The sequence below is a fragment of the Anaerotignum neopropionicum genome (assembly GCF_001571775.1).
GTDB classification, from domain to species: domain Bacteria; phylum Bacillota; class Clostridia; order Lachnospirales; family Anaerotignaceae; genus Chakrabartyella; species Chakrabartyella neopropionicum.
Window position 1 is genome coordinate 1 of sequence record NZ_LRVM01000002.1, and the last position, 230686, is coordinate 230686.

The window sequence follows — 230686 nt, forward strand, 5'->3', positions numbered from 1 at the left end:
CTTCGGAAGTAAGGTCCCTTGAAGATAACGAGGTAGATAGGTTGGAGGTGTAAGCATGGTAACATGTTCAGCTGACCAATACTAATAGACCGAGGGCTTGACCAATAAATCGATTGATGATATAATAGCGAGGTAGTTTTTTTCCTAACGGAAAAGACCGCTAAATTTTCTTCGCATCAACAACCTCTTTACACCTTCGGTGTCTGGTTGGTAGTTGATAAACGCTTAGGAAAACGCTAATTCTTGTATTCAGTTTTGAAGGTGTAGAGATACATCTGATAAGGCAAAGGGAAAAGCGAAAGCTTGCCCGAAGCTTTTAATATTTCTGGTGACGATGCGCTTAGGGGACACACCCGTTCCCATTCCGAACACGTCGGTTAAGACCTAAGCGGTCGATGATACTTGGTGGGTAGCTGCCTGGGAAAGTAGATGGTTGCCAGAATTCAATTTTTTTGCTTTCGGGGTGTAGCGTAGCTTGGCTAGCGCGCCTGATTTGGGATCAGGAGGTCGCAGGTTCAAATCCTGTCACCCCGAGCCTTGTATCAGTGGAATTTTAGTTCCTTATGGTGGGTATGGCGCAGGTGGTTAGCGCGCCAGATTGTGGCTCTGGAGGCCGTGGGTTCGAGTCCCACTATCCACCCTTTATTTACGGGTCACTAGCTCAGTTGGTAGAGCACTGGACTTTTAATCCAGGTGTCTCGGGTTCGAGCCCCGAGTGACTCATGCTTTTGCAGTCGTGGCGGAATTGGCATACGCGCTAGACTAAGGATCTAGTCCGGGTTTCTGGGTAGGGGTTCAAGTCCCCTCGACTGCATATTTTTTGCGCGAATGGCTCAGTGGTAGAGCATCGCCTTGCCAAGGCGAGGGTCGCGAGTTCGAATCTCGTTTCGCGCTTTTTAGCTTTTGCATTATCGTATAGTGGGCTATCGCCAAGCGGTAAGGCACAGGACTTTGACTCCTGCATTCGCTGGTTCGAATCCAGCTAGCCCAGGTTTCAAGTTAAGCTAGATTTATTAGTTTAATGGGGTATCGCCAAGTGGTAAGGCACCGGATTCTGATTCCGTCATTCGCAGGTTCGAATCCTGCTACCCTAGTTTAAAAGTCTGTATGTATACAGGCTTTTTTATTTTGTTCAAATAGAGATGAAAGCCTTTTTTGTTAATGGATTATTTAAGTCAAGTAGACCATTTCGTGTAGAAATATATGAATCACTTTTTCAGCCAAAACATTTACGGGTTTGGAATTTATAAGAAAAAGGTTGAGATACAGTTTTTTTAGCTTGTAAAAGGTAAGATTTGTTTTCTACGGATAAAACTTTTGTACGCTGCCATATGTACTGATGCCAGTGGGACTTCAAAGAGTTGCAGTTTTTTTGCCATTAACCCAAGGAATAAAATTACTAAAAGCAGCCTCAATAGGTCTTTCGGCCGACAGCAATTATGTTCCTGTAATTGTAATGGTTGTAATAGCATGCGGGTGTGTTATGTTTTACATTCATTTTTTTAAATGCGAGTAAGCAATACTCATTTTTGCCACATTTTTTCGAAGCCTTCTAAAAGCGACAATGCCTTTGGAAGGCTATTTTATTGTAAGCATATTAAAGAAAATTAATTGTAAAAATTGTATTTCTTAACCCTAGACTCTAATTAAACAAGCAAAAAGTTGCTGTCACATATTTTTAATTTAAAATACAAGTAAAAGTGTTCAAAAACTACACATAAGTTTTATTCTTTTGTTACAAAAAACAGATTAATAAAAAATAGCATAATGACGAAAGTATAAAATACTAAAAAATAACATTGACATAAGCTTTTATTAGTGATAATTTTAAGTCAAGCAATAATTGAATTCAAAATATAATATATCTGTGTTCAAAAAATAATGTTGAATATGCAAAACATAAGGTGGAATTGGAGGTTATGCAATGGACTTTGGAGGCAAAAATATTATTGTAACTGGTGGTGCAAGTGGGATTGGGAAAGCAATTACTGAGGGTGTTGTTGAAGGAAACGGTCATGCAATTATTGTTGATATAAACATGGAAATGGCAGAGGGGATTCGCGAAAGACTAGGTGAAAAAAATGTTTCCTGTTACAAGGTAAATTTAGCAGATCAACAGGAAACGCGAAAGGTATTTACTCAAATTCTCGCTGATTTTGGTCACATACATGGCTTGGCAAATAATGCTGGAATTGTCAGTACAGTGCCCTTTGAGGAAGTAACACAGGCGGAGTGGGACAAGGTGGTTGCAGTTAATCTCACAAGTGTATACGCGACAATTAGCGTTTTATTCCCTTCGATGAAGGCAAACGGATACGGAAGAATCGTGAATGTTGCATCCGTGGCTGCGAAAAGAGGCGGCGGATTATTAGGAACAAGTGCGTATGCGGCATCGAAGGCTGGGGTTATTGGACTAACAAAGGCCATTGCTAGAGAGGGGGCGTTATTTGGGGTTGCTTGTAACGGTGTATGTCCAAGCTATACGATTACACCTATGACGTCTATTCTCAGTGAGGAAAAAAAGGAACTTGTCTTAAATGCGATTCCCATGCACCGCGGGGCTAATCCCGAAGAAATTGCCAATGTAATTTTGTTTTACTTGTCTGATCTTTCTAGCTTTGTAACAGGTGAAATCAGTGATGTGGACGGTGGGGTAACGATGGATGGCTGAGATTCAGCTTATCATAGTATTTAAATTTAAGGAGGAGAGTACATGAAAAAACGTTTATTTGCAAGTTTATTGGCAACAGCAGTAGCTGCATCCTGCTTGACAGGCTGTGGTGGCGGAGGGGCTCAGAGTGATGGTGGAAAGGATGTCAAAGCAGGCGGTGACGGTGAAACAACGTACACTTGGAAAATGGCATTAAACTCTACCGGAGGTGACAACGCGTATGATACAGCCGAAGTCTTTGCTAATAAGATGAAAGAGCTGACAGACGGCAGAGTAAATATTGAACTGTACGGCGGAGCAAGCCTGGGCACCACCTCTGAAGTATTAGAAGGCATGAGCTATGGTGTAGCGGATGTTCTGTGTGAATCCGTTGGAACGCTGGCTACGTTTTCCAATTTAGCAAATATTGATGCGATGCCGTATATGTATAACGGATATGATCATTTCATGGATGTTTGGAGCAGCGATTTCGGGCAGGAAATGAAAAGAACAATAGGTGATGCGGCAGGATTTAGGCTATTTGGCGGTACATATAGGGGTCCAAGAATTGTAACTTCAACAAAGGAAATGTCAAAAATTGAGGATTTCAAAGGGTTTAAGCTAAGAGCACCTAACCTTGAAGTTTACTTAAAAACATGGCAATGGTTAAAGGCTACACCTACGCCGTTGGCAATGGGAGAAACATACACGGCATTGCAGCAGGGAACGGTTGAAGGACAAGAAAATCCCATGGTCGATTCTATGAACTATGCAGTACAGGAAGTGTGTAAGTATTGGATTAAAACGAACCATGTATATAGTTGCAATGTAATCATTATGGACAAGACATATTTCGATAGTCTTCCTGAGGATATACAAGCAGCAGTTGAGGAAGCATCAAATTATGCAAGCAAAGAAATCAGTGAACAACAATTAGAGGCAAGCCAAGCGGCTGAGGCGAAATTAAAAGAAATTGGTTGTACAGTCATTGAAGTGGATACAAAAGCGTTTGCGGCATATTTTGATGGGTTTGCAGATGAGAACTTCCCCTACTTGGAGGACTGGGCAAACAAAATTAAAGCTATGGACGATGGGGAATAAGTTCTGCAAAAGAAAAATGAGGTGATTTGATTGATAAAGGCTTACTCGAAGTTTCTGGATAAGCTGGAAACGGTTGAAAAGATTTTTTTAGGAATTACCGTTGCAATTATGGTAACTGTTATGATTTACCAAGTTATCTTACGATATTGCTTTGCCTCGGCAAACTCCTGGAGCGAGGAATTGGCCAGATATATATTTATCTATGATGTTATGATTGCAGCAGCCATTGCGACAAGAAAAAACGCGCATCTACAAGTGGATTTTTTAATCAATTTATTTAAACCAAAGGTAAAGTGCCTGTTTACCATTGGTGCCACCATTGCTGGGATTGTGTTTTTGGGGTTTTTATTTAAATATTCTTTAACATTATGTCAAACTGCGGCAAGCAATATTTCTGCTGGTTTAAAAATTTCCATGTCTGTTTTCTATGCGTGTATGCCTATTGGTGTAGTGCTTATGATTTTGACTTCCATAGAGGTTGTACTTAAAAATATAGCACAAATTCAAGCGTTAAATAAAGAGGAGGTGAGCGGCAAATGAATGCTGGGTTAATTGTTATTCTTGCATTGCTTGGGTTGTCCTTTTTAGGAATCCCTATCTATTTGGCATTAGGCATTGGCACGCTTGTCGCCTTAAACGTAGCAGATATGCCGCTGATAGTATTGCCACAAAAACTATTTGCAGGCATGAACTCCAGCTCTTTATTGGCAATTCCATTTTTTATGCTGGCGGGCAATATTATGTCACGCAGTATTACAGGAAGGCTGATTGATGTTTCAAATGCATTTATTGGATGGATTAAAGGCTCTTTGGCTGTTGTTACCGTATTAGCCTCTGCTTTGTTTGGTGCAATTTCCGGTTCGGGTGTTGCAACTGCATCGGCCGTTGGCGGAACTACCATACCTGCCATGAAAGAAGAAGGATATCCTTCCCATTTTGCAGCTGCAATTTCAGGAATTGCATCCATTTTGGGTCCCATTATTCCTCCCTCCATTACATTGATCGTATATGCAAGCATTACGGATCTTTCCGTTTCTAAGCTTTTTTTGGGATCTGTACTTCCCGGGGTTCTCATGTCAGGTGGTTTAATCATTTATGCTTTATTCTATGGTAAAAAAAATGACTTGCCTGCCCATCCGAAAAAAACGCCCAAAGAAATTGCACTGACATTTAAAGATGGTATTTGGGCATTATTAATGCCTGTAATTATCCTTGGTGGTATTTTTGGCGGCATCTTTACACCTACGGAATCAGCCGCGGTTGCAGTTGCGTATGCTTTGGCAATCAGTCTTTTTGTATATAAGGATATGAAGTTTAAAGATATATACACTGTATTTGTTGAGGGTTCAATCAGTACAGCAACAATTTTGATGTTGGTTGGTCTTTCTAAGGCTTCAAGCTATGTAGTAACAACCTCCGGGCTGCCCCAGCAGGTATTGGAGGGTTTTAGCTCCCTAACTTCAAGCAAAATTGTTATATTATTGCTATTAAACCTGCTATTCTTTGCAATTGGCATGCTGATGGAGGCAAATGCGGCAATCATTATGATGACACCAATTTTGCTGCCCTTACTTTCAGCATTTGGGATTGATTTGCTGCAGTTTGGTATTATCATGAGTTGTAACCTTTGTATTGGTTTGGTTACGCCACCCGTTGGTATTTGTCTGCTGATGACAAACCAAATAGCAAAAGCAAGCTTTGTTCAAACATTGAAGTCATTGCTGCCAATGCTTGCAATTTCAATTTTAGTACTTTTGCTGGTAACATTTTTACCCCCCATTACTCTTTGGCTGCCAAGCTTACTAAAATAAATAGATAATCTCATTTTTCAAAATAGATTTACCCTTCCCAAAATCCCTCTTCTTTCATATAAGAAGAGGGATTTTAATTTAAGGCCGTAGTGGAAGATTAATAAAAATTTCTTTGAAAACAACGAAAAAAGTGATATAATATATGCGACTATGCAATCGTAAGAGAAATCCTCGATTTTCTAGGATTAAGATAGGAGGCTGGTTAATATGGCAGCGAAATTAGAAAATGAATATGGTGTAATTAGCATTGAGCGCGAGGTGATTGCAAGAATTGCGGGATATGCTGCAATTGAATGCTATGGCATTGTTGGCATGGCAGCGAAGAATATGAAAGACGGCTTGGTGCAGCTTTTGAAATTGGAGAGCTTAACAAAAGGGATAAAAATGCAGATCAATCAAAATAAAGCAAGTTTGGATTTGCATATTATTGTAGAATACGGCACTAATATTTCTGCGATTGCAGACAATATCATCAGCACGGTAAAATATTCCGTAGAGGAATATGCGGGGCTTGAGGTAGAAGATGTAAAAGTCTTTGTTGACGGTGTCAGAGTCGACAATTGAGTATGAGGAGGAACTATCGGTGAGTATTTTGAAGTTGAATGGACTGCATCTAAGCAGATTAATTATAGCCGGAGCCAATGAATTAACTGCGAATAAGCAGTTGGTTGATGCGATGAACGTATTCCCTGTGCCCGACGGAGATACAGGTACAAATATGTCGCTTACGGTTTTAGCCGCGGCAAGAGAGTCTGAAAAAAGCAGTTCATTAAGAGTGGATGAAGTGTCAAAATTAGCCGCTGGAGGCGCATTAAGAGGCGCCAGAGGTAACTCCGGGGTAATTACATCTCAGCTTTTCCGTGGATTTTCTAAAGGCTTGGAAGGGCTTGAAGAAGCGACCGTAACGGATTTGGCTTTGGCATTGGAAGGAGGCGTCCAAACCGCATATAAAGCGGTAATGAAGCCTAAGGAAGGAACTATTTTGACCGTTGCAAGAGCTTGTGCCGACGCAGCTGCAAGATTATCACTGGAAACAGATGATATTGAGGTTTTTCTCAAAGGAATTATTGAATATGGTCATGAAGTGTTGGCAAAAACCCCGGATATGCTTCCTGTTTTAAAGCAGGCAGGTGTGGTTGATGCCGGTGGACGTGGCTTTCTTTATGTTTTGGAGGGTGCTTATAATCATTTAAATTACGAAGGACCCATTTCAGTTGTGCAGCAAACAAAGTCAGAAACGGTAAATTACGCTGTATTGGCATCGGTTGAAAACGTGGACATTACCTTTGGTTATTGTACCGAATTTTTTATTAATGTTCATGAAGCGGATGATGCAACGGTTCAGATACTAAAGTCTTATTTGGGAACCATTGGTGATTCTATTGTTTGTGTGAATGACGAGGAAGTCATTAAAATTCATGTGCATACAGACCATCCCGGACTGGCACTGGAAAAGGCACTATCAATTGGCAGCCTAAGTGGCTTGAAGATTGAAAATATGCGGGAACAGCATACAAATTATATTGATTTTACTGCAAAAGCAGCTTTAGTGGATCAAGCAGATATGAAAATGCAGGTGCAGGAGAAAAAAGCGGAGCTTCCGCCAAAGCCCATTGGCTTTGTATCTATTTCTGCAGGCAAAGGCCTTTGTGATATTTTTAAAAACCTGGGTGTAGATGTTATCATTGAGGGTGGACAGACAATGAATCCCAGCACGGAAGACATTTTAAATGCTATTGGCCAAATTAATGCAGAGAATATCATTATTTTGCCAAACAACAAAAATATTATTTTGGCGGCGGAGCAGGCAGTTGCGCTTTGTGAGAATAAAAAGCTTTTTGTGGTTCCTACAAGATCAATACCTCAGGGAATCAGCGCTATGTTTTGTAACGCGGAAGGCCTTGGGGCTGAAGAAATGACAGAAGCTATGAAGGACGCAATTCAGGCTGTTTCAACAGTTTCCGTTACTTATGCAGTAAGAGATACTTGTTTTGGAGATAAAGAAATTTTCGAAGGCGATATTTTGGGGATGTTGAACGATGAAATTTCTGTTGTTGCCAAAGATGTTGCAACAGGAACAAAGGAAGTATTGAAGCAAACCATTACGGACGATAATGAAATGGTTAGTATTTACTATGGAACTGATGTAGATGAGAAGTCTGCAAATGAAATTGCAGATTTTATCAAAGAAAATTATCCCGATTGTGAAGTTGAGATTCAAAAGGGTGATCAGCCGTTATATTTCTATATTATATCCGTTGAATAAAATGAAAAATGACCGCAGAGCTTGAAATTATGGGTTTTTGCGGTCTTATTTTTTGTTCAGCGTACTAAAGCTGAAAATACTTAGTTCTGTTGTGTTTTTACAAAGTATTTAGCTCAAGCAGGGCTATTTTTCACCCAAATGCAGTTGTAAGGGACAGCAGTGGCAGGGCTGTCCCTAAAAAACGAAGCGATTGGTTATAAAATTTTTACATATGCAATTACCCTACAACTGATACAAATATGAAGTTTAAAATAGGTTTAATCTTCAAACGTGATGGAATAATAAAGAATGGTTTGTTTCAAGCCACAAGGACCTACGCATCCCAGAAATACGGTATCTTCTTCCTGGAAGCAAACTCCCAAAAGAAATCCAAGCAAATTGACTAAGAACAGGAAAAAGTCTAATTGGTATTCAAATTCATTGGTAGTGCAATAAGTGAAAACCTTAGCCTGCCAAATTTTGCAAGGTCCCTGGGTGAAATCCCAATTTAAATTGAAATTTTGGCTTATATATATCAGTTTTTCCTCAACGGTTTTTCCGTCTAAGGTTCGTAATACATCTTCTTTTCTTAACATCTCATGACCCCCTTTTTTATTTGTTATCTACCACATAATATTCCGAAGGATATATTTTGATATTGAAATGAGAGGAACTTGCACAATTATTTTAGTTAGACCAAGGAAAATTAGTTTTATAGGAAGTTGACAAGGACGTTAAAAAGAAAATATCCTGGACAGCTTATGTTGGGGCGGACGGAGTGGAACAAAAATGGACATAATTTATTGAAAAGTTTTATCAATAGCAGGTTTTGCGTGGGGGATATAGAAAAAACTTTTCATCCCCGAGGAAAAACATTATAATATTAAGATACATATTAACGATGCAATTGGGAATTGATTTTTGGGGGTGGTTATATGGAGTGGAAGGATGCTGTTTCTCAGCTGAAAGGTGTGGGAGAGCAACGGGAAAAAAAACTAAATTGTCTTGGAATTTACACCATAGAAGATCTTTTAACCCATTATCCCAGAGATTATAAAGACCGCACCAGATTGGCAAAGATATTAGAATTAGAGGTAAACACGGAAAGCACCTTTATTGCTTGTTGCAAGGGGAGCGGAGAAGTGCTAAAGCATGGAAGGTTTACGCTTACTAGGCTTAGAGTGGCTGATGAAACCGGGGAAATCGGTTTGTTATGGTACAATCAGCCTTATATGAAAAATATTTTAAAACCAGGGGAGTGGTATCTTTTTACAGGAAAGCTGCAAAACAAATATGGGCGGAAAGAATTTTCTGTAACCGAATGGGAGGGAATTGGTGATCATTTTGCAGGGGGACGCATTATTCCTGTGTACCCAAGTGTTGAGGGAATTTCTCAAAAAATGCTCCGAGGCCTTATGGCGGCGGCTTTGGCTGAGATAAGAGGTGGGTTGGCAGAGGATATTCCATTATGGATACGGAAGGAATATCAATTAGCAGAACGAAATTTTTCCATAGAAGAAATACATTTTCCAAAGACGGAGCAAAGCTTTTTTGACGCAAGGCGAAGATTGGTCTTTGAAGAATTTTTTGTGTTGCAAGGCGCATTATTTTCGTTAAAAGCCCATTTGGAAGAAGGCAATCGGGGGTTTGTAATGAAAAAGAAAAAGGTAATAGAGGACTTTCAAAATTATTTGTCTTTTCAGCTTACCAATGGACAAAAAAAAGTATTGAAGGAAATAGAAAAGGACCTGTCAACGGGCAAACAAATGAACCGATTGATACAGGGAGATGTGGGAAGCGGTAAAACGGCGGTTGCCATGGCGGTGTCCTATTGGGTAATACAAAACGGATATCAAGCTGTTTTGATGGCACCAACGGAGGTGCTGGCGCAGCAGCATTATCTTTCTTTTTCGGCTATTTTTGAGAACCTTGGAATTACAACCGTGCTTTTAACGGGAGGGCAGACTGCAAAGGAAAAGCGGGCGGCCTTACAAAAAGTTGCTTCGGGTGAGGGGCATATGATTATTGGCACCCATGCGGTGATTCAAAATGGTGTGGAATATCGTAAGCTGGGCATTGCCATTACTGATGAGCAGCATAGATTTGGCGTTCGCCAAAGGGGTGCATTAAATCAAAAAGGGGAGAACCCCCATGTTTTGGTTATGACGGCTACCCCAATTCCTCGAACGCTGGCATTGATTTTATATGGAGATTTGGATATTTCTATCATTGATGAATTGCCACCTGGCAGGCAGAAAATAGATACTATGGCAGTTACAACCAACTACCATGAAAGAATTTATCGTTTTATAGAAAAGGAAGTTGCAGAGGGCAGGCAGGCTTATGTGATTTGTCCTATGATTGAGGAAAATGAGAAGCTTGAGGTGCAATCCGTACTCAACTATTCGGAGGAATTGCAGCAGAAATTAAATGGTTGCAAGGTTGCGTGTGTTCATGGGAAAATGAAGCCCAAGGAAAAACAGGAAATTATGAATTGCTTTGTAAAAGGAGAAATTCATGTTCTTGTATCTACAACGGTAATTGAGGTGGGCATTAATGTGCCCAACGCCGTGATTATGCTGATTGAGAATGCCGAGCGCTTTGGTTTGGCACAGCTCCATCAGCTAAGGGGGCGTGTGGGGCGAGGCAGCGATAAGTCCTATTGTATCTTAGTTAGTGATGCAAAGACGAAAATTGCCAAACAACGGCTCAAGTCCTTGACAGACTCCGAGGATGGCTTTGTTATTTCTGAAATGGATTTAAAGCTGCGGGGGCCGGGGGAGTTTTTCGGAATTAGGCAGCACGGTTTGCCGGAATTAAAAATTGCAAATATTTATGAGGATATGCCTATTTTAATGGAAGCACAAAATGCGGCGAAAAAACTAATGGCTATAGATCCATTTTTAAGCTTAGATGCTCACGAAGGGATCAGAAAAAGGTTTACCAGGTTTTTGGACGGCAAGCAGTTGGAGATATAAATTAATCTTTATAAAATGGATCCTTATATTTAGAACAAGGTGTTTGCAGACAGTAGCGGTGCATTCCCAATGGGATTATGTTATACCCATGTTTGTTCTCCTTTACTGCTTGCGTGAGTCACAAAGGGGAATTTGGGAGGGAAATGTAGGAGGAACAGAGTTGTTTTATCTGCTGCTTATAGATATACAAAAAAAGTAACGGTTTTTTTTATTTTAGTTATTAAATTAGAAAGAACAGGGACACATTAGCGTAGGTGCGTGTTCAAAATTGCGTTAGGACAAGCTTTACAGCAAAAAGAACAAAGACTATGGCGAAGCATTTTTGAAGCATTTCCATATGCTTTGGCGAGGAGATGATGAATTTCTTTGCTGTCCCTGCCAGTATGCCATAACCAATAAAAATAATCAACGTAAGAAGCATAAAGGCCACCCCCAAAAGGAAACTTTGAAAAGCAAAGTTGTCTTTATTTCCCCTTATATATTGGGGCAAAAAAGAAAAAAAGAACAGCGTCAGCTTGGGATTGAGCAGATTTATAAGTATTCCCCGTTGAAGGATGGTCAAGGGGGCAGTATCTTTTTTTGCTGGCTGAAATTCCAAATTTTCTTTGGAAAACATTATTTTGCATCCCAGATAGAGCAAATATAAAGCGCCGGTGAGCTTTATTATGGTAAAAACTTTAGGGTTCATTTGCAAGAGTAAGGTGGACAAGGCAATGCTGGTACACAGATGGGGCAATATGCCCAAGGTGCAGCTAAATGCTGCAAGGACACTAGCTTTTTTGCCATTAAGGATTCCAACGGAAATGGTATATATAACGCCGGTGCCTGGCAGCAGAATAATGATTAGGGAAGTAATAAAAAAAGTATAGGTGGTCAACAATTATCCCTTCTTTCTAGGGATGCTGTATCAAGAATTTTTAGCTCTGACAACGAGGAAGTGGGAGCAAACACGCGCACATAGCTTAGGAGTGTTTTGAGGCCATCCTCCACATATTTTTCCCCAAGGCCAGGAACACCGTCAATCAGAAAAAGGACATCCGTTGTGTTTTCTGTGATACGCGTATTTTCGTCCTGTCCATAAATAATGCTCAAAATGAAGCTCTCATTATCTTTAAGGCAAATGTCATTTGGCTTTAACACAACACTACGGTTGCCCGAGCCCATATAGGTTTCGCCGCCTTGAGATTTTTGTATTGTCAATGGCAGGCGGCACTTTTTTAAATCATGGCCTGCAATCAGTAAGGCGGTTTTTAATTCTGTGAGAAACAATGCCTGTATCAAGGGCGTTGTTTCTGGAAAAGCTTTTCCGTTTAGTATGGACTCCAATTGGGGGAGAACATGATATGTTTTTTTGAACTTTTTATAGTAGCGGATATAAGGTTTTATCACTTCGTTCGTTTGGGAAAAAGTTTTTCGTTCATAGTTTAAGTGTGTTTTGTTGATGTCGTCCAATTCCTGCAAAACTAGGGTTTTAAACGCTTGTTTTCCCTCTTTGGTTACGGCAATATCCTTTAAAATAAGGACACCGAATACTGTGCGTTGGGAATCATTCATATTGGGATGTAGTTTTATCATGGCAACCTCCTGATTTTGGTTTTTTTCTGTGATATAATTTACCATAAATAAACGGTTCTTTTAAGCTCCGCTTTTATGATTTCTATATAGAACCGCTTTAGAGGAGGATTGGCATATGATTCATATAAATATTGATAGAAAGACAAGCTGCTCTCTTTCAAGGCAGATTTATGATGCATTAAAAGAAGCGATTCTTTTTGGAACAATACAGCCGGGAGAAAAGCTGCCGTCTACAAGAGAGCTTGCAAAATATTTAAATGTAGCAAGAAACGTTGTGATTGAATGCTATGAGCAGCTGGCGGCAGAGGGGTATGTCTATTCCAAAAACGGCGCGGGAACTTATGCTTGTGATGGAGTGAGGTTTCATCCCTTGGAAAAGGACACCGCAGCAAAGGGGGGAAGCAATGAAAAGTATTCTCCCCAATATGAGGTTTCCTTTCGCACGGGTATTCCGGATTTGGCTGAAATTCCTATCAAAAGGTGGGCGCAAATATATCAAAGGATTGCCCTTGATATCAAGCCTTCCCAGCTGGATTATCAGGATCCTTTCGGTGATTACCGATTGAGAACGCAGCTTTCTTTATACTTAAATCGGGCAAGGGGTGCCCAAACAGCTCCGAAAAATATTTTGATAACCAATGGAGCGGCGCAATCCTTTCATTTGCTCTGTGGGCTTATTGCTCAAAATGAGTATGCTTTGGTTGAAAATCCATTAAGCTTCGGTATTTTGCATACCCTTTGTGCCAACAGTGTAAACATGGAGCCAATTTATATGGATGAACAGGGGATGGTGACGGCAGCGTTGCCTGATAAGCCACCCAAGCTGATTTTTACAACGCCGAGTCATCAATTTCCAACGGGCGTTATTCTTCCTGCCGGGCGTCGAATTGAAATGATAAAATATGCCCGGCGGCAGAACGCTTACATTGTTGAGGATGATTATGACAGTGAGTTTCGATTTGACGGCAGCCCCATACAGTCAATGCAGTTTCTTGATCCACAACGGGTCATCTATGTGGGGACTTTTTCAAAAACCTTGATGCCGGCGCTGCGGCTTGGATATATGGTTGTGCCGGACGAACTTTGTGAAAAAATGCGTGAGGCAAAGTATGTGGCGGATTTACATTCCCCTATTTTGGAACAGCTTGTCCTTGGGGATTTTCTTGAAAGGGGTTTATTTGAGAGGCATATTAGAAAAATGAGAAAGCTCTATCTGAAAAAGAGGAATGCATTGGTGGGTAGTCTGAGACAGTCCTTTGGGGAGAGGGTGAAAATTTCCGGTGCGGAAGCGGGGCTGCATTTTATTGCAGCCTTTGAGGGGGTGCACTTTCACGAAGGCTTAATGAAAAAAATTGAGGAAAATGGCGTTCAAATTTCTGCTGTCAGCCAGCATTGCTTATCCGAAAAAACAAAATCGCAGTATGATCAAGGGCTTATTTTTGGTTACGGCAACACGACAATGGAGGATATTGACAGGGGTGTAAAAATTCTATCTAGGGTAATAAAAGGAGAACGATAGCAGTGGTATCCTGTTTTTGCATAGAAAAAATTGTACTTGGGCTATTATTTGAAAACACACTGTGCTGTGAAACTTTTTTCTGAAAAAGAAAAAGCCCCATTGCGGTGGGCTTAATTTTCCTAGCAATTTGGGCTTTTGTCTATCAGGTCTAAAGGGATTATTTCAATAACGCAATGACTTCAACTTCACATAAAACATTTTTGGGAAGTGTTTTTACGGCTACGCAAGAGCGAGCAGGTTTATTTGTAAAATACTTGCCATAAATTTCGTTGAAAGCACCAAAATCGCCCATATCAGCCAAGAAGCAGGTTGTTTTAATAGTATCGGCAAAGGTTAAGCCGTTGGCTTCCAAAACTGCGCTAATATTTTTCATAACCTGTTCTGCCTGGCCTTCGATGGTGGTTGCTACGACATCGCCAACAGCAGGATCAATGGCAATCTGGCCGCTTGTGAAAAGGAAGCCGTTTGCAGACACTGCCTGAGAGTAAGGGCCGATTGCTGCGGGTGCTTTCTCTGTGCTTGTAACTTTAATCATAATGAATACCTCCAAATGTTTGTTTTTTATGGCTGTGTGACGGTAAACTTCCCCTTTGGGGGAACAGTCACCAGCAGGATACTTAAAGCTCCAAAAAAATTTTTATGAATCACGTTACATTTTTTTGATAATTATATTTTAGCCCAAAGACATTTTTTCGTCAATGTGTTTTTCTCACATACATGCAGTTTGTTTAGTATGAATAAATTGTTCATCTTTTTGTTTCTTTTTTTCCTGATTTCGGGTAAAATAAAAACAGTATGTATTTTTATGGAACAGAAGAATCTACAATGGATAGAAAGGAATTTAATGTAATGAGTATTTTGGAAGAAATCCAAAGAAGACGGATTTTCGGTATTATTTCCCATCCGGATGCCGGTAAAACAACTTTAACAGAAAAGCTTCTGCTTCATGGGGGCGCAATTCGCGAAGCGGGGACTGTAAAGGCAAGAAGAAATGCAAAGTTTGCAAAAAGTGACTGGATGGAGATTGAAAAACAGCGTGGTATTTCTGTTACATCCTCCGTAATGCAGTTTGAATACAATGGGAAGGTTGTTTCCATCATGGATACACCCGGACATAACGATTTTGGTGAGGATACTTACCGTATTTTAACCTCTGTGGATAGTGCGGTTATGGTAATTGATGCGGCAAAGGGTGTGGAAGCCCAGACGGTTAAGTTATTCAAGGTTTGCAGTATGCGACAGATTCCCATTTTTACGTTTATTAACAAGCTGGATCGTCAGTCAAAGGACCCTTTGGAATGTATGGCTGACTTGGAGGATGCTTTGGGACTGCCATCCACGGCGGTTACTTGGCCAATTGGAAATGGACTTACCTTTGAGGGTATTTATGATAGACTGGAAAACAAGGTTTTTTTGTACCGCCAAAAGAACGGTATCATTGAGCTTGGGCCAAAGGGCGTTTTTGGCGATGCGCTGGAGGGCGTGATTTCTCAAGCAAATTTGGATATTTTGCGGGAGGAAATGGAGCTTTTAGACGGTGCAGGCAACAGCTTTGATTTGAAGGCCATCAAAGAAGGAAAGCTATCTCCTGTATTTTTCGGCTCAGCTTTGGCGGATTTTGGTGTTACTGCGTTTTTACAGCATTTCCTGGAATGGGCGCCGGGGCCGGGGACAAGAAAAACTACAACTGGAGAGGTTCTGCCCACAGATGAGTTTTTCAGCGGTTTTATTTTCAAAATTCAAGCGAATATGAATCCTGCCCATAGAGATCGATTGGCATTTTTGCGCATCTGCTCGGGTACCTTTACGAGAGGAATGACGGTAACCTTATCCAGAACGGGAAAGCAAATGAAGCTTAGCCAGTCGACACAGCTGATGGCAAACGAAAGGGAAACATTGGAAACTGCCGTTGTGGGGGATATTATCGGTATCTATGACAGTGGAAATTATCAGATTGGCGATACTTTGACAGACAGAAAGGAAAAACTGTTTTTTGAGCCGTTGCCAACCTTCCCACCGGAATTGTTTATGCGTGTGCATCCTATAAATTCTTTAAAGGCAAAGCAGTTTCAAAAGGGTGTGCAGCAGCTGGCCCAGGAGGGCGCTATTCAAGTTTATCATAACGAGTTTAATGACGTTATTTTAGGTGCGGTAGGACAACTGCAGTTTGAAGTTTTTGAATATCGATTAAATAATGAGTATAACTCTGAGGTGCGCATGGAAGCCCTGGATTACGGCGTTGCAAGATGGGTAAATCCTGTTTCGGTGGAAGATGTGAGGGATCATTTGGTGGCAAGAAGCACATTGGTTTTTGACCGCTTTGAACGGCCCATTCTGCTTTTTGCAAATCAATATACGTTGAATAATTTTATGCAGAAAAATCCAGATATAGAGCTTTGGGAGGCACTTAATCTGGATGACAGTGAATATCAAGAAGGATAAATTTAAAGGGCAAATTTCTTTATGAAATCTGCCCTTTTGTTTTTCAAAAATATATACTTAAAAAACAAAAAAGATACGCAAATTTGGAACAAAATGGGGAAAGCTTCGTCTAAAAAATTTACGGCGTATGCCTTTTTAGACCAAAATTTTGGATACTTCATTAGGAAAAGGAAGGGTAATTATAAATTACTTTTGCTTCTTTATGGGATCTATATTATGATATTGGTATTGGAAAGAAGAAACGGAGGTGATCAAAAGTGGCGGGAGAAGTTTCTGCAGAACAAGGAAGCAATCATTTGATTTCACAGGCAAAGCAGGGCGATTTGGCGGCATTTGAAGCGTTGATTTTACAGCATGAAAAAATTGTTTATAATGTTGCCCTTAGAATGATGAATCATACTGAGGATGCCAAGGATATTTCCCAGGAGGTATTTTTGAAAGCATATCGCAATATCGCCAATTTTGACGAACGCTCAGCCTTTTCTACATGGATCTATCGGATTACGGTAAATACTTGTATCGATGAGATGAGAAAGCGCAAAGGGAAGCAAACCCTATTTTTGGATAATGAATTTGAGGATGAAGAGGGAACTTGGAAACAGGAGGTTGCTGATAGTGGCGAGACGCCGGAAGAAAGCTTAATGCGAAAAGAGGAAAAAAATGAAATATTGCTGGCGTTGAAAACAATTTCTGAGGATTATAAAACTGTTTTTATCCTAAGAGATATCCGCGGGCTTTCTTATGATGAAATTGCTGAAATTACAGGGCTTGCCCTAGGTACGGTGAAATCTAGAATTTCACGGGCCAGAAATCATTTGAAAAAAGAAATCTTTAGAATTTGGGAACGAAACGGCGTGGAACCTCGTCATAATGCCAGAAAGGAGGGTGAATTCCATGAGCTGTGAGAAATGCAGAGAATTTTTGTGGGAATATTTGACGCATGGATTGACAAAGGAAAATGCGGATACTGTCGCAAAACATTTGGAACAATGCATGGACTGTCAAAAAGAAGCCATACAATTGCAAAAAATCATAGATTCCTTGAAAAGCCTTCCTGAGGAGGAATTGCCGGAAGGATACCATGAGGAATTGATGGGGAAATTGGCACAGGAACAGAAGGGAATTTCTTTGATTGTTCCCAAAAAGCCTAGACATAGATGGAAGCAATTCAGCTTGATTGCGGCGGCAATCGTACTTGTTGCTGCAATTGGAGGTGGGCAGGACATATTAAGCTTGCGGGGAAATCGGAACCAAGTGACGAAGGATTTTGCCAACCAAGAGAAAGATGAGACAGCTAATGATATTATGATGAAGTTTTCAGCTGTGCCTGAAGAAAGTGGAACAGGCATGACGGATCAAGCCATGTTTCAGATGAAAAGTTTGCCCACTGAGGACGGAGAGATTGGGCAGGTGGCGGAGCAAAATAGTATTGCCCAGGAAACAGGAAGCAATGGGGAGCAAAATGCAAAGCAGAAAGATATACAAATTGTGCAGGAGGCTTTACCCAAAGAGGCAAGCCAAAATGAAGAATCACAAATACTTATGGGCAACAGCGATGAAGAATCGGTGTCTCAAGTATCCGATGCCCAAACAAGGGGCATGATGCTTTTACAAGCTGACAAAGGAGAAGAAGCGTATGAACGGCAGCAAGTAATACTAACGGTTGAGCGTGAGGATGGTGTGGCGGATAAAATTAGTGATTTGGCAAATTCTTTTGGAGGGTTTGAGGTGGAGCGAACATTGGACAAGAGCATAGTCGTTTCTATACCTTCCAATCATGGAGAGGATTTCAAGAATGGGTTAAAGGCTATGGGAGAAATGCGATATTTGGAAGAAATTTCTGGGGGAATGGATGATGTTCAATTTGAAGTAACATTAGAAACAAAATAGATTAAAACGCTTTTTTTCTATGATATTAGAGAGGAAGCGTTTTTTATTTTAAGAAAAATTGAACAAGGAAGGTAATCAATAGGATGGGGAAATGGAAAAATATATATCAATCTGCATAAAGGTTTCCCTTAAAATGATTTTTATTCAGCAGAGATGATAAACTTCATCATGCTACTTGACTAAAGTGGTAAACTGATATAAGATTAAAGTAAATTGATGTACGGAGGTGCGATATGACATTGCCGAAAATGCTTTTGAAAAAAGAAGAAGAAGTGATTTTTCGTTTGCGTGCTTTATTTGAGCAGTTTGGTTATAAAAAATTTAAAATGAGTAAGTTTGAGGAATATGATTTTTATGCGGAAAACCGAAGTTTTCTTAGCAGTGAAAATATATTGACCTTTAGCGGCTTGGATGGTAAGCTTTTGGCGCTAAAGCCTGATGTAACCCTTTCCATTGTAAAAAACACAAAGGGCAATTACGAAAATCCTGAACGGGTTTATTATAATGAGAATGTTTACCGTGTCAGAAAAGGAGCGGGGGAATTTAAAGAAATCATGCAGGTTGGGCTAGAGTATATTGGTGAGGTCGACCGCTATGCTACCCTAGAGGTCATTCGCTTGGCTCAAAAAAGCTTGGAAATTGTCAGCGATGATTATATTATGGATATTTCCCATATGGGCTTTGTTATGGGGTTGATTGAGGAATTGGGCTTAAGCAATAGTCAAAATGAGGCATTGCTCAAGGGAATCAGCGAGAAAAATACCCATAGCATTCAGACCCTTTGCAAGCAGTATGATGTAAAAAAGGAAATGATAGGGGCATTGGTTTCCATGGCTTCCCTTTATGGTTCCATGGAAGAAAGCCTGCAAAAAGCAAAGCTTCTTTGCCTAAATGAAAAAATGGAACAGGCGTTGGAGGAATTGGAGGTCGTTTTTTCCGTCCTTAAGGCAAATGGCGGCAGTGAAAAATTAAAGTTGGACTTTTCCGTCGTAAACGGCATGGATTATTATACGGGGATTATTTTTCAGGGCTTTATCAATGGTGTGCCTAGCAGTATTCTTTCCGGTGGTAGATATGATAACTTGGTTCGTAAATTGGGGAAAAACAGCGATGCCATTGGCTTCGCCGTTTATCTGGATTTATTGGAACGATATGAGAGTCAGCAAAAAGAATATGACACGGATATATTGCTGTTATATGAAGAAAATACGGATACTGCCGCATTGCTTAAGGCCGTTGAAATGCTGACAGACAACGGGCAAAGCGTGATGGTGCAAAGGCAGAACAACCAAACGGTAAAATATAGACAGCTTTGGAGCATGAAGGAGAGGGGGCTTGAAATCATTGCGGAAAATGATTAATATTGCCTTGCCAAAGGGCAGACTTGGCGAAAAGGCTTATGGTGTATTTGAGGAAATTGGCTATGGCTGCCCCTCCATTCGGGAAACAAATCGCAAGCTGATTTTTGAAAACGAGGAAAACGGCGTTCGTTATTTTTGGGTAAAGCCCTCGGATGTGGCGGTTTATGTGGAACGGGGCGTTGCTGATGTTGGGGTTGTGGGGAAGGATATTTTGCTTGAGCAGGCTTCCGATGTTTATGAATTATTAGACCTTGGCATGGGAAAATGCCGCATGGCGGTGGCAGGGAAAAAGGGTGGCAGGATAGATACAGACTGTACCCTTCGGGTAGCTACAAAATTCCCCAATATTGCAAGGGAATATTATAGAAAGCAGAGCTTGGAAATTGAAATTATTGAGCTTCACGGTTCTATTGAAATCGCCCCCATTTTAGGAATGTCCGACGTAATTGTGGATATTGTGGAAACGGGAACCACGCTTTTGGAAAATGATTTGGAGCCATGGGAGGATATTGTTTCAATCAGTGCAAGGCTCATTGCAAATAAAGCCAGCTACAAGTTTTTAAATGCACCCATTCGCCAAATGTGCGAAAAGATGAATGAGGTTATTACAAAGAAATCCTGAGGTGATACCATGATAAAACAGTATACTTATAATGAAATTCATATAGATGATATTTTTTCTCGCATGGAAGAAAAGAATGAAATAGCTGATGTAGTGGCAGAAATCATAGCAACAGTTCGGAAAAAAGGGGATAAGGCTTTACGAGAGTATAGTCTGCGTTTTGATGGGGCGGACTTAGAGAAAATGGAAGTCAGTGCAGAGGAAATACAAGAGGCATATGAAGCTGTAGCTAAGGAATTTATTTTCATATTGGAAGAAGCGGCAGAGCATATTCGAGGGTATCACGAAAAGCAAAAGCGTACGGATTTGATGTATATGCCGAGGGATGGCGTTATTTTGGGACAAAAAATTACGCCTCTTGACAAAGTTGGGTTATACGTTCCCGGAGGAACTGCAAACTATCCTTCAACGGTTTTGATGAACGGTATTCCCGCAAAAATTGCAGGGGTAAAAGAGGTTTTTATGGTCACGCCTGCCAAGGGCGGCAAAATCAACCCTGAAGTTTTGGCGGCGGCGAAAATTGCGGGAGTTGACCGTATTTTTAAAATCGGCGGCGCACAGGCGATTGCCGCTTTGGCATACGGAACGGAAACAATACCAAGGGTGGATAAAATTGTAGGACCTGGGAATGCCTTTGTTGCTGAAGCGAAAAAACAGGTTTTCGGAAAGGTTTCCATTGATATGATTGCAGGGCCCAGCGAAATTTTGGTAATTGCCGATGGGCAATCGGATGCGGCGGTTGTGGCGGCGGATTTGCTTTCCCAGGCGGAGCATGATACCATGGCAAGTGCTGTTTTGGTTACAGACAGCAAGGCCTTGGCGGAAGCTGTTTCAGCTTGCTTGGAGGAGCAAATTCCGCTTTTGCCAAGAAAAGAAATTGCTAGAAAATCCATTGATATCAACGGGAAAATTATTTTGGCGGAAAGCATCCAAGAAGCAATTGAGATTGCAAATCAAATTGCTCCAGAGCATTTGGAATTGTGTGTGGATCATCCCTTTGAATATTTAGGGGATATTCGCCATGCAGGCTCTATCTTTTTAGGGCGATATGCCCCCGAAGCCTTGGGCGATTATTTTTCGGGTACAAATCATACCCTGCCTACGGGGGGAAGCGCAAGATTTGCAAGCCCTTTATCGGTGGATGATTTTATTAAGAAATCGTCCTTTACCCATTACACAAAGGATGCATTGGCAAAAGAAGCAGACAAAATCAATGCATTTGCCCAACGGGAAGGCTTGGCTGCCCACGGGAAATCTGCTATGATACGTTTTGAAAGGGAGGCGAAGAAATGAGTCGTTTTTTAAGTCCTAGATTTGCCGGATTAGAGGCATATACCCCAGGGGAACAGCCTAGAGATCAACAATATATTAAGTTAAACACCAATGAATCTCCTTATCCACCCTCGCCCGAGGTTTTGGCGCGGTTAAATGCCGATGAAGTGAAGCGGCTGAATTTATATCCAGACCCCGAGGGGAAAATTTTAAAGGAAAAGCTTGCTAAGTTATATGGGGTGGAAAAAGAAAATATTTTTCTCTCTAATGGCTCCGACGACATTTTAAATTTTGCTTTTATGGCTTTTTGTGACGAGGAAAGAGGGGCTGCTTTTCCCGAAATCAGCTATGGGTTTTATCCTGTTTATGCGGATTTATATCATGTGCCCCATGTGAAGCTTCCCCTTAAGGAGGATTTTTCCATAGATTATAAGGATTATTGTGATATTAATAAAATGGTTGTCGTTGCCAATCCAAACGCACCTACGGGTATGGAAATCGGTTTGTTTGAAATTGAAGAAATTTTGAAAGCTAACCCCAATCATGTGGTTTTGATTGACGAGGCATATGTAGATTTTGGCGGAACCTCTGCCGTTGGGCTTGTGGGGAAATATCCCAATTTGTTGGTTTCCATGACTTATTCAAAATCCCGTTCCATGGCAGGGGCAAGACTTGGCTTTGCCATTGCATCCAAGGAAATCATTGAGGATTTGGAAAAAATCAAGTTTTCCACAAATCCTTATAATATTAACCGCTTAACCTTGGCGGCAGGGGAAGCGGCGGTAGATAGCGATGCTTACTATAAAGAAAATGCAAAAAAAATTATGGCGACCCGTGAAACAACGGTTAAAGATTTAAAGGCTTTGGGATTTACGGTTTTAGACTCAAAGGCAAATTTTATTTTCGCAAAACCCCCAAAGATTTCGGGGGCTGACTTTTATGCACAGCTAAAGAAAAAAGGTGTTTTGGTACGTCATTTCGAAAAAGAGAAAATTCGGGACTTTGTGAGAATTACCATTGGAACAGACGAGCAGATGGAAGTGTTTTTGCAGAAAACCCAAGAGGTTTTAGCCGATAGATAGGAGAATTGCCATGGGAAACAGCGAAATTACAAGAAAAACAGGGGAGACGAAAATTCAACTTTCCCTTTCTTTATACGGTACAGGCGAAAGTCAAATTTCCACAGGCTGTGGATTTTTGGATCATATGCTGACGCTCTTTGCAAAACATGGACGTTTTGATTTAACGGTGGAGTGCAAGGGAGATACCTATGTGGATGACCATCATTCTGTGGAGGATATTGGAATTTGCTTAGGAATGGCCTTTGCTGAGGCACTGGGAAACGGCGCAGGAATCACAAGATACGGGCATATTATTTTGCCCATGGATGAGGCTTTGATTTTGGCGGCGGTGGATATTTCCGGTCGTGGACATTTGGAATATGGATTGGAAATTCCCACGGAGAAGGTGGGTACCTTTGATACGGAGCTAGTGGAAGAGTTTTTGATTGCCTTTACCAGAAAAAGCAATATGACTTTGCATATACAGCAGATGGCGGGTAAGAATTCCCACCATATTATAGAAGGTGCATTTAAGGCCATTGCCCGTTGCTTAAATATGGCGGTAATGATACAGGAAGCTTATCGGGATGAAATTCCTTCAACGAAAGGGGTGCTGTAAATGATAGCCATCGTGGATTACGGCGTGGGGAATTTGTTTTCCCTGAAAAGCTCTTTGCGTGTAATTGGGGCGGAGGTTCAGGTGACAGGGGATGCAGAAGTCATCCGAAACAGTGAAAAAATCATACTTCCCGGTGTTGGTGCCTTTGAAGATGCAATTAAAAAGCTGCGTGAAACAGGTCTGGACAAGGTGATTTTGGAAGAAGTTGCAAAAGGGAAGCCTTTGCTTGGCATTTGTTTAGGAATGCAAATGCTGTTTGAAAAAAGCTACGAATATGGTGAGCACCAAGGTCTAGGGCTGATTTCAGGCAGTGTGAAGCCCATTGCGCCTGTGATTACAGAGGGCTTAAAGGTTCCTCATATTGGTTGGAATGCATTGCTTTTTCCAAAGGATAAGAGTGGATTGTATCGATATATAAACGAAGGAGAATGTGTTTATTTTGTGCATTCTTTTGCGGCTATGGATTGCGATTCGGCGGTAACGGCAACGGCGGAGTATGGGGCTATGCTTACGGCGTCCGTAGAAAAAAAGAACGTTTACGGAACCCAATTTCACCCCGAAAAAAGCGGTGAAGTAGGGCTTAAAATATTAAAGGCATTCTGTGAATTATAAAGTGTTAAGACCTTGGGCGTTGCCCAAACCTACCCGTTTTTTGGAAAAAGCGGGGCAAAAACTTTTATAGAAAACCGTGCGGGCACGGTTTTAAGTAGGGGTCAAGGGAGGAAATCCCTTGTGGGGAATTGGGGCAAAGCCCCAAGGTCTTAGGTTTTAACGAATAGAAAGTGAGGGATTTATGAAGCTTTTTCCTGCGATTGATATTATTGAAGGCTGTGCCGTAAGGCTTGTAAAGGGCGATTATGCACAAAAAACAGTTTATAGTACCCAGCCTGTAGCTGTGGCAAAAGAATTTGCTGCGGCAGGTGCAACTTATTTGCATTTAGTGGATTTGGAGGGTGCAAAGGACGGCAGCACCCCGAATCTGGAGGTCATTCGAGAAATTGTGAAAGAAAGCGGCCTGTTGGTAGAGGTAGGCGGTGGAATTCGCTCTGAGGAAACCATCCAAAAATACTTAGAGGCAGGCGTTTTTCGTGTGATTTTAGGTACGGCGGCGGTGCAAAACCTGGAATTTTTAAAGGAAATGGTGAGAAAATACGGCGAAAAAATTGCTGTTGGCGTGGATATTAAGGATGGAAAGGTTGCCATTAATGGCTGGACTGAGGTTTCTCAGGAAAGCTGTTATGATTTTTGCGAAAAGCTTGAAAAAATCGGTGTAAAAACCGTTATCTGTACTGATATTTCAAAGGACGGCTTGCTTGCCGGTACAAATATGGCGTTGTATCAAGAAATGTCTGAAAAATTTAGCGTGGATATTGTGGCATCGGGGGGCGTAACCACCTTGGAGGATGTTGACCAATTACAAAAAATGGGTCTTTACGGTGCGATTTTAGGGAAAGCTCTTTATACAGGAAATATTGACTTAAAACAAGCCGTTGACTTAACAAAGGGGGAAGGCTTATGATTACAAAAAGAATTATCCCCTGCTTGGATGTGCGGGACGGACGGGTGGTAAAGGGCGTTAATTTCGAAGGGCTTTCTGACGTTTCCTCACCTGTTGCCTTGGGGAAATTTTATAGTGATAACGGTGCAGATGAGCTGGTTTTTTACGACATTACCGCTTCTGTTGAGGGACGTGGGTTGTTTACAGATATTTTGCGTGAGGTTGCCTCTCAGATTTTTATTCCCCTAACCGTTGGCGGTGGCATCAATGCCCTTGAGGATTTTGATCGTGTTTTAAAGTGCGGCGCGGATAAGGTTAGTGTAAATTCCGGTGCAATCAAAAATCCAAGCCTTGTTTTGGAGGCCGCCAAAAAATACGGCGATCAATGCGTGGTTCTTTCCGTTGATATGAAGCGGGTGGACGGGAAATTTATGGTTTTCGCCAAGGGCGGCAGAGAAAATACAGGGATGGAAGCGTTAAGTTGGATTAAGCGCTGTGAAAAAATGGGCGCTGGGGAGATTGTGGTAAACAGCATTGATACCGATGGAGTAAAGAAGGGCTTTGATCTGGAAATGCTTGAAGCGGTTTGTGATATTACTTCTGTACCCGTCATTGCGTCCGGTGGAGCCGGCTGTATGCAGGATTTTGTGGACTTGTTTCAGGCTTTGCCCAAGGTTGATGCAGGCTTGGCCGCATCTATTTTCCATTTCGGTGAGGTGGCTATTCCCGATTTGAAAAAGACTTTGGCGGAAAACAATATTATTGCTAGAAGATAAAGGAGAATACCATGTTGAATATAGCGGAATTAAAATTTGACGAAAAAGGGCTGATTCCTGCGGTAGTAGTCGATGCAAGAACCAAAAAGGTATTGACCTTGGCTTATATGAATCGGGAAAGCTTGCAAATCAGCCTAGAGGAAGGCAGAACCTGCTTTTGGTCCAGATCCAGACAGGAGCTGTGGCGTAAAGGTGAAACCTCCGGCAATGTACAACGGATTGTGTCCATTACCGCTGATTGCGATATGGACGCACTGACTGTTGAGGTTGATAAAAATGGACCTGCCTGCCATTTGGGTGAGGATTCCTGCTTTCATAACCCTGTATTTCTCAAAGACGGGTATCAAAATTTTACCATGGATAGCCTAATGGAACTGATTGAGGGCAGAAAGGCAGAGAAAAAAGAGGGATCTTATACAACCTACTTATTTGAAAAGGGCGTTGATAAGATTCTAAAAAAAATCGGGGAAGAGGCAACTGAGGTTATCATTGCCGCAAAGGATGAGGATAAACAGGAAACGATCTATGAAATTGCCGATTTGGCATATCATGTTATGGTGCTTATGGTTGAAGCGGGCATTTCCTTGGAGGATGTTCGTGGTGAGTTGGCTTCCCGCCATGTCATAGACCATAAAGTGAAGCAGGAGAAGATGACAAAATGATTCCAAAAATGAATTTTCATACCCATACTACTTTTTGCGATGGAAAAAATACAGCGGAGGAAATGGTTATAGCAGCCATTGAGAAGGGGTTTACTGTTTTAGGCTTTAGCGGACACAGCTATACGTATTTTGACGAGAGCTATTGCATGAGCAAAGAGAATGTTAGGGCATATCAAAAGGAAATCCAGAGGCTAAAGGAAGCTTATGCCGACAAGATTGTCCTTTATTGCGGCGTGGAGCAGGATTTTTATTCTGAAGAATCTGTGTCCGATTTTGCTTATGCCATCGGCTCTGTTCATTATATCAAAAGGGATGGGCAGTTTTTACCTGTGGATGAAGGGACGGACATTATGGAAAGGGATATTCGGGAGTTATTTGGTGGTGACCCCTATGCCTATGCAAAGGTCTATTTTGAAACTGTGGGCGAAGTTTTGAAAAAAACAGGGGCGGATATTATTGGGCATCTTGATTTGCTGTCGAAGTTCAATGAGAAGCAAACTTTTTTCAACACAAAGGATAAGCGGTATCGTGAATATGGAATTGGTGCCATTGAGGCTCTAATACCATATGATAAGCCCTTTGAAATCAATATGGGGGCCATTTATCGTGGACTGCGCGGGGAGGCATATCCATCTGTTGATTTTCTAGGGGAAATTAAGAAGCGGGGAGGGAATATTCTTTTTTCCAGCGATAGCCATGATTGCAATTCATTAGGGTATCACTTTGAAGAAATGGCAAAGGTGGCAATGGAAATTGGGTTTCTTTCCGTATTGATTTGGACGCCAGAAGGCTTTGAAGAAGTTGGCTTAAGGTAGCCATATTACTTAATATGATAATCGAATAATGCGAATAAGGTTTTAACCATCTAGGGTTCTGTTTTTCCATAGGTGGTTTTTTTCATGGGCTCCCGCAATGAATTATTTTTGAGATTTGGAAAAAGCGAAGGGGAGTTTTAAGGTAGCCATGGTACGAAAGGCGGGGATTTACAAAAGGTTTCAAAAAAACCTGGGATAAGGTGAAATAGCGGTAATGATATAGCTAAAAAAATTTGGCTTTTGAAAAAGTTTAGACAAAAGGGACGTAGGAATGTGATAAATTAATATTGTGAAAAAAACAAGATTACAAAAGGATGGCCCATTATCATGCATAGTCTGCACAGTTTTTGGAAAACTATTTTTGAGGTGATAAAAATGGCAAAAGCAGGCATGAGACGTCCAAGTCCGGAAGAACCCCATGGGACAGAAAGCAACCACAAAACAAAATTCCCCAAAAATGATGCGCCCCCTGTTCCGGAAATTCAAGGGAAAGCAAAGCATGGGCATGAGAAGGCGGGGAGAATTAATTAGGATATGAAAGCCGGAATTTTTTTGCAAAGGCTTTTTGATGACAAAACCTAAGAATGAGGTGATTTCATGGACAAAACACGAAAAAGACAGCAGGACCAAATAAGTAAAAATAAATTTAACAACGAATCCAAATCTCTAAAGGTGCAAAATCAAAATGGTACCCATAATTCGGTGAAAGAGGGTTTGGGGCCGAACACAAAAAGATAAAGCAGAAAAGACATCCAAAAAAGAGGGTGTCTTTTTTTTGTGTACAAAGTGGTTTTTCCATTAAGGGGTAAAATAGGGATAAAAAAATTGGGGGGGGAAGGAGGGGGCCTTTCATGCCGAAAAACAGCAAAAAGAGCGTGCCCCATTATGAAAACAAGGAGGAGGTGGAGACGTTAGCGGATAAATATTTTGAAAAATGCAAGGGAGAAGCCTTACGGGATGACTATGACAACGTGGTTTATCAAAAAAATGGGGAGCCGACAATGGTTGGGGCAAGGCCACCAACGGTGTCCGGTCTTGCTTTTGCGCTGCGCTTTCAATCCAGACAGGACTTCTTGAACTACACGGGAAAATTTGCGGAAACCGTTGCAAGGGCAAGGCTGAAGCTTGAGAGTTATGCGGAGGAACGTCTTTATGATAAAGATGGGTTGCAGGGGGCGAAATTTACGTTGACCAATAATTTTCAAGGGTGGGCAGAAAAAACAAGGGAGGATTTTGATACACAAATTTATGAAAAGTTAGACGGTATTTTGGAGGGGATAAACAATGCAGCTAAGCAGTAAGCAAAAGGAATATTGGAATCATGCCAACTGCCGCTGGAACATCAAATCGGGGGCAACACGTTCGGGGAAAACATATTTGGATTATTACATCATTCCCAGAAGGATTCGGGCGGTGCGGGGGAAAGAAGGGCTTGTAGTGATTCTGGGCAACACAAAGGGGACGCTGCAAAGAAATATCATTGAGCCGTTGCAGAAGATATTTACCCCGGCACTGGTTTCGGATATTCGATCGGATAATACAGCAATGCTGTTTGGAGAAAAGTGTTACTGTTTGGGGGCAGACCGGGAAAATCAAGTGGATCGTATTCGTGGGGCAAGTATTAAATATTGTTATGGGGACGAGGTGGTGACATGGCACGAGGGAGTTTTCCACATGCTGAAAAGTAGATTGGACAAGCCTTACAGCTGTTTTGACGGAACTTGCAATCCGGAAAGTCCTAATCACTGGTTTTATAAATTTTTGCAAAGCGATGCAGATATTTATTTGCAAAATTACATTTTAGATGACAATCCATTTTTGAGCAGAGAGTTTGTGGAAAATTTAAAAAAAGAGTATCGTGGTACGGTTTTGTATGACCGATACATATTAGGAAAATGGGCATTGGCGGAGGGCTTGATTTACAAGGAATTTGCGGATAATCCCAAAAAATTTATGATTGCAAAGGAGGATTTGCCCAAGCAGTTTGACTATATTGGCATTGGGCATGACTTTGGGGGCAACAAATCCAACCATGCCTTTGTTGCTACGGGGATTTCCTTTGACAATCATGTGTACAAGCTGCGGGCGAGGAGCATACAGGCAACGGGCATGAGCTTTCATGCTTTGGAGAAGGAGTTAATTGATTTTGTGGAGGGAATTATTGGGGATTACGGCTATCCCAGCGGTGTTTACTGCGATAGCGCAGAGCAAACCATGATTAACAGTTACCGCCAGCATACAACATACCCCATTTACAATAGTATTAAGCGACCGATTAATGATAGGATTCGCTGTACACTATTGCTTATGGGTGGGGAGAGATACCATATTGTTGAGGGAGAGTGTGATGATCTTGTGAGGGGGCTTACTACGGCAGTTTGGGACAGTCAGGTTTTGGAGGACAAGAGGCTGGACAACGGCAGCAGCGACATAGATATTTTGGATGCGGATGAATACAGTTTTGAATACTACATATACAGATTGGTGGGGAATTATGATGCTTAAAGCAGTTTGGAATTACATTTTACAGATTTTTGGCATTACGAAAACAAATACAACAGGGGAACAGCTGACGGAAAACATGGGTTTTACCCAGAAATATGAGGCAGTGGAGGAAATGAATTTTACTGCTATTTTTGCCAACAGGCTTGCTACCCTTGCCATGAGCGAAAGCACGGCAGATGTGGTTGGAAATAATGGCAGAGTGGCTTTGTTAGACCAATGCTTAGGGGAGGTTTGGGGATGGATGAAGCGGGTTGTTTCACGTATGCTGGGTACTGGTGGGTGCATCATTGTGCCTTATGTCAGGCTTGGGGGGATTCAATTCGATGTTTTATCTCAGGAGAGAATTGTAATCCATGAAAAGCAAGGAAACCGCATTACCAGAGCAACGGTTTTAGCAGACAGCGTGAAGCAAAAGGAAAAGCAATATTTCAGATGGGTGGACTATCGGGTGGCTGAGGGGAATCTTTATATTACAAACAAGGTTACCGACCAGTGGGGGAATAATGCTTTCTTGGAGCAATGGGCGGAAATTGAGGATATCGCCATTTCTGGCGTGGATCGTGTATTAGTTGCCTTTTTTCAATCGCCTGTGGATAGCAGGCGGTTTAGCGACGAATATGGTGTCCCCATTACTTATGGGTGTGATGGTTTAATTAGAGAGATTTTTGAGTGTTTTGAGCAAATTCGGGACGAGTATAAGCTTAAAGAGGTAAAAATTTTTGCCGACGAGCGTATGTTTCAAAAAGATGCCAAAACGGGGAAATATCGAATGCCAAGCAAGGTATTTTTTGCCGCTCATGGCAAGGAAAGCGGCGATATGATTGAAGTGTTTAGCCCGGAAATTCGCCACAGCAGTTATTATGAACGGCTGCAATACTTATTTGGGCTTTTGGAAAAAAGTATAGGCACAAGCAAGGGGGTTTTAACGGCACCGGAAACGCGAGGTGCCACAGCTACGGAGATTAAAGCGGGGCTTTATGATACTTATTCTATGATTGGGGACATCCGTAATGCCATTGAAAAAGGGGTACGGGATTACATTTATGCGTGTAATGTTTTAGCCAATTGTTATGAGTTGGCACCTATGGGGGAATACGGTGTTCGCTTTGACTGGTCCTATGAGATGATAGAAAGCAGCAGTGAAACATGGGGGCAGTTGAAGGATGCCTTGGACTTAGGGGTAAAAAGCAAGGTGGAGTTAAGGCAATGGCTGAATCCAAACGAAACAACGGATGAAGCACAAAAGGTTTTAGATAAGCTAGCAGAAATGCAAGACCTCGGGAAAGGGAAAGGCCTTGGGGATGTGCAAGACCTTGAGGAAGTGCCCCAAACCCTATGAACTTTTGAAAAGGTTCAAACAAAACTTTAGCAAGGCTTCACTTAGAATAATTATCAATTCTATTGAAAACCAAAGGTTTTCAATAGAACGTAGACAAACCTTGGGCGTTGCCCTCTCACTGCCCAAGATAGGGCAGTCGGCAAAGCCGACTTTTGCTTGGCAAAAGTGATGACCAAACCCACTTGCTTTTTGAAAAAAGCAAGACCAAAAACTTTTACACAACCCGCATTTTATGCGGGTTTAGATGGGTCTAGGGACGACGCCCCTTGCAGAGGTTTGGGGATAGAGTCCCCAAGGTCTTGACCTAGGTCTTGCCATTGCCCTTTTCTTGTCTTTGGGCAATAGACGTTAAACAGGCCTTTTTTTGTACCCTTTCCCAGGGATAAAAGGGGTGGCTCAATATCGGGACTGGCCGAATAAAAAGGATAGAGCCTGAATGATTACATATTATTGTAGAAGCGAAAGGAGCACATAATCATGGAATGGTTGAAGGAAATTTTGAATGGATTGGAAAATGCACAGGAATTGGAGAAAAAAATTACCGAGGGTATCGGGAAAAATTTCGTTGCAAGAGCTGATTTTAACGCAATAAACAGTGCCAAAAAAGGATTGGAGGCACAGCTTTTGCAGCTTCAGGAGGACTCTAAACAGGAGGACAGCTTTAAGCAAAGACTGGAGGAATTGGAACGAAAAACTGCCGCTGAAAAAGAAGAAGTTCTTCGCAAGGAAAAGGAAGCCGCGCAAGAGGTTTATTTGAAAAAACGCTTTGATGAGGCTGTTGGTGAAAACAAATGGCGGGATGAGCTGACGGAAAAGTCTGTTTTTGCTGAGTTTCATGCCGCTGTTGCTATGGACGTAAACAAAGGTAAGGAGGATATGGAAATCTTGGCCGAATTGACCAAGGATAAAAACTACTTTTTAAACCCCAATAGACCTATTGAAATGGCAGGTATGGGTCGTGTTAGTCTGACCAAGGTGGAAGAAAACAAAATGAGAGCATTGATGGGATTAACTTTGAAGGATTGAGAGGAGAGAGAAAATATGGGAATTACATTGGCAAAAAACTACACAAACTTGATTGACGAGGTATATAAAAGCGCTTCGGTAACAGCAGACTTAACCAGTGACAGTAATATGATGAAGGCAGGGGGTAACGGTAACGAAATTTTATACCCCCAAATTAGCGTTTCCGGCTTAGGTAACTATGACAGAAACAGCGGCTATACCAACGGTTCTGTTGATGTGGTATGGAAGACAGCTGCATTTAACTATGATAGAGGTACAAAGCTTTCTATTGATACTATGGACGATGCAGAAACCTTCCAGGTAGCTTTCCATATGGCGGGTGCAACCTTGCAGAGGGAAAAGGTCGCACCCGAGGCGGATGCCTTTACCTTTGCAACCTTAGCAGGAACAGAGGGGATTTCTACGGCAACTGCAGCAACCTACGCATCAGCAGAGGTGTTTTTGGAGGCCTTGATGGCGGCAAAAAGCAAGATGGATGAGGACGAAGTGCCTGAGGAGGGCAGAATTTTGTATGCCACCCATGCCCTTTTCAACAGCGTAATGGCATTGGACACTACAAAATCCAAAGAGGTGTTAACCAGCTTTGAAGTCATTCGCAAAGTGCCTCAGAGCCGCTTCTACACAGCCATTGACCTTTTGGACGGCAAAACTGCAGGTGAGGAGCTGGGGCATTACAAAAAGGCAATGGACGGTAAGGACATCAATTTTATGATTGTACATAAGGGTGCGGTGATTAAGTTTGACAAGCACGTTGTAGGCGATGTTATCGATCCTGCGGGGAACCCTGATGCGGATAGCTACATTGTGAAATACCGCAAATATGGCATTGTTGATGTTTACAAAAATAAGGTGGCAGGAATTTACTTGTCCCATAAGGCATAAGGAGGCTTTTAATTATGGCAAAAACAGTAGGTTTGGGTACAAAGCCGGAAAAATTAAATCCGAGTTTTTTGGAAGAAGACAGTAAGAGTTTGCAGACTGAAATGGACAAGCTTCGCAAGGAAAAAAAGAAGGTGCTTGAGGAAAACAAGTCTTTGAGAAATGAAATAGCTTTGTTGAAAAAAGGGGTTGCAGAGAAAAAGCAAGAGGTAGCGGAACAGTCAGAAGATAAGGCGTAAGAAAGGGGGAAACGGCAATGGCTTATGCAACCTATGATTTTTATCAGGAAAGCTTTGGGGGAAATGCCATCTCTCAAGCTGATTTTGACCGCTTTGCAAAACGAGCGTCGGAATATCTTGATTTGGTTACCCATGGGAGGGCGGCTTTCTATTGGGATGATGAGGATTTAGTGAAAAAAGCTTGCTGTGCAGTGGCGGAAGCAATCAAAATCAACGAGGAGGGGGGCGGCGTTGTGGCAGAAAGCGTTGGGAAAATAACCAGAAATTATGCCGCCGGAATTACCAATACGCCCAATGAAGAGGAGCGCCTTTCCATTGCCGTTTGCCGTTATTTATTGCCAACAGGGCTTTTGTATTTGGGGGTGTAGGGCTTGAATTCAAAGGAAGTTTGTACGGTATTCAATAGAATTTACGACCCGATTTTTCGCAAATATATTTTACAACCAACAGTAATCACAGGGGTTTTTTGGCAAGCAGAATTGGGGGCAAGGCTTACGAAAGAGGAGATTTATGAGGCAAATGAGGTGCATATCTTCATACCGTCTTTGGCGGAAGCTACTCGGATTTTTGGTACCAATGAAGAATTTCAGGAAAACCCAACGAAGTATTTTGCGTTGCGCCCTGAGGATAAAATTATGCGGGGAATTTCTTCCGGAAGAAGTCTTACCATTGTATCGGTCAGTACCTTTGACTATGGCAGTAAGGACTTACAGCATTGGGAGGTGGTGGCAAAGTGAGTTTTTCCGTGGATTTGGGCAGTCTGGATGCATTGAAAAAACGCCAAGGCTTAGGCGTGAATGGTAGAATACAGCAATATATTGACCAAGAAGTACTTCGTCGGATGGCGCCTTTTACACCCTTTGATACAGGGGCGTTGCAAAACAATGTGTACGTGAAAAACGGAGAGGTGGTGTATACTGTGGCTTATGCAAGATATTTATACTACGGGAAGGTCATGGTTAGCCCAAGTACTGGCTCTACATGGGCAAAGAGCGGCGAGAAAAAAATGCGAACGCAGAGGTCGTTGCAATTTAAAGGAGCGCCTATGCGAGGGGCATATTGGTTTTTGCGCATGAAGTCCCAATATAGCCAGGAAATTTTAAAGGGGGCAGGGAAGCTAATTGGAAAATAAAAGTATAACACAGGCCATTCGAGAATTTTTTTGTACTTGCCCATTGCTAAAGGATGGGGCCATTCATGTGGACTATCTTGGAATTTGCCCTACAGAATACAGTATTGACGGTATGCCTGCCAAAAAAGAAATAAAGTCTTACATTGACGGGAGTGCTCTTTGTCAGTTTGTATTTACCTTTGGAAGTGTAGAGAGATATGGTTCTGATGTGGATACAAACGTGGAAAATAGCGGATTTTATGAAAATTTTGTGAAATGGTTGAAGGAAAAAAGCCAAAAAAAAGAGCTCCCGTTTTTGGGGATTGGCCGTGAGGCGTTGCGTATAGAGGCGGAGAGCGAAGGCTATGTAATTGACGCAAGAGAAAATACGGCAAGGTATCAGATACAATGCCGATTCATTTATTTTGAGAAAGGGGTAGAAAAAATATCATGAGTGATACAGTAATGAGACATCAAATTGCAGATTATTTAAATACAAGTAGTACCGAAACACCAAGTTTTGCGTTGATGGGTGTGGGGTTTAACACCTTAGACGAAAATCCCAATGCCCAGACGGATGGGAAAACCTATATTCATCAAAAGGCGCAGTCAAGCCAGATTAAAAACTATCAGACACAGTTTCCCTTTGATACGGATTTGATTGCATCGGAGGAAGCGGTTATGGCGCTCTATAGCATCGGGCGAAATCAAAGAACAGGGGCTGATGCTGAGCTGGAATATGTTCGTGTGGAGCTGTTTCAGCCTCATGTGACCTTAGAAAATACCTTTAGCGCAAGAAAATTTAAGGTTGCTGTTGCCGTGACGGGCATTACCGGCGCAGGCGGCGAAGCGGTGAAGGTAACAGGCACCCTCCACGGGGTGGGCGATCCTGTTTATGGTACTTTTAACACAACAACGAAAATTTTTACCGAAACGGCATAATTTTTCAGGGCAAAGGGGGATTGTTATGAGCAGCTTTCTAAGAAGAGAAACCAAACGCGAGGTTCATATTTTGGGGCAAGGATATACAGTGGATTTTGGCAGAGATGCTATTGCTCTTATTTTTAAAAAGGTTCAAGGCGAGTTTGAACAAATTGAGAATAAGGACAGAGGCGATTTAGGGCAGGCGGAATGCTTCCATGAAATGCAAAACGAGGAAAAAACAGTGCTGAAAAGGGCAATCGGAGAGATTCTGGATTGCTCTGAAGGAGTTCATAATATTTTTCAAGGAGAGGATACCATTGTACTGCACAGGGATATTTATACTTATTTGGTGGAGGAATATATTGATGTTATGAGAAAAAAATCCCCCTATGACGTGGAAAGGATTGAAGGTCTATGAACCTCTTGATTGATGCACTGCCCCAAAAGCTGTGGATTGACGAGAAGGAATATCCCATTCGATGGGATTTTCGGGTTGGGATATTGTATGAATTATTAATGCTAGATGAGGATGTGGAAGGGGCTGAGAAGCCCCTTCTTGCATTACGCTTATTCTATCCCGTTATTCCAGAAAATTGGAAAATGGCTTTGGAGGGCATTCAATGGTTTTACCGCTTAGGGGAAGAGGAAAAGAATTTCAAAAAAAATGGAACCCATAAAAAACAGGAGAGGATTTATTCCTTTGAGCAGGATGCTGCCTATATTTACAGTGCTTTTTTGGAGCAATACAGCATGGATTTAACCCAAGAAAAGCAGCTTCACTGGTGGAAATTTCGGGCATTATTTCAAGGATTGGGAAAGGATACTGCATTTTGCAAAATTATGGGTTATCGTTCCATGGAGATTTCTGAGAGCATAGGAAAGGAGCAAAGGGAGTTTTATCGCAGGATGAAAGCGTTATATCGTCTTCCTTCTTCCAAGGGTGAGGAAGAAAAGCTTGCGGCTATTGAAAATGCTCTTTTGTTGGGGGGAGATTTAACGGGGGTATTGTAATTCATATGGAAAGAGGTGAGAAAAATGGCATACAATTACGACGGATATTTGACATTTGGAACAAAAGTAGATGAAACGGGGTTTGAAAAGGGTGTTGTTGATTTAAAAAACTTAGCAAACCTTAGTGCAAAGGCGGTATCGTCCTCCTTCCTTAGTTCGGCAAGCACCCTTTCTTTGTTTGCGGCCTCGGTTAGCAATGGTCTGGAAAAGATTACAGAGCAGGCTTTGCAGCTTGGGGATCTAGCCCAAAACGGTGTGATTCAAAGGGCTTTTGTGATAGAAGAATCCATGAGCAGTCTGGAAAAAACAGTGGCCTCTATTTCTGAGGCATCTCTTCTAAAGGCAAAGATGGGGGCTACTTCCTATAAAGAATTGGGAAGTCTTTACTTAAAGTTCATGAAGGAGGGCATGGCGGAAGCGGCTTCTGGGGCTATTTCAAGCATGGGTTGGCAGGTTGATGCTAACGTGAATGCCTTTGCTGAGGCAAATAAAAAAGCAGCCCCGGCATATAGGAAGGCTGCCAAGGAATTAATGGCGGTTTATAAGGACGCAATCAATAACGGCACAAATGAGGCTTATAAGCTGGTGTCAACAAAAATTGAGAGCATTACCGAGGTGGCGCAGAAGCAATACGATGCTATTATTAAGGAAAGGCAGCGCATGGAAGAAAAGCTTTCAGGCTATGGAAAGTTGTTTTCCTTTGACGCAGATGGTGAGGTACAGCTTGAAAAAATCGACCGCCAAATTGAAGGGTTGGAGAAATATGCCCAAATACTAGATAAGCTTCGGGAAAAAGGAATTTCCCCGGGTTTATTTAATGAAGTTTTGGGGATGGGCGTTGAGGATGGAATGGCTTTCGGGGAGGAACTGCTTTCCAAAAGCGATAAGTTTTTTGAAGAGTATTCAAAGGCATGGGATGAAAAGCAGGATTTGGTAAAGGAAATTGCGGCTAAGTTTTACGAGAAGGAACTGGAGGCCTTGGAAGAGGACTTTACTTCTGAAATGGAAAAAGCTTTGAGCGATATTCCTGCTCTTTGTCAAGGTGTTGGTGTGGATGCCATGGAAGGCGTTGTCAACGGCATGGAAAGTAGGCGAAGTGAGGCCGTTTCAACTGCAAGAAGTATTGCAGATGCCATTATTGCTGAACTAAAGCGTGCTACAGAAACGGCAAGTCCTTCCAAAAGAGCGGCACGGGAGGTAGGCGCACCCATCACCCAAGGTGTGGTAAAGGGGATGAAGGATGCCTATGATCCATCTGAAATGCAAAGATATACAGATTGTATGATGGAGGACATTGGGCAGGCGCAAAATAGAGCTGCACAAAGTGTTTTGCAGAAAAATACCTCGAATATCTGGAGTAGTTCCACCATCAATGGCGGCGACTTTATCTTGAAAATTGAAAAAATAGTAAATGACGGCAGAGGCTCTGTTTCAAGCCTATTGCAAGAGGCCGAATTCTACCGCAAACAAAAAGTATCAGCGACAGGGGGGGCGTAATTATGGAGCCTTTTTTTATTTTTAAAGGTAAAAACAGCAAAGACTATGGAATATTGATTTCCGCTATGCCCGACATTGTGAAGCCCCAACGCAGAGAACAGGAGGTCACTATCCCCGGCAGAAACGGTGTATTGACCATAGATGAAAATACATACGAACCGTATACGCTTTCAATTGAATGCGGCAAGAGGGGGGCGGCAAGGCTTTCAGAGTTAGCGGTGTGGTTGGACGGCAGTGGGGATTTGATAGTATCAACGGAACCGGATAAATTATACAAGGCAAGAATCAGCAATGCAATCGCCATTTCTGATGTGATTTATTTGTACAATTCGTTTCTTGTACAATTCAAGGTATTTCCGTTCAAATATTCTGTGAACGCCGTCATTTCCCATGCTGATGACGTGATATTGACAGCCCCGACCACAATCAACAACAAAGGCACCGTCTACTCCCAACCAACCATAACCGTTTATGGCACAGGCAACATTACATTGACCATAAACGGTACCGGGTACGGTCTGACGGGGGTTGACGGCTACATTACCATCGATAGTGAAATGATGGAAGTCTACAAGGGGACTGCAAACGCAAATAATAAATATTCTGCTATGGATTTTCCGAGGTTTGAGGTCGGACAGAACACAATTAGTTGGACAGGGAACGTGACAAAGGTGGAAATAATCCCAAAATGGAGGTGGTTATAACATGGCACAAGTTTTTAACAAGCTGTATGTTGATGTGCGAACAGAAACAAATGACATTATTACAGCGGTACAAAATGATAGCAACAGCCGTTTTTTAGATGTGTTTTTATTGGACAACGGATTACCCATTGACCTAACGGGGCATGATGTGAGGATTTACGGCGCAAAACACGACGGAACGGAAATATACAACGATGGCACAATTACCGAAGCCGCAAACGGTCGGTGTCAGTTTGAATTGACGGATCAAGCCTTGGCAGTTGCAAACGATTTGACGGTGCAAATTGTAATTTATCATGATAACGTACAGATTTTACAGTCTTTGCCGTTTAAAATTCACGTTGTAAAAAGCCTTATTTCTTCTAGTGCAATCGAAAGCAGTAATGAATACGGTGCATTGGTTGTGCTATACCAGAACCTTTACGAAGCCTATGATTTAATGACAGATATGGTACAAAATATGGGTAAAAAAGGCACGATTGCAACCGAGCGCAACGTTGATACCTTTTGGAAGATGCTAGAATATATGGCTAAATATTTGGATACCGATTTGACCACACTGCTCAACACTGTTTTGTCCGAAGCAAGCGTGCAAGGGGTTATTGACCGCTTAGGCGAAACTACCGATACAGGTGGCACGACAACAGCAGGGACGGTAATGGGGAAACTGAATGGCTTGCTTAGTGTCAAAAAGTACAAAGTTTATAAAAAATTAATAGCAACTATTCCTCCTGGTACCACTCCAAAAATCATTTTATCTGTATCTGGTGCAGGGGAATTTTATGGATTGCAAGGCACGCTTACAGATGTAACAGTTATCGCTGACGGAGTTGAATATTCAAGCTTGTCTGGAGGTTCGAACTATATTTATAAGCCGTCTGTAGCATCGAGCGTGGATGGGCTATTCTACGCGTCTCCCAGCAGTTCCCAAATGCCAAGTTATTCGACTGGAGTTATGCCGTTTAAGGATTCTTTTGTTGTTGTGGTAAGCGGAACTGCAGGCGCAAATGTGGGTATAGCATATGCCCTGTACGAATAGAGGAGGGGGAGTTATGTATTATAAAAAACAAGGAAATGAGCCGCCTGTAATTAAAAGTGGGTGTGCATACACGGAAAGTTATTATTTTGATGGCTATTTGTTTTTGAAATATTCCATCGGTAATACTCCGTCAGAGGAATTGGCAGAAATTACACAGGAGGAATTTGAAGCGAATAAGCCTGTTATTCCAGAACCAGAACCGCAGCCAACGGAGCAAGATATTCTGCAAGCCGAATTGTTATTGAACCAAATGTCGATTCTGGATAATCAAGGGGCGCAAGATGCGGTTATGGCTAAAATTTTACTAGGACAATTGGAGGTGTAAATATGTATGCGATTGTAAAACGGTATTACGATATGGGACTGTATTCTGCTAGTGATGTAGCAAAATTTGTCAAGGCTAGAAGATTAGTAGCCGAAGAATACAAGCTAATTACAGGGTTGGAATACGAGGTGATTTGATGATTACCATACACGAAAAAAATAGCACATCATTTAATAATTTAGGCTTGGGAGCATTACTTCCGAGCCTTTGTAGTGTCACAGAGGAATTAAACGGCATTTATGAGTTGGAAATGGAACACCCTTATGACGAATGGGGGAAGTGGGAGAAGCTTGAAAAGGAGCGGATTATTTATGCATCCACGCCGAGGGGGAAACAGCCGTTTCGGATTTATCATGTTAGGCCTGACATGGACGGAATAACGGTAAACGCTCGTCATATCTTTTATGATTTGCTGGATAACCTTTGCTTGTCCGTCAATGTAACAGGTACGCCCCAAGCCATTTTAAACGCTATTCAAGCGGCTTTTGTATTCACCCAATCATTTACACTATCCACAACAATGAGCGGCACAGGAACGGTCGTAACAAGCAAAGAAAATCCTATTTCTATCCTATTAAATGGTGACGATGATGCAAGCAGTTTTGTCAAGACATTTGGCGGCGAAATCCTACGGGATGGCTTTACCGTAACCATGAAAACCTCCATCGGGCAGGATCGGGGCGTTGCCATTCGATACGGCAAAAACCTTGTGGGTTTGGAAGTCAGCGAAGATATTTCAGACGTCGCCACAAGAATATACGCCTATGGAAAAAATGGCGTGGCAATGTCGGGGTTGTATCGGGATAGCCCATATATCGGCAATTACCAGTATCCCAAGATTTATGTTTTTGAGGACAGCAGTTTGACTGCAGCTCAACTTCCTGCGGCTGTACAGGAACTATTTGACGGTGGATGTGACTTGCCAAAAGTAAATATCAAAGCTGATTTTCAGATGCTTTCTAAAACGGAGGAATACAAAGAATATGCTGTTTTGGAAGAGGTGTGGCTGGGGGACGTGGTGACGGTTTCCAATGTAAAAATAGGATTCCACAAGAAAGCCAAGGTTATCTCATATGAATGGGATTGCTTACTTGAGCGGTACAACAGCGTGGAATTGGGCGATTTTGTACCCGATTTGACATCATCCATTACCAGCGGAGAAAAAAGCCTTGCGACGGCTACAAGTGCGAGTACCGAGGTAAAACAGGTGTTCAATATAATCAACGGAAAGGCCACAATCAACACCGACGGTCTTTATATCTGCGTGGATGGTACTTCCACAGCAAATGCAACGAAGGTATTTCATTTTGGAAGTAACGGATTAAGGTATAGCAGCACCGGGGTAAACGGTACCTATACAAGCATAATTGATGCAAATGGAAATTTGGCGACGTAAGGGGGTGAGGGCAATGAATCAGGATGAAATTTCGGAGAAATTGGTGGAGGTAGATGCACGAAGCAAGAGTAACAAGCATAGACTGGACAAGGTGGAGGAACGTCAGGACAACCTTGAACAGCTTGCAAATGCTTTTTCTGTGATGCAAAAAGAACAAGAGTATATCAAGGAGGATGTAGGCGAGATCAAAGCGGACGTAAAAATACTTGCACAAAAGCCTGCTAAGCGGTGGGAAAGCATGGTGGAGCGGGGAATTACTGTTGTTGTGGGGGCAGTGGTTGGGTATTTGCTTAGCGGGGGGCGGTTGTTATAAGAAGAATGAGAAAAACATTCTCCAAAAAAGCAGTAAAGTGGATATTTATCACTGCTTTGGTTGATTTGCAGCTTTCTTACCTTCTTGCGTTTTTGGGACGGGAGCAGATAGCCGAAACACTGTCTATTACCGTTGTCACTGAGATTATTACGGTAATGCTAGGATATTTTATGAAGTCGTTTAAAGAAACGAGGGAGGAAGAAAGAGTTCGCTTAATTGAAGAAAAACGGGAAAGGGAAGAAAAGGAGACATTTGTTGAGGATATGAGAAAGGGGAATAACAATGATGTGGCTGATTGAAAATTGGTTTATCTTGGTGGTAGGTATTGCGGCTATAGTGATAGGAGTTTCCGTTGCATATGATTTTTCCAAGCTGCCAACACAAAAACAGGTTGAAATGATTAAGGAATGGCTGTTGTATGCCTGTATCCAAGCGGAAAAGGAGCTAGGGAGCGGCACGGGGCAATTAAAATTAAGGTATGTATGGGATTTATTTATTGCGAGATTCCCGTATTTCACCAAGGCTGTATCTTTTGAATTGTTTTCGGGATGGGTGGATGCTGCATTGATTGAAATGAGGATGTTATTGACACAGAACAAAGCAATTCAAGAGGTCGTAAAGGGGGAAGCAGTATGACGGGACAGGAATTAGTGGATTTTGCTCGTTCTAAGTTGGGAACACCTTATGTTTATGGCATGAAAGGGGCAATCATGACCCAGGCGAACTTTAACTATCTACAGAGATTGTACGGAAAAAAGCTTGTTTGGGATAGTGATGAAAAAAAGGTTGGTAGCGTTTGTGTGGATTGTTCGGGATTGATTTCATGGGCAACGGGAAAAATATTTAGTTCTTCTCAGTTATTTGAGTATGCAATTCACAAAGAGCCTATTAATACCATAAAAAATGCCCCCGTTGGTGCTTTGGTTTGGATGCGAGGGCATGTAGGCATTTTTGCAGGTATGAAAGAAAATGTTCCTTACTATATTGGGGCAGATGGTTCGGCTTACGGTGTACGAGAGGTACCCTTAAGCAAAAACAATTTTACCCATTGGCTTTTGATGGATTATATTTTGTACAAGATGGAGGATGATGAAATGGTTGAAAAGGGGAAAATTATAATAGATGGAAAAGAATTTCAGGCTGATATGATTCGCAAGGATGGTGTGACATATATCAAGACAAGGGATATTGCTGAGTTGCTGGGGTTAAAGGTTGGCAATAAAGGGAGCGTTCCCACTTTGGATAAAAAATAACAAAGCCGCAAAAGGGAAAAGCCTGTGGGGAAACCCGAGTTCGTTTAGCTAAAATCGGGTTTTTCTGCGTCATTGAAGAATGCCCAAAGGTATGGTAATTAACGTTTTTTGCAGTGAATTTTATGGCTTAATACAAAGAAGTCCGCACTTGGCGGACTTCTTTGACCGGCAGAACGCTAAGAGGGAAGGCTGCGTTCAAAGAGTGATTAGATATATATCTTGTGTTTTCAAGATAAAAGCTTAGATTTTTCTGTCCTCTTTCATTTTCGTGTATAAAATTTCTGATACAGGAATGCCTTTCCATCTACCATAAATATAATGCTTTTTGATAGAAAAGTAGAAAATAATTCCCAATACAGTCCAAACACCTAGAATAATGAAAGAAGGTATGGACAAGAAACCGGGCATACCAGGGATGAAAGTAATAATCAAGAAGATTGATGCAACTGCAATACCTAAGATGCTAATCCACATTTGTCCTTTATCGCCATCTCTTTTTGCAATCTTTGCTGCAGATGCACAGGTATATGTAAAGCCCATGGCTGCGCCAACGCAAGTCATGTCAACAATCCATGCTAATACTTGACGACCAAACCAAGGTGCAATCAAGGCCAAAAGCATCATAAAAAGAATACTGTTTTTTGGTGTGCCTTGTGGAGTCAAATGTGCAAATTTTTTAGGTAATGCATCAGCGTAAGACATGGAGTACAGCAGACGGCTGGATGCAATATAGAAACCGTTCATACCAGAAATGACTGCACAAAGCATTGCAATACCGATAAAGAAAACACCGATATAACCGATTGCTTTTAAAACCATTTCGCCAGTTGCCCAGTCAGGGTTTGCAGCCAACATAGGCGCCCAAGGATTTACAACTGATGTAATAAATACAACGGCTGAGTAAATAATGCCGCCAACCAAAATTGCACCAACCATTAAGCCCAATGCTGCCTTATGGGAAAAGCTATATTCTTCGGCAGCCTGAGGAATACAGTCAAAGCCTACGAAACAATAAGGAGCAAAGGCCAGCACTGCCAGAATGGAGGAAAATTTTGGCTGCCCTTCCAAGAAGAAAGGCTTTAAGTTGTTAAAATCAGGTTTTGTCAATAATACACCGACCAAAGCAAACAGTACCGCAGCAAACAATGAAATTGCTACTAAAGTCTGGAACCAACCAGCACTCTTGACACCCCGCATATTTACAATACCTAAACCAATAATAAATGCATAAGCCAATGCGATTTCTCCAAGATATACATCCCAACCTGCAATGGTATATAAATAACCAACCTGCAAAGGGGACCCTGGCAGAATATAACGTGAAATCATAGCCAATGCGGTAGAGTTCAAAGGAATCAGCGACCAATATGCCAAAACAATGAACCATCCGCAGATGAAAGCGTGTTTTTTTCCAAAAGCAGCGTCGGCGTAAACAAATTCTCCGCCGGAAAGAGGAAATTTTCGAATCATGTAACCATAGCTGAAACAAATAATACACATAATAATTGCGCCAAGCATTAATCCTAAAATAGAACCAAGCGGTCCTGCTTTTGGCAAGAAGGATGTTCCCGGCATAACGAAGCAGCCCCATCCTATAATTGCGCCTAAAGCCAATGACCAAATATCAATTTTGCGTAAGTCCTTTTTAAAAGCGCCTTCTTGTTGCTGTTTATTTCCAGACATAAGCATAACCTCCTTTGATGTTATCCTTTCAAACCTTTCATAAAAACAGTTTAAAAATTGCCATTACAAATAATTGCTTAGGGTGACATGTGATAAGTACTATGTGATTTTGCCACAACAATGACCTGCCAGATCCTCAGGATTTTTGTTTAACGAAGCCAAAGGAATTCAGCTTGGTGTCAAAAAAGCCAATGCAGGCCTGGTTTTATAGAATTTCACAATAATGTATCCGCGGATATACAATTATTTTTCAAAACGACAAAATAATGAATAAAAAAATAATTCAAATCTCATCTTTTTTAGTGATATACTATAAGTCAATTTAAATATAGTGCATCTATCTAAGGTATAGTCAACAATTATTTTTTTCAATATTTTTTTGTTTTATGTTGTAGAAGGAAAAAAGTATCCATTTAGAGGATTGTTTTAAAATCTTCAAATAATAATTTAGTTGCACTAAATTTCATTTAGCATTTGAAAAAAAATTGTCGGAATTAAACAGAGAAAAATGTGAATAACATTTTTTTCGGTTTTTTTTCTAAAAACAAGCTTTTTAAATTGGTAAAAAAAAATCTCCCATAAGTTTAATACTAACTATTAAAATTTATTGAATTACTTGTAAAATTATAGGGGTGCTTCACAAAATTCATTTCAAAGGGGAAATGAAACAAGTTTTTTTAGGCTTGAAAAGAGCAGAAGAGAATGTTTTCCAAATGTAATTTTAGACTTAAGATTTGTCTAGGAAACCATTTTAAAAATGCTGCGAAAGAAGTAAGCTGTAAATAAATTGTAAATGTCCAATTTTATAAAGAGGGGCGCTGGAATTTTTGCTGGCTTTGTAAAAGTTATGGTTCACTTGTCTGTAAAAAAACTTATTTAAATTAGCCTTGATCTAATTGGCTTGCTTATATGTATGGATTTTGTATAATAAAAAAGGCCAGAGAGAGAAGCCCTCTGGTCTTTTTTAGCACCCAAAATGTAAATTAGAATATGGGTATAATAATTTTTGTAATGTGATTTTCTTCGTTATTAATATCTACCGGAGAAATAATGTATTCTTCCGAAATTGGGCCAACTGTCTTATAACCTTGCTGATTCAGCCATTTTATTGCTTTGATATGGGTTTGTATAATTTCGTCATTACGCCCGATGTGCAGGGCAGTTACGGCCTTAAAGCCGCCAAACTGCTTAAACTCCGGCAAATCCTCTCGGGTTTCATCAATTGGAATACAAATTTCCAAATCACAATCTGTTTTGAAAAATTGCTCCAAAGGGTTGTTGTGGTAAGTTAAAATAACGGAGCCAACCATACGCAAATTATGCTGCGATACCATTTCAAATAATTCAAACCACCGATCCACTGAAACGTCACTATTTTTGTAATTCTTTTTAACGCGTCTTGTAAACAATACGTTGCGCGCGGGAATTTCCTCGACGCGAATCCCCTCTGTTGACCAGTTGGATTGCCCTGTTTCAAGAATATTATATCCCTTTTCCAGTCGGTCAAGCAAAAGCTGCCCCTCCGCATACTGGTTGTTCAGAGATTCTATAATACTGCTGATTTCAAGCAATCTTTCTTTGATACAGGATCCCATAGCCGTTGCGTTTTTCTGACAAACGATTTGTTTGATATCCTTCAGGGGGATACCTAAATGCCGTAGCTTGCGGATAATGAATAAGGTTAAAATCTGATCCTGAGCATAGTATCGATAATTGCTGTCGGATTTTCGATACTCCGGCACCAAAAGGCCAATCTTGTCATAGTAGCGTAGCGTTTTAATGGGAACATTACAGAGAATAGAGACTTTTCCGATCGAATAATAGTTGTTTCCATCGGACATAAAATCGCCCCTCCTTGCATTTTCGCTATGAAATATACTGTCTTGTTCCTCAGTATACCACAACGGCAAAAATGGCTCAACAGAAAACGATGGTTCATCACGCTGTTTTTTTGAGGCATTAAATAACATTATTCTCTTCTAGTGCCTTAATCTCTTCTGCGGAAAGACCTAAAACTTCGGAGTAGACCGCAACATTATCTTCACCGAGGATAGGGGCGCCTTTCTGTGCTTTGTCTTCTTCACCATGAATTTTAATGGGAGAACCGGGGATACGAATGGTTGTATTCATTCCTGGCTGATAAACATCCCAAAGCATATTTCTTTCCTTCGTTAAGGCATGCTCTGCAATTTCTGGAATTGTATAAATTGGGCCAAAAGGAATAGATAAGCTGCTAATGATTTCTTCCAATTCGTCAACTGTCTTTGTTTGTGTCCATTCTTCAATAATAGGCTTTAAATCCTTCAAATAATTTTCGCAGCGATCCAAATTTGTTTTAAAACGTGGGTCGTCGATCAAATCTTCTTTACTCATTGCTTTACATAAGCCTGCAAACATTCTGTCTGTGCCGCAACCCATAACGAAATCTGCATCTTTTGCATGGAAAGAATCGAAAGGTGCAATGCTGGGGTCTTGGTTACCTGCACGATGGGGGTGCTTTCCAGCAATGGTATATTCCACTACAAAATTCTCCATTGTAGAGAATAGGGTATCTACCATTGCCACATCAATACGACGGCCAACGCCGGTTTTTTCTCTTTCATACAGCGCCATCAAAACGCCCATGCACAAATAAGCTCCAGTATAGCTGTCACCTACGGAGGGGCCGATTTTGCAAGGGGGGCCATCAGCAAAGCCTGTTACACTCATCATTCCGCTCATAGCCTGGGCAACAATGTCATAGCAGGGGCGGGAAGCCAAATCGCCTGTAAGGCCAAACCCGCTAATGGAACCATAGATAATGCGAGGATTAATTTCCTTTAATGCCTCATAGGAAAACCCTAATTTTTCGAGAACGCCAACCTTATAGTTTTCACAAACCACATCAGCGGTTTTCACCAGTTCTGTAAAGATTTTCTTTCCCTCTTCAGAGGCGAGATTTAATGTAATTCCTTTTTTATTGCGGTTAATATAGGCATAGTAGCCACTAAAATCGTTTTCCATAGGGCCCCAGCTTCTTGTTTGATCGCCGGCGCCAGGGCGTTCAATTTTAATTACCTCTGCGCCATGATCAGCAAGATTCATCGTGCAAAAAGGGCCACTGTAAGCCTGTGTTAAATCAAGCACACGAATACCTTCCAACGGTCTATCCATGGTTATTCATCCTCTCTGTTTACATAATGAGCAAATTAACGATAAAAATTGTGAATTTTGGTGAAAAAGAAAGAGCGGATTGATATCCGCTCCTTCGAAAATGTCACCAAAAACTTACTGAGGGTGCTTTGCATCCTTGAAGGAAGATTCCTGAGGACCTCTTTGATCTTTTTTCGCAATGAAAAGGCTGCCTGTTGCAGTGCCGCACAATACAGGAGGCTCGCAAGCTGTTGCACGTGTATCCTGAGGATTTGTGATATCAACCATCTGAGCAACTTTCCATGCTTCAAATTTACATGCATAGGACTGGTTACCAACTTTTTCAATCCAGCCGTGGTATTCCATGAAGTCACCAACGTAAACAGGAGCTGTGAATTCGATGTCCTTGTAGCCCAAGAACAAGCTGATGTCACCATCAACATAAACCATTAATTCTGTACCAACGTCGCCCCACTGATTAACGATTCTAGCGCCGTTTACCAAATTGCCAGTATAGTGACCGTCTTTTGCGCTCATCATTAAATGATGTACAACCTTTTTACCTACCATTGAGAATTCCTCCTTTAAATTTATGTATGTTGTTTGTTTGATTTGTTAAGTGCTTTCCTTAACTCTGATTTTAGTCTATCTGGTACAGTGAATGGAAAGTCAACAGTTTCTTTAAATTTTTTTTGGAGAATTAAAAAGCAAATACCCTAAAGTGTACACTAAGGGGACAGTTTTTTAAAAATATGACAACCCTTTATAAATCCTGTTTTTTAGGGGCTTAAGCCAACGCTAAAATGAAGAAAAGACTTTTTTTGATTGTATAGATAAAAATTAGGTGGAGAGTTTTTTTCGAAATATAAAAGAAAATTAGTTTATGAAAAAACATTTTGAAATCGAAAAGCGCTCTAAATCCTGCTTCCAAATTTATTTTAGAAAAACTTTTTGAAATCTACAAAAACTTCTAATATATAAGCTGACCCCAAAATTGTTTTTTATACATATTTTTTAGATGATCTCAAAAAATTAAAAAGCGCTGTTTTTCAAGAAGTGCTAATTCAGCCATGTTTGCCCCAATGGACTTCATACATATATAAATGGGAATGAACGAAGTCCTAAAGGAGGCCTATGGAGAAAAATCAGTTTTTATCCGGTTTTGCTGATGAAACAAGGGGGTAGAGGCTTTTTATACAATAAGCCCCAGGCAAAACGAACACTGCTTATAAAACGGCAGAGATCAGCAGAAATCTGCCGTTTCAAAATTAAAAAGAAGTTATTGGTTATCATTGCTTAGCCGCAAGGGCTTCAGCAGGAATTTCAAAATCTTCTACATTATCAAATTCATTGCAGCGAACGGAAATATTTGCAGACTGCACGGAAATCTTCATATCTTCATCAAATTGATCGGCACCGATTAATGCAATGGTTTTGTCCATTACCACTTGAATGAGCTTTTTAATATCCGTTTCATATTGGTACACCAAGCCGTCCTCGCCAATCCACAAGGTAAGAGGCAACCCGTCAATTTCACTATACATTTCCTTTAACTGTGCTTCGGAGATTCCTACGCTTTGGGCTGAGGATAGTAACCCGGATTCCTCAATAATTTGTTCCATAGTTTCGCCTTTTAAAATACCCTTCACTCGAACCGTTGAAACGTCTCCAATTTTTTCTGTTCCCTTGCTTACAGGACTGTCGATTGCCGAAAGGTAGCCGGAAATATTATCATAGATTTGAAATTGACCAAGGCTGCTATCTTCTGCGGTTGTTTGAACCCAGCCGGTGCCTGCGTTTGAAAATACGTTAATCTCATTTTTGTTTTTTTGCACATACATTTCCATAATGGTTTTTTGGTCAGTATCCTTTTCCATGTAAGACGATACGTCCAGTTTCATTTTTAAAGGCTCCACAAAAGCGGCAATATCGGCTGATGTGACGGTGGAAATTTCCTCACTGCCCATGGTCATCTTTACGTTCATGGTCATTGTTGCCTGAAGGCTTGTTATTTCTGTCATTTTTTGCTGCGCTTTTTCCAGTAATGCGGCGGTGTCGCTATCCTTGTTGCTGCACCCGGCAAAAGCCATGACTGCGATCATAGCCATGCAAAAATATCGAAGTTTTTGTTTCATTGAGTAATCCTCCAATCAGATTTTTTGTTCCTTAAAATTATTGTTTCCATTTTTATAAAAATATTATTTTTCTTTTTGCTGCTTTTGACCACCTGTACAATAGGGCAGTAAAAGACATTCGGCGCATTTTGGCCGTCTTGCGATACAAATTTTTCTGCCGTGGGCGATTAGCTGGGTATTAATTGCAATCCAATTTTCCTTTGGGATGATTTTCATTAAATCAAATTCGATTTTAACCGGGTCTTGGTTTTTCGTCAATCCCAATAAATTTGAAAGGCGTTTTACATGGGTATCCACTACAATGCTTGGAATGCCGTACCAGTTGCCCCGCACAACGTTTGCGGTTTTGCGCCCAACCCCGGCCAAGGACGTCAATGCTTCCAGGTCTGAAGGCACCTGACCGTTGTATTCGGCCAATAGCTTTTGACAGCAGGCAATGATATTTTTTGCTTTGTTATGATAGAAACCGGTAGAGTGGATATCGTTTTCCAACTCCTTCAAATTGGCTTCTGCAAAGTCCTTCACCGATTTATATTTTTGAAATAAGTCCATTGTAACGATATTTACCCTCTCGTCGGTACACTGTGCCGATAAAATGGTGGCAACGAGTAACTGCCATGGATTTTCATGATCCAGATAGCATTTTGTTGGGCCATATTGTTCTTGCAATAAGAAAAGAATCTGTTTAACCTTCTCTTCCTTTGTCATTTTTCCACACACCTTCCCGAAAGGAGCATATTTCCCGAAAATACGGAAGATTTCCCAAGAAATATTTCCCTTTTTCATTTTTTCTGTAAAACAAGGGAATTTGCCGCTGTTTTTTCGTCTGCTGCGTCTTGTTTTTCCGTGATTTTATTACTATAACATAGAATAAGGATGATTAAAATATAAAAATCATTCATGGGTTTTAAGATATATAATTCAAAACAGGTACGGGCGCACTGCTTTTTCAATCATTTTCCATAAGGGCCATTTTTTTGAAAAATTACTATTATTTATTCTTAATAGACATAGGAACAAATTCTTACAATTTACGTCATATTACAAAAAAGCGCATAAATTCAATGTTTTTGCCAGTGTTTAGACAACAGTGCAGCCAGTCGTTTTCTTGCATCCCCAAAAAAAGTGTAGTATAATTAAGCATAATAGACTAGCTATGCTTTTAAAGGAGATCAATATGGAAGATACCGTTATTGTGGTAATGCTGAAAGATAGAGAAACGGGTTTTTTGGAAAAAGAGCTGGGGAGCTATTCCTTTTCAGAGGATGTGGGAATGGTTTATAATATATATGCGGTGGAGTCGGAGGAAGGCAAAAAAGTGGTTTTGCGTTTGTCCTGTGATAAGGAAATTGAAGATTGGGAATATGATGCGATTTTCGATTATTACGATATGGAGCCTTTGGCTGCACAGGTGGAAAGTGTAGAGGAGGAAGAAGGGCACTATAATCCAGTATGGGTGATTCAGTTTACTTTTTCTGATACACATGAAGAAATGGAGAAAAAAATTTCCCATATTGTAAATACGCATAAAAAAGAACTGCTTTCGGTTTACGATGCTATAGCGGACAAAAAGGATGATTATATTGAAGAATAAAAAGTGGAGATATGCCTATGTTCTGATAGGTATTTTGCTTTTCTTGTGTGCAGCATGTGCATGGGGGAAAGCAGGGGTGGAGAATCCCTTGCCGCCAGTGAGTCAAAATGATCAACAAGATGATGACCCTCCCGCAGAGATACCATCTTCCAATGAGGATCCTGAAAATAATAACAAAGGCGATCAAGAAGACCCTATTTCGGATGAGACTGTACCTGTAATAAATAAAATTGAGCCTGAAAAAACACAAACCGTGGATACAAAGCCTTTTTGGCAGAGCGAAGCGGCAAGAATAACGAATAATTTGATATCCATTGCTGCTGCTGCCCAGAAGGATTATAAAGAAAACGGCGCAAAAAGAGGCTGGATGAGCAAAGACGGCTTGCTTTATAACTATTATGAGGGAAAGTACATAACTACAGATACCTTAGTGGCGGATGGGTACTTGGAAAAGGGTCTGAATCCGTCGGACTATAAAATATTGCTCCTTAACGGAAGCGATTTGGAGGAGATGGATGGAGCCACGGTTCCTGCAGCAAGTGCGGATTTTGGCGTGTTTGCCGCGATAAAACAGTCAAATAAGTATTTGATTGCATCGACTAGCGGAAAAATCGGAACGATCAGTGAAGAAAGCTTCAACAGTTTATTGGCGAAGAATAATCAAAATAACGGAAAAATTGTAAGACTATCCTCCGCATCGGTGGAGTATGAACGAATACTGAATTATATTAGCCTTTTTGAAGGGCGTTTTGATGAGTATTATGTGAGAGAAATCCGTATGGATAATAAGCATGCCGTTGTTGTTTTCTCAAACAAAGCAAATACTGCAAATATCAAGGAATATATTTTAGAAAATGAGAATAATTTCTGGGAAGTTGTTTATCCCAATGCACAGATGGAATATTATCCCATCACTACAATTAACCGCTATATTCCTACTTTAAACGTGGAATTATTGCCCACCTATACCCTAGCGTCATGGCGGGGCGGTATTTACCGTGAGCAAGGCGGGGTTGAGGCTGCACTTTTTAGTGCGAAGGCAATTTCAAGCTCTAGTGAAATTGCATATCAATGCGCAACAGCTGCTTGCGCGTATGCGGTTTTAACCAATGGAAGCCGTTATGCCTGTTATAGTGAGGGTGGCATTTGGAAGGCAAAATTTGTTGCTTCTGATTATGAAGCACGGAAATTCCTTAAGGAAAAAACGGGAATAGATTATGGTTTCCTGATTTTAGATGATTAAAATTAAAAAGGTGTGTTTGACAAATGGAAAAAGTCTATTGGGATTGCCCAGACTTTTCTCTGTCCCAAACTTTAGAATGTGGACAATGCTTTCGCTATCAAAAAGAAGACAATGATTGCTATACTGTCATCTCCGGCCAAAGGGTGGTTACCCTTGGCCAAGCGGGGGGCAGTATCGTTTTTTATGGTGGGGAGGATATCTCGTTTTGGAAAGGATACTTTGATGGAGAGAGAAACTATGGGGAAATTAAACAGCAATTAAGCCGAAACGACCCCGTTATGTCGGAGGCCATTTCTTTTGCACCGGGTATCCGCATTTTAAAGCAAGAATTTTTTGAGATGCTAATGTCCTTTATACTATCCCAGAATAACCATATTCCAAGAATACGAGGGCTGATACAAAGGCTTTGTGGGGAATACGGAACATGTATAGGCCCGGGGCAATACAGCTTTCCAACACCTGAACAGCTATCGGGGGTTTCGGAGGAGGAATATCGCCGCCTTGGCTGTGGGTTTCGTGCCAGATATTTGACAGATGCTGTGGGGAAAGTGCTGGCTGGGGGCTTTTGCCCAGGGGAACTGGATCAATTATCAACGGCTGAGCTTCGCCAACGACTAATGTCAATTTGTGGCGTTGGACAAAAGGTGGCGGATTGTATTTTGCTGTTTTCTTTTGGTAGATATGAGGTTTTCCCTATGGATGTTTGGATTAATCGTGTTTACAGCCATGCATATTGCAGTGGAAAAAAGCTTTCTTTGTTGGAGCTGCAAAAATCGGCGGCAGAGAATTTTGGTGAGAACGCAGGGTTTGCGCAGCAATATTTATTTCATTACGGAAGAAATATGAAAATTGGGAAGGGGTAAGAAGGAATGGTTAAAACCAACGTGATGCGGCTATTGGAAACGGCAGGGATTTCTTACCGAATATCCCAGTATGAATATGACGAAAATAATCTTTCCGGAATGGATGCGGCGGAAAAAATAGGAATCCCACCGGAGCAGGTTTTTAAAACCCTTGTAACCAGGGGGGATAAAGCTGGAGTTTTGGTATTTTGCATTCCCGTTAATACGGAGCTGGATTTGAAGAAAGCAGCGACGGTATCGGGCAACAAAAAGCTGGAAATGACTCATGTAAAGGAGCTTTTAGCGTTAACGGGGTACATTAGAGGGGGCTGCTCCCCTATTGGTATGAAAAAGAAATACCCCACCATTATCGATGAAACGGCCATTTTGTTTGATGAAATTGCCGTCAGTGCGGGTATTAGAGGAGAGCAGGTAATTCTTTCCCCCTATGCTTTGATTGCATATACAGAGGCAACTGAGGCAGACCTAACAAAGGAACTCAGCTAAGAACTTCATAATAAGAGATGAAATTTGCTTCACAAATCATATTTTTTATGGAAGGGAAACAAAACTTATGAAAAAGATGATATTAGGAATGGGATTATTTGTATGCGGCTTTTTGGGCGTGATTGCTTTATTGACAGCAACAGTACTCTGCCCTATTATCCCCTGGAGCTACAATAATATAGAAGGTTGGCTCGGGGTTATTTTAGGGATGCAACTTCAGCTGCCTTTGATTGTTTTTTTTGCCACTGGGGTAATGGGTCTGGTTATTTGTGTAAAGGAAGCCTATCAAACAAAATAAGAAATATAAAAACAGGGCATCATCGTTTGCAAGGGATGATGCCCTGTTTCTTATAAGTCGTTTTATTGGCCTGCGTGCAATAATGAAATTTAATTGAACTGAATTTCCAATGCATCGGTGGTTGGGGTTTCAATACCGTTTCTGACTGCGGAAACCTTAATATAAACAGCCCGATTGTTGATCGTACTAATCCCAAAACATTGTGGAAAGCCCCAATACCACGTATCGCCGCCCAGTGCTTTGTTTTGCAGCTTGGCAAAGGTTCCGCCTTTTGTGTAGGAAATATAAACATAAAAATAATCAGCATCATACACTGGCGCCCAGGTTACATAGGCAGAGTTGTTTTCCAGCCGGTAGTCCAAATTTTGGGGTGCACTTGGCGTGTAGGAATAAGACTTCATTTGCCGAATGGGAATCGAAAGATTCTTCGGCACCTTCATAATTTCACTAACGGGGATGGCAAAGGATTCCTCATCGCTATAAGATGAGGTCATACCAATCAGCTTGCCACTGCTGTTAAACAATGCGCCGCCACTGCTGCCGTGGTCAATAAAGGCGCTGGCGGAAATGATATCTTGATTAAAGTCGTTTATAAATCCTTGGGATACAGTGTTACGATTGCCTTTAGGCGCACCAACTGTGGTTACGGCGTCCCCCTTTACAATAGAGGCTGCCACGGTTGCCGGAATTAAGTTTTCTTTATCAATTTGTAGCAGGGCAATATCTCTTTGGGCATCTAAGCCCACAACGGTAGCGTTTCCTTGGTATATGGAATTATCAGCAAACACCATTTGCACTAAGGATGCACCTTCGATTACATGAAAATTCGTTGCAATCAAGCCGTCAGAGGAAAGGATAATGCCACTTCCTTGCATTTTATTTGTCTGCAAATAAACTACGGAATCGGTTAAATCCCCTTGGGATATTTGGCGGGTGGTGATAATCACTGTGTAGGTTTCCCCATTCCATTCAACCGTTGCACCACTGTACTCCGCCACAAAACGAAGGGGAACCATGGTTGTATTGTCTGATAGGGTAGCTGCCGCATCTAAAGTCACAGACTCTTGATTTACAAGGGCAATAGGGTTATTAATGGTGAGAAACAGCTGTGTGTCATCTTTGGTTGCCTCAACGGTGCGGCTATCCTGATGCCACACAACGGTATAGTTCAATGCTTCCATAATACTGCGCATGGGAACCAAAACCCGGTCATTTTCAATGAGGGCGGGTGCTGAAAGGGGCAGGGGGTATCCGTTCAGGGTTACTGAAATATTTTTCGCCGTAGCAGGCATAATTGCAGAAAAACAAAGTATCAAAAAGAGGATAAAGCCTCTCGAAATTTTTCTCATTCTTTCACATCCTTTTCCGGTAGAGTATAGCACAATTTTTATAAAATGGCTACAAAAAAAATCTATTATTCTGTGGACAAAATTGGAAACACTAGGAAAATCAGCATACATTTGCATACCCATAGAATGGTTGATAAGTTTACTTTGGGAGAAAAGTGGAATGAATGCTTCTCCTCCCGCCTTGAGGTGTATTGGCATAGGCGTGGAAAGACAGTGCGAATGCCGATACTGGCAATATTTTGGATAATTACCTTTTTGGTATAATCTGTGCTTTGGTATTTTTTGACAAATACCATAAAAAAATGAAAAAAATCAACAGCTTGCTTTTGGCATTTTGGGGAAAATACCTTGGACGGCATCCTTTTTAATATATCATTTTAACAGAAGGATTGAGATTGCATTTTCCTTGCATTTGTAGTATTCTTTGGAATAAGGAGGAAGGTTTTTATGTTTGAACGTATATATAAGGATACATTTTGCACAGTATATCCGATTTTAGAGGAAGCCTTTCCAGTGGAAGAATTGCGAGAAGAACAACGGCAAAAAGCCCTTTTGGATCAGCCGAGGTACCGTTTATATGGGATGAAGGAAGATAACGGGATACTCCAAGGGGTAATTGCACTATGGGATTTTGACGACTTTTTATATTTTGAGCATTTTGCCATACAGCCATCTTTTAGAAACGAGGGGTTTGGTGGAAAAAAGCTTGCTGAAGTGATTGCCTGGGCAAAGAAGCCAATTGTTTTGGAAGTGGAAGTGCCAAAAGATGATTTTACATTAAGGCGTGTTGGTTTTTATGAAAGGCATGGTTTTTATTTCAATGAGTATCCTTATTTGCAGCCACCCATGAGAGCGGGGCAGGGGATGCTGCCTTTGCGGCTCATGACAATGCCTGAAAAAATATCCGAGGACGAATATAAAAGGTACAAAAGCTTAATTTACAAGGATGTTTACAATTATGAGGAGGCATAAGATGGAATACTGTTTTGGGGTGGATATTGGCGGTACCACAGTGAAAATGGGACTGTTTTCCGGAGAGGGCGAGCTTTTGGAAAAATGGGAGATTCCAACCAAAAAAGGAACGGATTCTAAGCCGTTACTGAAGGCTGTTGGGGAAGAAATGGAAAAATGCCTAAGCCGAAAAGGCATTAAAAAAGAAGAAATTGCCGGGGTTGGCATGGCGGCGCCGGGGCCGGTAAACGAGGAAGGCTTATTGCGAGGTGCGGTAAACATTGGATGGGGTGATGTGTTTCTTGGAAGAGAAGCGGAAAAAATCATGGAGATTTTCCCTGTATTTATTGGAAATGACGCAAGTTTTGCCGCATTGGGAGAGTTTACCTTTGGCGCAGGCAAGGACGTAAGCAGTCTTATTATGATTACCTTGGGAACAGGCGTTGGCGGCGGTGTTGTTTTAAATGGCCAAGTTCTTATGGGAAAGACGGGAACCGCCGGAGAAATTGGACATACAACCATTAATCCCTTTGAAACGCTCACTTGCAATTGTGGGAAAAAAGGTTGTCTGGAGCAATATGCTTCTGCTACGGGCATGGTTCGAATGGCGGAAAAGTTTTTGCAGGAGTCGAATAAACCCTCCCCCCTTCGTCAATTGGATAAAATTACGGCGAAAGATCTTTGGGAGCAGGCGAAAAAAGGCGACGAGCTGGCGCTGGATATAACAAAATATGTATCCCATCTTTTAGGTATGGCGATTGCTAATGCATGCTATATTGTTGATCCTGAAATGGTTGTTATTGGCGGGGGGGTATCCCAAGCGGGACAATTTCTTTTGAAGATGATTCAAGAGGCCTATGCCCAGCATGTTTTCCCCCATTGCAGAGATAAAAAATTTGCCTTGGCCAAGCTTCATAATGATGCGGGCATTTATGGAGCAGCAGCGATGGTGTTTGAGAAAAAATAAATTGGTTAATCATTACAAAAAAAAATTAAAATCCATATTAAATCTAAGGGAAAGTTGTGAAAACCAACCAATTGTGTTTTTTTACAGAAAAGAATGAAAATTTAAGAGGATTTTTTAAAATTTTGGAGAATACTAATTACAAACAGATAGAAAACTATTTGTTTGAAAAATTATATAACATAAATCCAGAGGTATTTCACCAGTATAAAGGGGGAGATTGCAATGGTACAGATTCTTGCAGGCGAAAAAGGTGTAGGTAAAACAAAACGACTGATCGCTATGGCGAACGAGGCAAGCAAGGAAGCAAAAGGCTGTGTTGTATTTATTGATGATGACAATAGTCGCATGTATGATCTTCATTATAGTGTGCGGTTCGTGGATACTCCAAAATTTATTATGGAAAGTCCTCAGGTTTTTAAAGGTTTCGTATGTGGCATACTCTCTCAGAATAACGATATTGAAAAGGTTTACATTGATGGATTAAATTATATTATGGAAAAAATTAATAATAGTGAATTTACTGAGTTTATTTGTCAGTTGAACGATATTTCAAAGGAAACGGAAACAGACTTTACAATGATTATTAGCCGCAAGCAAGAAGAACTTCCTAGTGAGATTCATCCTTATATCATATCGTAAAATAAAATAGGAAAACAAACCGGTCAGCGATTCCCAAAAGGGATCGGCTGGCCGTTTTTTATCTAATTTTTTCGAAAAGAGTATTATGTTGTTTGACAAATTTTATAATTAGATAAAAAACATAAAATCATTGATTTTAAAGGGTTTTATAGTAAAGTTTGTAATGATAATTAAAATTTTTGAAAAGTAAAATTCCATAAAAAAGTATCAACAAAGAGTACTAAAAATATAAAAATAATTAATTTTTGTATAATTTAAAAAACATGGTGTGTTTAGTCTTTACGAATAACCTTTTTTCATGCTAAAATACGGTGAACAGATAGTATTTTGTATTCAATTAATTGTATTTTCGTATTTTTATTGTGCAATTTGCCAAAGGAATAGAGATGATAAATAGGAAAGGTGAGAGAAATATGAATAAGTTTCGGGAAATGTATCTTGCAAAAAGAATGACACCTGCAGAAGTTGCGTTGTTTGTAAAATCCGGTGACGTTTGTGCCAGCCCTACTGGTTTGGAAATGCCTACCGCAATTTGCGAGGCAATTGGGCAAAGGGCAAGAAATGGAGAATTAACAGGCGTGGTTCATCATCAGACCTTATGTGTAGAAAATGCTCCGTTTTTGCATTATGAAGAGCTGAAGGGGAAATATGACTATGTTTCCTGGTTTACGGGCGCTGTAGGCAGAAAGGGTATTCAAGAAGGGCATTATACATATGTCCCCAATAATTATAGCACAATTCCCAGCTACTGGAGAGATGTGAAGCCAAAGCTGGATGTTTTTTATGCAGAGGTTTCTCCCATGGATGATCATGGATTTTTTAGCTGTGCCATGGCGGGGGCAGAGGTTGTTGCTATGCGTGAGAAAGCGAAGGTCATCCTTTTGGATGTAAATGATAAAATGCCCCGTGTTTTGGGAAATAATCAGATTCATATTTCTCAGGTTACAGCCCTTTGTGAATCCTCAAGACCACTTTCCATTTTGCCCAATGCACCGTTGACGGATATTGATAAAAAAATTGGACAGATGATTGCGGACGAAGTAGTCAATGGTGCCACCTTGCAACTGGGGATTGGTGGCATCCCCAATGCCGTTGGTGTTCTTTTGAAGGATAAAAAGGATTTGGGTATTCATACGGAAATGTTTACAGACAGCATGGTGGATCTGATTGAATGCGGTGCTGTTACAAATATGAAAAAGCCGATTAATGTAGGAAAAACCGTTGCAACCTTGGCGTGGGGTACCCAAAAGATGTACGATTTTATGAACGACAACCCTGCTTTTGAAATGCATCCGGTGGACTATACAAATAACCCCTATATTATTGGACAGCATGACAATTTTGTTTCCGTAAATGCTTGCATTGAAATTGACCTTTTCGGCCAAGTTTGCTCCGAAAGCATTGGCACAAAGCACTTTAGCGGTTCCGGCGGACAGGTGGATTATGTTCGTGGTGCAAACTTGTCCAAGGGCGGCAAAGGCTTTATTGCAATGACCTCTACAACAAAGGGTGGAACGATTTCTAAAATTAAACCGACTTTGACACCCGGTTCCATCGTTACAACTACAAAAAATGAAGTAGACTTTTTGGTAACGGAAAATAATATTGTACGCTTAAAGGGTCAAACAGCAAGCGATAGAGCAAAAATGATTATTTCTCTTGCTGATCCTCAGTTCCAAGAAGAATTAAAGTTTGAGGCGAAAAAAATGAACCTGATTATCTAATGGAACTTTTTTTTCATTCGTTAGAAAACGTACTTGTCCAAGAGGTATAAAAACATTTTATAGCTTTTACATTTGCATAGGGGCTAGTGTGTTTTTAATTCTAGATTGGAGCCTAGGAAAATTTTTAAAGAACGATGAAAGCCGGCAAAACCTTATTTGCAAAGGATTTATAAAAAAAGTCTTTTATCTGAAAAGAAAGCAGGTTTATTTGACCAGCAAATATTTCGGATTGAGGGCTTTTTTTGAGAAAATGATTTTTGACAAAGATACAAAGATATGTTATTTTTGATAAAATAATGTTTGGGGAGTGGAATCGGTGAGAGCCAGTTGGGACGAGTACTTTATGCAAATTGCAGAAATTGTGAAAACAAGATCCACCTGCCTGCGAAGACAGGTGGGAGCGGTGATTGTTAAGGACAACCGCATAATAACCACAGGATATAACGGAGCCCCCTCGGGGCTAAAGCATTGTACGGAGTTGGGGGGATGCGAAAGAGAGCGCCTGGGTGTCCCTTCGGGGCAACGTCACGAGTTGTGTCGGGCGTTGCATGCGGAACAAAATGCCATTATTCAGGCGGCAAAGCTGGGGATTTCAACAGATGGCGGGACGATTTATATTACCCTTCAGCCATGTGTCATTTGTTCCAAAATGCTGATTAATGCGGGGATTAAGCGTATTGTTCATAAAGGAGAATATCCCGATGAGCTTTCTCAAAAAATATTGGCGGAGGCTGAAATTGAAATTACCGTTATGCCTGATTAAAAAGCCCCATTTTTTTTGCCACAAAAAATAATTTTTAGCGTATAGAGCACCATATCTACATAAGTTTTGCAAAGGTGCTGGAGTAAAAAACACTTTGCTTATTTGGCTAATTTGGATCTATTTAGAAAGAAGTTATAAAGCAAACTGTATTGAATAGTTTACATAATAGAAGCGTTGGTTTCCATATTTTTAAAGAAACCAACGCTTGTTTATTTTACCTGATAGTATGTACGGCTAACCATAAGAATAGCTTCAAAGGGCAAAAGCCTTTTATTGTGTTTCCTTCCAAAAGAAGGAGTGATTATTTATACTGCGCATGACTGCCAGAATTCCATCCAGATGGTCAAATTCATGTTGCAATAATTCGGATAAGTCGCCTTCAAGCTCCATTTTGCAGCTGCATTGTTCCATATCTGTATAGCGGATGATACAGCGCTTATAACGTATTACCTTCACCAATAGATTTGGGAAGGACATACAGTCGTCCAAAACCTCCATTTGTTCCTCATCGGGAAATTCCAAATGGGGATTGATAAATACCACAGGTTGGTCAATATACATATACAAAATACGTTTTTGTACCCCGATTTGCGGCGCTGCAATGGCACGGCCGGCGCCGTATTTTTTGCGAAATGCCATAAGCGTATCGTGCAAATCCTCAATGATTTTTGGCAGTCCCGAATAATCATCTTCCCCTACGGCAGAGGAAACCTGATATAAGGCAGGGTTGCCCAAAAGTAATATTTTTTGCTCCATTTGAATCTCTCCTTTCCTTTTCTTGAGTATATACCTTTTTTTCCAAAGGAACAATGGCGAACGTAGTTTCTTTTTTTCCATGGTTTGGGTTGCTCTTTGGAGGTTTGTCCAGTATAATAAAACAATAGAGCATGAGAGGAGCGGGGATATGATCTCGTATATCAAGGGTACCTTGGCACATCGGGGGGAAAGCTATATTATACTGGAAACAGGGGGGATTGGATATCAGATTTTTGTTTCCACTGGGATGCTTTCCAGAATGCCCGAATTGGGGAAAGAAACAAAGGTTTTCACCTATATGAGCGTAAAAGAGGATGGAATCTCCCTCTTTGGTTTTTCTTCAAAAGAGGAACAGGAAATGTTTTTAAAGCTTTTAACCGTTGGCGGCGTGGGTCCAAAGGGTGCCTTGGGCTTTTTATCCCAATTAACACCCCAGGAAATTATTATGGCCATTTTATGCGGTGATGTAAAAACCCTTTCCAAAGCCCCAGGGGTTGGAACAAAAACCGCCCAGAGGGTCATACTGGAATTAAAGGATAAGTGCAGCACAGAGGATGCAGTTACAATTTCTGCCCAGCTTGATGATGAAGTTGGGGTAGTAGGCGGTGCCAAATTTGAGGCGATTGATGCGATGACGGCCTTGGGCTACAGCCGCAGCGAGGCAGCGAAGGTGGTTGGGCAGGTTGCAGCCGAAGGAATGACCACGGAAGAAATTTTGAAAGCAGCATTGAAAAAAATGATTACATTTTAGTATAGAAGCGGGTGTTACCATTGGAAAATCGGCGGATTTTAACAGCGGCATTTGGCGAGGAGGACAAGGACTTTGAACCGAAGCTCAGACCACAGCAGCTGGATAGCTATATTGGACAAGAAGGTGTTAAGGAGAATTTAAAGGTGTTCATTCAGGCGGCAAAGCAAAGAGGGGAATCCTTGGATCATGTGCTGCTCTATGGCCCTCCCGGCTTGGGGAAGACAACCTTATCCAACATTATTGCCAATGAAATGGGGGTTCATATTAAAACCACATCGGGCCCTGCCATTGAGCGGGCAGGAGATATGGCGGCGGTTTTGAACAGTCTCAGTGAGGGGGATATTCTTTTTATTGACGAAATTCACCGTCTAAACCGTATGATAGAGGAAATATTGTATCCAGCGATGGAGGATTTTGTGATTGACATTATGATTGGCAAAGGCCCAGGGGCAAGATCTGTGCGGTTGGATTTGCCAAAGTTTACGTTGATTGGGGCAACAACCAGAATTGGACTGCTTACAGCACCCCTACGGGATAGATTTGGCGTTGTGCAGAGATTAGAGCCCTACGACATTCAAAATTTAAAGACCATTATTTGCCGTTCCGCAGAGGTTTTGCAAATTGAGATTGACGGGACAGGCGCAGAAGAAATTGCTCGGCGGGCTAGGGGAACACCGCGTATTGCAAATCGTCTTTTAAAAAGAGTGCGGGATTTTGCGCAGGTGCGTTATAATGGTGAAATTACCGGTGAGGTGGCACGTTTTGCCCTAGATTTATTGGAAGTGGATCGCATGGGGCTGGATTTTATCGACCGCAAAATGCTCATGACCATGATAGATAAATTTGAGGGAAAGCCCGTTGGACTGGATACCCTTGCTGCATCCATCGGGGAGGAATCGGAAACTATAGAGGATGTTTATGAGCCGTATTTATTGCAGCTTGGCTATATTCAGCGCACCCCAAGAGGTAGAATTGTGACGAGGGCGGGCTATGCCCATTTTGGAAGGGAACCGAAAGAGGCTTAAGAATAAAAACAGGGAAAGAAAAGTAAAATAAGAAGGTAATAAAAAAGTAATATGAAAGGCTCAGGCTGAAAACAAAGTCAAAAGCTTGAGGGCTTGTCCTCAAATACCTATAAGGGTTTGGTCATCACTTTTGCTTCGCAAAAGCCAGCTTCGCTGTCTGCCCTATCTTGGCAGTGAGTGTCATCACTTTTGCTTCGCAAAAGCCAGCTTCGCTGTCTGCCCTATCTTGGCAGTGAGTGTCATCACTTTTGCTTCGCAAAAGCCAGCTTCGCTGTCTGCCCTATCTTGGCAGTGACAATGAAACGTTCAAAGTTTGTCTAAGTTCTAAGCGCTTATGGTATGAAAATTTAATTATACACAAAATCCAAGGAGAAGGTTATGAAATTAAGCATTGAAGAATTAATGGAAAATGTGAAGGACGAATTGCTTTGTTATGAGGATATGGAGCAAGCTAGCCGCCGCTGGGAAAAGGAATTTCTGGATTGGGTGGAAAAAAACAAAGGGAAACATAAGGATATTGCCCTTGAACAAAATGGAATTTTCTTTAAAATAAAGGATGAAGAGGAAGTTTTTGAAATTGCCAACGCATATATTGATGCCTTAGATGAGGGAAACGTAAAGCAGTATTGGGAAAAGTTTTAAACCGGTGCAAGGAGTTTGTGGCTTCTCTGCCTTTGTAAGAATGTAGCACATGGGTAGCCGTTGGATGAATATTCAAGGATCGTCCTTTGTGGATTTCTAAAAGCTTCTTTTCGTTAGGCGTTTGACAACCACCACCAGAATTCAATGAAGAAAAACGCCCTTCAAACTGTTTAGATTGAAGGGTATTTTTGTAGCACAAAGAATATGAGAGGGTTACTCTTAGTTTTTGCAGAGCCATAACTTACTACAAAATTTTGTTTTATGCCTTGTATTGTTGGTAATGTTCAGCTATGACAAGGATTGCTGCCTAAATATCAAGTTCTATTGCAAGATACAAACGTAAAAGTATAATGCAAAAATAAAGCGTGAAATACCATGTAATTTAAAATATTTAGAGAAAATCAGCTAATTGCTTTTAAGGGGATTTGGAGAAAATTACACAGGTGTATATTTGAAAAACAGTGTAAAAAAAGGGAGTTATTGTTATATTGAAACCTATAAATGCAATTTTGCGCCAAGCTCTTTAAGGTAAGCCGTTACTGGATGTATTCAGTAATAGAAATAAGCAAGCAGAAAAATATAAAAATTGGATTGACAATTTATGAAGGTACCTTTATAATTAATTTAAGAAGGTACCTTTGCAATTAGAAGCGGAAAGCGAAGGTCTCCAAATAAAAATAGTATAGGTATTTTTTAAAAAATTGTGTTGGTTGTTATTATCACGTTTCGGTGGGGTTGCAAGTATGTTTTAAGGGACCGTGAATTTTCTATGGGAAAAATTTGGGGAAATAGCGGGAGAAGCTGGGAAAACCCTTGCTGCTTCAATCTTGGTTATAAGTAATTATCGTCAAAAGGGAAAGAATTAACGTTTGGAGGGAATGGATTGGACACCTATATTTTTTACGGAATCGCAATGGTATTTTTGACGATTTCTTTTAGAAAGGACAAAGGGAAAACCAGGATAGCTTTGAAAAAGGCATGGAAATCCTTTGAAAACCTTTTGCCGCAGCTTTTTTCTGTCCTGCTGATTGTGGGGCTTATGCTTTCTGTGATGAATGCGGATGTCATTTCAAAGATTATTGGTGGGGATTCGGGCTTGGTGGGCGTTGCTATTGCGGCGGTTGTTGGGGCGATTACATTGATTCCACCCTATGTTGCCTTTCCAACGGCGGCAATGCTGCTCCAAAATGGAGCGGGCTATATGCAAATTGGGACATTTGTTTCTGCTTTAATGATGGTGGGTATTGCAACAATGCCCGTTGAAATAAAATATTTTGGAAAGAAAATGACGATTTTAAGAAATGTGTGTGCTTTTATTTTTTCGTTTTTCGTTGGATTTATAATTAAACTGGTGGTGGGATAATGTTGAACTTATTAAAAAAATTTGCAAAAAGGTATCGCTTATTTTTGATAACTGCTGTTGTGGTTGGGTTTGTGAGTCTGATTAACGTGGAGGTTGGCAAACAGACATTAAATATTTCTGTGTTTCAGCTGAAGCAGATGCTGCTAATCGTACCGCCGATTTTTGTTCTGCTGGGACTTTTGGATGTATGGATTCCAAGGGAAACCATGGTGAAATATATGGGCGAGGGCTCCGGCTTGAAAGGGATTTTGTTGTCCTTTATCATTGCGGCAGCGGCGGCAGGGCCGCTGTACGGAGCATTTCCGGTGGCGGCAGTTTTTATGAAAAAGGGTATAAAGTTTACTAATTTGCTCATTTTTATTGGAACTTGGTCTACCATGAAAATACCTACGCTGCTTTTTGAAGCATCTTCGCTTGGAGTGAAATTTACATTGACAAGGTTTATTTTGAATATTCCTGGAATTATTCTGATCGCCTTTGCGTTGGCGAAGCTGATTCCCAAAAACGAAGTTGAGGAAATTTACCAAAATGCAGAAAAACTGGAGTTGTAATAGTCCTTATTTGAAAAATGAGGGTGTTTTATAGAAATCCACCAAAGGAGATAATACGAAAAATTATGGAGCTTTTTAAAAAATTTACAAAATATTACAAACCCTATCGTTTTTTGTTCTATATGGATTTGTTTTGTGCGTTGTTGGTCTCGCTGATTGATCTTTCCTTTCCGTTGATCCTTAATATTCTTAACAGAGGAGTTTTTCTGGGAGAGACAGAAAATATTATAAAAACCATTGGTTACGTAGGTATTGCGTTGCTTGCAATGTATGTAGTCCGTTATTTTGCCCAGTATTTTATCACTTCATGGGGGCATATTATGGGTGCTAGAATGGAGAGTGATATGCGTCGGGATCTCTTTTCACATTTGCAAAAATTGAGTTTTTCTTACTACGATAAAAATAATACGGGCGATATGATGTCCCGCATCGTATCTGATCTCTTTGATATTTCTGAGCTTGCCCACCATGGGCCGGAAAACATATTTATGTCAGTGCTGAAGCTCTCGGGGGCATTTATCATTTTATTGTTGTTAAATTTTAAGCTGACGTTGATTTTGATTGGGGTTACATTGGGAATGATTCTTTTTTCCTTTTATCGAAATAAAAAAATGCGGACAATTTTTATGGACAATCGCCTAAAGATTTCCAGTGTCAATTCTCGCGTGCAGGACAGTCTTGCAGGGGTTCGTGTGGTAAAGTCTTTTGTCAATGAAGAATATGAAAACGAGAGGTTTGAGGAAAGTAATCGTAGATTTTTGGACTCCAAGAACAAAAGCTATCGGGCTATGGGCGGTTATATGGCGGGGAATTCCTTTTTTCAAGGTCTTTTCTATACGATAATCATCACCGTGGGTGGAATTTTAATTGCAAAAGGTGAGCTTGTTGCTACCGATCTTGCCCTTTATGTTTTATATGTAAATATTTATATGAACCCCATCGAGCTGTTGCTTAATTTTACCGAGCAGTTTCAAAAGGGCTATGCTGGTTTCCGACGGTTCACGGAGGTTTTGGATACAGAGCCGGAAATTGTCGATGCTTTGGATGCGACGGATTTGGAGCAGGTGAATGGTGAAATCGAATATAGGGATGTTTCATTTAGTTATGAGGATTCTGTTAAGGTTTTGGATCATATAAGTGTGAAAATCAAGGCCGGGGAAACCATGGCACTGGTTGGCCCCTCCGGTGGGGGTAAAACCACTTTTTGCTCCTTGCTGCCGCGGTTCTATGAGGTGACCGGTGGAAGCATCTTAATTGACGGCAGGGATATCCGTTCTTTGACCTTAAATTCCTTGCGCTCCGCCATTGGCATTGTGCAGCAGGATGTGTACATATTTTCTGGCAGCATTAAGGATAATATTTCCTATGGCAGGCTAGACGCTACCGACGAGGAAATCAAGGAGGCGGCGAGAAACGCCAATATCCACGAATTTATCCTGTCCCTGCCCGAGGGATACGATACCTATGTGGGCGAGCGGGGAACCCGTCTTTCGGGAGGGCAGAAGCAGAGAATTGCCATTGCCCGCGTATTTTTGAAAAATCCGAAAATATTAATTCTCGACGAGGCCACCTCTGCCCTTGACAATGAGAGCGAGAAGTATATTCAGGAATCCCTGGAACGGCTTTCCCAAAACAGAACGACAATCGTCATTGCCCATAGACTTAGTACCATTCGTAACGCAGATGAAATCTTGGTTTTGACGGACGAGGGCGTTGCGGAACGGGGGAAGCATGCGGATCTGCTTCAAATAGACGGCATTTACGCCCGATATTATAACATGCAGTTTGAAGGGATTGAGGGTAATATTAACGCGGAACATAATGAATGGCACTAAATGAGGAAAAAGACTGATAAAGGCGGCGTAAAATCGCACTTATCAGTCTTTTTTTGGAGATGATTAAATTTTTGAGATAAACTTGTTTGTCAAAAGATTTTTCGTCGCACTACCCTCAAATGTTTTGGGATACCTTTGATTAAATATTTTTTGTTTCTTTTACTCCTCAATCATCCCCCAAAAATCCTTTTTCCCTATTTTCTTCAAATTCCGCCATTTTGGTTCGTCTGCATAGTCGTAGCGGCAAATTCCTTTGAACCGACAATAGGAGCAGGGGGTTTGGTCGCCTTTGCGATAAGGAGATGGAGTGATAATGCCCTTTTGTATGGAATTTCCCAGTTCCGCCGCCTGCTTGACAACAAAGGAAAGCAGTTTTTCATATTGCGTTTCATCTGCAAGGTAGGCGGAGGAGGAGGGATCTCCTTTTTTTGTATACCCAATGGGAACAATGGCAGAGCTTTTTCCCTTTACATCCTCAATAAAAATGCGGTCGAGGCCTTGAATGACTGCGTCATTTTCTAAAATTAAACCGGACATTTGCATTTTTTCATACAATGCCTCCTCAATTTCCTCTGCACTCATTTCTTGACTGAGAGAAATATTTGGATCCATAATTCTAAAGTAGAAAACGCCTCCCGGCTTCAAAGGGGTAGTTGTTTTTTCGTAATGCTTTAAATAGGCATCCAAATAAACCAGCAGCTGCAGCTGAAGACCGTAATAAATATCTTGAAAGCTAAAGGCTTTAGAGCCGGATTTGTAGTCAATAATTTTTGCATATCGGTTTCCGTGGGCATCCAATAAATCCACACGGTCAATTTTCCCCGAAAGAACCAGCTGGTTGCCCTCCGCCAGTTGAATGATGATGGGGGGGAGCGCTTCGTGATTACCAAAGCCGATTTCATAGCCCGCGGGAACAAAATCTCCACTTTTTAAATGGCGTACCAGTGTCCAAGCGGCACGTGCAGAAATACGTTTTAAACGACGGATGAGATACTGATTTGCCGCAGTATCCATTAAAATTTGATCGCCCAATTTGGGTGCGGCAAGGTCAACAGCTTCAAAAATAAGTTCCTCTGTTTTTTCCTGGGATAAGGTATCCCACGCAAGGTTTTCTGTTTTGATTTTATTGGAAAATAGCTCTAAAACCTCATGGAACAGGGACCCCAAATCCGGTGTATGCAGCTGATAAAGCTTGCGCTCTGTTGCCTTAAGTCCGTATTCGGCGAAATAGGAGAAGGGGCAGGCGGCAAAGCGTTCCAAGCGAGATACACTGGAGAAAATCTTTTCGCTATAAAGCATTTTAAGGGTTTTTGGGGATAGCTTTTCTTGTTTTTTTGTGGTTACAAAGCCTTTGCGGAGCAAGGCAAGCCGTTTTTCCCATTGAGGTTCTGTGGCAAAAAAGCTATAAATATCCTGCCAAAGAGGCTCCATAGGTAATTCTTTTTTATGCTCCCGCATTTTTTCGCCCAATAGTTGAAAGGCGGAATGGGGAACCATTTCCTCCAACCGAAAACCGGAATAAGGTTGAACCTTTAATTCGCCATCCATGCGGCAAAGGCGGTCTAGGATGGAAGATGGAAAGAGTGCCTTTCCTTCCGTTTCGCCGTTTGCATAGGTTAAAAACAAGCCTTTGGAAGGTCGGGTAAGCCCACGATAAATGAGAAATTGCTCCTCAAAGGCTTTTTGTTTGCCGCCGCTGGCCAATTCCATGCCTGTTTCTGCCAAAAGCTGTCGCTCAGCTTCGGTAAAAATACCTTGGGGCTGAGTGGGAGAGGGAAGAATCCCTTCGTTTACCCCAAGGACAAAAAGAAATTTGATTTCCGCCAGACGGGAGCGTTCAATATCTCCCACCACAAGGCAATCGGTGGTAGGGGGGATGACACCCATCGTACATTTTTGAAGGCCGGCAGATAGTATTTTTGCAGCATCGGCCATAGTCATAGGCTCATCGCCTAAAATTTCCGTTGCCTTCTCCAAAACCTGCATCAAAAGCTGCCAGATTTGCCGATGTTCCTCTGCCTTTGCGGGACTGCCGTATTTTGTGGCTTCCTCCGTCCACATTGCAAGGGTTTCGGCAACACCAAGGGATTCCAAATGCTGTATGAGCATAGAAATAAACTCTTTAAGAGGATGCTGTGCGTTCTTTTTTCTTTCCAGGAAGGGCAAAAAAGGCTCCATAAACCGTTGCCGTAAACAGTTCATTTCCCGTATAGCTTCTTCCCCCTCTTTTTTTCGCCCATACTCCCACGCTTCCTTTTGCCACTTGTAACCTTTGATTCCGTAAGCAAGCACATAGTTTTCCAAAGCATCAAGCTCCTCGTAGGAAAATGGGGTAAGACCGGATTTCAAATAGGAGAATACATTTTCATACCGAAAGTCGTAAACCAAGCAATCCATAAGGGCCGTTACCATTGTAATGAGGGGATGGGAAGAGATTTCTCTGCGGCTGTCAATGAAGCAGGGGATATTGTATTCTCGTAAAATGCCCCGCAGGCTTTTTTCATAAACCTCCATTGCATTGGTCACGATGGCAATTTCCTTATAACGCACGCCTTTTTCCCGCACAAGACTGGTTATTTTTCCTGCGGCAAACATAATTTCCTCTTGTTTGGTGGGGCAGGATATGATTTGTACACCCTGTGTTAAGCTGCATTTTTTATAGTATCCTTGAAAGTAATATTTTTCTAAGGACTTTAAAGCCTCATTTTGTGCCCTGTGATTTTCCGAAAGAAAAACTGGGGGTTCCACGGAGATCCCGCTTTCTTCCGCAAGATGCACTAACTTATTTTTTGCGGTGTAGGGCGCATAAAAGGGCGCGGATGAAAGTAGAAACGGCGCTGTAAAACTTTTTTCATCCATAGGCAGGGTAACGGTAACCCTTGTGGAAAGCTTGAGCAAATTTTCAATGACGGAAAATTCCTGAGGCGTAAAACCATAAAAGCCGTCAAGCCAAATTTCTGTGTCTTGAAAGAGCTTCGATGTGGAAAGCTGTGCCGCCAAAAGGGCAAGGGTTTCGTCGGCGGAAATGTAGTCCTTTTTTGTAAAGCTGATATAAGCTTCATATATTTTTGCCAGATCGGTAAGCTTTTGCGTAACACCCTTGGTCAGTGTCTGCGCTTGTGCTTTTTCTATAAGCTGGCTGGGCGCTATGTAATACTGAAAAAATTCGGAAATGGTCAGGCTAAGCTGATCCACAAAGCCGCTTTTGTTCATTACGTTGCGGAAAAAGGTGAGATTTTCTTTTTCATCCAGCAGAACCTTCTGCAATGCCATGGATTTTCCAACGTCCCCTAAGGGTACCTTTTGCCCAATTCCGTTTTTTGAAAAAATTCCATGGGCAAGGCGGCCAAAGCTAAGCACTTCTGCCAAGAGAATGGCATTTTGCGGGCTATGGGTAATCAAGTCACGCTCTGCTTGGGAGGTAAATTGCTCAGGCACGATAAAGATTTGACGTCCCGTGCCAGTGCTTTGTTTTTTTATAATTTCATCCATACAAAGATGGGTTTTTCCTGTACCGGCAGTTCCAATGATAAAGCGCAATGCCATTTTATTACCCTCCTTTTTCTTTCCATGATACCTAAGAGTAAGCTTTTTTTCAAGGCAAACTTGTACGCGGGAATAAAGGCGAAATGACAAACATATGGTAAAGATAAGAAATGTTTTCTTAGGAGGGAGCAAGGTGAGCGGCACAAGGTTTGTGGTGGTAAAGTTAAAGGAGCTCATCAAGACGGTTGTATTTGCTGTGCTGGGCGTCGTTATTCTGGTTGGGCTGATTTGGTTTTTCTTAAGCTTGGGGGATAATGATTCAGGTACATATCGGGATGGTGTATACCATACGCAGGTTGCCTTAGGCGACGAAAACGCCGTGGTTTCCGTTACCGTTAAGAAGGGGAAAATTGAGGATGTTGCTCTTACTGAGGTGGATGAAAGTACAATGGTTTTTTATCCTCTCTTACAAACGGCAGCGGAGGAGGTATGCAAGGAGGTAGTGAAAACTCAATCCTTGACGATTCAGGTTTCTGAGGAAAATGCATATTCTGCCCAGGCAATCTTGGAGGCTGTTGCCCAAGGCTTAAAAGCTGCAGCGAAGTAAATGATTTGTGTTCAAAGAAAAAGGCAGGGATTACCCTGCCTTTTTTGTGCGTTAAGGTTGAATATCTTCACAATCCATTACGGGGATGCCTGCATCCTTCAGTGTTTTTGCAAAAAGCCCTTCCCCTTGCATCAAAGCACCTTGAAATGTTCCGTTGTATATTTGATTTACACCGCAGCTTGGGCTTCTGGATTGCAAAATTGCCAAGTCTATCTTTTGTGCGTAAACTTGTTCCATAGCAAGAGCCACGCCCTTTTGAAATTCGGCAGTGACGTTTTTGCCGCTTTTTGTTGTGAAAACCCCGTCAATCAGCTCTACGCATTCCCTTGGACAGCCTAAGCCACTAAGCATTTCCGGACAGCTGCTGATGACGATATGTCCTTGAATATAGTCAACAACAGCTTGATTAAAATTGTTTCCGCCGTTATATTTGCAATTTTCTCCTAAAAGACAGGCACTGACTAAGATATTCATAATAACCCCCAATTTTTAATTTTTTTTCTGTTTCATATTTTACCAGAGAAAAAAAGAGATGTTAATATGAAAATGAAAGTTTTTGCAAATAGCATTACAATATATTAGAGCAACAGAAACCATGTAAACAGATGGACATGCAAAGCATCCGCTAGAAATTGAGCTGTGGTAGGAAGTAACAATAAGGCCAACTCTACGGAGCGTTTATTTAAAAAACGATAGCTATGCGCTACAATTATTTCGTGGAGGGAAGATTATGCAAAACGATAAAGTGGGCAGTATCATCCGTAAAGCACGATTGGCACATAATATGACGCAAAAACAACTTGCTGATAAAATGGATATTAGCGATAAAGCCATCTCAAAATGGGAGTGTGGGGCTGGCAAGCCGGATATATGTTTAATTTTAGAACTATCAAACGTTTTGGGCATTGATGTTCGAGAGTTATTAAAGGTATATGAAAAATCTTGAGTAACGCAACAAATGATATAACAACACCTATAGTTTTAGCAAGTCAAAATTGTATTATTTTAGATGGATGGTGAAAAATATATGGATAAGCTTTCAAAAAAAGCATTGAAGGAGCAATATAAAAACAGAACACTTATCGGAGGAGTATGCTGCATTAAATGTCATGGCAGTAGTGATCTTTGGATTCGTGCAGCATCAGATATGCAAGGTTTGAAGAATCGCTTTCAATTTGCCGTATCAATTGATTTTTGCCCGGAACCATGCATGAGTGAAGCATGGAAACAGTTTGGGGCAGCTGCTTTTTCCTTTGAAGTACTAGAGGAAATAAAAAAGAAGGAAACGCAAACAGAGCGGGAATTTTCCGATGATGTAAATACCTTGTTGGAAATATGGACAGAAAAGTTAAAAAGTGAATAGAGAAGAGAAAAAGGCTTTTACACAAAAAATTGAAGTAAGCAAATTTCATGATGATTTCCGGAAAATTACCCGGTTATTTCAAAAGAAAAGCGTGAGAGTTCCAACGCTCAACGATTTAGCGGAAAAATTGAAGCAAATTACAATTAACCTGCTACAATAAAGTTGTAACACCTCGGTATAGTTTGATATAATAAAACGAATACAGGGAGATGTGCTAATGTCAAGTAATCATTATGAGACTAAGCGCAAAGAAAAAGCACTCCGCCTCAATCTGGAAGAGGGTTGGACGAAGAAAAGCCTTGCCCAAGAATATTACCTAGGAAAAGGTACCATTAACTGTTGGTTAAACAGCGCCGGTAAGGATGTCAGCCGAATCCCAAAATTTAAGAAGAAAACCATTTCTAAGAAGAAATCATATGCCCTCGAAAAGAACTTGCGTAGGCACAACATATAGGCATTACGCAGCACTGCATAAGCAAATTTTATACTGTAGTATTACAATTTTAAAAGAGTGCAAATTTGAGTGGCACCAACCAAGATTAGCAGATGAAGATAGAAACCTAGGTTTTTTGCTGTTAAAGGAATCGCAAAGGTTTTTAGAGAATACATGGAAAACAAGCGGATTTCCGACAAAGGCTTTTTTGGTTACTAATGCATAGTTAAACAGAATTTTGGTGTTTTATGGCATGGGGTTATAAACTCTATGTCTTTTTATTTTGAATATATAGTTACTTTCTTTCAAATAATAGCATGGTGTTAATAAAATTAAACTTTATTATAAAAAACCAACATTAAAAATTATGAAAGGAAGGTGATGCCAAATGCATAAATTAAGTAAGGCCAATCGATTAATCCATGAAAAATCTCCCTACCTTCTACAGCATGCTCATAATCCGGTAGAGTGGTTTCCTTGGGGTGAAGAAGCTTTTGAAAAGGCAAAAGTAGAGAATAAACCGATTTTTTTGAGTATTGGATACAGTACTTGCCACTGGTGTCATGTTATGGCACACGAGAGCTTTGAGGATGAAAAAGTTGCGGAACTTCTCAATCAAAATTACATTTCCATAAAGGTGGATAAAGAGGAGCGCCCGGATATTGACAGCATATATATGTCGGTTTGCCAGGCGTTTACGGGAAACGGGGGATGGCCTACCAGTATTTTTATGACATGGGAGCAAAAGCCTTTTTTTGCCGGCACCTATTTTCCCAAGGAAAACGGCTATGGCATCATTGGTTTTAAAAAACTGCTGTCTACAATTCACGAAAAATGGGAAACAGATCGGGAAGAATTGGTGCAATCGGCAGAGAAGATTGTGGAAACCTTCGGAAAAGAAAACGTAACCAAGGACAAAGCCGAGGACACTTTGATTGATTCTGCTTTGGAACAGTATCGACAAAGCTACGATGAAGAATATGGAGGCTTTGGCATTGCACCCAAATTTCCCGCACCCCATAATCTACTATTTTTGTTGCAGCAATATGAAAAAAGAGGCGATAAAAATTCCTTGAGCATGGTGGAAAATACACTTTTGCAGCTATACAAAGGGGGGATATTTGATCATATAGGATATGGATTTAGTCGATATTCCACAGATCGCCGCTTTCTGGTTCCCCATTTCGAAAAAATGCTTTATGATAATGCACTGCTGATACTTGCGTATTGCAAAACCTATTGGCTTACACAAAATTCATTCTATCTTCTGGTGGCAGAAAAAACAGCAAAGTATATTCTTCGTGAGATGACATCGGAAGATGGAGGCTTTTACAGTGCCCAGGATGCGGACAGCGATGGCGAGGAGGGAAAGTATTATGTGCTTGAGCCCGCAGAATTGATTGGAATTTTGGGAGAAGAAGTTGGGGAAGCATTTAATAGATATTATGATATTACGCCTAAGGGGAATTTTATGGGTAAAAATATCCCCAATCTTTTGGAAAATCCCCATATTTCAGATGGATTTTTGCAGGAACTGCCGAAGGTTTACGAGTACCGCAAGCAAAGAACGAAGCTTCATTTGGATGATAAAATACTGACTTCGTGGAATTCCCTGATGATTGCTGCTTTGTGCTGGCTATATCGTGTCAGCAAAAACAATGTATACCTAAATGCAGCAAAAAAAGCACAGCAGTTTATTGAGGAACGATTGTACCAAAATGGAACGCTGTTTGTAAGTTTTCGTGATGGGAAAAGCAAACAAAAGGGATTCTTGGACGATTACGCAAACAACATCTTTGGGTTGCTTGCGCTTTACGATGCAACCCTTGAAAATAGTTATGTGGACAAGGCAAAACAATTGTTAAGTAAGGCAACCACTGATTTTTTTGATGAAAAAAATGGGGGCTTTTATCTTTATGGCAAGAATGACGAAAAGCTTATTATGCGTCCAAAGGAAAGCTATGACGGCGCCATTCCAAGTGGTAACTCCGTAATGGCATACAATCTTGTAAGGCTTGCTCAGCTTTTTCCAGAGGAAGGATTTGATATAAACCTCAAACGCCAGTTGGATTTTTTGTACGGAGAGGCAAAGCAGTATCCTTCCGGATTTGCAATGTATTTGATTGCGCTATCCAACTATTTTGAGCCTTCGCAAATGATTACAGTTGTGCCTGAAAATAAGGAAGATGCGCAGAACCTTCCTTTTATAACTTCAACGGGCAGCGTGGTTAAAGTATTAGATGGGCCTACCGAAGCGTATCCCTTGGTGAATAATAAAACAACCTATTATATTTGCCAAAAATACAGTTGCTTGCCGCCTGTAAATGAATTGAGTACTTCTATGAAATAACAAAAGCTACAAAAAGCTTTTATGAAACCTTAATTATATATTACGTTTTAACCCCATATTCATGGGGTTTGTAATGGGTCAAGGGTGAAACCCTTGTGGGTGTTTGAGGGCAAAGCCCTCAAGGTTTTGACTGCAAAGCCCTCAAGGTTTTGACTGCAAAGCCCTCAAGGTTCTGACTGCAAAGCCCTCAAGGTTTTGACTTTATTGACACGCTGAGTCCAAGGGATAATCCTTGTGGGCTTGAAGGAAAAATATTGCAAAGATTAGAGGTGCCATTTTTTGACACCTCTACATGATTTCATAAAGACGAAGGAATTTGAATTTCGCCCTTTAAATATAAGACCGCACTTCCTTCAATGCTCACTGTATTTTCATCTACCTCACAAAGCAGCTGTGCTGTTCTTTGTGAAAGCTGCAGGGCGGATAACTTGGTTTTTTTCAACCGAGAAGCCCAAAAAGAGGCGAGGATACAGTTGGAAGAACCTGTTGCCATATCTTCGTTAACGCCTAGCTTTGGGAAGAAACAGCGAGAAACGAAGTCGGTATCAGTTCCTTTTGCAGTAACAATTACGCCAAGCCCTTGAGAAAGCTGTTCCATTTTGGGAAAATTGGGCTGAATGCTTTGTACTTCTTTTGGCGAATCCAATAGGAAAAATAAATCACGGGAAACATAGCTTTCCTTTGGATGGACACCTAAAATATCCTCAATTTCTTCTGTTCCATGCCAAGGGGCATAAGAAAAGGCAGGAGTAAAAATTTTGTATTTATTTCCATTACATAAAACCCTTAGGTCGCCACCTTTTGTTTCAAAATGGATGGAGTGTGCAGCCTGTTGCAAAAAATGATGGATGACGAAGGAGGCTGCCAAAGTGGCATGAATACAATAAGGAACCTCTTTTGTTGGCGTAAAAAAACGAAGAGAATAAGCGGCATTTATTTTTTGGACAAAGGCTGTTTCAGAATATCTATTTTCCTTGGCGATTTTTTGCATAACTGCATCTGTCAAATTATTTTTTGCAATACAGACACCTGTTGGATTTCCCGCAAAGAGAGTATCTGTGAAAGTATCGACGATGTAGTAGTCCATTATGAAAACTCCTTTTAGATTTTTGTACCAAGGGAATTCTGAATTTTTTGGAGCATACCATTTTTCTTTAATGTTATTAAAAATAAGTATGCCACACTGCCGCCCATTAAGGTTGCGGTTAAAAACATGGGTGTGTAAAAAAATAATGTTAAGGAACCCTTTCCTACTAAAAATTTCATAATTGGATAGGAAACAATGGAGCCGATGATACCCGTACCAATGACTTCCCCAATTACGGCAAGCAAAAGGCTTCCTTTGGAAGCGCGGTACAAAAGACCGGATAGGGTGGCACCGAACACGGCTCCTGTCAAAGCCAGGGGAGGAATGCCCAAAAAGAGCATACGAATGATGCCGATGAGTGTGGCGTTTAAAAGGGCGTACCAAGGACCCATAAAGACTGCACAAACGATATTAATCAAGTGTGCTGTTGGACACATCCCCTCGATGCGCAAAAGGGGTGAAATGACAACGCCGATTGCTACCATCATGGAAAGCAAAACGAGTTTTAATGTGCTGCTGCTTGTTTTCATTTTATTGACTCCTTTCAAAATGCAAATAAAAAACCCATGAGAAACTCAGGTTATCTCATGGGTGCAGAAAATTCGTATGAAAAATAGCGCTCCCATGGGAAAACCTTAAATTTAAAGGCGGTCGAAACTCAAAAGTTCCCTCTCAACCGGAAACACCGGCTCCCTCGCTATTTGATTGTTTTGTAAAAGGTCTAGGACGCTCCTCCTCTACCTTTGGGAATAAAGAACATAAAAAGACAAAACCAAAAGCTGCCGCTGAAGAGCCCGTGAAATTATCTGCAGTGGCATACCAAATTAGGCTTTGGGGATAAAACTATCGTTTCCCCCTGTTCACATGTTCCTCATATGTACTTTATTCATAAAAATGGCTTGCGTTTTGATAGCAATCCATCCGTTCAAATATAGCATTTTGGGAAAAAGTTGTCAATAATTAAATATAAAGCAATTGCAAAGGAAAAGCATATTGAAAATTGCACTTACCAATAGAATATTAAAATAAATTACACCACTTTTTGCTTTTTAAAAGCAGTGTGATTTTAGATTAAAAGGAAAAAGATATAAAATATTTTGATGGCTAAGGCTTTCACAATACCGTCATTCTTTAAAAACATTGAGAACGTACCTGTTGAAAAGTTTGGAACTTATTAAAATAAATGGTTGCAATAGGATAAAAGGATGGATTATTTTTCATTTGAATTTAAAAAAATTATAATTTAATAAATATTTAAAATTGTGCAATTGATGTACGGTGTATACAAAATAATTACATTTTTTGATAAATTGAAATATAAAAGTCCTTGAAGGAAAATAATTATTCAAAAAAATACTTAAAAAACAAAAAAAACGAATAAGAATTGTCTAATTCCTATAAAGCAAAAAAAATAAAAATGTTTTATTGTCGATAAAAATCAGTTCATCATGCACAAAAATATATGTTGATTTTTATAGAATTCAAACAAAAATATTTAAAATCGCTATTGACAATATTTTTTTTTGATGTTAAACTGCCTTAAGTAAAGCAAAGGGGCTGAGGGATAATCTTTCAGCGCCTTTTTTAATGAAAACATTTAAGGAGGTTGTGTGTATGAATGCTTTAGAATTGTTTGAGCAAGCGTCGTCTGATTTATTTGGCATTTGGTTTCTGATGGGCGCAGTATTGGTATTTTTTATGCAAGCTGGGTTTGCGATGGTAGAAACGGGGTTTACCAGAGCAAAAAATGCCGGAAACATTATTATGAAAAATCTCATGGATTTTTGCATTGGTACTGTGGTGTTTTTGATACTTGGATTTAATCTCATGATGGCCGAGGATACATTATTTGGATTTATTGGTATTCCTAATCTCAATCTTTTTAATGATTTTGCAAATTTTCCTTGGTCCTCCTTTATTTTCAACTTGGTTTTCTGTGCTACTGCAGCCACAATTGTTTCTGGAGCAATGGCAGAAAGAACAAAGTTCAATGCATACTTAATTTACAGTGCGGTTATAAGCTGTCTGATCTATCCGATTGAAGCAGGTTGGGTATGGAACGGCAGCGGCTGGTTATTCCAGATGGGCTTTGTTGATTTTGCAGGTTCTGCTGCCATTCATATGGTGGGCGGTGTTTCAGCACTTATTGGTGCAAAATTGTTAGGACCCCGTATTGGAAAGTATGTTAAGGATAAAGATGGGAAAACTGTTGTACGGGCAATTCCCGGACATTCTTTAACATTAGGGGCATTAGGTGTATTTATTTTATGGTTTGGTTGGTACGGCTTTAACGGTGCTGCCGCTACAGAAGTTGGGCAGCTGGCTCAGATTTTTAGCACTACAACAATTGCAGCAGGCTTTGCTACTGTGACTACCATGATTTTTACTTGGCTTAAAAACGGAAAGCCGGATGTTTCTATGACATTAAATGGCTCCCTGGCAGGTTTGGTAGCAATTACAGCGCCTTGTGCAAACGTTGATGCTTTAGGCGCAATCATAATTGGTATTGTTGCTGGATTTTTAGTTGTTTTGGCTGTTGAATTTTTAGATATGAAATTACATATTGACGATCCTGTTGGTGCCGTTGCAGTACATGGAGTAAATGGTATTTGGGGCACTTTAGCCGTTGGGTTGTTTAATATTTATGAGGGCGATGGCATTACGAAAGGCTTGTTCTATGGCGGCGGTGCCCATCAGCTTATTACGCAGCTTATTGGCGTTGTATCCATTGCGGCATGGACTGCTGTAACTATGTATATTGTGTTTTCGTTAATTAAGAAAACAAATGGACTTAGAGTATCTCCTGCTGAAGAAATTGAGGGCCTTGATGTAAGTGAGCATGGTCTTGCAAGTAGCTACGCAGATTTTATGCCTGTTACAAATTCCTATGGTGGATTGGTTGGCAGTGCAGCTACGAATGAGTTGGTAGAAGAAAAGCTTTCTGTACCTGTGGATGCAGCGGTTCCTGTTCAGTATAATTATACCGAAAGCGAAAATCCCGGCGCAAAAATTACAAAGGTTACAATTATTACACGCCAGAGCAAGTTTGAGGATCTTAAGAGAGCAATGAATGAAATTGAAGTAACGGGTATGACAGTAATTCACGTTGTTGGCTGCGGCTTACAAAAAGGCAGCAACCAGTTCTATCGTGGTGTTCCTGTTGAAATTAACCTCTTGCCTAAGATTCAGGTTGAAATTGTTGTAACAAAGGTTCCTGTTGAAAAGGTTGTTGAAGCAGCGAAGAAAGCCCTTTATACAGGTAATATCGGCGATGGTAAGATTTTTATCTACAATGTTGAGGATGTTATCAAAATCAGAACTGGTGAAACCGGCTATGATGCAATGCAAGGTGAAGAATAAGCATTCAACGGCTGAGAGGCCTTTGAAGATATAATTCCCAAATGAATAATTTAACAAGAGAAATACCATCAGCGCTAGCTGATGGTATTTCTCTTGTATTTGCAAAAAAATGCTGGCAATGCCTTCCCCTCTATGCATCCGAGAGAGAAAGAGATTTTTTTGATCCCACTGATGACCTAAACCCCTTTGCTTTTTGAAAAAAAGCAAGACCAAAAACTTTTATATAAACCTCATATTCATGGGGTTTATGATGGGTCAAGGGTGAAACCCTTGTGGGTGCTTGAGGGCAAAGCCCTCAAGGTCTTGACAGTTGACAAACCTTGGGCTTTGCCCGAAGCCCTCAAGGTCTTGACTTTGTATCGAATTAGTTTTTGTTTATAACTTCTTCGCTGATTTTTACCATATCCGCCTTTGTAAGATTATCATCATAGCAAAATACAGAATAGCGAATATTATTTTCTTCCCATTCAACTACTTGACAATGCTGGATGAAGTCTAAGTCTTCGCCAAAGGCAAATTCATAAGTGCCGTTTGCTTGGTCAATTTTATCTTGTTCTGTCATAACATAATCTGCTGGTTTAAATTTGTGCATCCAATCATGATAGTAAACATTTTGACCGTTTGTCAGAGTTACTAATTCGCCTTCCATATCGGGGATAGATGCATTCTTTGGCTTTTGCATCGCTTCAATATAAAATTCGGCACCATCTTTTTCGTAGGTAAAATCGGCGGTTTTTATTTCTGACACCTTGTTTTCATCCGCATCGTTTGCGTCTAGTGTGCCTGCGAATACTACCTCAAATTTGTATCCGTTTGAAAATTCTTCTACATACTTTGGCGTAAATCCTGCGGTTGTTTCCATTTGCTTTGTAGTGGGGAACGTATCTAATTTTTTGTCAATACTTCCGGAAATGGAAGCGATTTTTGAAGCTGCAAAACATGTAGCAGTTGTTAATACTAAAATTGCGCAAGCAACCATAATTCCTTTGGAATGTTTCACTGATTTAATTTTCATGTTATTATCCTCTTTTCTATCTGTGATTTGTTTTTGAATGTTACTAAGCATATGATCAGAAGGGGAAATGTCATCCACCTCCTGCGTTAAGGCTTTTTTTATTTTCTCATCAAAATTTGTAAATGACCGCATTGTTTAAACCCTCCTTTAGATATGCTTCCTTTTGGTCCAATTCTTTTTTTAGGTTCTTTCTTGCCGTATGCAATCTTGATTTCACAGTGCCTTCAAAGCAACCCATTACTGCTGCAATTTCTGAAATGGAAAATTCGTTGTAGTAATACAATAGGATTGTGGTTTTTTGTTTTTCGTCTAAGGTGTTAATAATTTTCATAATATCTGCTGAAAATTCTTTTTTTAGAAAATCCTTTTCTATTTCTCCACATTCGTTTGTATCTGCCATTTCAAAGATATTTTCAACAGGAGTAGCTGCTTTTTCTTTATTTGCCATCTTCCACGCAATCCTTGTCAAACACTTAAAAAACCAGGTTTTAAATTGGCATGGATCTTTTAGCGTATGAATTTTAAGAAAACATTGAACAAAAGCTTCTTGTGCAATATCATCTGCCAAAATTCTGCTGCCTGTCAGCAGATATGCTGTTCTCACTGCCTTTACTTTATAAAGCTCAAAAAGGGCTTCAAAAGCTTTTTCGTTTCCGTTTTGCAGTTCTTGTACTAGGGTTGCACTATTTTCCAAGATGATGATCTCCTTTCTGTGTACACATATATAAGAGACTTTATCTGTCATTTTGGTTCATTTTCATTGTTGAAAATACTCAAATTGTTTTTTCGTTGGAGAAAGAGCGGAATCTCTTCGTTATATATTTTTTTAAATTTAAAGAGAGAAAAACCCTCTTTATGGTACGTATTATACCACAAAGAAGGTTTTAGATAGAGGATAAACTACCGCAAATTCCTAAGCCATATTTGCTTATTTTCTTGCTTTGTTTGTGAAATTGCAGGAAATAGATTCGACAAATTCCTCTACGGTAGGGATGTCCCCATGATATGTAATGCACTCCTGTGCATTTTTTTCTGTTTCTGATTTCTCGACATTTTTATAAGCGCTATCAATGGCGGCTTGCATTTCTCTTTTTACCTCCGCAACGGAAATTCCATTTTCTTTTGCTATTTTTTGATATATTTTTCTCATATACATATTATTTTCACCTCGGATTCTGAATATAATTTAATTATAGATTACTGTAATTATATATAATCAAATTCCTTGTGTCAATAAAAATGGGGAATACAATTCTGCGTATTGCGGATTCTATGGAGTACAATTACATCATAGGTGGTGATAATTATGTATGAAGAGTATTTTAGTAAACGGGTTTCTCAGTTACGAACCGCAAAAGGAATTTCTGCAAGGGATATGAGTTTGTCCTTAGGACAAAGTGAAAGCTATATAAATAAGATTGAAAATGGGAAAGCATTTCCCTCAATGCAAGTGTTTTTCTATATCTGTGAGTATTTTGGCATTACCCCAAAGGACTTTTTTGACGAGGGGACAAGCAATCCAGCATTAATGAACGATCTTGTGAAAGACTTGAATACGCTCGATGAAAAACAAATCCTAAATATTCATGAAGTTATAAAAGGCTTAAAAAAATGAAGCAGGTGGCTTGATAGCACCTGCTTCATTTATATATATTTCCTTGGGAAATATAAAATTTAATTCTTCAAGAGTACACTTTTTGTTTCTGCATCCCATGAAACCTGATCATCTGAAATGTCCATAATTTTCATCCAATCCCGCAAGGAAACGAATAACCGTCCGTCTTTAATTTCTGCTGCTGTGGCCAAGGAAACTGCTTCGGTTTCTTTTGTCATTGTTTTTTGATTTGCAACTAACGTAAAGGTTTTTCCATTGTAGGAAATGGTTGCGGTTTTTAAAGGGGAATCCCATTTGATTTCTACGTTTGGATCAGAAAGAACCAGCAAAGCCCGCAATGGTAACATGGTATAGCTATTGCTCAAATAGGGTGCCGCATCAGAGGTATAGGCAACCTCACCGTTTTTCTGAATTTCTTTGCTGCCAATAGAAATAATATAAGTGTTTTCTGCAGCTTCATCCTCTGGCTTTTCTGCAGGCTGTTCGTCAGGCTTTTCTGCGGGGGTTTCCTCGGTTTTTTCCGGAGTGGTTTTTGATTTAAGCTTTGTTAAGGTGATGATTTCTTCTGCTTTATCATGAGTTTCTTCATAATCAAAAGTAATGCTGTTAGGATCAACACCTTTTTTTGTGACAACATAAATTGCATCCGCACCTAAATCATCAGGGAAGGTGAGTTTAGCCTCATCTTTCACAGAAATGGCAGTGCTATTGGATTTTAAATTATAGATGTAAATGGCATGTTTGGGAGAGTCCGTATTGATTTCCACTTCATCCTCAATGGATAAAACGCCGCTGTTGACGTAGATTGGGCTGGCGCTCATACTATCGATATTTATTTCCAATTTTCCGTCGCCTGCGATAATCAAATCGCCATCGCTATAAATGCCGTTACAGTGATATGAATTTGTTGTGATTGCGTTGTTCTTTCCCTTTAAGCAAAGCATACTGTCATCAGGAAGGAGAATCGCGGCACTGTTTTCACGAACACCTACATTTACTACACCTTGAAAATTGTTTAGGGTAAGGGTTTTCGCCTTTGCATCCCAAACCCAGTTGGTGCCTTCTTGATCCGTTTTAACCTCTCTAAAATCCATGGCTGTTGAATGAATCTCTGTTGGGGAATCATCTGCGAAAGCCATAACAGGAAGCAGCCCAACGACTACAGAACATGTTAAAAGAATAGAAATTATTTTTTTCATCATTTTAAATCCTCCTTTGTTATATTCTAACATTCTATATGGGGAAAAGTGAAGCCCCAAAAGCAATTTTTTGTTTTGACGTAGCGTATTTGGGAAAGTTCCCCTCTAAAGTTAAAATTTGAGTGCGTTTCTTGTGGCGTGTAATTTTCATATGGTGTATAATATAGATCAATTGGAATTTGCAGTTGGAATAGAAAAGTGGAGGATATGCATGAAATATATCAATGAGTTAAGAGAAGGCGAAAGCGTGGTTGAGCACTACTTGTGTAAAAGTAGACAAAGCTTGAAATCAAGGAATGGAAAAACCTATTTGTCCCTGAAATTACAGGATAAAACAGGCATTGTTGATGCAAAGGTATGGGATATGAATAAGGATATTCAAAGCTTTGCGGAAAACGATTTTATAAAAATTGACGGTTCTGTAACTGTTTTCAATAATGATTTACAGGTTAATGTTAAGCGTATTCGCCGTAGTATGGAGGGGGAATATGACCCTAAGGAGTATGTTCCCACTACGGATAAAAATATGGATCAAATGTTTCAGCAACTGCTGGACTATATTAACACAATTGAAAGCCCTTATATTAAGACTTTGCTGGAGGAAATTTTTTTGCGCCATCCATTAATCAGTAAGGAATTTAAGTATCATTCCGCAGCAAAAAGTATGCATCATAGCTTTCTTGGCGGTTTGGTTGAGCATACTTTGTCTGTCACTCAAATTTGTGAGTTTATGTCGGGACGATATCAGTTTGTAGATCGGGATATTTTGATTGCTTCTGCCATGCTGCATGATGCTGGTAAAATTATGGAGTTGTCGGATTTTCCGGAAAATGATTATACAGACGATGGTCAGCTTTTGGGGCATATTTTCTTGGGTGCTGAGTTAATTAAAGATACGGCGGCAAAGATTAACGGGTTTCCTAAGCAGCTGGAGTCCTTATTAAAGCATTGTATTCTTTCACACCATGGGGAATTGGAATATGGCTCTCCAAAGGTTCCTGAAACAATAGAGGCCTTTATTTTGCATTGTGCCGATAATATGGATGCAAAAACAAAGATGATCGAAGAGATGCTGGCAGCGGATAATACCCAGGGAAATTGGGCAGGCTTCAGCCGAATGCTTCAGAGAAATATTCGTCGCTCGGATTATAAATAAGAGGGGAAAGTTATGGAGAGAAAAACAATTTCTGCCCACGAAATTAATAAATATTCATATTGCCCATACCAGTGGTATTATGAAAAGCTCTATGGAAGGAAGGAATTGCGTCGGTTGTATCAAGAAAGAAATGAGGCGCTTTCTTTACAGGATGGCATGACTGCAAATTTTACAAAAGGCTTAGAATATCATAGTCGCAATTACAGGCTTCTTCGTTTGCGGAGCTTAGTATGGAAAATAGGGATTCTGCTGTTAATTTTCGCAATTGTGGCTGGATATTTCCTGTTTAGAAGTGGTGCCAGTGTTTAGTTATTTTCAGAATTTTTCTTGGGCGGATTTATTTTTTTTGATATTATTAATGGTTTTAATATTGCTGTTTATTTTTCGTCGGCAAAACTGGTCTATGAAAAAGATACCTTCATCGAATGGAATGGGTGGGTATTCTTTAATTTATGCCGATCAAAAGCAAAACGGTAAAAAGGATGAAGGTTTTGGCAAGCTGTTATATTCTGCCGAATATGAACTGCAAGGCAAGCCGGATTATATTTATAAAAAACGTTTTGGGAAGGGTATTGTTCCTGTGGAGCTAAAAAGCGGCAGCATTGGTGAGAGTTCACTGCCCCATAGAGGGGATTTGCTGCAGTTGGGGGCATACTTTTTAATTCTTGAGGATGTTTATAAAGTGCGGCCAAAGTTTGGAAGATTGGCATATCAGGATTATATATTTGTGGTGAAGAATACAAGAAGCTTGCGAAAGGAAGTTATGAAAACGACGAAAGAGATGCGAGAAATGCTGCTTTACGGCGTTGGAAAGGCGAATCCAAGCTTTGCAACTTGTAGATATTGCATATGCAATGGTACAGTTTGTAAGTATTCAGAAACGGAAATAATTGGAGGAAAAGCAAATGGAGCTTCCGGTGGAGAAGAATGAAATTTATGAAATGACGATTGATGCGTTAGGTAGTAATGGGGAAGGAATCGGAAGAATTGATGGATTTGCGGTTTTTGTAGAAGGAGCCTTGCCGGGAGAGGTCATAAGGGCTTTAATTGTCAATGTAAAAAAGAGCTATGGTTATGGGAAATTGGTAGAAATTGTATCGAAATCGCCATATCGTGTGGAACCGTGCTGTCCAGTGGCAAAAACTTGTGGCGGTTGTCAGCTGCAGCATTTTTCCTATGAGGGACAGCTTGCGTATAAGGCTAAAAAGGTGAAGGATGATCTTGAACGCATAGGTGGCTTGAAAAATATTGAGGATTTGCCCATTTTTGGTATGGAAAATCCATGGAGGTATCGGAATAAAGCCCAGTTTCCCGTTGGGAGTGGGCGAGAAGGTTCGACGGAAATTGGCTTTTATGCAAAGCGTAGCCATAGGATTGTAGATACACAGGTGTGTTTTTTGCAGAATCCTGTGAATGACGAAATTATTGCTATTGTGAGAGAATTTATGGAGGAGTATAAAATTTCTTCCTATGATGAGGGAAAGCATAAGGGATTGGTACGCCATATTTTGACTAGAGTGGGGCGAAATAGCGGCCAAATCATGGTTTGTGTTGTAATAAATGGGAAGAAGCTTCCGTATGGTGAAGTACTGGTTGAACGATTAAGAAAAATAAATGGTGTAGTATCTGTTGTGTTAAATATCAATAAGGATCAAACGAATGTAATTTTAGGGAAGAAAGTAATAACGCTTTGGGGCAAGAGCACAATCGAGGATGCTTTAGGAGGGATTATTTTTGAAATTTCTCCTCTATCCTTTTATCAAGTGAATCCTGTTCAAACAGAGGTTTTATACAATAAGGCCGTAGAAATGGCGGGCTTGAAGGGTGATGAAACGGTTTTAGATTTATATTGTGGGATAGGTACAATTTCTTTATTTTTTGCAAAAAAGGTGAAGAAGGTTTTTGGTGTGGAGATTGTGCCGGAGGCCATAATTGATGCGCGGAAAAACGCGGAACGGAACGGAATAGAGAATGCATCTTTTGAGGTTGGTGCCGCAGAGGAAGTGATTCCACGAGTATTTGACGAACAAGGGATTACAGCGAATGTTATTGTTGTAGATCCCCCAAGAAAGGGATGCGAACAGGTGCTTTTGGATACGATTGCTACCATCGCACCGGAAAAATTGGTGTATGTTTCGTGCAATTCTGCCACGCTTGCTAGGGATGTGGCAATATTAATAGAAAGAGGGTTTCAAGTGAAGGATGTGCAGGTGGTGGATCAGTTTCCTATGACGGGGCACGTTGAGAGTATAATTCTGATGACGTATTGTGGTTCAGATGGCAAAGAGTAGAGATTGACCACAATATATAGTGGTTCAAGGACGATTTTGGAGCGAAAAAAGAGTAAAAAACACCGTTTTTTGACCCCTGTTTTTGGGGTGATTTATAGATGACATAGGGTAAATTGAGTGAAGACATCATAAAGGTGGAGAAATTGATGGCTCAGAAAGAGGGAGAAATAATCCTCTGGGATGATAAGAATTTTATATAATCTAAAGTAGTGGTAGTTGTTTTGAAACAGCTACCACTATAGTTTTTTATTAGATTGAAATTTTATTTCAAACTATTTTAGAACCTACAATAATATTTTTTAAAAAAATGTTTGTATTAAAACCACCCTTTTATGGTACTAATGTCGTAGTAGATAGTTTTGAGATATTTCAAATAATATTTGAAAAACACTTGAATAAATGCTCATATAACTATTGACATATGAGAAAAACAATAATATAATAAATACACAACATATGAATAACTGCTCAAGTATTCAGATGAAATGATTTAAAAAGAGGTGATAATATGACTGAGAAATTTAATTCAATTGAAAGATGTGACTGCAATGTAATTCATGAGGATATTGTAAATCAAGTTAGAGATAAAATGCCTCAAGAAGAAAGCCTTTACGATTTAGCAGAATTATTTAAAGTATTTGGAGATTCAACGCGAATCAGGATACTATGGGCTTTACATGAATCTGAAATGTGTGTTTGTGATATCGCTGTATTACTTAACATGACACAATCAGCAATTTCCCATCAGCTGAGAGTCTTAAAACAAGCTAATTTAGTAAAAAACAGAAAAGAAGGCAAAGTAGTATATTATTCATTAGTTGACGATCATGTAAGAGAAATATTTGACCAAGGTCTAATTCATATCAATGAGAAGTAGTAATGCGGTAGAATAGAATATTTTTTGAAGATATTTGAGCAGATATTTAAGTCTTCATTTCAAATGAGCAATGCTTCAAGAAAATTTGAAAAAGACTTGTAGTATTCAAAATAAAATTACAAATAATATTTAGGAGGATTTAATAATGAAAAAGAAATTTATACTTGAAGGTTTAGATTGTGCAAATTGCGCGGCAAAAATGGAAAAGGCTATTAATGAGCTTGATGGAGTGAAAGAAGCTACTGTTAACTTTATGACCACAAAACTCGTTATTGATGGTGAGGATGAAAAAATGCCAACAATAATAGAAGAGGCCGAAAAAATAATTAAAAAAATTGAACCCGATACAACTATGAAAAAGGCTTAAAGGAGGCTATTTAGTATGACAAAACGACTATGGCGAATAATTATTGGTGCAGCCTTGTTAGCTACAGCAGTATTGCTTAATTTAAATAACGAATGGTTACAGATTGCTCTCTTTATAATAAGTTACATTATTGTAGGTGGAGATGTTGTAAAAAGAGCTGTAAAAAATATTTTTAAAGGTCAAGTTTTCGATGAAAACTTTTTAATGAGTATTGCAACAATTGGTGCATTTTTTATTGGTGAGTATCCTGAAGGTGTTGCAGTTATGCTGTTTTATCAAGTTGGAGAACTGTTTCAAAGCTATGCAGTTGGCAAGTCGAGAAAGTCAATTGCAAGCCTTATGGATATTCGACCAGATTATGCAAATGTTAAAAAAGGCGATGAACTTGTCAAAGTTGACCCAGATGAAGTACAAATTGGAGATATTATTGTAATTAAAGCAGGAGAAAAAATTCCTCTTGATGGCAAGGTAATAGAGGGAAGTTCAATGATTGACACATCAGCACTTACTGGTGAATCTGTTCCTCGTGAAGTAGAAGTAGGAAGTGATATCCTGAGTGGTTGCATCAATATTAATGGAGTTATTACAGCAGAGGTTACCAAGGAATTTGGAGAATCTACTGTAAGCAAAATTCTTGATTTAGTTGAAAATGCAAGTAGTAAAAAATCCAATTCAGAACAATTTATTACTAAGTTTGCGAGATATTATACACCAGTTGTGGTTATAATTGCAGTTTTTCTAGCTATTATACCGCCTCTTGTTATAGACGGGGCGACTTTTAGTGATTGGATATATAGAGCACTAGCATTCCTTGTGGTATCCTGTCCGTGTGCTTTAGTTATTTCAATTCCTTTGAGTTTCTTCGGTGGAATAGGTGGAGCTTCAAAAAAAGGTATTTTAGTTAAAGGTAGTAACTACCTTGAAGCATTGGCTCAAACAGAGATTGTTGTTTTTGATAAAACAGGTACACTAACGAAAGGTGTATTTAATGTACAGGAAATTCATCCAGAAGGGGTTTCCAAAGAAGAGCTACTTGAATTAACTGCATATGTGGAGAGCTATTCCAATCATCCAATTTCACTTTCACTGAAACGTGCATATGGCAAAGAAATAGACAATGGACGTATTTCAGATGTAGAAGAGATATCAGGTCATGGTGTTATTGCAACAGTAGATGGCAAAAAGGTTATGGCAGGAAATATCAAACTTATGAAAATGATGGATATCCCTTATTTCAAGGGAGAGCTGATTGGTACTGCTGTACATGTTGCTGTTAATAATAAATATATAGGTTACATTGTAATTGCCGATGAGGTAAAGGAAGATTCAGCACAAGCAATCAAGGAACTTAAGGCAGCTAATATTAAGCAAACAGTTATGTTGACAGGTGATAATAAAAGTGTTGGTTCAAAAGTTGCTAAAGAGCTTGGTCTTGATAAGGTTTATGCAGAACTATTGCCAGCAGACAAAGTTGAAAAACTAGAAGAATTATTTTCACAAAAATCCACAAAAGGTAAACTCGCCTTTGTCGGTGACGGAATCAATGATGCACCTGTATTAGCTCGTGCAGATATTGGAATAGCAATGGGTGGTTTAGGTTCTGATGCAGCCATTGAAGCTGCTGATATTGTAATTATGACTGATGAGCCATCGAAAATTGCTACTGCAATGAAGATTTCTAAAAAGACATTAAAAATTGCAAATCAAAACATAGTATTTGCAATTGGAATAAAGATAATTGTTCTTATTTTGAGTGCTTTTGGAATAGCTACTATGTGGGCAGCTATATTTGCAGATGTAGGTGTAACTATCATTGCAGTATTAAATGCTTTTAGAGCTTTGAATGTAAAGAAGCTATAACAGTACAAAAAATGTTTTTTAATCGCTGATTAAGAGTGTAACATTTCATTAGCATAAAATGAGCATATCTTTTATACTAACAATAACATGTAAAAACTTCAACAGCACTGAGATAAAATTCTTGGTGCTTTTGTTTTATATAAAATCCAAAACTAAATATAGCAATTCTAAGAGGCGAAGTCTTCGGTCAACTTATGATCGATAGTCTTCGCCTCTTTCTTATTTCAAAAACTATGAAGGGATTGAGAACAATGTCAAGATATTTTATGTATGGTACATCATTGGGAGGGATAGAACAGCTGATGATGCTGGCACCTAATTTTCCTAAAAGAAGAAGTGGAATAGTCATTAATAATCATTTTAATTGTGAAGGAGGTATTAAGATTTGTAATGGATGTATAGCAAAGGTTAAAAGCAGAGGTAACACCAATGATTGTTTTTGTTTTAAAGAAAAACTAGAGGCAGATAAAATTGTATATGCAGATCTGACAAAAGATTGCTTTGGAGGAATAAAAAACTATGCTCTAAAAGAAAGATTGAAATTACTTAGTAATAGATTTACTGGTCAACTATTTTTAAATCATAACCACAAGGAAAGATTTTATCATTTAATTCAGAAACAAGATATTGATATAGAGGATGGAGCGCCAAGCTACCTTGCAGTAATATTTCTTCTTACTGCTGATGAAGTATTATGGAACATCTCGGAGGATGCAGTCTTCTTAAATGGCTTTGATTTTTCAAGTATACATCTTAGACAAATCAGTACGGAAGAATATGCTCTATACCAAACAGCAAAAACTATATGGTCAGGAAAAGAATATATAAGAATCAGCGAGATAGCAGATAGAGAACTCATTGATGATACTACATTTAGGATAATAATTAACGCATCATTAATTGCAAAGTATGGTGCAAATGTATTTTCAATTAAAAAATAGGATGGAGGAGAACTATGCTAATTAGATTAAAAAGTATCGACAGAAAAGAAGAATCAATTATGTTTAATTTCCCTTATGATGAAAGTGAAATATCCAATGTATATAATCAACTAGATATTGAAATTTCAGCTGCTCACAACTGCTATATTGAAGAAGTAGTCTATGATTCAGATATGAATGAAGTTTTAAAAGGTAAAGAGTGCAATATCGATGAATTAAATTTCTTATTTAAGAGGATGGATAGTTTCGATATCAAGGAAAGAAAAGTGTTTTTTGCTTCTGCCTTTGCAGAAAATCCTAAAACAATAGCAGAGTTAATCAATATAAGTTTTAATACTCATTGCTATAGCCTTGTAAGTGACTTTAATAATCTAGAAACTGTAGGAAAAGATTTATACCTATCAGAGAAGCAAGCAGTAGCAGTAAAAGAATTAGATGAACTTGATGGTGAATCTTTTGCTATGGGAGTGATAAAAAACAATCCTAATTCTAGAATTACTCCTTATGGAGTCCTATATAAAAATATCAATGAACCAGAGCAAATATATAATGGCAAGCAGTTTCCACAATAGCATTGGAAAGAAACTGTGGCAACAATACAGTTAACTTCCAAAGATGCGAATGAATTTATCTATCTTCCTTGTTCTGATGTTGAAATTGAAAAGGCACTGATGAGATTGGAAACACCTTACTTACATGATTGTGAAATTACAATTGATAGCCATAACTTCTCTGAAAAAATATTAGAAATTGTTTCTGATGATAAAACACCATTAGTTAAGATAGACAATTTAAATAATTTAGCAAAGTACTATAAGGAAATAGGCAACCATAATATAGAATATTTTGAAAAACTTATGGACTATGTTAAACCCCGAACTGTTGAAGAAATCTTTACACTAGCAGATGCTATGTATGAATTTGAACTATTTGATGGTATCCATAGTGTAGAAAGCTATGGAAGATATATGATTTGTGACTCAGGTCATTTTGAATATGATTCAAATCTTGAAGAATACATTGACTTTAAAAGATATGGACAGGAGAAAATGGCACATGAATTTGGAGCGTTTTCAGAGAAGGGATATATCACTTACCATGGATATAATCAAAAACTTGAAAGTTTATTATTTGAAAATCTTGGAATGGTATTTCCTGAACAAGAAGAACTAAAAACCTTAAAACTGTATATGCCTCTTAGAATAACTACCTATGATATAGAAAACGAATATGGTTATAAAGAATATGCAAATGAACCACAGGAAATTTCAAATGCTGAAGTAGCCCAGTATCTAGATGTAATCCTGATGGCAATAGAAGAAAATAATCTTCCAGAAGAAGAACAAAGAGGTCTGATGAGATATTATGATGACCATGACAGTGTGAATGCAAAAGTATCAAAGTATGTGTTCTCCGTTGAACTTGTAGAAGGAGAACTAATGGGGGTAGCTGTTCTTATTTTAAATAATGAACTGACTCCAAAGGAGCTTGAAAAGATTAAAGAAAATGTAACTGGACAGGCTTCAGATGGCTGGGCAGAGTGTTTTGAACAGAGAGAAATTAATACTGAAATAGGAGATATTTATATTAGCTTTTGGAACAGCGATAACTGGTTTATTAAGACAGCTGAGGAAATGGGTATAGAAGAAAATCAAAAAATGGGAGGTATGAAATTTGAATAATAATAGGAATCAAGTAGAAAGAATTAAGAACGGCTATCCTGTAGGTACACGAATTGAATTAATTCAGGCAATGGATGATGTGCAAGGCGTTGAAAAAGGTACAAAGGGAACAGTGATAGGCGTAGATGACATTGGAACCATACACATGAAATGGGATAATGGCAGAGGTCTTGGTCTTATTCCTGGAGAAGATAATTTTAAAGTGTTATCTCGTCCGCAGGAAGAAGAGATTAAAGAGTCAGATGAGCCGTCAAAAGAGCAATCACAGGGTATGGGAGGAATGAGTTTATGAAAAACTTAGAATATCTATGGAAAGATATTGAAGTAACAGAGAAAGAAAATGAATATCTAGAAAAGAGATTTGCTGAAATGTCAGTCAAAGAAAAATATATTCTAGAGGGTGCTGTTCAGATTGTGGAGGTCAATAATGCATCAGATTTGATAAATCTAACAGAGCAACTAAGTAATTTTGATTTTTATTATAAAGCTACCGATAATAAGACCCTTGGAGAATACGTAGCAAGACACAAGGAATGTGCATCTAATGAGATCCTTCCTTTTATTAAAATAGATCATCTTGGTAACGAATATCATGAAGATTTTAATGGAGTTTTTACGGACAATGGATATGTATATCAGAGAAATACTCTCAAACAAATCTATGATGGCTCAAACTTAGATAAGATGACAGGGGATGATTGGACCGTTAAAATTAAGGTAGGTAATAAAGATTATCCTGAAGGTGTATGGATAATCTTGCCTGACTATGAATTTTCTAGTTTAGAACCTGATGAAATGGCAATAGCTTTAGATGCACTTGGTACAAATAAGTGGAGTAGATGTGCCTTATTAGATGCAAAGTGTGTAGTCCCTAATATTAAAGAGCTGGCAGAACAATATGACTCCATAGAAGAATTAATATCTGATGGTAATAACTTTGGATATGTCTGTGACGAGCAAGGACAAGGGAGAGCTTTCTTTACAGAGCATTTAGAGTCAGCAATGGAGCTTGAAGGTTGTACTAGACTTGACTTTGCTCTTGATATTTCACAGAATCTAAACTGTTATGATTTTGCGCCAAAGGAAGATAAACTTGAAAGATACGGCAGACTACTTGCAAGTAAGAATGGCATTGTAGAACCTGATACCATACTTGGAGACAATTTTGATTATACTCTATATGCAAAAGCAGATATTGATAATAGAGGGTTAGTGCCTTGCAAAAATGGTTTTATAAAATCAAACGGGGAACAGTTTCACTATGAATTCAGTAAAAAACTAGATAGTATGGGAATATCAATGGAGTAGTAAATTTTCTTATTGATATATCACATAACTTAATATTCTAAGGTAGCACGGAAAATGTCCGTGTTTTTTTAATACCAAAAAATAAAAAGGCCGATTGTTTGCTGTAAATTACAGCATAGCAGTCGGCCTTTTTTGTTGCCCAAAAACAATCATATCCACAGTGTTATGAAACATGGCATGAGAAAGGAGGCGAGGAGGTGGAACATGATTTTTTAATTTATATGAAAGTGTATCATACAGGAATCTCTAAGGCAGTCCCCAGTGCATATCTACAAAGTAGATTCTGTATCAGTTCAAGAACTGTCAGGAAATTAGTCAATCAATTAAGAAATAATGGCAATCCCATATGCAGTGGTGACAACGGATATTATTATGCTGGTGATAGAAAGGAGCTGCTTGCTAGTATAGGGCAGATGACAAGTCGAATTAGAGAAATTGCGAAAGCAAAGAGAGGACTAGCCAAAGCTTTGGAGCAATTTCCAGATACAAACGGACAATTGAGATTAGACCTTGATAAAGAGGTAAGAGAGAGGTGATGAAGTATTAATAGTTTTATGAGCTGGATAGGTGGCAAGAAATCTTTAAGAGAATTAATTGTATCTCTCTTTCCCTTATATTATGAACGATATATAGAAGTGTTTGGAGGCGGAGGCTGGGTACTATTTCATAAGCCACCGGGCAATGATTTTGAAGTATATAACGATTTTAATGGTCTTCTAACGAACCTCTATCGATGTGTAAGGGAAAAACCAAATGAATTAATAGATGCACTATATTTTGTGTTAAACTCCCGTGAGGATTTTGACATAGTGAAGAAGTCACTTGCAAGAGACAGCCCTACAAGTGATGTAATAAGAGCCTCATATTTTTATCAATTGATTCGCTATAGTTATGCATCAGGCCTTACTAGCTATGGGAGTCAACCCCATGATATGTGGAGTAACTTTCCTTTAATTGAACAGGCACATAGAAGACTTAGTAAGGTAGTGGTTGAAAATAAAGATTTTGAAAAGCTGATAAGGCAATATGACCGCCCTGTCAGCTTTTTCTATGCAGATCCACCGTATTTTGAAACAGAAAAGTATTATAAAAATGTTGGTGAAGATGGATTTAAGAAAGAAGATCATATAAGACTCCGAGATACCTTGATGGGCATTGAGGGAAAGTTCTTACTTTCCTATAATGACTGTTCTTTTATTAGAGAGCTATACGATGCTCCAAACATTCAGATAGAAAGCTACACCCGTATCAATAATATTAAACAGCGCTATGATAATGGTGCTCAGTTTCCTGAAATACTGGTGGCAAATTATGATATGCACGAAAGGGAGATAAATTCTCCATCACAAATTAATTTATTTGAAATGAAAAATGGAATAGGAAAACAGGAGGGAATTTATAATGAAAATGATTAAAGAATGCTTTGACAACAACATTAGTTTGCCAAATGAAATACTTAATGCAGCAGACCTTACAGGGTGTGAAGAAATCGAATTTAATACCTTAGAGAATGCTGTTGTAGCTATGAAAACAACGATGAATGCAATGGAGCTTATAAAGGTAGCAGAAGGACTTAAAAATCTCTCAGAAGAGTTAATTGTTCATCTAGCAGGGATTTGTGGGAGATGTCATGATTGCTCCTACTGCGATAGATTTGAAGAGTATGATGAGATTATCGTTCCTGATTATCTCCTTGAAGAAGCTGGTATTCCAAAGGATGCAAAACTTTGTGCTTGTACAGAAGAAGACAGCGGGGAAATCATAGTGATGCAGGCAGATTATGACTATGATATAGCCGATGTACCAAAGTTTGTTATCGATATCTTTGAGATGTCAGGTATCTGCATCAGAGAATTAGAAGAAAGGATTATGATGGAGGATATTGTCTATGGAGATTAAATGATGGGAGGTACTTTATGAGAGGCATTGAACTAAAAAATGGCTGTATATTTTATTATGGAAATCCTTCAGGATATGTGGAAGACGGTACTGCAATAGTAGATTCTATGTTTCAAAATGAAGAATTCAGTCAGTGGCTTGGTAACCGTAAGCTTACAGCAAAATGGACAGAGGGTGTATTTGAAAGGCTTTCAAAAGAAGGTGTACTCCTTATTAATAATGAAATACCAGTGCCACTTAAAGACTGTCGTATCTGGCAGTTAAGAGCTGATATAAGTCCTGAATGTAAGTTTATTGGATATGAGGAACTTAAAGAAAACTTTGGAGAGCCAGATAAAAATAACTATGAGCTTGTATATGAAGGAGAAATAGAAACAAATGATTTAGAATCCATCTATACAAAGTTTAATCTAAATCATCCCAATGGGTTTGCTGGTCACTCACTGTCAATGTCTGATGTAGTTGAGCTATATGATGACAATGGCAGTGAATTTTATTATGTAGACCGTTTTGGATTTAAAGAAGTTAATTTTGAGCAACAGAATCAAATACAAGATATGGATATGAGTATTTAAAAATTAAAATCCTAGAAAATTAAAAAATAATGGAGGAAAACAGGATGAAAAATATGTTAAGAAAAGCAAATGAATTTATAACAAGAAAGGCTGTCGCAGTAAAGGTAGCAGTTAGTAATACCCGTGGAGAAGGATATATTGATACAGCTGTAAAAATCCTTATTGCTGTTGTGTTAGGAGCATTGCTCCTTGCAGGCCTGTATGCATTATTTGGTGAAGTAGTAATGCCAACATTAGAAGAGCGAATCAATGAAATGTTTAACTATGCAGGCTAAAAGGGGGAAAGTTTAAAATGAATCATAAATCAAAGAGAATAATAAATATTCTTTTGGTAGTTTGTATTTTAATTACCAGTTTTGTAGGCTCTGCCTATGCAACAAGGTTTGTATTTTCTGATAGTGTAGGTCATTGGGCTGAAGATGCAATTAATAATCTTGCAAGAAAAGGTGTAATTCATGGATATCCGGATGGACTTTCTCATCCAGATGAAATAATTACAAGAGGAGAATTTTCTGCCCTTTTAGCAAGAATTATGGAACTTGAGCCAAAGGAAACAAATACGGTCAATATAGTATTTGAGGACATTGCAGGACATTTTGCTCAAAAAGAAATTGAGGCACTTATTGATGAAGGTATTATCATCAAAGAAGAATATGATGCTAAATATTTTCCTGATGAGCCTATCACTCGATTGGAAATGATTAAAATGTTAGTTAGAGCTATAGGCAAGGAAGAGCATAATATGGATTGTGCTTGTAATACAGGGTTTACTGATGAAGATGATTTGACGGAAGAAGAACGTGAGTATATCTGTGCTGGCAAACATTATAATATAATCTCTGGTTATCCAGATGGAACAATACGTCCTGACGGAGAGGCAACACGAGGTGAAGCCTTTGAAATCCTTGATAGGCATGATGAAATTAAAGAGATAATTGAGCAAGAAGATATTGTAAATGAGAGTCCAGTAGATTCTCCTGATGTGGAGCAAGAAGATAAGCCTTCAGATAATGGTTCATCCTCAAATGGAGGTTCATCTTATGTTCCTGCACCGAAATATGATTATACACTTCCAAACACTGCTTATGTTGGAGAAGAAATAAAAATTATTCCAACTAGCAGAAATGTAAAATCCGTAGCATGGACAGTTACTAAAAATGGTATTCCTACTGAGATTTCCTCTGTGTTAGATGGAGAATTGAAAGCAGAAGGTGGAGTAATTAAAATTAAGTCTACAGGTAGTTATACATTTTCTGCTACGGCATTAAACAGTAGGGGCAGAACAGTTGTCTGTGAACAGACTGTCAGCATCTATCCAGTTATATCAGCACAATTTAGCTTGCCTGAAACAGCACATACTGATACAACAGTAGCTGTGGATCTTGTCACTGAGAATCTAGGAGATAATTCCTTGATATGGACGATTAAAAAAGATGGCAAAGAAGTAGACCTTGAAACTGTAATTACAGGAGAACTTACAGGTAGTGGTGGTTTAATATTATTTAAAACTAATGGAGTATATGAACTAAGTGCCACAATTACTGATGAGTTAGGTAAAGAAGTTACAGTATCAGATATTATTACTGTATATCCATTAGCAGAAATAAAAATGGAGCTTGCAAATATTACTCATACGGATAAGACCATAACATTAAATACAGAAACAAAGAATGCAGAAGAGATGGAGATTGAATGGTCACTTACTCAAAATGGCAAAGTAGTTATTATTGAAGATTTCATTGAGGGCAACATTCAAATAGGAGAAAGTGATATACGTTTTAAAGAAAAAGGTGTATATAATCTAACTGCATCATTGACTGATAAGACCGGACGAGTATTCAAGGAAACTGTAGCTATTACAGTATATCCTGTAGGCTCAGCCGGTTTTTATCTTCCCGAAATATTTCATACAGACGATACCATAAAGGTTGAAGCTACATTTGGAGAAATCGGATATCATATTGCTGATTGGTCCCTTGTAAAAGATGGTAAGGAGGTTGAGCTTCCTGACTTTATCACTGGCAATCTTTCCAATGATGGTGGAATGATCCAATTTAATCAGAAGGGAGAATACACTCTAAAGGCATCGTTCACTGATGATGGAGGAAGAACTTATAATTATAAGCAAGCACTCAAAGTCTATCCTGTGCCATCCGTGAGCTATACACTCCCTAAATATGTTCATACTGATAGTGATATTAGTGTAGATGTAGATAGTACAGAACTTGATGGACTAAAGATTGAATGGCTAGTTGATAATACCTTTGGTTTTCAGGACTGGTCAACCTATGTAGATGGCAATTTAGACAACTACGGTGGAAATATTCAATTTAAAAGGGCTGGCATATATGAATTGGTAGCTAGAATTACTGATGATACTGGCAGAGTATTTCTTTTTGAAGTGGGTGGTAAAACAGAAGTACTTCCTGTGTTAAGCATAGGATTCGAACTGCCTGTCCTTGCATACACCGACAGCATAATTGATATTAGAACTCATGGCAGCAATAACGTACTGCCAGTGGAATGGGGTATTACAAAAGACGATAAACCTATTTCTGAAATTAAAGCATTTGATGGCAGCTTAAATGCACATGGTGGAAAAATCACTTTTCTTGAAGAAGGGGAATATGTTCTAACAGCAACAATGACAGACTTTCTAAAAAGGAGTTTCTTATATTCCCAAAACATAACCATAAAGCCTGTTATAAAATATAATTTTACAATGCCTGAATCAATTCATTATGGCAAAGAGTTTGAAGTAGAAACCACTTCTGAAAACCTTGGAAATAATGAGGTTCAGTGGAAATTAGAAAAGATAAGTGAACCAGCCTCTTTTAGTGGAGAACTTTCAAATGACGGAGGTAAGATTTCAATATCAGATGTAGGGGTATTTACTTTTATGGCTACAATTACAGATAGTGAAGGTAGAATATTCACCTACAATGACACTATTACAATTACTAATACTGCACCAACAGTGACGATAACAGCTACACCAACACGAACTGTTAAAAATGGTAAATTCTTTGTTGATATCAAGGTAGTTGCTAATGATGCAGATGGGGATGCAGCAACCTTGGAATATGAAGGAACAACAGTTGATAACTACTATTCAGTAGGTACACACACCATTAAAGTGCGAGCAAAGGATATAGCTGGTGCTTATTCACCATGGTTAGAAAAGAGTTTTACAGTTATAAATTCAGCACCAACAGTAACACTAACAGCTACACCAACTCGAACCGTTAAAAACGGTAAATTTTTCGTTGATATTAAGGCAACAGCTAATGACGCAGATGGAGATGCAACAACTTTGGAATATGATGGAACAACAGCTGATAACTATTATTCAGTAGGTACACACACAATTCGTGTCCGAGCAAAAGATATTGCAGATGCATATTCACCATGGATGGAAAAGAGTTTTGCAATTATAAATTCAGCACCAACAGTAACACTCACGGCTACACCAACCCGAACCGTTAAAAACGGTAAATTCTTCGTTGATATTAAGGCGACTGCCAATGATGCAGATGGAGATGCAACAACCTTGGAATATGAAGGTAAAACTGCTGATAACTACTATTCAGTAGGCAAACATACCATCCGAGTACGTGCAAAAGATATTGCAGGAGTTTATTCACCTTGGGTAGAAAAGAGTTTTACAATTGTAAACTCAGCACCACCGGCTCCTGTAATTAGTAGAACTCCAAATGGAAATAGTGTTGCCCCTGGAACAAAGGTGACTATTACAGCTAGTAGTACTGATGCAGATAACGATCCAATCACTTATATTTGGGAAGGACGTAATGCAGAACAACAGGTATATCCGTTAGGGAAAAATGTAGTTCGTGTTAAGGCAGTAGATTCCACAGGTGCAGAATCTCCTTGGGCAGCAATTGTGTTCTTTGTTGCTGATTCCAATGGTGGTGGAGGAATGACTTTGACAGGTCCAGATTCTGTTATTTTAGAAAATGGATTAGAAGGAGCAACTATAACAGAATATACTTTTACTGTTCCACCTGTATCAGGACATAGCGGAAGTGACCATGGCCGAGTTCGAGGATACAATGTATTGACAAAGCAGTGGGATCAGCTTGATTATGGAACTACAAGCAATGGTATTACATTTAGTAGGACTCTTGGTGCTGGTGTTTATTCTAAACTAGAATTTTATTACTATACCAACCATAACTGTATGTATAACAAATCAAATATCACTTATTCCGTTAATTATCACTTTGAATAAATGGAGGAATCGCTATGAATAAGATAATGATAAAAACAAAAAACTTTTCAGTAAGACAAGCTGTGGCTGTAAAGATTGCAATTAACAATAACCGTGGAGAAGGGTATATTGATACTGCAGTAAAAATCCTTATTGCCGTAGTTTTAGGAGCATTGCTCCTTGCAGGACTGTATGCATTATTCGGTGAAGTGGTTATGCCGACATTAGAAGAACGGATCAAAGAAATGTTTAACTATGCAGGCTAATAGCATCCTACAAGGGGTGCTGTTTTCTTCTCTGCTTTTGGTAGCATCTTATACGGATATTAAAAGAAGAGAAATTCCAGACACGGTCTGCGTACTCCTTGTATTAACAGGATTTCTGAAATTTAGTTTTCAAAATCTATTAGGAATATTTGTTGCCTTGCCATTTCTTATAGCAGCAATGTTTAAAGAAAAGAGTATTGGAGGCGGAGATATTAAGCTAACTGCCACAGTTGGGTTTGTTCTTGGATTTTGGAAAGGAATCTATGGATTAATAATAGGACTTACCTTATTGATATTGTTTTATATCATGTTAAGAATTTTATTAATCATCAGAAAAAAGCAGGTGGCAAAGAATTTATCTATGCCACTTGCTCCCTTTTTAGGGATAGGTTTTTTAATCATGTATTTTTAAATATCAGAAGTAATTGCGTAGCGATTACTTCACACCATTGCAACGAGGTGTGGATATCTTCGCCTCGTTATAAATTAGGAGGAATATACTATGAGATTTTTTAAGAATAGGACAGTAGTTGGAGTGATTTGTATCGTATTGTCGCTCCTTATATGTTTTGGTATTACACCATTATTTAATAAAGGGATCAGTCAAAAGACAGAAATTGTGCGTGTGACAAAGGAGATAAAATCAGGTGATGAAATCACAAAGGATATGGTTCAAGTAGTAGAAGTAGGTGGATTTAATCTACCTGAAAATGTAATTCGTACCAAAGAAACAGTGATTGGTAAATATGCAACTTCAGATTTGGGAATTGGAGATTATATTTTAAGTACAAAATTATCAGAAATACCAGCAGCTGAAAATGCCTATTTATATAATCTAGATGGAAGTAAACAGGCAATGTCCATAACTATTAAGACCTTTGCAAATGGTCTTTCAGGAAAGCTACAAAGTGGAGATATTGTATCTGTTATTGCTCCCGATTATAAAAAGCAAGGTGCGACAGTTATCCCAGCAGAACTTAAATATGTAGAAGTAATTTCTGTAACAGCCTCATCAGGATATGATGCCAATACAAATGAACAAGGAACAGAAGATGAAAGAGAACTTCCATCAACGGTAACACTTCTAGTAACTCCTGAGCAAGGTAATATTCTGGCAGAACTAGAGGCAGATTCCAAATCCCACTTATCACTTGTATATCGTGGAAGTCCAAAGAATACAAAGAAGTTTATTGATATGCAAGAGGAAATTATAGAAGCTCTCTATTATCCAGGACCAGAAGAACAGACGGAAGAGGTATCTGAAGAAGACATAGTAGAAGAGGCGATAGATAACTCAAACACATCCTCTGAAGGAGTAGAAGAAACAGGAAGTGAGGTAGAGTAAAGATGTTAAACTTTAAGAAAAACAGTATTTTTACTCGCAATTTAAAGGAAGAAAGTGTTCAGGAAGAAATCTTACATGGTGGTGTTTTAGCTGTTTGGGGGAGTCCCGGGAGTGGAAAAACAACAGTAGCTACAAAGATTGCAAAATATCTTGCGGATAAGAAAAAGAATGTAGTACTGGTATTATGCGATATGACAGCTCCAATGTTACCTTGTATCTGTCCTTCACAAGAACTTGAATGCGAAAAATCATTAGGAAGTATCCTTGCTGCAACCCATGTCACAGAGCCACTCGTAAAACACAATATGATTACTCATAAAAAGCTGTCATATCTTACAATCCTTGGAATGTTAAAGGGAGAAAACGAATATACCTATCCGCCCTATTCAGAAGTACAGGCAAGAGAGCTAATTGATAGCCTTCGTGAAATCGCGCCATTTATTATTATAGATTGTGGCAGTTATATCGCAAATGATATTTTATCTGCTATTGCTCTAATGGAGTCTGATTCTGTATTAAGACTTGCCAATTGTGATTTGAAAAGTATCAGTTATCTATCAAGTCAATTACCTCTTCTTCGTGATGGGAAATGGGATGCAGATAAGCAATATAAAATAGCTTCTAACATTAAACCACAGCAAGGGGTAGACCATATGAGTCAAGCACTTGGAAGTGTAGCCTTTAAGCTTCCACATTCACAGGAACTTGAGGAACAATACCTAGCTGGAAATCTATTCGAAGAATTATCCATGAAGGACAGCAAGGCATTTCGCAAAGAAGTTGAGAAGATAGCAAGGGAGGTGTTTGGGTGTTAGGAAAGAAAAGAAATAGTTCTGTGTTTCTAAAGACAAAAGGGAAACAAAACGTGTCATCTACAAATGAAAAGGCAATATCAAAGACCTTCAAAAGGGCAATTGAAATGCTGGAAACTCAAGGAGTAGAGGGAAAAATAGAAGAGATACAAGAATCACAAGAAGTTCAAGAAACACAATGGGAGTTAGGTTCTGAAAATAGAACTCACTCCCTATTTTTCACCCCTGAAACAGAGGGTAAGGACTTTTCTACTGTTCTAAAGGACGTTCAAGAATATATTTCAAGCAATTATTCTGTTCTTATTACCGATGGAACATTGAAGGATTCTAAAGAGCAGATGAAACGATATATCTCTAAATATGTTCAGGACAGCAGAATCTCAGTAAAAGGTATGAGTGGCAATGAGTTAATTGATGCACTTTATACAGAGATGGCTGAGTATGGTTTTTTAACAAAATATATTTATGGAGAAGGTATTGAAGAAATAGACATTAACTCATGGAAAGATATCGAAGTGCAGTATTCTGATGGAAGAAATGAAAAGCTTAATGAACATTTTGATTCTCCTGAACATGCAATTAATGTAATAAGGAGAATGCTCCATGTTTCTGGTATGGTACTTGATAATTCCAGTCCAGCTGTTCTTGGGCATTTAACAAAAAATATTCGTATTGCTGTTCTTAAAACTCCCTTAGTGGATGAAGATGTTGGGATTTCAGCCTCTATTCGTATTGTTAATCCTCAAAGTATGAAAAAACAGGATTTTGTGGATGGTGGTACAGCAACAAATCCTATGCTTGATTTTTTATCAGAGTGTATTCGCTATGGTATTTCTGTCTGTGTGGCAGGAGCAACCAGCTCTGGTAAAACAACAATTGCTGGATGGTTGCTTACTACCATTCCTGATAATAAGCGAATATTTACCATTGAAAATGGATCACGTGAGCTTGCCTTAGTTCGTGAAAAAGAAGGAAGAGTAACTAATTCTGTTATTCATACCATAACACGTGACAGTGAGAATGAAAGGCAAAGAGTAGATCAGATTACTCTACTTGATATGTCTTTGCGTTTTAATCCAGATATTATTGTAGTAGGGGAAATGCGTGGAGCAGAGGCTAATGCAGCACAGGAGGCAGCAAGAACAGGGGTAGCTGTTCTTACTACCATCCATTCAAACTCCTGTGAGGCAACCTATCGTAGGATGGTATCCCTTTGTAAACGAGCAGTAGATATGTCAGATGAAACATTGATGGGATATGTAACAGAGGCCTATCCTATTGTCGTGTTTTGTAAGCAGCTTGAAAATAAGGAAAGAAAGATGATGGAGATAATGGAATGCGAGATCCTTCCAGATGGCACAAGGAATTACCGTCCATTATATCAATATGTGATTACTGAAAATCGTATGGAAGATGGGAAATTTATAATTAATGGTTACCATGAGCAGATCAATAGCATTTCAGGTAGTCTTAGTAAAAGATTCTTAGAAAATGGCATGCCAATTGACATTATAGAAAAACTGAAAACAAAGGAGGTGGAAACTATATGAGTACCATCTTGTTGATTGCCTGTATCGGAATGATTGCAGGTTTTTTTATTTTATTTGGAATCTCACCAATGGAGTTTACGGAAAACATATTTAAAAAGCTGATAAGTAAACCAAAGAGTATTAAGGATGAGATAAATGAGACTACAAAACGAAAGAAAGTATCTTTTTTAAGACGAGAAATCATGGAAGTACAAGAGGTTTTAAAAGTTACAGGGAGAGAGAAGAGGTTTCCTTTGCTTTGTGCCTTATCCTTATTGTTCTTTACTATGGGAGGATCTATTGCTATCATGCTGGGTAACTTTTTCTTAGTACCAGTGATGGCAATAGGCTTTATGTTTCTGCCATTTTGGTATATAAGGCTTACTCAAAGTTATTTTAAAAGGGATATTGCTGCAGAGTTAGAAACAGCACTAAGTATCATAACAACTGCTTATTTAAGAAATGAGGATATCCTTACAGCCGTTGAGGAAAATATGAACTACCTAAACCCACCAGTTCTGTCTGTATTTAAGGGTTTCGTTTCGAGGATAAAACTGATAAACCCAGATATTATAGGGGCTTTGCAAGCTATGAAAGAACAGATTGATAATGCTGTGTTTCGTGAATGGTGTGATGCTTTAATCGCTTGTCAGCTTGATAGAAGCTTAAAGACAACCTTAACACCCATTGTAAGTAAGCTATCGGATATGCGTGTAGTAAATGGAGAACTTGAAAACATGGTCTTTGAACCAAGAAAAGAATTTATTACTATGGTAATATTGGTCATTGGAAATATACCTCTTTTGTATTTTCTAAACAAAGACTGGTACCACACACTCATGCACTCAGCTTTGGGACAGATTATTCTTTCTATTTGTGCTATGGCTATTTTTATATCTACAGCTTTCGTAATTAAATTAACTCAACCAATTGAGTATAGGAGGTAGCCGAATATGACAATTTTAATCTTTACATTTGGCATACTGCTTGCCATTGGTTTGTTTCTAATTTCAGCTGATTTGCTGAAATTGCCAAGCATTGCAACACAAAAGGCTATGTTATCTGCTGGTAAACAAGGGAAAGAAAAAGCCAAAACTGTAGATGTATTTCTTATGGGATGGGCAGTAAATCTTGCTAAATATATTCCTATGGATGAGTATAAAAAAAGCAGAATGAAAAATACACTAAATGCTGCTGGAATGAATCTGACTCCAGAAGAGTTCATTGCATCAGCGATATTAAAGTCGGGAATAATTGCACTACTAATTATTCCTTGTCTCATGATACTTCCACTCATTGCACCAATACTTATGTTTTTAAGTATTATCATATATTTTAAGGAAATTCGTAAAGCAGATGAGATATTAAAGATAAAGAAAGAAAAGATTGAAGTAGAACTGCCAAGATTTGTAGCAACCATTACTCAGGAGTTAAAGGCAAGTAGGGATGTATTGTCTATTATAGAGAACTATAAGAAGAATGCAGGAGAGGAATTTGCTGATGAGCTGGATATCTTAACAGCAGATATGCGCTCCTCTTCCTATGAGGCGGCACTTACAAGATTTGAGGCAAGGATTAATTCACCGATGCTATCGGATATAACGAGAGGGTTAATTGGTGTTCTTCGTGGAGATGATGGATCCATGTATTTTCAAATGCTATCCCATGATATGAAACAGCTTGAACTTCAAAGGTTAAAGGCACAGGCAATGAAAATACCACCTAAGATTAGAGTGTTTTCCTTTGTAATGCTTATGTGTTTCTTAATGACCTATATGGCCATCATTGTATATGAAATTATACGTTCCCTTAGTGGAATGTTCTAGGAGGTGTCTATGTGTTAAAAATTTTAAAATCCAAACAAGGAGAAGGATATATAGATGTGGCAATTCTTGTGCTTTGCGCCATGCTTGTTATTGCCCTTGCAGTGAGAGTATTTCCAGCTTATATCATAAAACAACAGGTAGATACCTTTGCTACAGAGCTTGTAAGGGAAGCAGAAATTGCAGGAAGGGTAGGATCAGAAACTTCAAACAGGGAACTTTTACTTCGAGAAAAGACAGGTATTACACCAACGGTTAAATGGTCAAAGTCAGGAAGAATTCAGTTAAATGAAGAGATAACTGTAACCGTCACTTTTGGAACGAATATCGGTCTGTTTGGAGGATTTGGTTCTTTTCCTGTTACCTTAAGAGCTGACGCCGCTGGGAAATCAGAAGTATATTGGAAGTAGGTGAAATCTTGCATAAAATAAAAAGAATATTAACCGATAAAAAAGGCAGTTCTTTTCCGTTGATTGTTGCAGTGACTTTGTGTCTTGTAATGATTTTTACAGGAGTATCAGAATATTTTAGGTTGATGATCATAGCACAAGGTGTGCGTGATGCTGTTCAAGATGCAGTAATTTCTACTGTTAATGACAATTATGATGATGTATATCATGGAGTTCGCGAAGGGTATTCAGGAGGATATCAGCCTATGGCAGATGACTTTGAAGAATCTCTTGATTATGGAGCAATTTATGATAGACTAGATACAATTCTTGGATTAAGTAGGAAAAGTGGATATCATGTTAATACTACATCAGAAGGAAAAGTAGAGTTTAAAATATGGAATTTAGAAGTAGATATAAGAAATGCTCCTTTAGCTTTAGGGGACAGGTCAGATTCAAGATTTGAGGCAGATAGCAGCATAGTGCTTGAAGTCCCAGTATCCTTTGGAGGCAGACTTCTTCCAAGTATGAAGATGAAAATAAAGACAAGTGCAGGCTATACACCTAAGTTTTAAAAGATTCAAAGAATTTAATAGACTTTCAGGAAATCTTGTGGTAGTTTGTAGCTTGAAAGAAACAGATAATTAAGATTAATAAGGAGGCAGAAACCTATGAATAATATAAATGATAAGACCAAAAGAAGATTAATTGTAGCAAGTGGATTAATAGTCAGTGTAATACTTATAACTTTAATAACAAATCAGTTAAAAAAAGAACCCATAGAGGATGCAGTACTGCCAAATCAAAGTGTAGAAACGAATGATATCATAGTAGAAGAACCTGTAATTGCAGAAAAAGAAGATGAAATCATAGTTTCAGAAATAAAGATTCCAGATATGGAGACGATAGATAATGGTGCAATAGATACAGGCACTGAGCAAACCATTCAAGGAGATGTAGAAAAACCAAAAGAGCCTACAAAGGAACAACTTACAGATCCAACACAGAATCCAAATGGTGAAAAAGTGGAAACACCACCTGAACCTGTAGCTCATGACAAGGTGGAGAAACCTACAGAAACACCGAAAAATAATGATGTACCACAAGGTGGAGATACCAATATTCAAGGGAAAACTTACTTGCCTGGTTTTGGATGGATAGAGAATAGTGGAGAAAATCAAGGGACTGTAGCTGAAGATATGTATGAGAATGGAAATAAGATAGGAAATATGGATTAAATATAAATAGTAATGAAGAACACTGCAGAGATGCAGTGTTTTTTGTTGTAGAAAGGAGAGCAGATGAAAAAAATATTAAAGATTTTGATAGTATTTATAATGCTATTTAGCTTAATGATGCCGATTGTGGTATTTGCAGTTGGAGATGGAAATATTGACTCGGGTGGTGGAGGTATGGGAGATGGAACGAGTACTGATAAGTGGTCTCCTGGTTACGATGGTGTGCGTATAACTGTAGTTCGAGCAAGTGACCATGCCACAGTAACTACCCCTATTGATTTAGCAAATAAACAACCTCCATCTACTATGTTTCACTTTGGTAAGGTATCTAAAATTCAATATAATGGTGGAAGAAAATTATCTCCTATTCAAGGTGCATATTCTTACATTAATCCATCTCAAACAATGCCAAGAATAGTGAGTACGAATGGTAGTAGCAATATAGCAGCTATAAAGAGCTATTTTACAGATGAGCAAGTTATCCGCTCAATTGCATCAATAACAGGAATGGATTTCGATATTCTAATTGGTGGGGATTACAAATTACTTTTAGAACCAATGGCATATTACACATTTCAAGGAGTTATGATTGCTACAACTGCAACGGAAGCTGCCATATATGATGAACAGTTAAGTGGATTGCTTAGAAATAAGATGGTATCTTTATCCCATAAAAACTTGCCCCTTGCAATGTTTCTAGAGATAGGAGATTTGGGATATCCAGCATGGGGTGGAAGCACTACAAAACCAGCATCCAATGCAGATATAAAATCCTCTCTTGGACTTGGTATTGTGCGATTTGCAGAACAGCCAGAGCCACCAACTGTTAGCACATATGATTATGAGTATAGAGTAAATACTGAGGTAATCACTGCCGTTATGGTTAGTGGAGGACAATCTGATCCTGATAATCCGACTCGTGTGAGCTTTATTATTGATGGTAGAACCTATAATGTTGGGAATGTATATTACCCAAGTGGCGACTCTCAGCTTGCATGGGTGAAATGGACAACTCCTGATACGGAACAAGATATGGTAATAGATGTAATAGTGAATGGACCGGGTAGTACTACTAAATCAATTATTAATGTTAAGATTATTGATTTAGATAAAAATCCACCACCAAATCCTGTAGCAGATGATAGAAATGACTCTTTTTCTCATTCCTCTGTTCCAAACAGAGAAGAAAAAACAAATGCTTATTGGAGTATATGGAGTCCTTGGTGGCGGGCATATTGGGTGTGGCATAGTACAGGAGAGGACTCAGGATATTGGTGTGACCATGGTTGGTGGGAGTTTGACCTTGACCAATATACAGCGAGACTTTCAAGTGATATGAAGATTACAAATGATAGTAAAAACCCTACTGCAAGTGGAAGTGCTTTTAAAAGTGGATATGGAATCAATCAAACAGCGACTGCAAATGTGAGTAGTAATCAAAGTTCAGCTATTACTTATGCTCAAAATGCTGTTTCCTATTTTCCGGAATTTCGCTATGAAACCTACTGGAGATTATTAGAACGTGTTTCAAGTGGTTCGAATGCTAGGTTTGAGTTCAGTAAAAACAATTATTCTACTTATAAGAATCGTACACATTTTACTCCAATATGGATGCCAGACGGTGAATATAAAGTAAATACATGGCTTATAGATGCATGGACGCCTGATGGAATGCTCTCAATGAATCTTACAGACACATTAACAATAAAGGGGAACTTGTGGCAAGACTGGCATATAGCACCCTTAAATCCTTAAACACTACAGAAAAAGAAAGGTGGATTTTATGAAGATAAACAAGAAAATAGCACTAACAATGTGCATGGTGCTGATTGGCATATTGATGTTTAGCACTACTGCATTAGCTTCAGGTACAGGAGATGTTGCAGGGGCAATTGAAGATACTTGGAGTGATGCATCAGAACAGATAAAAACGGTTGTAAATAAGGTTGTGTTCCCTGCAATTGACCTTGTGTTAGCAGTATTCTTCTTTGCAAAACTTGGTACTGCTTATTTTGATTATAGGAAACATGGACAATTTGAATGGGCGGCACCCGCAATCTTGTTTGCCTGCTTGGTGTTTACTTTAACAGCACCAGCATATATTTGGAAGATACTTGGAATGTAGAAAACTTAGCGTTAATCTGGCACATCACATAAAGAAGAAGTGTTTTTTTGTTGCGAAAAGAGGTGAAGTGAAATGTTTATCTGGGATTTTCTCTTAGGGGATGTGATGGATCAAATCATTGATTGGTTCTACGGTCAGCTTATAGGTTTTCTTGCTGATTTCTTTGCCCAAATGGGAAATATGGGAGTAGAACTTTTCGAGATGAGCTGGGTACAGTCAATTGTTCTGTTCTTCTCTTACCTTGCTTGGTCACTTTATGGAATAGGACTTGTAGTGTCCTGCTTTGAAACAGGGATTGAGTACCAATATGGTAGGGGCAACGTGAAAGATGCAGCCTTAAATGCAATTAAAGGATTTATGGCAGTCAGCCTTTTTACTACAGTGCCTATAGAACTATTTAAGCTCTCGGTCAATTTACAAGCAAGTTTAACTGCTGGTATCACAGGATACGGAAGTGGAATTGGTGGACTTGCAACATCTATTATTGGAGAATTAAATAATGTAGGCGATATTACAAGTGTTGGTAGTTCGGGAATATTCGGTGGAATCACTATGATAACAAGTCCATTTATGGCTCTGTTTATTATTATCCTTATGGGATACGCAGTAATTAAAGTATTTTTTGCAAACCTAAAAAGAGGTGGAATTCTACTTATTCAGATAGCAGTGGGAAGTCTATATATGTTTTCTGTTCCTCGTGGTTACATTGATGGCTTTATTCAGTGGTGCAAGCAGATAATCGGTTTGTGCCTTACCACATTTCTTCAGGCAACCATACTAACTGCAGGACTTATGGTGGTTAAAGATCATGCACTGCTTGGATTAGGTTTAATGTTATCAGCAGGAGAAGTACCAAGGATTGCTGGAGCATTTGGACTGGATACATCAACTCGTGCCAATGTAATGAGTGCAGTTTATACTGCACAGGCAGCTGTAAATACAACTAAAACTATAGTACAAGCAGTACCAAAATAAAAATAGAAAGAGAGGATTTAATGAAACTAATATATGTTGCATCTCCCTATGCAGGAGATATTAAAAAGAATATAGAATATGCGAAACAGGCTTGCCGATATGTATTAAACGAAGGTAATGCCTTTTTTTGTCCCCATCTTCTCTACCCCCAGATTTTAGATGATGATAATCCAGAAGAAAGAAGATTGGGAATCAGCATAGGAAAAGAGTTTTTATCAAAATGCAATGAACTATGGGTATTTGGTGAACATATTTCTCAAGGAATGTTTGAGGAAATTGAATTTGCTAAAGGGATAGGCATTCCTATAAAAAGAATTATGAAACTAGATATTGAAATAAAAGAAGAGGCTCTATTTTGTATGAGGATAGATAAATGATCACCTTGGGGAGTCTTTTCGATGGGATTGGGGGATTTCCCCTTGCAGCTATTCATAATGGAATTACTCCTATATGGGCAAGTGAAATTGAATCCTTTCCTATTGAGGTGACTAAAATACGATTCCCTGATATGCTCCATGTTGGCGACATTACAAAATTAAAAGGGGAAGAATTACCTCCTGTTGATATCATTACAGGTGGTTCACCATGCCAAGATTTATCTGTTGCAGGTGCAAGGGCAGGGTTTGCTGGTGAGCGCTCAGGATTATTTATGGAGCAGATAAGAATAACAAAGGAAATGAGGTGGGCAGATGCAAGAAGAGGAAAGGCAAATCACCTTATCAGACCTCGATACTTCGTTTGGGAAAATGTCCCTGGAGCATTTTCAAGTACAAACGGAGAAGACTTCCATGCGGTCCTTGAAGAAACCACAAGAATTGCAGACAGCAACGTATCTATACCTAGACCTCCGGGAGGGATATGGAAATCTGTTGGGTGCATATTGGGATATGAATTCACCATTGCTTGGAGAGTTCTCGATGCTCAATACTGGGGTGTCCCCCAAAGACGTAAAAGAATCTTTCTTGTCGCAGATTTTGGAGGACACACCGCTCCCAAAATATTATTTGAGCAAGACAGCTTGTTTGGGAATACTCAGAAGAGCTAGAGTAAGAGGAAAGGAACTTCCTAAACAATTAAAAATAGCTTTAGAAATTCAAGGAGAAGATGAAAGGGCAGAGGAAGATTCTAATGACAATATGATTACCGAATATAAAGCATATCATATCAATCAACGAAATGAGGGTATTGACTTAAATGGAATTTCAGGAGCCTTGATGGCAACTCAAAATATGCAGATGCAGACATTTGTCACAGAACCTATGCTATGTCTAAATGATCAGGGTGGTGATCGAATGGATATAACAGAAAATATTACTTCAACATTACGAGCTAGCATGGGAGGAAATCAACCTATAGTCATGGCAACACAGCAAGGTGGTGCAGAAATATGCTTTGACCTTTGTCCTACTATTACATCAGCAGCAGGAACAAGTGGCAATAATCAACCAGTTCTATTTGATAATCATGCAAAAGACTGCAGATATAATGGTCCACTTAATGTAGCACCAACAATATCAGCAACATATGGAACAGGCGGAAATAATGTACCATTAGTATCAAAACCAATTGATTCAGACAGTTATTGTATTGCAGGAAATACCATTGATAGACAAGATCATAATGGTGGAAATGGATGCGGATTTCAAGAGAATATTAGTTATACTCTTACTACCAGCGATATTCATGCTGTTTGCTATCCGCCTAAAACTTATCAAGATATAGTAGGAGCATTATGTGTAGGAGATGAAAAAGGCAATGGAAATCAATATGTAAGCCAAGATAAATGCATTGTAGACTGTGAAAAAATGATGTTTGGACAATCGGAATTTGCTAATTATAAGGAAGGATGTGCAACACTTAGAGCAGAGGGTGGAGATAATGGAGGCGGAAGTGAAAATCTTGTAACTACTAAGAATCTTGTACGCAGACTAACACCAATGGAATGCGAAAGACTTCAAGGATTTCCCGATGGGTGGACTAAAATAGAAAAATCATCCGATAGTGCAAGATATAAGGCATTAGGTAATAGTGTAGCAATCCCATGTGTAGATTTTATAATGCAAGGGATTGCTTATTTTTTAAGAAAATTTAAACATGAAGTGGAGGAATAAACGGTGTATATGTATCCCGACAATTTAAAGGCCAAAGCAACATTATGGCTATGGGAATTAAAAGATATAGGAATTATTGGAGTTGAACTTCTTATTTCTGTATTTGCCTTAGCACAACTTGGATTTATGCCACCTATTGTAATAACAGCAGTATATAGCTTTTTAACTATACAATTTGAAGACACAAGCATATTGAATTTCATTCGTTATGCATGTGGCTTTTTTCTTTTAAAGCAACAGAAGTTTGAATGGAGGTTATAAGAGTGGGCAGAAAACAGAAACAAAAGGAAAGGCAAAAGCAGTCTACAAAAGAGCTGATGGGTATTGATGAAATAACAGATTACAGTCTTAAGACCCCATATGGGGAGCTAGTGTATTTTATTATCCGTCCAACCAATATATCAGTATTATCTGAATCAAGTGTAAGTGCAAGGATCTATGCACATATGACGGTACTAAAGGGGATTGCAGAGATTGAAATGTTATGTCTTAATTCAAAAGAAAACTTTGATGATAATAAGCAGTATTTAAAAAGAAGAATGGATACAGAGCAAAATCCTGTTATTCGTAAGCTACTACAGCAAGACAGTACAAATCTTGATAGGATGCAAGTTCAGATGGCTACAGCTCGTGAGTTTCTAATTATTATTAGGCTTAAAAATGAAAAAGAATCTGATGTATTTCCTTATCTTTCAAGGATTGAAAAGAGCTTAAAAGACCAAGGATTTACTACTAGAAGGGCTGATAATTTGGATATTAAAAGACTACTTGGTGTTTATTATGAGCAGAATGTAACAACGGAAAGGTATGAAGATTATGATGGGGAGAGGTGGGTGGTACTTGGAGATGTGTAAAAATTAATAAAGTGTAAGTTTATTTGATAGAGTGTACGTGATATAATAGGTATAATTAAAAATTAGTTAAGCAATTTTAAAAGGGTAGTTGTACTAAGCGAGGTGTTAGGTATGCAAAATGAAATAATATGTTATTGCTCCAATGTTAGTAAGGAAAAAATACTAGAAGCCATAGCAAATGGGGCAAAATCTCTACAAGATATTAGAAATATGACAGGTGCTTGCACTCTGGGTAAATGTAAAGAATTAAGTCCAACAAAGAAATGCTGTTCTGCCAATATTATTAAGATTCTTAATGAGAATACAATAGCATGAGCATAAAAGAAAGTGAAAGATTCCAAAAAACAGAACTGATATTTAAACATAAAAATAGGAATTTGTAATAAGGAGATGTATAGTATGAAAAAGATGATTTTAGGAGCATCTATGCTTTTAAGTGGTATGATTGGATTTGTGGGATTGATTATTGCTTGCGTAAACAAAGTTCAGGCCGGTGCAATAAGTACGGTTATTGGTTGTCTGCGTGGATCGGATTATATTTTTGCCGCAATATTCATGATTTTAGCTATAGTTGGTTTGTTTATTGAGATTATTGAAGCAAAAAGAGAAGGGTGACAAATTCGAATTTAATGGATGTATATGCGTGAGAAAATGTTTAAGATGTGAAACCGAAATGATTGAAAATTGTTCAATAAAATTGAAGGTGCTGGCTATGGAATATTAATGGCAACAGACGATAAGCGTTTATTCGCCAATAGAATAGGAAAACCAAAAGTAGCCATCTGCCCAAGCTGTGATGAAGTATCTATCTACATTGAAAATACAGATAATTTAGGTTAACAAATTTTAGTTTGATATTTTACTTGAATGAAAGTAATAAGGAATTCTGTAAAGAGGTTATGGGCTTAAGCACCGCAACGTGATGCTTAGGCCTATTTATTTCTAGCGATGTTAATACTTATCTGCAAATGGATCATAATCATCGTGAACGAAATCTCCAGTTTGAAGTTCCATATCTAGAGCCTGAATTTCTGACAAGGACATTTTCTCTATATCTTTAGAGGTCCACCATCTTGGAGGATGGGAGATAAATTCTTCCTTTCGTTGCTGGAGCCAGATATTCATATAATGTTCTTCTTCATACTGATCAATATGAATACTATTGAGTTGCAAGTTGGGTAGACCAGCATTTCCGTAGGCATCCTGTATAAAGAAATGATCTATTACAGGCACAATTGCAGTATCTAGAGTACGTAGAAATTCAATCTTTCGTTCAAATGGAAAATGTTCATATTGCGCTAATGAAATATCATAGAGCATTAGTACGTTTTTAAGAAAATAATTAATCTGATATTCATCATTTTCTTTCATAAAATAAGGGTAATTATTTATTTTTAGTGAAGATAATGCAGCATGTCTTAGCAAATCATCTTTTTTTGAACATATGGAAAGATATATTTCACCAGAAAGAAATGCTGGATATACATCAAGCTCTTTTGCAATGCTGTTTAGCAGATCTCTACTCATTTCCCCAGCATTTAAAGATCTACGGATGGTTCTTTCAGAGTTTATGATTTTTTCATTTCTTCCAAGTTTTCGTATACTACTCTTTTTTTCCTTTAAAGTTTGCATAAAGAAATCTTTTTCAATGGTTACATAATTTGGATCCATTGGATTCACCTCTTTCTAAAGTGCGGTCAAATTAGTAAATTTGACAACTTTTCGCGGTCGTCATATCTGAGTATAATGATATTAGAAAGTTAAAGTAATTACAAGAAAAAAAAGAAAAGGAGACAAGATATGAAGAAAACAATACTAAAAACAGATGAAGAAAAAGGGTTGCTTGCAAAATTGGCAAGTGGCATATTAGACGGTATGGTGGGTAATGAAAAAACCTACAGTGGATATAAAGATGTATACTGTGGTAAGTATATAAAAGACGGAGAGCCAATCTCTTATCGTGAGGGAGAATCAAGTCGTTTCTTTAACGGTAAAGAAAACGAAAGGGTACCGGGTAAAAGAACAGAAGAACACTATGATACAGAAGAACGTAAGTTAGAATTTCTACAAAGATATGGATGGCTGACAGATGACGAAGATGCTAAGGCTTATAGTGCAAAATTTAAACCTAAAAAATAATAAGGTGAATTGATTGTGATATATTCTAATTCGACAGAGAAGAGTTTCTATCAACAGTTAACAATTATGTTATGACAAGACTGTTTTACTAAAAATTCAAATATGTCAAGTTGGTTGAGTGGAATAAAAGCATGGTTGAATCAAATTGAAAATCCAAATTATCTATAAGATTATGGAACAACTTAATAATAAATCTATTTATATCTATAGCCTTGCATTAATGTGTAGGGCTTTTTTTAATGCAGAAAAAGAAAGCGAGGTAAGAAGATACTATGGTAAAAAAGAAAATACCAATCATAGAAGATGAAAAGATCAAAAGCTTTGTAGATATGATTGCTCCATCCATCATCAAATTCAACACAGATCATTTTATCTGTGGAAATACCTATAGATGTGTATGGGCACTCCGTGAATATCCTACAAGTACCAGTGAACAAGCAATCCTACGTCATTTAGGAGAAAAGGATGGAGTAACCCTTAGAATCTATACCAGACAGGTAACTCCCAATGAAGAAAAGAAAATCATTCATAATGCAGCCAATAAAAACAGGATGAATACTGCAAATACAAATGATTTACAGCAGACAGTAACAGCAGAAAGTAACTTGCAAGATGTTGTTACCCTTGTATCAGCAATGCATAGAAATAGAGAACCACTCCTTCACTGTGCAGTATATATTGAGATTACTGCAAGTGATTATGACAGCTTGAAACTGCTACAGACAGATGTATTAACAGAACTTGTGAGATCCAAATTAAATGTAGATAGGCTTATGCTACGACAACAGCAAGGCTTTTTATGTGTTGGTCCAACAGGCAGAAATGTATTTGGTAGTCAATATGAAAGAGTACTTCCAGCATCCTCAGTTGCAAATTTATATCCCTTTAACTATTCAGGCAAAACGGACAGCAATGGATTTTATTTAGGTAGAGATAAATTTGGTTCTAATATTCTCGTTGATTTTGATAAAAGAGATGATGATAAAACAAATCCTTGTATCCTTATTCTTGGTAATTCAGGACAAGGAAAAAGCTATTTATTAAAACTGATATTATGCAATATCTTAGAGTCAGGAAAGAATGTTATATGCCTTGATCCAGAGAATGAGTATGTGGAGCTTGCAGAAAATATAGGTGGATGCTTTGTAGATTTAATGAGTGGAGAGTATATGATAAATCCACTAGAACCAAAGACTTGGGATGAGGGAGGAAGTCCGCAGAACAAAGATGCTCCTCTTGCATTTAGACAAGCAACAAAGCTAAGTCAGCACATTAGTTTTTTAAAAGATTTCTTCCGATGTTATAAGGATTTTGATGATAGGCATATTGATGTTATAGAAATTATGCTAGGAAAACTCTACACTAAATGGAGAATCAGTGATAGTACAAATTTCAGCCGATTAGAATCTGTTGAGTATCCTATCCTTTCAGACCTATATACATTAATAGAGGAAGAATATAAAGGTTATGAAAAAGGAAAATATCAGCTTTACACAGCAGAACTATTACAAGAAATTTTGCTTGGACTTCATTCTATGTGCCAAGGGGCAGAAAGTAAATTTTTCAACGGACATACCAATATAACTTCTAATAGATTTATTGTATTTGGTGTAAAAGGGTTGTTACAGGCTAGTAAAAATGTAAAGAATGCATTGCTATTTAATGTATTATCTTTTATGTCAGATAAACTGTTAACAGAGGGAAATACTGCAGCTGGAATTGATGAACTGTATTTATTCCTTACTAATCTTATTGCAATAGAATATATTCGTAATTTTATGAAGCGAGTGCGAAAGAAAGAATCAGCAGTAATACTTAGCAGTCAAAACCTTGAGGACTTCAATATTGAAGGCATTAAGGAGCTGACAAAACCGCTGTTTTCTATCCCAGCACACGCTTTTTTATTTAATGCAGGAAATATTGATAAACAGTTTTATATGGATACCTTACAGCTTGAAGAATCAGAATATAATCTAATTAAATTTCCACAGAGAGGGGTGTGCTTATATAAGTGTGGCAATGAAAGATATAACCTTGCTGTCCATGCTCCAGCATATAAAGAAAAATTATTTGGAAAGGCAGGTGGAAGGTAGTGACTATTGAAAGTGCTGAATGGGTAAAGAAACAAGAAAAAATCGAATCCTACCGGGAACAAAAGCAAGGCATTATAGATGATTTGAGGGTGTGCATCAGATATACTCCAAACAGGGATAATGACTTGCTTTGTTTTATGGAACAGTATTTAAAAGCAGAAACAAAGAATAGGCCAAGATTATTGGAGCAAATAAAGTATTGCATTAATGGTGAAAAATATGAAAATCCTTTCCTAGCATATAACCATTATGATGAGGGGCATATTGAAGAATTTGACCATATTCTCAATGAATATATTAATAAGCTAAAGCTATCTGGTGGAGAATCCACGCAAGCATCTAGAATTATTGAAAGCACTATACTAAAGATAAATGAACTCCATGATATATGCCGTGGACAGCTGATAGACTCTTGGAGAAATGAAAGACTTACAGAATATATTGTCACTGCTTCTAGGTATGCAGGATTTAAAAAAGCTCAGGACATCATCGAAGCAAAAAAGCAATGGTAAGGTGGTGAGGCTGTGGATTTAAGAAATCAGAACTTTGGAATTGAAATTGAGATGACAGGCATAACAAGAAGAAGAGCTGCTGAAGTAGTTGCCGAATATCTCAATGAGATAGCTGAACATGAAGGTGGTGGTTATGACACTTATAGTGTAAGGGATAATGAAAACCGAAAGTGGAAGTTTGTAAGTGATGGTAGCATAAGCTGTCAGAAAAAAGTGGGAAATAGAAAGCAAATAGCTGACAGAGAATACAGTGTAGAGCTTGTTAGTCCCATTTGTAAGTATGAAGATATCGAAAAGATACAGGAGATGGAGCGTAAGCTCAGAGAGGCAGGAGCATTTAGTAATAAGTCCTGTGGAATCCATATTCACATTAATGCGGCACCTTTTGAGGCGTACCAATTAAGAAATCTTGTTAATATTGTAGCTGCAAAAGAGAATATGATATACAAGGCATTACAGGTGGATTCAGATAGGGAAAGACGGTATTGCAAAAAGATAGATACGGATTTTTTGGAGAAGTTAAATAAGCAGAAACCAAAAACAAAGAGTGGAATCCAAAAGTTATGGTACAAAGGTAGTGATGGCAGTCATCAGCATTATCATGATAGTAGATACCATTGCTTGAATCTTCATTCTGTCTTTCAAAAGGGAACGATTGAGTTTCGAGCCTTTAATGGTTCCCTACATGCTGGGAAGATGAAAGCATATCTGCAATTTTGTATGGCTATTACAGCTCAAGCCTACAACCAAAGGTCAGCAAGTCCAATAAAAACTGTATCAGAAAATGAAAAATATACATTCAGAGTATGGCTATTAAGACTTGGTTTAATAGGAGATGAATTTAAAACAGCAAGGAAACATCTCCTTGACCATTTAGAAGGAAATATTGCATGGAAGTCACCTGAACAGGCAGAAGCACAGAAAGAAAGGTTAAGGAAAAAGAGAGAAGTTGAGCTTTCGAATCCACAAGAAGAAACAATAGAAACACAAAATAATGATATGGAAATAGATGAGCAGGAGGAAGAATCTCCTGCTTTTACTATGTCTATGAATCAGTAGGAGGTCAGGATGAAAAATAAAAAATCAAACGAGTCAGTACCAGAAATATTATATATCGCATATGGAAGTAATTTAAATCTATCACAAATGAAACAACGATGCCCTACTGCAAGAGTCATTGGAGCATCAGAAATAAAGGATTATGAGCTTGTATTTCGTGGTTCAAGATATAGTGCAGTGGCAACTATTGAACCATGTAAAGGAAGTAGCGTTCCCGTTTTGCTATGGGGAATCCAAACAGAAGATGAGAAATCACTAGATAGGTATGAAGGTTATCCTAATTTTTATGGAAAGGAAAATATGGAGATTGTGTTAAATGGTAGGAATGTTTCAGCAATGGTTTATGTGATGACACCTGGTCATGAATTTGGAATACCATCAGAACGTTACAAAATATCCATTAAAGATGGCTATATGGATGCAGGTTTTGATACAGATATTTTACAAAATGCAGTAGATAAAACTGTAGGTAAAATGGAGGATGAGATGAAAGATATGGGCGAACAGGGAAATTTATTCGGGATGAAATGGTGGTGATAATAAAATGTCAGACCCTACAACCATAGGACTTATTGCAAAGGCAGCTATATCAGCATTATCAGATGAAAGGCTGAGAAAAGGTATTGGGTGGACTATTTCTGCAATCATGTCTCCATTTATTCTGATTATTGTTATTATCTGTGGTCTGCTTTCAGGAACAGCAAATCATAACAATACTGCTATTCAATTATCCTTTCATGGAGGTGCTATATCAGAAAATATTCCTGAAGAATATCGAGGTCAGATAGAAGATATGCGTAATAGCTTTACAATGCTAGAAGAAAGAATAGAGGAAGTAAATGGTCAAATGGAAGATGGAGATAGTCTGGACTCCATAATGGTTAAGGCTATTTTTTATTCTCTGTATTTCGCCTCTGACCAGCCATCTGGTGTAGATCAAGGTAAATATATTGACTGCTTTGTCACTTATGAGGAACGAACAAGAACCATAATTGATGCAGACGGAAATGAAGTGGAAGAAACATATCTTGTGGCAGTACCAATTGATACTCTACCAGAAGTCTATACAAATATTGAAACGATTATGGGAAAGGCAACTACTTATGAGGATATGGCAAATGCCAATGAAATCTATTACCGAATTAAGTATGGAGTTCCAGCACCAAGTGAAGGAGATGGTTTTGAGGAATGGGGCGATTGGACACATAGCATTACTCCAGAAGAATTAGAGCAATTGTATCATGATTTGCCAGAAGGAGAGAATGGATCAGAGATAGTAAAGCTTGCTATGACAAGGCTTGGAGATCCGTATTCACAAGAAAGAAGAGGACAAGGAAATTATACGGATTGCAGTTATTTGACCATGTGGAGCTACAGACAGATTGGAATAATTATACCTGGAACTGCTGCGGAGCAAGGAAGATTTTGTGTTAATAATAATCTTACTGTTTCAAAAGAAGATCTAGTTCCTGGAGATTTGGTATTTTGGAGTCACAAGCCAAACGGAAGATTTATGAACATTACACATGTAGGAGTCTATGCTGGAAATGGAAAAGTAATAGATGCCGCATACTCGAAAGGACAGGTGGTATACAGAGATTTATTTGATTCAAACAAACAGGTTCTATATGGCAGGCCGCATATTTTAAAATAAGAGGAGGAGCTTATGCTAACTACAAAAGCAATATTTGAACGAAAGATTTCAGCATTTGATGCACAAGTATGTGTGATTAATGGAATTGAAGTAATGGATGAAAATGAATTTGAAGAATTTAGCAACAATCTATTAGATGACAGAACCTTTATTGCAGATAGAAAAGAAGAAATGTATATAGATTCAACAAGACAAATCCATGGACTGCTTGCACTAAATATAGATAGTGGAGATGGGATTTTAATTGATAGTCAAGGATATGATTATCCAAGATATGTTGCATTTATGCCAAACATTAAGCCATATATAGATAAGCAAATTTCTATTGTTGCAGAGCAAATAATTAAGGAATCTGCTGAAAATACTTCAAATGGTAGTTGGGCTATTTATTTTGATGAGATAGAAGAATCCCATGGGCTAGTTGTAAAAGAAAACAATGGTATTGGAACTTTACTCTTAGATGAACTAACAAGCAGAGATGAAATCGCAGAAATTGAAGTACTCGATGACTGCTTTGATATGACAATATATCTTGACTATTGTAGTAATTTAGACGAAGAAATAAAGCCAAGTCAAAACATGAATATGTAGGAGGATGATTTAATGGATAATATAGAAAAGACAATTCGTATCTTAAAGATTGAGCCACAAAACTTACCTTATGAAAAAGAAATAGCGAATGACTTGGAGGGTATTCAAGGAGAGGTTGAGGGATTATTTGAATGTATTTATTTAGATGATAATTGTATTTTGGTATGTAATGAAGAAGGAAAATTAAATGGAATGGAACTAAATCGAAGGGTTGGTAATGACATCATTGCTGGTCCTTTTTTTATTGTAGGTGATAGCCAAGATGGAGAATTTGTATCCCTAAGTGATGAACAAATAGAAAGATACACACAAGAATTTGGTAAAATTCAAGAATTCACAGGAGAAGAACCAGATGCACAACCAAGGATGGAGTTTATAGGATTTGACTTTTAAGGAGGGGAAAAAGATGAGTGTGTCAACAGAAAAAGCAACTTTACAGGTAACTTTTTCAAAAGAAAAGTTAGAAGCATTACGGTTTTATATGAACGAAAAGGATCTGACTGTAGAGGGAGAATTGCAAAAACATATTAGTAGTATCTACGAGAAATATGTTCCGTCAGCTACTAGAAGATATCTAGAGAGAAATGATAATGAACAGGAAAGTCAGAGGGAAATAACTGCACCTATTAGTGAAAGTTCATCAGATGCTACTCCAAGAGCCACCTCTAATCGTGGCAGAAGAAGGACTGAAAGGGTGCAAAGTGAACAGGCTGAAGTTCCTACAGAAACTATAAATGCAGAAGAAATTGAAGAGTCTCAAGAGCAGACAGAGGATGAAAATCAGGGAATGGTCATGAGTATGTAGTGACTATTCCTTTTCATTTTTTTCAATGGAAACCATAAAAAAGTTAATAAAATGAAGGAGGCATGTTCGAATGAAAAAAGATACTATTAGCGTAAGTCTTGAGGCTGAAAAGCTAAGAGCAATCAAGAAATATATGGAGAAGAAAGAGATCAATGTACAAGATGAACTAGCAGAACAGCTACAAAAGCTTTATGAGAAATATGTGCCAGTCAATGTCAGAGAATATATTGATGAAAAGAATGAGGAAGAAAGTAGAGCTAAAAAGCCAAGAAAACCAGCTAAAAATACTGGTGCAGCTACTTCTACATCTACACAACAGGAATAAAACCATTTTGGGGGCGATATTTGCCCCTGTGTGCGATTGTATTGACGAGAGTGGCACAAGTTATCCTTAAGGAAAGATAAAACGATTTGTGGGCGAATTTGAAGAGATTTGTGAATAGAGCAGATTAAGCCTTAAGATATTTGGATTTTAGGAGAAATATAAGCCTAAAATGTAAGTGAACCCCCCTATTGATTTTGGTGCAGGATAAAGATAGGTGGTCGCAAGCGACCTCCTATCGCTCACATCGCCCGGCAGTGCCGTGCGCTTGAAAGAATTAAGGAAGGTGGTCAAGAAATAGGGTTTGTGTCTATCAAGGTGGTCAGCATTTAGAATAAAACCCATAAAATAAGCACTTGTCAGTGTCATATAGAGGTGGTCAAGTTAAAAGAAGAGAAATTTGAGGTGAAGTTAAAGTGGCAGAAATAAAGAGTACATCAAAGAAACGGACAGCAGTATGGCTATATCCTGAAACAATAGAAAAGATGGACAGTTTATTGGAAATGGATAATTGTAAAAGTCGAAGTGAATTTATAGATAAAGCCTTAAGTTTTTATATGGGATACCTTGTAAGTGAAGATACCACAGGATATCTGTCTAAGTTACTTATCTCAGCTATACAAGGGATATTAAAAGAAACAGAAAACAGAAATTCCAATAATTTATTTCGTCTATCAGTTGAGATGAATATGATGATGCATATACTTGCAGCTGGTTTAGAAATTAGTGATGAAGAACTTCGTAGTCTTCGAGGAAGGTGTGTTCAGCAGGTGAAAAAAACAAGAGGTAAAGTATCCATGGAGGAGGCGATAAAGTTCCAACAAGGAATTGGAGAGTGATAATTTATGCCAAGGCTTATTTTAAAGTGCCCATATCTAAAAGGTGGAAGTAAAAGAGCATCAGCTCATATTACAAACTTAGTAAATTATATCGCTAATCGTGATGGAGTAGAAAAGATAAGAGTAGAAAACAAAGATATCTCTCCAACATTAAAACAAGAGGAATTAGTTTCTCAAATAATTAAGGAGTTCCCAAATACTAAAAATCTATTTGAGTATGAAGATTATATAGAGAATCCTACAATAGAAAATGCTTCTGAATTTATTGGGATAGCAATAGAACAAAATGTTGATAAGATTGGTAAACGGAAGAATTATGTGGATTATATTGCAAATAGACCAAGGGTAGAGAAAATGGGCAAGCATGGTTTATTTACAGGAGGAAATGATAGTCTTGTACTTAATAGAACTGCTAATGAAGTTGCAAATCATAAAGGCAACATATGGACACCAATTATTTCTCTAAGACGAGAGGATGCTACTAGGCTAGGATATGATAATGCTGAAAGATGGCACAATATGCTTTCTTACTACGCTATAGATATAGCTGAATTTTTAAAGATAAAGCTTGAAAACTTTCAGTGGTATGCAGCATTTCATAATGAGGGGCATCATCCTCATGTTCATATGATTTGTTACTCTACAGATCCTAAAGAGGGATACCTTACTAAAAAAGGTATCGAGAAAATGAAATCAGGATTTGTAAAAAATATCTTTGGTCAGGAACTAGAGGGAATTTATATAGAGCAAAGTAAAAGACGAGATGAGTTGAAACAAGAATCAAGGAAAGTATTAATCAAACTAATTACTGAGATGAAAAATGGCACAATGCAGAATAGCAATATTGAAGAAAAGTTAATAAATCTTTCCGATCGTCTGAAATTTACTAATGGAAAAAAACAATATGGTTATTTACAGCCAAAGCTTAAAGCAATGGTAGATGAGATTGTAGATGAGCTTGCAAAGGATGAAAAGATTAGTAAGGCATATGCTCTTTGGTATGAAATGCGTAATGAAGTGCTTTATAATTACATGGGTAATTTGCCTGTACCTCTTCCTTTATCACAGCAAAAAGAATTCAAGTCAATTAAAAATATGATTATTAAAGAGGCGGATAATTTCAATAAAGGAACTATTACGTTTGAAGAAGTAACTGATGATAATATTGATATTACTGATGAAAGAATAGATAAAGCAATAGATGATGTATTTATAAATGATACTGGATTTATTGAAATAGAAGGTTATACTCTAGATTTAGTTAGTGAAATAGAAGTTAATGATGATACCACTGAAGATGTTTACTTAAAATGGAGTGATGAATATAAAGAGGCTCGTGAATTTTTATTTGGCACAGATGATATAGTACAAGATTTAGAAAGAGCTTTTGAGATGTTTGTATTAGAAGCAAAAAATGGGAATGCTCTTGCCATGTTTGATATTGGAAGAATGTTTGCAGACGGACTTGGTCGAGAGATTGATGTATCAAAAGCTTATGAGTGGTATCAAAAGGCTCTTGCAGCTTTTTATAAGGTTGAAGATAAAAAGCCATGGAAATATACAGAATATCGTATAGGTAAAATGCAGTTACAAGGTCTTGGTACAGAAGAAAGCTATGAAGAGGCTTTCTATTGGTTCACTTTATCAGCAGAACAAAAATATAAATTTGCCGAGTATTCCTTAGGTGGACTTTATTATAGGGGTCAAGGCGTAGAACAAAGCTATATAAAAGCTTTTAATTTGTATTTAAGATCTGCAAAACAGGGTTTCCCATATGCTGATTTTGAAGTTGCAAAAATGTATAATGATGGAGTTGGAACCTATAAGAATGAAAAAGAATCAAATAAATATTTTCATTCTGCATTCATCGGTTTTGAAAAGTTAGAAAAGCAAAGCAATGATGATAAAATACAATATAGACTTGGCTGGATGCTTCAAAATGGGATTGGTACTGAAAAGGATATAGAGAGAGCAAAAAAGTACTATGAAAAGTCTGCAAAGCTAGGAAATTTCTTTGCTTGTTACTCACTTGCAAAATTAATCCTTGCAAAAGAAAATCCAACTATAACAGAAATAAAGAAAGCAGTTGAATATTTAGAACAGGCATCGACAAGTGGTAATCAATTTGCACAGTATTCTCTTGGCAAGCTTTATCTTAACGGAAAATATGTGGAGAAGGATATTTATAAAGTTGTAGGACTGTTTGAACTATCATCAGAGCAGGGGAATGAGTATGCAGCATATCAGCTTGGCAACTTATACCTTAAGGGGGAGGATATACATAAAGACATTCCGACAGCAATAAAATGGTTACTTATATCTGCAGAAAAAGGAAATCAATATGCACAGTATTTATTGGGGAAATTATATTTGATGGGTGAAGGTGTGCCAAAGGATAAAGATGCAGCAATAAAATGGTTTACTCTATCCGCAGAGCAAGGAAATGAATATGCTAAGTTTTTTCTTGAAAATATGGATAAGTTTAAAGAAGTGTCTGTATGTCTTACGGTAACAAGAATGTTTCATCATATGAGTAAAACATTTGAAGATAGTATTCCGCTTAAATCATCAGGGGTAGGACTAAAGATAGATAGTAAGCTTATGAGGAAACTAAGAGAAAAGAAAGCAGCACAAGGGCATAAGAGAGATGAGCATGAGCAGGACATGAAACTGTAAATATAATAATTGTAATAATTCAGATAATTATATTTGATAAAAAGAATAAATGGTGTAAAATAAGTATACTTGTAATTATAATATTTGATTAAATTAAAATGGTTTTTACATATTTGAATGAATATTTAAATAGACTTAGGAAGGAATGTATAACTCATGAATAATTTAGAATCAATATCACAAATATTTCAAAATAAAATATTCCGTATTCCAGATTATCAGCGAGGTTATGCATGGCGGAAAGAACAATTAATTGATTTTTGGGATGACATTATGAACCTTCAAATGGATAGATACCATTATACGGGGCTTTTATCTCTTAAAGAACTCAATCGAAAATCAACTGAAAGATGGAATAATGATTTATGGCTTTTGGATAGTGGATATAAAGCTTGTCATGTTGTAGATGGTCAACAAAGACTTACAACGATTTCAATCCTATTAAATGAGATAATAAATTTTATTAAAGCTATTGATGAAAACAAAGACAAAAATGATGAGGAGATAGTTCTAGCTTATGAAACTATTAAGGACATCAGAACAAAGTATATTTCACGAAAACAGCCGCCTCATAATATTATAACCACATATTTATTTGGTTACGAAGAAGATAACCCAAGCTTTGAATATTTGCAATATAAAGTCTTTGGTCAACAATTTTCAAAATCAATACAAGAAACATATTATACTAAAAACTTAAAATATGCTAAAGAGTTTTTTTGGAATTGCCTTTCACAGTTATATGAGGATGAAGGATTAGAGGGTATTGAAAAGATTTATAAAAAGCTTACACAAAAATTGATGTTTAATATTCATGAAATTGAAGATGACTATGATGTTTTTGTAGCTTTTGAAACGATGAATAATCGTGGAAAAAAACTTACCAACCTTGAACTTTTGAAAAATCGATTAATTTATTTAACTACTCTGTTTGATCACAACAAACTTGATGAATACAATAAAAATGCTCTTAGAAAGAAAATTAATGATGCATGGAAAGAGGTTTATTATCAGCTTGGTAGGAATAAAAAGGTATCGCTTTCTGATGATGAGTTTTTGAGAGCACACTGGATTATGTTTTTTCAATATTCTCGTCAAAAAGGTAATGATTATATTAAATTTTTATTAAATAGATTTTCAGCAAAAAATGTTTTTGAAAAACAAATCATACCTATTGTAGAAGAGACTAGTGAAGAAATAATGGATTTAGATTCTGATGAAGATATTATAACTGACGAAGAAGTTGTAGCAATTGCAAAGCTTGAGCCTAGTGATATCGATACTTATGTACTAAGTCTAAATGAAACAGCTAAATATTGGTACTATACATTTTTCCCTAATGAGAGTAATTTAACAGATGATGAAAAAATATGGCTTGATAAATTAAATCGAGTAGGTATTGGATACTTTAGACCTCTTGTTACATCTGCAATAACACCATCTTCAAAGTCAACAAGCATTGAAAGGGTAGAACTGTTTAAGCAAATAGAACGGTTTATATTTGTTTGCTTTAGAATGGGTACATTTCAATCTAGTTATAAAAGTAGTGATTATTATAGAAAAGCAAAAGATGTTTATGCTGGGGTTATTTCTATAAATGAAGTTGCCAATGATCTTAAAACTACAACAGATAATGATATAAAAGCTGCAATTAATAATTTTATGACTAGAATAGATAAAAGGTTTGATAACGGTGATGGGTTTTATGGATGGAAAGATTTAAAATACTTGCTTTATGAATATGAATATAGCTTAGCAGTTAAAGGCAATATTGAAAAACTTGACTGGAACTTATTCACTAAAACTGAGAAGGATAAATTAACTATAGAGCATATTCTTCCACAAACACCTTCTAAGTGGTATTGGAAGAATCAATTTAGAAAATACACTGATGCAGAAATAAAAATTCTTTCTTCATCTATTGGGAATCTTCTTCCTCTTGCGCAGAGTATAAATTCGAGCCTACAAAATGATAGCTTTGATGATAAAAAAACAAGTAACTCCGCTGGAAGGCGAGGTTATGAAAATGGTTCTCACAGTGAGATAGAGGTGTCAAAGGAAGATGATTGGAGCGACATGCATATTTATAATCGTGGCTTAAAGTTACTTTCATTTATGGAAGGGCGTTGGATGTTTAAGTTTGCAGGAAATGAGCAAAAATCAGAACTTCTACACATTAACTTTATTTTCGATGAAAGAGAGGAAGTTCCAGAAGTACCTGAATTTACAGAGATAAAAGTAACACCGGCATTTAACAAAGATATAAATGTTAGCAATACACAGCAATTAAGACTAGCTTTTTGGACAGGCTTTGTTGATTATTGCAAGTCAGTCGGTAGAGATACTGATATTGGTAGGCGTAAACCTTCAACAGATAATTGGTATGATGTTGCAATTGGAGGTAATGGATATCATATATTTCTAAATATAATTGGAAAGAAGATTTTAAAAATTGGTTTATATGTCTATGATAAAGAGACCTTTGAACGTCTTGAATTAAAAAAACAAGAAATTGAAGCAATGTGTGGATTTGCACTTGATTGGTATTCTAGCCGAGAGTCTAGTACTCAAAAAAGGATATTATATTCCATAAATACTGATATTTATAATGAAGAAAATCAAAAATATTGCTATGACTGGTTAATTAAACATTCTGATAAATTAAAATTAGCACTTCACACTTACGATCCAAGTGATATAAGAGCTGTTGAACCAAAAGTGAATATCGGTAATACGTTAACAAAGGATATGGCTGAAGTTGCATATAGGATTGCAAAGAAAGTATATCTAGGAGACTTAGGTAGAACTGAAGGAAGAAATGAAATAGTTAAGTTAACTGGAATGAATGAAGGATCTGCTGGAGACTATGTAACTGATTTTCTTGGTATGATGAACGGAGAGCAATATGCAAGAACACTAAATGAATATTCAACTCGCTATTTTTTGGATAATATTTTAAAGGATTTTGGAATTGAATATTTAAAGAGTGCTCTTTTAGCTTGTAAAAAACATGCTAAATACTATGCCTCTCTTGGTAGAGGAAGATTAGCATATGTAGAACGATTAGTTGAGGAATTTGAGAAATTCATTAAATGATGTTTTAAATTACAAAAATCTTATGTCCTTGCAATGTAACTATAAATAAAAATGAAATTACAGCCTTTTAAGCTAGAGGCTGTTTTTCTATGCCTAAAATTAAAGAGAGAGATAGGTCGTTCTGAATAAATATAAAATTAATTAGGAGGAAATCTATGAGTACTTATATTCATTTTACAGAAGAACAAAAACTAAGAGCTAATGAAGTTGATCTTGTAGAATTTTTGCAAAGGCAAGGTGAGAAACTATTGCCATCAGGTAGAGAAAAAAGAATTGCAAGTGACCATAGTATTACAGTTAGAGGTAACGAATGGTACGATCATGCATTAGAGCAGGGAGGTCTTGCAATTGATTTTGTACAAAACTTTTATGGCTTATCTTTTCCAGAGGCAGTAACAAAGCTCCTTAGTGGTGAACAAGGTGAGTTATATAGTAAGGCAAAAAAAAGAAAGCAAATAAAACGAAAACCCTTTGTACTCCCTCCGAAGAATTCAGATATGCGAAGGGTTTTTGCGTATCTCATTAAAAATCGTCATATTGATCGTGATGTGGTTAGTTTCTTCGCTAAACAAAAATTACTCTATGAAAGTTGTGAACAATCTGCAAACAAGACGAAAGAATATCATAACGCAGTATTTGTAGGCTATGATGAAAATGGAGTTTCTTGTCATGCACACAAACGTGGAATTTATTCTCATGGTAATGGATTTAAAGGTAATATTGAAAGCGGTAATCCAGGTTATAGTTTTCATTACACAGGAATAAGTAACAGACTCTATGTTTTTGAGGCTCCCATTGATATGCTGTCTTTTATTACAATATATAAAAACATCCATTGGCAGGAACACAGCTATGTCGCATTGTGTGGAGTATCGGAACAAGCAATGCTTAAAATACTCGAAATTAATTCTAATTTAAATCATGTTCTATTATGTTTAGACCATGACGCAGCGGGTATTGAAGCAAGTGAAAAATTTCAGGATTTACTTTCTAAGAAAGGAATTAAATGTAGCAGATTGCTTTCTAAATGCAAGGACTGGAATGAAGATATTAAAGAAAGCTTCAACCTCTCAGCAATTCCATCCGAGGAACACCCACAATATATTATTCGTGATGAGGTTTGCTCTGAAATTCAAAAATATATTATTGAAATCGATAAGAATGACATTTCACCTTCAAAACTAAATACCTTATTTAAAAAATGTAATACTGATGATACAGAGCAGATGGTTGAAAATTTAAAACAACTGTCTGCTCTTTCTTTATGCCTTGCATCCAATGAATACAGACAGATGGGTTATCCTTCAGAAACGGACAAATTGCTTACAGGATTACATGACGGATTCAAGGCATATGAAAATCGTAGCAAACTTAATAATCGTTTATTAGATATTCAAAAAGAACTTGAGCAAGTTGGAAAACAGCAGGATGTTATTTGCGAAAATGATAAGAAAGATATTGCCAGAAGATATGAAACTATTGCTGGACATTGCTTAAAAACAATTATTACTATTGTAATGCAGCAACAAAAGCAAGAGCAAAAACAGTTAATGATGATGTCATAAAATCTATTGGACAGTTTTAATTTACTTAAGACATTTTAGAAATGGAGGTTAATTTAATGCAATCACAGGTACTTTTATTGATAGGAGTTGGTACCATAATGTTTTTAGTTATTGGTGGGTTGTCTTTACTTGCTCATTATTATACCTTAAATGGAATCAAATCTAAAACAGTAGGAGATGGGCAACATGGAGTTGCTCGTTTCGCAACGCAAAAGGAAATTATTAAAACATATGAGCATATTCCTTTTAAAGTATCACAATGGAGAAAGGGTAAGAATCTTCCACGTGATGAGAGTGGTAATTTGATACAGGGGTTAGTGGTTGGATGTAAAGGAAATAAAGGAGATATTGTAGGTCTTGTAGATATAGGAGATGTTCACTGTCTTATGATAGGAGCAGCAGGGGTTGGTAAAACAGCTTTTTTTCTATATCCAAATTTAGAATATGCATGTGCGAGTGGGATGAGTTTTATAACCACTGATACAAAGGGAGATTTAGCTAGAAACTATGGAACGATAGCAAAAGAGAATTATGGATATAAAGTTGCAGTTATTGATTTAAGAAATCCCACACGCAGTGATGGAAATAATCTTCTGCATTTAGTAAATAAATATATGGATGCATATCGAGAGAATAGCAATAATCTATCTGCAAGAGCCAAGGCAGAAAAATATGCAAAGATAATTTCAAAGACAATCATAAATTCAGGTGGTGACAGTTCAGCTTATGGACAAAATGCATTCTTCTATGATGCTGCAGAAGGACTTTTGACAGCAGTTATTTTGCTTATAGCAGAATATCTCCCACCTACTGAGGAAGATGGACATGTAATAGATACAAGACATATAATAAGTGTGTTCAAATTGGTTCAGGATTTAATGGCTCCAAGCAAGGTAAAAGGGAAAAGCCAGTTTCAGTTATTGATGGATAAACTTCCACCAGATCATAAAGCTAGATGGTTTGCTGGCGCAGCTCTTAATTCAGCAGAACAGGCAATGGCATCTGTTCTTTCTACAGTACTATCGAGACTCAATGCATTTCTTGATTCTGAAATGGAACAGATATTGTGCTTTGATACAACAATTGATGCAGAAACCTTCTGCTACGAAAAATCTGCAATTTTTCTTATACTCCCGGAAGAAGACAATACAAAGTATTTCATGGTCAGTTTATTTTTGCAACAGTTCTACCGTGAAATGTTAACAGTAGCAGATGAAAATGGTGGTAAGCTTCCTAATCGTGTAATGATTTATGCAGATGAAATAGGTACAATCCCAAAGATAGAATCCTTCGAAATGATGCTTAGTGCAGGGAGATCAAGAAGAATTTCTATTGTACCAATCATTCAATCCTTTGCACAGCTTGATAAAAACTATGGAAAAGAAGGTAGTGAGATTATAACTGATAACTGTCAGCTCACTATATTTGGAGGGTTTGCACCAAATTCAGAAACAGCACAAGTGTTATCCAAAGCACTTGGTAGCAGAACTGTTATGAGTGGAAGTATCAGCAGAGGTAAAAACGATCCTTCTCAAAGCTTACAGATGATAGAGCGGCCATTACTGACGGCAGATGAGCTCAAGTCATTACCAAAAGGAAATTTTGTAATTATGAAAACAGGAGTACATCCCATGCAGACGAAACTTCGATTATTTTTAGATTGGGGCATCACTTTCGAAAAGCCATATGAGATGGAAGAAAAATCTAATCGTAAGGTACGTTATGCCGACAAACATACTTTAGAAGAAAATGTTATTAGTCAGTATATGTCTGATGTAATAGTTGAAGAAGGAACTACCGAATCTACAGTAAAGAGACAAGGAGGCATACTTCATACTCCTGTACATGAACAAACTGACGAAAGTAAAGGAGATTCAAAACGTAAATCAATACTCAGGACATAGGGGGTGTTTCATTGAGCTTTTTTGGGAGGATTTATAAAGAGGAACTTCCATCTCGTGCTAAGTGTGTATATATGTATTTGAAAGATAGATGTGATGCAAAGGGTGAATGCTGGCCAGCAATTAATACTATTGCAAAAGACACATCGATGTCAAGGAGTACAGTAAAGAGAGCCATAGCTGATTTAATTCGTTGTGGCTTTCTCAGAAAAGAGTCACGTTATAGGGAGAATGGAAGTAATTCCTCTAATAGATATTTTTTAATTATAGGGTAATTTTTAATAATATATAGATTAAGGAGCATGAAAAAACACGTATTTCCCACCAAGGGAAAATTACGTGTTTTTTGTGGACTGAGGTGAGGTTCATAGTGAACCAACTAGAAGGACTCACTTTAAGAATATATTTAACTTCAGAAAAAGAACAATATATTTTGGAAGATGCAATAGACATTAAGTAATGTCAAAGTATTTGAAATGGCCAGATGCCATATTTATTATGAATAGCAAAAGCATCAATTGACTAACCTAAGTATTTTTGATACAATAATATTGGATTATTATGCTCTTGCTAAATATTGCTTATGTTTAGTTTGTCGATGAAAGGAGATAACAATAATGGAATTAATTAAATACTCCATAAAAAGTAAGGAATATGAAAAATCTCTTGATTCGGGTTACAAAAAGGAAAATGGTATTTTTTATACGGATATTGAATTAGCACAGAAAATAATTCAATTTCTTAATATCCCCAAAGATGCTACTATTATGGATCCATGTTGTGGAACGGGTAGCTTTTTAATATCAGCTAAACACTTAGGTCACACTTCAATATATGGTGCTGATATTGATAAAAAAGCGGTTAATGTAGCGAAAAAAGAATATGGCATTAATAATGCTAAAATTATAGATACTCTTGCAAATAACGGGCAAGAAGTTTTAAAGAAGTTTAAAATGAAAACACCTGCTGATTTTGTAGTAGGTAATCCACCTTATGCGCCTATAGCTAAGGACATTGTCATTGACACTTCGGATTATTTGTTCTTAAGAAATGTTAAAGATTCAGGAAGTAATTTATTTATTGCTGCTTTATATAGAGCTTTTGAATTAGCTAAACCTACAGGAACAATATCCTATATTATACCTAAAAACTTTCTTCATGTAGCTTCTTATTCTATGTTAAGAAAGATGATATTAAATGAAAAAAAAATAGCTTCAATTATCGATATTGGCACTTACTTTAAAAATGTAAGAGGGGAACAAATTGTCCTTACACTTGAAAATAGCTTTGTAAAAGATAATAACATTACTATTTACAAATACGAAAATAAAGAATTTATAAAAAAAGCTGAAGTTCCTCAAAATTTTTATAGAGATGAAGTTCTTTTGTTTGATAGCAAGGAAGATTTTACAATATATAGAACTTTAGAATCTACATATAAAAAGTTTAGTGATATTTGTACAGGATATGTTGGTAGAGGTAAATCAAAATCAGATACAGCAATAAAAGGAAAAGATATACGTAAGTTTTCTTTTAAAAATATACCTGTCCCCCAAAAGGGTAATAAAGTATTTATACAAAACATTTACAGTGCAGAATCTGGAATAATAGCAAGTTTTGCAGGTGATTTAGAAGCTACTGAAACGGTAACTGTGTTTACTGATGGTGATGAAAAAATGTGTCGATATATTTTAGGCTTTTTACATTCTAGACTTTGTAATTATTATTTATTGAAGTTTTGCTATAATAATTCAAGGCTTACTATGCATACAGATGCAAGATACTTGAAAAAACTACCTTTGATTATTAATGATACAACTTTTCGACAAGTAATTAGTATTGTTAAATCTTTGGAAAATATTGAATATATGAATGATACATGGTTTGAAATGGTTGAGTCTTTAAATAATTTAATTTATCAAACCTATAACATTGGCGAAGAAGAACGTTATCACATTGACAATCAAATGAAAAACATACAATCACAGAGGTGGAATAATGATAAACGAGGATAAAAGGTGCAACAATTTAACGGGAAAAGAATGGCTTCAAAATTCTTTCAGTATATGGAGAGATTTAATTAAAACTAAGGAAGAAAAAGACTTGAAACATCCTGCATCATACCCTGTTTCTTTATGTGAAAAGTTAATTAGAACTTTTTCAAAAGATGGAAATTCTATTTTAGACCCATTTAATGGTGTGGGTTCAAGTCTTGTAGCAGCTCACAATCTCAACAGACCTGCTACAGGCATTGATTTGTCGGAAGAGTTTTGTGAGATTGCAAAAAATAGAGTGGGTAATGATGATAAAATAAATGTAATCAATGGAGATAGTTTTATTGAATTAGAAAAACTCGAAGAAAATTCTTTCGATTTATGTGTTACTTCACCACCATATTGGGATATTTTGAATATGAAACGCAGTGCTGACGGTAAAGAAGCGGTTAATTATTCAGAGAAAGCCAATGATATGGGTAACATACCTAACTATAGTGAATTTATAAGTAGATTAGGTGAACTATTTGCAAAAGTTAATAGAGTTATAAAACCAGGTGCTTATTGTTTGGTTAATGTTATGGATATCAGAAAAAAGAGTGAGTTTTATCCATTACATAGTGATTTAGCAACTGAATTACAAAAACATGGTTTTATCTTTGATGATATAATTATATGGGACAGGCAACAAGATTACAACAATATGCGTCCTCTTGGATATCCATACAAATATCGTATTAATAAAGTGCATGAATACATTCTTATTTTTATAAAAAAATAGAGGAGCGGAATAGTAATGAAGGCTATTACTTTGCAAAAATCATTATTTAATAGAGGATATTGTTATATTTCAAACTTCAAGGGAAGAGCTGAAGATATTTACTTCGATTCGACCGATGATTTATGTTTTGCATTAGGTTATATATTAAAAAATGTACGCAGAGTTGATGCTGAAATACCAGATGATAGAGATGATGTATTGGCAGAGATAATTCCCAATTATCCAATTACCTCTGGTATTACATCTGGTGGTAATGATATGAAATGGGCACCACAATATAGAATTTACTTTAGTTCTATTTACAATATGCCTTCAGCATTGAAGTATAGACTACAAGATGATAATCAAATGAGAATTACTGGTAGTTTATTTGTTGAAGCTTGTATGTATGTTGGTTTTAATCCAGGGAATATGCAGGATAAGGAAATGATTAAAGAGGCTATATTGGAAGTTTTTTGCGATGAAAATGAGCAAAGTGCGTTTTGGGATGGATATATAGGATAGGATGGTGATATTATTATGAATATAGAAATGGCTTACCTCTTGGGTATGATTTGTGGTAACGGAGAAATTCAAAGAACTGTTACGACTACAATCGTGTCAATAGATATACCCCATAAAAAGTTACAGACAGAAGAAATACACGATGTTAAGCTATATGTAAAAGCTAGTATCGCTGACATAAGAAGCATTATAGAGCCTTTAGTAGGTGCAGGGCTCGATTTCATCCAAAATAAGTCATCTACTGTGCTATCATTTACAAAACCTAACACAGATTATTTAATACGAGAGATAAATAGATTCATAGGTAATGCGGTATCCCATAATGATATAAACATACACTCAGATATATTTAAGTGTACGCTTGATGAACGTAGACAGTTTATAAAAGGCTTTGCAGATGTTACAGGATATATTCGACGCAGTAATTATTATGTCGGTGCAAAATATCAGCATAGAGTTTATCTTGAAATACCGCATAATTGGCAGATGGTAATAGATATTTGTAACTTATTAAAATCAACAGATATTCCTGTACAAAATATAGATTGGGCACATCCTAATATACGAGACGGTAAGCTAACTAAATACAATGAAGGTAAGCCTAACTTTTGGAAAAAGGAACATCAGGTTAAGATATGGGCAAATGAATTTATACCTGTAGGATTTGGGATTATTCATAAGCAACAAGCTTTAGAAATGTATTCAGACGAACTATTGGCGGGCTATCGACAAAATAATAAAGACCCTGAAAAATATACACATAGGTATTATTGGGAAACACGTAAAATTCAAAATAAAGAAAAGCCAATACACCCTAGTGAGGATGATGAGTTTATTCCACTTGTTATAAGAGGAAAGCACTTTAACTCATGGTCTGAAATAGCAAAGGAATTAGGCTATGCCGAATAGTAAAAATGTAAAGAGTGAGTTTGAACTTTATGAACCTATGCGTAATTGGTTACATAAATACTTGGAAGATAAATATAGAGGTTTTGAAATAGTAACACTGGATGCTCATGCAGAAAGATTAGATAGAGTTTTAGTTAAATTAGGTATTGTAAATGAACTTGCCACTGGTGTGGACATTCAAATAGATATTTTGGGTATTGCTCGTAAAAAAAATATAGTAAAATTATTTTTTATTGAAGCAAAAAAGACGAATCTAACTTTGAGAGATTTAGGGCAGTTGTGGTCATATTGCAAGTTGATTGATCCTGAAGAAGCCTTTTTAATGACCTCAGCAGAATTAGGTAGCCTAAATAAGCTATTACATATTTTCAAACGAGAGGATTTACTTGATTTTGGTGAGGGTAAACATATTAAGAAAATGAAAGTTGCTGTATGGAATTTATCTTCAAACTCTCCTGATTTAGCTAGCATGTTACCTAAAATATGAGAGGACAATATCACAAAGCCATTTTTCTTGAAGAAGGAAAGTATCGATTTTTATGTACAATTATAAAAGAAGAACTCAGAGAAGAGTGTTATGTGTCTTCTTCTTCAAAATTATCAAAATACCTATCTTTGGAAAATTGTAAAGTTTTAGTTTCAGAGAATAAAGGAAATAAACTTCGTACACGCTATACATTAGAAGCTGTAGAATGTGAGGGAATACTCTACTATGTAAATTTTAATAGAGTTAATCAACTTTATGAAAAATACCTATTAACTAATAAAATAGCAAAAGAAAGTATTTATAGAGAATACACTGTTGATAATATGGTTAAAACAGACTTTTTTATGGAGAGTTATGGTTGTATTGAGGTAAAGTCATTGCTTAGCAGTACAAGTAAAATTATATATCCAGACAATGCTTCCAGTAGACTTGAAAGACAATTAATAAAATATATTGAATTATTGAAAAGAGGAACAAATGTAACTTTTGCTTTTGTTTCAATGTCACCTTCTATTTTAGATTTTGAATGGCAGAATGTAAAAGAAGTAGTGAAATTACACTTTTGCAAAGCAGTTTTGTTAGGGCTGAAAATCAAAGCATTTTCTGTTGTTTATGAAGATAACGAATTTAGAATAACTGAGAATATGGTATTAGAACAAAATATAATAAAAACTATGTTATTTTAGTAATTACAAATGTGTTAAGACAATAGCTATGTTATATAGAAAATTGAGGTAAAAATGAAAATTGAAAACTTATTAGAAAACATAGGACTTGATTTTAAGATTGTAGATGAAACAAAAAAACTGAAGATTATAAAAATACCTTCCAAGCTTCATATTTGTTTTATGATTCAAAAAGGAAATCAGTTCCTTATTGATAGAGAAACCTTTGAGTATTTAGATGCAAATTCATTACCGTATTGCTTGTTACTGCAAGATATAACAAAAAATAAATATTACTATATTTCGTTAGAAAAGGAAAACAACTGGATAAAATCTTGTTTTGCAGGATGTGACAAAGAAGAAATATATCTGGGGAAGCAGGTTTTAAATGCCCAAATACAGCTTGAAGAATTGGGAAAAAAGCTAAGTAAATACAAGTAATATTATAATATTTTTATAAATAAAACTTATCAAAATGCTAATTATATTGTAAGTACCTTTGCTTTATGAATAAGGAAAATATGAGTTGAAATGGTTTTAGATTAACTTGGATATTTAGAAAATTATTTGAATTCTTGAATGAAAACCTAAATTCTTGCGTATATGTGTAATTAGACTGTATTTTTATAGCAATAATAAAAAGTTCCCGCTGTCTCAAAATAAACAGCAGGAGCTTTTATACTTTTATCTTCTTCAAAAAATCACCTTCAGGACGATAAGGTACATTAAAATCATACCCCATTTTATTCATTTCCTGCATTTTTATCAGCAGCAGATTAATATGTGAATTTAGCATGCTTGAAATCTGCACTATATCATAACCATCACGTGCTAGAGCTAATACCTCATCATTGTCAATTAACAAATGAGAACCAAAGATATTGGCTTCGTATTCGGTAGTGTTTTTCATATCAAAAAGCTCAAATTCCTTAAGACCATGACTAGCTAAATTTCTATGAAAAATGTCATGACCGATTTCATGAGCTAATACCATCTGTCTCATATGGTCATCTAAATTATTATTAATAAAGATCACACGTTGCTTCCAACGATAGGTATACATGCCCAATAGGTCATTGTAACTCTCATAATAAATCTTAATACCAAGTTCATTGGCAATCTGTCTGGTATCCCTTGTCCCTATACGTTTGACAAGAGCATTTGCTTTCTTATATATTTTGAAAGAGTCAATCAAAGCAGCACCCCCCTATAAACAATCTACTATTCCCCTGTGATTATAGTAAAAAAGTTGTACATTTAGTTGGACTTAATTATTATTATTATCGTCATCTGTTCTATATTTTTTAGGAGTATACTTCTTGTTTTCCTCTTTGGCATCCCAATAAGCTTGTTGTAAGGAGCGCATAACAGCATCCTTATCTGTTTCTGATAATTCACCACCTGCAAATAACCCACCAATTTCAGCAACTAAGTCTTCAGCTTGTCTTGCACCACGATTACCATATTTAGCTTTGGCCTTTGTGATAAATTCCTCGTCTTCTGTTAAAAGATAATTAATATCTACATTAAAAAATGCAGCTAATTTGGAATAAACTTCTCGTTTCTTTGGATAGCTGTTACTATTTTCATAGCTAATAATTGTGCGTAGCGAAACACCGATTTCTTTTGCCAATTCAGTCTGGGTCATATCTTTCCCTTTCCGTAAGTCTCTAAGTTTTTCTCCAAATCTCATAATATCCTCCTTGAATATGAAATTATATTTCATAAAATGTATTTTACTATTGACATATGATGGTTATCTTCATATAATATAAATGTGAAGAATAACTACACATACTATAGTACATAAATCTTCACATTTTGTCAATAGTCAATAAAAATATGGGGTGGGGAATATAACATGTAAATTAAGTACCCCTAAAACAACGGAGGTATGGGATGAGACTTACAAGAAACATGAAGAATATTTCAAAGATGTATGAGGGTATGAACCTTGATGAGGAACAGGTTTTTCATAAATCAAAACTTGTTCTTGCTATATACAGGGATGTAGTATGGAGAACCATTCAAGAAGCTAATTATGTAAGGGAAGCATGTGAGTCATATTATAGCAATGAGCTTGCTACAGCTTTAACATATTTAAATGATTTTGCACCTACTGAAAAGAAGGACAAGTTTAGTGATAAAGTTTCCTGTATTTTTGAGACTAAATGGATGATAGATCTTGTAGATACAGCAATGATTAAAATTTATAATTATCATACAAATGGAAAGCTGTATCATGAAATATTGTCAAAATGCTATATTACAGCATATCCAATGACAGAAACAGAAATACTGGAATATCTTTCTATAGAGCGGACAAGTTTCTATACAAAAAAGAAAGAGGCAATAAAACTATTTGGAATTGCACTTTGGGGATATTCCCTTCCCAAATATCAAGCTATTTTTAATGGGACAAGTACTATAGAGGAAAAAGACTTACTATATTTCTTTGAAGAAATACAAAATGCGTACTAAGTGTGAACTAAAGTTGAACTAGATACGAACCATATACGTACTGACTTTGAATTGTAGGTAGCCTATACTCTGTATTATGGGGAGTTAATGGTCTAAAATAAAATAACAATCAAGAGCCTCGGCATTTCATTTATGTCGGGGTTATTTTTATGCCCATTTCTCCAAATATGGTGATGAAGAAGCCTGGAATAACAAATTAATGTTGTTCTGGGCTTTTTCTTTACCCAAAAACAGGGGGAAAGATGGAGAAGACAAAGTCTAGCTTACATACTAAATGCCGTTCTCCTCCTTTTTCTGATGATTACATTCATTTTTAAAAATCAGAAAACGGAGGAATTCAAATGGGTTTTAATTATAGTAGAGAAAAGTTGATATTTGATAGAGAATGGGAAAAGTTATGTGGACAATACAAAAAAGCAGGAATGAGTGAGAAGGCAATACAGGAGCTATATGAATTTGATTGGAGCTGGTTTCGTATGAGAAGAAACTACGAAAATCGTGTACAAGCTATACCAGAAGAAAATATAGATGAGCAAAATGCAGAAACACGCTCCAATTTATTTCAGAGGTTTGCATCTTTATCTACAAGTTTTGATGAAATGGAGTTTTCAGGACGTTATGCTTGGATAGATACTATTTCTGATGATGCACTTTCTAGAAAACTAAGAGATTTAAGTGATGATGAATTAGAACTTTTAACCTTATTGGCTATAGAAGGATATACGCAGCGTGAAATTGCAAGGAAAATGCACTGTTCACAAAATGCCATCTCTAAAAGATTAATCAAAATAAAAAGAATTTTAAAAGAAAAATAAAATATTTTCAAAAATGGTTGTCAAAAAGGTCTTCTCGTTGCCTACACATTGAGGGGATCTTTTTTATTCCCTGTCTTGTACTTTGAAAACTAAATATCCGATTACATAAATACGTTAGCTGATGAGCCAGAAATGGAAAAGCGACAATGGAGGATGCGCCAAGACCACCTGTAAGAGCAGAAATTTTAATCTCTGTTTTTATTAAAGTCGGCAAAGTAAGGTGCAAAGCGATACCCATCCGTCCCAAGAAACAATCTATGGTAGATTGTTCGCAATAACCTCATCAGCCTATAATGATACTTCTGCCCAGCCACAGACATCGCAATGGGGGCAGCCAGCGGAGATCCCGGTGGAGGTGAGAGTCCTATGATGCAATAACTGCTAAAGCAGTTATAACCAATTGCAGTTTATGTAATCGCCCTATAAGTCTTGCTTGCAAGGCTTTGTGTGTTGGGGAAGGTAGTGTCTAAGTACAACACAAATTCTTAATATTAGAAGCAATGGGGATCGCTTGAAATAGACAAGAGTCTATTTATAAGTTTTTTATTTAAAATGGCGGTCCCTATTTTTGTGATATTAAAAAGATGAAAAATACTTACATAAACAATAATAAAATTTACATGAATGGAGGAATGGTGATGACAAAAGAGCAAACAGCGAAAGAAGTAGAATATAAAATGGCTTTAAAACTGCTAAAGATCTTACTTTGTAGAGGAATTATAACGGATGTAGAATATGCAAAAATTGATGAATTAAATCGTCAGACCTTTTCTCCACAACTTGCAAAAGTATATGTGTAATAACACTAGCTATATTTGAATTCTTGTGATAATGTGTGTTGCTAACAGGAACTAAAGTTCTAAAGGAAAGGAGGAAAAACCATGGCAAAGAAAGTAAGAAAAATAGAACCTGTAAAGCAAAAGGTAATCTTAGAATTACAACCTAAAAAACGAGTTTGTGCCTACTGCAGAGTAAGTACTGATTCAAGAGAACAACAGAATTCCTTTTCTGCACAAGTAGAATATTACAAGACTTTTATCGGAAAAAGAGATGACTGGGAATACACAGGAATCTACGCTGATGAAGCCAAAAGTGGTACACAAGTAAAAAAACGTGATGAATTTCTACGGATGATAAAAGACTGTGAAGACGGCAAAATTGATATGATCATTACAAAATCCGTCACAAGGTTTGCTAGAAATACAGTAGACAGTATTGAGGCTATCAGAAAGCTAAAAGCACTTGGTATCGGGGTATATTTTGAAAAAGAACATATTAATACCCTATCAGAAAAAAGTGAGCAGATGATCACCATACTAAGCTCTCTTGCACAAGGAGAGGCAGAAAGCATCTCCACTAATAACAAGTGGGCAGTTAAAAAGAGATTTCAAGATGGAACATTTAAACTTAGCGATCCTGCTTATGGATATACCAAGGATGAAGATGGAAATCTAATAATAAAAGAAGATGAAGCAAAGATTGTCCGTAGAATTTTTCATGAATATCTAAATGGCAAAGGCTCATATGTAATAGCAAGGTATTTAAATGACGATAATGTCCCAACGATACGTTCAGCAGAAGAATGGCAAGACAGTGTAGTAAAAGAAATCTTACAAAATCCCATCTACGAGGGAGACTTATTATTACAAAAGACATATACAACTGAGGTACTTCCCTTTGAAAGAAAAACAAATAAAGGGGAACTGCCTCAGTATTTTATTGAAAACAATCACGAACCCATTATTACAAGAAAAGAAGGGCGGATGGTCCGAGATATTTATGAATATCGAAGAAATCAAATGGGAGTAGATGATAGTGGAAAATACCAAAACAGATATGAATTTAGCAGCAAAATCATCTGCAAGGAATGTGGTAACATTTTTAGGAGACAAAAGATTTATATCGGTAAACCGTATGAAAAAATTCAGTGGTGCTGTGTCCAGCATATAAGGGATATAAGTAAATGCAGTATGAAAGCTGTAAGGGAGGATATTATAAAAGAAACCTTCCTAACCATGTGGAATAAACTTCTAAGCAATCATACAGATATTTTATATCCACTACTTGAATCCTTGAAGAATTTAAGAACTGATCATGAGCAGGAAGAAGAAATTAAAAAACTAAATAATAGAATTATGGAATTAACAGAGCAGAGTCATATCCTTAGTAGAGTTGTATCTAAAGGATATATTGACTCTGCTATTTTTATAGAAAGACAAAATGCTCTGACTGTAGAACTTGAAGCCATTAAGAAAATGAGGAATCAATGTCTTGATGATAACGGTTATGAAAAAGAAATCGTAGGAACAGTAAGGCTGCTAGAAATAATAAGGTATAATCCAGAGATTATAGAAAAGTATGACGAAAACCTATTTATCCATACAGTGGAAAATATCATTATCGGAGAAAATAGTGAGATTACCTTCAAGCTAATAAACAACCTAGAACTGACAGAGTATTATGGAAAGTGAGGTGAGGTAGATGTTGCAAAGACATATGCCACATGGCTATAAGATAGAAGATGGAAAAGTAATATTTGATGATGAAAGGGCAGCAGTAATAAAAAAGATATTTGAGGAGTACCATAAAGGATCATCTTTACATGCCATAGCAAAAGAGCTTACAAATGCCGGATTTTTAAATGCTAATAACAAATCTAATTGGAATCATGGCTCCGTAGGAAAGATACTTCAAAATATTAAGTACTTAGGAGATGACTTCTATCCTCGGATGATAGACAAGGAAATCTTTGAATCTGTGCAGAAAAGAAGAAAGAAAAAAGAGCAAGAACTAGGAAGAACCCTACAACCAAATAGTATGAAAAATCAAAGCATTTTTAGTAGCAAATTAAAATGTGGTGAGTGTGGTGATATCTACCGTAAATACATTGAACATGCTGGCAGACCATCCGAGAAGAGCAATTGGAAATGTAAAAGATACATCTACCAAAATAGAGTACACTGCAGAAACTTATTTTTAACTGAAAAAGATATAGAAACTATCTTTATATCAGCAACTAATAAAATCATATCAAGAATGTGGATGCTAGATAAAGAGAAGAAAAAAGAGCCTCCAAGGATGACTTTGGAAATTAGAAAGCTGGAAGAACGAATTAAAGAGTTAGAGGAAGAAGAACATTTCTCATCAAAGGAATTATCAGAGCTAATCTTTAAAAGGGCAAAGGCTTATTATAGCATCACTAAAATAGATGATTATGATTATAACACTGAAAAAATAAAACAATCTCTGGCTGAGAAAGAACAGCTAACAGAGTTTGATGAAGATATATTTATAGCCATAATAAAGCAGATAGTTATTTATAAAGATGGAAGAATCCTAGTAGAATTTATCAATGGCATAACTATGGAGGAATATCATGAGAAAATAAGAGAGGATGAATGAAATGGCAGTAGCAGTAGCAAAAAAGAATGTAGCATTTATACCAGCACAAACCATATATGACAGGAATGTAAGGGTGGAGCTAAAAACCCTAAGAGTAGCAGCTTACTGTAGAGTTAGTACCACCTTAGAACAACAGGAGGGCAGTTATGAGGCTCAAATATCCTACTACACAGAGAAAATTAAAAGCAACCCAAATTGGAAGAGTGCAGGGATTTATGCAGATGATGGAAAGTCAGCCACGAATACAAAAAAGAGAGATGATTTTAATGCTATGATTGATGACTGTATGGCTGGAAAAATAGACATGGTCATAACAAAATCAGTCAGTAGATTTGCAAGAAATACAGTAGACTCCCTTCAGACCATAAGAAAACTTAAAGAAAAGAATATCGCCATATTTTTTGAAAAAGAGGGTGTTAATACCTTAGAAAGTACAGGAGAATTACTGATTACTATCTTAAGCAGTCAAGCACAGGAAGAAAGCAGAAACCTAAGTGAAAATACAAAATGGGGCTTAACAAGAAGATATGAAAATGGAATTGTCACCATCAATCACAAGAAGTTTATGGGATATACCAAAGATGAAAAAGGTGAACTTATCATAGTACCTGAACAAGCAGAGATAGTGAAACGAATTTTTAGAATGTATTTAGAAGGAAGTAGTATTGGGGAGATTACGAAAGCTCTGGAGGCAGATAAAATCAAAACAGTCACAGGAAAGGAAACATGGCATCCTGGTGTAATTGAAAAAATGTTAGTCAACGCTTGTGTTATTATAAGCATAACCCAATAAACCCAGTAAAAATGCGGTTTTCAAAGGTTATGCTTATTTTATTTCCCCAAATTAAAATAACACAAAGGAGATTACATATTATGAAAATCATAGCTATAGTAAATCAAAAAGGCGGTGTAGGTAAAACTGTTACAGCAGTAAATCTAGCCGTTGGACTTGCCCGTGAGGGTAAAAAAGTAATTGCCATAGACTTTGATGCGCAAGGTAGTTTAACGGTTAGTTTAGGTTATAGTGAACAGGATAAAATGGATACCACTGTTTCTACCGTCCTTGAGAAAATTATCGAGGACAAGCCAATCGCACCTGATGAGGGTATTTTACACCATGAGGAAGGTATCGATTTGCTACCAGCTAACATAGAATTATCTGGACTTGAGGTTACTTTAGTTAATACAATGAGCCGCGAATGTGTATTGCGTGAATACCTCAAGACAATCAGCAATTCCTATGATATAGCAGTCATTGACTGTTCTCCCTCGCTAGGTATGCTTACAATCAATGCACTTACCGCAGCAGATGAAGTAATTATTCCAGTACAAGCACAGTATTTATCAATTAAAGGTATGGAACAGCTTTTCAGAACGATTGGTAGAGTAAGAAAACAGCTGAATCCGAATCTACAAATTGGTGGTGTTCTAATCACGATGGCGGATTTACGAACCAATTATACCAAGGACATCATTAGCCTTTTACATAATAGCTACGGCAGGAAAATTAAGATATTTGATAGTGTTATCCCACTATCGGTAAGAGCTGCTGAAATGAGTGCTGAGGGCAAAAGCATCTATCTCCACGACCCTAACGGAAAGGTTTCTATTGCATATAAAGGGTTCATCAAGGAGGTTGGATAAATGAAAAGTAGTGCAAGCAAAATAAAAATGACTTCCTATGATGACCTATTTGGCAGAAATGAGGGAGCCATATGTAGCCTGAATAGCGAAAATGCAATACAGGATATAGAATTATCCAAGCTGTTTCCATTTTCACAGCACCCGTTCAAGGTGCTAGATGATGACAAAATGGAAGAAACCAAAGAAAGTATTTCAAAGTACGGTGTACTGATTCCTATTATTGCAAGAGGTAAAACAGATGGGAATTATGAAATCATTGCAGGACATCGAAGAAAGCGAGCGTGTGACCTTCTAGGATTGGATACTATTCCTACTATTGTTCGAGATTTGGACGATGAAGAAAGCACCATTGTAATGGTGGATAGCAATATTCAGCGGGAAAATTTGCTGTTTTCTGAAAAGGCTTTTGCTTACAAAATGAAGTTGGATGCGATAAAACGTAAAGCTGGCAGACCGAAAAATAATGGTGACCAAGTTGGGTACAATTTAGAAGGTAAAAAATCTATTGAAGTAGTGGCGGAACAATCAGGAGAAAGTAGAAATCAAGTACAAAGATATATCCGCTTAACAGAGCTTATAGCCGATCTAATAGAATTAACAGACGAACGCAAAATAGCCTTTAATACAGCGGTAGAGCTGTCCTATTTACCCCAAGGTGAACAGGAAATGTTGCTATCCAAAATAGAAGAATTAGCGGTTGTCCCCTCTATGGCGCAAGCTATAAAGTTAAAGAAATACAGCACAGAGGGCAGTTTGAATGAAGCTGTTATTGATGCTATTTTATTGGAAAGCAGTGATAAACCCGTTTCTGTCACACTTAAAAGCGAAAAGCTAACCAAGTATTTCCCCCAAAGCTACTCTAAAGAGCAGATAGAAGATGTTATTACTACCTTGCTTGAAAAGTGGCACAGTGAACACAAATAAATGAATATGAATTTGTAATGTCCCCTTGACTGATTTAATTCGGCCAGGGGATTTTTCGTTTATAGATAAAATCTAGGAGGATTTTAAAATGACTGATTTAAAACTTAATTATCATTACGGAAATGAAGCTGAACAATATTCTTTTTATCGAATACCTAAGATACTATTTACCGATGAACGTTTTAAAAGCCTATCCATTGATGCAAAAATGCTTTATGGACTTATGCTTGACAGAATGGCGTTATCCGTTAAAAACAACTGGTTTGATGGTGAAAATCGAGTATACATTTACTTTACACTTGAAGATGCCTGTGCTTTTATGGGGCAGAGTCAATCTAAAATGGTGCGTATTATGGCAGAGCTCGACGATAAAAAAGGCATTGGACTGATTGAACGCAAAAAGCAAGGGCAAGGTAAACCTACCATTATCTATGTCAAAAATTTTGGCTCTTTAGAAATGAAAAAAGACCGCAGTCCTAAGAAAGTATTGAAAAAATACAGTAAACCTAATCTTATAGCAGAAAATAGGACTTCCGATAATGACAAGTCTGAACAGAGGAACATCGACGAAACATGCATAATACAGCCGTTACCTGTGGGTATTTCTATGGATAACTGTAGTGCTACAGGTGATTTTTCTCATTTTTCTTATGAATCAAAGGTGCAGACTTCTGAATATGAAAGTTCTTTACTTAGCAAAAAAGGAAGTCAAGACTTTTCAAAATGGAACACTAATAATACTAAGATTAATAATACTGATTTGAGTGATACTGAGTCTATCGATCTATCAAAAGAGAGGCAGACACAAAAGGAAGTCTTGACAAGCTCGGCATTCTTGATGGATAGGATGGATGAAAGAAAATTGTACAGTGAAATTATCAAAGAAAATATTGGGTACAATCATTTTGTAGAAAAAAGGCCATATGATACAGATGAAATTGATGGAATTGTGGAATTGATGCTTGAAATTGTGTGTAGCCATGCTCAGACTACCCGCATAGCTGGACAGGATATTCCAACGACAGTTGTAAAAAGTAGATTTTTGAAATTGGATAGTAGCCACATTGCGTATGTGTTTGACAGTCTTTCCCAAAATACTACAAAGATAAATAACATTAAGGCATACTTGTTGACAAGCTTATATAATGCACCTGTTACCATGAGTAGCTACTACTCGGCCCTTGTCAATCACGATTTATACGGAAAATAAAATATAATCAGCTGAGAGTAAAGCTATCTTGATCGATTTTGGTTAGGATGGCTTTTTTATATATAACAATCTCAAGAGGGGAGGTTCTTTATGCAGAAATATCGTTTATACAGATTGGTGATACCGCCTTAATTATCAAGTATGGAAAAAGTTAAAATAAATATGAAAAGGAGTTTTTTGATGAAACTAAAGTTGAATAAATCAACCCAAGTCATTTTGATTGTATGCTTGGTGCTAATGAGCTTAACCGGTTCAGCTTTTGCAATGCAAAAGCTGTTCTCGGACAGTGATGGGCATTGGGCAGAAAACATTATCAATACACTTGCGGCAGAAGGGGTTGTAAGTGGCTATCCCGATGGACTGGTTTACCCCGATGCTACGATTACAAGAGCAGAGTTTTCGGCATTGGTGGCACGAAACACAAACAACACTACCACAAATGGCAATATCCTTGATGTCGAGTTTACAGACATCAAAGGCCATTGGGCAGAAAAAGAAATAAATCATCTTATTCTTACTGACATAATCGAGCCAAACGATTACGGCAGTAAATTTTCCCCTGATGAACCTATTACACGCTATGAAATGCTCCGTATGCTTGTAAGAACATTAGGTAGTGACTTGCATGAAGAAAATTGCAAATGTGAAACAGCCTTTACAGACCTTGAATCACTATCGAAAACACAGCTTGAATATATCTGTATTGCAAAGAAGTACAGCATTGTAGACGGTTTTCCTGATGGAACACTGAAACCTTTTTGTAATGCAACCAGAGCAGAAGCCTTTGCTATGCTGTTAAACCAAAACAAAGCCGATAAAATAATAAAAGAGGAATCAGCAGACAAAGAGTTAGTAAATAAGGAACAGAAACAGCAGGAGGATGAAAAAAATAAGCCTATAAAACCTTCAACGCCTTCAAGCGGTTCTTCCTCCAGTGGTGGTAGCAGTGGTAGTGGGACTGATAACCCTACCCCTGTTTTTAGCTTTGATTTGCAACAAGCAAGCTATGTTGGAGATGCTATAAGTGTTACTACTGATAGTAAATATGTAAGTTCTGTTACTTGGTCTTTGGAAAAAGACAGTGTTACCGTTGCCTTTGACAAATTCTTTGACGGCGAACTTGGCGATAACGGTGGCAGTATCAAAGCAAAAGAAAGTGGCAACTACACATTAATTGCCACTGCCAAAAACAGTCAAGGGAAAAACACAATCGCCAGGAATAGTTTTACAGCATATGCAGTAGCTACAGTACAACTTGATGCACCAAAGAGTAGCTATACCGATAGGGAGGTTGATATAGATTTTGTCTCTGAAAGTCTTGGTAGCAGTGCAGTAAATTGGACCATTTCCAAAGATGGGACAGTCGTAAATATTGATGATGTAGTAGACGGAATACTTGGTGATAAAGGTGGTTCTGTCTTTTTTAACGAAAAGGGCTTATATACCGTAACAGCTTCGGTGGTAGATGGTATGGGCAACCCTAGTTCAGCTTCAGCAGAAATTACGATTTTTTCTAAAGTTTTACTTAGTATGGATTTGCCAAACAATACCTATACAGATAAGCCTGTTTGCATTGATATAAATTCCCAGAATGCAGATATGCTGAAAATCAACTGGGAGTTATCCCGTAATGGTACAGTTGTCATAATTGACGAATACATTGAGGGCATTTTAGAAGACGGTGAAAATATCCGTTTTAAAGAAAAAGGTGTCTATAAGCTGACAGCTTCCATTACTGACGATAACGGTCGGAACTATTCGTGCAGTATAGATATTACCGTATACCCTGTTGGCTTTGCCGGATTTTATTTACCGGAGATATTCCACACCGACAACTTGGTTATGGTAGATACCAATTTTGCTGAGATTGGTAACAGTACAGCAAACTGGGTACTTAAAAAAGACGGTAAAGTAGTTTCTATGGCTGAATTTATGGAGGGTACACTTGATAATGACGGTGGCTCTATAAAATTCATAAAAGCTGGTAAGTACACACTTTCCGTATCCTTTAGAGATGAGGGTGAAAGAGCATACAGTTATGAGCAAAATTTTCAAGTGTTTGCAATTCCTGTTGTAACCTACAATTTACCTGAATTTGCTCATACGGATAAAGAAATTGAGATTACAACAACACTTGTAAATGTAGGCGATTTGGAAATTGAGTGGCTTATCGATAATACCTACGGGTATCAAGATTGGAATACCTATGTTGATGGGAACTTGGATAACAATGGAGGTAAGATTTATTTCAAACGAGCCGGTGTTTATGAGTTGGTGGCAAGAATTACTGACCAAACTGGACGAGTATTCCTATTTGAGTCCAAAGATAAAATTGAGATTTTCCCTGTTTTAGACTTTGGATTTACACTTCCAAATCTTGCCTATACCGATACCGTGCTTGATTTCAGAACCCACGGAAACAATCAAGTATTGCCTGTGGACTGGACAATTACTAAGGACAGAATTGCAATAGTGTTTGACAGTGCGGTTGATGGCACACTGAATGCTAATGGCGGTAAATTCCGTTTCAAGGAATATGGCACTTATGTTTTAACAGGCACCATGACAGATTACCTTGGTCGTGAGTTTTCTCACAGCGAAGAAATAACTGTTATGCCATTTGTTGAATTTAGCTTTTCGGTACCGAACAGTATCCACTATGGAGCAGATTTTGAGGTTACCATAGATAATATCCTTCACGCTGATATGTATGATGTGAACTGGGTACTGAACGATAAAAACGGTGTAGTAACCTTTGATGGTTCTCTTGGCAATAGTGGTGGTACGATGGCTATTGGCCAGTTGGGAACATTCACATTAACAGCAACCATTACCGATAAAGAAGGAAGATTGTTTGATCACAGCGAAAATATTGAGGTGCTAAACACCGCACCCAGTAAGCCAGTTGTTTCAGCCGAATCAACTAGAACTACGAAAGATAACAACTTTTTAGTAAAAATCAGTGCCATTGCCACGGACCCGGATAATGATGAAATTACGTTTGAATGGGACGGAAGAACGGCAGATGATTATTATCCTGTTGGGATACATGAAATTCGAGCAAGAGCAAAGGATATTGCAGGAACATACTCTGAATGGGAAAGTATTACCTTTGAGGTTACCAATCATGCACCTACAGTTACGGTGACGGCAGTCCCTACAAGAACCACCAAGAATGGTAATTTCTTAGTAAATATCTCAGCTATTGCAAATGACGAAGATAATGACAAAACCACGCTTGAATGGGACGGACGTATGGCAGATGATTACTATTCTGTTGGTAGCCACATTATTAAGGTAAGAGCGAAGGATATTGCAAATACCTATTCCGAATGGGAAAGCATAACTTTTGATATTATGAATCATGCACCTACGGTTACAGTAACAGCGGTTCCCACAAGAACTACGAAGAACAGTAATTTCTTAGTAAATATCTCAGCCACAGCAAATGATACTGACGGTGATACAACGACCCTTGAATGGGATGGACGTACAGCAGATGATTACTATTCTGTTGGTAGTTACACTGTTAGAGTAAGAGCAAAAGACATTGCTGATACCTATTCTGCGTGGCAGGCTGTTACTTTTGAGGTTGTCAATCATACACCTATGGTTTCAATGACAGCAGTGCCTACAAGAACTGCAAAAAACGGAAATTTCTTTGTAAAAACTTCTGTTGCTGCTACGGATGCAGATGGGGATAAAACAACACTTGAGTGGAGTGGTAAAGCAAGTGACGATTATTATGCAATTGGCACTCATACTATCAAGGTTAGAGCAAAAGATGAGGCCGGGGTTTATTCGGAATGGGTAAGCCAAACATTTACGATTAACAATTCAGCACCAACTACACCGGTGATTACAAGAACCCCAAATGGTAATTGTGTAGCCCCCGGAAGCACTGTTACAATCTCAGCAAGCAGTACCGACCCCGATGGAGATACCGTCACATATATTTGGGAAGGACGAGATAGTGAAAGACAGTCTTATCCTCTCGGTAAAAATGTGGTGCGTGTAAAATCTGTTGATGCTACAGGTGCAGAATCACCTTGGGCTGCTATTGTATTCTTTGTAGCAGATGCAACCAATGGTGGCGGTATGACTTTAACAGGACCTGAATCCACTATTAATGAAAACGGTCTTGACGGCGCAACCATCACAAAATATACCTTTACTGTACCACCTGTTAGTGGACATAGTGGTCAAGACTATGGTCGCGTGCGTGGCTATAACATTAAGACCAACCAATGGGATCAGTTAAGTTATGGCACAACAACCAACGGTATCACCTTTGACAATACCATTGAAGCGGGAATTTACTCAAAATTGGAGTTTTATTACTATACAAATCATAATTGTAGTGCGACACGTTCCTAACTGAAAAGGTTAGGCGTCGATTGAAAGGAGGACAGATAATCGATAGAACTAATGCTCTGAGAAGTGGAATGACGGAGTAACGTCCCGAAACGCTTCCCTTAATACTCCGACTGGCAATTTGAAATGTAATGAGAGAATTGTCAGACGCTCGGTGAAGTCGAGAGAGAGTTGCCCAAACAGGACAAATATGTTGCTGTGGAAAGCTATTCAGCGATGAATGGTGCAACCTATATTGCGGAGGTCTATAAAATACCTACGGTGAGAATGGGCAGTTGCCCTGACGAACTTGCGAATGTACGGGTCTAAAGTGGTGTATACAGAAATGTATATGTGCCTTCGGGCAAGTGCGTGAGGTAGAGTAAGAATTGCACTTATGAAATACCTTATACTGTTACAGGCAGTATCCAGCGTACAGGCTTAAAGCAAGCACCTAAGGGTATCATGAACAGATAGGAGCATTGGAACGTGGTAAGCCGTAAAACGTGGAGATGATTACACATCTGTGATGCGGTGGTGTCGAAGAACAATAAGCGCCTTTAATTACGGTGAAAGCGATGGCATGACCTTAAAAGACAGAACCAATTTGTTAGAGGAATAGCCATTAGTCGTTAGTGATTTTAATTTGAAGTGATGTGAATTAAAAAATATCTTTTCTAAGAAATATGCAAATACACAAAGCATAATCAAAATCAAAATCTTCTAACGATGGAACGCCGTGTGAAATGAAAGTTTCATGCACGGTGTGGGACGGGGGAAAATCCAGAGATGATTTCAAAGGATTACCTATCGTCATTGTACAACAAATCCAACATTACTTATTCTGTTGAATATTACTTTGAGTAAGTATTTTCCGATGGAAGGAGTGGTTTTTTGCAAGAAGATATAAACCATAGAAGCATAACCTTTGCTGTAAACAGCTCTAAGATGACAGGGAAGTTGTTGCTAAAGCTAATCAAGCTATATCTTGCACACCAAAAGGAACTGCCCCACGGTAAACAGACGGTCAAACAGCTCGCAAAGCACGGTCAAGGGATGACAAACATTGAGGTTACGAATAAAAATATCAAGTGTTTTGAAAAGTATGCGAAAAAATACGGCGTGGATTTTGCTCTCAAAAAAGACATTACCGAAACACCACCTAAGTATCTTGTTTTTTTTAAGGCAAAAGATAATGATGCTATTCTCTCTGCTTTTAAGGAATTTACAGCAGACAGAATGCGAAAGGCTGAAAAACCGTCCGTATTGCAAGAACTACGGGAACAAAAAGAAAAAATCAAAAATGCCGTGGTGGAAAAGGTCAAGAAAAAGGAGCAGGTGCGATGACAGATAAATGGAAAAAACTAATAATTCTGCAAATTCCGTATCTGTTCATCGGCTTGTTTATGACTAAGGTGGTGCAGGGCTTCCGCCTTGCGAATGGTGTAGATTTATCAGAAAAGCTACTTCATATTGATGATGGATTTGCCCTTGCTTTTAAAAGCTATTTTCCAAGTTTTCACCCTGCAGATTTACTTTTCGGACTGCTTATTGCAGTTGTTATAAGGCTTGTGGTGTACATACGAGGGAAAAGTGCAAAAAAGTATAGGCACGGTAGAGAGTACGGCTCTGCTCGTTTTGGTACTCCAAAGGATATTGAGCCGTTTGTCGACCCTGTATTTGAAAACAATATTATTCTCACCAAAACTGAAAGCCTAACAATGAGCAGTAGGACCAAGAACCCAAAGGATGCGAGAAACAAAAATGTTCTGATTATAGGGGGTTCGGGTAGTGGTAAAACAAGATTTTGGTTGAAACCCAACCTTATGCAGTGCCATTCTTCATACGTTGTCACTGATCCCAAGGGTAGTATTGTAATCGAGTGTGGGAATTTGCTATTGAAAGAGGGTTATAAAATCAAAATTCTCAACACCATTAACTTCAAAAAGTCGATGAAATACAATCCTTTTTCATATATCCGATCAGAAAAAGATATTTTGAAGCTGGTTACAACTCTAATTACCAATACCAAGGGCGACGGCAAAAGTGGCGATGATTTTTGGCAAAAAGCTGAAACTTTGCTCTATACAGCATTGATTGGATACATCTATTATGAAGCACCAGAGGAAGAAAAGAATTTTAACACCCTTATTGAAATGATTAACGCAAGTGAGGTGAGAGAAGATGATGAGAACTTTAAAAATTCCGTGGATAGAGTGTTTGAACTCTTGGAGAAGAAGTCCCCAGACCACTTTGCAGTAAGGCAGTATGCAAAATATAAGCTAGCTGCCGGTGATATATGCTCTAAGTGACTTCTTAATCATGATTTTGTCATGGTTAGTGAAGCAATCACTTAGAGCATTTTTGTTTCAGGAGGTACAGCCATGAGAAATGAAAAAATTACCCCACTGTACGAGCGCCTGAGCCGGGACGATGAGTTACAGGGCGAGAGCAACTCCATATCCAACCAAAAACAGATGTTAGAGGATTTTGCCCGCCGGAACGGGCTGCCCAACCCTACGCACTTTACCGATGATGGTATCTCAGGCACCCGTTTTGACCGCCCCGGATTTTTGGCGATGATGGAGGAAGTGGAGGCAGGGCGTGTAGAGGCAATCGTCATCAAGGACATGAGCCGGTTAGGACGCGACTATCTGAAGGTCGGTCAAGTTATGGAGGTTTTGCGGCAGCGAGGCGTTCGTCTGATTGCCATCAACGACGGTGTGGACAGTCTGAAAGGCGATGACGATTTTACCCCGTTCCGCAACATTATGAATGAATTTTACGCCCGTGATACCAGCCGGAAAATCCGCTCTGTGTTTAAGTCAAAAGGCATGAGTGGCAAGCACCTGACCGGCACTGTGATTTACGGCTACTTATGGGACGAAAAACGGGAGCATTGGCTGGTAGATGAGGAAGCCGCCGAAGTGGTACGCCGTATCTTTTCCCTCACGCTGGAGGGATATGGGCCTTATCAGATCGCCTGCAAATTATCCACAGACCGGATTGAAATTCCTGTCGTACACCTTGCCCGCTTCAACGAGGGTGTGAACCGTTCAAAGCCGGTCAAAGCCCCCTATGGATGGGGATCATCTACCATCGTGAACATTTTGAAAAAACGAGAGTATTTAGGGCATACCATCAATTTCAAGACCCGCAAGCACTTTAAGGACAAGAAAAGCCACTATGTTTCTGAGGACGAATGGACGATCTTTGAGAATACCCATGAAGCCATTATCGACCAGCAGACCTTTGATTTGGCGCAGAAAATCCGCAGCAATGTACGGCGTTATCCAAACGGCTGGGGCGAAGCGGCTCCCCTCACAGGCTTGCTCTATTGTGCCGATTGCGGCGGCAAGATGTATGTCCACCGCACCAACAATGGCAAGCGGGTTTCTCAATATACCTGTTCCAATTATACCAAAGTTCCGTGTGGGACACTATGCCCTACACAACACCGTATCAATGAGAGTGCTGTCCTGACATTGGTTTCCGACACGCTTAGGGCTATCGCTGAATATTCCAAAAATGACCGGACGGAATTTATTCACACTGTTCAGGAGACGCAGGTTGCTCAACAGAGTGCCGATATATCGAAAAAGCGCAGGCGTATGGCTGCTGCCCAAAAGAGAGCCGGAGAACTGGAAAAACTGATTTGCAAAATCTATGAGGACAACGCCCTCGGCAAGCTGCCGGATGCACGATATAGGGCACTTGATGCACAGTATACCAAAGAGCAGGACGCACTTGAGATTGAAATTGCAGAGCTAGAAAAGGCTGTTACCGGCTATGAGCAGAGCCAGAAATCCGCAGAGAAATTTATAGCCCTAATTGATAAGTATGAGAATTTTGACACTCTGACAAACACCATGCTCAACGAGTTTGTAGAGAAAATCCTTGTCCACGAACGCGCCCGAAAAGGCAGCCAGGACACCACGCAGGAAATTGAAATCTACTTCAATTTTTTAGGGCGCTATATCCCACCATCCTTACAGCCGGTTCCTTTAACCCCGGAGGAACAGGAAGAACTGCAGAAAAAAGAAGAACGCAAGGACAGGCTTCATCAGAATTATTTGAAGCGGAAAGCCAGCGGCGCACAGAAACAGTATGAGGACAAAATCAAGGCGAAGAAAAAAGCGGAAATGGACGCTAAGAAAGCCCTGATCCGGGCTGAGGATATGAATAAAGGTGTTTTTTCTACTATCGGTCAGCTACCAAAAGAAGAACCGCGCAAAGGCAGCATAGCAGCCAGCGCAGCAGTCTAATCATCACGAAGCAAAGGAGAATGAATATGAGTAAGTTGACGTACATTCGTTGTGGAGATTATGATATACCCAACCTAAAACTTTCTGAACCGCCGGAAACTTCTATCGGCAAGTACGGCAGAATGCGAAAATCCTACCTAAAGGAACATCGCCCCATTCTCTATAACCATCTGCTGATGAGCGAGAAGCTGTATCCACACCTGTTAGAGATTGAGCGGACAGCACAGGGGCGTGTGGAAACCATGTTGCCCCGCATGATGGAGGCGGCGGACGTCATTGAGGAACTGAAAGCCCGTGACCCCATGCGCTGGGTGGGCCTGATGAACACGCTGAAAGCTCAGGCGGAGGAAATTGTGCTGACAGAGCTGATTTATCAATAATTTTGCAAGCGGAGGCTGCTACTCTTGCGGCCTCTGTTTGTTTTGCAATTCCGCCACATCTTTTCCTTGAACTTTTATCCTAAATGAAATATAAAGAATATGTCGTCAGAGGTTGACGAGAGCAAAAAAACAATTTAACATATAATTAGTTACCGCTAACCAAAAAGGAGGAAGATATGAGTGAAAGAGTTACATGGAACAGAATGGTACGGTGAATATGCTACGCTAACTGATGAACATAATGATTATGTTCAAATCGAATATAAATGTAATGGAACAGGTCGTCTCTATGACTACACTCTTTTCCCTGGTATTGACTTAATTTTTATGGATTTTAACTGCTCAGATACATTCCATGAGCCTATTCCTAATAAGAATATCATCGAAATCCGTCATTACCAAAAAGGACGCGTTGAGTTTGAGCTAAGAAATAATAAAGTTTTCCACATGAAAGAGGGAGAATTTTGCATCAATGCCCTTGCTAATATTCCTGCGGCCTATTCCTTTCCCTTTGGATATAGTGTAGGACTAAGCTGTGTGATTGATAAGGATTCTGTCGATGTGGAAACACAACAGATTTTTTCGTACTACAACATTGATGTTCTAAATCTCGGACGAGAATTGGAATTAGAAAAAAAGTGGTTTTTATGTCGGACACCACAGCGATTATTACATATCTTCGATGAACTGTACGCTGCAAAAGGTGTTGAAGGGCGAGATTATTTCCGTATCAAATTATTGGAACTCTTTTATCATATCAAACAGCTGCGGATTGAAGATCAGTATGAGGCAACATATTATGCCAAAGAACAAATTGAAATCATCAAACGCATCCGCCAACAGCTCATAGAAAACCTCGACAAAAAAATATCCATAGAAGAACTTTTGCGAAAGGAGCCAATGAGCAAGGTCACATTTCAAGCTATTTTCAAACAGATTTATGGCGATACGCCCTATGCACATATCAAAAAGTATAAAATGAATCTTGCGGCTGTTTATTTGCAGGAAACAGATCAATCAATCACGCAAATAGCCGGTGAACTTGGATATTCAAATATTAGTAAGTTTGCGAGGGCTTTTCAAGAAGTGTTTGGAATGCTTCCAAAGGATTACCGTAAAGCAAAAAAGTGATTTAACTTTTGAGCTGTTTTCTTGATTTACATTTCCCTTTGGAGTAGTTAGAGACTGCAAACCGGTGTAAAATGACAGTGTAGTTAGTTATTGCTAACTACACTGTCATTTTATTTTAAGGAGGTTTCAAAGATGGAACAAATGGTAAAGAAAAAAATTGGCGTTCGAGATATTATGACGATTGCCGCAATGATGGTCATCAATTTTGCAATTGCAATGGTGATTGGTATGGTTACATTGCCTTTCCCAGCAGTATATTTATACGGCTCTGCTGGTATTGATGCCTTTATTGGAGCAACATTTTATTTGGTTGCGGCAAATCGCATCAACAAACATGGATTGTTGTTTGCTTGGGCTGCTGTTTATGGACTAATCCAAGGTGTTATGGGTTATATGTTCTTGGTTCCCTATTTCTTGATTGTAGCCCTCATTGCTGAGTTATGCATGGTTGGCAAGAATACATACCGAAGTGCAGTTCGTAACCGAATTGGTTGGATGGTCAACTCAATCGGAAATTTTGTAGGCTGTGCCGTACCGCTGTGGTGGTCTTGGGACAGCTATCAGGAAATGGCAGCAAGCAGCGGTTTTGATGCAAATACCTTGAATATGCAGCTCTCTATGGTGACTTCTCCGGCGCTCATGCTTTTAGGTATTGTCATTACTGCGGTTCTCGCAATTCTTGGTACGTTGTTCGGCCAGCGCCTGCTCAGAAAGCATTTCCAAAAAGCTGGCATTGTAGGATGATGGCCGGAGAAAAAAAGCAAAGGCGGATTGACCGGATTGACGGGCGCACAGTTCTTTTCCTGACGCTGTGCGCCTGCCTTGTGACTTTCCTTACCACGAGTTTTTGGGGACATGGGATTTTTACCTTTTGGATTTTTCTGATCCTGTGCTGGTTCGGCTTGTATAAGCAGGCTATTGGATGCTTTGCGGTCTATTTGGTAGCGATTGTATGGCTGATGATCGAGACAAAGTATCCGATCAGTATCCCATCACCGCTGTTACTCAGCATGATTTACAAGCTGCTACTACCCGCTATGCCAGCCTATCTTCTGGCGAAAATTCCGTCCGGGAAACTGACGGCCAGCTTGAGGAAAATGCCGATCCCCACCCGTATCATGCTTGTTTTGATCGTCATGCTCCGCTTTGCTCCGACTGTGCTGCATGAATTTGGAGAAGTCAGGGAAGCCATGAAAATCCGTGGCTTCTTAAAATCGGTTGGCAATGTTTTGAGGCATCCAATGGACACGTTGGAATACGCCATTGTTCCGATGGTGTTCCGCTCCTTAAAGATCGCGGACGAGTTAGCCGCTTCTGCCATTGTCAGGGGAATTGAAAGCCCCTACAAGAAAGAAAGCTACTATGTCAGCCGGATCGCTGCGCTGGATTACTTTTTGATTGTTGTCAGCGTGGGAGCTGCCGTGTGCTGCTGTCTTTTATAGGAGGAATGGAATGGGAAAAGAAATTATGATCCGTGACCTGACCTTTTCCTATGGTGGGAACGGAAATCAACTGGAACACATATCGTTAGACATTGCCGCTGGGGAGGTCATTGTTATGACCGGCCCATCAGGGAGCGGGAAAAGCTCTTTGACGAGAGTGATTAACGGCCTGATCCCCTACTTCTACGAGGGGGATTTAAGCGGTGAGGTTTTTGTGGACGGAAAACCGCTGAAAGAGATTCCGTCTTGGGAGCGCGGCAAAATCGCAGGGAATGTATTTCAAGACCCCAGGAGCCAGTTTTTTGCCAATGAGGTAGCTGGTGAGATTGCTTTCGGCTGTGAGAACTACGGGTATTCCCATGAGGACATTCAGAGCCATGTTCACCGGGCGGCGGCGGACATCAAAATTCAGGACATTCTGGATCACAGTCTGCACAGCCTGTCTTATGGGATGCGCCAGAAAGTTGCGATTGCGTCTGCGGAGGCGATTGACCCGGAAATCTATGTCATGGATGAACCGTCTGCCAATCTGGATATTGCATCCACCTACCGCTTTGCAGACATTATCCGCGATTTGAAACAGCAGGGAAAAACCATCATCATAGCGGAACACCGACTTTACTATCTGATGGATCTGGCAGACCGTTTCCTGTGTGTGCAGAAAGGGAAAATTGTGCGGGAATTTACCGCACAGCAGATGAAAGTCCTGTCCAATCAGGAAATCCGGGCGCTGGGGCTTCGCACTCCTGACCTGCACCAGATCGAGCAGGCGGAAATCCCATCTGCGGCAACCAGTGAGGTTGTTCTGGAAGTGAAAAAGCTGAACCACTCTTTTGGTGAGACGATTGTGGCAAAGGATATTGACTTTCAATGCCGCAAGGGAGAAGTGGTAGCCCTGATTGGCCCTAACGGGACGGGCAAAAGCACCATAGGACGAATCCTGGCAGGGCTATTGAAAGAGAAATCCGGCGAAGTCGTTTTGTTCGGAAAGTATTGCAGACCGAAAGACCGTTTGGGAAAGGTCTGGTACATTCCCCAGGATTTAGACAGCCAGCTTTTCGGTGAGGACTTGCTGGACGAACTGACTACCGGCGCAGAGGTCAGCCCAGAGCGGAAAAAAGCGGCGGAGGAAATTCTGGAGGCCCTGGAGCTGATGCCGTTTGTCAAACAGCATCCCTCCACGCTGTCAGGAGGGCAAAAGCAGCGGCTGGCCCTTGGCGTGGCGCTGATGCACGAAGCGCCGATCATCGTACTGGACGAACCGACAAGCGGGCTAGACGGTACAAATATGCGGAATGTCAGCCGGATGATCCGCAAGCTGGCAAAGATGGGGCGCACCATTATCGTCATTACCCATGATGCGGAGTGTGCGCTTGCCTGCTGTGAGCGGGCAATACGCCTGGAGAACGGATATATTACTGATGATTTTCAAATCAGAGGAGCAGAGCTTCTTTTAGAAAAAATTGGGTATGACCAAAAGGAGGGTTAGGAATGACACGACAAAATGAGAAACAGCCGAAGGCGAAGACTGGACTGGCGCGTTGCCTGGAATTAGCTTCGGGTCATAAATGGCTTTTGTTTCTATCAGGGTTTCTGGCTGCACTGGCAGCAATTTGTTCTTTTGCACCTTATTTATCAATTTATTACATCGTTCGGGAAATCCTGTTTGTTTACCCGGATATGTCGCTCTTGAATGTTTCTGCAATCTCAACCTGGGGCTGGCTTGCCCTGGCTGGTATTTTGGGGAACATCGTATTTTACTTTTTTGCCTTACTGTGTTCCCACATTGCAGCGTTTGGAACGCTTTATGAATTGAAGGTAGCCTTTGCCGACCACATCATGCATATTCCCCTTGGGTATCATCTGACCCTGGGCAGCGGCAAAATGAGAAAGATCATGGATGAAAACATTGAAAGCGTTGAGAAATTCATCGCTCACCAGCTCCCGGACTTTGTGGCCTCGCTGGTCGCGCCGCTTGTTCTGGTCATCATTCTTCTTGGAATTGACTGGCGGTATGGTGTGGTTTGTCTGGTCGGTATTGTTCTGGCCTTTATCGTGCAGTTTGCGGGTTTCAACGGAGAGGCAAAGGAAAAAATGCACCGTTTCCAGACCTCCCAGGAAAACATGAACAGCGCCTCCGTGGAATATGTGCGCGGTATGTCGGAGATCAAAGCATTTAATCAGACCGCCGATTCCTTTAAGCGGTTGAGCAAATCCATTACAGACTATACCTCTTTCGTGCTGGAGTACGCATTGGGCTGGCAGAACTGTATGCCTGCTTTTACCACGATCATCAACAATATTTATCTGCTTTTGATTCCCGTGGGCGTTCTGATTGGGATGCACACCACGGATTTCAGGGAGTATTCGCTGACATTCATTTTCTACCTGATTATTGTCCATGCGATTTCCGGCATCCTGAATAAGATCATGTATATCTCGGAGTCCTTCACGCAGATTGACGGCAGCGTGGAGCGTATGGATGAAATCCTGCGTATCCCGGTCCTGCCCGAAAAGAGTACGGCGGCAACAATCGAAAACTATGGGATTGCTTTTCAGGATGTCAGCTTTTCCTACGAAGCCGATTCCCAGGTCAAGGCCCTGTCTCATGTTTCTTTCTTTGCGGATCAGGGCAAGGTGACAGCCATTGTCGGCCCCTCCGGTGGCGGTAAGAGTACCATCGCCAGCCTGATCTCCCGGTTTTATGATGTGACGGACGGAAGTATTCAGATCGGCGGCGTTGACATTCGGGACATTCCGCTGGATGCGCTGATGGATAAGGTCAGCTTCGTATTTCAGGATACGTTCCTGTTCAAGCAGAGCATCCTGGATAACATCCGTATGGGAAATCCAAATGCTACGGAAGAACAGGTGATTGCGGCGGCAAAGGCTGCAAGATGCCATGAATTTATTGAGCAGCTTCCGAACGGGTATCAGACTGTAATCGGCAGCACCGGCGTCCATCTTTCCGGTGGTGAGCGCCAGCGGATTGCCATTGCAAGGGCTATCGTAAAAGACGCGCCCATTATCGTTCTGGACGAGGCAACTGCGTTCAGCGACCCGGAGAACGAGTACCTGATTCAAAAAGCCTTTGAAAAGCTGATTCAGAATAAAACGGTTGTAATGATCGCCCATCGCCTGTCTACGATTCGTAATGCTGACCAGATCCTTGTCATGGAAAAGGGCTGTCTGATTGAATCCGGCACCCATGACGAGCTGCTGAAGAAGGACGGAAAATACGCGCAGATGTGGAGCAGCTATACGGAGTCGATCAACTGGAAAATTGGCACAGGAAAGGCGGTGTGATCTATGAGTAAGCTGAAAGAAAAGTTAATGCTGTCGGAGAAAGGCTACTCCGACCTGAAAAAAGCGATTACGGCCTGCACAATAACTAATATTGCGCTGTTGCTTCCGTCTATGGTAGCCTGCCTGCTCTTTTGGGAGTTGTTAAAGCCATTTACTGGAGAAACAATTTCGTGGGCCGCATTGTGGAAATTGCTCGGCTTGGGGCTGGTGGCGGCTATTCTGGTGTTTCTGGCCGCGAAAAACGATTATAGGAAAACCTATATTGCTTCCTATAAGGAGGCCAGCACGACCAGACTTCGGATCGCGGAGCATCTTCGCAAGCTCCCCATGAGCTTCTTTAACACAAAGGATTTGTCCGACATTACCACAAACATGATGGCGGATTGCAGCAGCATGGAATCCATGCTCAGCAGTACCATCCCGCCGCTGATTGCGAATATAATCTCTGTTACTCTGACTTGTATTTGTCTGGCGTTTTTTGATTGGCGCATGGCCCTTGCGATTTTCTGCACGATGCCGGTTACATTCCTTATCATCTTGGGCGGGCGCAAGCTGCAACTTCATCTGTTTGACAAACAGGTGGATGTGAAATTGGAGGCGTCCAGCCAGATTCAGGAATACCTGGAAGGTATTAAGATCATCAAATCTTGTGGTCTTGGCGGTTCCCGCTTTGATGCGTTGGATAAAGCACTCCAGGCCATGAAAAAAATCGCCATTAAAGTGGAACTGGCCTCCGGTATTCTGGTTCAGGGAGCCAGCCTGATCCTGCAAGCAGGGCTTGGCATTACTATTTTCATTGGAACGGTGCTGATAACCGGCGGCAAAATCGAATTGCTCCCTCTGCTGGTGCTGCTCATGTTCTCCACGCAGATTTACGGCCCGATCCTTGCCATTCTCTCACAGTTGACTTCTCTGTTTCATTTGGAGACTGTCACCAACCGTATGCGTACCCTGCTGACCACGCCCGCTATGGAGGGCGAGGATAAGGATGTATCCAAGTATGACATTGAACTGAAAAATGTCACTTTCGGATATAACCAGGACGATGTTATCAAGGATGTGTCTTTTTCTATTCCTGCTGGCAGCGTAACGGCCCTGGTAGGGCCTTCCGGCAGCGGCAAAAGCACAATTTCCAAACTCATTGCCCGCTTTTGGGATGTAAGAAAAGGTCAGATTTCCATTGGTGGTATGGATGTTCGCACCATTGAACCGGAACACCTGATGCGCTGTATGTCCTTTGTATTTCAGGATGTGACCTTGTTCAACGACACTGTTTTTAACAATATCCGTGTAGGCAACATGAACGCTACCGAGGAGCAGGTCATGGCGGCGGCAAAGGCGGCATACTGTGACGAATTTATCCAGAGATTGCCGGACGGTTATCAGACTGTCCTTGGAGAAAACGGCAGCACTCTTTCTGGTGGTGAGCGTCAGCGGATTTCCATTGCCCGCGCTCTGCTGAAAGATGCCCCGATTATTCTTCTTGATGAAGCAACAGCATCTCTTGACCCGGAGAACGAGGTTTTAATCCAGCGGGCCATTGCAAAGCTGGTGGAGGGTAAGACAGTCATTATGATTGCTCACCGGCTTCGTACCGTTGTGGATGCCGACCAAATTCTCGTTCTTGATAACGGTAGACTGGTGGAACACGGTACACATGATGAATTGATGAAAAAGAACGGATTGTACCATAAACTGTTCCATATCCAACAGGAGAGTCTTGGTTGGGCTGTGTAAATTGTTTTAGAAGGGAGATGTTCCATGAAACTTCGTGCGTCCGGGGAGGACTATCTGGAAACCATCCTTGTTCTCCATAAGAAAACGGGTATGGTGCGCTCCGTAGATGTGGCCCGGCACATGGAGGTGTCAAAGCCCAGCGTGTGCCATGCAGTGGCTACCTTGCGGGACGGCGGCTTTCTCACAATGGACGAGGATCACTTTCTCCATCTGACCGATGTGGGCCGCGAGGTAGCCGAAAAAATCTACGAGCGTCACTGCTTCTTTACCGAGCAGCTTATCACCGCAGGCGTTGACCCCAAAACTGCGGAGGCCGATGCCTGTCGTATTGAACACATCATCAGCGATGAGAGTTTTGACCGGCTGAAAGAGGCAGCCGAACAAGAGCAAAACTAAAACCGAATAAGCCAAGCGATCCTGCCCCGCAAGACGGGGAAAGAAAAAAACCGTTGCAGGGCAGGCAGCTTTGTGCGCCCAAAATGGATTTTCCGGGTACTGCGGCGGTTTTGAGTACATCAAGGCCGCCGTTTCTTATGCCCTCGACAAAGGAGTGACGACTACACGCTGACACGGCGGCTTTAGGAGGGAACCGCCATGAAGCACATTGACCGCCGACAAATTCAGACGATATTTCACTACCGTCAAAAAAAGCCCAGTCAACGAACAGGCCCCGTCTGGCAGCCGGTGCGAAAATTGTCATTCTGTAAGTGAATATTGGAGTTTTTGCGCTCGAATAGCTTTCTGCTGTCCGGGCGTTTTTTCATACCTGTGGGGCCGTAACATCGGGCCAGCATGGCCCGAACCCTGGCCCCAGTGCCGTTCTCCGCCGCCCCATTCAGATTTACCAAAAAAATCTGAATGGAGGAAAGGCAGATGGAAGTTACCATCAATTATAACGGACAAGCTGTGGCCGTGGAGGTTACGCTGGAAGTCTATGAATTTCTTGACCGGGCCGATCATAAAACGGAGAACCTGTTCCATGAACAGCGGCGGCATTGGGATGGCCGGGAGTTTGACGAGTACATCATTACCACCGAGGGTGTAGGGGTCTACGGCGAAACGCCGGAGGAATACCTTTGCCGCAAGGAAACGCTGCATGAGCTGATGGCTGTTCTGGACACCTGTACCGAGGCCCAGCGCCGCCGGTTCCTGCTCTATGCGCTTGACGGGCTGAGCCTTGCAGAGATCGGTGTGCTGTGCGGCTGCTCCAAAGTGGCTGTTTATCAAAGTGTGGAGGCGGTCAGAAAAAAAATTATAAATTTCTTTGAGAACAGGCTTAACGAATGACCTGTTTTTTGGCTACCAAGTGAAAGGGATCATTTCCCTTATCTCAGCGAGGGGCGGACAGCGGACGAGCTGTCCGCCTCTCCGATTTTCAGGAGGTAAGCCTATGAAAACAATCAATCTGCGGTGGATGTATCCCCACTACCGGCATGACGAGTTTGTGGATGTTACGGACGAGGTATGGGCAGCGATGTATCAGGCCCAGCGGGAGATGGAGAACTATGAGCGCCGAAAAGTCTACCACCGCGCCTACTACTCTCTGGACGCATACAGCTGGCTGGAAAATTACGCACTGGAACACAGCAGATCGCCGGAAGATATTTTGCTGGAACGAGAAGAAATGACCACCCGCCTATACCTGATTGCAGCTCTGCCGGTGGCTCTGGCTCATGCCACTCCGACACAGGCCCACCGTGTTCACGCCTACTACATTGCTGGTATCAAGCAGCCGGAAATCGCCCGGAGAGAGGGTATCCATAGCAGTAAGGTCAGCGTTGCCATCCACCGGGGGCTGCGGAATATGCGCCGCTGCTATGATGGCCTTTTCCAAACAGAGTGAGGGCGTGCCTATGCAGACCATCAATCTCAAACAATATTATCCATTTTGCAAAGAGGACATTTTTGTGGAGGTGTCCGATGAGATCGTCGAAGCGTTTCTTCTGGACAAGAGAGCCGAGGCCGCCAGAGATCGCAAGATGTTCCGGTATAAGGCGTTTTATTCCCTCGATTGTAACGATGGAATCGAAAATGCCGCCATCGGCTGGGCGCAGCCATCGCCGGAGGACTACCTGATAGAAAAAGAAGAATTAGCCGAATACGAAGAACTGATACGGCGATTGTATGAAGCCATTTCTTTCCTGCCGCCTATGCAGGCTCGCCGTGTCCATGCCCGCTATATGCTGGGTATGAAAGTGAAAGATATTGCCGCAATGGAGGGTATCACGCCATCACAGGCGGGAAAATCCATCCATGCCGCACTGCGGAGGCTGCGCCGGTACTTTGCTTGACAGAAATGGACGGTCAATCTATGAGTATTTCCAAAGAAAAGAGGTGCCTGACATGAACGAAAAAATTACAGCCCACCCCCAAAAAGAAGAACGGGAGAAAGTCCTGAAGGAGATTCGGCAGCTTGAAAACCGAAAGAAGATTTTGGAGAACAAGCAGCGGAACGAAGAACGCAGGGTTCGCACCCGCCGCCTGATTGAGCGTGGAGCCGTTTTGGAGGGGATTTTCCCGTTGGCTCCCGACCTTTCCGGCGCGGAGGTCAAAGCATTTCTGATTACCCTGTCCCATCTTCCGGGGGCTGCGGAATTGACTGCAAACCTGCCAAAATCCGGGGACACGCCATAAGTCCCTTGTTTACAAGGGCGCACTTATACACCGTTGCCGGTGCTGTGCGCCCTGCCGGGGGCGTTGCGTACTTCGTCCACGATGGGAAGCTACGCTCCCCAAACCCCTTGTGCGCTCTGCGCAGCCAGACACCCACTTTGCGTTTGTCCGGCTCCACAGAGCCTGTTATCCCCTCACTGAAAGGAGGTGTTCCCCATAGATTTCTGTCATATCCCCATCAGTATCATCAAGCGCAGCGCAGGCCGTTCTGCTGTTGCCGCAGCTGCTTACCGCAGCGGAACCAAGCTGACAAATGAATGGGACGGCATGACCCACGACTACACCCGGAAAGGCGGCATTGTTCATGCGGAGATCATGCTGCCTGCCTACGCCCCGCCGGAATTTGCAGACCGTTCTATCCTCTGGAACAGCGTGGAGCAAATCGAGAAGGCAAGGGACAGCCAGCTTGCCCGCGAGATTGAAGCAGCCCTGCCCCGTGAACTGTCCGGCGAACAGCAGCTTGCCCTTGTGCGTGCCTATGTGAAGGACAACTTTGTAGACAAAGGAATGTGCGCCGACTTTGCCATCCATGACAAGGGAACCGGCAACCCCCATGTCCATATCATGCTGACGCTCCGGCCTCTGAAAGAAAATGGACAGTGGGGCGCAAAGTGCCGCAAGGCATACGATCTGGACGAGAACGGCCAACGCATCCCGGACGGGAAAGGCGGCTGGAAGAACCACCGGGAGGACACCACCGACTGGAACGACAAAGGGAATGTGGAGATTTGGCGGGCGGCATGGGCGGCCTGCACCAACCGGGCATTGGAGGCCGCCGGTCATCCCGCCCTGGTAGACCACCGCAGCTACAAGCGGCAGGGCATTGATAAAATTCCCTCTGTCCATCTGGGGCCAGCCGCCAGCCAAATGGAAAAGCGCGGCATCCGCACCGACAAGGGCGAAGTAAACCGGCAGATCGCCGCCGACAATAAGCTGCTGAAAGAAATCAAGGCCCGCATTACCCGCCTCTACAACTGGTCGAAGGCCGAGGCCGAGAAGCCGGAGGGCCAGCAGCCCAGCATGATTGACTTGTGGGAGGCCCAGCAGCAGCTCAAGCGGCCCGACACCCGCAGCGGAAAAATCCGGGCTTTGCAGGAGAGCGCCGCCCTGTTCAGCTTTTTGCAGGCAAACGGTATCCAGTCCATGCAGCAGCTCCATGAAAAAATTTCCGATATGAACACCCGTTACTATGACCTGCGGGGAGAGATCGTTAAGGCCGAGCGCCGGGTCGCTGTCCTCACCGAGCGCGGGGAGATGTGGGCGCAGTACAACAAGTACAAGGCTGTCCATAAGCAGCTTGCCAAGGTGAAGCCGGAGAAACGGGAACTGTTCGAGCAGCGCCACAGCCGGGAACTGATCCTGTATGATGCAGCAGCCCGGTATCTGAAAGAACTGAAAGACAGCGGCGAGGGGATAACCCCGAAGGCATGGCAGCGGGAGATCGACCAGCTGGCCGCTGGAAAGCAGACGGACACGCTTGCCATGAAAGCCATGCGGGAGGATTTGAAAGCAGTGGAACGGCTCCGCAAAACCGCCGAGCAGCTGTCCAGACAGGAACGGGACAAGTCTCACGACCGTGGGCCGGATCGGTAAAGGATACTGCATTTTGGCGTACCCCTGTCAAGTGCGTCGCGTTTCACGACATACTTTTGCACACAGAAGAACCGCCGTACAGGTTTCCCCATACGGCGGCAGACTGTTTATTTGCCGAACAAGTCGCTGTGTGTGCCGGTGCGGGCCAGCGTCAGCACCAGAACATCATCTTCTATGCGGTAGACAAGCAGCCAGTCCGGGAGAATGTGACATTCCCGATGGCCTGCCCAATCGCCGGACAGGTCATGGTCACGGTTCTTATCCGGCAGCGGTTCGCCCATCGCCAGCAACGCTACGACCTGCTCCAGCACCTCGATCTTCAAGCCACGCTTGATGGCTCGTTTGTAGTCTTTTTTGAAACTGGTCGTGTACTTGACGGTATATTTGGTTTCTTTCATCTTTTCAGGTCAGCAAACAACTCGTCAAGGTCATTGTAGCCCTTTACAGACGGGTCTTTTGCAATCCTTTCCGCTTCCAGCATGGCAGCAACCGTTTCTTTGTTCGGCTGTTCCAGCCTTACCTCAAAGGGAATGCCGCCTTCACGAAGCGACTGGCGCACAAAGATGTTAAACGCCGTAGTCAGGTTCATGCCAAGTTCAGTAAACAATGCGTCCGCTTGCGCTTTCAAATCTGCGTCCATGCGGATACTGATGTTTGTGGTATTTCCAGCCATACGATCAACCCCTTTCTGCTGGCAATTATAGTATATGCCATTTGCACGAATAAAACAATGCTTTGCACGAATATTTAACAATAAATTCATTCAAGGAGGATACCTGCTTTATGAAAGAAATCATTTATGAAGAACAACAAGTCTGAACCTATCCCCGTCATGGATTACCGCCAGTACCGCAGAGTGCGGAGGCTGGTGCATGAGTGCTGTAACTACATCGACGGAAACTGTATCGCCCTGGACGATGGGGAGAAATGTGTCTGTGTCCAGTCCATTTCCTATTCCCTGTTGTGCAGGTGGTTTCGGACGGCGGTATTGCCGCAGGATAAGGAACTGGAAACGGCGCTGTTCCACCGGATGAATGCGAAGAAATGCGCCGTATGCGGGGCGCTGTTTACCCCCGGTTCCAACCGGGCCAAATACTGCCCGGAATGTGCCGCACGCATGAAGCGGGTCAACGCCGCAAAGCGCAAGCGAAAACAACGGGAGAAATGTCACGCTTTAGGGGCTGAAAAACCCTTGTAAATCAAGGCTTTTTTCGAGGGTGTCAAAGGCAGGCTGATAGATTTATCCTCCGCCCCCTAAAACGGCCTTAAAATGCGTACAGAATCCCAAGAGAACCCCAAGGAGGAACCCTATGTCAGACAATCGAAAATATTATTATCTGAAACTCAAAGAAAACTATTTTGACGATGATTCCATCGTGCTGCTGGAAAGTATGCAGGATGGTGTGCTGTATTCCAACATTCTGCTCAAGCTGTATCTGAAATCGCTGAAACATGGTGGACGGCTTCAGCTTGACGAGGACATTCCTTACACGGCGCAGATGATCGCCACCATCACCCGCCAGCAGATCGGCACTGTGGAGAGAGCCTTGCAAATCTTCCTGAAGTTGGGCCTTGTGGAGGTGCTGGACAGCGGCACATTCTACATGAGCAACATCGAACTTTTAATCGGCCAGTCCTCTACCGAGGCCGAGCGAAAGCGGGCGGCGAGGCTCCAAAACAAGGCTCTTTCCGCGCCCCGGACAAACGGCGGACATTTGTCCGACATTCGTCCACCAGAGATAGAGATAGAGTTAGAGAAAGAGATAGAGATAAAGAGAGAGATAGAGAAGGGACGCTCCGCCCGCGCCTATGGCCGTTACCAGAATGTTTTCCTGACGGACGGGGAACTGGCAGACTTACAGGCCAGCTTTCCCACTGTATGGGGCCAGTACATCGAAAAGCTGTCCGAGTACATGGCTTCTACCGGCAAGCGGTATCAGAGCCATGCCGCCACCATCCGGCGCTGGGCCGATGAGGACGCGAAGAAAGCAGCCCCGCCCACCCGCAACCGGGATTACAGCGTAAAGGAGGATGAAACCGTATGATTGAGATTACCGCAGAAATCCGGGCGCTGATCGACAAGGCAGCCGTCGGTGTGGAACTGGCCGGGGACGAGTACATAGACCCGGCAGACGGGCTCATTCACTGTAAGAAATGCGGCGGCCAGAGGCAGACCGTTGTGCCATGCTTTGGGAAATCCGGCTACTTTATGCCGCGCTGCATCTGCCAGTGCCAGCGGGAGGCTGAGGAGCAGCGCAAGGCTGCTGAAGAACGGCAGCGCCGCATGGAGCGTATCAAACGCCGAAAGGCACAGGGCTTGCAAGACCGTTATCTGTATGACTACACATTTTTCAATGATAACGGGCAAAACCCATTGATGGACAAGGCTCATGCCTATGTGGAGAACTGGAAGGAGGCATATAAGAGCAATATCGGGCTTTTGCTGTTTGGAGATGTGGGAACCGGCAAGTCTTTCTTCGCCGGATGTATTGCCAACGCTTTGCTTGACCAGGATGTGCCGGTGCTGATGACAAACTTCCCCACCATTCTGAACCGCCTGACCGGGATGTTCTCTGAGGACAGGTCGGAGTTTATTGCCAGCTTTGACGAATATGACCTGCTTATCATTGACGATTTGGGTGTGGAGCGCAGTACCGAATATGCTATGGAGCAGATGTTTTTCGTCATCGACAGCCGCTACCGCAGCCGCAGGCCCATGATTATCACAACAAACTTGAAACTGTCCGAGCTGAAAAACCCGCCTGACCTGGCTCACGCTCGTATCTATGACCGTATTTTGGAACGGTGTGCGCCGATTCTTTTTGACGGGAAGAATTTCCGGGAAGAAAATGCCGGTGCTACCCGACAGACAGCAAAAGACATTGTAAGCAGTAAGCAAGACTGATTTTTTACCGGGCGGCACAGACCCGTTCGGAGAAAGGAGCGCCATGAACAGAGAACCCCGTACTATGCAGGTGGCAGACGCCGCTACTGCGTCCAGAGCGCCGGAAAACACGCCAGCGATGGTAAAGAAAATCGGCAAGACAACCTACAAGGTTCATGTCCATTTCAGCAATACCAGCACAGAAACCATGAGCGATAAAATCAAGCGTATGCTCAAAAATGAAATTCAGCAGATGTGACCGGCTGATAAAGCCAGCCGCCTTGTGTTAAACTGATGATGGTACACGCCAAAACTTTTAGCCAAGGAGGACATGAAAATGCTGTACACAAAAAAAGAGAAAAATGAGATTGAGCGCGTCCGTAAAGTGTTCGAGAAACACATCCAACAAATGACTGCTTATGATTTGGTTTGGTCGGACAAGGTCGGCTATGTGTGGCTGGCAATATCTATCGACCCAGTCTATATTGATACCGGCAACTGGATAGAGTCCGCTGCTGGCCTTTGTTATGAGTGCTTGAATGATATAGCACTGGATGTTTTTGGAATGACCGGAAACGACCATGACTTCGAGGACGCCGATCCGCTGGAACTGGCCGAGATTAAGCGGCGCTGGAAACCCTATATCGGCCAACTGCCGGAATATGCGTACCTTTGCGACGAACTGTTAAGCAGGAGCAAATAACCCATCCGCAAAAGTGTCAGGAGCTAAAATCTGCTTCTGGCACTTTTTTGTGGCTTTTTTGTGAATTTGATTAAAAAGTCCTTGACAATTTGTCTCTGGCAAGACCGCCAAAAGTATTTTGATTTCTTGTGGGGCAAGGCTTGCCCCCTTTGACATTAAGGAACTTCGGGATTTAACAGAATATGACGAACTGGAGCTTGATACCCTGGGTGATAGAAAGACAGCATTGTTTTTCATTATTTCCGATACTGATGATACCTTTAATTTCTTGGTATCAATGGCATACACACAGTTATTTAATCTACTTTGTGAAAAAGCTGATGATGTGTATGGTGGCAGACTTCCTATCCACGTTCGTTGTCTAATTGATGAAGCTGCTAATATTGGGCAGATACCAAAGCTGGAAAAGCTAATGGCAACCATTCGTTCCAGAGAAATATCTGCTTGTCTTGTATTGCAGGCGCAGAGCCAGTTAAAGGCACTCTATAAGGATAATGCCGATACTATTATCGGCAATTGCGACAGTATGATTTTTCTCGGTGGCAAAGAAAAAACTACATTAAAAGAACTAACTGAAACAATGGGCAAGGAAACGATTGATACTTATAATACTTCCGACACAAGAGGAAGTCAGAGAAGTTATGGGCAAAATTATCAGAAGTTGGGAAAGGAGCTTATGAGCATAGACGAGCTTGCTGTTATGGACGGCAGTAAGTGTATTTTACAGCTTCGAGGTGTTCGCCCATTCCTCTCGGATAAATATGATATAACAAAGCACAAAAACTATCAATATTTAGCCGATTATGATAAAAGAAACACCTTTAGTATAGAAAAGTATCTGTCCACAAAACTGAAAACAAAGCCCAACGATGTATATGAGGTTTATGAAATGGGCGAAATCGAAGAATAAGGCACTACCGGTAATGGTGGTGTCTTTTCTACTACAAAAAACATTTAAAGGAGATTTTATATTATGGATTTTTTTAATGAAGCAATAAAAGTATTACAAACTCTTGTTGTAGCACTTGGCGCGGGGCTTGGTATTTGGGGTGTCATCAACCTTTTGGAAGGCTATGGTAATGACAATCGTGCGACACGTTCCTAACTGAAAAGGTTAGGCACTAAGTCGAAAGGCATAATAGCCTGAAATCTTAGGAGAACTAACAATTCGATAGGTGGAATGAGGGAGTAACGACCTAAAACGCCTACACTGATACTCCGATTGGCGGTGGTAATAGACTACCTAACCGTCAAAAGCTCGGTGAAGTCGGCAGAGAGTGACCGTAAGTAAAGGATTTTTCTTTACACGAAAGCTGTTCAGCGGTGAATGGTGTCACCTATATGTCGGGTGTCGAATACTCATGGTGAGAATGTGCATACCAAAGCACTGACTACTTCCGAATGTACGGGTCTAAACGTTTGAATTTGCCTAACGGCAATTCCCATCAATGATGGGGTGTTCGTGGATAAGTAAGATTGGTTGTTATGAAAGTCCATATACCGTTACAGGCGGTAAGGTGTAAAAACTGAACACAGGCTTAGAGGAAGCACCTAAAAGTATTCAGCGTAAATATATTTACGCAGATAGAATTGTTGGAACGTGGTAAACCGAGAACAAAGAGGCGGCCTAAAGCCATTGACGTGTTGGATGGGAAAATCCGTGGAATGTTCCTTGGATATAACCATTCTTTATCTCGGTGAAAGTGGAGGCACAGTACCTATGAAGCGAGAATAATAAGCTCGTGGAGGGATAGCCTCTAGTCACAAGAAAGAATAAGAACTGAAATTAAGACAAACACAGCTTCGAGTAAGACAAAGAAAATCAATTCCGAAAGGAGGCGATGACTGTGTCCACTTCGGAACAACACACGCTAAAACAAAGCAAAATCCGTTATACGGAATACTATGGACTGCAAAATCTTTATGATACTTTGTACAGCGACAGCGGTGGAAACAAAGTGTTTTCCAATTTAATGGAGCTAATTACTTCTAGGGAAAACATTAAACTTGCTTATCGCAATATCAAAGGAAACAAAGGCAGTCACACGGCTGGGGTGGATGGAAGAACTATCAAACATCTATCAAAGCTTAACGAGGAGCAATTCATTTCTCTCATACAAAAACAGTTTCATTGGTATAAATCTCGCCCTGTGAAAAGGGTGGAAATTCCAAAATCAAACGGTAAGACCAGACCCCTTGGAATACCTACCATTGTTGACCGCATTGTACAGCAATGTATTTTGCAAATCTTAGAGCCTATATGTGAGGCGAAATTTCATGAAAACTCACATGGCTTTAGACCCAATAGAAGTACCGAGCACGCTATCGCCCAATGTTGCCGATATATGCAGATACAGCATTTGCATTATGTTGTGGATATTGATATACAGGGCTTCTTTGATAATGTATGTCACACAAAGCTCATGAGGCAGTTATGGCAAATGGGCATTCGGGACAAACGGCTACTATGTATCATCAAGGAAATGTTAAAGGCACAGATTGTTATGCCAAATGGCGAAACAGTCACTCCCACAAAAGGTACACCCCAAGGTGGTATTTTATCCCCACTACTCTCCAATGTCGTGCTAAATGAATTGGATTGGTGGGTATCTTCCCAGTGGGAAACTATGCCGACCCATTACCCATATAAGCATAGGTGTAATCAGCAAGGTACAGAAATCAAAAGTCACACTTACAGAGCCTTACGGCAGAGTAATTTAAAGGAAATGTATATCGTAAGATATGCTGATGATTTTAAGATATTTTGTCGTAGTCACCAAGAAGCAAAACGTGCATACACTTCCGTTAGCCTCTGGTTACAAGATAGGCTGAAATTAACAGTAAGTGAAGAAAAGTCAACAATTACAAATCTAAAACAACGGTATTCTGAGTTTTTAGGGTTTAAATTGAAGGTCAGACCAAAGGTTAAAAAGTTTGTTGTCAATTCTCATATGAGTGATAAAGCGGTCAAAAATGCCAAGGAAAATATCTCTAAGTGCATTAAGGCAATGAAAAGACCGTCAAATGAACGGGAGCAATACAAGGAGATAATCCAGTATAATGCCACCGTTGCAGGACTGCACAACTATTATCGTGTAGCTACAAATGTGAGTTTGGATTTTGCAAAGATTGCTTTTCATACGAAAAAGCAGATGCACAACAGGCTAGAAATAAAAACCAGTGGAACATTAGCAAAAGGATTTATCAAAGAACGGTATGGAAAAAGTAAGCAACTACGCTTTTTAAATGGACATCCCCTGATACCAGTGGGATATGTTCAAACAAAGGACGCACAGCATAGGCGGAAAATAATCAATAAATACACCTTAGAGGGTCGGGAATGTATTCACCAAAATTTACGCATAGACGTGGATACAATGTTATGGCTCATGCGACATCCAGTGCTTGATAAAAGCATTGAATTTGCAGACAACCGTATATCCCTATTCGCCGCCCAATATGGAAAATGTGCTGTTACAGGGGTAGCACTTCTACCCCATGACATTTACTGTCACCATAAAATCCCCCTTGAAAAAGGTGGTACTGACAGCTATAAAAATCTAGTCCTTGTTACAGAAAGCGTACATAGACTTATTCATGCCACCAAAGACGATACAATCCAAAAATATATAAAAGAGCTTGGTCTAATAGGCAAGCAACTTGAGAAATGTAATAAACTCCGAACACAGGCAGAATTGCCAACGATTTAATCAGTAATATTAACTTGTTACGAAGTGTGTAAGTCTTAGTTAAAACGTGAAAATCTTTCTTGTGATGGAACGCCGTGTGCGGTGAAAGTCGCATGCACGGTGTGAAGCGGGGGAAAATCCAAAGATAACTTCAAAGGATTACCTATCGCTATCGGGGGCGAAATCGCAAGGTATTAAGCAGTTCATGGCTAATTAAAGGGAACAAAAAGAAAGGAAAACCAATCCAGACGGTATCAGCGGTAGGCTACAAGAATAAATTGTGATTTCACAAGATTGGTGTTATAATAAGAGAAAAGTTCCTGCCGGGGCAGCCGCCCCGGTGGTATGGATAGAAAGGCAGGAAAACAATATGCACATCAGCTATAAACCACTCTGGCACACACTGTTAGAGCGTGATATGAGAAAAGAGGATTTAAGGCTTGCCGCTGGTATGACAACAAATATGATTGCCAACATGAGCAAAGAGGGAAAGCACATCAGCATGGATACATTAGCCCGTATCTGTGAAACTCTGAATTGTGAGATTACTGATGTGATTGAGTTAGTACCAGACGAGCCTGCTTCCACAGGAGGTAAGGAACATGAGCGAATTGAAACCAAGAATAACGGAAAACGGAATTGATTATATCCTTGTCGGAGATTACTACATCCCAGACTTGAAACTGCCGGAGGAACACCGCCCTATCGGAAAGTATGGACGGATGCACCGGGAATATTTAAGAGAAGTCCACCCAGCCAGATTGAATACATTGATACTGACCGGAGAATTGTGGACATATCTTGCAGACCTGAATGAACAGGCACAGGAACGGTTAGACACCATCATGGAGCAGATGAAAACAGCCGAAGGCATAACCGAGAAATTGAAGCGTACCCAACAAATGGAATGGGTGCAGCGTTGCAATAACATTCACAACCGGGCAGAAGAAATTGTTTTGCATGAGATGATTTATTCATAACGGTATGGATAGAGTGTTTTTTTATTCAATCGGAAGTTAGTGAGGTGTTGAATCATGAATGAAAGAGAAAAAATTATTCAATTGTGGTTTGAAATGTGGCTTACAAAACAGGATTTAGGCATTGATAATATTTTTACGGAAGATGTAATTTATACTGAAAGTTGGAGTCCTCAATATAATAATCGTCAAATCGTAAAACACTGGTTTCAGGAATGGAATACCCGTGGCAAAGTCGTTGTTTGGGAAATTAAACAATTCTTCCACAAGGAAAATACGACGATTGTAGAATGGTATTTCAAAAATGAAATGAACAATGGGGATATAGAGGAATTTGATGGGATTTCTCTGGTTGAATGGACAAAGGATGATAAAATAAAGTCATTGAAAGAGTTTGGTTGTAATTTGAATAATTATAATCCTTATGAGTATAGCGACCAACCCGAATTTAGGGAAGAAAGAGCAAGTTGGTTTTAATATTAGGAATAGTTTATTTGAGGTGGTATGGAATGGTTAAAGTGATAAAAGAAAAATTTGTTGTCATTGGAAAAGAGGGGTCAACATTAGATGGCGAAGGATTTATTCAGAAATTATGGGATGATGCCAATAGTCATTTTAGTGAGGTAGCACATCTGGCAAAGAAAGACGCAAACGGTGGCATTGTAGGAATATGGGGTGCCATGTCTGATATTTCTCGCTCATTTAAACCGTGGGAAGATGGCTTTAGTAAAGGCTTGTATCTGGCAGGAGTGGAATGTGTTGATAATGCAGAAGCACCTGATGGATGGATAAAATGGACAATACCAAGTTATGAGTATATAGTTGTTGAAAACCATAAAGGAATGTTTGAAGAAACCATTGGACAAATGAATGAGGATGGTATTTCTCTTGTGGGAGCAGTTCACGACTATACCGACCCAGTAACAGGAAAGGGCTATCTGTATTTCCCGATAAGAGAAGTTTAATAAATCAGAATTGAGGTAAAATAAAAATGGTTGAATTACATGGAAAAGCACCATATAAGACCGTCTTAATTCATGGAGGTCCCGGGGCAGTAGGTTCTTTAAAAACCTGTTCAGAAGAATTGAGCCGATTGACGGAAAAGGGAATTGTTGAAGCATTGCAATCCCAATATTCTATAGCTGAATTGATTGAAGAATTATATTTGCAGATTATAGAATATTGTCAAGAAAAACCGACTTTAATCGGTCACTCATGGGGAGCATGGTTAGCTGTTTTATTTGCAGAAAAATACCCAAAGCTATGTAAAAATATTATCTTAGTTGGTTGCCCGCCACTTGCAGATAAATATGTCAAAGAAATATCTTTGCGAAGATTGCGAAATCTTTCGGGCGAAGAAAGTAAAATCTTTCAGAGAATGATAGATAATGTGGCTACTGATGAAGATATAAAAAAGATACCCAGTATTTTAGAAAAATCGGATAATTATTACCTTGAAAGCAGCGAAAAACTCATAGTAGACAAAGCAGATAATGAAATGTATAACAGCATTTGGAACGAGGCTGCTAAGTTGAGAACGAATGGAGAATTATTGACAGCATTTAAGAATATTCAGAGCAAACTATTTTTAATACAGGGAGTTTGTGACCCTCACCCGATAGAAGGAGTAATTAAACCATTAGAAGAAAACGGTATTCCATACAAAACTTATATTTTAGAAAAATGCGGTCACAATCCATTCATGGAGAAATACGCAAAAGAAAAATTTTATGATATTCTTCAAGTTATTATATAACTTACAGTTTACCGAACTAAACTTTCAACTGAATAACCACAGCACAAACCGCTGCTACATGGAAGTAAAAACAACCATGCAACAGCGGTTTTTCTTTACCGTTTTTTCCTCTGGCTGATAGGCGTTCCCATTTTCTTTGATTTTTGGAGAATCCGAATCAGCCAGCGAAATTCTTCTTCTGATAAATTTTTGTAGTTGATACCAAGCTGCTTGCAGTAAAGAAGTGCCAGTTTTTCCAAACGGCTGCCCTTGAAATTTTCGACCGCTTCCAGATTTTCTTTCAGTTCATCGGCAACAGTGGTCTGGGGCGCACTCTCACTGTCCTTTTTGTGGGCTTCCCGAATATCCCGGATAATGAGGTTGAGGTCATCCAGAACCATGTGACTGAAATATTCATCATCGCTGATATGGGCAGCTTGCAGCACCTTCAAATGCGGGTCATCTTCGCCGGGGCGATACCGTTCAATGATTTCATGCCGGACGGTATCGACAAGGGCATTGAGGTTTTGAATCTGCATGGTAGCAATCCCGTCCACATAAATCTCAATGTCTGCAAGAAACTTGATAAAATCTTTATGTGTGGCAAGCTCACAGAGCAGACGGTTGTTAATCCGACCGCTTTTTAGAAGTGCAACCATCTCATCATTCAAATGCAGCTCCGTCAATGGCGTGTTGATCTGCTCCCTGTTCTCTGTCCGGCACAGTAGATAATCGACGGAAACCTCATAGAAGTCTGCCAGCGTGATAAGGTTGCCATGATTGATTTCTTTATAATCCTCTTTTTCATAACTTCCAAGAGCTGATTTGGAAATGCCCGTCAGCTTTGATAGTTCTTCCAGATTTAAGCCTTTGTCCTTGCGGAGTTCCCAAAGGCGTTCCTGTATGCTTGTTGCTCCTTTCATGGGCGCACACTCCTTTCCGGCGGTTTCACTGTTGCCGCTTAATTGGATTATATCACACTTTCCGCAATCGTGGAAATTTCTGATTTTTACCCCTGATTCCTACTTTGTGGACATACGGCACAGGGCACAAAAATGTTCTATGATACAGGTAGTTCATCGATGGATTATTCCAATCGAATGACCAGCCTGTGTGGGATATGCTTCCCCGGCGATGTAGCGCCATGACTTTTGGCAGGGATATGGAGGAACCCCGACCAAAACGAGCGTACCAAAGGGAGCGATACGCCGCTGTGAGATTCAGGGGAGGAACGACACCGGGGAGAACTGGCGAACTGACACCGAAATGATACTGAAACACGACAATCTGATAGGGGGATAGCCTACCCTATCGCTGATACTTCGGGAGATTTTAAGCGGCTCTATGACCGTAATTTTGCCGAAAATCGCCCCGAAACCATACACTAAAACGGGAGGAAGCGCAATATGCCGAGAATGAGCAAAAAGAGGAAGCAAGAGCTTTCCTTTTACCTCAATGAACGGGGGCGTGTCACTTACAACGAATTATGCCGGAAATGCCAGCATGGGTGCAAGCAGAGCTTCCGGGCGGTTGTGGTTGACTGCCCCCGTTATTTATCCAAACGAGCAAAAAAGAAGGAGGAACACACCGAATGAATTTTGAATTTATGACGATAGACACACCCTTGCCGCCCTGTATGCCATTTCCCAGAGCGTTGACAGGATTTCCAGTCAGCAGCACCGCAAAGGTCATGTACTGCCGGATGTTAGATGCTATGCTATCCAAAGGACAGGAGGACGAGAACGGAATCCTGTTTGTCTGCTTCCCTGTCACAGCCATTGCCGCCGTTCTGTCCCGCAGCCCCATGACGGTCAAGCGTTCTCTGAATGAACTGGAAACCGCCGGACTGATCATGCGAGTGCGTCAGGGTGTTGGAGAACCAAACAGGATTTATGTACTGATACCGGGAAAGGAGGACGCTGCCCTTGCCTGATACCTCAAAGCTGGAAAAGTTAAACCGGGAGCTGGAGAAAAGCGAAAAGAAACTGCGGAAAGCCATCAATGATGAAAAGGCATTGCAGCACCAGTTAAAGCAGCTTACCCGAAAGGAACGAACGCACCGGCTCTGTACTCGTGGCGGTATGCTGGAAAGCTACCTTCCCCACCCGGAAGCCATCATGGATGAACAGGTCAGTTTGTTTTTGAAACTGCTGTTCCATAAAGATAGTACCCGGCAGCTTATGGAAAAAGTATTTGCCGAAAACAGTACAGCAAAGGAGGGCGCAGAATAAAGATGAATTTTTCTAAAGACGAGCTGGCTATGGTCTATCAGTACGCCGCTGGTACAAAGGAGGACACCATTGCGGGGCTGAAAGAAATCGTGCCAGTTATCCGTGACCAGCAGACAAGGGAGATTGTGGAGAGTACCATCCGAAAGCTGGACGCCATCCCGGAGCCGGAGTGCCGCCGTTTTATCGCTGATACGAAGCAGCGGTTTATCCAGAAGCGGGACAATTCCATCCGGCGCAGGCTTGCAGAAGCCAAGGCACAGACGAGGACGCAGAAGCCACAGCCCAAGAGAAAGCAGCCAGACCGGGAACGGTCATAATCGCTTCCAGAGCCGCCGTCAGTAGGCTGCCCCTCTGGAAGAGGGCGCAATTATACACCACCCAAAGGTTGGTGCATTGCGTTCTCCGAAGGCTCCTCGCCGGAGGGCTGTGATTTTCCGCAGTCATGGTCTGCTCCAAATCAAACAGGGGACGCTACGCTTCCCCTGCGCTGGCTGCCGCCAGCTACCCTTTTGTGGACTTGCCATCTGGGGATACCTTGCGTTGCAAGCTGTTCCCAGACGACAAGTTTCATAAAATATGCTATCTTTTCGATAGGCAGTGAAGTATAATGAAGTCAGCAATAAATTTGAAGTTATACGGGAGATAAAGTAAATGAAAAATAGACCAAAAATTATTATCGCAGTTATTGTTTTACTTGTACTTTTGATACCTGTTCCTATAAGATATAAGGACGGAGGTAGTGTTCATTATAGGGCAATTTTGTATGACATTACGAAATATCATCAGTTAGATTTAGAATCAGAAACAGGTTACAATGATGGGTTGAAGATAAGGATTTTAGGAATACCAGTTTATAATAGTTTTGATGAATAACTTTCCGTTTGCTATTCCACACACATCGGGTCAACTTGTCCCGAACTTTTACAATTAAATACTCGCCGCCCACACAGCGGCACAACGAGCAGGAAATCTGAAAAAAGGTCTCCTGCTTTTTTTCTGCCCAAAATGAGGTGGTAAAACGCCACCCCATCCACCAATTACCGAAAGGAGGGACACGAAATGCCCTGTCCACACAACGAAATCACGATTGTTCAGCGCAGCCAGCGGCAGTCTGCGGTTGCCGCCGCTGCTTACCAGAGTGGCGAAAAGCTGTTCTGTGAATACGACCAGCAAGTGAAGCACTACCCGGAAAAGCGTGGTATCGTCCACAATGAAATCCTGCTCCCACCTAATGCCCCGCCGGAGTATGCAGACCGCAATACCTTATGGAATGCCGCCGAAGCGGTGGAGAAGCAATGGAACTCCCAGCTTGCAAGGCGGTGGGTGCTTACCATCCCAAGAGAGATACCGCCTGACCAGTACGCTGTCCTTGTCCGGGAGTTTTGTGAGCAGCAGTTTGTTTCCAAAGGCATGATCGTTGACTTTGCCATCCATGACCCCCATCCGTCGAGACACAATCCCCACGCCCATGTCCTGCTGACTATGCGGGCAATGGACGAACATGGAAAATGGCTTCCCAAGAGCCGCAAGGTTTATGACCTTGATGAGAACGGGGAACGGATAAAACTTCCGTCCGGCAGGTGGAAAAGCCACAAGGAGGATACGGTGGACTGGAATGACCAGAAGTATTGTGAAATCTGGCGGCATGAATGGGAGGTCATCCAGAACCGCTATCTGGAAGCCAATGACCGCCCGGAGCGTGTGGACTTGCGTTCCTATGCCAGACAGGGGCTTGATATAGTTCCCACTGTCCATGAGGGTGCTGCCATCCGGCAGATGGAAAAGCGTGGTATCCAAACAAATATCGGCAACCTGAACCGGGAAATCAGAGCCACCAACCGCCTGATGAAGTCTATCCGGCAGCTTATCCAAAACCTCAAAGGCTGGATTACCGAGCTGGGAGAAAAACGGAAGGAGCTGCTTGCACAAAAAGCGGCGGAGGAAGCGGTCTTTCTTCCAAATCTGCTGATGAAGTATATGGAGATACGAAAGGAAGAACGGAAGGACTGGACGAGGGCTGGACAGAACCGGGGGACTTCACAGGACTTAAAGGCAGTCAGCGAAGCCCTGTCCTATCTCCGGCAAAAGGGGCTTTCCACTGTGGAGGACTTAGAAGCATTTCTGGAATCTTCCGGGAAATCAGCCGCAGATTACCGCAATCAGATGAAGCCAAAGGAAACCCGCAGCAAAGTGATTGACGGGATTCTTGCCAGCCGGACAGACTGCAAGGAATGTAAGCCTGTCTATGAGAAGTACCAGAAGATATTTTTTAAGAAAACAAAGGAGAAATTCAAACAGGAACACCCGGAGGTTGCCCGGTATGCGAAAGCCGCCGCCTACCTTGCCAAGCACCCAGACGATAAGGACAGCACCCAAAAGGAGCTGCAACAGGAGCAGGAAAAACTTCTCAGCGAAATCGCAGAGCTGAAAGTACCGCTGACCGAGGTGCAGGCTGATTTGAAGAAACTGTGGGACATCCGCTACTGGGTACGGAAAGCCACACCCGGCACAGAGGAAAGCAAAGAGCCGCCAAAGAAGCAGCCCATCAAAGAAGTCTTGCAGGATAAGGCAGACGAGAAAAAGGTTCAAAGAACTGCCCCGGCACAGGCGAAACACAGACAACAGGATATGGAACTTTAACAGGCACTTGCCATTTTCAATCAGAGAATGTCAGGTGCTTTTCTTATTTGCACGAGTGACGAGCTGGGCGGATATGCTTGCATATCCATTCAGCGACCACCGTGACAGCGTGGGAAGCTTTCCCACGAATCAAGGAGGGATAGATTTGAATGTATTTGAAGCTGTGAAGCAGTCCGTCACAACAAGACAGGCTGCAGAGCATTATGGAATCCATGCAGGTCGGAACGGGATGGCTTGCTGCCCGTTTCATAACGATAAGACCCCAAGCATGAAGCTGGACAGGCGTTACCACTGCTTCGGCTGCGGTGCGGATGGGGATGTGATTGATTTTACCGCCGCCCTGTATGGGATGGGAAAGAAAGAAGCCGCCGTACAACTGGCACAGGACTTTGGGCTTTCCTATGAGGACTGGAAGCCGCCGGAAAAGGCAAAAAAGCCCAAACCCCGGCAGAAATCCCCAGAGGAACAGTTTCAGGAAGCAAAGAACCGCTGCTTCCGTATCCTTGCCGATTATCTTCACTTGCTTATGGCATGGAGAACGGACTACGCCCCGCACTCCCCGGAGGAAGCCTTTCATCCCCGGTTTGTGGAAGCCTTACAGAAGCAAGACCAAGTGGAATATCTGCTGGATGTGCTGCTGTTCGGGGATACAGAGGAAAAAGCGGCTTTGATTACGGACTATGGAAAGGATGTGATACAGCTTGAACAGCGAATGGCAGAGCTTGCAGCCACAGACGCAGCAAGAACTAAAAAACACCATGAACGCTATGCAGCCACCCCAGAGTGTTGAGGAAATCAAGGCGGGGCTGGAAACTACCGAGAAAGGCGGTGTCCGTCAGAGCATACGGAACTGCCTGACCGTATTCCAGCGTGACCCGCTGCTTTCCGGGGCTATCGCATACAACATCCTGACTGACCGCAAGGACATTATAAAGCCCATCGGCTTCTACAGAGAAAGCACCGCCCTGAACGATACGGACATGAAGTATCTGCTTCTCTATCTGGAAGAAACCTATGGGCTTACCAATGAGAAAAAGATTGATAACGCCATCGGGATTGTGGCGAATGAAAACAAGTACCATCCCATCCGGGACTATTTAAGTGCCCTTGTGTGGGACGGTACAGAACGAATTCGCTTCTGTCTGCGGCACTTTCTGGGGGCTGACGCAGACGATTACACTTATGAAGCGTTGAAGCTGTTCCTGCTGGGTGCAATCTCACGAGCCTTTCAGCCGGGGTGCAAGTTTGAAATCATGCTCTGTCTGGTCGGCGGTCAGGGGGCTGGCAAGTCCACCTTCTTCCGTCTGCTGGCAGTCCGGGATGAGTGGTTCTCCGATGATTTGCGGAAGCTGGACGATGACAATGTGTACCGCAAGCTGCAAGGTCACTGGATTATCGAAATGTCGGAAATGATGGCAACTGCAAACGCCAAGAGCATTGAGGAAATCAAGTCATTTTTAAGCCGGCAGAAAGAGGTTTACAAGATACCCTATGAAACCCACCCGGCAGACCGCCCCCGTCAGTGCGTGTTTGGCGGCACTTCCAATGCCCTTGACTTCCTGCCCCTTGACCGTTCCGGCAACCGCCGCTTTATCCCGGTCATGGTGTACCCGGAGCAAGCCGAGGTTCACATTTTGGAGGACGAAGCCGCTTCCAGAGCCTATATCGAGCAGATGTGGGCGGAAGCGATGGAGATTTACCGAAGCGGCAGGTTCAAGCTGGCATTCAGCCCCGCCATGCAGCGGTATCTCAAAGAACACCAGCGGGATTTTATGCCGGAGGACACCAAAGCAGGGATGATACAGGCGTATCTTGATAAGTACACCGGGAGCATGGTCTGTTCCAAGCAGCTCTACAAGGAAGCCTTAAACCATGCCTTTGACGAGCCGAAGCAATGGGAAATCCGGGAAATCAACGAGATTATGAACCAGTGCATTGACCGCTGGCGGTACTTCCCGAACCCAAGAATGTTTTCAGAATATGGCAGACAAAAGGGCTGGGAGCGTGAAAACCCGGCAACGGACTCCGGCAACCCGTCTGAAAAAACGATGGACGGTTTTGTGGAGGTCACAGAACAGATGGAGCTTCCATTCTGAAAATGACAGCCCGTTGCACCCCCTGTTGCTGTCCCGTTGCCGAGCCGGTTGCCGGGGAAAATCCCATAACTGCGGGCTTTTCTCCCCTATGACAACCAAAACAACAGAAAAATAAAAGAAAAGTATAAATAGTAACCACCGCCAGATTGAGATTGTTTGCAAGGTCTTTTGAAGCCCGTTGCCGGACTTCGTTGCCGACACCATGTGTCTGGCTATTTTCATGTATGGAGGATAACTGCCTATGGCAAAAAACAAAACAGAGATTCATGTGACCACTGTATTTGACGGGGAACTTGACGCTACTGATGTGTTCGTCAGCCTGATTTCCCAGAAATACGGCAAGGCAAATACGAAAGAATATCTTGCTAAAAAGAAAGATTTGAAGTATAATGAAGATGAGGTTCAAAAGAGCCAGATACCGTCTGGATTGTGTGGGTAAATGGCTATGATGAACGAAATGGAATATAGGACAATCGGTTCGGCACTTGCCGGAGGGTATCGTGCAGCGGTCTATTGCAGGCTGTCAAAGGACGATGACCTGCAAGGCGAAAGTGCCAGTATCGCAAACCAGCGTGATATGCTGGAAAAATACTGCGAAAAGCAGGGATGGGAGGTTGTGGCAGTCTATCAGGACGATGGCTTCACAGGTCTTAATATGGAGCGTCCTGATTTACAGAGAATGTTGAGAGCCATTGAGCGCAGGCAAATCAACCTTGTCATCACGAAAGACCTCAGCCGACTGGGGCGTAACTATCTGCAAACCGGGCATTTGATTGAGGACTTTTTCCCAAGAAACGGTGTCCGCTATATCGCCATGAATGACGGTATCGACACCCTGCGGGATAACAACGACATCGCCCCGTTCAAGAATATCCTGAACGAGATGTACAGCAAGGATATTTCTAAGAAAGTCCATTCCTCTTATCTTCTGAAAGCGCAGAAAGGACAGTTTACCGGATGTCTTGCCCCGTTTGGGTATCGGAAAGACCCGGAGGACAAAAACCATCTGCTCATTGACGAGGAAACCGCCCCGATTGTGCGGCTGATTTTCGGATATGCCCTAAACGGTCATGGTCCGAACTATATCCGCAGACGGCTGGAGGAAGAAAAAATCCCCTGCCCCACATGGTGGAACCGGGAACGGGGGTTTCGCAATACCCGCACCAAATGGGAAAAGAAAGACCCGGAAAACGGGCGGTATATGTGGGACTTCTCCGTTATCAAAGACCTTTTGATGAATCCCGTCTACACCGGGGCGATTGCTTCCCAGAAAAAAGACTACCGCTTCAAAATCGGCACGATTGGGGAAAAGAAGCCGGAGGACTGGATTGTGGTGGAGGGACAGCATGAACCGCTGATTGACCGTATGAGCTTTGATATTGTGCAGAACAAGCTGAAATCCCGCCAGCGTCCGGGGCAGACCAATGAAATCAGCCTGTTTGCCGGACTGATAAAATGCGGCGAGTGTGGGAAGTCGCTGACGATACGCTACACAAACGCAAAACATCCCCAGCGGATTTACTCCTGCAAGACCTACAATGCCTTTGGGAAGAACCACTGCACCCAGCACCGGATTGACTATGACACCCTTTACAGCCATGTGCTGCGGAAAATCCGGGAATGTGCCAGAGCTGCCCTGATGGACGGGGAAGCGGTTGCCGACCGCCTGACCAATACCTGTGAAGCCGAGCAGCGGGAACAGCGGGAAGCAATGGAACGCTCCATTACAAGGGACGAGGAACGGATTGAGGTTCTGGACAAAATGGTCATGCGGCTTTATGAGGACATGGTTGCAGGGCGTATCAGTGAGCAGAATTTCAACACCATGCTGGAAAGGACACAGACCGAGCAGACGGAGCTTAAAACAAAAGTGTCCGAGGGCAGGAAGCGGCTGTCCGATGAAGTCCAGCTTGCCAATGACGCAAAACAATGGGTGGAAGCCATTCAGGAATACGCCAACATCACAGAGCTGGACACAGCCACCCTCAACCGCTTAATCAAAGAAATCGTCGTGCATGAGCGCATTGACGAAGATAAAACAAGACACATTTCTATCGAAATTCATTTTAATCTCAAACCCATCCCGGAGGTGGAACAGGTCACTGCCTGACCTGTCCCGCCGGGACGGTTCTCTTAAAAACACCATATAGATTTTTTGTACGCCGCCGCCCGCCATCGAGCAGAGTTTTACACCTAATTGGGGATAAAACAGCTTATGGCAGGCGGCGGGGTTGGACTCATTGGAATGACACTTGTTCCTCTTCTTTCTGGACTTTTCGGTTAATAGGAGGTAACAAATGCAAAGTATCATCGACGCTATAACCAAATGGATTAAGGAGATTTTAATCAGCGGTATTATTGGAAACTTGACAGGGATGTTTGATACCGTTAATTCCCGTGTCGGTGAGATTGCAAGTGAAGTGGGAAAAACTCCGTCAGCGTGGAATGGCGGAGTTTTTTCCCTTATTCAAAATCTTTCCGAAACCGTTGTAATTCCCATAGCAGGGATAGTATTAACCTTTGTAATGTGTTACGAGCTTATCTCAATGATCATTGATAAAAACAATATGCACGATTTTCCACCCTCCGATATTTTTAAATGGATTATGAAAACCTTTATTGCAGTGTTAATTGTTACTAATGTGTTTGATATTGTAATGGCGATTTTTGATGTATCTCAAAGCGTTGTGGCAAGCTCCGCAGGCTTGATTATAGGCGATACAGGTATCAATATTGAAAGTGCCATCGGCAACTTGGAAACGGTATTGCAAGAAATGGACATTGGACCATTAATGGGGCTTTTTATTCAAAGCTTTGTGATACAGGTAACGATGCACGCATTGTCATTCTGCATTTTCATTGTCATTTACGGAAGAATGATGGAAATCTATATGGTAACCTCCCTTGCACCAATTCCCTTTGCTACAATGACCAATAAAGAATGGGGTGGCATGGGACAAAACTACATTAAATCCATCTGTGCCTTGGCATTTCAAGCGTTCCTCATTATGGTGTGCGTGGGCATTTACTCCGTACTGATCAATGATATTGCAATGGGCGATGACCCAATGGGTGCAATTTGGGGCTGCCTTGGCTACACATTGCTATTGTGCTTTACTTTATTCAAAACAGGAAACATTGCTAAGGGTATTTTCAATGCCCACTAACTTTATAAAGGAGAACGCTTATATGAATATGAAAAACGCACCTACCATTGATAATGAAGCTGTTGACGAGTTTTTTGGCAACCTAGAAGGGTGCTTAGAAAATATGGTAGACAGCCCCTATGAGCAGATTGAGGGTAAAACCTTTGTGATTATGACGGCGAGGGATTTCCACTATTTGCAGAACTGTCAAGCTCAGCAACCTTTTATTAATTTGCTTTTGGAAAAGCTTGAAGATTTCTCTATACAGCAGCTGGAGCACATCCGTACCCTTGCCACCTCGCAGCTAAATATAAAAATGGCAAGGGATTATTTTGAAAGAAAGGAATTAGCCTAATGGATACAAGACCTTTTTATCCCCACAGCTTTGGGGAAGCAAAACGAAATGAGGATACCGAGCGATATGTACTTTCCCACAGTGCCAATATTGATTGTAAAAATGCTATTGAAAAAGTTATCAGAGAAAACTACGATGGTTATAGACTTGGCAAGGATATCGCTAAGCCTGTCATTGAGGAATTTGGCTTTGATCGTATGAAATATGTGCTTTCTTATATGGTACAGAATTTTGACTATGATGGTCGTATCAGCAGCAATAACAAGGCTTGGGCAAAAGAAACCTTTGTGCCGGAGGACACAGTTATGGATAGAGATAGAAGAAATGAATTTTTAGTCAATTCTTCTACGGGGCTTGTAGACCTCTTTATCAACCAGTACAAGCAAGAATTTGAAAACCTGAATTTGTGGGATAAAACACAGGTGAACCCTCCCAAGGATATGAATTTTGAGGGCAAGGTTATGGTTTTAAAGCCGGAAATTCTAAATGAACAGCATAAAACAAGGGATGAGCAGTTGTTCTATGCCTTTGGTGGTTTTGGCTGTGATAGTGACAAGGGTAATAAAAAGGTAATGGGTGAATTTCTCACTGATGGAGAAAAAACCAACTTCTATCGCTTTGATTTTTTGGGCGAAGCCAAAATAGACCTATTACCCGACTGGGCAAAGGAAAAACTTGCTGAGAAGACGAAGGAGCGAAAGCCCTCCGTTCTACAGCAATTAAAGGAAAACAAGGATCAAATGAAGAAGGGTAGTCTTGCCCCTGTGATAGACAAAAAACAGGATAAGGGGGAACGCTAATGGCTTATGTATCTGTTCCAAAAGACCTTAATGCGGTCAAAACAAAGGTTATGTTTAACCTTACCAAAAGACAGCTTATTTTCTTCTCTCTTGCAGGGATTGTGGGATTACCCATTTTTTTCATCTTAAAAGGCAGTATTGACATTACCATCGCCACTCTTGCAATGATGGTTGTTATGCTACCTTTTTTCTTATTTGCAATGTATGAAAAGCACGGACAAAAACCCGAAGTGATCATTAAACAGATATATATGGTCAAAAAAGGCTTGCCATCGGAGCGACCCTATAAAATACAAAATGCCTACACACTTTTGGAAAAGCAATATAATCTCAATAAGGAGGTAACGCAAATTGTCAAAAGACAACACAAAACAAGAAGTAAAGCTCACAAGAGCTGAGAAAAAGGAAATCAATAACATTATCGCAAAGTATAAAGGCGATGGTAAAAAAGCGATGTCTGCACAGCAAAGTATCCCCTATAAACGCCTTTATCCCGATGGTATTTGCCGTGTGGATGAGGACTTTTATTCCAAGAGCATTTTATTTGAGGACATCAACTATCAGCTTGCAGAAAACGAGGATAAATCCGCTATTTTTGATGGTTGGAGCAACTTTCTCAACTACTTTGATACATCCATTAAATTTCAGCTCTCTTTCCTTAATATCACAGGCAACGAAAAGATATTTGAAGATAGCATTACCATTGCACCACAGGAGGATGATTTCAACTCTATCCGTGAGGAGTATTCCGATATGCTTCTGAAGCAGCTTTCCAAGGGCAATAACGGAATTATCAAGCGCAAGTATCTCACCTTTGGTATTCACGCAGACAGCTACAAAAAGGCAAAAACAAGGCTTGAACGCATTGAAACTGACATCTACAACAACTTCAAAAAGTTGGGTGTGCGTATGGAAAGCCTCGACGGAAAAGAACGGCTCCATCTACTTAGAAATATGCTTTATATGGACGAGAAACAATCCTTTAACTTTGAATGGAATTGGCTACCTGTATCGGGGCTATCCACCAAAGATTTTATTGTTCCTTCGTCCTTTTATTTTGGCGATGCCAAGCGATTTAAGACCGGAGATAAATTTGGTGCAGTATCCTTTATGGAGATACTGGCGCCTGAACTTTCCGACCGTGTGCTTGCAGATTTTCTTGAAATTGAGGGAAATCAAAATGTAACAATGCACATTCAGTCTATCGACCATAGCAAAGCCATTAAAATGGTAAAACGCAAGCTGTCTGACCTTGAAAAAACGAAGATTGACGAACAAAAAAAGGCGGTTAGAAGTGGTTATGATATGGATATAATGCCTGCTGACCTTGCGCTGTTCCTCACGGAGATGAAAAAGCTATTACAGGATTTACAAAGCAGAAATGAGCGACTTTTCTATTTTACCTTTATGATTGTGAACACTGAAACTTCTAAAGACAAACTAGATAATATCGTTTTTGGAGCAACTAGCCTTGCCGGAAAGCATAACTGCATTCTCCATAGGCTTGATTATCAGCAGGAGCAGGGTTTTATGAGCTGCTTGCCACTGGGGAAAAACCTAATTGACATCAGAAGGTGTATGACCACCACAGCAACGGCGGGATTTGTACCTTTTACCACTTGTGAACTGTTTCAAAACGGCAATGCCCTCTATTATGGGATCAATGCCTTGTCGAGCAACCTTTTAATGGCCGACAGGAAATTGCTTAAAAATCCTAATGGACTGATTTTAGGAACACCAGGTTCGGGAAAATCTTTCTCAGCCAAACGAGAAATTGTCAATGTGTTTCTTATTACTGATGATGATATTGCGATATTAGACCCAGAAGCCGAGTATGCACCACTGGTGCAAAAGCTGAACGGTCAGGTTATTAAAATCTCCCCACTTTCCAAACAGTTTATCAATCCAATGGATATTAGCCTTGACAATATGGAGGAAGAAAATCCACTTATCTTAAAGAGTGATTTTATTCTTTCTCTCTTTGAGGTGATGATGGGAAAGGTACAAGCTGATGAAAGAAGTATCATTGACAGCTGCTTGCAACAGGTTTATATGCCGTATTTTCTAGACCCCCAAAATACTCAAATGCCAATTTTAGAGGATTTGTATAACACGATTTTAGAGCGAAACAGCCCACAGGCAAAGCACATTGCCGAATGTATGGCGATTTATGTCACAGGCTCATTGAATGTGTTTAATCATCGTACCAATGTGGATATTAGCAATCGTGTGGTGTGTTTTGATACCAAGGAGCTGGGCAACGCTCTAAAAGAGTTTGGTATGCTTGTGGTGCAAGACCAGATTTGGAGCAGAGTCAGTAGAAATAGAAATGATAAAAAATCTACCCGTTATTATATTGATGAAATGCATCTGCTTTTGGGCAAGGAGCAAACCGCTAATTACACGGTGGAGATTTGGAAACGTTTTCGTAAATGGGGAGGTATTCCCACAGGGTTAACGCAGAACGTGAAGGATTTTCTGTGCTCTCCACAGGTGGCAAACATCTTTGAAAACTCCGACTTTGTATATCTACTGAACCAAGCAGGCGGTGATAGAGAAATCCTCTCCAAACAGCTTAATATCTCTCCCCATCAGCTTTCCTATGTGACTAATTCCGGTGCTGGCGAAGGATTGCTTATTTATGGCAGTATCATTATTCCCTTTATTGACCACTTCCCGAAGGATACCGAGCTTTACAAGATTATGACTACAAAGCTTGAGGAAGTGTAAAATGGAGGGTAAATTAAATAAATCTCGTTTGAAACTGAAAAAATCTGAGTTAAAACGAGATAAAGCATTGGAAAAGGTACTAAAGAATAAGAAACAACGCAAAATGCAAAGAAAGTTCTATGAGAAAGAAAAGCCAAAGTCAAAGCTGGATTTTGGCGAAAATAAGGCAAAACCATCTGATAGGCTAATAGACAACCCAAAACCATCTGATAGCTTGGTGGATATAGTAAAACCACAATCTAACATAATAGGAAAATTCAAGAATGTACCACAAAAGGCAGTTGCCAGTAATATTCATAAAGAAATTTCAGAAAGTGGAGATGACAATGTGGGAGTGAAAGCTACCCACGACAGCGAGCAGTCTGCTGAATTTATGGGTAGAAAATTGAAATCAGCATACGAGCATCAGAAATTAAAGCCCTATAAAACCCTCGCAAAAGCGGAAAAAAAGTTGCAAAAATCACAGGTTAATTACACCTACAACAAGGCTATGGCTGAAAATACGCAGTTAGGTAGCAGTCCATTTTCCAAGTGGAAACAAAAGCAAAATATCAAAAAGCAATATGCCAATGCTCGCAAAGCCGGTAATGTTACCCGTAACACAGCCACCACCATTAAAGATATTGCAAAAAAAGGTATTGATACAGTTGCTGCGATTGCAGCGAATGCTGTGAAAAACCCTAGGATTTTAATTATCAGCGGGTGCTTTCTGCTAATCATCATCATTTGCGGTGGTTTGTTCTCCTCTTGCTCTGTGATGCTCCAAGGTGGTTTTAATTCCATTGTGGGTACTTCCTATAACTCTGAGGATGAGGATATTGTAGAGGTTGACAACGATTACAAAAACCTTGAAAAAGAGTTGAAGGATAAAATTGACAACATCGAAAGTGATTATCCCGGTTACGATGAGTATCGTTATAACCTTGATGAGATTGGTCATAACGCCCATGAGCTTGCGTCCTATCTTACAGCCTTATTGAAATATTATAAGCCAAGTGAGGTGCAAGGCGAACTGCAACAGATTTTTGATTTACAGTATGCGTTGGAATTGGAACGAGTGGTAGAAATTCGTTACCGTACTAAAACGAGAACGGACAGCGAGGGTAATTCTTATAAGGTAAAAGTACCTTATAAATACTATATTTTAAACATCGCTCTTACCAATACACCTATCAAAAACGTGGCTGAGGATTTGCTTACTGCCGAGCAATTTGAATTATTTAGAGTATATCTTGAAACCAAAGGCAATAAGCCCAACGTTTTTGGAGACAAATACAGTGAAACCGATAGCAATCAAGATTTAGAATATCAAGTACCCGCCCATAACCTTACTGATGAGGAGTTTGGAAAAATGCTCAAGGAAGCTGAGAAATATATAGGTTACCCCTATGTTTGGGGAGGCAGTAATCCCTCTACCTCTTTCGATTGCAGTGGTTTTGTATGCTGGGTTATCAATCAATCGGGTGTTGGCAACATCCCTCGTACCACAGCAACAGGGATATATAATCAAACAACACCAATTCCCAAAAGCGAAGCAAAGCCGGGAGATATAATCTTCTTTGAGGGTACTTATGATAGTGCTGGGGCTGTGTCCCATGTTGGTATTTATGTCGGTGATGGAATGATGATCCATTGCGGAAATCCCATTGGTTACGCCAATGTAAATAGCGGATACTGGCAAGATCATTTTTATGCTTATGGCAGAATACAACCGTAGAGTGGATTTTTTGTTTCAAAGGTAGTATCATTATATGTAAATTATTTTGATAATTAAGCAGCCTTTGGAATAAGGCTTTTTGTGAGGAATATATATTAGGTGGTGAGAAACAATTGGGATATAAGCATTTACATTCACCTGAAATAACAAGCGATTGTAAGAAAGAACCAGAGTCTGAAAAAATTTGTGAAGCAAAAGGAATTTACCCTTGTCCATGTTGTGGTTATCGTACATATCCTGTTCCTAAAGAAGAAGCTATAGCATATATATGTCCTGTTTGTTTTTGGGAGAATGATATGTTCACATCAAGTGATGATGAGCCAAGTGATGAAAACCATGGGATGACATTAAATGAAGGTCGAAGGAATTACAGCTTGTTTGGAGCTTGCTCCCAAGATATGCTTTTTTATGTTAGAAAACCAAAACCAGAAGAACTTGTAAAATGAGCACCATCGCATTGAGAACCAAAACAGCAAAAGCGAATAAAATCTAAATGATAAATTATGCGAAATCAAGAAAGACGGGAGAAATCTCGTCTTTTTGCGTATTTAAGGAGGAAAATTTATTGCAAAACAAGTTAACTAAAATCAAAAAGGATATTCATAGAACAGAAGAAAAAATCACTGAATACCAAAGCAAGCTAAAATCCTTGCAAAAGGAAAAGACAGACCTTGAAAATCTAATGATGATTGATGTGCTTAGAAAACACAAGGTAAATCACAACGATTTGCCTACAATATTGCAGATTTTCGAGGAAGAAAAAGGTTCAAGTGTACCACTTAAAATAAACAATACGGAGGAATAACAAAATGAAAAGATTTAAAATGTTTACTACAATGTTGGTAATGAGCGTACTATCTTATTCAATGTCAACCGTAGCCTTTGCAGGTGGCGGTTCTGAATACGACGAAACCTCACCTGTGGCTGTGACACCAAAGGACGAAGCCGTACCCCTTACACCGGAGGGCAATTTGACTCTTGTAGATGATATTACCACCACTGACGAAACTGACAAGCAGTTTATCACGGCAGTTTCAAAAAATGGTAACTATTTTTACTTAGTCATTGACCGTGCAGGAGATAGTGATAATGTATACCTACTTAATATGATTGATGAAGCCGATTTAATGTCATTGATGGAGGGTGAACCCGCTAAGATGGAGGAAAAGCCAACAATCCAAGAACCCGTGCCTACTCCCGCAGAGCCAACAGAAGAACCAACAGATGATAATACAGATGAAACCAAAAGTAACACCTTACCGCTGTTAGTGCTTGTATTGGCTATGTGCGGCGGAGGTGCTTTTTATTATCTCAAATTTGTTAAGGGCAAAAATACTCATAAAGGTTCTACCAATTTGAATGAACTCAGCGACGATGAATATTCCGACGATGAGGAAGAATACGAGCTTGACGAGGATGATAGCTATTTAGCAGATGATGAAAATACAGATTACAGGGAGGAATAAAAATTGAGACTAGTCATTGCAGAAAAACCATCGGTGGCACAGAGTATTGCAAAGGTGCTGGGTGCTACCGATAAAAAAGAGGGATACCTTGAGGGCAATGGGTATTTCGTATCGTGGTGCGTTGGGCATTTGGTAGGTCTTGCCGGTACCGAGAAATATAATGAAAATTATAAAATATGGGATTTAAAGGATTTGCCTATTATTCCACAGAGCTTTGAATACGAGGTATCAAAGGGTAAGGAAAAACAGATTAAAATCCTTTGTAAGCTGTTAAATGATCCTAAAGTAGATGTAGTTATCAATGCCTGCGATGCCGGGCGTGAGGGTGAGCTTATCTTTCGCCTGGTGTATCAATTTGCCAAGTGTCAAAAGACGATGAAAAGGCTTTGGATCTCTTCTATGGAGGATAGTGCCATACAAAAAGGTTTTGAAAATCTAAAAGACGGAACTGGTTTTGATCTGATTTATGAAAGTGCTGCTTGCAGACAAAAAGCTGATTGGATTGTGGGCATTAATGCTACAAGGTTGTTTTCGCTGCTCTACAATCAGCAACTAAACGTAGGCAGAGTGATGTCTCCTACGCTTTCTATGATTGTGGAGCGTAATGCAAGCATAAAAGCCTTTCGTCCTACACCATTTTATACCATTGTCCTTGATAACGGCGCAGTGGTCTTTACCTCTGAAAAAAAGGAGGGAAAGGTACATGCGGAGGAACTTCTTAAAAGGTGCAAAAATCAGCATTTAGTAGTTACAAGCATTGAAAATAAGGAAAAGGCAGAAAAACCGCCAAAACTGTATGACCTTACCACTTTGCAGCGAGAAGCCAATCGTAAATTAGGCTTTACTGCCAATCAAACATTGGAATATATCCAAAGCCTTTATGAAAAGAAGCTATGTACCTATCCAAGAACCGACAGTCGATTTTTAACTGAGGATATGGTAGATATCTTACCGGAGCTGTTACTATATGCTTTGACAACTTTGCGATTTCCAAGGGACGAAGAATTTGATGTACCTTGCAATGCTCAGCTTGTGATTGACAGCAGCAAGGTTACAGACCACCATGCCATTATTCCCACCAAGAGCCTAGCAAACTATGATATAGAACAGCTTCCATACGGAGAAAAAGCAGTCTTGACACTCATCATGTTAAGGCTGCTTTCTGCTTTAGGGGATAACCACAGATATAGCGAAACGGTGGTAACTGCAGGCTGTGGCGATGTTGTTTTTACGACCAAAGGCAAAACTATTTTGCAAAATGGCTTTATGGAATACGAAGTGCTCCTTAACTTGGCGGAGAAACAGGACGAAAAATCACTTCCTCTTATGGCTGAAGGCGAAGTTATTGAAAATTGTAACGCAGAAATGAAGGAAGGCAAAACTTCTCCACCTAAGCAATTTACCGAGGACACCTTGCTTTTGGCTATGGAAACAACGGGTAAAGACGAAAATATTGAAAAAGAGTTTTGCGGTATTGGAACCCCTGCTACTCGTGCAGGCATTATTGAAAAACTCATTAGTGTAAATCTCTTGGAACGCAAGGGGGATAAGAAAACAAAGTATCTTCTGCCGACAGATAAGGGTAACGCCCTCATCACTATTTTGCCCGAAAGTATCCAATCCCCACTGACTACGGCTGAATGGGAAGAAAAGCTAAAATTCATTGAAACGGGCGATTTGTCTGCAAATGAATTTCTATCGGAAATTTCTAAAACGACCGAGAACCTTGTCAGGACCTATGATGTGGTAAAAGGAAGTGAACAGCTTTTTCCCTCACAAAACAAGGTGATTGGAAAATGCCCAAGGTGTGGTAGTAATGTAATCGAGAATAAAAAAGGATTTTGCTGTGAAAATAGAACCTGCGGTTTTGCCCTCTGGAAAGAAAATAAGTTTTTTACTTCCAAGAAGAAAACCCTAACCGAAAAAATAGTAAAAGACCTTTTAACCACAGGCAAATGCAAGTTAACAGGCTGTTATTCAGAAAAAACAGGTAAAACTTACAATGCTACTGTTTCCATTGATGAAACAGGAGGTAAATATGTCAACTTCGTTTTAGAATTTGAAAAAAGGGGATAAGTGATGAGTGATTATCAAGTAAAAGATTTCATGGAATTGGTCAATCAAAATCCAAAAGAGGTTTTGTTTGCTCTAACCAACGATCAGAATTTGAGGGATAGAGTGAAAAAGCTTGTAAATATGTGCGATATTGGGCAGGACTTGGATACTCCCCACAGTTTTGAGGAGCTAAGTATGATTTACGATTACACAAAGGATATTTGGTTAAAGTCAGAAGATTATGCTCTGGCGGATATTCAGTATTTTGCAGCAAAGGCAATCAACTACAATATAATTGATGTGTCCACTCTTTCCATTATTCCTCACAGAGAGTTTATTGATGCCCTTTGTGATGATAATACCGATGCGCTATATAAAGCTGCACTGAATGTATTAGAAAATACCGATGATCGGCTTTTCTTTGACAAAGAAAATGGTTCACTGACTTGGCTATACTACAATCCCGATAGCATTGCAGGTGGACAATTTGTGCAGAATACGCTGTCCTACGAACAGATTTTAGAGGTTGCTAAAATTACAAGTAATCCACAGGATTTTTTCTATGACCAGTTAGAAAGCAGAGCAAAACAAGAACTGGGCGATATTGATACCGATGAATTTGTTGCTAGGCGGGCAACTTTTTTAAGTGGTAGCCATACTCTTTCCGGCATATCGGAAAACACAATGAAAGCTCTAATTACTCTTGCAAAGGAAAGAGAAAACTACCTCAAGACCGCTGAAATGAGCAGTGAGCAAAATTATAATCAAATTGATGGTATTATCAACAACGAGCTCCCTCGCACCATTGGTGGATATGCTGTTACCGAAAACCATATTGTTGGCAATTATGAGTTTGCCTTTGGTGAAAATGAAAAGGCTCCCTCACCTTATGGCTCTTGGCAAAGGAATATTAAAAACGATGAAGAACGAGCTGATGGCGATAACTGGTTTTGGGGGCATTATTTCATTGACAAAGACAAGGCTGTTTCCGATTTTAAGGAACGCATCAAAGATGCTTTGGAAGAAGTGGCTACGAAAAGCCACTCAGTTACCACAAAGCTAAAAGCCTTTAAAGAACTGGAAAACCAAAGCGAAGGTGCAATTCATAAAAACAAAAACTTTGAGCGATAATACCCGTTGACAATATGGGATAAATCCCATATAATATTAGTGAGGATAAACACATATCCTATAAAGGTGGATTACAAATGACAGATTTTGAAATCGAATTTTATAAAAATCAAAATGGAGATGTTCCGGTTAAAGATTTTGTCCTTTCTCTTGATACAAAAATGGGAGCCAAGATGTTGCGGTGCATTGAAATTTTAAGGAAGAACGGAAATGATTTACGAGAGCCATATACAAAGCCTTTAGGTAATGGCATATTTGAACTTAGAGCAAAACAAGGGAGTGATATTTCAAGGGTGTTATATTTTTTCGTAATAGGGAGAAAAATAGTGCTAACAAACGGTTTTATCAAAAAGACGGCGAAAACACCACCTAAAGAAATTGACCTTGCTGAAAAGTACCGCAAGGATTATTTAGAAAAAAATGGAAAGGAGTTGTAATTATGCATGATGATTTTGATAGACTTTTAGAACAAGAATTGAAAGATCCTGAATTTCAAAAAGAATGGAATGTTCTTGAGCCAGAGTTTAATATCATTCAAGCAATGATAGATGCTAGAAAAAATAGTCACCTTACACAAAAGGAGCTTGCACAAAAAACCGGCATCAACCAAGCAGACATCAGCAAACTTGAAAATGGCAATGCAAATCCCACTCTTTCCCTTTTACAAAGGCTGGCTGAAGGAATGGATATGCAGTTGAAACTTGAGTTTATTCCAAAACAAGAAATTGTCATAAAATAATGAAAAACAATCCCGATACAAGGATGAATTTTTTTGTATCGGGATTGTTTTAGTTTTTCCTAGGTGGCTTTACATTGACATCAGGAGCAATAGCTCCTTCAATTTTACCATGTATTTTCTCGAAGTCTGCAATGTTTTGACGCACAAGAACCAAGACGTGGCTGTTAACAGAACGTCCCTCGTAATCGGCAACATACGCTATTTTATCTAACATTTCTTGAGGAAAACGAATAGTTACACCTTTTACATTCATAAGAACACTCCTTTTAGTTATACTGTATGTTTATTCTATAACTAAAGTATGATATAATTAGATTTATAATTATACAGTATAACCATAAAATGAAAAAAGGAGTTGTTAATATGAGTAATCGTAGTGTTTACAGAAAAATAGCAAAGCAAAATGGTATAAGCATGAAAGAAGTCAAAATCGAAATGCAGGCAGCACTTGAATACGCTTTTACATCGAATGACGATAGTATTATAAAAGCCTATCAGGAGCAGGTTCCCCGCAGGGGAGAAGTCCCCACACCCGAAGAATTTATAAAATATGCTGTCAACAATCAAATATCAAAAATTCAATCCCGATATAAGGACTAACCTCTTAGTATTGGGATATAATTAAAAGCTGGACATGTTGGATTACGTGTGCAGCTTTTAATCATATTTTCATCAAATAGCGGCAATGTGAAAAATTCTATAAGACCTATTTCTAAGCCCCAATATATCTCATGAATTACCCAAAGTTTTATAAGTGATAGGATCACTTAAATACACGTATATGTCGTAAGGGAGAAGTCCCCGCACCCGGAAGAATTTATAAAATATGCTGTCAACAAGATAAAAGCAATCAAATAACAAAAAATCAATCCCGATACAAGGGCAAACCTCTTTGTGTCGGGATTTTTTTGTTCAAAATCAAATTTAAGGAGGAGCGAATGAGCAGAATAAACGAAGTTTCAAAGCTATTTACCGATACCAAAGAAGATGTCTTGAAAAATATCAGTAACTGGCAAGACTATCTTACTACCGCAAGCAAACTCTATAAGTACAGTTTTGATGACCAAATTATGATTTATGCACAACGTCCCGATGCCACCGCATGCGCCAATATGGAAATTTGGAACAAGAAGATGAACCGCTGGGTGAAACGAGGGAGCAAAGGTATTGCCCTTATCCGTCAAAATCAAGGTGGAAAACCTCGGATTGAATATGTTTTTGAGGTTTCCGATACCAACGAGGTACGAGGAGCAAAAACGCCGTATCTGTGGGAAATGCAACCAAACTATCACGAGGATGTGCTAAAGCAGCTCACAGGGTTTTATGGCGAGATTAAAAAAGATGATTTTGCAAGTAGCCTTATGGAGCTGACTGAGCGAGCCGTGGGGGAGCATTACCGAGAGTTTTTGCACGATTTAAACTATGATCTTGAGGATAGCTTTTTAGAGGGAATTGACGAGCTAAATATGGATGTTGCCTTTAGAAATGCTGTTACCACAAGCGTTCAGTATATGGTGCTTACACGGTGTGGCATTGATGCAAGAGAATATCTTGAGGAGGACGATTTCAGAGGAATTACCGACTTCAATACCCCTGCCGTATTCTCTCATTTGGGCAATGCCATTAACTTGGTATCAAATGAAATGCTCCTCACCATCGGTGCAGTGATAAGAGAAAGTGAGCGAAATTTACTTGCAAAATCTATTGATAATAAGCGGAAAGTAGATTATACTGACAATATAGAATTTAACGCTCTAAAGCGTGAAAGTGAAAATATAAAGGAGGAAAATGGCAATGGTAGAAAAGGTGAATTATATTCAGAACGGAGACTATCGGATACCGGATTTACAGATGGAGGATTTGGACAATCTACCCGACACAGTGGGCAAGTATGGAATGATGAGAGAAACGCATCTCAAGGAGAACCGCAGGGGAACCTACAGCCGAATGCTGCAAGATGGGAGTCTGTGGCCGCATTTGGTGGAGGTGGACAGGACAGCTCACAGTCAAGTAGAACAGATGACAGAAGAAATGATGAAAGCACAGGGAGTAACCGAGGCGCTGAAAGCCAAAGATCAACTTCTTTGGGTGCAGATGGCAACAAACATCAAACTACAAGCCGAGGAAGTGGTGATGAAGGACTTGATTTACGCAAGGTAAGTGGCAATCAAGTATCTTTATTTCCTACTATCCATGAACAAATTGAGTCTATTGCAGAAAGTAAAGCAGTAAGCGACGAAGTCCTAAATGGGTCAAGCGTCACGCTTGCTGCTTTTTCTTTTGCCCAAAACAGCCTATTTGATGCTGAATCTATCTCCTTTGAAGTGGTGGATAAGATTTTAGCAACGGGTGGGGAAGAAAAAAACAGCACTTCCCTTATCGCTGGATATATGGCATTTAATACTGACCTTTTTGAAAATGCAGATTCTCTAAAAAAACATTATGGTAGAGGTGGCAAGGGCTTTGAGATTGATGGAGTAAAATACTCTTTTTGGTATGATGAAGACGGCATTACCATTGCAAGGGGAAATCAGACCTATCATGCACAGAACAAAATAAATCTATCTTGGGTGCAGACCGCCGAAAGGATTAGAAATCTACTGGAAAAGGGCGAATATCTCACTGCCGATAAACTGGAACAGTCAAAAGAAGTTTATCAAAAATATGTGGCTGAATATTTTTCCTTTATGTATCGGGACAAAGCCGAGGATTACACCAACGAAAAACTTGATCCTATTGTAACGCGGTTTGTATATCCTGATTGCACAGAGGAAATTTGTACTCACTTGACGGATAAAGAAAAGTTGTCTACTTTAATGCTTGGATTAAAGCAAATGGAGCAGGATTTTATTGCAGATAAAGATGCAACTATGCGAATGACCTTTCATACACCAACTGAAATTATCGGCATGGCAAAGAATTTTCAAAATGAGCCTGTTATTTTCCCATCCAAAGAGGAGTTTGCTCCAATTATCCCGTCTTTTATTACCCAAGACGAACTAAATGCCATCTATGCAACTGATAACCGCACAAGGCATTTTAATACTTCTCGCATTGATACCTATGCCTTTTTCAAGCGAGGGCATACAGAGAAAGAGAAATCCGACTTTCTAAAAAATCATTATGGCTGGAGTGGCAGTGGACACTGGGGTATTAGCTTGAACCATTCCGCAAAGGGTACTATATACGCAAGGGAAATTGATTTTAAGCCCTACGCAACCGTTATGGAAAACTGGGGGCAGGTAACGAAGCGAATTGACCGTCTAATTGCTGAAAATCGCTATCTTAGCAGTGCGGAGCTTGCATATATTCCCACCTATGAAAAAGAAAAAATTGCAAGAGGCATCGTTCACTTTTACAGTTATACTCCAGCGGATATAGAAAAACCTTTTACTGCTCCAAGCAGTGATTACAGCTATATGGATAAGGTTGTAAAAGAGGTTGCGGAACAGCTTGAGGATAGCGAGTTTGTAGATAATCTTATTGGACAGATGGAATATGTGCTAGGACATACCCTCTCTGATGCGCGTGGGTTTGACTATATGCAGAAGGCTTTTAAGAATTTAAAGGATTTTCAAACCGGTGATTACTCTATTTTCAAAAGCCAAGAATACACCATAAAGCGGGTGGAAAAAGACCAAGAGGAACTGGACGACACTATCGACGATATTACCAATATCGCCAAGAAACTGGAACGCAAGCGAAAATCCATCCACAAAGAAACGGGCAGTGGACAGCTCACCCTCGATTTGGTAGGCGGTTCCGTATCCTCCATATTAGAAGATAGGGGGCTTATGGTATCCGACGAACTTATCGACTTTGCTACAGAAAGCCTTGAAAATCCTACAAATGAAAATATAGTTGCCAAGGTAGAAGAAATTATCAAGAAAGAAAGCAGAATAGCCGAGCCTGCTAAACTTGCATATCAAGTGGGCAACTGTTATTTCTCCATCCAAGAAGTTGACGAAGGCTACGATTATTCTATCTTTGATGAAAACTTCCAGCTTATTGATGGTGGCGTTTATGACGATCCATCTATTTCTATGGAGCAAGCCATTAATCTGATCTGTGAAGATGATTTATTAGAGGGGATTTCTGCACTTACTGACAGGGGCAATGCAAAGGAGATTGACTATAACTACCTTTTAGAGCAAACAGAAACACAAGCAATTGAGGAACTACAAGTAGTTACTGCTTTTGATGAAAATCTTGGTGATTTTGATGAGGTAGTCGAAACAGCCATTGTAGAAGAAATTGGTGAAAAGCTCTCCCATGAGCGAATGGAACAGCTCCTTGGCGATGAAGAAACCATAACCGAATATTTAAACCAAAAAGCAGACCACCCACATCAGATTGTAGGTATACAATCGGGTAGTCTGCTTTTGTTTTATGGTGATGATGCCGAGATAGCAGCGCCCGTTCTTGGTCGCAAGCTAATTGAGCGAGACATACCCCTTATCGGTAATACCAAAGTAACTGGCGGTTATGTGGCGGATTGGCAAGTGGCAACAAAAAACCTTAAAGATAAAGGAATTAACTTCTGTTTCATTGGAGAAGAAAACGGCGTGTACCACACCATTACCGAGCATTATGCAAAGGATTATATTCCTATTGGTATGGAGCTTACAATCGGTGGTAGAGATTTTGTTATTGACAGCGTAAATTATGACTTTGACAAGGTTTCCTTGCGTGATACAACCTTCCAAAATGGCACTGGGTTTCCTATCTTTCGCAGTGAAACTGTGGATTATATCCGCTATTTTGTGGAGCAAACGCAAGCCCAGTTGCAAGAGCAAAATACCTCTATTATTTCTGATGAAAAAAAACCAGGGCCACAAACAATGATCAATTTTGATTTTGACGGTGGCAGTTTAGAGGATACACCTTTTGCCCCTTCCACTAAACAAGTAGAAAAAGAAATTACGGATACTTCACCTAAAATCAATTACACAATTACCAATGATGATTTGGGTGTCGGTACAGCCAAAGAAAAATATGCCCACAACATTCTTGCCATTCAAACCCTAAAACAACTTGAAAAGGAAAATAGACGGGCCAATGCTGAAGAGCAGGAAATTTTATCAAAGTATGTCGGTTGGGGCGGTCTTGCCGATGCTTTTGACGAAAACAAGGATAATTGGCGAAGTGAGTATGCCGAGTTAAAAGCCATACTCACACCCGATGAATACGAAATGGCAAGAGCTAGTACCCTTAATGCCCACTATACCTCACCCGTTGTTATCCGTGCGATGTATAAGGCTTTAGAAAATATGGATATTCCAAATGGCAACATTTTAGAACCTGCAATGGGCAGTGGTAACTTTTTCGGGATGCTGCCACAGAGTATGCAAGCCTCAAAGCTCTACGGTGTGGAATTGGATAGTCTAACCGGAAGAATAGCAAAGCAGCTTTATCAGAAGGCAAATATTCAAATCAAAGGCTTTGAGAAAACCGATTTTTCCAATGACTTTTTTGATATGGCAGTGGGTAATGTGCCTTTTGGTAACTACAAGCTCAATGACAAAAAATATGATAAGCTGGGTTTCTTGATACATGATTACTTTTTTGGAAAATCCCTTGATAAGGTTAGAAGTGGTGGTGTGGTAGCCTTTATTACTTCTAAAGGCACTCTTGATAAAGCAAGCAGTGAAGTGAGAAAACACCTTGCTGGGAGAGCCGACCTGCTTGGTGCTATCAGACTGCCTAACACAGCCTTTAAAGCCAATGCAGGAACGGAAGTCACCAGTGATATTATTTTCCTCCAAAAGCGTGACCATGCACCGGAGCGTTTACCTTCTTGGGTAGAGCTTGGCGAAACTGAGGACGGTATAGCAGTCAATAAATACTTTGAGGAAAACCCTCAAATGATTATGGGCAGTATGAAAATGGTATCGGGTCCTTTTGGAATGGAAGCTGCCTGTGTTCCAAACCATGAAATCCCCCTTGCACAACAGCTTGAACAAGCAATACTCCACATTCTACCGCCCGATAAAGCACTGCTAAAAGACCCTGTTACCGCCATAGATGGAGAAAAAGAAGCCGCCACTATTGAAGCTACTCCTGATGTGCGAAACTTCAGTTATGCTCTTGTTGATGAGAAGCTATATTTTAGAGAAAACAGTAGAATGAAGCCGGTTTCACTGTCTGATACAGCAGAAAAGCGAGTAAATGCCTTACTTGGCATTCGTGATAAAACCAGAGAAATCATTGAAATGCAGTTGAATGAGTGTTCTGATGATGATTTGCAAAAGGCACAGCTAACATTAAACATACTTTATGACGATTTTAATAAGAAATTTGGACTAATTAACAGCAAAGCTAATAAGCAAGCCTTTGCAGATGATGTTTCTTATCCTCTCCTTTGCTCTTTGGAGCAATTAGACGAGAATGGCAATCTAGAACATTATACGGCGGAGCTTATGATGCCTTGCACTATGCAGAAAATCAAAAGAAAAAAGTAATCAACTTAGGGGGACAAAATGCCGAATTACAAAGAGATGTATTTTGAATTGTTTAATAAAATAACCGATGTAATTATTGATTTACAAGAGGTGCAAAAGAAAACCGAGGAAATGTATTTAAGTAGTGAAGAACCTCAAATAATTGAGTTGAAAAGAGTTTTTGATTGCGAGGAAAAAGTTGAAAAATAAATAATTAGGAGGTGTCCTTATCGCCACTACACGAATTATATCAATGCACATAAACAAGGGTAAAAGCCTTGCACAGTGCCTTGCAGACAGAACAGACTATGCTAAAAATCCCGACAAAACAGATGGCGGAGAGCTGGTCAGCAGCTTTATGTGTGATAAGGATTTGGTAGATAGTCAGTTTCTTTTATCCAAGAAAATTTACTTACAAAAAACAGGCAGAACACAGACAAATGATGTCATTGCCTATCAAGTCCGCCAATCGTTCAAGCCGGGGGAAATTACCCCCGAACTTGCCAACAAATTAGGCTACCAATTAGCTGAGAAAATAACAAAGGGCAGCCACGCATTTATTGTGGCTACCCATATTGATAAATCGCATATTCATAACCACATTATTTGGAACTCTACCAATCTGAGCTGTGATAAAAAGTTTCGAGATTTCTTCAGAAGCGGTCGAGCTGTGGCAAAAATGAATGACCTTATTTGTTTGCAAAATGGACTTTCTATTATAGAAAATCCAAAGGGAAAATCAAAGCATTACGGTAGTTGGCTGGAGGAAAATAAACCGCTTAATCTTTCCGATAAACTCCGAATTGTCATTGATGAAGTCTTAGCCGAAAAGCCGAAAACCTTTGATGAATTTTTGCAAAAAATGCAAAGCAAAGGCTATGAAATCAAGACCGGAAAGCACCTCTCTTTTAAAGGTTCGGAACAGAAAAAATTTATCCGTTTGCGTTCCTTGGGGGAAAGCTACGCAGAAGATATTTTGCGTGAAGTTATTGAGGGTAAGAAAGAGCATAAACCGCAAAAACGAGTTGCTCGTTACAATGATAAACGCATTAACCTTGCCCTTGATTTGCAAAACAAAATCAATCAAAAGGGTGCCGGGTATGAACGCTGGGCAAAGACCTTTAACCTCAAACAGTACGCCAAAACCATTAACTATTTAACGGAAAATAATCTGCTGAATTATGAAGAATTAAAGATAAAAGCCGAGGGTATAACCGAGGAGTTTTCCACCATCTCCGACAGCATAAAATCAGCCGAAAAACGAATGACGGAAATCTCTATTTTACAGAAGAACATCGCTCAGTTTGCAAAGACAAAGGCTGTCTACGAGGACTATAAAAAGTCGGGATATTCTTCTAAATTCAAAGAGGAACACATTACAGAAATACTTTTGCACCAAGCAGCAAAAGACCATTTCAAAAGTTTGAATTTGAAAAAGCTGCCCAAAATGGCAGACCTAAAAACAGAGTATGCCACGCTCCTTACCGAGAAGAAAAAGGCATACTCTAAATACAATTCGTTGAAGAAAGAAATAGTTGAAATTCTAAACGCAAAAGCCAATGTAGAACAGCTTCTCGACATTCAAACTAACGAGAAACAGCAAGAGAAAAAACGCACCGAAAAGTCCCTATAAACCGAAGTGAAACAAGGTGATGCTACTCTCAAAAGAGAGTATTAAAAGCACAGCCCAAGAAGGCTGTGCTTTTGTAGGGTTTGGGGATACTTCCCCAACAAGCAAAAGCAAGGTGTGTACCGCCTTGCCCTGCTTGCCAAGAATGTAAGAGGATGTTATTAAAGATCCTGAATTTTGAAAATTTCTAGCAAAAGCTATGATAATTATTTTATTTGGTTTAATGTAATGTTCTATTCAGGCTGAAAGAGTGGTTTTGAGTAACAAATATAATCATTGCTGATGTCGTTAAAATCTTAAAACTATACAATAAAGTTTTACATAGTCGCTATACAACGTTGTATTTTTCTTTTGGAAAGCGTAAAATATTAATTGTATTGTCAAAAAAAGCAAGAAACAGAGGCGCAACTATTATGGGAGTAAGCTATAAACGGTTGTGTAAGCTTTTGATTGATCACAAATGAAAAAGGTCGATTTGAAGATGCAACAAAAATCAGTATTGCAACGATGTTTAAGCTTAACAAGGACGAACTTGTACCTTTTGAAGTTCTCATCAGAATTTGCAAGGTTCTTGTGTGCGATATCGAGATATCATACAGATTGTGAATGAGGTGTAATTATGGGTATAAATTCAAGTTTCAAGCCGCCTAAAATGATTGATAACAAAAGAAATGGAAGGGTTATTGATGAAATAAAGGATAATATTAGGAAAGGCTCTAAACTCAGTGTAATCTCAGCCTATTTTACTATATATGCCTTTTCTGAATTAAAAAAAGAATTGTCTCATATTGATAATATGCGTTTTATATTCACGGAACCAACTTTTATTAATAAAGATGCGGAGTTGATTCGTGAATATTATTTAGAAAAAAGAAATGAGCTTTCAATTTCAGGCAACGAATTTGAAATTAAGTTAAGAAATGAAATGAAGCAAGCAGCGATTGCAAAAGAATGTGCAAGATGGCTTGAGGATAAAGTTCAGATAAAAAGTTTGAAAGTTCCCAATGCTGCGCAACCTCGACTTGTTTACATAGAAAATCAAAACACTGATACTTCGATTAGCGGAACAGTAGATTTTACATCTGATGGTCTTGGGATAACGAAATCCGACCGTATCGATAGCAATATGTGTATTTACGGCAAAGAGCTTAGTTGGACTTTTTTGAAACAATTTGATGATCTGTGGTCTGACCCAAATGCTGTTGAGGATGTTAAGGAACAAGTTCTTGAACACATGCGTGTTCTCTATAAAGAAAACACGACGGAGTTTATTTACTTCGTTACACTTTATCATATATTTGAAAAATATCTTGATGAGTTGACAGAAGATAATATCGTAAAGTCAAAGACTGGCTTTAAAGAAACAGAAATTTGGAATAAGCTCTATAAATTTCAACAAGATGGCGTTATGGGTATCATTGATAAGATTGAAAAACATAATGGCTGTATCTTAGCAGATAGTGTAGGTCTTGGTAAAACATTTACAGCACTCGCAGTTATAAAATATTACGAATTGCGCAATGATAGAGTCTTAGTCCTTACTCCTAAAAAACTCCATGAAAATTGGAGCGTTTACACGCAAAATGATAAACGAAACCTATTTTCAAAAGATAGGTTCAATTATGATGTTCTAAATCATACAGACTTAAGTCGTGATGGCGGATATAGCGGTGAAATCAATTTATCAACAATTAACTGGGCGAACTATGACCTTGTGATGATAGATGAGAGTCATAATTTCAGAAATAATTCTCCTGTTAAGGGCAGAATTACACGATATGAGAAGTTGATGAACGAAGTAATCAAAGCTGGCGTAAAAACAAAAATATTAATGCTTTCTGCTACGCCTGTGAACAACCGAATGAACGATATAAAAAATCAGATTGCCTTTATTACCGAAGGGAAAAGTGGCGCGTTTGCTGATGTGGGACTGAATAATCTTGAACATATTTTGAGAAAGGCCCAGCTTGTATTTAACAAATGGTCTTCACTTTCAGACGAAGAAAGAACTACAGACACTTTTGTTGAAATGATGGATTTAGATTATTTTAAACTATTGGATACCGTTACGATTGCAAGAAGTAGAAAGCATATTGAAAAATATTATAATCTAGCAGAGATAGGAAAATTCCCTGAGCGTATGCCCCCGAAAAACAAGTATACAGATATTGACTTGAAAGGTGAATTTCCTTCAATAAGCGAAGTAAATAAACAAATAAAGAAATTAACACTGTGTGTCTATTCACCACTTGCGTATGTTCGAGGGGAAATGCGTAATTTTTATAGTGAAAAATATGATGCAAAAGTTGGTAATAGCATATTTAAGCAAACCGACCGTGAAAGCAGCTTGGTTGATTTAATGCGAGTAAACATTTTAAAAAGAATGGAAAGCTCCATTCACTCCTTTTCATTAACCGTTGAAAAAATACTTACGCAGATTATTGAGACAATTACTTCTATTGAAGATTTTAAAAGCGGTGCTTTAAACATTTCGGTATCGCAAAATATTACAGAAAGCGATGAGGAAGAGGACTTTGACGCATTTTCCGTTGGGAACGCGGTTAAAGTAAATCTTGCGGATATGGACCTTATTAAGTGGAAGCAGGATTTATTGTGGGATAAGGAACAATTGCAATATTTACTTGATGAAGCAAGAAAAATTACGCCTGAGCGTGATGCAAAGCTTAAAGAACTTAAGAAAGTAATAAAGGACAAGCTTGAGAATCCCATTAACGAAAATAACAAAAAAATAATTATCTTCTCTGCTTTTGCAGATACGGCTGCTTACCTCTACATGAACCTTTCACCCTATTTGAATGAATTTGGTATAGCAAGCGCAGTTGTAAGCGGAAGCACCGACAACAAGACCACACTAAATATTCCTAAAGAACTAAAAAAGCAAATCAAAATATCTGATTTGAATACTGTGCTTACCCTTTTCTCACCGGTATCAAAAGAACGGGCAAAAATTTTTCCTGAAATGAATGGTGAAATTGATTTGCTGATAGGCACAGATTGCATTTCGGAAGGACAAAACTTGCAAGACTGCGATTTCCTTATCAATTATGATATTCATTGGAACCCAGTTCGCATTATTCAGCGATTTGGTAGAATTGACCGTATCGGTAGTAAAAATGGGAAAATACAGCTTGTGAATTTCTGGCCTACGAAAGATCTTGATGAGTACATAAATCTTCAACAGCGTGTTAAGGGGCGTATGGTTCTGTTGGATGTTTCTGCTACTGGAGAAGAAAATTTAATTGAACAAAATGAGAGTAGAGAAATGAAAGACCTTGAATATCGGAAAAAACAATTGATTAGCCTACAAAATACAGTTGTTGATCTTGAAGATATTTCTGGCGGTATTTCAATAACCGACCTGACTTTTAGTGATTTTAAAGCAGACTTAATGGAAGCACTGAAGGAAAACAGAAAACAGCTGAATGATGCGCCCCATGGTATGTATGCAGTTGCTACGATACCTGACAGTGTAAAAGATGTGGTAAAGCCTGGTGTAATTTTTACACTGAAACAGTCAAAAGGTGCAAAGCAAACAAAAGAGCAAAATCCACAGTTCCCATATTATATGGCTTATGTTACGGATGACGGTGAAGTTAAACTTAATTTTGTTCACGCAAAGAAAATTCTTGATATTTATAAAAAGCTTTGCAAAGGACAAAAAGAGATATTGCAAGATATTATTGCAGAGTTTAATGAGCAAACTGATGATGGTCGCAACATGGATGAATATACGATTCTTTTGCAGCAGGCAATAGAAAACTTGATTGGAAAAAAACAAGAAGTTGGTGTAGCTAGTTTATTTAGCAAAGGTGGAGGAATCATCAGTCATGAGAATTTTGATGGCATTGAGGATTTTGAACTGATTACATTCCTTGTTATAAAGTAGGTGATAAAATGTTTGGTATTCCTGATAGATGTGCAGTGAATCAATTCATAGCAAAAAAGAACTTTCTAAGCTTTGGCAACTTAAATAAGGTGGAGAGAGAGGTTTTATCAAGCAATGTCAGAAAGATAACTTTATCATTTCAGCTTGAACCATCAAATAGTAATGTTCCTGCGTACAAAGATGATATTAGAGAATATCCTCTAATCAATATTTTCAATGTTGATGTTACATTAGATGCCAATACAAAGAGAATTACTGATTTTATAATGAGTGCCATTCCATATCCGTCAATTATAATTTTTCAGACTGAGGAGCAAATGCAACTTGCAGTCTGCCATCAGAGGACGAATTTAAATGATAGCTTAAAAAACGTACTGGAAGAGGTAATCATTACCGACTGGTTGCCGTTTTCTGAAATGCTTTTTGATTTAAATGAAATGAACCTAAGAAATTGCTATACACTCTATTGCGATATTGTTGATTTTGTATCAATACAGAATGCAAAAAAAATTACAAGGGTTGAAATAATATCGGGGGAGCAGGCACGGCAGTTACTGCATAAGGCAGAAGCGCTGGAAGCAAAAATCACTGCCCTACGAGCGCAGTTGAAAAAGGAAACCCAGTTTAACCGAAAGGTGGAACTGAACATGGAGATAAAGAGATTGGAGAAAGAGAAGGCTACTATATGAGTGAAAAGAAACCTTGGTATAAAAAATGGTGGATAGTGGTTGTTATAGGTATTATGTTAGCTAATATGATTGCCGTACCATTTATAATAAACTGGGCATATATGGCGGGTAAAGATTTAAAGGAAGCCAACACCGCCTATTCTGCAAGTGATTTGATTATTTTTTATGGTTCATTTCTTTCTTTTTTAGGTACAGTTGCTTTGGGTGCGTTGGCACTGTGGCAGAACAAAAAAGCAAATGATACAAACGAAATGATAATGGAAATGACACGGCGTGAGAAAATGACGTATTTTTATCCTACTGGGTTAAATGCAATATTAGATGAAAACCCATCAATAAATTTTATTAACAAAGGGAATTCTTTTGGAACAATCAATAATATTGAAATCAGAATAAATAGCAGATTCCATAAAAAAGGTGCAGTAGGATATTTTATTGATAATAATGAAAATCGTGGTATTCAAGTTAAACTAAGAAAAGAGGATTTTCAAAAGGATGAACTTAACATCAGTTTTATTTTTACTTGGAACAATTCATTTGGCTTTAGATACATTCAAGAAATGGATTTAATATTTGAAAAATATAACGACCCGATTTTGAAAACGGATGGATTTTTGTTTAAAAACTCATTAAATCGGTTTAAAGAATATAAGGAGGAAGTAACGAATGACTGAAAATAATTTAAACGGACAATCCCTGAATATATTACAGGAGAACATTTCGGCACTGCGACAGCTATTCCCTGAGGTATGCTGTGAGGATAAGGTGGATTTTAATAAATTAAAGCAACTACTGGGCGAATATGTGGACGACAGTAAGGAGCGTTATAGCTTTACATGGAATGGCAAGGGCAAAGCTCTGCGCCTTTCACAAACGCCGTCGCTGGGTACACTGCGTCCATACCCCGAAGAGGAAGAGAGCAAAAATTGGGACACTACGCAGAATATGTACATTGAGGGCGATAATCTGGAAGTGCTAAAGCTACTGCAAAAAAGCTACCATGGAAAAATTAAAATGATTTACATAGACCCACCTTACAATACAGGTGGCGACTTTGTGTATCCCGATGACTTTTCTGACAGCATAGAAAATTACAAGCGTATTACTGGACAGGTGGACGATGAGGGCAGAAAGCTTGGCACAAACAGCGAAGCCAACGGCAGATATCACACCGATTGGCTAAATATGATGTATCCGCGTCTGCGTTTGGCGAGGAATCTGTTGACTGATAATGGGATTATTTTTATTAGTGCTGATGACAATGAAATAGGTAATTTATATAAACTGTGTTGCGAAGTGTTTGGTGACGCCAATTTTGTCGCAAATTTTATATGGGAAAAGAGAAAAACTAGAGAAAACAGGAAAATAATTTCTGTTAGGCACGATTACGTTTTATGTTTCGTAAAAAATTATGAATTTAGATCTGAAGCAATAGGGCTAGATATAATGACAGAAGATGCAATAGAAAGGTATAAAAACCCTGATAATGATTCTCGTGGAGTTTGGACTTCTGTCCCTGCTATTGCACAGGCTGGGCATGGAACGAAAAGTCAATTTTACACTCTTACTACCCCAAACGGAAGAAAAGTAGACCCACCATCTGGTTCTTGTTGGCGCTATACCCAAACTAAAATGGAAGAAGCAATAGCTGATAATCGCATTTGGTTTGGTTCGGATGGTAATGGTGTTCCGAGAATAAAAAAGTTTTTGACGGAAGGAAAGCAGGGGTTAACACCCGAAACATTATTATTTGCAGATAATGTGGGGACTAACGATTCTGGTAAGAGGGAACTTGTTTCTTTATTTGACGAAATTGCGGCATTTGAAACACCTAAGCCCTCAACGCTTATAAAGTATCTTCAACAGATTTGTAACGATTCAAGCGATGCTATAATACTCGACTTCTTCTCTGGCTCTGCCACAACAGCCCATGCAGTAATGAAGTTAAATGCCGAAGACGGTGGTAACCGCAAGTTTATTTGTGTGCAACTGCCCGAGCCTTGCGCTGAGGGTACGGAAGCCGCTAAAGCTGGCTACAAAACTATATGCGAAATTGGTAAAGAGCGCATCCGCCGTGCTGGAGAGAAAATCAAAGCAGAGGTCGAGGAGCAAAATGCCCAGATAATGCTTGGTGAAGAGCCGAAACAAGTGCCTGACATTGGCTTTAAGGTGTTTAAGTTGGACAACTCCAACCTGAAAAAGTGGAGTGATGCAGGTGCATACATACAAAACGAAAAAGGCGAATTGGAATTTGATATGGATAAATTCCAAACCATCCTTAAAGACACAGTAGGCAACTTTTTAGATGGCCGCAGTGAGCTGGATGTGGTGTATGAAATCATGCTCAAAATGGGACTTGATCTTACCTATCCACTAGAACAGCATAGCTTTGAGGGCAAAAATGTATATTCCGTCGGCTTTGGTGCCTTGATGATTTGTCTGGATGATAACATCACTGCGTCCGTCGCTGAGGGTATGGTAAGTCTGTATCAGGAGCTTGCACCTAATGTATGGAAGGCCGTATTCAAAGATAACGGCTTTGCATCCGACAGTGCCAAAACAAACATCAAAGAAATCCTCAAATGCGCTGGTCTGGAGGAAGATGCATTTATAACGATTTAAGGGGCGGAAAATATGAAAAGGGATATGGATTTAATAAGAAAGATATTATTTAAGATAGAAGAGGAATTTCCTGCAGGGCAGCTGTTATTACACTGTATCAACATTGAAGGGTATGATATGGAGACAGTTGCGGATCATTGTCAACTTATGTATGAATCTGGTTTAATTAATGATTATAGACCTACAAGGGGTGGCAAAGGGGCAAGCGTGCTGTTTTATTCAATCGGTAATTTAACAAATGAAGGGTATGACTTGCTGGACAAAATTCGTGAAGATACTATCTGGAATAATACAAAAACAACGATTACAGAAAAGGGACTCCCTCTTGTTATTGATGTCATAAAGGATGTATCATCGACTATCATTTCTTCAATGGTTGAGGGTGTTATAAAGGGGGTGAAGCCATGAAACTACAATTTGACGCAAAACTTCCTCACCAAAAGCAGGCGGTTTCTGCGGTGGTCGACCTCTTTCGTGGACAAACGCCAAAGCAGTCTAACTTCACCGTTTCTGCCTATGCTGGGCAGATTGGATTGAATGATACCGAGCATGGTATCGGGAACAAGCTGGAGCTGACCGAGGATGAGATTCTTGCCAACCTACAGGACATTCAGTTGCGTAACGGCTTGCCCCAAACAAAACGCTTAAAGAAGGGTGCCTACGATTTTGATGTGGAGATGGAAACTGGCACGGGCAAAACGTATGTGTATCTGCGTTCAATCTTTGAGCTAAACAAAGCCTATGGTTTTTCTAAGTTTGTCATTGTTGTGCCTGGCATTGCCATTAAAGAGGGCGTTTATAAGTCCCTAGAAATTACCAAAGACCATTTTGGCAATCTTTATGACAACACTGTGTATGACTATTTCATCTATGATAGAACCAAGCTGGAGCAAGTACGTTCCTTCGCCGTTAGCGACCATATTTCCATTATGGTCATCAACATCGAAGCATTCCGCAGAAGCTTTGTAGACGAAACTGCCGAGAACAAAGCAAACATCATTCACCGCCAAAACGACAAATTGAACGGGATGCGTCCTATTGAGCTGATTCGTGAAACGAGTCCTTTTGTCATCATTGATGAGCCGCAGTCTGTAGATACTACCCCGAAATCAAAAGAAGCTATTGCGTCTTTAAATCCACTTTGTACTTTACGTTATTCGGCTACTCACGTTGAAAAACATAATCTTTTGTATAAACTAGATGCGGTAGATGCCTTTGACCTAGAGTTAGTAAAGCAAATCGAGGTGGCCAGTTTTGAAAGCGTGGACTACCACAACAATGCGTATATGAAACTTATCAGCGTGGATAATAAAAAGAGTCCCATCACTGCCAAGATTGAGCTGGACTGTGATGTGAAAGGCTCTGTAAAGCGCAAGGCGGTAACGGTGCGCCAAGGCGATGAACTTTCTGCAAGCAAGCTGGGCAATCGTGAAATTTATGATGGTTATATCGTTGATGATATTTATTGCGAAAAAGGCAACGAATATGTTAGCTTTTCTACCAAACCCACTATTTTGCGCATTGGTGAAGCAGTAGGGGATATTGACGACCTTGCGATTAAGGAACAGCAGATTCGCAAGACCATTGAGGAGCATTTAAATAAAGAGCTTGTGCTAAACCACCAAGGTATCAAGGTGCTAAGCCTGTTTTTTATCGATCGTGTGGCTAACTACCGCTACTATGACGGGGCGGGAAATCCACAAAAGGGTATTTACGCTCAGCTGTTTGAAAAGCACTATACCGAACTAATTCAGCGTCCAAAATACCGCACCCTATTTAACGATATTGATTTAGATACCACTGCCAACGAAGTACATAATGGTTACTTTTCCACTGATAAAAAGGGTGTGTTTAAGGATACAAACGGCACGACTGCCGCTGACGATGATGCGTATAACCTGATTATGAAGGAGAAAGAAAAGCTGTTATCCTTTGATACTAAGTTGAGGTTTATTTTCTCTCACTCAACCTTGCGTGAGGGCTGGGACAACCCTAATGTGTTCCAGATTTGTACGCTCAACGAAACTAAGAGCGAAGTAAAAAAACGTCAAGAAATAGGTCGTGGTTTACGTTTATGTGTTAACCAAAACGGAGAGCGTCAACATGGATTTACAATCAATACGCTTACTGTCATGGCAAACGAAAGCTATGAGGATTTTGCCGCTAAGTTACAAAAAGAGTATGAAGCAGAAGAAGGCATCCGCTTTGGCATTATTGAAAAACACACATTTGCTAACATTCCTGTTAAAAAGGAAGGCGGCAGTGTAGAATATCTGGGTGTGCAAAAATCTGAGCAAATTTACAGTGTATTTAAGGCCTGTGGCTATGTGGATGCTAAGGACAATGTGACGGATAAGCTAAAAGCAGCGCTGAAAACAAATACTCTTGCGGTGCCTGAAGAAGTGGTAGAGTACAAAGCGGCCATTGCAGCAGTATGTAAGAAAGCAAGCGGCAATCTTAATATCAAACCAGCTGCGAATAGGCGCACAGTCAGCCTGAATAAAAAGCTGTATTTAGGCGAAGATTTCAAAGAGTTATGGGATAAAATTAAGTACAAAACCACTTATGCAGTAGATTTTGATTCCAAAGTATTGATTGAAAAATGCTGCGAGAGCCTGCATCAAACCTTGTCCATCAATGCCGCAAAACTGGTATATTCTAAAGCTAAGGTTAATGTTTCTGTCGGTGGTGTTGATACAGCTGAAACACAGCGATTGTCGGTAATGACTTCTGATATCAAAGAGACACTGCCAGATGTAGTGACCTACCTACAAAACCGCACCAACTTGACCCGTAAAACCATTGTGGAAATATTGATACAGAGCAGTACGCTACACCTATTTAAAAAGAATCCGCAGGCCTATATGGAGGATGCCGCCAAGTGCATCACTTCCGTCATGAAGCTGTTAATTGTAGACGGCATCAAATACACTAAGCTGGGCGAAAGCGAATATTACGCTCAGGAGCTATTTGACACTCAGGAACTGACTGGATACTTAGAACGCAACATGATTGAAAGCCACCGTTCAGTCTATAACTACGTGGTTTATGACAGTGGAGTGGAGCGTAGCTTTGCAGAAAGCTTTGAAAGCAACGAAAGCGTTAAAGTGTATGCCAAACTGCCCGATTGGTTTAAGATTGCTACACCACTTGGAAGTTATAACCCTGACTGGGCTGTAGTAATTGAGGACAACGGACAGAACAAGCTTTACTTTGTGGTAGAAACCAAGGGTAATATTTTAGACGAAGCCCTACGCCCCACTGAACGAGAAAAAATCAAGTGCGGCGAAAAGCATTTTGAGGCACTTGGCAAAGCGACACAGTTTGTTAAAGCAGATAGCTTTAAAGACTTTTTTGAAACCAACATTTGAGGGGGATATTATTATGGAGAAAAATCAAGAATTCTCTATCTTCTCGAATATTTGCACGAAAACTCTGATGAGCTGATTCAATTTCCTCAACTGAGCTTATGGAGTATCTTAATTCCGTTGGTATTAAAATACACCGAACAACCATTAATCCAGATATGCGTTGATGGTTGAAGCCGGAATTGACATTATTACCGTTCGCTCCTCCCCAAATAAGTATTTTATTGGGGAACGACAGGTTATCTATATGTATGATAAGATTCCATACTTGATTAAGTTAGATATAAATACTATGTTTCTAAGGTGCTACCTCGTCCTACTATTTTTTATCAAATAAATATTGGACAGGGATTTACGGGCGGTATACGCTGTTTGAGAATCATATTACAATAAGTCGTTTGCTTGAAAAGGTATGCTTCGCCAAGTATTTGTCGAAGAAGAATTAGTGGTCATTCATATAACCTTTTAGAAAAAATTTTGAATATATGGGAAATTGTGTTAAAATATACAAAGGATTTGTTGATTTTATATTTATTGAAATATGTGTTTTTAGTGATATATTCTGCTGGTTAAAGATTTTGGAACGTAGGTATTTATAGGGGGTTTATAATGGCAAAGAATATTGATGCAAAGTTAAAGAATATCCAAGGGATATTTTCAAATACTCAAGATTCCATACTAGGTAGGGATGGGATTTTTATTATTCCGGATTATCAAAGAGCCTACAATTGGAGATTTAATGAGCAGTGTGATAAGCTGTGGCAGGACATTGAATCATTTATAGAAAACGGAAAAAATGAAACTTACTTTTTTGGCTCAATTATAATTAACAATGACAATGAACAATTGTATATTATAGACGGACAGCAACGAATGACTACTTTCATATTATTATTAAAAGCATTACTGATTAAAATTAATTTTATTTTGAAAAATATATCAGCTGATGAAGATGCTGAGAGCATAAAAAATGCATTGGAAAACCGAAGACGGGAAATTATAAACTGCCTATATTCCATTGATGAAGATGATGTATCTTTGGTAATAAAAGGTAGCAAACAACTTTCTGAATTACATACAAAATATGAGAATAAATCAATTAATGAAGAATACCCCAATGAAATAAAGGCAATTCTTCAAGGACAGGTTTTTGATGAAATAGAAAGAAACGTTGTTACAATTAAGCACAAACAAAAAGATAATAAATATACTAATTTTTTTAGGAATTTTAAATTCTTTTCAGAAAAGCTTGATTATTTTGATTCAACGGAAGTAAACAGATTTGCCAAAGCTTTATTAAAAGAATGCCAAGTGATTGCTGTTATTTCATACCAAACAGAAGAGGCTATAGAAATATTTAACTCACTAAATTCTACTGGTATGCCGCTTGCGGATGCTGACATTCTTTCTGCAAAGTTATATAGCAATTATGATGTAGATAAAACAGAATTTAAGAAAAGTTGGAGCGAGATTATAAAAAATACAAATAGTTTAGGGGCGCAAAGAATTTCTACTATTGATGATATTCTAAATCAGTATATGTATATTCTTAGAGCGAAGAATAATGAGAAGGACACTACATTGCCTGGTGTCCGAAGATATTTTACTGATATAAATAAGGAACCGCTTAAAACTCCAAAGGCCTTTATTTCTGACATTGAAAAAATTATTGGCATATGGCAAGACGAAGAAAATTATAGTGGTTCCTTTGTCAAGGCAGCCTAAAGTAAATTCTTAATGAACCATTTTTTACCAGTGATTGTTTGTCAGAAGGAATATACATATTTGTAGGTATGACAAATAATCCTCCATTAAGATGCTACTTTTACCCCATGATAAATTTCATATGGTGTTTTGTAACCATGTGTTGAATGAGGATGTTCTTCATTATAGGATTTCATAAACTTATTAATACCAGCCCGTAGCTCTCTAGGGGTTTGGTAATGATAAATATAAATATCATCATATTTAAGTGTTCTAAAGAATCTTTCAACAATGATATTATCTGCCCATCGCCCTTTACCATCCATACTGATTTTGATGCTGTGATGCTTTAAGAGATTAGTATATTCAAGGCTAGTAAACTGACTGCCCTGATCACTATTAATAATTTCAGGTACTCCATATATGGCAATAGCCTTTTTAACACAAGCTATTACCGATTCAACTTGTAATGTGTCCGAAAGCTCATAACCTACTATGTAACGAGAATGCCAGTCAATAATAGCAGTAAGATACATAAAGCTTCTGCCAAGGGGAATGTATGTGATATCAATAGACCATACTTGATTAGGCCTATCAATAGTAAGATTACGCAGTAGATAAGGGTAAACCTTATGCTGCTTATTAGGCATTGAAAGGTTTGGTTTTGGATAGATGGCATAGATTCTCATTTCTTGCATGTAACGTCTCACAAGCTTTCTTCCTACGAAATAGCCTTGCTCTATAAGATGTGCAGATATTCTCCTAGTTCCCCATGCTGGATGATCCATATGAATACGATCAATAAGATGCTTAATTTTTATTTCACATACAGTAGGGGCTTGTTCTTGGTAGTAAATACTACTACGATTAAGCTCAAGGAGTTTACACTGTCTACTGATAGACAGTTTAGGATCGTCCTTTGTAACCAGTTCTTTCTTCCCAGCCATGTCCAAGAGCTTGATCAGATTTTTTTTTGAGCCAGTTCACATCTACCGTAAGCTGGCCAATTGTATTATAAAGTTGATCGATTTTCTTTTCGTAGTCAATACGTTCTTGTTCAAAAGAAGCTTCTTTTTTATTATCAAAGGCACTTGATGCATTAGCTAAAAATTCTTTCTTCCAGTTACGAAGAACATTTGGAGCAATCTCATGCTCAGCAGCTATTTGATTCAGCTCCTTTTCTTCACGAAGAAGCTCTAGTACAACTTGTATTTTGAATTCTGGTGTAAAACTACGTCTTTTTTTCATGTGAATACCGTCCTTTTTTAGATGTATTTATTATAACAGAATTCACTAAGAAATTTGAAGTAACCTGTCTAGATTACAGGTACCATTATAGTCAATTGGCGATGCAGTGATTTCTACAGACCAAAACGAAAATATAGTATTAATGAATACTGTTTCCGAAGAATTAACTGGCTGGAAACAGGAAGAGGCATCTGGTAAACCTTTTGAGGAAGTATTCAAGATAATTAATGAATACACACGAGAAAAATGTGTGAATCCAGTGACAAAAGCTTTGCAACTTAAAAAAGTTGTTTCTCTTGAAAATCATGCTGTTCTTATCACGAAAAACGGGGATGGGATTCCTATTGAAGACAGAGCTTCTCCCATTACAGATATGAATGGAAATATCATTGGTGCAGTTTTGGTATTTAGAGATGTTACTGACCAAAAAGAAAAACAGAAAAAAATAGAATACCTAAGTTATCATGATCAGTTGACAGGACTTTTTAATAGGCATTTTTTTGCAGAAGAAATAAAACGATTAGATGTAGATAGAAATTTACCCTTTACTATTGCAATGGTAGATGTCAACGGCCTTAAGCTTACAAATGATGCCTTTGGTCACGAAGTTGGAGATTTGCTTTTGCAAAGTGTAGCAAAGGTTTTGAAAAGCGAATGCAGAGCAGAGGATATTGTTTCAAGAATTGGTGGCGATGAATTTGTCATATTGCTTCCACGAACGAGTTCAGTCGAGGCAGAGTTAATCATCAAAAGGATATACAAGGCTATGGAACTTCAGAAGGTAGATAATGTTGTAATTTCTGTTTCCATTGGTTGGGAAACAAAAGAAAGTAGTCATGATGATATTAGGGAAGTGTTTGCTAAGGCTGAAGACTTTATGTACCGCAAGAAAATAACAGAGAGTCAGAGCATGCGAAATCAAACCATTAAAGTTATCATGCATACCCTTCATGAGGCGAATGCCCGAGAAAAGATACATTCAGAAAGAGTTAGTAAGTTGTGTCGCAAAATCGGTGAAGCAATGAAGTTAGATAATGAGGTCATAAAGGAACTAGAATTAGCAGGCTTAATGCACGATATTGGTAAGATTGCAATTAATAACGATATTTTAAATAAGCCAGGAAAACTTACAGAAGCCGAATATGAAGAAGTTAAAAAGCATCCTGAAATCAGTTATCATATTCTGAAATCGGCAGACGTGTATACAAGACTAGCTGAATATGTGCTTTCGCACCATGAGCGCTGGGATGGTAAGGGGTATCCAAGAGGTCTGTCAGGTGAAGATATACCTTTAGTTTCAAGAATTATAACCGTTGCAGATGCTTATGAGGCTATGACTGCAATTAGGACATATAAGGGTGCGTTTTCTCATGAACAAGCGATTGAAGAACTAAAAAGATGTTCAGGAACTCAGTTTGATCCTGAAATCGTTCATGCGTGTCAAAAATATTGTTGGACGAGGAAAGGCGAATTCTAATTGCATTGTTTTAGCAGGTATAAAGCTCCTTATATGAGAGGCATGATGCCTTATGCTGCACGATGTGCTTTATAAGCAAATTTTATACTGTAGTGGTGCAATTTTGATTGACCTAGACAATAATAGCTAAGCTAGGAGGAATAGGAGATGATGGAAATTTCATTATTAAAAATGAGAAGAGTATCTGTAAGCTTATTTCTTATATATACTTAAGGTTTAGGAGATGAAATAATGGATAATGTAAATGTACTTCTAGAACATCTGTCTGTTTTCAAAAATTTATATGAAATGGTAAGAATAGTTGATCCTATAAATAAAAGAGTAATTATTGATAATAAAGGTTACATTCCTACAGTTGGTAATTGCTTTGACCTTTGGAAATCCAAGAGCTATTGTTCTAACTGTATATCGATGAGGGCATATAATGAAGAAAACACCTTTGTTAAAATAGAGTATAATAAAGAGAAAATTTACATGGTAATTGCTTCACCTTTTAACATTGGCACTAATAAATATATTTTGGAGCTATTAAAAGATATAACAGATTGTTCGATTATTGAAAATTATGTCAATAAAACAGTCGACGAGGTTCAAAAAATTATAGAAGAGATGAATAATAAAATTATTAAGGATGAGTTAACTGGCATATATAATAAAAGATACATTAATGAGAGATTACCTATTGATATAATAAAAAACAGCAATGAAAAAAATTCATTTTCAATTTTGATGACGGATATAGACCATTTTAAATTTGTTAATGATAATTATGGACATTTAGCTGGAGATAAAATTTTAGTTGACTTTGCATACATATTATCAAAATCGATACGAGAAGGAATTGATTGGGTAGCGAGATATGGAGGAGAGGAGTTTATTATTGTATTAAACTATGCCGATAATAGTATTGCTTATGAAATAGCGGAAAAAATCAGGAGAAGTATTGAAAATAATATATTTACTTACGAAGGGCAAGAAATAAAGATCACAGCTAGCTTTGGAATATGTACTATGCCTAATGATGACATGGATTGGAAGGCAAACGATATGATTTTGCTTGCTGATTAGAAGCTTTATGAGGCAAAAAATACTGGACGAAATAAGACTGTTAAATAGAAATTACTTTGATTGTGAATTGTCTGTTTTAGTTTAAACAACTTAAAAGCATATTTTATAATGTTTTTAATTTACCCGGAAAATAGGAATAAAAAGACATTATGTTCTGTAAATCTTGAGGAAACATAAAAAAGCGATACTTATGACAAAATTTTTGTTAACTTAACATAAACATGGCTTGGCTTGAAAAAATTGGGGAATTTCTTACCTACCAAGAGGGAATTAGTAGAGCGAGTAAGAGGAGCAAAAAGCTTGGAAAATACGGTTTCCGAATTTTTGAATGAAATTTCTCTGTGATATGAATTCTTGAATTTCCTTGTAAAATCACTTGTTGGGAACTGGCAATCCTTAGGATTGAGTGGACTGATTAGCTTTTGGTGGTTGAGGAGTATTATATAAAATAGGAATTGGTTTGATGCACCCATTAGATTTTACTGATGGGTGCATTTTACAGTTGTAAAGGATAGGCTGAAGATATACTGCATAATGAAAAAAGTAACAAATTAAAATATTGTTTGATTACCTTTTGGATTTTAATAAGACTAGAAGAATGATAATTATTTTCTTGGAAGTATAGTTGAAAAAAGAAGAAAAGATCCCTTATTATGATGTGATTGATGGGAATCAACGGTTGACTACATTGACATTTTTTTCTGAAATTGCGCCACATCTGAGTCAGATGCCTGATAGAAAAGGTGTCATGTCTGGCATGAAAGTTTAGCACATCAAAATGTAAATACCAGATATATTTGTGACGAATTTGGTGGCAATTTTTGTTGTTTTGCTTTCTTCGATGTAAACACGAATCCAGTTTGAAAGAAATATTATTTAGTAACATATATTGCATTAGATAATGTGTTCAGCTACAATATTATTAAGAGGTTGTGCAAAAACGGAGGTGTGATTTTGAAATTTAATAAAATCAACTTTAATGATATTGTAAATACGATAGGTTTTTATATTTGTATGTATGATAAAGAAGGTATCATAAGATATTATAATTTGGCCTTTAAAAATGCTTATCTCCATGGTTCAGAAGCATTTGTAGGTAAACATTTTTCTTCTATTGAAAATGTTGAGTATCAAGGGGTTACTGGAATTAAAGCCGTCATTGAAACAAGTGAGGGGCAGTCTTATCAAAAAAAGATTGAAAATTTAGGGTTGTTTTATATTAATACTGCTCCCATATTACATAATGGTGAAATTAATTATATTATTGAAACAATTGCAACACCGTTTAAAGCACCCATCCTTCCAGTTAAAGAACATGTACCCGAAGCTCCTGCGCAAGATATGTTTTTAGGTGATATTAAAATGCAGTCTATCCTCGAAACAATAAGCAGAATATCTAATTTTGATTCTACAATTCTTATAACAGGTGAATCAGGGACAGGGAAAAGTATGTTGGCAAAATATATTCATTCAAAGAGCAAACGGGCAAATAAACCATTTATTACTATAAACTGTGCGGCTATCCCTGAAAATTTGATAGAATCAGAACTTTTTGGTTATGTCGCAGGTGCTTTTACAGGTGCAAGTCAAAAGGGGAAAAAAGGACTTGTTGAAGCAGCAGACACAGGAACCCTTTTTCTAGATGAAATAGGGTTATTGCCGCTGCAGCTTCAATCGAAGTTTTTACAGCTTATTCAGGAAAAAACTTACACCCCCATTGGTGCTTTAAAGTCTAAAACGGTAGATGTAAGGATTATTTCTGCAACTAATCTTAATCTAAAAAAACAAGTAATGGAGCATAAGTTTCGTGAAGATTTATTCTATCGTTTAAGGGTAATTGAATTTCATATGCCCCCCTTACGAGAACGTGTTGATGCCATTAATCCTCTTATAGATTACTTTTTGCAGTTATATAACAAAACATACCACATAAACAAAAGTATTACCTTTGAAACAAGGAAGTTGCTTTGTTCTGAGGGATGGAGTGGAAACATACGGGAGTTACAGTACGTTATGGAAAGACTAGTTGTGACTTCGCGTGACGATCAGATTACTGTTGGGGATATTCCAAGCTTCCATGAGACAGATACTGTCGCAGAAAATAATGAAATAAAAAACATTAAATTTGAAGATGAAGTAGAAGCCTTTGAAAAAGAGTTGCTTTTTAGATATTATTCAATATACAAAAGTACCTATAAATTGGCAACTGCCATTGGCATAAGTCAGACAAAAGCATCTAGGCTTCTCCGAAAATATAATATTCAATAATAGGAACATTCTAAATTTACAAATGGCAGGTGACGACATGAATTTTAAAAAAGAAATAAACGATGAGAGGGAGAAAATTATTTCCTCCTTACAGGATTTAGTAAAGATTATAAGTATACAACAAGAAGGCTCTGAAGGAATGCCATTTGGCAAAGAAATGAACGATGCTCTTGTTTATGTATTAGATTTAGCGGAGAACATGGGATTTCATGTTAAAATGTTAGATGGGTATTGTGGATATGTGGAATACGGAGAAGAAGATTTATATATAGGCGTTTTTAGTCATGTAGATATTTGTAGCGCAGGAGATATGTGGGCGGTGCCGCCGTTTGAAGGTCGTATTATAGATAACAAAATATATGGTAGAGGTACTATGGATAACAAAGGGCCGCTTATTGCTGCATTATATGCTCTTAAAGCAGTTAAGGAATCAGGAAGAAAATTGAATAAAAAAGTTAGACTTATCATTGGCACCGATGAAGAGCGTTATTTTAAAGATATGGCTCATTACTTGCAAATTGAAAAGCCTCCCATTGCAGGCTTTACACTAGATGGTCATTTTCCTGTTGTATATGCAGAAAAAGGTCTTGCTATGCTTGAATACCGTGGTGATTTTCCACAAAACGATGATGAACGAATCGTTTATTTAAAAGGGGGCACTGTTGAAAACACTGTCCCAGGATACTGTGAAGCGTTTTTAAGCACGAACCGTCCGGAAGAAATCGTAACGAACCTTTCTAAATTTGCAATAGAAAACAGACACAATATGTCTGCAAGAATTGTAGAAAATGGAGTCGTGATAGAATCATATGGTATGGAAACACACAGTATGGCCCTGGAAATGGGTATAAATTCCATATGTCCGATGATCAGCTTTTTGTATAGAATCGGTTTTGGAAAAGGACAGGTAAGAGGACTTATTACGTTCCTAAATGATTATCTAGGCCATGATATCTACGGCGAAAAGCTAGGTGTAGACTACAGTGATAGTTTCTCAGGGAAACTGACGATAAACTTTGGCATTATAGAGTTTGACGGTGAAAATGCAGTGATTAGACTAGATATTCGGTATCCGGTTACATGCGATTTTGTAGAAACTCTAGAGAGGCTTAAGCATATTTTTGATTCAAATGGATTTAAGGAATACGAACGTTCTTACTGGGATCCTGTTTATTTCCCAAAAGAACATTTTTTAATCGAAGCCCTTTTAAAAGCATACAGACAGGTTACCAAAGATAAATCTGAACCTATAGTTAGTGGAAGTGGAAGTTATTCAAAGGTAATTCCTAATGTTGCTGCTTTTGGAGCAATCTTCCCGGGAGGAAACCAGGCATGGCATAGAGTAAATGAATATATTGAAATTGACAGTCTAATAAAAATGACTGAAATATATGCGCATGCTATTTATGAATTAGTATCACTCTAGTACTAAGTCGAAAACAACTTATTAATTATTGCGAAAATAATTAGCGAGTTGTTTTCGACTTATTTTTTTGGCATAACAAGTTGATTTTAACTTAAATTCTATCTTATGAATGTCTCGGTTGAAAATAAAGTTGAAAAAACTACTTAAATAAAAATTTTTTTTGTGGGTTTTTAAGTGTTTTAAAGGATTTGATTTTTCTTTGGCACCAATTTTGCTCATAAAAGATATGTAGACATCTGTATTATACTATTTATTTACTAAAGGAGCGTGTAATTATGAAAGAAAAGAAAAAAATCAAAATGCCGTCATCATTTGCAATTATTATAGGTATTATAATTCTAGTTGCAATACTATCATGGATATTACCGGGGGGTGCATATGATTATGTAGATCCGACAGCTTCAAAGCTTCAGCCTATTGCAGGAACATTCCATATTACGCAATCAAATCCGCAGGGACTGGGAGCAATTATATTGGCACCTGTTAACGGCTTTATGGATTCGGTAGATATTATTCTTTATACACTTGTTATAGGTGGTTTCTTAGCAGTTGTTATGAAAACCGGTGCAATTGATGCAGGAATAGGGCATACGATTAGAAAGCTCAAAGGTCGTGAAAAACTTTTGATTCCTATTTTAATGTGCATCTTCTCCTTTGCTGGGGCAGCTTTTGGAATTGAAGAAGAAACTCTTCCATTCTTCCCAGTACTCATACCCGTTCTTTTGGCAGCAGGGTATGATACTTTAGTTGGTTTAAGTGTAATTAAAATGGGGGCCGCACTCGGTGTTATGGGTTCAATTGCTAATCCTTTTGCGGTGGCTATTGCAAGCCGTTTTGCTGGTATTTCCATTGGCGACGGTATTTTAGTAAGAATTGTTCTTCTTGCAATTTATATCCCTGCCGGCATTATATTTACAATGAATTATGCTGAAAAAGTTCGTAAGGACCCAACAAAGTCTCTTGTATATAATCAAGCAGAAGAAAATAAAAAATTTTTTTTAAAGGATGCAGATTATGACAATCTTCCAGAACTTACTGGAAAACGAAAATTAACTCTTATTATATTTTTGATTTCATTCCTTATTATGCTTTGGGGTGTACTTCCTTGGGAAGACCTTGGTATTTCATTTATTCCTACTATGTACTGGTGGTTTGGTGAACTTTCCGGAATATTCATTGCAGGTGCTATTGTTGTTGCAATAATTAACCGAATGGACGAAGATGATTTCATCGATACATTTATTAATGGTGCAAAAGATCTGCTTGGCGTGGCCATAATCATTGGGGTAGCACGCGGGGTAGCTGTTATTATGAACGATGCTATGATTACTGATACTATTCTTCATGCTGGCGAACAACTTTTAATGAATGTTTCTTCTGTGGTATTCTCAGTGGCGACATATATTATTTATTTAGTACTTTC

General features: G+C 39.4%; 237 protein-coding genes, 7 tRNA genes, 2 rRNA genes and 6 pseudogenes (1 of these 252 cut by a window edge). 220 read left to right on the forward strand and 32 right to left on the reverse strand.

What is annotated here, in order from left to right; all coding sequences use genetic code 11:
* From CLNEO_RS03545 to CLNEO_RS03615, 15 genes are all read left to right on the forward strand, one after another.
* Positions 1 to 105 (forward strand): 23S ribosomal RNA (locus CLNEO_RS03545); the annotation flags it as partial.
* 219 nt (positions 106 to 324) lie between these two features.
* Positions 325 to 442 (forward strand): 5S ribosomal RNA (rrf, locus tag CLNEO_RS03550).
* A gap of 17 nt (positions 443 to 459) precedes the next feature.
* Positions 460 to 534, forward strand: a tRNA-Pro gene (locus tag CLNEO_RS03555).
* A gap of 32 nt (positions 535 to 566) precedes the next feature.
* Positions 567 to 640: transfer RNA gene (locus CLNEO_RS03560), tRNA-His, on the forward strand.
* 10 nt (positions 641 to 650) lie between these two features.
* Positions 651 to 723 (forward strand) — tRNA-Lys (locus CLNEO_RS03565).
* A gap of 7 nt (positions 724 to 730) precedes the next feature.
* Positions 731 to 814 (forward strand) — tRNA-Leu (locus tag CLNEO_RS03570).
* 8 nt (positions 815 to 822) lie between these two features.
* Positions 823 to 894 (forward strand) — tRNA-Gly (locus tag CLNEO_RS03575).
* 25 nt (positions 895 to 919) lie between these two features.
* Positions 920 to 991 (forward strand) — tRNA-Gln (locus tag CLNEO_RS03580).
* Between the two features lie 31 nt (positions 992 to 1022).
* A tRNA-Gln gene (locus CLNEO_RS03585) sits at positions 1023 to 1094 on the forward strand.
* 830 nt (positions 1095 to 1924) lie between these two features.
* Entirely contained in the window at positions 1925 to 2671 is a 747-nt protein-coding gene (locus tag CLNEO_RS03590) for an SDR family oxidoreductase (RefSeq protein ID WP_066084602.1), read from the forward strand.
* Positions 2672 to 2713: 42 nt separating this feature from the next.
* Complete coding sequence (locus tag CLNEO_RS03595) at positions 2714 to 3751, forward strand: TRAP transporter substrate-binding protein (RefSeq protein ID WP_066084604.1); 1038 nt, start codon at positions 2714 to 2716, stop codon at positions 3749 to 3751.
* Between the two features lie 30 nt (positions 3752 to 3781).
* Entirely contained in the window at positions 3782 to 4291 is a 510-nt protein-coding gene (locus tag CLNEO_RS03600; RefSeq protein WP_066084608.1) for a TRAP transporter small permease, read from the forward strand.
* The gene (locus CLNEO_RS03605) at positions 4288 to 5562 is read left to right on the forward strand and encodes a TRAP transporter large permease (protein ID WP_066084611.1); all 1275 of its coding nucleotides are present in this window, start codon (positions 4288 to 4290) and stop codon (positions 5560 to 5562) included. The genes CLNEO_RS03600 and CLNEO_RS03605 overlap by 4 nt, the downstream gene beginning before the upstream one ends.
* A 207-nt stretch (positions 5563 to 5769) precedes the next feature.
* Positions 5770 to 6126, forward strand: a complete 357-nt coding sequence (locus CLNEO_RS03610; RefSeq protein ID WP_066084613.1) for an Asp23/Gls24 family envelope stress response protein — start codon at positions 5770 to 5772, stop codon at positions 6124 to 6126.
* Positions 6127 to 6145: 19 nt separating this feature from the next.
* Positions 6146 to 7828, forward strand: a complete 1683-nt coding sequence (locus tag CLNEO_RS03615; RefSeq protein ID WP_066084615.1) for a DAK2 domain-containing protein — start codon at positions 6146 to 6148, stop codon at positions 7826 to 7828.
* A 257-nt stretch (positions 7829 to 8085) separates the two neighbouring features.
* On the opposite strand, the gene CLNEO_RS03620 is transcribed toward CLNEO_RS03615, so the two are convergent.
* Complete coding sequence (locus tag CLNEO_RS03620) at positions 8086 to 8403, reverse strand: hypothetical protein (protein WP_066084618.1); 318 nt, start codon at positions 8401 to 8403, stop codon at positions 8086 to 8088.
* A 339-nt stretch (positions 8404 to 8742) separates the two neighbouring features.
* On the opposite strand from CLNEO_RS03620, the gene recG reads away from it, so the two are divergent.
* A complete protein-coding gene (recG, locus tag CLNEO_RS03625; protein ID WP_066084622.1) occupies positions 8743 to 10785 on the forward strand; it encodes an ATP-dependent DNA helicase RecG in 2043 nt (680 codons plus the stop codon).
* 262 nt (positions 10786 to 11047) lie between these two features.
* Here the strand turns inward: recG and CLNEO_RS03630 are convergent, their stop codons facing one another.
* Together CLNEO_RS03630 and CLNEO_RS03635 are read right to left on the reverse strand one after the other, a co-directional pair.
* On the reverse strand, positions 11048 to 11665 hold the full coding sequence (locus tag CLNEO_RS03630; RefSeq protein WP_330382551.1) for a LysE family translocator: 618 nt from the start codon (positions 11663 to 11665) through the stop codon (positions 11048 to 11050).
* Positions 11659 to 12360, reverse strand: coding sequence for a phenylalanine--tRNA ligase beta subunit-related protein (locus CLNEO_RS03635; RefSeq protein WP_066084627.1), 702 nt, complete (start codon positions 12358 to 12360; stop codon positions 11659 to 11661). Before CLNEO_RS03635 ends, CLNEO_RS03630 begins: the two co-directional genes overlap by 7 nt.
* 115 nt (positions 12361 to 12475) lie before the next feature.
* On the opposite strand from CLNEO_RS03635, the gene pdxR reads away from it, so the two are divergent.
* Positions 12476 to 13879 carry a MocR-like pyridoxine biosynthesis transcription factor PdxR gene (gene pdxR / locus CLNEO_RS03640; RefSeq protein WP_066084629.1) on the forward strand — a complete coding sequence of 468 codons (1404 nt, stop codon included), beginning with the start codon at positions 12476 to 12478 and terminating at the stop codon, positions 13877 to 13879.
* A 157-nt stretch (positions 13880 to 14036) separates the two neighbouring features.
* Here pdxR and CLNEO_RS03645 read toward each other — a convergent pair whose 3' ends face one another.
* Complete coding sequence (locus CLNEO_RS03645) at positions 14037 to 14414, reverse strand: RidA family protein (RefSeq protein ID WP_066084635.1); 378 nt, start codon at positions 14412 to 14414, stop codon at positions 14037 to 14039.
* A 290-nt stretch (positions 14415 to 14704) separates the two neighbouring features.
* Here CLNEO_RS03645 and CLNEO_RS03650 point away from each other — a divergent pair, with 290 nt between their 5' ends.
* The 37 genes from CLNEO_RS03650 (at position 14705) to CLNEO_RS03830 (ending at position 42458) form a co-directional block, all read left to right on the forward strand.
* Complete coding sequence (locus tag CLNEO_RS03650; protein WP_242864148.1) at positions 14705 to 16321, forward strand: peptide chain release factor 3; 1617 nt, start codon at positions 14705 to 14707, stop codon at positions 16319 to 16321.
* A gap of 257 nt (positions 16322 to 16578) precedes the next feature.
* Positions 16579 to 17226, forward strand: coding sequence for an RNA polymerase sigma factor (locus CLNEO_RS03660; RefSeq protein ID WP_242864149.1), 648 nt, complete (start codon positions 16579 to 16581; stop codon positions 17224 to 17226).
* Positions 17216 to 18211: an anti-sigma factor family protein gene (locus tag CLNEO_RS03665; RefSeq protein WP_066084645.1), complete on the forward strand. Its 996-nt coding sequence runs from the start codon at positions 17216 to 17218 to the stop codon at positions 18209 to 18211. Before CLNEO_RS03660 ends, CLNEO_RS03665 begins: the two co-directional genes overlap by 11 nt.
* A gap of 233 nt (positions 18212 to 18444) precedes the next feature.
* On the forward strand, positions 18445 to 19572 hold the full coding sequence (locus CLNEO_RS03670) for an ATP phosphoribosyltransferase regulatory subunit (RefSeq protein WP_066084648.1): 1128 nt from the start codon (positions 18445 to 18447) through the stop codon (positions 19570 to 19572).
* On the forward strand, positions 19547 to 20194 hold the full coding sequence (hisG, locus tag CLNEO_RS03675; protein ID WP_242864150.1) for an ATP phosphoribosyltransferase: 648 nt from the start codon (positions 19547 to 19549) through the stop codon (positions 20192 to 20194). The genes CLNEO_RS03670 and hisG overlap by 26 nt, the downstream gene beginning before the upstream one ends.
* Positions 20195 to 20203: 9 nt before the next feature.
* Positions 20204 to 21487: a histidinol dehydrogenase gene (hisD, locus tag CLNEO_RS03680; RefSeq protein ID WP_066084653.1), complete on the forward strand. Its 1284-nt coding sequence runs from the start codon at positions 20204 to 20206 to the stop codon at positions 21485 to 21487.
* Positions 21484 to 22548 (forward strand): histidinol-phosphate transaminase, encoded by a 1065-nt coding sequence (gene hisC, locus CLNEO_RS03685; protein WP_066084656.1) that lies wholly within the window; start codon positions 21484 to 21486, stop codon positions 22546 to 22548. The genes hisD and hisC overlap by 4 nt, the downstream gene beginning before the upstream one ends.
* A gap of 10 nt (positions 22549 to 22558) precedes the next feature.
* The gene (hisB, locus tag CLNEO_RS03690) at positions 22559 to 23146 is read left to right on the forward strand and encodes an imidazoleglycerol-phosphate dehydratase HisB (RefSeq protein WP_066084659.1); all 588 of its coding nucleotides are present in this window, start codon (positions 22559 to 22561) and stop codon (positions 23144 to 23146) included.
* Entirely contained in the window at positions 23147 to 23758 is a 612-nt protein-coding gene (hisH, locus tag CLNEO_RS03695; RefSeq protein WP_066084662.1) for an imidazole glycerol phosphate synthase subunit HisH, read from the forward strand.
* Positions 23759 to 23939: 181 nt separating this feature from the next.
* Positions 23940 to 24665, forward strand: a complete 726-nt coding sequence (hisA, locus tag CLNEO_RS03700) for a 1-(5-phosphoribosyl)-5-[(5-phosphoribosylamino)methylideneamino]imidazole-4-carboxamide isomerase (RefSeq protein ID WP_066084664.1) — start codon at positions 23940 to 23942, stop codon at positions 24663 to 24665.
* Complete coding sequence (hisF, locus tag CLNEO_RS03705) at positions 24662 to 25420, forward strand: imidazole glycerol phosphate synthase subunit HisF (RefSeq protein ID WP_066084667.1); 759 nt, start codon at positions 24662 to 24664, stop codon at positions 25418 to 25420. Before hisA ends, hisF begins: the two co-directional genes overlap by 4 nt.
* 11 nt (positions 25421 to 25431) lie before the next feature.
* On the forward strand, positions 25432 to 26082 hold the full coding sequence (gene hisIE, locus CLNEO_RS03710; RefSeq protein WP_066084671.1) for a bifunctional phosphoribosyl-AMP cyclohydrolase/phosphoribosyl-ATP diphosphatase HisIE: 651 nt from the start codon (positions 25432 to 25434) through the stop codon (positions 26080 to 26082).
* Positions 26079 to 26897: a histidinol-phosphatase gene (locus tag CLNEO_RS03715; protein WP_083531821.1), complete on the forward strand. Its 819-nt coding sequence runs from the start codon at positions 26079 to 26081 to the stop codon at positions 26895 to 26897. Before hisIE ends, CLNEO_RS03715 begins: the two co-directional genes overlap by 4 nt.
* Before the next feature lie 375 nt (positions 26898 to 27272).
* The gene (locus tag CLNEO_RS16100; protein WP_164493063.1) at positions 27273 to 27428 is read left to right on the forward strand and encodes a hypothetical protein; all 156 of its coding nucleotides are present in this window, start codon (positions 27273 to 27275) and stop codon (positions 27426 to 27428) included.
* Positions 27429 to 27748: 320 nt separating this feature from the next.
* Positions 27749 to 28198: a terminase small subunit gene (locus CLNEO_RS03725; RefSeq protein ID WP_066084676.1), complete on the forward strand. Its 450-nt coding sequence runs from the start codon at positions 27749 to 27751 to the stop codon at positions 28196 to 28198.
* Entirely contained in the window at positions 28182 to 29402 is a 1221-nt protein-coding gene (locus CLNEO_RS03730) for a terminase large subunit domain-containing protein (protein ID WP_066084679.1), read from the forward strand. Before CLNEO_RS03725 ends, CLNEO_RS03730 begins: the two co-directional genes overlap by 17 nt.
* The gene (locus tag CLNEO_RS03735; protein ID WP_066084681.1) at positions 29392 to 30741 is read left to right on the forward strand and encodes a phage portal protein; all 1350 of its coding nucleotides are present in this window, start codon (positions 29392 to 29394) and stop codon (positions 30739 to 30741) included. Before CLNEO_RS03730 ends, CLNEO_RS03735 begins: the two co-directional genes overlap by 11 nt.
* Before the next feature lie 477 nt (positions 30742 to 31218).
* The gene (locus CLNEO_RS03740; protein WP_066084684.1) at positions 31219 to 31767 is read left to right on the forward strand and encodes a hypothetical protein; all 549 of its coding nucleotides are present in this window, start codon (positions 31219 to 31221) and stop codon (positions 31765 to 31767) included.
* A 15-nt stretch (positions 31768 to 31782) separates the two neighbouring features.
* Positions 31783 to 32649: a hypothetical protein gene (locus tag CLNEO_RS03745; protein WP_066084687.1), complete on the forward strand. Its 867-nt coding sequence runs from the start codon at positions 31783 to 31785 to the stop codon at positions 32647 to 32649.
* Positions 32650 to 32663: 14 nt separating this feature from the next.
* A complete protein-coding gene (locus CLNEO_RS03750; protein WP_066084690.1) occupies positions 32664 to 32885 on the forward strand; it encodes a hypothetical protein in 222 nt (73 codons plus the stop codon).
* A 17-nt stretch (positions 32886 to 32902) separates the two neighbouring features.
* Positions 32903 to 33253: a head-tail connector protein gene (locus tag CLNEO_RS03755; protein ID WP_066084693.1), complete on the forward strand. Its 351-nt coding sequence runs from the start codon at positions 32903 to 32905 to the stop codon at positions 33251 to 33253.
* A 3-nt stretch (positions 33254 to 33256) separates the two neighbouring features.
* Complete coding sequence (locus tag CLNEO_RS03760; protein ID WP_066084696.1) at positions 33257 to 33622, forward strand: hypothetical protein; 366 nt, start codon at positions 33257 to 33259, stop codon at positions 33620 to 33622.
* Complete coding sequence (locus CLNEO_RS03765; RefSeq protein WP_066084698.1) at positions 33619 to 34017, forward strand: minor capsid protein; 399 nt, start codon at positions 33619 to 33621, stop codon at positions 34015 to 34017. The genes CLNEO_RS03760 and CLNEO_RS03765 overlap by 4 nt, the downstream gene beginning before the upstream one ends.
* The gene (locus CLNEO_RS03770) at positions 34007 to 34450 is read left to right on the forward strand and encodes a hypothetical protein (RefSeq protein ID WP_066084702.1); all 444 of its coding nucleotides are present in this window, start codon (positions 34007 to 34009) and stop codon (positions 34448 to 34450) included. Before CLNEO_RS03765 ends, CLNEO_RS03770 begins: the two co-directional genes overlap by 11 nt.
* Entirely contained in the window at positions 34447 to 34938 is a 492-nt protein-coding gene (locus tag CLNEO_RS03775) for a hypothetical protein (RefSeq protein ID WP_066084705.1), read from the forward strand. The genes CLNEO_RS03770 and CLNEO_RS03775 overlap by 4 nt, the downstream gene beginning before the upstream one ends.
* Positions 34939 to 34963: 25 nt before the next feature.
* Positions 34964 to 35338: a hypothetical protein gene (locus CLNEO_RS03780; protein ID WP_066084707.1), complete on the forward strand. Its 375-nt coding sequence runs from the start codon at positions 34964 to 34966 to the stop codon at positions 35336 to 35338.
* On the forward strand, positions 35335 to 35931 hold the full coding sequence (locus CLNEO_RS03785) for a bacteriophage Gp15 family protein (RefSeq protein WP_066084710.1): 597 nt from the start codon (positions 35335 to 35337) through the stop codon (positions 35929 to 35931). Before CLNEO_RS03780 ends, CLNEO_RS03785 begins: the two co-directional genes overlap by 4 nt.
* Before the next feature lie 24 nt (positions 35932 to 35955).
* A complete protein-coding gene (locus CLNEO_RS03790; protein WP_066084714.1) occupies positions 35956 to 37428 on the forward strand; it encodes a hypothetical protein in 1473 nt (490 codons plus the stop codon).
* A gap of 2 nt (positions 37429 to 37430) precedes the next feature.
* On the forward strand, positions 37431 to 38132 hold the full coding sequence (locus tag CLNEO_RS03795; RefSeq protein WP_066084717.1) for a distal tail protein Dit: 702 nt from the start codon (positions 37431 to 37433) through the stop codon (positions 38130 to 38132).
* A gap of 1 nt (position 38133) precedes the next feature.
* A complete protein-coding gene (locus CLNEO_RS03800) occupies positions 38134 to 39171 on the forward strand; it encodes a BppU family phage baseplate upper protein (RefSeq protein WP_066084722.1) in 1038 nt (345 codons plus the stop codon).
* A 13-nt stretch (positions 39172 to 39184) separates the two neighbouring features.
* Complete coding sequence (locus tag CLNEO_RS03805; RefSeq protein WP_066084725.1) at positions 39185 to 39496, forward strand: hypothetical protein; 312 nt, start codon at positions 39185 to 39187, stop codon at positions 39494 to 39496.
* A gap of 2 nt (positions 39497 to 39498) precedes the next feature.
* The gene (locus CLNEO_RS15265) at positions 39499 to 39633 is read left to right on the forward strand and encodes an XkdX family protein (RefSeq protein ID WP_083531822.1); all 135 of its coding nucleotides are present in this window, start codon (positions 39499 to 39501) and stop codon (positions 39631 to 39633) included.
* Positions 39633 to 40892 (forward strand): phage tail spike protein, encoded by a 1260-nt coding sequence (locus tag CLNEO_RS03810; RefSeq protein ID WP_066084728.1) that lies wholly within the window; start codon positions 39633 to 39635, stop codon positions 40890 to 40892. The genes CLNEO_RS15265 and CLNEO_RS03810 overlap by 1 nt, the downstream gene beginning before the upstream one ends.
* A gap of 13 nt (positions 40893 to 40905) precedes the next feature.
* Positions 40906 to 41205 (forward strand): hypothetical protein, encoded by a 300-nt coding sequence (locus tag CLNEO_RS03815; protein ID WP_066084731.1) that lies wholly within the window; start codon positions 40906 to 40908, stop codon positions 41203 to 41205.
* Between the two features lie 5 nt (positions 41206 to 41210).
* Entirely contained in the window at positions 41211 to 41504 is a 294-nt protein-coding gene (locus tag CLNEO_RS03820) for a hypothetical protein (protein WP_066084733.1), read from the forward strand.
* Complete coding sequence (locus tag CLNEO_RS03825; protein ID WP_066084736.1) at positions 41488 to 41841, forward strand: hypothetical protein; 354 nt, start codon at positions 41488 to 41490, stop codon at positions 41839 to 41841. The genes CLNEO_RS03820 and CLNEO_RS03825 overlap by 17 nt, the downstream gene beginning before the upstream one ends.
* Positions 41838 to 42458, forward strand: coding sequence for an NlpC/P60 family protein (locus tag CLNEO_RS03830; RefSeq protein WP_066084739.1), 621 nt, complete (start codon positions 41838 to 41840; stop codon positions 42456 to 42458). Before CLNEO_RS03825 ends, CLNEO_RS03830 begins: the two co-directional genes overlap by 4 nt.
* Before the next feature lie 240 nt (positions 42459 to 42698).
* Here CLNEO_RS03830 and CLNEO_RS03835 read toward each other — a convergent pair whose 3' ends face one another.
* The 6 genes from CLNEO_RS03835 to nth form a co-directional block, all read right to left on the reverse strand.
* On the reverse strand, positions 42699 to 44141 hold the full coding sequence (locus tag CLNEO_RS03835; RefSeq protein WP_066084742.1) for an APC family permease: 1443 nt from the start codon (positions 44139 to 44141) through the stop codon (positions 42699 to 42701).
* A 983-nt stretch (positions 44142 to 45124) separates the two neighbouring features.
* Positions 45125 to 45982 (reverse strand): MerR family transcriptional regulator, encoded by an 858-nt coding sequence (locus CLNEO_RS03840; RefSeq protein ID WP_066085750.1) that lies wholly within the window; start codon positions 45980 to 45982, stop codon positions 45125 to 45127.
* 118 nt (positions 45983 to 46100) lie between these two features.
* On the reverse strand, positions 46101 to 47294 hold the full coding sequence (locus CLNEO_RS03845) for a CaiB/BaiF CoA transferase family protein (protein WP_066084744.1): 1194 nt from the start codon (positions 47292 to 47294) through the stop codon (positions 46101 to 46103).
* A gap of 114 nt (positions 47295 to 47408) precedes the next feature.
* Entirely contained in the window at positions 47409 to 47843 is a 435-nt protein-coding gene (locus tag CLNEO_RS03850) for a hotdog fold domain-containing protein (protein ID WP_066084747.1), read from the reverse strand.
* A 719-nt stretch (positions 47844 to 48562) separates the two neighbouring features.
* Positions 48563 to 49408, reverse strand: coding sequence for a DUF6612 family protein (locus CLNEO_RS03855; RefSeq protein WP_066084750.1), 846 nt, complete (start codon positions 49406 to 49408; stop codon positions 48563 to 48565).
* Positions 49409 to 49471: 63 nt separating this feature from the next.
* Positions 49472 to 50116, reverse strand: coding sequence for an endonuclease III (gene nth / locus CLNEO_RS03860; protein WP_066085753.1), 645 nt, complete (start codon positions 50114 to 50116; stop codon positions 49472 to 49474).
* A gap of 469 nt (positions 50117 to 50585) precedes the next feature.
* Between nth and CLNEO_RS03865 the strand changes: the two genes are divergently transcribed.
* From CLNEO_RS03865 to CLNEO_RS03885, 5 genes are all read left to right on the forward strand, one after another.
* A complete protein-coding gene (locus tag CLNEO_RS03865) occupies positions 50586 to 51002 on the forward strand; it encodes a DUF6762 family protein (protein WP_066084753.1) in 417 nt (138 codons plus the stop codon).
* Positions 50992 to 52245 carry a hypothetical protein gene (locus tag CLNEO_RS03870; RefSeq protein WP_066084757.1) on the forward strand — a complete coding sequence of 418 codons (1254 nt, stop codon included), beginning with the start codon at positions 50992 to 50994 and terminating at the stop codon, positions 52243 to 52245. Before CLNEO_RS03865 ends, CLNEO_RS03870 begins: the two co-directional genes overlap by 11 nt.
* A gap of 23 nt (positions 52246 to 52268) precedes the next feature.
* Complete coding sequence (locus tag CLNEO_RS03875; protein ID WP_066084762.1) at positions 52269 to 53108, forward strand: DNA-3-methyladenine glycosylase family protein; 840 nt, start codon at positions 52269 to 52271, stop codon at positions 53106 to 53108.
* A 6-nt stretch (positions 53109 to 53114) separates the two neighbouring features.
* The gene (ybaK, locus tag CLNEO_RS03880; protein ID WP_066084765.1) at positions 53115 to 53594 is read left to right on the forward strand and encodes a Cys-tRNA(Pro) deacylase; all 480 of its coding nucleotides are present in this window, start codon (positions 53115 to 53117) and stop codon (positions 53592 to 53594) included.
* A gap of 67 nt (positions 53595 to 53661) precedes the next feature.
* Positions 53662 to 53892 (forward strand): hypothetical protein, encoded by a 231-nt coding sequence (locus CLNEO_RS03885; protein ID WP_066084769.1) that lies wholly within the window; start codon positions 53662 to 53664, stop codon positions 53890 to 53892.
* An 89-nt stretch (positions 53893 to 53981) separates the two neighbouring features.
* On the opposite strand, the gene CLNEO_RS03890 is transcribed toward CLNEO_RS03885, so the two are convergent.
* Entirely contained in the window at positions 53982 to 55241 is a 1260-nt protein-coding gene (locus CLNEO_RS03890) for a stalk domain-containing protein (protein ID WP_066084772.1), read from the reverse strand.
* A 447-nt stretch (positions 55242 to 55688) separates the two neighbouring features.
* On the opposite strand from CLNEO_RS03890, the gene CLNEO_RS03895 reads away from it, so the two are divergent.
* The 5 genes from CLNEO_RS03895 (at position 55689) to CLNEO_RS03920 (ending at position 60285) form a co-directional block, all read left to right on the forward strand.
* Positions 55689 to 56213: a GNAT family N-acetyltransferase gene (locus CLNEO_RS03895; RefSeq protein WP_066084775.1), complete on the forward strand. Its 525-nt coding sequence runs from the start codon at positions 55689 to 55691 to the stop codon at positions 56211 to 56213.
* 1 nt (position 56214) lies between these two features.
* Entirely contained in the window at positions 56215 to 57159 is a 945-nt protein-coding gene (locus CLNEO_RS03900; protein WP_066084779.1) for an ROK family glucokinase, read from the forward strand.
* 222 nt (positions 57160 to 57381) lie between these two features.
* Positions 57382 to 57798, forward strand: coding sequence for an ATP-binding protein (locus CLNEO_RS03905; RefSeq protein WP_066084782.1), 417 nt, complete (start codon positions 57382 to 57384; stop codon positions 57796 to 57798).
* 413 nt (positions 57799 to 58211) lie between these two features.
* A complete protein-coding gene (locus CLNEO_RS03910) occupies positions 58212 to 59522 on the forward strand; it encodes an acetyl-CoA hydrolase/transferase family protein (RefSeq protein ID WP_066084785.1) in 1311 nt (436 codons plus the stop codon).
* A 316-nt stretch (positions 59523 to 59838) separates the two neighbouring features.
* On the forward strand, positions 59839 to 60285 hold the full coding sequence (locus tag CLNEO_RS03920; protein ID WP_066084791.1) for a deoxycytidylate deaminase: 447 nt from the start codon (positions 59839 to 59841) through the stop codon (positions 60283 to 60285).
* 270 nt (positions 60286 to 60555) lie between these two features.
* Here CLNEO_RS03920 and CLNEO_RS03925 read toward each other — a convergent pair whose 3' ends face one another.
* Positions 60556 to 61041, reverse strand: a complete 486-nt coding sequence (locus tag CLNEO_RS03925) for a peptide deformylase (RefSeq protein WP_066084793.1) — start codon at positions 61039 to 61041, stop codon at positions 60556 to 60558.
* Between the two features lie 148 nt (positions 61042 to 61189).
* Here CLNEO_RS03925 and ruvA point away from each other — a divergent pair, with 148 nt between their 5' ends.
* Both ruvA and ruvB read left to right on the forward strand, forming a co-directional pair.
* Positions 61190 to 61792: a Holliday junction branch migration protein RuvA gene (gene ruvA / locus CLNEO_RS03930; RefSeq protein ID WP_066084797.1), complete on the forward strand. Its 603-nt coding sequence runs from the start codon at positions 61190 to 61192 to the stop codon at positions 61790 to 61792.
* Positions 61793 to 61812: 20 nt separating this feature from the next.
* Positions 61813 to 62817 carry a Holliday junction branch migration DNA helicase RuvB gene (gene ruvB / locus CLNEO_RS03935; RefSeq protein WP_066084799.1) on the forward strand — a complete coding sequence of 335 codons (1005 nt, stop codon included), beginning with the start codon at positions 61813 to 61815 and terminating at the stop codon, positions 62815 to 62817.
* Between the two features lie 124 nt (positions 62818 to 62941).
* On the opposite strand, the gene CLNEO_RS16395 is transcribed toward ruvB, so the two are convergent.
* Positions 62942 to 63076, reverse strand: coding sequence for a hypothetical protein (locus CLNEO_RS16395; RefSeq protein WP_278276614.1), 135 nt, complete (start codon positions 63074 to 63076; stop codon positions 62942 to 62944).
* Between the two features lie 119 nt (positions 63077 to 63195).
* Between CLNEO_RS16395 and CLNEO_RS03940 the strand changes: the two genes are divergently transcribed.
* From CLNEO_RS03940 to CLNEO_RS03955, 4 genes are all read left to right on the forward strand, one after another.
* Complete coding sequence (locus CLNEO_RS03940) at positions 63196 to 63459, forward strand: hypothetical protein (RefSeq protein WP_066084802.1); 264 nt, start codon at positions 63196 to 63198, stop codon at positions 63457 to 63459.
* An 883-nt stretch (positions 63460 to 64342) separates the two neighbouring features.
* Complete coding sequence (locus CLNEO_RS03945) at positions 64343 to 64822, forward strand: permease (protein ID WP_201032857.1); 480 nt, start codon at positions 64343 to 64345, stop codon at positions 64820 to 64822.
* On the forward strand, positions 64822 to 65373 hold the full coding sequence (locus tag CLNEO_RS03950; protein ID WP_066084803.1) for a permease: 552 nt from the start codon (positions 64822 to 64824) through the stop codon (positions 65371 to 65373). Before CLNEO_RS03945 ends, CLNEO_RS03950 begins: the two co-directional genes overlap by 1 nt.
* A 65-nt stretch (positions 65374 to 65438) precedes the next feature.
* A complete protein-coding gene (locus CLNEO_RS03955; protein ID WP_066084805.1) occupies positions 65439 to 67208 on the forward strand; it encodes an ABC transporter ATP-binding protein in 1770 nt (589 codons plus the stop codon).
* Positions 67209 to 67367: 159 nt separating this feature from the next.
* Here the strand turns inward: CLNEO_RS03955 and addB are convergent, their stop codons facing one another.
* A complete protein-coding gene (gene addB, locus CLNEO_RS03960) occupies positions 67368 to 70754 on the reverse strand; it encodes a helicase-exonuclease AddAB subunit AddB (protein ID WP_066084808.1) in 3387 nt (1128 codons plus the stop codon).
* A gap of 133 nt (positions 70755 to 70887) precedes the next feature.
* Here addB and CLNEO_RS03965 point away from each other — a divergent pair, with 133 nt between their 5' ends.
* On the forward strand, positions 70888 to 71301 hold the full coding sequence (locus tag CLNEO_RS03965; protein WP_066084809.1) for an FMN-binding protein: 414 nt from the start codon (positions 70888 to 70890) through the stop codon (positions 71299 to 71301).
* A gap of 51 nt (positions 71302 to 71352) precedes the next feature.
* Here the strand turns inward: CLNEO_RS03965 and CLNEO_RS03970 are convergent, their stop codons facing one another.
* Complete coding sequence (locus tag CLNEO_RS03970) at positions 71353 to 71775, reverse strand: DUF523 domain-containing protein (RefSeq protein WP_066084813.1); 423 nt, start codon at positions 71773 to 71775, stop codon at positions 71353 to 71355.
* Positions 71776 to 72031: 256 nt separating this feature from the next.
* On the opposite strand from CLNEO_RS03970, the gene CLNEO_RS03975 reads away from it, so the two are divergent.
* The 4 genes from CLNEO_RS03975 to CLNEO_RS03990 all read left to right on the forward strand — a co-directional run bounded on the left by CLNEO_RS03975 (position 72032) and on the right by CLNEO_RS03990 (position 75447).
* Entirely contained in the window at positions 72032 to 72247 is a 216-nt protein-coding gene (locus CLNEO_RS03975; RefSeq protein ID WP_066084816.1) for a helix-turn-helix domain-containing protein, read from the forward strand.
* Positions 72248 to 72328: 81 nt separating this feature from the next.
* Positions 72329 to 72664: a GIY-YIG nuclease family protein gene (locus CLNEO_RS03980; RefSeq protein ID WP_066084819.1), complete on the forward strand. Its 336-nt coding sequence runs from the start codon at positions 72329 to 72331 to the stop codon at positions 72662 to 72664.
* Between the two features lie 217 nt (positions 72665 to 72881).
* The gene (locus tag CLNEO_RS03985; RefSeq protein WP_066084824.1) at positions 72882 to 73118 is read left to right on the forward strand and encodes a hypothetical protein; all 237 of its coding nucleotides are present in this window, start codon (positions 72882 to 72884) and stop codon (positions 73116 to 73118) included.
* A gap of 367 nt (positions 73119 to 73485) precedes the next feature.
* Positions 73486 to 75447: a thioredoxin domain-containing protein gene (locus CLNEO_RS03990; protein WP_066084829.1), complete on the forward strand. Its 1962-nt coding sequence runs from the start codon at positions 73486 to 73488 to the stop codon at positions 75445 to 75447.
* Between the two features lie 298 nt (positions 75448 to 75745).
* Here CLNEO_RS03990 and CLNEO_RS03995 read toward each other — a convergent pair whose 3' ends face one another.
* Both CLNEO_RS03995 and thiW read right to left on the reverse strand, forming a co-directional pair.
* On the reverse strand, positions 75746 to 76534 hold the full coding sequence (locus CLNEO_RS03995) for a PhzF family phenazine biosynthesis protein (RefSeq protein WP_066084831.1): 789 nt from the start codon (positions 76532 to 76534) through the stop codon (positions 75746 to 75748).
* A 14-nt stretch (positions 76535 to 76548) separates the two neighbouring features.
* On the reverse strand, positions 76549 to 77064 hold the full coding sequence (gene thiW, locus CLNEO_RS04000; protein WP_066084833.1) for an energy coupling factor transporter S component ThiW: 516 nt from the start codon (positions 77062 to 77064) through the stop codon (positions 76549 to 76551).
* A 1084-nt stretch (positions 77065 to 78148) separates the two neighbouring features.
* On the opposite strand from thiW, the gene CLNEO_RS04005 reads away from it, so the two are divergent.
* On the forward strand, positions 78149 to 79894 hold the full coding sequence (locus CLNEO_RS04005; RefSeq protein ID WP_066084836.1) for an ammonium transporter: 1746 nt from the start codon (positions 78149 to 78151) through the stop codon (positions 79892 to 79894).
* A 364-nt stretch (positions 79895 to 80258) separates the two neighbouring features.
* On the opposite strand, the gene CLNEO_RS04015 is transcribed toward CLNEO_RS04005, so the two are convergent.
* The 3 genes from CLNEO_RS04015 to CLNEO_RS04025 form a co-directional block, all read right to left on the reverse strand.
* Positions 80259 to 81041, reverse strand: coding sequence for a hypothetical protein (locus CLNEO_RS04015; protein ID WP_066084843.1), 783 nt, complete (start codon positions 81039 to 81041; stop codon positions 80259 to 80261).
* Complete coding sequence (locus CLNEO_RS04020; protein ID WP_242864151.1) at positions 81019 to 81603, reverse strand: RNA polymerase sigma factor; 585 nt, start codon at positions 81601 to 81603, stop codon at positions 81019 to 81021. The genes CLNEO_RS04015 and CLNEO_RS04020 overlap by 23 nt, the downstream gene beginning before the upstream one ends.
* Positions 81604 to 81837: 234 nt before the next feature.
* The gene (locus tag CLNEO_RS04025; protein ID WP_066084846.1) at positions 81838 to 82065 is read right to left on the reverse strand and encodes a sporulation initiation factor Spo0A C-terminal domain-containing protein; all 228 of its coding nucleotides are present in this window, start codon (positions 82063 to 82065) and stop codon (positions 81838 to 81840) included.
* Positions 82066 to 82215: 150 nt separating this feature from the next.
* Here CLNEO_RS04025 and CLNEO_RS04030 point away from each other — a divergent pair, with 150 nt between their 5' ends.
* On the forward strand, positions 82216 to 82524 hold the full coding sequence (locus CLNEO_RS04030) for a helix-turn-helix domain-containing protein (RefSeq protein WP_066084848.1): 309 nt from the start codon (positions 82216 to 82218) through the stop codon (positions 82522 to 82524).
* 59 nt (positions 82525 to 82583) lie between these two features.
* On the opposite strand, the gene CLNEO_RS04035 is transcribed toward CLNEO_RS04030, so the two are convergent.
* A complete protein-coding gene (locus CLNEO_RS04035; protein WP_066084852.1) occupies positions 82584 to 83726 on the reverse strand; it encodes a copper amine oxidase N-terminal domain-containing protein in 1143 nt (380 codons plus the stop codon).
* Positions 83727 to 83934: 208 nt separating this feature from the next.
* Between CLNEO_RS04035 and CLNEO_RS04040 the strand changes: the two genes are divergently transcribed.
* From CLNEO_RS04040 to CLNEO_RS04225, 38 genes and pseudogenes are all read left to right on the forward strand, one after another.
* Positions 83935 to 84879: a 3'-5' exoribonuclease YhaM family protein gene (locus CLNEO_RS04040; RefSeq protein ID WP_066084855.1), complete on the forward strand. Its 945-nt coding sequence runs from the start codon at positions 83935 to 83937 to the stop codon at positions 84877 to 84879.
* A gap of 12 nt (positions 84880 to 84891) precedes the next feature.
* Complete coding sequence (locus CLNEO_RS04045) at positions 84892 to 85188, forward strand: hypothetical protein (protein ID WP_066084857.1); 297 nt, start codon at positions 84892 to 84894, stop codon at positions 85186 to 85188.
* Between the two features lie 37 nt (positions 85189 to 85225).
* Positions 85226 to 85810 carry a PD-(D/E)XK nuclease family protein gene (locus CLNEO_RS04050; protein ID WP_162266454.1) on the forward strand — a complete coding sequence of 195 codons (585 nt, stop codon included), beginning with the start codon at positions 85226 to 85228 and terminating at the stop codon, positions 85808 to 85810.
* Positions 85785 to 87170 (forward strand): 23S rRNA (uracil(1939)-C(5))-methyltransferase RlmD, encoded by a 1386-nt coding sequence (gene rlmD, locus CLNEO_RS04055; RefSeq protein WP_066084860.1) that lies wholly within the window; start codon positions 85785 to 85787, stop codon positions 87168 to 87170. Before CLNEO_RS04050 ends, rlmD begins: the two co-directional genes overlap by 26 nt.
* 508 nt (positions 87171 to 87678) lie before the next feature.
* Positions 87679 to 88047 carry an ArsR/SmtB family transcription factor gene (locus CLNEO_RS04060; protein ID WP_058491311.1) on the forward strand — a complete coding sequence of 123 codons (369 nt, stop codon included), beginning with the start codon at positions 87679 to 87681 and terminating at the stop codon, positions 88045 to 88047.
* Positions 88048 to 88192: 145 nt separating this feature from the next.
* Positions 88193 to 88414, forward strand: a complete 222-nt coding sequence (locus CLNEO_RS04065) for a cation transporter (RefSeq protein WP_026478195.1) — start codon at positions 88193 to 88195, stop codon at positions 88412 to 88414.
* Between the two features lie 15 nt (positions 88415 to 88429).
* On the forward strand, positions 88430 to 90274 hold the full coding sequence (locus tag CLNEO_RS04070) for a heavy metal translocating P-type ATPase (RefSeq protein WP_066084863.1): 1845 nt from the start codon (positions 88430 to 88432) through the stop codon (positions 90272 to 90274).
* Positions 90275 to 90525: 251 nt separating this feature from the next.
* The gene (locus CLNEO_RS04075) at positions 90526 to 91215 is read left to right on the forward strand and encodes a hypothetical protein (protein WP_066085764.1); all 690 of its coding nucleotides are present in this window, start codon (positions 90526 to 90528) and stop codon (positions 91213 to 91215) included.
* 14 nt (positions 91216 to 91229) lie between these two features.
* A complete protein-coding gene (locus tag CLNEO_RS04080; protein WP_066084865.1) occupies positions 91230 to 91787 on the forward strand; it encodes a hypothetical protein in 558 nt (185 codons plus the stop codon).
* Between the two features lie 15 nt (positions 91788 to 91802).
* Positions 91803 to 92897 carry an antirestriction protein ArdA gene (locus CLNEO_RS15270; protein ID WP_083531832.1) on the forward strand — a complete coding sequence of 365 codons (1095 nt, stop codon included), beginning with the start codon at positions 91803 to 91805 and terminating at the stop codon, positions 92895 to 92897.
* Positions 92890 to 93189 carry a DUF4314 domain-containing protein gene (locus CLNEO_RS04090; RefSeq protein WP_066084868.1) on the forward strand — a complete coding sequence of 100 codons (300 nt, stop codon included), beginning with the start codon at positions 92890 to 92892 and terminating at the stop codon, positions 93187 to 93189. The genes CLNEO_RS15270 and CLNEO_RS04090 overlap by 8 nt, the downstream gene beginning before the upstream one ends.
* Positions 93186 to 94205: a hypothetical protein gene (locus CLNEO_RS04095; RefSeq protein WP_066084872.1), complete on the forward strand. Its 1020-nt coding sequence runs from the start codon at positions 93186 to 93188 to the stop codon at positions 94203 to 94205. Before CLNEO_RS04090 ends, CLNEO_RS04095 begins: the two co-directional genes overlap by 4 nt.
* 197 nt (positions 94206 to 94402) lie before the next feature.
* Positions 94403 to 94741 (forward strand): hypothetical protein, encoded by a 339-nt coding sequence (locus CLNEO_RS04100; RefSeq protein ID WP_066084874.1) that lies wholly within the window; start codon positions 94403 to 94405, stop codon positions 94739 to 94741.
* An 18-nt stretch (positions 94742 to 94759) separates the two neighbouring features.
* Complete coding sequence (locus CLNEO_RS04105; protein ID WP_066084876.1) at positions 94760 to 95620, forward strand: DNA adenine methylase; 861 nt, start codon at positions 94760 to 94762, stop codon at positions 95618 to 95620.
* Positions 95607 to 96104 (forward strand): hypothetical protein, encoded by a 498-nt coding sequence (locus CLNEO_RS04110; RefSeq protein WP_083531833.1) that lies wholly within the window; start codon positions 95607 to 95609, stop codon positions 96102 to 96104. The genes CLNEO_RS04105 and CLNEO_RS04110 overlap by 14 nt, the downstream gene beginning before the upstream one ends.
* Positions 96105 to 96121: 17 nt before the next feature.
* The gene (locus CLNEO_RS04115) at positions 96122 to 96679 is read left to right on the forward strand and encodes a YodL domain-containing protein (RefSeq protein ID WP_066084878.1); all 558 of its coding nucleotides are present in this window, start codon (positions 96122 to 96124) and stop codon (positions 96677 to 96679) included.
* A 44-nt stretch (positions 96680 to 96723) separates the two neighbouring features.
* Entirely contained in the window at positions 96724 to 96954 is a 231-nt protein-coding gene (locus CLNEO_RS04120; RefSeq protein WP_096348790.1) for a DUF6133 family protein, read from the forward strand.
* A 17-nt stretch (positions 96955 to 96971) separates the two neighbouring features.
* Complete coding sequence (locus CLNEO_RS04125) at positions 96972 to 100928, forward strand: S-layer homology domain-containing protein (protein ID WP_066084881.1); 3957 nt, start codon at positions 96972 to 96974, stop codon at positions 100926 to 100928.
* A 14-nt stretch (positions 100929 to 100942) separates the two neighbouring features.
* A complete protein-coding gene (locus CLNEO_RS04130; RefSeq protein WP_066084884.1) occupies positions 100943 to 101173 on the forward strand; it encodes a DUF6133 family protein in 231 nt (76 codons plus the stop codon).
* On the forward strand, positions 101163 to 101585 hold the full coding sequence (locus CLNEO_RS04135) for a prepilin peptidase (RefSeq protein ID WP_066084887.1): 423 nt from the start codon (positions 101163 to 101165) through the stop codon (positions 101583 to 101585). The genes CLNEO_RS04130 and CLNEO_RS04135 overlap by 11 nt, the downstream gene beginning before the upstream one ends.
* Positions 101586 to 101675: 90 nt before the next feature.
* Positions 101676 to 102518, forward strand: coding sequence for a Flp pilus assembly protein CpaB (gene cpaB, locus CLNEO_RS04140; RefSeq protein ID WP_066084891.1), 843 nt, complete (start codon positions 101676 to 101678; stop codon positions 102516 to 102518).
* Positions 102519 to 102520: 2 nt separating this feature from the next.
* Positions 102521 to 103333 carry an AAA family ATPase gene (locus CLNEO_RS04145; protein ID WP_066084894.1) on the forward strand — a complete coding sequence of 271 codons (813 nt, stop codon included), beginning with the start codon at positions 102521 to 102523 and terminating at the stop codon, positions 103331 to 103333.
* A 104-nt stretch (positions 103334 to 103437) separates the two neighbouring features.
* On the forward strand, positions 103438 to 104880 hold the full coding sequence (locus CLNEO_RS04150) for a CpaF/VirB11 family protein (RefSeq protein ID WP_096348796.1): 1443 nt from the start codon (positions 103438 to 103440) through the stop codon (positions 104878 to 104880).
* A complete protein-coding gene (locus CLNEO_RS04155; protein WP_066084900.1) occupies positions 104877 to 105806 on the forward strand; it encodes a type II secretion system F family protein in 930 nt (309 codons plus the stop codon). The genes CLNEO_RS04150 and CLNEO_RS04155 overlap by 4 nt, the downstream gene beginning before the upstream one ends.
* Before the next feature lie 6 nt (positions 105807 to 105812).
* On the forward strand, positions 105813 to 106685 hold the full coding sequence (locus CLNEO_RS04160; protein ID WP_066084903.1) for a secretion protein F: 873 nt from the start codon (positions 105813 to 105815) through the stop codon (positions 106683 to 106685).
* A gap of 11 nt (positions 106686 to 106696) precedes the next feature.
* Positions 106697 to 107092: a DUF4320 family protein gene (locus CLNEO_RS04165; RefSeq protein ID WP_066084905.1), complete on the forward strand. Its 396-nt coding sequence runs from the start codon at positions 106697 to 106699 to the stop codon at positions 107090 to 107092.
* Positions 107093 to 107100: 8 nt separating this feature from the next.
* Positions 107101 to 107646 carry a hypothetical protein gene (locus CLNEO_RS04170; protein ID WP_066084908.1) on the forward strand — a complete coding sequence of 182 codons (546 nt, stop codon included), beginning with the start codon at positions 107101 to 107103 and terminating at the stop codon, positions 107644 to 107646.
* 96 nt (positions 107647 to 107742) lie between these two features.
* Positions 107743 to 108309, forward strand: a complete 567-nt coding sequence (locus CLNEO_RS04175; RefSeq protein ID WP_066084910.1) for a DUF6550 family protein — start codon at positions 107743 to 107745, stop codon at positions 108307 to 108309.
* A gap of 63 nt (positions 108310 to 108372) precedes the next feature.
* Positions 108373 to 110064, forward strand: a complete 1692-nt coding sequence (locus CLNEO_RS04180; RefSeq protein WP_066084913.1) for a hypothetical protein — start codon at positions 108373 to 108375, stop codon at positions 110062 to 110064.
* Between the two features lie 28 nt (positions 110065 to 110092).
* Positions 110093 to 110434: a DUF3852 domain-containing protein gene (locus CLNEO_RS04185; protein ID WP_066084916.1), complete on the forward strand. Its 342-nt coding sequence runs from the start codon at positions 110093 to 110095 to the stop codon at positions 110432 to 110434.
* 72 nt (positions 110435 to 110506) lie between these two features.
* On the forward strand, positions 110507 to 111409 hold the full coding sequence (locus tag CLNEO_RS04190; protein ID WP_066084918.1) for a conjugal transfer protein TrbL family protein: 903 nt from the start codon (positions 110507 to 110509) through the stop codon (positions 111407 to 111409).
* 20 nt (positions 111410 to 111429) lie between these two features.
* Entirely contained in the window at positions 111430 to 111786 is a 357-nt protein-coding gene (locus tag CLNEO_RS04195) for a DUF7768 domain-containing protein (protein WP_096348791.1), read from the forward strand.
* Positions 111783 to 113205 (forward strand): annotated as a pseudogene (locus CLNEO_RS16620) (DNA cytosine methyltransferase); the annotation flags it as partial. The gene CLNEO_RS04195 and the pseudogene CLNEO_RS16620, both read left to right, overlap by 4 nt.
* Positions 113206 to 113217: 12 nt before the next feature.
* A complete protein-coding gene (locus CLNEO_RS16730; protein ID WP_408605436.1) occupies positions 113218 to 113520 on the forward strand; it encodes a DNA cytosine methyltransferase in 303 nt (100 codons plus the stop codon).
* Positions 113521 to 113523: 3 nt separating this feature from the next.
* A complete protein-coding gene (locus CLNEO_RS04210) occupies positions 113524 to 113781 on the forward strand; it encodes a hypothetical protein (RefSeq protein ID WP_066084931.1) in 258 nt (85 codons plus the stop codon).
* The gene (locus tag CLNEO_RS04215) at positions 113769 to 114374 is read left to right on the forward strand and encodes a hypothetical protein (RefSeq protein WP_083531834.1); all 606 of its coding nucleotides are present in this window, start codon (positions 113769 to 113771) and stop codon (positions 114372 to 114374) included. The genes CLNEO_RS04210 and CLNEO_RS04215 overlap by 13 nt, the downstream gene beginning before the upstream one ends.
* A 111-nt stretch (positions 114375 to 114485) precedes the next feature.
* Positions 114486 to 114689 (forward strand): (2Fe-2S)-binding protein, encoded by a 204-nt coding sequence (locus CLNEO_RS04220; RefSeq protein WP_066084936.1) that lies wholly within the window; start codon positions 114486 to 114488, stop codon positions 114687 to 114689.
* Between the two features lie 84 nt (positions 114690 to 114773).
* Positions 114774 to 114989, forward strand: coding sequence for a hypothetical protein (locus CLNEO_RS04225; RefSeq protein ID WP_066084938.1), 216 nt, complete (start codon positions 114774 to 114776; stop codon positions 114987 to 114989).
* A 336-nt stretch (positions 114990 to 115325) separates the two neighbouring features.
* On the opposite strand, the gene CLNEO_RS04230 is transcribed toward CLNEO_RS04225, so the two are convergent.
* A complete protein-coding gene (locus tag CLNEO_RS04230; RefSeq protein ID WP_066084942.1) occupies positions 115326 to 116045 on the reverse strand; it encodes a hypothetical protein in 720 nt (239 codons plus the stop codon).
* 129 nt (positions 116046 to 116174) lie between these two features.
* Between CLNEO_RS04230 and CLNEO_RS04235 the strand changes: the two genes are divergently transcribed.
* The 23 genes from CLNEO_RS04235 (at position 116175) to CLNEO_RS04345 (ending at position 139407) form a co-directional block, all read left to right on the forward strand.
* Positions 116175 to 116513: a hypothetical protein gene (locus CLNEO_RS04235; RefSeq protein WP_066084944.1), complete on the forward strand. Its 339-nt coding sequence runs from the start codon at positions 116175 to 116177 to the stop codon at positions 116511 to 116513.
* A gap of 272 nt (positions 116514 to 116785) precedes the next feature.
* A complete protein-coding gene (locus tag CLNEO_RS04240) occupies positions 116786 to 118606 on the forward strand; it encodes a VirB4 family type IV secretion system protein (RefSeq protein WP_066084945.1) in 1821 nt (606 codons plus the stop codon).
* Complete coding sequence (locus CLNEO_RS04245; RefSeq protein ID WP_083531835.1) at positions 118606 to 119118, forward strand: hypothetical protein; 513 nt, start codon at positions 118606 to 118608, stop codon at positions 119116 to 119118. Before CLNEO_RS04240 ends, CLNEO_RS04245 begins: the two co-directional genes overlap by 1 nt.
* A 12-nt stretch (positions 119119 to 119130) precedes the next feature.
* Positions 119131 to 120177, forward strand: a complete 1047-nt coding sequence (locus CLNEO_RS04250) for an amidoligase family protein (RefSeq protein ID WP_066084947.1) — start codon at positions 119131 to 119133, stop codon at positions 120175 to 120177.
* 9 nt (positions 120178 to 120186) lie between these two features.
* Complete coding sequence (locus CLNEO_RS04255) at positions 120187 to 120714, forward strand: gamma-glutamylcyclotransferase family protein (RefSeq protein ID WP_066084950.1); 528 nt, start codon at positions 120187 to 120189, stop codon at positions 120712 to 120714.
* A gap of 7 nt (positions 120715 to 120721) precedes the next feature.
* Positions 120722 to 121831, forward strand: a complete 1110-nt coding sequence (locus CLNEO_RS04260) for a C40 family peptidase (protein WP_066084953.1) — start codon at positions 120722 to 120724, stop codon at positions 121829 to 121831.
* A 12-nt stretch (positions 121832 to 121843) separates the two neighbouring features.
* Positions 121844 to 122422 (forward strand): DUF6329 domain-containing protein, encoded by a 579-nt coding sequence (locus CLNEO_RS04265; protein WP_066084956.1) that lies wholly within the window; start codon positions 121844 to 121846, stop codon positions 122420 to 122422.
* Positions 122423 to 122434: 12 nt separating this feature from the next.
* Positions 122435 to 122815, forward strand: a complete 381-nt coding sequence (locus tag CLNEO_RS04270) for a DUF3846 domain-containing protein (RefSeq protein WP_201032859.1) — start codon at positions 122435 to 122437, stop codon at positions 122813 to 122815.
* Between the two features lie 13 nt (positions 122816 to 122828).
* Positions 122829 to 123227, forward strand: coding sequence for a DUF6103 family protein (locus CLNEO_RS04275; RefSeq protein WP_083531836.1), 399 nt, complete (start codon positions 122829 to 122831; stop codon positions 123225 to 123227).
* A 70-nt stretch (positions 123228 to 123297) separates the two neighbouring features.
* On the forward strand, positions 123298 to 123552 hold the full coding sequence (locus tag CLNEO_RS04280) for a DUF6103 family protein (RefSeq protein WP_066084961.1): 255 nt from the start codon (positions 123298 to 123300) through the stop codon (positions 123550 to 123552).
* A 413-nt stretch (positions 123553 to 123965) separates the two neighbouring features.
* A complete protein-coding gene (locus CLNEO_RS04285; RefSeq protein WP_242864152.1) occupies positions 123966 to 124388 on the forward strand; it encodes a hypothetical protein in 423 nt (140 codons plus the stop codon).
* Positions 124389 to 124394: 6 nt separating this feature from the next.
* Positions 124395 to 127064: a MobP3 family relaxase gene (gene mobP3, locus CLNEO_RS04290; protein ID WP_066084963.1), complete on the forward strand. Its 2670-nt coding sequence runs from the start codon at positions 124395 to 124397 to the stop codon at positions 127062 to 127064.
* 156 nt (positions 127065 to 127220) lie between these two features.
* The gene (locus CLNEO_RS04295; RefSeq protein WP_066084966.1) at positions 127221 to 130160 is read left to right on the forward strand and encodes a DUF4268 domain-containing protein; all 2940 of its coding nucleotides are present in this window, start codon (positions 127221 to 127223) and stop codon (positions 130158 to 130160) included.
* Positions 130161 to 130315: 155 nt separating this feature from the next.
* Positions 130316 to 131725 carry a DUF3991 and toprim domain-containing protein gene (locus CLNEO_RS16845; protein WP_066084969.1) on the forward strand — a complete coding sequence of 470 codons (1410 nt, stop codon included), beginning with the start codon at positions 130316 to 130318 and terminating at the stop codon, positions 131723 to 131725.
* A gap of 56 nt (positions 131726 to 131781) precedes the next feature.
* A complete protein-coding gene (locus CLNEO_RS04305; protein ID WP_066084972.1) occupies positions 131782 to 133629 on the forward strand; it encodes a VirD4-like conjugal transfer protein, CD1115 family in 1848 nt (615 codons plus the stop codon).
* A gap of 11 nt (positions 133630 to 133640) precedes the next feature.
* Positions 133641 to 133901: a helix-turn-helix domain-containing protein gene (locus tag CLNEO_RS04310; RefSeq protein WP_066084975.1), complete on the forward strand. Its 261-nt coding sequence runs from the start codon at positions 133641 to 133643 to the stop codon at positions 133899 to 133901.
* 342 nt (positions 133902 to 134243) lie between these two features.
* A complete protein-coding gene (locus tag CLNEO_RS04315; protein WP_066084978.1) occupies positions 134244 to 135641 on the forward strand; it encodes an HsdM family class I SAM-dependent methyltransferase in 1398 nt (465 codons plus the stop codon).
* A complete protein-coding gene (locus CLNEO_RS04320; protein ID WP_066084981.1) occupies positions 135625 to 136401 on the forward strand; it encodes a DNA methyltransferase in 777 nt (258 codons plus the stop codon). Before CLNEO_RS04315 ends, CLNEO_RS04320 begins: the two co-directional genes overlap by 17 nt.
* Before the next feature lie 15 nt (positions 136402 to 136416).
* Positions 136417 to 136905 carry a hypothetical protein gene (locus CLNEO_RS04325; protein WP_066084984.1) on the forward strand — a complete coding sequence of 163 codons (489 nt, stop codon included), beginning with the start codon at positions 136417 to 136419 and terminating at the stop codon, positions 136903 to 136905.
* A 15-nt stretch (positions 136906 to 136920) separates the two neighbouring features.
* Complete coding sequence (locus CLNEO_RS04330; RefSeq protein WP_066084987.1) at positions 136921 to 137814, forward strand: hypothetical protein; 894 nt, start codon at positions 136921 to 136923, stop codon at positions 137812 to 137814.
* Positions 137804 to 138301 carry a hypothetical protein gene (locus CLNEO_RS04335; protein WP_066084990.1) on the forward strand — a complete coding sequence of 166 codons (498 nt, stop codon included), beginning with the start codon at positions 137804 to 137806 and terminating at the stop codon, positions 138299 to 138301. The genes CLNEO_RS04330 and CLNEO_RS04335 overlap by 11 nt, the downstream gene beginning before the upstream one ends.
* Positions 138298 to 138987, forward strand: a complete 690-nt coding sequence (locus CLNEO_RS04340; protein WP_066084993.1) for a DNA/RNA nuclease SfsA — start codon at positions 138298 to 138300, stop codon at positions 138985 to 138987. The genes CLNEO_RS04335 and CLNEO_RS04340 overlap by 4 nt, the downstream gene beginning before the upstream one ends.
* Positions 138988 to 139041: 54 nt before the next feature.
* Positions 139042 to 139407: a hypothetical protein gene (locus CLNEO_RS04345; RefSeq protein WP_066084996.1), complete on the forward strand. Its 366-nt coding sequence runs from the start codon at positions 139042 to 139044 to the stop codon at positions 139405 to 139407.
* Positions 139408 to 139642: 235 nt separating this feature from the next.
* Here the strand turns inward: CLNEO_RS04345 and CLNEO_RS04350 are convergent, their stop codons facing one another.
* Both CLNEO_RS04350 and CLNEO_RS04355 read right to left on the reverse strand, forming a co-directional pair.
* A complete protein-coding gene (locus CLNEO_RS04350) occupies positions 139643 to 140161 on the reverse strand; it encodes an ImmA/IrrE family metallo-endopeptidase (RefSeq protein ID WP_066085000.1) in 519 nt (172 codons plus the stop codon).
* A gap of 72 nt (positions 140162 to 140233) precedes the next feature.
* A complete protein-coding gene (locus CLNEO_RS04355; RefSeq protein ID WP_066085003.1) occupies positions 140234 to 140659 on the reverse strand; it encodes a helix-turn-helix transcriptional regulator in 426 nt (141 codons plus the stop codon).
* Between the two features lie 206 nt (positions 140660 to 140865).
* Here CLNEO_RS04355 and CLNEO_RS04360 point away from each other — a divergent pair, with 206 nt between their 5' ends.
* The 22 genes and pseudogenes from CLNEO_RS04360 to CLNEO_RS04455 all read left to right on the forward strand — a co-directional run bounded on the left by CLNEO_RS04360 (position 140866) and on the right by CLNEO_RS04455 (position 166452).
* Complete coding sequence (locus tag CLNEO_RS04360) at positions 140866 to 141447, forward strand: hypothetical protein (RefSeq protein WP_066085006.1); 582 nt, start codon at positions 140866 to 140868, stop codon at positions 141445 to 141447.
* Between the two features lie 341 nt (positions 141448 to 141788).
* On the forward strand, positions 141789 to 142262 hold the full coding sequence (locus tag CLNEO_RS04365; protein WP_066085008.1) for a sigma factor-like helix-turn-helix DNA-binding protein: 474 nt from the start codon (positions 141789 to 141791) through the stop codon (positions 142260 to 142262).
* 638 nt (positions 142263 to 142900) lie between these two features.
* Positions 142901 to 143062 (forward strand): SHOCT domain-containing protein, encoded by a 162-nt coding sequence (locus tag CLNEO_RS16105; RefSeq protein ID WP_164493064.1) that lies wholly within the window; start codon positions 142901 to 142903, stop codon positions 143060 to 143062.
* Between the two features lie 81 nt (positions 143063 to 143143).
* Positions 143144 to 144733 carry a recombinase family protein gene (locus tag CLNEO_RS04370; protein ID WP_066085012.1) on the forward strand — a complete coding sequence of 530 codons (1590 nt, stop codon included), beginning with the start codon at positions 143144 to 143146 and terminating at the stop codon, positions 144731 to 144733.
* A gap of 10 nt (positions 144734 to 144743) precedes the next feature.
* A complete protein-coding gene (locus tag CLNEO_RS04375) occupies positions 144744 to 145664 on the forward strand; it encodes a recombinase family protein (RefSeq protein ID WP_066085015.1) in 921 nt (306 codons plus the stop codon).
* A gap of 1 nt (position 145665) precedes the next feature.
* Positions 145666 to 146427 (forward strand): annotated as a pseudogene (locus tag CLNEO_RS04380) (recombinase family protein); the annotation flags it as partial.
* Positions 146428 to 146534: 107 nt separating this feature from the next.
* The gene (locus CLNEO_RS04385; protein WP_456297614.1) at positions 146535 to 147308 is read left to right on the forward strand and encodes a ParA family protein; all 774 of its coding nucleotides are present in this window, start codon (positions 146535 to 146537) and stop codon (positions 147306 to 147308) included.
* The gene (locus CLNEO_RS04390) at positions 147309 to 148232 is read left to right on the forward strand and encodes a ParB/RepB/Spo0J family partition protein (RefSeq protein WP_066085021.1); all 924 of its coding nucleotides are present in this window, start codon (positions 147309 to 147311) and stop codon (positions 148230 to 148232) included. It begins immediately after the preceding gene.
* Positions 148233 to 148320: 88 nt separating this feature from the next.
* On the forward strand, positions 148321 to 149442 hold the full coding sequence (locus CLNEO_RS04395) for a DUF6017 domain-containing protein (protein WP_066085024.1): 1122 nt from the start codon (positions 148321 to 148323) through the stop codon (positions 149440 to 149442).
* 180 nt (positions 149443 to 149622) lie between these two features.
* Positions 149623 to 153819 carry an S-layer homology domain-containing protein gene (locus CLNEO_RS04400; protein ID WP_066085027.1) on the forward strand — a complete coding sequence of 1399 codons (4197 nt, stop codon included), beginning with the start codon at positions 149623 to 149625 and terminating at the stop codon, positions 153817 to 153819.
* Between the two features lie 168 nt (positions 153820 to 153987).
* On the forward strand, positions 153988 to 154125 hold the full coding sequence (locus CLNEO_RS16040) for a hypothetical protein (protein WP_162266455.1): 138 nt from the start codon (positions 153988 to 153990) through the stop codon (positions 154123 to 154125).
* A gap of 564 nt (positions 154126 to 154689) precedes the next feature.
* Entirely contained in the window at positions 154690 to 155142 is a 453-nt protein-coding gene (locus CLNEO_RS04405) for a PcfB family protein (protein ID WP_066085031.1), read from the forward strand.
* Positions 155139 to 156089: pseudogene (locus CLNEO_RS04410) on the forward strand (type IV secretory system conjugative DNA transfer family protein); the annotation flags it as partial. The gene CLNEO_RS04405 and the pseudogene CLNEO_RS04410, both read left to right, overlap by 4 nt.
* A gap of 90 nt (positions 156090 to 156179) precedes the next feature.
* On the forward strand, positions 156180 to 158060 hold the full coding sequence (locus CLNEO_RS04415; protein ID WP_066085035.1) for a recombinase family protein: 1881 nt from the start codon (positions 156180 to 156182) through the stop codon (positions 158058 to 158060).
* Positions 158061 to 158086: 26 nt separating this feature from the next.
* Entirely contained in the window at positions 158087 to 158440 is a 354-nt protein-coding gene (locus CLNEO_RS04420; RefSeq protein WP_054325781.1) for a TnpV protein, read from the forward strand.
* Between the two features lie 180 nt (positions 158441 to 158620).
* Complete coding sequence (locus tag CLNEO_RS04425) at positions 158621 to 159571, forward strand: helix-turn-helix domain-containing protein (protein ID WP_066085038.1); 951 nt, start codon at positions 158621 to 158623, stop codon at positions 159569 to 159571.
* Positions 159572 to 159703: 132 nt separating this feature from the next.
* Positions 159704 to 160315: an MptD family putative ECF transporter S component gene (locus CLNEO_RS04430; RefSeq protein ID WP_082381229.1), complete on the forward strand. Its 612-nt coding sequence runs from the start codon at positions 159704 to 159706 to the stop codon at positions 160313 to 160315.
* Positions 160312 to 161013: an energy-coupling factor transporter transmembrane component T family protein gene (locus CLNEO_RS04435; RefSeq protein ID WP_054330197.1), complete on the forward strand. Its 702-nt coding sequence runs from the start codon at positions 160312 to 160314 to the stop codon at positions 161011 to 161013. Before CLNEO_RS04430 ends, CLNEO_RS04435 begins: the two co-directional genes overlap by 4 nt.
* 10 nt (positions 161014 to 161023) lie before the next feature.
* Entirely contained in the window at positions 161024 to 162502 is a 1479-nt protein-coding gene (locus tag CLNEO_RS04440) for an ABC transporter ATP-binding protein (RefSeq protein ID WP_066085041.1), read from the forward strand.
* A gap of 2 nt (positions 162503 to 162504) precedes the next feature.
* The gene (locus CLNEO_RS04445; RefSeq protein WP_066085043.1) at positions 162505 to 164319 is read left to right on the forward strand and encodes an ABC transporter ATP-binding protein; all 1815 of its coding nucleotides are present in this window, start codon (positions 162505 to 162507) and stop codon (positions 164317 to 164319) included.
* 3 nt (positions 164320 to 164322) lie between these two features.
* A complete protein-coding gene (locus CLNEO_RS04450) occupies positions 164323 to 166056 on the forward strand; it encodes an ABC transporter ATP-binding protein (protein WP_066085045.1) in 1734 nt (577 codons plus the stop codon).
* Positions 166057 to 166080: 24 nt separating this feature from the next.
* The gene (locus tag CLNEO_RS04455; RefSeq protein ID WP_066085047.1) at positions 166081 to 166452 is read left to right on the forward strand and encodes a metal-dependent transcriptional regulator; all 372 of its coding nucleotides are present in this window, start codon (positions 166081 to 166083) and stop codon (positions 166450 to 166452) included.
* Positions 166453 to 166712: 260 nt separating this feature from the next.
* Here CLNEO_RS04455 and CLNEO_RS04460 read toward each other — a convergent pair whose 3' ends face one another.
* Positions 166713 to 166904: a hypothetical protein gene (locus CLNEO_RS04460; RefSeq protein WP_157723474.1), complete on the reverse strand. Its 192-nt coding sequence runs from the start codon at positions 166902 to 166904 to the stop codon at positions 166713 to 166715.
* A 25-nt stretch (positions 166905 to 166929) separates the two neighbouring features.
* Between CLNEO_RS04460 and CLNEO_RS04465 the strand changes: the two genes are divergently transcribed.
* From CLNEO_RS04465 to mobQ (CLNEO_RS04485), 5 genes are all read left to right on the forward strand, one after another.
* On the forward strand, positions 166930 to 167343 hold the full coding sequence (locus tag CLNEO_RS04465; protein ID WP_066085052.1) for an RNA polymerase sigma factor: 414 nt from the start codon (positions 166930 to 166932) through the stop codon (positions 167341 to 167343).
* 103 nt (positions 167344 to 167446) lie between these two features.
* A complete protein-coding gene (locus CLNEO_RS04470) occupies positions 167447 to 167899 on the forward strand; it encodes an RNA polymerase subunit sigma-24 (RefSeq protein ID WP_066085055.1) in 453 nt (150 codons plus the stop codon).
* Between the two features lie 10 nt (positions 167900 to 167909).
* Entirely contained in the window at positions 167910 to 168347 is a 438-nt protein-coding gene (locus tag CLNEO_RS04475; RefSeq protein ID WP_066085787.1) for an RNA polymerase sigma factor, read from the forward strand.
* A gap of 52 nt (positions 168348 to 168399) precedes the next feature.
* Entirely contained in the window at positions 168400 to 168690 is a 291-nt protein-coding gene (locus tag CLNEO_RS04480; RefSeq protein ID WP_062808218.1) for a DUF3847 domain-containing protein, read from the forward strand.
* 186 nt (positions 168691 to 168876) lie between these two features.
* Positions 168877 to 170322 (forward strand): MobQ family relaxase, encoded by a 1446-nt coding sequence (mobQ, locus tag CLNEO_RS04485; RefSeq protein ID WP_083531840.1) that lies wholly within the window; start codon positions 168877 to 168879, stop codon positions 170320 to 170322.
* A 107-nt stretch (positions 170323 to 170429) separates the two neighbouring features.
* Here the strand turns inward: mobQ (CLNEO_RS04485) and CLNEO_RS04490 are convergent, their stop codons facing one another.
* Positions 170430 to 170720 carry a type II toxin-antitoxin system YafQ family toxin gene (locus CLNEO_RS04490; RefSeq protein WP_066085058.1) on the reverse strand — a complete coding sequence of 97 codons (291 nt, stop codon included), beginning with the start codon at positions 170718 to 170720 and terminating at the stop codon, positions 170430 to 170432.
* Positions 170717 to 170995 (reverse strand): type II toxin-antitoxin system RelB/DinJ family antitoxin, encoded by a 279-nt coding sequence (locus tag CLNEO_RS04495; protein ID WP_005924829.1) that lies wholly within the window; start codon positions 170993 to 170995, stop codon positions 170717 to 170719. The genes CLNEO_RS04490 and CLNEO_RS04495 overlap by 4 nt, the downstream gene beginning before the upstream one ends.
* 126 nt (positions 170996 to 171121) lie before the next feature.
* On the opposite strand from CLNEO_RS04495, the gene CLNEO_RS04500 reads away from it, so the two are divergent.
* From CLNEO_RS04500 to CLNEO_RS04555, 13 genes and pseudogenes are all read left to right on the forward strand, one after another.
* Positions 171122 to 171520 carry a cysteine-rich VLP domain-containing protein gene (locus tag CLNEO_RS04500; RefSeq protein ID WP_066085061.1) on the forward strand — a complete coding sequence of 133 codons (399 nt, stop codon included), beginning with the start codon at positions 171122 to 171124 and terminating at the stop codon, positions 171518 to 171520.
* A gap of 112 nt (positions 171521 to 171632) precedes the next feature.
* On the forward strand, positions 171633 to 172367 hold the full coding sequence (locus tag CLNEO_RS04505; protein WP_054325791.1) for a phage replisome organizer N-terminal domain-containing protein: 735 nt from the start codon (positions 171633 to 171635) through the stop codon (positions 172365 to 172367).
* Positions 172364 to 173227, forward strand: a complete 864-nt coding sequence (locus tag CLNEO_RS04510; RefSeq protein ID WP_066085065.1) for an ATP-binding protein — start codon at positions 172364 to 172366, stop codon at positions 173225 to 173227. The genes CLNEO_RS04505 and CLNEO_RS04510 overlap by 4 nt, the downstream gene beginning before the upstream one ends.
* A 64-nt stretch (positions 173228 to 173291) precedes the next feature.
* A complete protein-coding gene (locus CLNEO_RS04515; RefSeq protein ID WP_005924807.1) occupies positions 173292 to 173465 on the forward strand; it encodes a transposon-encoded TnpW family protein in 174 nt (57 codons plus the stop codon).
* Between the two features lie 78 nt (positions 173466 to 173543).
* Positions 173544 to 173909, forward strand: coding sequence for a hypothetical protein (locus CLNEO_RS04520; RefSeq protein WP_066085068.1), 366 nt, complete (start codon positions 173544 to 173546; stop codon positions 173907 to 173909).
* Between the two features lie 85 nt (positions 173910 to 173994).
* A pseudogene (locus CLNEO_RS04525) lies at positions 173995 to 174819 on the forward strand (VirD4-like conjugal transfer protein, CD1115 family); the annotation flags it as partial.
* Between the two features lie 63 nt (positions 174820 to 174882).
* Positions 174883 to 175014 (forward strand): Maff2 family mobile element protein, encoded by a 132-nt coding sequence (locus CLNEO_RS15280; protein ID WP_083531842.1) that lies wholly within the window; start codon positions 174883 to 174885, stop codon positions 175012 to 175014.
* A gap of 736 nt (positions 175015 to 175750) precedes the next feature.
* Entirely contained in the window at positions 175751 to 177619 is a 1869-nt protein-coding gene (gene ltrA / locus CLNEO_RS04530; RefSeq protein ID WP_456297612.1) for a group II intron reverse transcriptase/maturase, read from the forward strand.
* A gap of 349 nt (positions 177620 to 177968) precedes the next feature.
* Positions 177969 to 178241, forward strand: a complete 273-nt coding sequence (locus CLNEO_RS04535; RefSeq protein WP_002593556.1) for a helix-turn-helix domain-containing protein — start codon at positions 177969 to 177971, stop codon at positions 178239 to 178241.
* Positions 178201 to 178578 carry a TnpV protein gene (locus CLNEO_RS04540; RefSeq protein ID WP_066085073.1) on the forward strand — a complete coding sequence of 126 codons (378 nt, stop codon included), beginning with the start codon at positions 178201 to 178203 and terminating at the stop codon, positions 178576 to 178578. The genes CLNEO_RS04535 and CLNEO_RS04540 overlap by 41 nt, the downstream gene beginning before the upstream one ends.
* Positions 178579 to 178632: 54 nt before the next feature.
* Entirely contained in the window at positions 178633 to 179052 is a 420-nt protein-coding gene (locus CLNEO_RS04545) for a nuclear transport factor 2 family protein (RefSeq protein WP_066085077.1), read from the forward strand.
* A 32-nt stretch (positions 179053 to 179084) separates the two neighbouring features.
* The gene (locus CLNEO_RS04550; RefSeq protein WP_015524254.1) at positions 179085 to 179540 is read left to right on the forward strand and encodes a GyrI-like domain-containing protein; all 456 of its coding nucleotides are present in this window, start codon (positions 179085 to 179087) and stop codon (positions 179538 to 179540) included.
* A gap of 26 nt (positions 179541 to 179566) precedes the next feature.
* The gene (locus CLNEO_RS04555; RefSeq protein ID WP_066085079.1) at positions 179567 to 180331 is read left to right on the forward strand and encodes an alpha/beta hydrolase; all 765 of its coding nucleotides are present in this window, start codon (positions 179567 to 179569) and stop codon (positions 180329 to 180331) included.
* A 95-nt stretch (positions 180332 to 180426) separates the two neighbouring features.
* On the opposite strand, the gene CLNEO_RS04560 is transcribed toward CLNEO_RS04555, so the two are convergent.
* Positions 180427 to 181233: a helix-turn-helix domain-containing protein gene (locus CLNEO_RS04560; RefSeq protein WP_066085083.1), complete on the reverse strand. Its 807-nt coding sequence runs from the start codon at positions 181231 to 181233 to the stop codon at positions 180427 to 180429.
* Between the two features lie 483 nt (positions 181234 to 181716).
* Here CLNEO_RS04560 and CLNEO_RS15290 point away from each other — a divergent pair, with 483 nt between their 5' ends.
* The 5 genes and pseudogenes from CLNEO_RS15290 (at position 181717) to CLNEO_RS04580 (ending at position 183414) form a co-directional block, all read left to right on the forward strand.
* Positions 181717 to 181905: a hypothetical protein gene (locus tag CLNEO_RS15290; protein WP_083531843.1), complete on the forward strand. Its 189-nt coding sequence runs from the start codon at positions 181717 to 181719 to the stop codon at positions 181903 to 181905.
* Positions 181902 to 182243: a DeoR family transcriptional regulator gene (locus CLNEO_RS04565; protein ID WP_003020305.1), complete on the forward strand. Its 342-nt coding sequence runs from the start codon at positions 181902 to 181904 to the stop codon at positions 182241 to 182243. Before CLNEO_RS15290 ends, CLNEO_RS04565 begins: the two co-directional genes overlap by 4 nt.
* Positions 182236 to 182541, forward strand: a complete 306-nt coding sequence (locus CLNEO_RS04570; RefSeq protein WP_066085086.1) for a DUF3847 domain-containing protein — start codon at positions 182236 to 182238, stop codon at positions 182539 to 182541. Before CLNEO_RS04565 ends, CLNEO_RS04570 begins: the two co-directional genes overlap by 8 nt.
* A 2-nt stretch (positions 182542 to 182543) precedes the next feature.
* Positions 182544 to 182801: pseudogene (locus CLNEO_RS04575) on the forward strand (transposon-transfer assisting family protein); the annotation flags it as partial.
* 391 nt (positions 182802 to 183192) lie between these two features.
* Entirely contained in the window at positions 183193 to 183414 is a 222-nt protein-coding gene (locus CLNEO_RS04580) for a hypothetical protein (protein ID WP_066085092.1), read from the forward strand.
* Between the two features lie 54 nt (positions 183415 to 183468).
* Here the strand turns inward: CLNEO_RS04580 and CLNEO_RS16045 are convergent, their stop codons facing one another.
* Positions 183469 to 183714 (reverse strand): hypothetical protein, encoded by a 246-nt coding sequence (locus CLNEO_RS16045; RefSeq protein WP_162266453.1) that lies wholly within the window; start codon positions 183712 to 183714, stop codon positions 183469 to 183471.
* Here CLNEO_RS16045 and mobQ (CLNEO_RS04585) point away from each other — a divergent pair.
* The 19 genes and pseudogenes from mobQ (CLNEO_RS04585) (at position 183601) to CLNEO_RS04670 (ending at position 201416) form a co-directional block, all read left to right on the forward strand.
* Positions 183601 to 185181, forward strand: coding sequence for a MobQ family relaxase (gene mobQ / locus CLNEO_RS04585; protein ID WP_066085095.1), 1581 nt, complete (start codon positions 183601 to 183603; stop codon positions 185179 to 185181). The two genes, CLNEO_RS16045 and mobQ (CLNEO_RS04585), sit on opposite strands and share 114 nt — an antisense overlap.
* Positions 185182 to 185326: 145 nt before the next feature.
* On the forward strand, positions 185327 to 185971 hold the full coding sequence (locus CLNEO_RS04590) for a CHC2 zinc finger domain-containing protein (protein WP_066085098.1): 645 nt from the start codon (positions 185327 to 185329) through the stop codon (positions 185969 to 185971).
* A complete protein-coding gene (locus CLNEO_RS04595) occupies positions 185940 to 187277 on the forward strand; it encodes a virulence-associated E family protein (RefSeq protein ID WP_066085101.1) in 1338 nt (445 codons plus the stop codon). Before CLNEO_RS04590 ends, CLNEO_RS04595 begins: the two co-directional genes overlap by 32 nt.
* Positions 187278 to 187518: 241 nt before the next feature.
* Positions 187519 to 187716, forward strand: a complete 198-nt coding sequence (locus CLNEO_RS04600; RefSeq protein WP_066085106.1) for a hypothetical protein — start codon at positions 187519 to 187521, stop codon at positions 187714 to 187716.
* Positions 187717 to 189387 (forward strand): recombinase family protein, encoded by a 1671-nt coding sequence (locus CLNEO_RS04605; protein ID WP_066085109.1) that lies wholly within the window; start codon positions 187717 to 187719, stop codon positions 189385 to 189387.
* Between the two features lie 90 nt (positions 189388 to 189477).
* Positions 189478 to 189561: pseudogene (locus tag CLNEO_RS15300) on the forward strand (Maff2 family mobile element protein); the annotation flags it as partial.
* A 13-nt stretch (positions 189562 to 189574) separates the two neighbouring features.
* Positions 189575 to 190444: a VirB6/TrbL-like conjugal transfer protein, CD1112 family gene (locus CLNEO_RS04610; protein ID WP_066085115.1), complete on the forward strand. Its 870-nt coding sequence runs from the start codon at positions 189575 to 189577 to the stop codon at positions 190442 to 190444.
* A gap of 22 nt (positions 190445 to 190466) precedes the next feature.
* Entirely contained in the window at positions 190467 to 190778 is a 312-nt protein-coding gene (locus tag CLNEO_RS04615; protein ID WP_066085117.1) for a hypothetical protein, read from the forward strand.
* Positions 190778 to 191578, forward strand: a complete 801-nt coding sequence (locus CLNEO_RS04620; RefSeq protein ID WP_066085122.1) for a DUF3849 domain-containing protein — start codon at positions 190778 to 190780, stop codon at positions 191576 to 191578. The genes CLNEO_RS04615 and CLNEO_RS04620 overlap by 1 nt, the downstream gene beginning before the upstream one ends.
* Positions 191578 to 191976 (forward strand): PrgI family protein, encoded by a 399-nt coding sequence (locus CLNEO_RS04625; RefSeq protein WP_066085125.1) that lies wholly within the window; start codon positions 191578 to 191580, stop codon positions 191974 to 191976. The genes CLNEO_RS04620 and CLNEO_RS04625 overlap by 1 nt, the downstream gene beginning before the upstream one ends.
* Positions 191930 to 194308 (forward strand): VirB4-like conjugal transfer ATPase, CD1110 family, encoded by a 2379-nt coding sequence (locus CLNEO_RS04630; RefSeq protein WP_066085128.1) that lies wholly within the window; start codon positions 191930 to 191932, stop codon positions 194306 to 194308. Before CLNEO_RS04625 ends, CLNEO_RS04630 begins: the two co-directional genes overlap by 47 nt.
* 1 nt (position 194309) lies before the next feature.
* Positions 194310 to 196025 (forward strand): C40 family peptidase, encoded by a 1716-nt coding sequence (locus CLNEO_RS04635; RefSeq protein ID WP_066085133.1) that lies wholly within the window; start codon positions 194310 to 194312, stop codon positions 196023 to 196025.
* 113 nt (positions 196026 to 196138) lie between these two features.
* Complete coding sequence (locus CLNEO_RS04640) at positions 196139 to 196471, forward strand: CPCC family cysteine-rich protein (RefSeq protein WP_242864154.1); 333 nt, start codon at positions 196139 to 196141, stop codon at positions 196469 to 196471.
* A gap of 119 nt (positions 196472 to 196590) precedes the next feature.
* Entirely contained in the window at positions 196591 to 196830 is a 240-nt protein-coding gene (locus CLNEO_RS04645) for a DUF4315 family protein (RefSeq protein WP_066085138.1), read from the forward strand.
* A 4-nt stretch (positions 196831 to 196834) separates the two neighbouring features.
* Entirely contained in the window at positions 196835 to 197491 is a 657-nt protein-coding gene (locus CLNEO_RS04650; protein ID WP_066085142.1) for a DUF4366 domain-containing protein, read from the forward strand.
* Positions 197492 to 197494: 3 nt separating this feature from the next.
* Positions 197495 to 199567: a type IA DNA topoisomerase gene (locus CLNEO_RS04655; protein WP_066085144.1), complete on the forward strand. Its 2073-nt coding sequence runs from the start codon at positions 197495 to 197497 to the stop codon at positions 199565 to 199567.
* A gap of 3 nt (positions 199568 to 199570) precedes the next feature.
* Positions 199571 to 200677: a DUF4316 domain-containing protein gene (locus CLNEO_RS16155; protein WP_066085147.1), complete on the forward strand. Its 1107-nt coding sequence runs from the start codon at positions 199571 to 199573 to the stop codon at positions 200675 to 200677.
* A 77-nt stretch (positions 200678 to 200754) separates the two neighbouring features.
* Positions 200755 to 201114, forward strand: a complete 360-nt coding sequence (locus CLNEO_RS04665; RefSeq protein ID WP_066085148.1) for a type II toxin-antitoxin system RelE/ParE family toxin — start codon at positions 200755 to 200757, stop codon at positions 201112 to 201114.
* A gap of 2 nt (positions 201115 to 201116) precedes the next feature.
* Entirely contained in the window at positions 201117 to 201416 is a 300-nt protein-coding gene (locus tag CLNEO_RS04670) for a helix-turn-helix domain-containing protein (RefSeq protein ID WP_066085150.1), read from the forward strand.
* Positions 201417 to 201465: 49 nt separating this feature from the next.
* Here the strand turns inward: CLNEO_RS04670 and CLNEO_RS04675 are convergent, their stop codons facing one another.
* Positions 201466 to 201669, reverse strand: coding sequence for an Arc family DNA-binding protein (locus CLNEO_RS04675; RefSeq protein WP_066085153.1), 204 nt, complete (start codon positions 201667 to 201669; stop codon positions 201466 to 201468).
* Between the two features lie 71 nt (positions 201670 to 201740).
* On the opposite strand from CLNEO_RS04675, the gene CLNEO_RS04680 reads away from it, so the two are divergent.
* The 12 genes from CLNEO_RS04680 to CLNEO_RS04725 all read left to right on the forward strand — a co-directional run bounded on the left by CLNEO_RS04680 (position 201741) and on the right by CLNEO_RS04725 (position 221797).
* Positions 201741 to 202016, forward strand: coding sequence for a sporulation initiation factor Spo0A C-terminal domain-containing protein (locus tag CLNEO_RS04680; RefSeq protein ID WP_278276616.1), 276 nt, complete (start codon positions 201741 to 201743; stop codon positions 202014 to 202016).
* 338 nt (positions 202017 to 202354) lie between these two features.
* A complete protein-coding gene (locus tag CLNEO_RS16850; RefSeq protein ID WP_066085158.1) occupies positions 202355 to 207877 on the forward strand; it encodes an LPD16 domain-containing protein in 5523 nt (1840 codons plus the stop codon).
* An 18-nt stretch (positions 207878 to 207895) separates the two neighbouring features.
* Entirely contained in the window at positions 207896 to 208066 is a 171-nt protein-coding gene (locus tag CLNEO_RS16110) for a hypothetical protein (protein WP_164493065.1), read from the forward strand.
* Between the two features lie 43 nt (positions 208067 to 208109).
* Entirely contained in the window at positions 208110 to 209489 is a 1380-nt protein-coding gene (locus CLNEO_RS04690; protein ID WP_242864155.1) for a relaxase/mobilization nuclease domain-containing protein, read from the forward strand.
* Positions 209490 to 209993: 504 nt separating this feature from the next.
* A complete protein-coding gene (locus tag CLNEO_RS16230; RefSeq protein ID WP_242864165.1) occupies positions 209994 to 210092 on the forward strand; it encodes a hypothetical protein in 99 nt (32 codons plus the stop codon).
* Positions 210093 to 210105: 13 nt separating this feature from the next.
* The gene (locus CLNEO_RS04695; protein ID WP_066085165.1) at positions 210106 to 213393 is read left to right on the forward strand and encodes a helicase-related protein; all 3288 of its coding nucleotides are present in this window, start codon (positions 210106 to 210108) and stop codon (positions 213391 to 213393) included.
* A gap of 8 nt (positions 213394 to 213401) precedes the next feature.
* Positions 213402 to 214082: a DUF4391 domain-containing protein gene (locus tag CLNEO_RS04700; protein WP_066085168.1), complete on the forward strand. Its 681-nt coding sequence runs from the start codon at positions 213402 to 213404 to the stop codon at positions 214080 to 214082.
* Positions 214079 to 214756, forward strand: a complete 678-nt coding sequence (locus CLNEO_RS04705) for a hypothetical protein (RefSeq protein WP_066085170.1) — start codon at positions 214079 to 214081, stop codon at positions 214754 to 214756. Before CLNEO_RS04700 ends, CLNEO_RS04705 begins: the two co-directional genes overlap by 4 nt.
* Complete coding sequence (locus CLNEO_RS04710; RefSeq protein ID WP_066085173.1) at positions 214749 to 216704, forward strand: site-specific DNA-methyltransferase; 1956 nt, start codon at positions 214749 to 214751, stop codon at positions 216702 to 216704. Before CLNEO_RS04705 ends, CLNEO_RS04710 begins: the two co-directional genes overlap by 8 nt.
* A gap of 12 nt (positions 216705 to 216716) precedes the next feature.
* Positions 216717 to 217112 carry a DUF2513 domain-containing protein gene (locus CLNEO_RS04715; RefSeq protein WP_066085176.1) on the forward strand — a complete coding sequence of 132 codons (396 nt, stop codon included), beginning with the start codon at positions 216717 to 216719 and terminating at the stop codon, positions 217110 to 217112.
* The gene (locus tag CLNEO_RS04720) at positions 217109 to 220075 is read left to right on the forward strand and encodes a type III restriction-modification system endonuclease (protein ID WP_066085179.1); all 2967 of its coding nucleotides are present in this window, start codon (positions 217109 to 217111) and stop codon (positions 220073 to 220075) included. Before CLNEO_RS04715 ends, CLNEO_RS04720 begins: the two co-directional genes overlap by 4 nt.
* A 606-nt stretch (positions 220076 to 220681) precedes the next feature.
* Positions 220682 to 221797 (forward strand): DUF262 domain-containing protein, encoded by a 1116-nt coding sequence (locus tag CLNEO_RS04725; RefSeq protein ID WP_066085182.1) that lies wholly within the window; start codon positions 220682 to 220684, stop codon positions 221795 to 221797.
* Positions 221798 to 221883: 86 nt separating this feature from the next.
* On the opposite strand, the gene CLNEO_RS04730 is transcribed toward CLNEO_RS04725, so the two are convergent.
* Positions 221884 to 222723, reverse strand: coding sequence for an IS3 family transposase (locus tag CLNEO_RS04730; protein WP_066050549.1), 840 nt, complete (start codon positions 222721 to 222723; stop codon positions 221884 to 221886).
* A complete protein-coding gene (locus CLNEO_RS16480) occupies positions 222683 to 223024 on the reverse strand; it encodes a transposase (RefSeq protein WP_066050552.1) in 342 nt (113 codons plus the stop codon). Before CLNEO_RS16480 ends, CLNEO_RS04730 begins: the two co-directional genes overlap by 41 nt.
* 94 nt (positions 223025 to 223118) lie before the next feature.
* On the opposite strand from CLNEO_RS16480, the gene CLNEO_RS04740 reads away from it, so the two are divergent.
* From CLNEO_RS04740 to CLNEO_RS04760, 6 genes are all read left to right on the forward strand, one after another.
* Positions 223119 to 224501: an HD domain-containing phosphohydrolase gene (locus tag CLNEO_RS04740; RefSeq protein WP_330382564.1), complete on the forward strand. Its 1383-nt coding sequence runs from the start codon at positions 223119 to 223121 to the stop codon at positions 224499 to 224501.
* Positions 224502 to 224732: 231 nt separating this feature from the next.
* Positions 224733 to 225569, forward strand: coding sequence for a GGDEF domain-containing protein (locus tag CLNEO_RS04745; RefSeq protein ID WP_066085187.1), 837 nt, complete (start codon positions 224733 to 224735; stop codon positions 225567 to 225569).
* A gap of 625 nt (positions 225570 to 226194) precedes the next feature.
* A complete protein-coding gene (locus CLNEO_RS15725; protein ID WP_157723479.1) occupies positions 226195 to 226338 on the forward strand; it encodes a hypothetical protein in 144 nt (47 codons plus the stop codon).
* 185 nt (positions 226339 to 226523) lie between these two features.
* The gene (locus CLNEO_RS04750) at positions 226524 to 227837 is read left to right on the forward strand and encodes a sigma-54 interaction domain-containing protein (RefSeq protein WP_083531848.1); all 1314 of its coding nucleotides are present in this window, start codon (positions 226524 to 226526) and stop codon (positions 227835 to 227837) included.
* A 37-nt stretch (positions 227838 to 227874) separates the two neighbouring features.
* A complete protein-coding gene (gene pepV / locus CLNEO_RS04755) occupies positions 227875 to 229263 on the forward strand; it encodes a dipeptidase PepV (RefSeq protein ID WP_066050565.1) in 1389 nt (462 codons plus the stop codon).
* A gap of 275 nt (positions 229264 to 229538) precedes the next feature.
* On the forward strand, positions 229539 to 230686 hold the 5' portion of the coding sequence (locus CLNEO_RS04760; RefSeq protein WP_066085190.1) for a YfcC family protein. Its footprint extends 283 nt past the window's final position; the window shows 1148 of its 1431 coding nt (coding positions 1–1148); its start codon is at positions 229539 to 229541; its stop codon lies beyond the right edge, outside the window.

Bases quoted from the DNA above. Each gene is read 5' to 3' on its own strand.
- mobP3 (WP_066084963.1), top strand. From the start codon at position 124,395: ATGCCAAGGCTTATTTTAAAGTGCCCATATCTAAAAGGTGGAAGTAAA.
- CLNEO_RS04240 (WP_066084945.1), top strand. From the start codon at position 116,786: ATGGTAAAAAAGAAAATACCAATCATAGAAGATGAAAAGATCAAAAGC.
- CLNEO_RS03855 (WP_066084750.1), bottom strand. From the start codon at position 49,408: ATGAAACAAAAACTTCGATATTTTTGCATGGCTATGATCGCAGTCATG.
- ltrA (WP_456297612.1), top strand. From the start codon at position 175,751: ATGACTGTGTCCACTTCGGAACAACACACGCTAAAACAAAGCAAAATC.
- CLNEO_RS04435 (WP_054330197.1), top strand. From the start codon at position 160,312: ATGATGGCCGGAGAAAAAAAGCAAAGGCGGATTGACCGGATTGACGGG.
- CLNEO_RS03895 (WP_066084775.1), top strand. From the start codon at position 55,689: ATGTTTGAACGTATATATAAGGATACATTTTGCACAGTATATCCGATT.
- CLNEO_RS03645 (WP_066084635.1), bottom strand. From the start codon at position 14,414: ATGATTAAAGTTACAAGCACAGAGAAAGCACCCGCAGCAATCGGCCCT.
- CLNEO_RS04255 (WP_066084950.1), top strand. From the start codon at position 120,187: ATGAAAAATAAAAAATCAAACGAGTCAGTACCAGAAATATTATATATC.
- CLNEO_RS04215 (WP_083531834.1), top strand. From the start codon at position 113,769: ATGGAGGTTATAAGAGTGGGCAGAAAACAGAAACAAAAGGAAAGGCAA.
- CLNEO_RS04555 (WP_066085079.1), top strand. From the start codon at position 179,567: ATGGTTGAATTACATGGAAAAGCACCATATAAGACCGTCTTAATTCAT.
- CLNEO_RS16110 (WP_164493065.1), top strand. From the start codon at position 207,896: ATGCCGAATTACAAAGAGATGTATTTTGAATTGTTTAATAAAATAACC.
- CLNEO_RS04480 (WP_062808218.1), top strand. From the start codon at position 168,400: ATGAACGAAAAAATTACAGCCCACCCCCAAAAAGAAGAACGGGAGAAA.
- CLNEO_RS04365 (WP_066085008.1), top strand. From the start codon at position 141,789: ATGGGTTTTAATTATAGTAGAGAAAAGTTGATATTTGATAGAGAATGG.
- CLNEO_RS04340 (WP_066084993.1), top strand. From the start codon at position 138,298: ATGAGAGGACAATATCACAAAGCCATTTTTCTTGAAGAAGGAAAGTAT.
- CLNEO_RS03735 (WP_066084681.1), top strand. From the start codon at position 29,392: ATGATGCTTAAAGCAGTTTGGAATTACATTTTACAGATTTTTGGCATT.
- CLNEO_RS04190 (WP_066084918.1), top strand. From the start codon at position 110,507: ATGTTTATCTGGGATTTTCTCTTAGGGGATGTGATGGATCAAATCATT.
- CLNEO_RS04145 (WP_066084894.1), top strand. From the start codon at position 102,521: ATGTTAAACTTTAAGAAAAACAGTATTTTTACTCGCAATTTAAAGGAA.
- CLNEO_RS04155 (WP_066084900.1), top strand. From the start codon at position 104,877: ATGAGTACCATCTTGTTGATTGCCTGTATCGGAATGATTGCAGGTTTT.
- CLNEO_RS03750 (WP_066084690.1), top strand. From the start codon at position 32,664: ATGGCAAAAACAGTAGGTTTGGGTACAAAGCCGGAAAAATTAAATCCG.
- CLNEO_RS03940 (WP_066084802.1), top strand. From the start codon at position 63,196: ATGAAATTAAGCATTGAAGAATTAATGGAAAATGTGAAGGACGAATTG.
- addB (WP_066084808.1), bottom strand. From the start codon at position 70,754: ATGGCATTGCGCTTTATCATTGGAACTGCCGGTACAGGAAAAACCCAT.
- CLNEO_RS04670 (WP_066085150.1), top strand. From the start codon at position 201,117: ATGCATGATGATTTTGATAGACTTTTAGAACAAGAATTGAAAGATCCT.
- CLNEO_RS04260 (WP_066084953.1), top strand. From the start codon at position 120,722: ATGTCAGACCCTACAACCATAGGACTTATTGCAAAGGCAGCTATATCA.
- CLNEO_RS04175 (WP_066084910.1), top strand. From the start codon at position 107,743: ATGAATAATATAAATGATAAGACCAAAAGAAGATTAATTGTAGCAAGT.
- CLNEO_RS04550 (WP_015524254.1), top strand. From the start codon at position 179,085: ATGGTTAAAGTGATAAAAGAAAAATTTGTTGTCATTGGAAAAGAGGGG.
- CLNEO_RS03780 (WP_066084707.1), top strand. From the start codon at position 34,964: ATGAGCAGCTTTCTAAGAAGAGAAACCAAACGCGAGGTTCATATTTTG.
- CLNEO_RS04355 (WP_066085003.1), bottom strand. From the start codon at position 140,659: ATGAGATTTGGAGAAAAACTTAGAGACTTACGGAAAGGGAAAGATATG.
- CLNEO_RS03670 (WP_066084648.1), top strand. From the start codon at position 18,445: ATGACATTGCCGAAAATGCTTTTGAAAAAAGAAGAAGAAGTGATTTTT.
- CLNEO_RS04445 (WP_066085043.1), top strand. From the start codon at position 162,505: ATGACACGACAAAATGAGAAACAGCCGAAGGCGAAGACTGGACTGGCG.
- CLNEO_RS04265 (WP_066084956.1), top strand. From the start codon at position 121,844: ATGCTAACTACAAAAGCAATATTTGAACGAAAGATTTCAGCATTTGAT.
- CLNEO_RS03910 (WP_066084785.1), top strand. From the start codon at position 58,212: ATGAATAAGTTTCGGGAAATGTATCTTGCAAAAAGAATGACACCTGCA.
- CLNEO_RS04470 (WP_066085055.1), top strand. From the start codon at position 167,447: ATGAAAACAATCAATCTGCGGTGGATGTATCCCCACTACCGGCATGAC.
- CLNEO_RS04360 (WP_066085006.1), top strand. From the start codon at position 140,866: ATGAGACTTACAAGAAACATGAAGAATATTTCAAAGATGTATGAGGGT.
- CLNEO_RS03865 (WP_066084753.1), top strand. From the start codon at position 50,586: ATGGAAGATACCGTTATTGTGGTAATGCTGAAAGATAGAGAAACGGGT.
- CLNEO_RS04635 (WP_066085133.1), top strand. From the start codon at position 194,310: ATGGAGGGTAAATTAAATAAATCTCGTTTGAAACTGAAAAAATCTGAG.
- CLNEO_RS04325 (WP_066084984.1), top strand. From the start codon at position 136,417: ATGAAGGCTATTACTTTGCAAAAATCATTATTTAATAGAGGATATTGT.
- CLNEO_RS04455 (WP_066085047.1), top strand. From the start codon at position 166,081: ATGAAACTTCGTGCGTCCGGGGAGGACTATCTGGAAACCATCCTTGTT.
- CLNEO_RS03715 (WP_083531821.1), top strand. From the start codon at position 26,079: ATGATTCCAAAAATGAATTTTCATACCCATACTACTTTTTGCGATGGA.
- CLNEO_RS04225 (WP_066084938.1), top strand. From the start codon at position 114,774: ATGAAAAAGATGATTTTAGGAGCATCTATGCTTTTAAGTGGTATGATT.
- CLNEO_RS04235 (WP_066084944.1), top strand. From the start codon at position 116,175: ATGAAGAAAACAATACTAAAAACAGATGAAGAAAAAGGGTTGCTTGCA.
- CLNEO_RS04510 (WP_066085065.1), top strand. From the start codon at position 172,364: ATGATTGAGATTACCGCAGAAATCCGGGCGCTGATCGACAAGGCAGCC.
- CLNEO_RS04105 (WP_066084876.1), top strand. From the start codon at position 94,760: ATGAGCTGGATAGGTGGCAAGAAATCTTTAAGAGAATTAATTGTATCT.
- CLNEO_RS04295 (WP_066084966.1), top strand. From the start codon at position 127,221: ATGAATAATTTAGAATCAATATCACAAATATTTCAAAATAAAATATTC.
- CLNEO_RS03795 (WP_066084717.1), top strand. From the start codon at position 37,431: ATGGAGCCTTTTTTTATTTTTAAAGGTAAAAACAGCAAAGACTATGGA.
- CLNEO_RS04515 (WP_005924807.1), top strand. From the start codon at position 173,292: ATGCAGGTGGCAGACGCCGCTACTGCGTCCAGAGCGCCGGAAAACACG.
- CLNEO_RS04610 (WP_066085115.1), top strand. From the start codon at position 189,575: ATGCAAAGTATCATCGACGCTATAACCAAATGGATTAAGGAGATTTTA.
- CLNEO_RS04110 (WP_083531833.1), top strand. From the start codon at position 95,607: ATGAAAATGATTAAAGAATGCTTTGACAACAACATTAGTTTGCCAAAT.
- CLNEO_RS03740 (WP_066084684.1), top strand. From the start codon at position 31,219: ATGGAATGGTTGAAGGAAATTTTGAATGGATTGGAAAATGCACAGGAA.
- CLNEO_RS04490 (WP_066085058.1), bottom strand. From the start codon at position 170,720: ATGAAAGAAACCAAATATACCGTCAAGTACACGACCAGTTTCAAAAAA.
- CLNEO_RS03725 (WP_066084676.1), top strand. From the start codon at position 27,749: ATGCCGAAAAACAGCAAAAAGAGCGTGCCCCATTATGAAAACAAGGAG.
- CLNEO_RS04505 (WP_054325791.1), top strand. From the start codon at position 171,633: ATGTCAGACAATCGAAAATATTATTATCTGAAACTCAAAGAAAACTAT.
- cpaB (WP_066084891.1), top strand. From the start codon at position 101,676: ATGAGATTTTTTAAGAATAGGACAGTAGTTGGAGTGATTTGTATCGTA.
- CLNEO_RS15265 (WP_083531822.1), top strand. From the start codon at position 39,499: ATGTATGCGATTGTAAAACGGTATTACGATATGGGACTGTATTCTGCT.
- CLNEO_RS04520 (WP_066085068.1), top strand. From the start codon at position 173,544: ATGCTGTACACAAAAAAAGAGAAAAATGAGATTGAGCGCGTCCGTAAA.
- CLNEO_RS04315 (WP_066084978.1), top strand. From the start codon at position 134,244: ATGGAATTAATTAAATACTCCATAAAAAGTAAGGAATATGAAAAATCT.
- CLNEO_RS03650 (WP_242864148.1), top strand. From the start codon at position 14,705: ATGGATAGAAAGGAATTTAATGTAATGAGTATTTTGGAAGAAATCCAA.
- CLNEO_RS03980 (WP_066084819.1), top strand. From the start codon at position 72,329: ATGGATAAGCTTTCAAAAAAAGCATTGAAGGAGCAATATAAAAACAGA.
- CLNEO_RS15280 (WP_083531842.1), top strand. From the start codon at position 174,883: ATGGATTTTTTTAATGAAGCAATAAAAGTATTACAAACTCTTGTTGTA.
- thiW (WP_066084833.1), bottom strand. From the start codon at position 77,064: ATGAAAACAAGCAGCAGCACATTAAAACTCGTTTTGCTTTCCATGATG.
- CLNEO_RS04025 (WP_066084846.1), bottom strand. From the start codon at position 82,065: ATGTATATGAGAAAAATATATCAAAAAATAGCAAAAGAAAATGGAATT.
- CLNEO_RS04695 (WP_066085165.1), top strand. From the start codon at position 210,106: ATGGGTATAAATTCAAGTTTCAAGCCGCCTAAAATGATTGATAACAAA.
- CLNEO_RS04730 (WP_066050549.1), bottom strand. From the start codon at position 222,723: ATGGCTGGGAAGAAAGAACTGGTTACAAAGGACGATCCTAAACTGTCT.
- CLNEO_RS04305 (WP_066084972.1), top strand. From the start codon at position 131,782: ATGCAATCACAGGTACTTTTATTGATAGGAGTTGGTACCATAATGTTT.
- CLNEO_RS04495 (WP_005924829.1), bottom strand. From the start codon at position 170,995: ATGGCTGGAAATACCACAAACATCAGTATCCGCATGGACGCAGATTTG.
- CLNEO_RS16155 (WP_066085147.1), top strand. From the start codon at position 199,571: ATGAGTGATTATCAAGTAAAAGATTTCATGGAATTGGTCAATCAAAAT.
- CLNEO_RS04560 (WP_066085083.1), bottom strand. From the start codon at position 181,233: ATGAAAGGAGCAACAAGCATACAGGAACGCCTTTGGGAACTCCGCAAG.
- CLNEO_RS16480 (WP_066050552.1), bottom strand. From the start codon at position 223,024: ATGAAAAAAAGACGTAGTTTTACACCAGAATTCAAAATACAAGTTGTA.
- CLNEO_RS04075 (WP_066085764.1), top strand. From the start codon at position 90,526: ATGTCAAGATATTTTATGTATGGTACATCATTGGGAGGGATAGAACAG.
- CLNEO_RS04115 (WP_066084878.1), top strand. From the start codon at position 96,122: ATGAGAGGCATTGAACTAAAAAATGGCTGTATATTTTATTATGGAAAT.
- CLNEO_RS04720 (WP_066085179.1), top strand. From the start codon at position 217,109: ATGAAACTACAATTTGACGCAAAACTTCCTCACCAAAAGCAGGCGGTT.
- CLNEO_RS03830 (WP_066084739.1), top strand. From the start codon at position 41,838: ATGACGGGACAGGAATTAGTGGATTTTGCTCGTTCTAAGTTGGGAACA.
- CLNEO_RS04280 (WP_066084961.1), top strand. From the start codon at position 123,298: ATGAAAAAAGATACTATTAGCGTAAGTCTTGAGGCTGAAAAGCTAAGA.
- CLNEO_RS04440 (WP_066085041.1), top strand. From the start codon at position 161,024: ATGGGAAAAGAAATTATGATCCGTGACCTGACCTTTTCCTATGGTGGG.
- CLNEO_RS04220 (WP_066084936.1), top strand. From the start codon at position 114,486: ATGCAAAATGAAATAATATGTTATTGCTCCAATGTTAGTAAGGAAAAA.
- CLNEO_RS04535 (WP_002593556.1), top strand. From the start codon at position 177,969: ATGCACATCAGCTATAAACCACTCTGGCACACACTGTTAGAGCGTGAT.
- CLNEO_RS03890 (WP_066084772.1), bottom strand. From the start codon at position 55,241: ATGAGAAAAATTTCGAGAGGCTTTATCCTCTTTTTGATACTTTGTTTT.
- CLNEO_RS03885 (WP_066084769.1), top strand. From the start codon at position 53,662: ATGAAAAAGATGATATTAGGAATGGGATTATTTGTATGCGGCTTTTTG.
- hisD (WP_066084653.1), top strand. From the start codon at position 20,204: ATGATAAAACAGTATACTTATAATGAAATTCATATAGATGATATTTTT.
- CLNEO_RS03990 (WP_066084829.1), top strand. From the start codon at position 73,486: ATGCATAAATTAAGTAAGGCCAATCGATTAATCCATGAAAAATCTCCC.
- CLNEO_RS04345 (WP_066084996.1), top strand. From the start codon at position 139,042: ATGAAAATTGAAAACTTATTAGAAAACATAGGACTTGATTTTAAGATT.
- CLNEO_RS04665 (WP_066085148.1), top strand. From the start codon at position 200,755: ATGACAGATTTTGAAATCGAATTTTATAAAAATCAAAATGGAGATGTT.
- CLNEO_RS04040 (WP_066084855.1), top strand. From the start codon at position 83,935: ATGAAATATATCAATGAGTTAAGAGAAGGCGAAAGCGTGGTTGAGCAC.
- CLNEO_RS04430 (WP_082381229.1), top strand. From the start codon at position 159,704: ATGGAACAAATGGTAAAGAAAAAAATTGGCGTTCGAGATATTATGACG.
- CLNEO_RS04330 (WP_066084987.1), top strand. From the start codon at position 136,921: ATGAATATAGAAATGGCTTACCTCTTGGGTATGATTTGTGGTAACGGA.
- CLNEO_RS03825 (WP_066084736.1), top strand. From the start codon at position 41,488: ATGATGTGGCTGATTGAAAATTGGTTTATCTTGGTGGTAGGTATTGCG.
- CLNEO_RS03635 (WP_066084627.1), bottom strand. From the start codon at position 12,360: ATGATAAAACTACATCCCAATATGAATGATTCCCAACGCACAGTATTC.
- CLNEO_RS04620 (WP_066085122.1), top strand. From the start codon at position 190,778: ATGGATACAAGACCTTTTTATCCCCACAGCTTTGGGGAAGCAAAACGA.
- CLNEO_RS04005 (WP_066084836.1), top strand. From the start codon at position 78,149: ATGAATGCTTTAGAATTGTTTGAGCAAGCGTCGTCTGATTTATTTGGC.
- CLNEO_RS03835 (WP_066084742.1), bottom strand. From the start codon at position 44,141: ATGTCTGGAAATAAACAGCAACAAGAAGGCGCTTTTAAAAAGGACTTA.
- CLNEO_RS03590 (WP_066084602.1), top strand. From the start codon at position 1,925: ATGGACTTTGGAGGCAAAAATATTATTGTAACTGGTGGTGCAAGTGGG.
- CLNEO_RS03805 (WP_066084725.1), top strand. From the start codon at position 39,185: ATGTATTATAAAAAACAAGGAAATGAGCCGCCTGTAATTAAAAGTGGG.
- CLNEO_RS04035 (WP_066084852.1), bottom strand. From the start codon at position 83,726: ATGATGAAAAAAATAATTTCTATTCTTTTAACATGTTCTGTAGTCGTT.
- CLNEO_RS03900 (WP_066084779.1), top strand. From the start codon at position 56,215: ATGGAATACTGTTTTGGGGTGGATATTGGCGGTACCACAGTGAAAATG.
- CLNEO_RS04320 (WP_066084981.1), top strand. From the start codon at position 135,625: ATGATAAACGAGGATAAAAGGTGCAACAATTTAACGGGAAAAGAATGG.
- CLNEO_RS03605 (WP_066084611.1), top strand. From the start codon at position 4,288: ATGAATGCTGGGTTAATTGTTATTCTTGCATTGCTTGGGTTGTCCTTT.
- CLNEO_RS04150 (WP_096348796.1), top strand. From the start codon at position 103,438: ATGCTGGAAACTCAAGGAGTAGAGGGAAAAATAGAAGAGATACAAGAA.
- CLNEO_RS04450 (WP_066085045.1), top strand. From the start codon at position 164,323: ATGAGTAAGCTGAAAGAAAAGTTAATGCTGTCGGAGAAAGGCTACTCC.
- CLNEO_RS04125 (WP_066084881.1), top strand. From the start codon at position 96,972: ATGAATCATAAATCAAAGAGAATAATAAATATTCTTTTGGTAGTTTGT.
- CLNEO_RS03820 (WP_066084733.1), top strand. From the start codon at position 41,211: ATGAGAAAAACATTCTCCAAAAAAGCAGTAAAGTGGATATTTATCACT.
- CLNEO_RS04370 (WP_066085012.1), top strand. From the start codon at position 143,144: ATGGCAAAGAAAGTAAGAAAAATAGAACCTGTAAAGCAAAAGGTAATC.
- CLNEO_RS04335 (WP_066084990.1), top strand. From the start codon at position 137,804: ATGCCGAATAGTAAAAATGTAAAGAGTGAGTTTGAACTTTATGAACCT.
- CLNEO_RS04545 (WP_066085077.1), top strand. From the start codon at position 178,633: ATGAATGAAAGAGAAAAAATTATTCAATTGTGGTTTGAAATGTGGCTT.
- CLNEO_RS03790 (WP_066084714.1), top strand. From the start codon at position 35,956: ATGGCATACAATTACGACGGATATTTGACATTTGGAACAAAAGTAGAT.
- CLNEO_RS16850 (WP_066085158.1), top strand. From the start codon at position 202,355: ATGAGCAGAATAAACGAAGTTTCAAAGCTATTTACCGATACCAAAGAA.
- CLNEO_RS04230 (WP_066084942.1), bottom strand. From the start codon at position 116,045: ATGGATCCAAATTATGTAACCATTGAAAAAGATTTCTTTATGCAAACT.
- CLNEO_RS04135 (WP_066084887.1), top strand. From the start codon at position 101,163: ATGCAGGCTAATAGCATCCTACAAGGGGTGCTGTTTTCTTCTCTGCTT.
- CLNEO_RS04465 (WP_066085052.1), top strand. From the start codon at position 166,930: ATGGAAGTTACCATCAATTATAACGGACAAGCTGTGGCCGTGGAGGTT.
- CLNEO_RS03730 (WP_066084679.1), top strand. From the start codon at position 28,182: ATGCAGCTAAGCAGTAAGCAAAAGGAATATTGGAATCATGCCAACTGC.
- CLNEO_RS04745 (WP_066085187.1), top strand. From the start codon at position 224,733: ATGGATAATGTAAATGTACTTCTAGAACATCTGTCTGTTTTCAAAAAT.
- CLNEO_RS04060 (WP_058491311.1), top strand. From the start codon at position 87,679: ATGACTGAGAAATTTAATTCAATTGAAAGATGTGACTGCAATGTAATT.
- CLNEO_RS04420 (WP_054325781.1), top strand. From the start codon at position 158,087: ATGAGTAAGTTGACGTACATTCGTTGTGGAGATTATGATATACCCAAC.
- CLNEO_RS04045 (WP_066084857.1), top strand. From the start codon at position 84,892: ATGGAGAGAAAAACAATTTCTGCCCACGAAATTAATAAATATTCATAT.
- CLNEO_RS04540 (WP_066085073.1), top strand. From the start codon at position 178,201: ATGAGCGAATTGAAACCAAGAATAACGGAAAACGGAATTGATTATATC.
- CLNEO_RS04160 (WP_066084903.1), top strand. From the start codon at position 105,813: ATGACAATTTTAATCTTTACATTTGGCATACTGCTTGCCATTGGTTTG.
- CLNEO_RS04725 (WP_066085182.1), top strand. From the start codon at position 220,682: ATGGCAAAGAATATTGATGCAAAGTTAAAGAATATCCAAGGGATATTT.
- CLNEO_RS04185 (WP_066084916.1), top strand. From the start codon at position 110,093: ATGAAGATAAACAAGAAAATAGCACTAACAATGTGCATGGTGCTGATT.
- hisC (WP_066084656.1), top strand. From the start codon at position 21,484: ATGAGTCGTTTTTTAAGTCCTAGATTTGCCGGATTAGAGGCATATACC.
- CLNEO_RS04625 (WP_066085125.1), top strand. From the start codon at position 191,578: ATGGCTTATGTATCTGTTCCAAAAGACCTTAATGCGGTCAAAACAAAG.
- CLNEO_RS04600 (WP_066085106.1), top strand. From the start codon at position 187,519: ATGGCAAAAAACAAAACAGAGATTCATGTGACCACTGTATTTGACGGG.
- CLNEO_RS04030 (WP_066084848.1), top strand. From the start codon at position 82,216: ATGTATGAAGAGTATTTTAGTAAACGGGTTTCTCAGTTACGAACCGCA.
- CLNEO_RS04690 (WP_242864155.1), top strand. From the start codon at position 208,110: ATGCACATAAACAAGGGTAAAAGCCTTGCACAGTGCCTTGCAGACAGA.
- CLNEO_RS04390 (WP_066085021.1), top strand. From the start codon at position 147,309: ATGAAAAGTAGTGCAAGCAAAATAAAAATGACTTCCTATGATGACCTA.
- CLNEO_RS04095 (WP_066084872.1), top strand. From the start codon at position 93,186: ATGAAAAACTTAGAATATCTATGGAAAGATATTGAAGTAACAGAGAAA.
- CLNEO_RS04400 (WP_066085027.1), top strand. From the start codon at position 149,623: ATGAAACTAAAGTTGAATAAATCAACCCAAGTCATTTTGATTGTATGC.
- hisB (WP_066084659.1), top strand. From the start codon at position 22,559: ATGGGAAACAGCGAAATTACAAGAAAAACAGGGGAGACGAAAATTCAA.
- CLNEO_RS16230 (WP_242864165.1), top strand. From the start codon at position 209,994: ATGTTTAAGCTTAACAAGGACGAACTTGTACCTTTTGAAGTTCTCATC.
- pdxR (WP_066084629.1), top strand. From the start codon at position 12,476: ATGATTCATATAAATATTGATAGAAAGACAAGCTGCTCTCTTTCAAGG.
- hisA (WP_066084664.1), top strand. From the start codon at position 23,940: ATGAAGCTTTTTCCTGCGATTGATATTATTGAAGGCTGTGCCGTAAGG.
- CLNEO_RS03775 (WP_066084705.1), top strand. From the start codon at position 34,447: ATGAGTGATACAGTAATGAGACATCAAATTGCAGATTATTTAAATACA.
- CLNEO_RS03925 (WP_066084793.1), bottom strand. From the start codon at position 61,041: ATGGAGCAAAAAATATTACTTTTGGGCAACCCTGCCTTATATCAGGTT.
- CLNEO_RS04675 (WP_066085153.1), bottom strand. From the start codon at position 201,669: ATGAATGTAAAAGGTGTAACTATTCGTTTTCCTCAAGAAATGTTAGAT.
- hisF (WP_066084667.1), top strand. From the start codon at position 24,662: ATGATTACAAAAAGAATTATCCCCTGCTTGGATGTGCGGGACGGACGG.
- CLNEO_RS04395 (WP_066085024.1), top strand. From the start codon at position 148,321: ATGACTGATTTAAAACTTAATTATCATTACGGAAATGAAGCTGAACAA.
- pepV (WP_066050565.1), top strand. From the start codon at position 227,875: ATGAATTTTAAAAAAGAAATAAACGATGAGAGGGAGAAAATTATTTCC.
- CLNEO_RS04705 (WP_066085170.1), top strand. From the start codon at position 214,079: ATGAGTGAAAAGAAACCTTGGTATAAAAAATGGTGGATAGTGGTTGTT.
- ybaK (WP_066084765.1), top strand. From the start codon at position 53,115: ATGGTTAAAACCAACGTGATGCGGCTATTGGAAACGGCAGGGATTTCT.
- hisIE (WP_066084671.1), top strand. From the start codon at position 25,432: ATGTTGAATATAGCGGAATTAAAATTTGACGAAAAAGGGCTGATTCCT.
- CLNEO_RS04615 (WP_066085117.1), top strand. From the start codon at position 190,467: ATGAATATGAAAAACGCACCTACCATTGATAATGAAGCTGTTGACGAG.
- CLNEO_RS04580 (WP_066085092.1), top strand. From the start codon at position 183,193: ATGAAAAATAGACCAAAAATTATTATCGCAGTTATTGTTTTACTTGTA.
- CLNEO_RS03950 (WP_066084803.1), top strand. From the start codon at position 64,822: ATGTTGAACTTATTAAAAAAATTTGCAAAAAGGTATCGCTTATTTTTG.
- CLNEO_RS04015 (WP_066084843.1), bottom strand. From the start codon at position 81,041: ATGCGGTCATTTACAAATTTTGATGAGAAAATAAAAAAAGCCTTAACG.
- CLNEO_RS03665 (WP_066084645.1), top strand. From the start codon at position 17,216: ATGAGCTGTGAGAAATGCAGAGAATTTTTGTGGGAATATTTGACGCAT.
- CLNEO_RS03595 (WP_066084604.1), top strand. From the start codon at position 2,714: ATGAAAAAACGTTTATTTGCAAGTTTATTGGCAACAGCAGTAGCTGCA.
- ruvA (WP_066084797.1), top strand. From the start codon at position 61,190: ATGATCTCGTATATCAAGGGTACCTTGGCACATCGGGGGGAAAGCTAT.
- rlmD (WP_066084860.1), top strand. From the start codon at position 85,785: ATGGAGCTTCCGGTGGAGAAGAATGAAATTTATGAAATGACGATTGAT.
- CLNEO_RS04065 (WP_026478195.1), top strand. From the start codon at position 88,193: ATGAAAAAGAAATTTATACTTGAAGGTTTAGATTGTGCAAATTGCGCG.
- CLNEO_RS04270 (WP_201032859.1), top strand. From the start codon at position 122,435: ATGGATAATATAGAAAAGACAATTCGTATCTTAAAGATTGAGCCACAA.
- CLNEO_RS03800 (WP_066084722.1), top strand. From the start codon at position 38,134: ATGGCACAAGTTTTTAACAAGCTGTATGTTGATGTGCGAACAGAAACA.
- CLNEO_RS03955 (WP_066084805.1), top strand. From the start codon at position 65,439: ATGGAGCTTTTTAAAAAATTTACAAAATATTACAAACCCTATCGTTTT.
- CLNEO_RS03845 (WP_066084744.1), bottom strand. From the start codon at position 47,294: ATGGATAGACCGTTGGAAGGTATTCGTGTGCTTGATTTAACACAGGCT.
- CLNEO_RS16105 (WP_164493064.1), top strand. From the start codon at position 142,901: ATGACAAAAGAGCAAACAGCGAAAGAAGTAGAATATAAAATGGCTTTA.
- mobQ (WP_066085095.1), top strand. From the start codon at position 183,601: ATGCCCTGTCCACACAACGAAATCACGATTGTTCAGCGCAGCCAGCGG.
- CLNEO_RS15290 (WP_083531843.1), top strand. From the start codon at position 181,717: ATGCCGAGAATGAGCAAAAAGAGGAAGCAAGAGCTTTCCTTTTACCTC.
- CLNEO_RS04080 (WP_066084865.1), top strand. From the start codon at position 91,230: ATGCTAATTAGATTAAAAAGTATCGACAGAAAAGAAGAATCAATTATG.
- CLNEO_RS04195 (WP_096348791.1), top strand. From the start codon at position 111,430: ATGAAACTAATATATGTTGCATCTCCCTATGCAGGAGATATTAAAAAG.
- CLNEO_RS04070 (WP_066084863.1), top strand. From the start codon at position 88,430: ATGACAAAACGACTATGGCGAATAATTATTGGTGCAGCCTTGTTAGCT.
- CLNEO_RS04565 (WP_003020305.1), top strand. From the start codon at position 181,902: ATGAATTTTGAATTTATGACGATAGACACACCCTTGCCGCCCTGTATG.
- hisH (WP_066084662.1), top strand. From the start codon at position 23,147: ATGATAGCCATCGTGGATTACGGCGTGGGGAATTTGTTTTCCCTGAAA.
- CLNEO_RS04595 (WP_066085101.1), top strand. From the start codon at position 185,940: ATGAACGCTATGCAGCCACCCCAGAGTGTTGAGGAAATCAAGGCGGGG.
- CLNEO_RS04180 (WP_066084913.1), top strand. From the start codon at position 108,373: ATGAAAAAAATATTAAAGATTTTGATAGTATTTATAATGCTATTTAGC.
- nth (WP_066085753.1), bottom strand. From the start codon at position 50,116: ATGACAAAGGAAGAGAAGGTTAAACAGATTCTTTTCTTATTGCAAGAA.
- CLNEO_RS16845 (WP_066084969.1), top strand. From the start codon at position 130,316: ATGAGTACTTATATTCATTTTACAGAAGAACAAAAACTAAGAGCTAAT.
- CLNEO_RS03620 (WP_066084618.1), bottom strand. From the start codon at position 8,403: ATGTTAAGAAAAGAAGATGTATTACGAACCTTAGACGGAAAAACCGTT.
- CLNEO_RS04130 (WP_066084884.1), top strand. From the start codon at position 100,943: ATGAATAAGATAATGATAAAAACAAAAAACTTTTCAGTAAGACAAGCT.
- CLNEO_RS16730 (WP_408605436.1), top strand. From the start codon at position 113,218: ATGTTTGGACAATCGGAATTTGCTAATTATAAGGAAGGATGTGCAACA.
- CLNEO_RS03970 (WP_066084813.1), bottom strand. From the start codon at position 71,775: ATGAATATCTTAGTCAGTGCCTGTCTTTTAGGAGAAAATTGCAAATAT.
- CLNEO_RS03840 (WP_066085750.1), bottom strand. From the start codon at position 45,982: ATGTCCGATGGAAACAACTATTATTCGATCGGAAAAGTCTCTATTCTC.
- CLNEO_RS03610 (WP_066084613.1), top strand. From the start codon at position 5,770: ATGGCAGCGAAATTAGAAAATGAATATGGTGTAATTAGCATTGAGCGC.
- CLNEO_RS04500 (WP_066085061.1), top strand. From the start codon at position 171,122: ATGAAGAACAACAAGTCTGAACCTATCCCCGTCATGGATTACCGCCAG.
- CLNEO_RS03995 (WP_066084831.1), bottom strand. From the start codon at position 76,534: ATGGACTACTACATCGTCGATACTTTCACAGATACTCTCTTTGCGGGA.
- CLNEO_RS04120 (WP_096348790.1), top strand. From the start codon at position 96,724: ATGAAAAATATGTTAAGAAAAGCAAATGAATTTATAACAAGAAAGGCT.
- CLNEO_RS04475 (WP_066085787.1), top strand. From the start codon at position 167,910: ATGCAGACCATCAATCTCAAACAATATTATCCATTTTGCAAAGAGGAC.
- CLNEO_RS04700 (WP_066085168.1), top strand. From the start codon at position 213,402: ATGTTTGGTATTCCTGATAGATGTGCAGTGAATCAATTCATAGCAAAA.
- CLNEO_RS04710 (WP_066085173.1), top strand. From the start codon at position 214,749: ATGACTGAAAATAATTTAAACGGACAATCCCTGAATATATTACAGGAG.
- CLNEO_RS03985 (WP_066084824.1), top strand. From the start codon at position 72,882: ATGTCAAGTAATCATTATGAGACTAAGCGCAAAGAAAAAGCACTCCGC.
- CLNEO_RS03975 (WP_066084816.1), top strand. From the start codon at position 72,032: ATGCAAAACGATAAAGTGGGCAGTATCATCCGTAAAGCACGATTGGCA.
- CLNEO_RS03785 (WP_066084710.1), top strand. From the start codon at position 35,335: ATGAACCTCTTGATTGATGCACTGCCCCAAAAGCTGTGGATTGACGAG.
- CLNEO_RS04375 (WP_066085015.1), top strand. From the start codon at position 144,744: ATGTTGCAAAGACATATGCCACATGGCTATAAGATAGAAGATGGAAAA.
- CLNEO_RS03755 (WP_066084693.1), top strand. From the start codon at position 32,903: ATGGCTTATGCAACCTATGATTTTTATCAGGAAAGCTTTGGGGGAAAT.
- CLNEO_RS03810 (WP_066084728.1), top strand. From the start codon at position 39,633: ATGATTACCATACACGAAAAAAATAGCACATCATTTAATAATTTAGGC.
- CLNEO_RS03745 (WP_066084687.1), top strand. From the start codon at position 31,783: ATGGGAATTACATTGGCAAAAAACTACACAAACTTGATTGACGAGGTA.
- CLNEO_RS04605 (WP_066085109.1), top strand. From the start codon at position 187,717: ATGGCTATGATGAACGAAATGGAATATAGGACAATCGGTTCGGCACTT.
- CLNEO_RS16100 (WP_164493063.1), top strand. From the start codon at position 27,273: ATGGCAAAAGCAGGCATGAGACGTCCAAGTCCGGAAGAACCCCATGGG.
- CLNEO_RS03815 (WP_066084731.1), top strand. From the start codon at position 40,906: ATGAATCAGGATGAAATTTCGGAGAAATTGGTGGAGGTAGATGCACGA.
- recG (WP_066084622.1), top strand. From the start codon at position 8,743: ATGGAGTGGAAGGATGCTGTTTCTCAGCTGAAAGGTGTGGGAGAGCAA.
- CLNEO_RS03905 (WP_066084782.1), top strand. From the start codon at position 57,382: ATGGTACAGATTCTTGCAGGCGAAAAAGGTGTAGGTAAAACAAAACGA.
- CLNEO_RS03850 (WP_066084747.1), bottom strand. From the start codon at position 47,843: ATGGTAGGTAAAAAGGTTGTACATCATTTAATGATGAGCGCAAAAGAC.
- CLNEO_RS04415 (WP_066085035.1), top strand. From the start codon at position 156,180: ATGAGAAATGAAAAAATTACCCCACTGTACGAGCGCCTGAGCCGGGAC.
- CLNEO_RS04650 (WP_066085142.1), top strand. From the start codon at position 196,835: ATGAAAAGATTTAAAATGTTTACTACAATGTTGGTAATGAGCGTACTA.
- CLNEO_RS04275 (WP_083531836.1), top strand. From the start codon at position 122,829: ATGAGTGTGTCAACAGAAAAAGCAACTTTACAGGTAACTTTTTCAAAA.
- CLNEO_RS03875 (WP_066084762.1), top strand. From the start codon at position 52,269: ATGGAAAAAGTCTATTGGGATTGCCCAGACTTTTCTCTGTCCCAAACT.
- CLNEO_RS04715 (WP_066085176.1), top strand. From the start codon at position 216,717: ATGAAAAGGGATATGGATTTAATAAGAAAGATATTATTTAAGATAGAA.